General features: G+C 72.0%; 175 protein-coding genes and 3 tRNA genes (1 of these 178 only partly in view). 90 read left to right on the top strand and 88 right to left on the bottom strand.

Features of this window, described 5'->3' with window-relative positions:
- Both WMF39_RS44430 and WMF39_RS44425 read right to left on the bottom strand, forming a co-directional pair.
- Positions 1–432: the start of an HAD-IIIC family phosphatase gene (locus WMF39_RS44430; RefSeq protein ID WP_437742476.1), read on the bottom strand. It extends 1,287 nt beyond the left edge of the window; 432 of the gene's 1,719 nt are visible here — the first part of the coding sequence; its start codon is at positions 430–432; its stop codon lies beyond the left edge, outside the window.
- Entirely contained in the window at positions 429–2,084 is a 1,656-nt protein-coding gene (locus WMF39_RS44425) for a hypothetical protein (protein WP_437742475.1), read from the bottom strand. Before WMF39_RS44425 ends, WMF39_RS44430 begins: the two co-directional genes overlap by 4 nt.
- 175 nt (positions 2,085–2,259) lie before the next feature.
- Between WMF39_RS44425 and WMF39_RS44420 the strand changes: the two genes are divergently transcribed.
- Genes WMF39_RS44420 through WMF39_RS44410 form a run of 3 tightly spaced genes read left to right on the top strand, consistent with a single transcriptional unit; the run spans position 2,260 to position 5,107 of the window.
- A complete protein-coding gene (locus WMF39_RS44420) occupies positions 2,260–3,777 on the top strand; it encodes an amino acid adenylation domain-containing protein (protein WP_437742474.1) in 1,518 nt (505 codons plus the stop codon).
- A 5-nt stretch (positions 3,778–3,782) separates the two neighbouring features.
- The gene (locus WMF39_RS44415; protein ID WP_437742473.1) at positions 3,783–4,043 is read left to right on the top strand and encodes an acyl carrier protein; all 261 of its coding nucleotides are present in this window, start codon (positions 3,783–3,785) and stop codon (positions 4,041–4,043) included.
- Positions 4,040–5,107, top strand: coding sequence for a GNAT family N-acetyltransferase (locus tag WMF39_RS44410; RefSeq protein ID WP_437742472.1), 1,068 nt, complete (start codon positions 4,040–4,042; stop codon positions 5,105–5,107). The genes WMF39_RS44415 and WMF39_RS44410 overlap by 4 nt, the downstream gene beginning before the upstream one ends.
- A gap of 17 nt (positions 5,108–5,124) precedes the next feature.
- Here WMF39_RS44410 and WMF39_RS44405 read toward each other — a convergent pair whose 3' ends face one another.
- Genes WMF39_RS44405 through WMF39_RS44385 form a run of 5 tightly spaced genes read right to left on the bottom strand, consistent with a single transcriptional unit; the run spans position 5,125 to position 8,737 of the window.
- Positions 5,125–5,637: a hypothetical protein gene (locus WMF39_RS44405; RefSeq protein WP_437742471.1), complete on the bottom strand. Its 513-nt coding sequence runs from the start codon at positions 5,635–5,637 to the stop codon at positions 5,125–5,127.
- 14 nt (positions 5,638–5,651) lie between these two features.
- Positions 5,652–6,743, bottom strand: a complete 1,092-nt coding sequence (locus WMF39_RS44400) for an SIS domain-containing protein (protein WP_437742470.1) — start codon at positions 6,741–6,743, stop codon at positions 5,652–5,654.
- The gene (locus WMF39_RS44395; RefSeq protein ID WP_437742469.1) at positions 6,743–7,549 is read right to left on the bottom strand and encodes a BtpA/SgcQ family protein; all 807 of its coding nucleotides are present in this window, start codon (positions 7,547–7,549) and stop codon (positions 6,743–6,745) included. Before WMF39_RS44395 ends, WMF39_RS44400 begins: the two co-directional genes overlap by 1 nt.
- Before the next feature lie 9 nt (positions 7,550–7,558).
- Positions 7,559–8,548 (bottom strand): aldose epimerase family protein, encoded by a 990-nt coding sequence (locus WMF39_RS44390; protein ID WP_437742468.1) that lies wholly within the window; start codon positions 8,546–8,548, stop codon positions 7,559–7,561.
- Between the two features lie 18 nt (positions 8,549–8,566).
- Entirely contained in the window at positions 8,567–8,737 is a 171-nt protein-coding gene (locus WMF39_RS44385) for a hypothetical protein (RefSeq protein ID WP_437742467.1), read from the bottom strand.
- Between the two features lie 18 nt (positions 8,738–8,755).
- On the opposite strand from WMF39_RS44385, the gene WMF39_RS44380 reads away from it, so the two are divergent.
- Positions 8,756–9,760: an NAD-dependent epimerase/dehydratase family protein gene (locus tag WMF39_RS44380; RefSeq protein ID WP_437742466.1), complete on the top strand. Its 1,005-nt coding sequence runs from the start codon at positions 8,756–8,758 to the stop codon at positions 9,758–9,760.
- A 46-nt stretch (positions 9,761–9,806) separates the two neighbouring features.
- Here the strand turns inward: WMF39_RS44380 and WMF39_RS44375 are convergent, their stop codons facing one another.
- From WMF39_RS44375 to WMF39_RS44355, 5 genes are all read right to left on the bottom strand, one after another.
- The gene (locus WMF39_RS44375; RefSeq protein WP_437742465.1) at positions 9,807–10,298 is read right to left on the bottom strand and encodes an N-acetyltransferase family protein; all 492 of its coding nucleotides are present in this window, start codon (positions 10,296–10,298) and stop codon (positions 9,807–9,809) included.
- Positions 10,299–11,019: 721 nt separating this feature from the next.
- Positions 11,020–11,634 (bottom strand): hypothetical protein, encoded by a 615-nt coding sequence (locus WMF39_RS44370; protein WP_437742464.1) that lies wholly within the window; start codon positions 11,632–11,634, stop codon positions 11,020–11,022.
- Positions 11,635–11,643: 9 nt separating this feature from the next.
- A complete protein-coding gene (locus WMF39_RS44365; RefSeq protein WP_437742463.1) occupies positions 11,644–12,267 on the bottom strand; it encodes a hypothetical protein in 624 nt (207 codons plus the stop codon).
- 151 nt (positions 12,268–12,418) lie between these two features.
- Positions 12,419–13,804 (bottom strand): hypothetical protein, encoded by a 1,386-nt coding sequence (locus WMF39_RS44360; protein ID WP_437742462.1) that lies wholly within the window; start codon positions 13,802–13,804, stop codon positions 12,419–12,421.
- Between the two features lie 20 nt (positions 13,805–13,824).
- Positions 13,825–14,460: a PGRP and LysM peptidoglycan-binding domain-containing protein gene (locus tag WMF39_RS44355; protein ID WP_437742461.1), complete on the bottom strand. Its 636-nt coding sequence runs from the start codon at positions 14,458–14,460 to the stop codon at positions 13,825–13,827.
- A 163-nt stretch (positions 14,461–14,623) separates the two neighbouring features.
- Between WMF39_RS44355 and WMF39_RS44350 the strand changes: the two genes are divergently transcribed.
- Genes WMF39_RS44350 through WMF39_RS44320 form a run of 7 tightly spaced genes read left to right on the top strand, consistent with a single transcriptional unit; the run spans position 14,624 to position 22,677 of the window.
- The gene (locus WMF39_RS44350) at positions 14,624–15,643 is read left to right on the top strand and encodes a DUF2169 domain-containing protein (RefSeq protein WP_437742460.1); all 1,020 of its coding nucleotides are present in this window, start codon (positions 14,624–14,626) and stop codon (positions 15,641–15,643) included.
- 15 nt (positions 15,644–15,658) lie between these two features.
- Positions 15,659–16,549 carry a hypothetical protein gene (locus WMF39_RS44345; RefSeq protein WP_437742459.1) on the top strand — a complete coding sequence of 297 codons (891 nt, stop codon included), beginning with the start codon at positions 15,659–15,661 and terminating at the stop codon, positions 16,547–16,549.
- Between the two features lie 20 nt (positions 16,550–16,569).
- Complete coding sequence (locus WMF39_RS44340; RefSeq protein WP_437742458.1) at positions 16,570–17,766, top strand: DUF2169 family type VI secretion system accessory protein; 1,197 nt, start codon at positions 16,570–16,572, stop codon at positions 17,764–17,766.
- Positions 17,767–17,781: 15 nt separating this feature from the next.
- On the top strand, positions 17,782–18,390 hold the full coding sequence (locus tag WMF39_RS44335) for a hypothetical protein (RefSeq protein ID WP_437742457.1): 609 nt from the start codon (positions 17,782–17,784) through the stop codon (positions 18,388–18,390).
- Between the two features lie 14 nt (positions 18,391–18,404).
- On the top strand, positions 18,405–19,367 hold the full coding sequence (locus tag WMF39_RS44330; RefSeq protein WP_437742456.1) for a hypothetical protein: 963 nt from the start codon (positions 18,405–18,407) through the stop codon (positions 19,365–19,367).
- 41 nt (positions 19,368–19,408) lie between these two features.
- Positions 19,409–21,604 (top strand): type VI secretion system Vgr family protein, encoded by a 2,196-nt coding sequence (locus tag WMF39_RS44325; RefSeq protein ID WP_437742455.1) that lies wholly within the window; start codon positions 19,409–19,411, stop codon positions 21,602–21,604.
- Positions 21,605–21,621: 17 nt separating this feature from the next.
- Positions 21,622–22,677, top strand: a complete 1,056-nt coding sequence (locus WMF39_RS44320; RefSeq protein ID WP_437742454.1) for a hypothetical protein — start codon at positions 21,622–21,624, stop codon at positions 22,675–22,677.
- Positions 22,678–23,043: 366 nt separating this feature from the next.
- On the opposite strand, the gene WMF39_RS44315 is transcribed toward WMF39_RS44320, so the two are convergent.
- The 3 genes from WMF39_RS44315 to rpe form a co-directional block, all read right to left on the bottom strand.
- Positions 23,044–23,130 (bottom strand) — tRNA-Ser (locus WMF39_RS44315).
- Positions 23,131–23,310: 180 nt separating this feature from the next.
- Positions 23,311–24,789, bottom strand: a complete 1,479-nt coding sequence (locus WMF39_RS44310) for a hypothetical protein (protein WP_437742453.1) — start codon at positions 24,787–24,789, stop codon at positions 23,311–23,313.
- Positions 24,786–25,499, bottom strand: coding sequence for a ribulose-phosphate 3-epimerase (gene rpe, locus WMF39_RS44305; protein ID WP_437742452.1), 714 nt, complete (start codon positions 25,497–25,499; stop codon positions 24,786–24,788). Before rpe ends, WMF39_RS44310 begins: the two co-directional genes overlap by 4 nt.
- Before the next feature lie 175 nt (positions 25,500–25,674).
- Between rpe and WMF39_RS44300 the strand changes: the two genes are divergently transcribed.
- Positions 25,675–26,109: an N-acetyltransferase family protein gene (locus tag WMF39_RS44300; RefSeq protein ID WP_437546919.1), complete on the top strand. Its 435-nt coding sequence runs from the start codon at positions 25,675–25,677 to the stop codon at positions 26,107–26,109.
- A 172-nt stretch (positions 26,110–26,281) separates the two neighbouring features.
- Positions 26,282–26,785, top strand: a complete 504-nt coding sequence (locus WMF39_RS44295) for a cyclic nucleotide-binding domain-containing protein (RefSeq protein ID WP_437742451.1) — start codon at positions 26,282–26,284, stop codon at positions 26,783–26,785.
- Positions 26,786–26,850: 65 nt separating this feature from the next.
- On the opposite strand, the gene WMF39_RS44290 is transcribed toward WMF39_RS44295, so the two are convergent.
- Complete coding sequence (locus tag WMF39_RS44290; RefSeq protein ID WP_437742450.1) at positions 26,851–27,384, bottom strand: hypothetical protein; 534 nt, start codon at positions 27,382–27,384, stop codon at positions 26,851–26,853.
- A 155-nt stretch (positions 27,385–27,539) separates the two neighbouring features.
- On the bottom strand, positions 27,540–27,965 hold the full coding sequence (locus WMF39_RS44285; protein ID WP_437742449.1) for a hypothetical protein: 426 nt from the start codon (positions 27,963–27,965) through the stop codon (positions 27,540–27,542).
- Positions 27,966–28,179: 214 nt separating this feature from the next.
- Between WMF39_RS44285 and WMF39_RS44280 the strand changes: the two genes are divergently transcribed.
- Genes WMF39_RS44280 through WMF39_RS44270 form a run of 3 tightly spaced genes read left to right on the top strand, consistent with a single transcriptional unit; the run spans position 28,180 to position 30,844 of the window.
- Positions 28,180–28,878, top strand: a complete 699-nt coding sequence (locus tag WMF39_RS44280) for a YggS family pyridoxal phosphate-dependent enzyme (protein WP_437742448.1) — start codon at positions 28,180–28,182, stop codon at positions 28,876–28,878.
- Complete coding sequence (locus WMF39_RS44275; RefSeq protein ID WP_437742447.1) at positions 28,875–29,459, top strand: TlpA family protein disulfide reductase; 585 nt, start codon at positions 28,875–28,877, stop codon at positions 29,457–29,459. The genes WMF39_RS44280 and WMF39_RS44275 overlap by 4 nt, the downstream gene beginning before the upstream one ends.
- A complete protein-coding gene (locus WMF39_RS44270) occupies positions 29,456–30,844 on the top strand; it encodes a replication-associated recombination protein A (RefSeq protein ID WP_437742446.1) in 1,389 nt (462 codons plus the stop codon). The genes WMF39_RS44275 and WMF39_RS44270 overlap by 4 nt, the downstream gene beginning before the upstream one ends.
- Positions 30,845–30,873: 29 nt before the next feature.
- Here the strand turns inward: WMF39_RS44270 and WMF39_RS44265 are convergent, their stop codons facing one another.
- Together WMF39_RS44265 and hpt are read right to left on the bottom strand one after the other, a co-directional pair.
- Positions 30,874–31,206, bottom strand: a complete 333-nt coding sequence (locus WMF39_RS44265; protein WP_437742445.1) for a tetratricopeptide repeat protein — start codon at positions 31,204–31,206, stop codon at positions 30,874–30,876.
- Positions 31,203–31,724 (bottom strand): hypoxanthine phosphoribosyltransferase, encoded by a 522-nt coding sequence (gene hpt, locus WMF39_RS44260; RefSeq protein WP_437742444.1) that lies wholly within the window; start codon positions 31,722–31,724, stop codon positions 31,203–31,205. The genes WMF39_RS44265 and hpt overlap by 4 nt, the downstream gene beginning before the upstream one ends.
- A 151-nt stretch (positions 31,725–31,875) precedes the next feature.
- Between hpt and WMF39_RS44255 the strand changes: the two genes are divergently transcribed.
- Complete coding sequence (locus WMF39_RS44255; protein ID WP_437295991.1) at positions 31,876–32,322, top strand: acyl-CoA thioesterase; 447 nt, start codon at positions 31,876–31,878, stop codon at positions 32,320–32,322.
- A 47-nt stretch (positions 32,323–32,369) separates the two neighbouring features.
- Here WMF39_RS44255 and WMF39_RS44250 read toward each other — a convergent pair whose 3' ends face one another.
- The gene (locus WMF39_RS44250; protein ID WP_437742443.1) at positions 32,370–33,668 is read right to left on the bottom strand and encodes a hypothetical protein; all 1,299 of its coding nucleotides are present in this window, start codon (positions 33,666–33,668) and stop codon (positions 32,370–32,372) included.
- Positions 33,665–34,420: an HAD family hydrolase gene (locus WMF39_RS44245; RefSeq protein ID WP_437742442.1), complete on the bottom strand. Its 756-nt coding sequence runs from the start codon at positions 34,418–34,420 to the stop codon at positions 33,665–33,667. Before WMF39_RS44245 ends, WMF39_RS44250 begins: the two co-directional genes overlap by 4 nt.
- A gap of 219 nt (positions 34,421–34,639) precedes the next feature.
- Between WMF39_RS44245 and WMF39_RS44240 the strand changes: the two genes are divergently transcribed.
- Complete coding sequence (locus WMF39_RS44240; RefSeq protein ID WP_437742441.1) at positions 34,640–35,032, top strand: hypothetical protein; 393 nt, start codon at positions 34,640–34,642, stop codon at positions 35,030–35,032.
- Between the two features lie 100 nt (positions 35,033–35,132).
- Here WMF39_RS44240 and WMF39_RS44235 read toward each other — a convergent pair whose 3' ends face one another.
- Positions 35,133–38,132: a carboxypeptidase regulatory-like domain-containing protein gene (locus WMF39_RS44235; RefSeq protein ID WP_437742440.1), complete on the bottom strand. Its 3,000-nt coding sequence runs from the start codon at positions 38,130–38,132 to the stop codon at positions 35,133–35,135.
- Positions 38,133–38,232: 100 nt separating this feature from the next.
- The gene (locus WMF39_RS44230) at positions 38,233–39,495 is read right to left on the bottom strand and encodes a LeuA family protein (RefSeq protein WP_437742439.1); all 1,263 of its coding nucleotides are present in this window, start codon (positions 39,493–39,495) and stop codon (positions 38,233–38,235) included.
- 158 nt (positions 39,496–39,653) lie between these two features.
- Here WMF39_RS44230 and WMF39_RS44225 point away from each other — a divergent pair, with 158 nt between their 5' ends.
- The 6 genes from WMF39_RS44225 (at position 39,654) to WMF39_RS44200 (ending at position 47,013) form a co-directional block, all read left to right on the top strand.
- Positions 39,654–41,948: a heme lyase CcmF/NrfE family subunit gene (locus tag WMF39_RS44225; protein ID WP_437742438.1), complete on the top strand. Its 2,295-nt coding sequence runs from the start codon at positions 39,654–39,656 to the stop codon at positions 41,946–41,948.
- Positions 41,945–42,517 carry a cytochrome c-type biogenesis protein gene (locus WMF39_RS44220; protein WP_437742437.1) on the top strand — a complete coding sequence of 191 codons (573 nt, stop codon included), beginning with the start codon at positions 41,945–41,947 and terminating at the stop codon, positions 42,515–42,517. The genes WMF39_RS44225 and WMF39_RS44220 overlap by 4 nt, the downstream gene beginning before the upstream one ends.
- Complete coding sequence (locus WMF39_RS44215; RefSeq protein WP_437742436.1) at positions 42,514–43,257, top strand: hypothetical protein; 744 nt, start codon at positions 42,514–42,516, stop codon at positions 43,255–43,257. Before WMF39_RS44220 ends, WMF39_RS44215 begins: the two co-directional genes overlap by 4 nt.
- Entirely contained in the window at positions 43,254–44,708 is a 1,455-nt protein-coding gene (locus tag WMF39_RS44210; protein WP_437742435.1) for a carboxypeptidase-like regulatory domain-containing protein, read from the top strand. Before WMF39_RS44215 ends, WMF39_RS44210 begins: the two co-directional genes overlap by 4 nt.
- A 30-nt stretch (positions 44,709–44,738) precedes the next feature.
- Positions 44,739–45,611, top strand: coding sequence for a formylglycine-generating enzyme family protein (locus WMF39_RS44205; protein ID WP_437742434.1), 873 nt, complete (start codon positions 44,739–44,741; stop codon positions 45,609–45,611).
- 160 nt (positions 45,612–45,771) lie between these two features.
- Entirely contained in the window at positions 45,772–47,013 is a 1,242-nt protein-coding gene (locus WMF39_RS44200) for a CinA family nicotinamide mononucleotide deamidase-related protein (protein WP_437742433.1), read from the top strand.
- Positions 47,014–47,046: 33 nt separating this feature from the next.
- On the opposite strand, the gene clpB is transcribed toward WMF39_RS44200, so the two are convergent.
- From clpB to dnaN, 4 genes are all read right to left on the bottom strand, one after another.
- Positions 47,047–49,656, bottom strand: a complete 2,610-nt coding sequence (gene clpB / locus WMF39_RS44195) for an ATP-dependent chaperone ClpB (protein ID WP_437742432.1) — start codon at positions 49,654–49,656, stop codon at positions 47,047–47,049.
- Between the two features lie 282 nt (positions 49,657–49,938).
- Positions 49,939–52,437, bottom strand: coding sequence for a DNA topoisomerase (ATP-hydrolyzing) subunit B (gene gyrB / locus WMF39_RS44190; protein ID WP_437742431.1), 2,499 nt, complete (start codon positions 52,435–52,437; stop codon positions 49,939–49,941).
- A 452-nt stretch (positions 52,438–52,889) separates the two neighbouring features.
- Positions 52,890–54,041: a DNA replication/repair protein RecF gene (gene recF, locus WMF39_RS44185; RefSeq protein WP_437742430.1), complete on the bottom strand. Its 1,152-nt coding sequence runs from the start codon at positions 54,039–54,041 to the stop codon at positions 52,890–52,892.
- Positions 54,038–55,168: a DNA polymerase III subunit beta gene (gene dnaN, locus WMF39_RS44180; protein ID WP_012240773.1), complete on the bottom strand. Its 1,131-nt coding sequence runs from the start codon at positions 55,166–55,168 to the stop codon at positions 54,038–54,040. The genes recF and dnaN overlap by 4 nt, the downstream gene beginning before the upstream one ends.
- Before the next feature lie 371 nt (positions 55,169–55,539).
- Between dnaN and WMF39_RS44175 the strand changes: the two genes are divergently transcribed.
- Positions 55,540–57,276 carry a serine/threonine-protein kinase gene (locus tag WMF39_RS44175; protein ID WP_437742429.1) on the top strand — a complete coding sequence of 579 codons (1,737 nt, stop codon included), beginning with the start codon at positions 55,540–55,542 and terminating at the stop codon, positions 57,274–57,276.
- Positions 57,277–57,309: 33 nt separating this feature from the next.
- On the top strand, positions 57,310–57,957 hold the full coding sequence (locus WMF39_RS44170; protein ID WP_437742428.1) for an ATP-binding cassette domain-containing protein: 648 nt from the start codon (positions 57,310–57,312) through the stop codon (positions 57,955–57,957).
- Positions 57,958–58,105: 148 nt separating this feature from the next.
- Here WMF39_RS44170 and bioD read toward each other — a convergent pair whose 3' ends face one another.
- The 3 genes from bioD to zapA all read right to left on the bottom strand — a co-directional run bounded on the left by bioD (position 58,106) and on the right by zapA (position 60,359).
- Entirely contained in the window at positions 58,106–58,804 is a 699-nt protein-coding gene (bioD, locus tag WMF39_RS44165; protein WP_437742427.1) for a dethiobiotin synthase, read from the bottom strand.
- On the bottom strand, positions 58,801–59,955 hold the full coding sequence (locus WMF39_RS44160) for an aminotransferase class I/II-fold pyridoxal phosphate-dependent enzyme (protein ID WP_437742426.1): 1,155 nt from the start codon (positions 59,953–59,955) through the stop codon (positions 58,801–58,803). Before WMF39_RS44160 ends, bioD begins: the two co-directional genes overlap by 4 nt.
- A 74-nt stretch (positions 59,956–60,029) precedes the next feature.
- Positions 60,030–60,359, bottom strand: a complete 330-nt coding sequence (gene zapA / locus WMF39_RS44155) for a cell division protein ZapA (protein ID WP_012240768.1) — start codon at positions 60,357–60,359, stop codon at positions 60,030–60,032.
- A gap of 223 nt (positions 60,360–60,582) precedes the next feature.
- Here zapA and WMF39_RS44150 point away from each other — a divergent pair, with 223 nt between their 5' ends.
- The gene (locus WMF39_RS44150) at positions 60,583–61,197 is read left to right on the top strand and encodes a hypothetical protein (protein WP_437742425.1); all 615 of its coding nucleotides are present in this window, start codon (positions 60,583–60,585) and stop codon (positions 61,195–61,197) included.
- Between the two features lie 27 nt (positions 61,198–61,224).
- Here the strand turns inward: WMF39_RS44150 and WMF39_RS44145 are convergent, their stop codons facing one another.
- Positions 61,225–61,980 (bottom strand): hypothetical protein, encoded by a 756-nt coding sequence (locus WMF39_RS44145; protein ID WP_437742424.1) that lies wholly within the window; start codon positions 61,978–61,980, stop codon positions 61,225–61,227.
- Between the two features lie 260 nt (positions 61,981–62,240).
- Between WMF39_RS44145 and WMF39_RS44140 the strand changes: the two genes are divergently transcribed.
- From WMF39_RS44140 to WMF39_RS44100, 9 genes are all read left to right on the top strand, one after another.
- A complete protein-coding gene (locus WMF39_RS44140) occupies positions 62,241–62,579 on the top strand; it encodes a DUF167 domain-containing protein (RefSeq protein WP_437742423.1) in 339 nt (112 codons plus the stop codon).
- Complete coding sequence (gene dapF, locus WMF39_RS44135; RefSeq protein ID WP_437742422.1) at positions 62,576–63,373, top strand: diaminopimelate epimerase; 798 nt, start codon at positions 62,576–62,578, stop codon at positions 63,371–63,373. Before WMF39_RS44140 ends, dapF begins: the two co-directional genes overlap by 4 nt.
- On the top strand, positions 63,370–65,301 hold the full coding sequence (locus WMF39_RS44130; protein ID WP_437742421.1) for a diguanylate cyclase domain-containing protein: 1,932 nt from the start codon (positions 63,370–63,372) through the stop codon (positions 65,299–65,301). The genes dapF and WMF39_RS44130 overlap by 4 nt, the downstream gene beginning before the upstream one ends.
- On the top strand, positions 65,288–66,928 hold the full coding sequence (locus tag WMF39_RS44125; RefSeq protein ID WP_437742420.1) for a DUF4388 domain-containing protein: 1,641 nt from the start codon (positions 65,288–65,290) through the stop codon (positions 66,926–66,928). The genes WMF39_RS44130 and WMF39_RS44125 overlap by 14 nt, the downstream gene beginning before the upstream one ends.
- Before the next feature lie 156 nt (positions 66,929–67,084).
- Positions 67,085–68,197, top strand: coding sequence for an alanine dehydrogenase (gene ald, locus WMF39_RS44120; RefSeq protein WP_437742419.1), 1,113 nt, complete (start codon positions 67,085–67,087; stop codon positions 68,195–68,197).
- Positions 68,198–68,213: 16 nt separating this feature from the next.
- Positions 68,214–69,305, top strand: coding sequence for an isocitrate/isopropylmalate dehydrogenase family protein (locus tag WMF39_RS44115; RefSeq protein WP_437742418.1), 1,092 nt, complete (start codon positions 68,214–68,216; stop codon positions 69,303–69,305).
- Positions 69,306–69,406: 101 nt separating this feature from the next.
- Positions 69,407–73,066: a response regulator gene (locus WMF39_RS44110; RefSeq protein ID WP_437742417.1), complete on the top strand. Its 3,660-nt coding sequence runs from the start codon at positions 69,407–69,409 to the stop codon at positions 73,064–73,066.
- Between the two features lie 99 nt (positions 73,067–73,165).
- Entirely contained in the window at positions 73,166–75,475 is a 2,310-nt protein-coding gene (locus tag WMF39_RS44105; protein WP_437742416.1) for a sulfatase-like hydrolase/transferase, read from the top strand.
- A gap of 352 nt (positions 75,476–75,827) precedes the next feature.
- Entirely contained in the window at positions 75,828–76,583 is a 756-nt protein-coding gene (locus tag WMF39_RS44100) for a hemerythrin domain-containing protein (protein ID WP_437742415.1), read from the top strand.
- Between the two features lie 44 nt (positions 76,584–76,627).
- On the opposite strand, the gene WMF39_RS44095 is transcribed toward WMF39_RS44100, so the two are convergent.
- A complete protein-coding gene (locus WMF39_RS44095; protein ID WP_437742414.1) occupies positions 76,628–77,476 on the bottom strand; it encodes an SOS response-associated peptidase in 849 nt (282 codons plus the stop codon).
- 61 nt (positions 77,477–77,537) lie between these two features.
- Between WMF39_RS44095 and acnA the strand changes: the two genes are divergently transcribed.
- From acnA to WMF39_RS44070, 5 genes are all read left to right on the top strand, one after another.
- Positions 77,538–80,291 carry an aconitate hydratase AcnA gene (acnA, locus tag WMF39_RS44090; protein ID WP_437742413.1) on the top strand — a complete coding sequence of 918 codons (2,754 nt, stop codon included), beginning with the start codon at positions 77,538–77,540 and terminating at the stop codon, positions 80,289–80,291.
- Between the two features lie 112 nt (positions 80,292–80,403).
- Positions 80,404–81,705, top strand: coding sequence for a serine--tRNA ligase (gene serS / locus WMF39_RS44085; protein WP_437742412.1), 1,302 nt, complete (start codon positions 80,404–80,406; stop codon positions 81,703–81,705).
- A 5-nt stretch (positions 81,706–81,710) separates the two neighbouring features.
- A complete protein-coding gene (locus WMF39_RS44080; RefSeq protein ID WP_437742411.1) occupies positions 81,711–83,912 on the top strand; it encodes an ATP-binding protein in 2,202 nt (733 codons plus the stop codon).
- 21 nt (positions 83,913–83,933) lie between these two features.
- Entirely contained in the window at positions 83,934–84,962 is a 1,029-nt protein-coding gene (locus WMF39_RS44075; RefSeq protein WP_437742410.1) for a hypothetical protein, read from the top strand.
- Positions 84,963–85,112: 150 nt separating this feature from the next.
- Complete coding sequence (locus WMF39_RS44070; protein WP_437712908.1) at positions 85,113–85,562, top strand: universal stress protein; 450 nt, start codon at positions 85,113–85,115, stop codon at positions 85,560–85,562.
- 16 nt (positions 85,563–85,578) lie between these two features.
- Here WMF39_RS44070 and WMF39_RS44065 read toward each other — a convergent pair whose 3' ends face one another.
- On the bottom strand, positions 85,579–86,124 hold the full coding sequence (locus WMF39_RS44065; protein WP_437742409.1) for a chalcone isomerase family protein: 546 nt from the start codon (positions 86,122–86,124) through the stop codon (positions 85,579–85,581).
- A gap of 395 nt (positions 86,125–86,519) precedes the next feature.
- On the opposite strand from WMF39_RS44065, the gene WMF39_RS44060 reads away from it, so the two are divergent.
- The 3 genes from WMF39_RS44060 to WMF39_RS44050 all read left to right on the top strand — a co-directional run bounded on the left by WMF39_RS44060 (position 86,520) and on the right by WMF39_RS44050 (position 91,310).
- Positions 86,520–88,037 (top strand): vWA domain-containing protein, encoded by a 1,518-nt coding sequence (locus WMF39_RS44060; RefSeq protein WP_437742408.1) that lies wholly within the window; start codon positions 86,520–86,522, stop codon positions 88,035–88,037.
- Positions 88,038–88,528: 491 nt separating this feature from the next.
- On the top strand, positions 88,529–89,725 hold the full coding sequence (locus tag WMF39_RS44055) for an aminotransferase class V-fold PLP-dependent enzyme (protein WP_437742407.1): 1,197 nt from the start codon (positions 88,529–88,531) through the stop codon (positions 89,723–89,725).
- A gap of 235 nt (positions 89,726–89,960) precedes the next feature.
- Positions 89,961–91,310 (top strand): hypothetical protein, encoded by a 1,350-nt coding sequence (locus tag WMF39_RS44050; protein WP_437742406.1) that lies wholly within the window; start codon positions 89,961–89,963, stop codon positions 91,308–91,310.
- Positions 91,311–91,436: 126 nt separating this feature from the next.
- Here WMF39_RS44050 and WMF39_RS44045 read toward each other — a convergent pair whose 3' ends face one another.
- On the bottom strand, positions 91,437–91,757 hold the full coding sequence (locus tag WMF39_RS44045; RefSeq protein WP_437295945.1) for a hypothetical protein: 321 nt from the start codon (positions 91,755–91,757) through the stop codon (positions 91,437–91,439).
- 1,495 nt (positions 91,758–93,252) lie between these two features.
- On the opposite strand from WMF39_RS44045, the gene WMF39_RS44040 reads away from it, so the two are divergent.
- Both WMF39_RS44040 and WMF39_RS44035 read left to right on the top strand, forming a co-directional pair.
- Positions 93,253–94,875 (top strand): thiamine pyrophosphate-binding protein, encoded by a 1,623-nt coding sequence (locus tag WMF39_RS44040; RefSeq protein ID WP_437742405.1) that lies wholly within the window; start codon positions 93,253–93,255, stop codon positions 94,873–94,875.
- 5 nt (positions 94,876–94,880) lie between these two features.
- Positions 94,881–95,402, top strand: a complete 522-nt coding sequence (locus WMF39_RS44035) for a M17 family peptidase N-terminal domain-containing protein (RefSeq protein WP_437295943.1) — start codon at positions 94,881–94,883, stop codon at positions 95,400–95,402.
- 19 nt (positions 95,403–95,421) lie between these two features.
- On the opposite strand, the gene WMF39_RS44030 is transcribed toward WMF39_RS44035, so the two are convergent.
- The 6 genes from WMF39_RS44030 to WMF39_RS44005 all read right to left on the bottom strand — a co-directional run bounded on the left by WMF39_RS44030 (position 95,422) and on the right by WMF39_RS44005 (position 105,914).
- Positions 95,422–97,488 carry an ATP-binding protein gene (locus WMF39_RS44030; RefSeq protein ID WP_437742404.1) on the bottom strand — a complete coding sequence of 689 codons (2,067 nt, stop codon included), beginning with the start codon at positions 97,486–97,488 and terminating at the stop codon, positions 95,422–95,424.
- 551 nt (positions 97,489–98,039) lie between these two features.
- Complete coding sequence (locus WMF39_RS44025) at positions 98,040–98,855, bottom strand: hypothetical protein (RefSeq protein ID WP_437742403.1); 816 nt, start codon at positions 98,853–98,855, stop codon at positions 98,040–98,042.
- Positions 98,856–98,917: 62 nt separating this feature from the next.
- Entirely contained in the window at positions 98,918–101,281 is a 2,364-nt protein-coding gene (locus WMF39_RS44020) for an AAA family ATPase (RefSeq protein ID WP_437742402.1), read from the bottom strand.
- 115 nt (positions 101,282–101,396) lie between these two features.
- Positions 101,397–102,386, bottom strand: coding sequence for a universal stress protein (locus WMF39_RS44015; RefSeq protein ID WP_437742401.1), 990 nt, complete (start codon positions 102,384–102,386; stop codon positions 101,397–101,399).
- Positions 102,380–105,418: a glycoside hydrolase family 65 protein gene (locus WMF39_RS44010; protein ID WP_437742400.1), complete on the bottom strand. Its 3,039-nt coding sequence runs from the start codon at positions 105,416–105,418 to the stop codon at positions 102,380–102,382. The genes WMF39_RS44015 and WMF39_RS44010 overlap by 7 nt, the downstream gene beginning before the upstream one ends.
- 88 nt (positions 105,419–105,506) lie before the next feature.
- A complete protein-coding gene (locus tag WMF39_RS44005; RefSeq protein WP_437742399.1) occupies positions 105,507–105,914 on the bottom strand; it encodes a response regulator in 408 nt (135 codons plus the stop codon).
- A 345-nt stretch (positions 105,915–106,259) separates the two neighbouring features.
- Here WMF39_RS44005 and WMF39_RS44000 point away from each other — a divergent pair, with 345 nt between their 5' ends.
- A complete protein-coding gene (locus WMF39_RS44000; protein ID WP_044970202.1) occupies positions 106,260–106,922 on the top strand; it encodes a response regulator in 663 nt (220 codons plus the stop codon).
- Between the two features lie 49 nt (positions 106,923–106,971).
- On the opposite strand, the gene WMF39_RS43995 is transcribed toward WMF39_RS44000, so the two are convergent.
- Positions 106,972–107,598: a pentapeptide repeat-containing protein gene (locus WMF39_RS43995; RefSeq protein ID WP_437742398.1), complete on the bottom strand. Its 627-nt coding sequence runs from the start codon at positions 107,596–107,598 to the stop codon at positions 106,972–106,974.
- Positions 107,599–107,651: 53 nt separating this feature from the next.
- On the opposite strand from WMF39_RS43995, the gene WMF39_RS43990 reads away from it, so the two are divergent.
- Positions 107,652–108,554 carry an alpha/beta fold hydrolase gene (locus WMF39_RS43990; RefSeq protein WP_437742397.1) on the top strand — a complete coding sequence of 301 codons (903 nt, stop codon included), beginning with the start codon at positions 107,652–107,654 and terminating at the stop codon, positions 108,552–108,554.
- A gap of 79 nt (positions 108,555–108,633) precedes the next feature.
- Complete coding sequence (gene xth, locus WMF39_RS43985) at positions 108,634–109,443, top strand: exodeoxyribonuclease III (protein WP_437742396.1); 810 nt, start codon at positions 108,634–108,636, stop codon at positions 109,441–109,443.
- Positions 109,444–109,456: 13 nt separating this feature from the next.
- Here xth and WMF39_RS43980 read toward each other — a convergent pair whose 3' ends face one another.
- Positions 109,457–110,647 (bottom strand): penicillin-insensitive murein endopeptidase, encoded by a 1,191-nt coding sequence (locus tag WMF39_RS43980; protein ID WP_437742395.1) that lies wholly within the window; start codon positions 110,645–110,647, stop codon positions 109,457–109,459.
- A gap of 325 nt (positions 110,648–110,972) precedes the next feature.
- Here WMF39_RS43980 and WMF39_RS43975 point away from each other — a divergent pair.
- Positions 110,973–111,046, top strand: a tRNA-Arg gene (locus tag WMF39_RS43975).
- Between the two features lie 79 nt (positions 111,047–111,125).
- Positions 111,126–111,201, top strand: a tRNA-Lys gene (locus WMF39_RS43970).
- Between the two features lie 620 nt (positions 111,202–111,821).
- Here WMF39_RS43970 and WMF39_RS43965 read toward each other — a convergent pair.
- The 8 genes from WMF39_RS43965 to WMF39_RS43930 form a co-directional block, all read right to left on the bottom strand.
- Positions 111,822–112,295, bottom strand: a complete 474-nt coding sequence (locus WMF39_RS43965) for a YbaK/EbsC family protein (RefSeq protein WP_437742394.1) — start codon at positions 112,293–112,295, stop codon at positions 111,822–111,824.
- An 11-nt stretch (positions 112,296–112,306) separates the two neighbouring features.
- Positions 112,307–113,209 carry an EamA family transporter gene (locus tag WMF39_RS43960; RefSeq protein ID WP_437742393.1) on the bottom strand — a complete coding sequence of 301 codons (903 nt, stop codon included), beginning with the start codon at positions 113,207–113,209 and terminating at the stop codon, positions 112,307–112,309.
- 1 nt (position 113,210) lies between these two features.
- Positions 113,211–114,020, bottom strand: a complete 810-nt coding sequence (locus tag WMF39_RS43955; protein ID WP_437742392.1) for a 2OG-Fe(II)-dependent halogenase WelO5 family protein — start codon at positions 114,018–114,020, stop codon at positions 113,211–113,213.
- The gene (locus WMF39_RS43950) at positions 114,017–114,742 is read right to left on the bottom strand and encodes a class II glutamine amidotransferase (protein ID WP_437742391.1); all 726 of its coding nucleotides are present in this window, start codon (positions 114,740–114,742) and stop codon (positions 114,017–114,019) included. The genes WMF39_RS43955 and WMF39_RS43950 overlap by 4 nt, the downstream gene beginning before the upstream one ends.
- 1 nt (position 114,743) lies before the next feature.
- The gene (locus WMF39_RS43945; protein WP_437742390.1) at positions 114,744–116,033 is read right to left on the bottom strand and encodes an ATP-grasp domain-containing protein; all 1,290 of its coding nucleotides are present in this window, start codon (positions 116,031–116,033) and stop codon (positions 114,744–114,746) included.
- Positions 116,034–116,039: 6 nt separating this feature from the next.
- Positions 116,040–117,554 carry a PqqD family protein gene (locus WMF39_RS43940; RefSeq protein ID WP_437742389.1) on the bottom strand — a complete coding sequence of 505 codons (1,515 nt, stop codon included), beginning with the start codon at positions 117,552–117,554 and terminating at the stop codon, positions 116,040–116,042.
- Positions 117,555–117,735: 181 nt separating this feature from the next.
- Positions 117,736–119,328, bottom strand: coding sequence for an asparagine synthase B (gene asnB / locus WMF39_RS43935; RefSeq protein WP_437742388.1), 1,593 nt, complete (start codon positions 119,326–119,328; stop codon positions 117,736–117,738).
- Between the two features lie 1,023 nt (positions 119,329–120,351).
- Entirely contained in the window at positions 120,352–121,158 is an 807-nt protein-coding gene (locus WMF39_RS43930) for an SDR family oxidoreductase (protein WP_437742387.1), read from the bottom strand.
- A 356-nt stretch (positions 121,159–121,514) separates the two neighbouring features.
- On the opposite strand from WMF39_RS43930, the gene WMF39_RS43925 reads away from it, so the two are divergent.
- Positions 121,515–121,895 carry a hypothetical protein gene (locus WMF39_RS43925; protein ID WP_437742386.1) on the top strand — a complete coding sequence of 127 codons (381 nt, stop codon included), beginning with the start codon at positions 121,515–121,517 and terminating at the stop codon, positions 121,893–121,895.
- A 187-nt stretch (positions 121,896–122,082) separates the two neighbouring features.
- Here WMF39_RS43925 and WMF39_RS43920 read toward each other — a convergent pair whose 3' ends face one another.
- Positions 122,083–122,808, bottom strand: a complete 726-nt coding sequence (locus tag WMF39_RS43920; RefSeq protein WP_437742385.1) for a hypothetical protein — start codon at positions 122,806–122,808, stop codon at positions 122,083–122,085.
- A gap of 358 nt (positions 122,809–123,166) precedes the next feature.
- Between WMF39_RS43920 and WMF39_RS43915 the strand changes: the two genes are divergently transcribed.
- Together WMF39_RS43915 and WMF39_RS43910 are read left to right on the top strand one after the other, a co-directional pair.
- Positions 123,167–123,373 (top strand): hypothetical protein, encoded by a 207-nt coding sequence (locus tag WMF39_RS43915; protein WP_437742384.1) that lies wholly within the window; start codon positions 123,167–123,169, stop codon positions 123,371–123,373.
- A gap of 67 nt (positions 123,374–123,440) precedes the next feature.
- Positions 123,441–124,856: a sugar porter family MFS transporter gene (locus WMF39_RS43910; protein ID WP_437742383.1), complete on the top strand. Its 1,416-nt coding sequence runs from the start codon at positions 123,441–123,443 to the stop codon at positions 124,854–124,856.
- Between the two features lie 59 nt (positions 124,857–124,915).
- On the opposite strand, the gene WMF39_RS43905 is transcribed toward WMF39_RS43910, so the two are convergent.
- The 4 genes from WMF39_RS43905 to WMF39_RS43890 all read right to left on the bottom strand — a co-directional run bounded on the left by WMF39_RS43905 (position 124,916) and on the right by WMF39_RS43890 (position 131,088).
- A complete protein-coding gene (locus WMF39_RS43905; RefSeq protein WP_437742382.1) occupies positions 124,916–125,755 on the bottom strand; it encodes an SDR family NAD(P)-dependent oxidoreductase in 840 nt (279 codons plus the stop codon).
- A gap of 394 nt (positions 125,756–126,149) precedes the next feature.
- Complete coding sequence (locus tag WMF39_RS43900; protein WP_437742381.1) at positions 126,150–128,690, bottom strand: PAS domain S-box protein; 2,541 nt, start codon at positions 128,688–128,690, stop codon at positions 126,150–126,152.
- Between the two features lie 92 nt (positions 128,691–128,782).
- Positions 128,783–130,762, bottom strand: coding sequence for a ferrous iron transporter B (gene feoB, locus WMF39_RS43895; protein ID WP_437742380.1), 1,980 nt, complete (start codon positions 130,760–130,762; stop codon positions 128,783–128,785).
- Positions 130,759–131,088 carry a FeoA family protein gene (locus WMF39_RS43890; RefSeq protein WP_437742379.1) on the bottom strand — a complete coding sequence of 110 codons (330 nt, stop codon included), beginning with the start codon at positions 131,086–131,088 and terminating at the stop codon, positions 130,759–130,761. Before WMF39_RS43890 ends, feoB begins: the two co-directional genes overlap by 4 nt.
- Before the next feature lie 532 nt (positions 131,089–131,620).
- On the opposite strand from WMF39_RS43890, the gene WMF39_RS43885 reads away from it, so the two are divergent.
- On the top strand, positions 131,621–131,839 hold the full coding sequence (locus WMF39_RS43885; protein ID WP_437742378.1) for a heavy-metal-associated domain-containing protein: 219 nt from the start codon (positions 131,621–131,623) through the stop codon (positions 131,837–131,839).
- A 569-nt stretch (positions 131,840–132,408) separates the two neighbouring features.
- Entirely contained in the window at positions 132,409–133,641 is a 1,233-nt protein-coding gene (locus WMF39_RS43880) for a cellulase family glycosylhydrolase (protein ID WP_437742377.1), read from the top strand.
- Between the two features lie 32 nt (positions 133,642–133,673).
- On the opposite strand, the gene WMF39_RS43875 is transcribed toward WMF39_RS43880, so the two are convergent.
- Positions 133,674–135,596, bottom strand: a complete 1,923-nt coding sequence (locus WMF39_RS43875) for a methionine--tRNA ligase (RefSeq protein WP_437742376.1) — start codon at positions 135,594–135,596, stop codon at positions 133,674–133,676.
- A 689-nt stretch (positions 135,597–136,285) separates the two neighbouring features.
- Here WMF39_RS43875 and WMF39_RS43870 point away from each other — a divergent pair.
- On the top strand, positions 136,286–137,809 hold the full coding sequence (locus tag WMF39_RS43870) for a serine/threonine-protein kinase (RefSeq protein ID WP_437742375.1): 1,524 nt from the start codon (positions 136,286–136,288) through the stop codon (positions 137,807–137,809).
- Between the two features lie 137 nt (positions 137,810–137,946).
- Positions 137,947–139,236 (top strand): Hsp70 family protein, encoded by a 1,290-nt coding sequence (locus WMF39_RS43865; RefSeq protein WP_437742374.1) that lies wholly within the window; start codon positions 137,947–137,949, stop codon positions 139,234–139,236.
- A gap of 1,211 nt (positions 139,237–140,447) precedes the next feature.
- On the opposite strand, the gene WMF39_RS43860 is transcribed toward WMF39_RS43865, so the two are convergent.
- Entirely contained in the window at positions 140,448–141,743 is a 1,296-nt protein-coding gene (locus WMF39_RS43860; protein WP_437742373.1) for a metallophosphoesterase, read from the bottom strand.
- 753 nt (positions 141,744–142,496) lie between these two features.
- Between WMF39_RS43860 and WMF39_RS43855 the strand changes: the two genes are divergently transcribed.
- Positions 142,497–143,900, top strand: a complete 1,404-nt coding sequence (locus WMF39_RS43855; protein WP_437742372.1) for a glycoside hydrolase family 6 protein — start codon at positions 142,497–142,499, stop codon at positions 143,898–143,900.
- Between the two features lie 277 nt (positions 143,901–144,177).
- Positions 144,178–145,107, top strand: coding sequence for a LysR family transcriptional regulator (locus tag WMF39_RS43850; protein WP_437742371.1), 930 nt, complete (start codon positions 144,178–144,180; stop codon positions 145,105–145,107).
- Between the two features lie 93 nt (positions 145,108–145,200).
- On the opposite strand, the gene WMF39_RS43845 is transcribed toward WMF39_RS43850, so the two are convergent.
- Both WMF39_RS43845 and WMF39_RS43840 read right to left on the bottom strand, forming a co-directional pair.
- Positions 145,201–146,280, bottom strand: coding sequence for a hypothetical protein (locus WMF39_RS43845; protein ID WP_437742370.1), 1,080 nt, complete (start codon positions 146,278–146,280; stop codon positions 145,201–145,203).
- Positions 146,281–146,383: 103 nt separating this feature from the next.
- On the bottom strand, positions 146,384–147,130 hold the full coding sequence (locus tag WMF39_RS43840) for a DsbA family protein (RefSeq protein ID WP_437742369.1): 747 nt from the start codon (positions 147,128–147,130) through the stop codon (positions 146,384–146,386).
- A gap of 315 nt (positions 147,131–147,445) precedes the next feature.
- Here WMF39_RS43840 and WMF39_RS43835 point away from each other — a divergent pair, with 315 nt between their 5' ends.
- Entirely contained in the window at positions 147,446–150,289 is a 2,844-nt protein-coding gene (locus tag WMF39_RS43835; RefSeq protein ID WP_437742368.1) for an Eco57I restriction-modification methylase domain-containing protein, read from the top strand.
- Between the two features lie 55 nt (positions 150,290–150,344).
- Here the strand turns inward: WMF39_RS43835 and WMF39_RS43830 are convergent, their stop codons facing one another.
- Positions 150,345–150,815, bottom strand: coding sequence for a response regulator (locus WMF39_RS43830; protein WP_437295895.1), 471 nt, complete (start codon positions 150,813–150,815; stop codon positions 150,345–150,347).
- A gap of 437 nt (positions 150,816–151,252) precedes the next feature.
- Positions 151,253–153,574 carry an SdrD B-like domain-containing protein gene (locus WMF39_RS43825; RefSeq protein WP_437742367.1) on the bottom strand — a complete coding sequence of 774 codons (2,322 nt, stop codon included), beginning with the start codon at positions 153,572–153,574 and terminating at the stop codon, positions 151,253–151,255.
- Positions 153,575–154,510: 936 nt separating this feature from the next.
- Between WMF39_RS43825 and WMF39_RS43820 the strand changes: the two genes are divergently transcribed.
- From WMF39_RS43820 to WMF39_RS43805, 4 genes are all read left to right on the top strand, one after another.
- On the top strand, positions 154,511–155,944 hold the full coding sequence (locus WMF39_RS43820; RefSeq protein ID WP_437742366.1) for a hypothetical protein: 1,434 nt from the start codon (positions 154,511–154,513) through the stop codon (positions 155,942–155,944).
- Between the two features lie 212 nt (positions 155,945–156,156).
- The gene (locus tag WMF39_RS43815; protein ID WP_437742365.1) at positions 156,157–158,166 is read left to right on the top strand and encodes a zinc-ribbon domain-containing protein; all 2,010 of its coding nucleotides are present in this window, start codon (positions 156,157–156,159) and stop codon (positions 158,164–158,166) included.
- 1,170 nt (positions 158,167–159,336) lie between these two features.
- Positions 159,337–160,548 (top strand): hypothetical protein, encoded by a 1,212-nt coding sequence (locus WMF39_RS43810; RefSeq protein WP_437742364.1) that lies wholly within the window; start codon positions 159,337–159,339, stop codon positions 160,546–160,548.
- Positions 160,529–161,563, top strand: a complete 1,035-nt coding sequence (locus tag WMF39_RS43805; protein WP_437742363.1) for an Rpn family recombination-promoting nuclease/putative transposase — start codon at positions 160,529–160,531, stop codon at positions 161,561–161,563. The genes WMF39_RS43810 and WMF39_RS43805 overlap by 20 nt, the downstream gene beginning before the upstream one ends.
- Before the next feature lie 15 nt (positions 161,564–161,578).
- On the opposite strand, the gene WMF39_RS43800 is transcribed toward WMF39_RS43805, so the two are convergent.
- Together WMF39_RS43800 and WMF39_RS43795 are read right to left on the bottom strand one after the other, a co-directional pair.
- Positions 161,579–163,309, bottom strand: a complete 1,731-nt coding sequence (locus WMF39_RS43800) for a DUF3344 domain-containing protein (protein WP_437742362.1) — start codon at positions 163,307–163,309, stop codon at positions 161,579–161,581.
- Positions 163,309–165,135: an OmpA family protein gene (locus WMF39_RS43795; RefSeq protein ID WP_437742361.1), complete on the bottom strand. Its 1,827-nt coding sequence runs from the start codon at positions 165,133–165,135 to the stop codon at positions 163,309–163,311. The genes WMF39_RS43800 and WMF39_RS43795 overlap by 1 nt, the downstream gene beginning before the upstream one ends.
- Positions 165,136–165,911: 776 nt before the next feature.
- On the opposite strand from WMF39_RS43795, the gene WMF39_RS43790 reads away from it, so the two are divergent.
- Together WMF39_RS43790 and WMF39_RS43785 are read left to right on the top strand one after the other, a co-directional pair.
- Positions 165,912–166,460, top strand: a complete 549-nt coding sequence (locus WMF39_RS43790; RefSeq protein WP_437742360.1) for an HD domain-containing protein — start codon at positions 165,912–165,914, stop codon at positions 166,458–166,460.
- Positions 166,461–166,901: 441 nt separating this feature from the next.
- The gene (locus tag WMF39_RS43785; RefSeq protein ID WP_437742359.1) at positions 166,902–167,288 is read left to right on the top strand and encodes an SPW repeat protein; all 387 of its coding nucleotides are present in this window, start codon (positions 166,902–166,904) and stop codon (positions 167,286–167,288) included.
- 16 nt (positions 167,289–167,304) lie between these two features.
- Here the strand turns inward: WMF39_RS43785 and WMF39_RS43780 are convergent, their stop codons facing one another.
- The 6 genes from WMF39_RS43780 to WMF39_RS43755 form a co-directional block, all read right to left on the bottom strand.
- Entirely contained in the window at positions 167,305–168,507 is a 1,203-nt protein-coding gene (locus tag WMF39_RS43780) for an exo-beta-N-acetylmuramidase NamZ family protein (protein ID WP_437742358.1), read from the bottom strand.
- A 79-nt stretch (positions 168,508–168,586) separates the two neighbouring features.
- Positions 168,587–169,465, bottom strand: coding sequence for a tRNA pseudouridine(38-40) synthase TruA (truA, locus tag WMF39_RS43775; protein ID WP_437742357.1), 879 nt, complete (start codon positions 169,463–169,465; stop codon positions 168,587–168,589).
- A gap of 21 nt (positions 169,466–169,486) precedes the next feature.
- Positions 169,487–169,900, bottom strand: coding sequence for a hypothetical protein (locus tag WMF39_RS43770; RefSeq protein ID WP_437742356.1), 414 nt, complete (start codon positions 169,898–169,900; stop codon positions 169,487–169,489).
- Positions 169,901–169,910: 10 nt separating this feature from the next.
- Positions 169,911–170,453, bottom strand: coding sequence for an AgmX/PglI C-terminal domain-containing protein (locus tag WMF39_RS43765; protein ID WP_437742355.1), 543 nt, complete (start codon positions 170,451–170,453; stop codon positions 169,911–169,913).
- A 310-nt stretch (positions 170,454–170,763) separates the two neighbouring features.
- Entirely contained in the window at positions 170,764–171,309 is a 546-nt protein-coding gene (gene rsmD, locus WMF39_RS43760) for a 16S rRNA (guanine(966)-N(2))-methyltransferase RsmD (protein ID WP_437742354.1), read from the bottom strand.
- 37 nt (positions 171,310–171,346) lie between these two features.
- Positions 171,347–172,486, bottom strand: a complete 1,140-nt coding sequence (locus tag WMF39_RS43755) for a hypothetical protein (protein ID WP_437742353.1) — start codon at positions 172,484–172,486, stop codon at positions 171,347–171,349.
- A 284-nt stretch (positions 172,487–172,770) separates the two neighbouring features.
- Here WMF39_RS43755 and WMF39_RS43750 point away from each other — a divergent pair, with 284 nt between their 5' ends.
- The 4 genes from WMF39_RS43750 to WMF39_RS43735 all read left to right on the top strand — a co-directional run bounded on the left by WMF39_RS43750 (position 172,771) and on the right by WMF39_RS43735 (position 176,192).
- Positions 172,771–174,198 carry a phosphomannomutase/phosphoglucomutase gene (locus tag WMF39_RS43750; protein WP_437742352.1) on the top strand — a complete coding sequence of 476 codons (1,428 nt, stop codon included), beginning with the start codon at positions 172,771–172,773 and terminating at the stop codon, positions 174,196–174,198.
- A gap of 2 nt (positions 174,199–174,200) precedes the next feature.
- Positions 174,201–175,079 carry a peptide chain release factor N(5)-glutamine methyltransferase gene (gene prmC / locus WMF39_RS43745; protein ID WP_437742351.1) on the top strand — a complete coding sequence of 293 codons (879 nt, stop codon included), beginning with the start codon at positions 174,201–174,203 and terminating at the stop codon, positions 175,077–175,079.
- Between the two features lie 235 nt (positions 175,080–175,314).
- Positions 175,315–175,695, top strand: coding sequence for a phage holin family protein (locus WMF39_RS43740; RefSeq protein WP_437742350.1), 381 nt, complete (start codon positions 175,315–175,317; stop codon positions 175,693–175,695).
- Entirely contained in the window at positions 175,692–176,192 is a 501-nt protein-coding gene (locus tag WMF39_RS43735) for a hypothetical protein (RefSeq protein ID WP_437742349.1), read from the top strand. The genes WMF39_RS43740 and WMF39_RS43735 overlap by 4 nt, the downstream gene beginning before the upstream one ends.
- On the opposite strand, the gene WMF39_RS43730 is transcribed toward WMF39_RS43735, so the two are convergent.
- A complete protein-coding gene (locus tag WMF39_RS43730) occupies positions 176,177–176,863 on the bottom strand; it encodes a hypothetical protein (RefSeq protein ID WP_437742348.1) in 687 nt (228 codons plus the stop codon). The genes WMF39_RS43735 and WMF39_RS43730 overlap by 16 nt on opposite strands.
- Positions 176,864–177,033: 170 nt before the next feature.
- Between WMF39_RS43730 and WMF39_RS43725 the strand changes: the two genes are divergently transcribed.
- From WMF39_RS43725 to WMF39_RS43715, 3 genes are all read left to right on the top strand, one after another.
- Positions 177,034–178,335, top strand: a complete 1,302-nt coding sequence (locus tag WMF39_RS43725; protein ID WP_437742347.1) for a sensor histidine kinase — start codon at positions 177,034–177,036, stop codon at positions 178,333–178,335.
- Entirely contained in the window at positions 178,332–178,880 is a 549-nt protein-coding gene (locus tag WMF39_RS43720; protein ID WP_437546700.1) for a response regulator transcription factor, read from the top strand. Before WMF39_RS43725 ends, WMF39_RS43720 begins: the two co-directional genes overlap by 4 nt.
- Positions 178,881–178,945: 65 nt before the next feature.
- On the top strand, positions 178,946–180,775 hold the full coding sequence (locus WMF39_RS43715; protein WP_437742346.1) for a glycoside hydrolase family 15 protein: 1,830 nt from the start codon (positions 178,946–178,948) through the stop codon (positions 180,773–180,775).
- 216 nt (positions 180,776–180,991) lie between these two features.
- Here the strand turns inward: WMF39_RS43715 and WMF39_RS43710 are convergent, their stop codons facing one another.
- Positions 180,992–181,702 carry a hypothetical protein gene (locus tag WMF39_RS43710; protein ID WP_437742345.1) on the bottom strand — a complete coding sequence of 237 codons (711 nt, stop codon included), beginning with the start codon at positions 181,700–181,702 and terminating at the stop codon, positions 180,992–180,994.
- A 1,027-nt stretch (positions 181,703–182,729) separates the two neighbouring features.
- Between WMF39_RS43710 and WMF39_RS43705 the strand changes: the two genes are divergently transcribed.
- Positions 182,730–183,353, top strand: coding sequence for a hypothetical protein (locus tag WMF39_RS43705; protein WP_437742344.1), 624 nt, complete (start codon positions 182,730–182,732; stop codon positions 183,351–183,353).
- Here WMF39_RS43705 and WMF39_RS43700 read toward each other — a convergent pair.
- Positions 183,335–185,425, bottom strand: a complete 2,091-nt coding sequence (locus WMF39_RS43700; protein WP_437742343.1) for a carotenoid oxygenase family protein — start codon at positions 185,423–185,425, stop codon at positions 183,335–183,337. The genes WMF39_RS43705 and WMF39_RS43700 overlap by 19 nt on opposite strands.
- 259 nt (positions 185,426–185,684) lie before the next feature.
- Between WMF39_RS43700 and WMF39_RS43695 the strand changes: the two genes are divergently transcribed.
- From WMF39_RS43695 to WMF39_RS43685, 3 genes are all read left to right on the top strand, one after another.
- Entirely contained in the window at positions 185,685–186,806 is a 1,122-nt protein-coding gene (locus WMF39_RS43695; RefSeq protein WP_437742342.1) for a site-2 protease family protein, read from the top strand.
- Positions 186,807–186,948: 142 nt separating this feature from the next.
- Positions 186,949–187,308, top strand: a complete 360-nt coding sequence (locus WMF39_RS43690; protein WP_437742341.1) for a hypothetical protein — start codon at positions 186,949–186,951, stop codon at positions 187,306–187,308.
- A 33-nt stretch (positions 187,309–187,341) separates the two neighbouring features.
- Positions 187,342–187,782, top strand: coding sequence for a hypothetical protein (locus WMF39_RS43685; protein ID WP_437742340.1), 441 nt, complete (start codon positions 187,342–187,344; stop codon positions 187,780–187,782).
- 33 nt (positions 187,783–187,815) lie between these two features.
- Here the strand turns inward: WMF39_RS43685 and WMF39_RS43680 are convergent, their stop codons facing one another.
- Complete coding sequence (locus tag WMF39_RS43680) at positions 187,816–189,246, bottom strand: sensor histidine kinase (protein WP_437742339.1); 1,431 nt, start codon at positions 189,244–189,246, stop codon at positions 187,816–187,818.
- A gap of 137 nt (positions 189,247–189,383) precedes the next feature.
- Here WMF39_RS43680 and WMF39_RS43675 point away from each other — a divergent pair, with 137 nt between their 5' ends.
- From WMF39_RS43675 to WMF39_RS43660, 4 genes are all read left to right on the top strand, one after another.
- Complete coding sequence (locus WMF39_RS43675; protein WP_437742338.1) at positions 189,384–191,576, top strand: MopE-related protein; 2,193 nt, start codon at positions 189,384–189,386, stop codon at positions 191,574–191,576.
- A 47-nt stretch (positions 191,577–191,623) separates the two neighbouring features.
- Complete coding sequence (locus WMF39_RS43670; protein WP_437742337.1) at positions 191,624–192,556, top strand: ABC transporter permease; 933 nt, start codon at positions 191,624–191,626, stop codon at positions 192,554–192,556.
- Positions 192,553–193,206, top strand: a complete 654-nt coding sequence (locus WMF39_RS43665; protein ID WP_437742336.1) for a hypothetical protein — start codon at positions 192,553–192,555, stop codon at positions 193,204–193,206. Before WMF39_RS43670 ends, WMF39_RS43665 begins: the two co-directional genes overlap by 4 nt.
- A gap of 474 nt (positions 193,207–193,680) precedes the next feature.
- A complete protein-coding gene (locus tag WMF39_RS43660; RefSeq protein WP_437742335.1) occupies positions 193,681–194,565 on the top strand; it encodes a zinc metalloprotease HtpX in 885 nt (294 codons plus the stop codon).
- Positions 194,566–194,584: 19 nt separating this feature from the next.
- Here WMF39_RS43660 and WMF39_RS43655 read toward each other — a convergent pair whose 3' ends face one another.
- The 6 genes from WMF39_RS43655 to dapA form a co-directional block, all read right to left on the bottom strand.
- Entirely contained in the window at positions 194,585–197,683 is a 3,099-nt protein-coding gene (locus tag WMF39_RS43655) for a hypothetical protein (protein WP_437742334.1), read from the bottom strand.
- Between the two features lie 264 nt (positions 197,684–197,947).
- A complete protein-coding gene (locus WMF39_RS43650) occupies positions 197,948–198,241 on the bottom strand; it encodes an ester cyclase (protein ID WP_437742333.1) in 294 nt (97 codons plus the stop codon).
- Between the two features lie 121 nt (positions 198,242–198,362).
- Positions 198,363–200,462 (bottom strand): glycine--tRNA ligase subunit beta, encoded by a 2,100-nt coding sequence (glyS, locus tag WMF39_RS43645; protein WP_437742332.1) that lies wholly within the window; start codon positions 200,460–200,462, stop codon positions 198,363–198,365.
- 193 nt (positions 200,463–200,655) lie between these two features.
- On the bottom strand, positions 200,656–203,079 hold the full coding sequence (locus tag WMF39_RS43640) for a hypothetical protein (RefSeq protein WP_437742331.1): 2,424 nt from the start codon (positions 203,077–203,079) through the stop codon (positions 200,656–200,658).
- Positions 203,080–203,184: 105 nt separating this feature from the next.
- Positions 203,185–204,024 (bottom strand): 4-hydroxy-tetrahydrodipicolinate reductase, encoded by an 840-nt coding sequence (dapB, locus tag WMF39_RS43635; protein ID WP_437742330.1) that lies wholly within the window; start codon positions 204,022–204,024, stop codon positions 203,185–203,187.
- 29 nt (positions 204,025–204,053) lie between these two features.
- Entirely contained in the window at positions 204,054–204,959 is a 906-nt protein-coding gene (gene dapA / locus WMF39_RS43630; protein ID WP_437742329.1) for a 4-hydroxy-tetrahydrodipicolinate synthase, read from the bottom strand.
- Between the two features lie 286 nt (positions 204,960–205,245).
- On the opposite strand from dapA, the gene WMF39_RS43625 reads away from it, so the two are divergent.
- The 5 genes from WMF39_RS43625 (at position 205,246) to WMF39_RS43605 (ending at position 208,679) form a co-directional block, all read left to right on the top strand.
- On the top strand, positions 205,246–205,902 hold the full coding sequence (locus tag WMF39_RS43625) for a NuoI/complex I 23 kDa subunit family protein (protein WP_437742328.1): 657 nt from the start codon (positions 205,246–205,248) through the stop codon (positions 205,900–205,902).
- Positions 205,903–206,046: 144 nt separating this feature from the next.
- Entirely contained in the window at positions 206,047–206,562 is a 516-nt protein-coding gene (locus WMF39_RS43620) for an NADH-quinone oxidoreductase subunit J family protein (RefSeq protein WP_012240634.1), read from the top strand.
- Positions 206,563–206,565: 3 nt separating this feature from the next.
- On the top strand, positions 206,566–206,874 hold the full coding sequence (nuoK, locus tag WMF39_RS43615) for an NADH-quinone oxidoreductase subunit NuoK (RefSeq protein ID WP_012240633.1): 309 nt from the start codon (positions 206,566–206,568) through the stop codon (positions 206,872–206,874).
- Between the two features lie 258 nt (positions 206,875–207,132).
- The gene (locus WMF39_RS43610) at positions 207,133–207,378 is read left to right on the top strand and encodes a hypothetical protein (protein ID WP_044967022.1); all 246 of its coding nucleotides are present in this window, start codon (positions 207,133–207,135) and stop codon (positions 207,376–207,378) included.
- Between the two features lie 257 nt (positions 207,379–207,635).
- Positions 207,636–208,679 (top strand): glycosyltransferase family 2 protein, encoded by a 1,044-nt coding sequence (locus WMF39_RS43605; protein WP_437742327.1) that lies wholly within the window; start codon positions 207,636–207,638, stop codon positions 208,677–208,679.
- 62 nt (positions 208,680–208,741) lie between these two features.
- Here WMF39_RS43605 and WMF39_RS43600 read toward each other — a convergent pair whose 3' ends face one another.
- From WMF39_RS43600 to WMF39_RS43575, 6 genes are all read right to left on the bottom strand, one after another.
- Positions 208,742–211,309 carry a hypothetical protein gene (locus WMF39_RS43600; protein ID WP_437742326.1) on the bottom strand — a complete coding sequence of 856 codons (2,568 nt, stop codon included), beginning with the start codon at positions 211,307–211,309 and terminating at the stop codon, positions 208,742–208,744.
- A gap of 15 nt (positions 211,310–211,324) precedes the next feature.
- Positions 211,325–212,374, bottom strand: coding sequence for a lysylphosphatidylglycerol synthase domain-containing protein (locus WMF39_RS43595; protein ID WP_437742325.1), 1,050 nt, complete (start codon positions 212,372–212,374; stop codon positions 211,325–211,327).
- The gene (locus WMF39_RS43590; RefSeq protein WP_437742324.1) at positions 212,371–213,114 is read right to left on the bottom strand and encodes a class I SAM-dependent methyltransferase; all 744 of its coding nucleotides are present in this window, start codon (positions 213,112–213,114) and stop codon (positions 212,371–212,373) included. The genes WMF39_RS43595 and WMF39_RS43590 overlap by 4 nt, the downstream gene beginning before the upstream one ends.
- A gap of 3 nt (positions 213,115–213,117) precedes the next feature.
- Positions 213,118–215,868 carry a protein kinase domain-containing protein gene (locus tag WMF39_RS43585; RefSeq protein WP_437742323.1) on the bottom strand — a complete coding sequence of 917 codons (2,751 nt, stop codon included), beginning with the start codon at positions 215,866–215,868 and terminating at the stop codon, positions 213,118–213,120.
- A gap of 55 nt (positions 215,869–215,923) precedes the next feature.
- Positions 215,924–216,355 carry a hemerythrin domain-containing protein gene (locus tag WMF39_RS43580; protein ID WP_437742322.1) on the bottom strand — a complete coding sequence of 144 codons (432 nt, stop codon included), beginning with the start codon at positions 216,353–216,355 and terminating at the stop codon, positions 215,924–215,926.
- A 92-nt stretch (positions 216,356–216,447) separates the two neighbouring features.
- The gene (locus WMF39_RS43575; protein ID WP_437295835.1) at positions 216,448–216,891 is read right to left on the bottom strand and encodes a hypothetical protein; all 444 of its coding nucleotides are present in this window, start codon (positions 216,889–216,891) and stop codon (positions 216,448–216,450) included.
- Between the two features lie 150 nt (positions 216,892–217,041).
- On the opposite strand from WMF39_RS43575, the gene WMF39_RS43570 reads away from it, so the two are divergent.
- Positions 217,042–221,091, top strand: a complete 4,050-nt coding sequence (locus tag WMF39_RS43570; protein ID WP_437742321.1) for a transglutaminase-like domain-containing protein — start codon at positions 217,042–217,044, stop codon at positions 221,089–221,091.
- Positions 221,092–221,284: 193 nt separating this feature from the next.
- Positions 221,285–222,205, top strand: coding sequence for a DUF2267 domain-containing protein (locus WMF39_RS43565; RefSeq protein WP_437742320.1), 921 nt, complete (start codon positions 221,285–221,287; stop codon positions 222,203–222,205).
- Between the two features lie 44 nt (positions 222,206–222,249).
- Here the strand turns inward: WMF39_RS43565 and WMF39_RS43560 are convergent, their stop codons facing one another.
- Complete coding sequence (locus tag WMF39_RS43560; protein WP_437742319.1) at positions 222,250–223,251, bottom strand: NAD-dependent epimerase/dehydratase family protein; 1,002 nt, start codon at positions 223,249–223,251, stop codon at positions 222,250–222,252.
- On the bottom strand, positions 223,248–227,786 hold the full coding sequence (locus tag WMF39_RS43555; protein ID WP_437742318.1) for an AMP-binding protein: 4,539 nt from the start codon (positions 227,784–227,786) through the stop codon (positions 223,248–223,250). The genes WMF39_RS43560 and WMF39_RS43555 overlap by 4 nt, the downstream gene beginning before the upstream one ends.
- A 339-nt stretch (positions 227,787–228,125) precedes the next feature.
- On the opposite strand from WMF39_RS43555, the gene WMF39_RS43550 reads away from it, so the two are divergent.
- Positions 228,126–229,076 carry a deoxyribonuclease IV gene (locus tag WMF39_RS43550; protein WP_437742317.1) on the top strand — a complete coding sequence of 317 codons (951 nt, stop codon included), beginning with the start codon at positions 228,126–228,128 and terminating at the stop codon, positions 229,074–229,076.
- On the opposite strand, the gene hutU is transcribed toward WMF39_RS43550, so the two are convergent.
- Positions 228,991–230,664 (bottom strand): urocanate hydratase, encoded by a 1,674-nt coding sequence (hutU, locus tag WMF39_RS43545; RefSeq protein WP_437742316.1) that lies wholly within the window; start codon positions 230,662–230,664, stop codon positions 228,991–228,993. The genes WMF39_RS43550 and hutU overlap by 86 nt on opposite strands.
- Positions 230,665–230,686: the final 22 nt, after the last annotated feature.

The following is a 230,686-nucleotide window of genomic DNA, read 5'->3' as shown; positions in this document are numbered from 1 at the left end:
CTTGTTGGCGAAGCTGCCGAAGACCCCGTCGTCGATCTCCGGGACGTTGACGTGGATGATCCGGGCCGAGGTGCTCTCCGCGAGCGCGTCCGCGAGGCTCCGGACGTGCGCGACGTGCCGATCCGCGAAGGAGGCGCGCTCCGTCGAGGGCAGCGCTCGAAACGCCGAGAGCAGCCGCTCGGCGGATCGCCAGACGACAACGAACTCCGGTCGAGAGCGGCGTAGCTCGGAGGAGGGATCGAGGATCGCCTGATCGATCTGATCGAACTCGCCCTCGAGCACCGCGAGGGAGAGGCGGCGATCGGCGGCCTCGCCCCGGAGCGCCAGGGCGTAGAGCTGAACTGCGGAGTCGGCAAGGACGGCCAGGCGGACTCGGCGGAATTCCGGAGAGGGCCTCTTCGCCAGCCTCCGAAGCTCGTCGAACGTCTTCACGCGCAGGCGCCCACCGAGACCCAGCTCGCGCAGCCGGAGCGCGCCTCCCGGATGACGTCGAGGGCCGCGGCGTTGCTCCCGACATCGACGAACTCCGTCTCCATCCCCGGGGTCGTCTGGAGGGTCAGGTGCAGGAGCGTGCCGGCGACCCGGTACGGCAGGACCTGGCAGGAGCAAACCCAGTTCACGAGCCGCCCGTCCTTGACCAGACCTGCCGCCACGATCCCGTAATCGCTGGTCGAGGCGCGGCATCTCCCCACGTAGATGGCGTCCAGCGTGTCGAGCTCGGGCCGATCGCCGGTCAGGTTCATCTCGGTGCACAGGACGAGCAGCTCCTCCACGCGCGGATACTCCGCGGGCGTGGCCGCCCGGACGTCGACGACAATGTTCAATCCGCGCAGGAAGGCCTCGACGCGCTCGGCGGCGGCGCCCGATCCCGCCGGCGCGACCGCCGGAGGGGAGCCGGCGATCGACGCCGGCCTCGGGGCCGGGCTCTCCCAGCGGACCAGCCGAGGACCGTGGAGGAGGAACTCTCGATATCGATGCGCCGGCCCCTCCGGCACGGTGATCTCGGGCGCGTTCGCTCGGACCTCCTCGCGATCCGCCTCGGTGGCGCCGAGGAACGCCAGCGCGTGGAGCTCGATCCCCAGGCGCTCGGCGACGCGCCGGCACGCCTCGGACGCGGGGCGTCGAGGGTCGGCCTCGAGCGCCGCGAAGTCGGCGACGTCGAGCGCGAGGCCGTCCACCAAGGCAGGGTGCGCAGAGAAGATCGAGCTCCGTACCTGCTCCGGGATCCCCTCGTACATCCACGCGAACGGCCCCGGATCGCCGTCGGCGACCGGAGCGCGCTTCTGGAACCGGCGCTGGGTCGCGTCGCGATCATTGCGTGTCGTCAGCGCGAGCGCGACTCCCCGCCTCGCGACGATCCGGAGCGCCTCGTGGAGGCCCCGCTCCATGGACCACCACGCCTCGAGGACGGTGGCCGCGGGCGCTCGATCCGGCGGGAGCCAGGCGGGGTTGCGAGCGTGGAAGTCGTCCGCGAGGAGATCTCCCCGGATCAACAGGTCGAGATCCACGACGACGCACTCGATGGGCGGGAGCGCGCGGGCGGCCCACAGGCTCGCGACCCACTGCGCCTCGTGGAACACCGCCTCGGCGACGGCGTTCGGGCCGGCCTCCTTGCCCGCGCCCGCCCCCAGGGCCTCGCCGTGGCCGAGGCCGCCGAGGACGTCATCCATCGGGATCCCGTGGCGGGCCCAGAGGCCCTGCACGTCGAGGACGCGGTGCGCGCGTATCACCGACGCGAGCTCGTCGAAGGCAGCGTCGATCTCCGCGTCTCCGCCGAGCAGCCCAAACGCACCTGCGGAGGGGCGGCGCACTCCCCTGTAGACGACGGGTGTCTCGCTCAGCGCGGCGACGACCGCCCGGAGCGGGTCGAGATCGAAGCGGGGAATGGGGCGGCCGGCGATCGCGGCGACGCAGATCGGCGCGATCACGTCGAAGCCGAAGAGATCGACGTAAACGAGCGTCGGATCGAGGCGGAGAGCCGCGTCCACCTGCGTCCACCCGAGGACCTTGACCTCGGCGCCGGTGAGCTGGCGGAGCGCCGGCGCGACGCGGAAAGCACCGCAGTTTCCCATGAGAAGGATCATGGCCCCTCGCTCTTCGCGCGGTGAGTGGAGCACATCCCCTGGGGGTCGTCAACGCTCGCGCCCCGGGCCCCGCGCCGCTGATCCGGGGCTGTTGCCCGGCGTTGACGGCCACTTTTGGACCTGATTGAATCGCGCCGTGGTGGCCAATGGCGCGATCCGACGTCTCGAAGAGCTGGTGTCGAAAGAGGACCTGCACCACCCCGACGCCACTGCGCTCGTCGACGGCTCGGCGCGGCTCTCGTATGGAGAGCTCGATCGCCGGAGCGACGAGCTCGCGCGCGCGCTCGTGGCCCGCGGCGTGCGGCCGGGCGACCGCGTGGCGCTCCTCGCGCCCAAGTCGTCCGAGGCGATCGTCGCCTTCGTCGGCACCCTGAAGGCCGCGGCCGTCTGCGCGCCGCTCGACGTGACGAGCCCTGCCCCTCGTCTGGTCCGGATGCTCCGGGCGCTCGAGCCCTGTCGGCTCGTGATCCACCCCGAGAGCGGCGGCCTCGCCGCGCGGTGCCTCGACGAGCTCGGGGACGCCTCCGTCTCCGAGGTCCTCCGCCTCGGCGAGGACATCGCGGCTGCGCGCGCCGAGCGGCCGGCGCCGGGAGCTGCTCCGGACGATCTGGCGGTCATCCTCTTCACGTCGGGCTCGACCGGGGAGCCGAAGGGTGTCCCCCTCACCCACGAGGCGGTGCTCCACTTCGTCTCGTGGTCCACTACCCATTTCGGAGTCGGCGCCGACGATCGCGTCTCCTGCCATTCACCACTGCATTTCGACGCCGCGCTCTGGGACATCTTCCGCGCGTTCCACGCGGGCGCGGAGCTGCATCTCGTCCCTGCGCGCGCCAACCTCCTGCCGCGATCGCTGGCGGAGTTCATCCGCGGCGCGAGGCTGACGCAGTGGGACTCGGTGCCTTCGGTCCTTGTCGGCATGGCGAGCAGAGACGTGGTGGCCCACGGCGACTTCCCCGAGCTTCGAAGGCTGATCTGGTATGGTGAGGTGTTCCCCACCAAGGCCCTTCGCTACTGGATGGAGCGCCTGCCCCACGTGACGTTCACGAACACGTACGGTCCCACCGAGACAACGATCACCGCCAGCCATTACACGGTGCCGCGCGTCCCCGACGACGACGCGCCCATCCCCATCGGCGAGGCGGTCCCCGGCAAGCGGCTCTCGGTGCTCGACGCGGATCGCCGCCCCGTGGCGCCCGGGGTGATCGGCGATCTCTACATCGGCGGCGTCGGCCTGAGCCCGGGCTACTTCCGCGATCCGGACAAGACCGCATCCGCGTTCGTCGAGGCGCCCCCCGGCTCCGGCGAGCGCCTCTACCGGACAGGCGATCTCGCGAGGATCGACGAGGCGGGGATCGTCCACTTCCACGGCCGCGCCGATCGGCAGATCAAGTCGCGCGGGTGCCGCATCGAGCTCGACGAGATCGCCGTCGCGCTGGGGCGCATCGCCGGGCTCGCGGAGAGCGCGGTCGTCGCCGTCGCCGTCGACGGCTTCGAGGGCGCGCGGATCTGCGCCGCGTACGTCCCGATGCCCGGAGCCACGCGCAGCCCGGCGGAGCTCCGCGCGGAGCTCTCGAGCTGCCTGCCCCCGTGCATGCTGCCGGCGCGCTGGCTCGCGCTCGACGGGCTGCCCAAGAACCCGAACGGAAAGATCGATCATCGCGCGCTCGAGCGGCGGTTTCTCGAGGAGAGGTAGCGCGCATGTCGGAACGAACCCCGCCGATCGCCGCCGTCCAGCAGATCCTCGGCGAGTCGCTTCACCTCGGGCCCGTGGGCGCGGACGTCGATCTCGTCGAGAGCGGCCTGATCGACTCCGCCGCCTTCATGGATCTCTTCGTCCTCCTTGAAGATCGCTTCGGGATCAGGATCGAGGCCGGCGACATGGATCTCGAGCACTTCCGCACGGCCGCCCGGATGGCGGCGTTCGTTGCGGGCAAGCAGGCGGGTCCTCCGGGGCGATGAGCGGCGCTCGAAGCCCCTGCCGGATCACGGCCTATCGCCCGGGCGACCGGGATGCCGTCGTCCACTTCCAGCGGCTGCTCTGGAACGGGGGGCCGAGCCTCAACGCCGCCTACCTGGACTGGAAGTACGGCCGCAATCCCTATCTCGATCATCGCTATCTCATGCTCGCCTGGGACGGCGACGAGCTGGCCGGGATGGTCGGCGCCTTCGGGGCCTGCTGGGAGGCGAACGGCGGCGATCGCGTGGTGCTGCCCTGCCTCGCCGACGCCGTGGTGGCGCCCGACCAGCGAGGCGGGCCCCTGTTCGGGCGCATGCTCGACGAGCTGGTCGCGCGGCTCCGCGCCGACGGGATCCCGTGGCTCCTGGATTTCGGGAACGGCCTCGCGGTCCCTGCCCTGCTGATGCAGGGGTGGAAGGCCATCGGCCCGTGGCCGCTCGCGAGCGCCAGGCGAGGAGGGCGCGTCGTCGACGCTCGCTCCTGGCCGGACGCGGAGGGCGGCGGCCTCCAGGGTTCGCGGTCCGGCGTCTCGATCCGCGCCAGCCGCGCGCCTCACCCGCCGACGATCGCCGCGCTCGCGGCGGAGGTCCCATTACCGGACGGCGTGCGGCGTCATGTGCGCGATCTGGAGTACATCACGTGGTGGAACCAGAACCCCTTGGCTCGCTATTTCTATCTCACCGCGGAGGCGGAGGGGGCGCCGTGCGGGTATCTGGTCGGCCACCGCTCGCTGGACCCGGACGACCACCCGACCCCGACGACGATCCTCGACTGCGAGGCGAGGAGCGACGAGATCTGGCTGGATCTGCTGGAGATGGCGTTGACCCACCTGCCGGGATCCACGGTGCTCCTGTGGGCGCGCGACATCTCCCCCGGGCGCCGCCACGGACTGGGCTCGGTCGGCTTCGAGGTGAAAGAGCCCACGGGACAGGTCACTCGTGACTGGCAGTTGCCGAGTCTCATCCTGCGCTCGACCGGGGTCCTGGATCCTTCGTCGCCGCTCGCCGCGCTCGACTCGCCGGCGGCCTGGGATCTGCGGGCGGTGTGCGGGCGGAGCTGGCGTTGAGCGCCGGGCGCGCCCGCTCAGCGCAGGACCTTTTGCAGGTACACGCGGCGCCGCCCGTCCTCCGACTGCGCCCGGCCGTGCTCCTCGAAGCCGAACATCCCGAGCAACGCCCGCACCTGCGTCAGATCCGGGTTCGCCTCCGAGCGCAGCACGTCGGCCCCGCCCGCCGTCGCCAGCTCGACCGCCCTCCGGAGGCAGCGGGCGCCGGCGAGGGAGCCCCTCGCCAGCCCCGCGGGGTGGACGACGAGGCGCGAGAGATACGCAGGCTTCCCCGCGGGCGGGAAGATCGCGAGGTCGGCCTCGAACGGCGGATCCCACGTCAGCGTGAACATGGCGATCGCCTCCGCCCCCTGCCGCAGGAGGTGCACCGAGCCTGCCTGCACGCGCCGCCGCGTCGTCTCCACGCGCCGCGCGGGCGCCGGGTTCTCGGGCGTCGCGTGGTGGGCGTCGCTGGCGCAGAGGAGCGCGTGGACCTCCTCCGCGTTCGAGGCGACCTCCCACGATCCCTGCGGAGACGCGATCTCGGTCACTGCATGTCCCTCTTTCACCGCTTCTTCTGGAACGGCAATCGACCCAGCCGCTCCGCGACATGGGAGGCCACGTAACCGGCGAAGAGGTGATAGAGCAGCGGCGAGAACGCCTCGCGCACCTCGCCCGCCACGGGCAACGTGAGGATCGCGTGCCTCGACACCTCGGTGTCGGCCTCGTGCACGACCGCGAACACGCGCCTCCCGAGGCCTCGCGCCGCCTCCGCGATCTCGCTCGCCCGGCGGTGGGCGCGCCCCGGAGGGGCGATGACGAAGAGGGGCATGTCGACGGGATAGGCAAACCGCTCGACGTGCCACCACTCCTCCACGTCTTCCCCGACGGTGAGGAGGCCGGTCGCCTCCACCATCTTCGCGGCGCCGAAGCGCGCGGTGCCGTGGCTCGGCCCGCTTCCCAGCATCACCATGGCAGGGGCGCCGGCGACCCTCTCGGCGGCCTCGCGACACCGTCCTTCGACGGCGCGGCGCGTGGCGTCCACGGCGTCGGCAAGCGCGACGATCTCCTGGCGGAGGGCGCCCGCGTCGGCGGTGCCCCGCGCCTCGGACAGCCGGATCGCGACCAGCAGCATCCCGAGCAGGCTGGCCTGGTACGTGCGAATCCCCGGCGAGCGCTCCTTTTCCGGCAGCGTGGCCACGACGGCGCGATCGGCGGCCCGGGTCACGGCGCTGTCCGCCGTGCAGGTCAGCGCGATCGTCGCCGCCCCGCCCTCCTTGGCGCGCTCCACGGCCTGGATCACGCGCGGGGTGCCCCCCGAGGCGGAGGTCGCGATCACCAGCGCTCTCTGCGGCGAGCGTCGGCGCATCCGCGCGCCGCCGTACTCCAGGAAGCGCTGCGAGCTCATCGCCGCGCAGGCGACCCCGCCGATCTCCTCGAAGGCCATCTCGGCGGCGCACGCGGCGTGGTGGGAGTCCCCGCTCCCCACGAGGTAAACCTCGTCGATGGACGCCCACGCCGGGGGCGAGAGCAGGGCGCGCACCTGCTCTTCGAGCGGGCCCGCGAGGGCGCGCAGATCGCTCGCCAACGCCTGGATCTCGCGGGCCATCACGGCCGGCTCGAGCTCCCTCGTCGTCGCCTGCGCCGCCGTTCCCATCAACGCTCCAGCCCGCGGACGATCTCCACGTACGCCGCGACCCGGTCCCGATCGATCCGGCCGCCCCACCCGCCCTGCTCGAGGCAGGCCCCCACGAAGGCCCCGTCGGCCGCCGCCATCAACCGCGCCGCGTTCGCGTGGTTCGTGTGGCCCGCGAGGAGGATCGGCAGCTCGGGCGCGGCCGCCCGCACGGACGCGATCATCGCGAGCGTCTTCGCCTCGTCGGGGTCGCCCAGCGACACGGCGTCCGCGCCGACGTGCTTCGCGCGCCTCGCCACCTCTGCCACGGGCTTCGCCCCGCCGAGCCACGTGAACTGCGTCGACGCCACGTCGGCGATGATCTTCACGCCCCACGCGTCGATCTTGTCGCGATACTCCATGACATCGAGCGGGTTGGCCTCGACAAGGCCGTGCTCGGTGAGCGTGGCGCCCACCAGCGCTCCGGCGCGGACGAAGCTCCCCCGGGCCACCTTCGCCACCGCGAGCGACGCCCGGATCGCGTTCCGCATCAGCTGCACGCCGATCTGGAAATCGTCGCCCGTGGCGCGCCCGATCGCGTCGACGATCAGCCCCATCGCGGTCGTGCGCGCCGGATCAGACTCGTCCTTGACGCCGTAGACGCGCTCGACGGTCTGCACCAGGCACCCGTCCGCGCCGCCCTCGCTCAGGGCGATCGCCGACTGGACCGCGACATCGAGCGTCCGCTCGAAGCTGCCTTTCTCGTGGAAGGGCGTGCCGGGCAGCGGGGCCAGGTGGATCATGCCCAGCACGGCCTTCCGTCGTCCGAGGGTCGCGAAGGTCCGCATGATGGCCGCTCACCTCGAGAACGCGTGGGTCGTGACGTGGCGGTGGATCATCCCGGGATCGAGCCGCGCCGAGGGGAAATCAGCGCGGTTGGGCGCGTCGGGGAAGGCGCCTGTCTGCAGGCACAGCCCCGCGCGCGGCCGGGCGAGGCCGTCGCCCGAGTAGACCGCGAGCCCCGGCTGATCGGTGACGACCCGCATTCGCCGGCCGGTCGAGGGCTCGAAGAGCTCCGCGGCCCACGTCGGATCGTCGAGCACGAAGCAGTCGTCGATCCGCGCATCGCCGATCTGCCGCGGCGCCCGGTAGTCGAGCCGCGTACCGGCGACGCCGGCGGGCGGGCCCCGCGGGATGAGCTCTTCGTCGCACGCGAGGACGCGCGCCGCGTTGAGCGCGAGCCGGTGATCGTCGATGGTGCCCGAGCCGGCGAGGTTCCAGAAGGCGTGATTGGTGAACGCCACGATGGTGCTCGCCGTGGTGGTCGCCCGATAGTCGAGCGTGAGCCGACCGTCGCCGTCGACTCGATAGGTGACCTCGGCCGACAGGGCGCCGGGGTAACCCTGGTCGCCGTCGGGGCGCTCGAGCCGGAGCCGGAGCGCGAGCTCACCCTGGCGGCGCTCGGCGTCGGCGCTCCACACGAATCGATCGAATCCGATGCTTCCCCCGTGGAAGTGATGCCGGCCGTAGTTGCGATCGAGCTGGTGCTCGACCCCGTCGAGCTCGAACCGACCCCCCGCGACGGCGCGCGCGAAGCGGCCGAGCGTGGACCCGATGTAAGGGTTCTTCGATCGATCCTCGTAGCTCTCGAGATCCGGGAGGCGAACGACGACGTTGTCGACCCGGCCGTCGCGATCGGGGACGAGGAGCTCGACGAGCGTCGCCCCGTAGGTCCACACGGTCACGGCGAGCCCCTTCTCCGTGTCGAGCGAGTACGCATCGACGCGGGTGGGGCCTTGCCCGGCGTGCCCCGCGGTGGTGCCGATCGTCGTCCGCCGGATGTTCATCGCCGATCGGCCGCCAGCCTAGACGTCGCGAGGCCCGAAGTCCAGGGCCGGCCCCGCCTGCGGGCCCGACGACCGGCCGGCGGGGCCGAGCGCCGTGCTACGCTCCGGCGGCGTCTTCAGCGTCTTCCAGGGTACCTCGACGATCGATGTGGCGTAGCCGCTCGGGATCCGAACCCTGGGATCATCCAAGGTGGCAGGAGGTCCAGCGTGCGGGTCTTGATCCTCGGAGGCACCGGCTTCATTGGGGCTCGCGTCGTGAACGCCTTGCGCGGGCACGACGTCTGGACCTACGAGCGCGGGCAGACAGGACACGTCTCACCGACTACGTTGCGCGGCGACCGCGCCGAGATCGCCCGGCACCGCGATCGACTCGAGCGACTCGGGGTCGACGTGGCGCTCGACATGATGCCCCGCAACGGCGCGGACGCGCGCGGCGTGCTCGATGTCTTGAGGAGCGTCGCCCCGCGCCTCGTGGCGGTGAGCAGCGGCAGCGTGTACCGGGTCTTTGGCCGCCTGCTCGGTCGGGAGGCCGGGCCGCCGAAACATACGCTCTGCGACGAGCAAGCCCCTCTGCGAACATGCCTGTTCCCCTACCGCGGCGCCTCGCCTCGACCCGCCTCGGACCCTCGCTGTTGGCTCGACGACTACGACAAGATCCCGGCCGAGGAGGCCTACCTCGCCGCCGGGGCGAGCGTGGTGCGGCTGCCGATGGTCTACGGCCCGGGCGATCCGGACCGGCGGCTCGCCGGCTACTTGCGGCGGATGGTGGACGGGCGCCGAGCGATCTGGCTGCACGCGGCCGGCGCGGCCTGGATGAACTCGAGATCGTACGTGGAGAACGTCGCCGAGGCGATCGCGTGCGTCGTCCTGCGGGGCGCGCCCGGGCGCGTGTACAACGTGGCCGAGCCCGAGGACTGCTCGGAGCGCGTGTGGATCGAGCGGATCGCCCGCGTCGTCGGTTGGGGGGGCGAGGTCGCCGTGGCTCCGGCGAGCGAGCAGGCCTGGGCACGCCCCGCCATCGAGGAATTGCCCCCCGAGGCCCGCTTCGAGCACCACGTACGCCTCGACAGCGGCCGGATCCGGCGGGAGCTGGGCTTCATCGAGCTGGTCACGGCGCCGGAGGCCCTGGAGCGGACCGTTCACGCCGAGCTGCGCGCAGGGCTGCCCTCCGTCGACTACACCCGCGAGGACGACTTCGAGCGGCGGGCATAGGGAGCGTACCCTCCCATCGAGTCACCGGAGCCGGGTGGGGAGCCGTTCAGGCGAGCGCGCGGGACATCCGGAGCTCGTCGAGGCCGTCGCTGGTCTTCGCGCCGCCGTCGAGCGCGAAGCCCGCGCGCTCGTAGAACCGGATCGCGCGCGCGTTGCCGCGCAGGACCCAGAGCTCCGCCCGCGGGAAGCCTCCCGCCGAGAGCCAGGCGAGCGCGTCAACGATGAGCGTGCGCCCGGCGCCGGTCCCCCAGGCGTCGGGGTGCGCATAGAGCGCGTAGAGTTCGCCGTGGCGCGGGTCATCGCGGCTTGGCCCGGCGCTGGCGAAGGCCACGACGCGAGCGTCGCGCTCGAGCACGGTGGTGCGTGATCCGGGCAAGGGCTCGGCGAAGTTTCGTTGCCAGCGTTGCGTCCGAGCCTCGACGGTGAGCCCGTCGAGCACGGTGTCGGGCATCAGGCCGCGGTAGGCGGCCTTCCACGCGGCGACATGCACGACGGCGATCGCCGCGGCATCGACGTCGGCGGCGGGACGGATGGACATGCGTTGAGGCTGCCACCCCGAGGCGGCCGTGGCAACGGGCGGTCCGAGCGCGCGTTGCGCCATCTCCTCTCGAAAGGCTGCGGAATACAGCGGTTTCACGCGATAGCTCTCGCCTCACCCCTTGCAGGATCTTGTATATCCCCTGGGTTCGGGACCTACGCGGCGCGCCGAGCTTTCGTTCGAGAGCTTGCAAGTGGCATAGATCTCCGCAGTTGTAGAGCGTCAGTAAACGTTACCCTCCATCCAGACGGCGCCTGGGTCACCGGCGGCAGTGCAGCCGATGCCTCGCTCACGGCCCACCACGGCAAGCCGCGCTCAGTCGTCCTCCGCGACGTGTAAGCTCTTCCACTGCTTCGAATCCTTCACCGCCGTTCACGCGCCCTGCTGGGTCTTCTTCCACGCGTTGAGGCGGAGACGGTGTCTTCCAGGCACTCTCGTAGTTCTGAATGGACGAGAACGTTGCCGCTCACCTGGGGAAGTCTCTCCAGGTCTGGCCCCGGAGCCTCTCCGCTAGATCGGCCGCATCGCTGGGCGCAAGCCTCTCGATGTCGAAGTACTGCTTGCTGTTCTGCATCCCGCCCTTGGTCGGCTTTCGGAAGTCGGTCGGATGAAGCGGGCCAAGCAGAAACACTCGCGGCTCACGCCTGCATTCGATTCGGCATTCTTTCGAGAGATCGCCGCTGCGCGGCGTTTAGCCGGATCCCCGGTCAGGCTGGAGGAGCTACCGGCTGCCTCCCGTGCCCGTGAAGGGCCATGGTCCCCACTCGCGACCATCGAGGTCCGGGAACACGACGTCGCAGATCCCCGGATCCACGTCGTCGATCCGCGCGGTGCCGTTCGGATCGAGCCGGCCGCGGACGCGCTGCCCGTCCGGCAGCGCGACGATGAACGACACGCCGGGCATCGGCCGGTTGTCGGCGTCGACCAGCGCGATCTCCACCCACGTTTTCTGCGGGCGGCGGGGAGGGCTCGTCCTGGGGGGCTCCGCCGGGGGGAGCTCCGCTGGCGTCGTCGGGCTCGCGCCGGCCGCCCGAGGCTCGGCCAGCACGATCAGCTCCTCGCGCTCGAACGCACCGCGGAGCGCGGGGAGCACGACGTCGGCGAGGAACTCGTCGTCGAACGGGTGAATGCCGATCGGCCGAACGTGGGTGACATACACGTCGACAAGGACAGCGCGGTTCTCCGGCGCAAGCGCCCAGCGGTCGAGGAGGCTGAGGACGTGGAACGGCGCCAGCGGTTCGAGCCCCTCGTCAGGCGTCGCGTCGCGTGGCACGACGAAGAGCGACTCTGCGCCGAAACCGTGGAGGATCCAGAGAGGGTGGATGGTGTCCTCCATGAGGTTCGCTCAGGGACCCACGCGCCGTGCGGCCCACGCGCGGCGAAGCGGCTCGCCGAGCCAGCCCTGCTCGGGCGGGTAGCCGACGAGCCTTCCCATCATGATCTTGTGGTGCATGAAATAGAGCGCGTCGCGCGCGACCCCGCCGTCGAGCTTGGGCTCCCCGGGCGGCGGGGCGCTGAAGTAGTTGAAGGGATCGGTGGAGAAGCGGAGCGACTCGTCCCCCACACCCGGAAAGAAATGGAGCGGAGCCTGCCCCATCGTGAAGAGCGCCGCGGCGATGCGGCGGATCACCTCGGGGCGCCGCGGCTCAGGGCCGAGGTCGGTGTTCACCCAGGTCACGATGATCGCGCTGGTCTCGTGGACATCGAGATCGAGCCCCGAAGCCATGTAACGGTGATGGAGGATGTCACGGTGCTCGCCGAGGTGGAAGCGATGCCGGACCGCTGCGCCCGGCGCGTAGGGGCTCGCGGCAGGAAGGAAGATCGCGCTCGGCCAGAGCCCCGACGCCGCCTGGACGGCGCGCAGCTCCTCGTCGGTCTGGACGTCGAGGTACGCAGTCTCCTGCGCGGCCTCGATGAACCAGCGCCCCCAGAACACCATGTCTTCAGGTCGTACGTTCGGTTTTGCCATGAGGCGGCGCTCCTCGTCTCGCTTCGCGCGCAGGTGGTCGGCCCGGGCTGTGATCGCCGGCAGGCCCGGCGCTGTCTGTGGAGCGTCCGGCGACGCGCGCGGCCCGCCGCAGCCCGCGACGACGAGCGCGAGCGCGAGCGCGAGGCCGAGCCTATCGGTACGTGCAGACGATCTCATCGACCCGGTTCATGATCGCGCCCGTCTCCGGCGAGCGGATCTGCGATAGCCACACCAGCCCATAGAACACCTTGATCACGTCCGCGGGCTCCTTGAAGTTTCCCTCGGGTACCCCGCCGCCGAGGTATCGCGTCGTCCCGCCGTGGGTGAATTTGAGGCAAGCCTCGTAGGAGTTGAAGACGCTCCCCGGCGGGATGAGCTCGCCCACGGCGACCTCGCGATCTGCCAGGGCCAGAAGCTGCACCACCGGCGCGCCGTCGATGAGGTGGCTTCGCATCTGATTGCGGTTGAGCCCACCGGCGACCCGCATCCGCCCCGCCATGAAGCGGTATTTGCTCGCGTCCGGGTCCGGCGGGAGGAGGCTGTCCTCCAGCGCGGTCTTGCCCTGATCGACGTCGGCGTGCGCGTAGACGACGGCCATGCGCGCCTCGCCCGGGCAGCCGATCTGCAGCAGCATCCCGCGCACGTAGCGGACGATGGCTTGACACTCGGCCCGCTGCGCCCGGAAGTCGACGATCGGCCACGCCCCCGCCTGCGCCATGCCTGGTGTTTCGTTGTAATAGTGCGGGTGGCCGAGCTCCGCGGGGACCGACGCATCAGGCTCGATGGTGTAGCCTGGGACGGTGGCGATGAGGATCCGCGCGATCACGTGAGGATCGTGCGGATCCATCGGCTCGCCGGTGTCGGGGTCGTCGGCCCTGGGCGCCTGCAGCGCCATCTCGCGCGTGATCCGCACGGCCGCGGCCAACCGCTTGTGGGTGATGCCGTCCTCCAGCGGCGCGGGCTCGGGGCCGAAGGGCGTGTGCAGGGGGACGCCGGCGGGGACGGGGGTGTCGAAGGTGACGAAGAGATCGTGCGGGCCGGTCGCCCCGAGATCGAATGTCTGCCCTCCGATGGTCGCCGTCCAGCGGAGGGAGCGGGCGAGGCAGTCTGCGACCTCGTCGGGGAGCGCGCCCTTCGCCGTGAGCTCGACGCGCGTCGTCGGGACCGCGGCGCCGATCAAAAAATTGCCTTCGAACTCGAGGAAGGGCTCGTCGCCGGAGGGCTTACCGTGGAGCGTCCCCTCGAGAGGGCCGACGTCGGCGCCCTCGATCCTCAACTCGACCGCGACGGTGACGGTCGTGCGCTTGGTGAAGCTGGCCGGGAGGCTCTGCCCCGGCGTCCAGTGCGCGCCGCCCATCTGGGCTGTGTAGAGCGTCCCGCCCGGGCGCCAGTCGGTGAGGTTGTCCGCGATGAGCCCGTGATCGGAGAGGAAGGTGAGCCGCTCGATGGTGACGCGCTGGACCTTCTTCCTCAGCGCGTTCCTGTGCGTCAACCCGCGGGCCGTGCGCATCACTCGAAGCTTGCCCTGATCGGTCATCGCGCGGCGGCTCCTCGGGGCTATCCGTCATGAAACACGCGCAAGTCAGCGCGCGTCGCGTCGTCGAGCGCCCCGTCGGCGCGGGACAGGCCGCGGAAGCGTTGGTAGGCGGCGAGGGCCGCCTCCGTCTCCGCATCGAGCACGCCGCTGACCGGGCAGGCGAAACCCAGGTTGTCGAGGCGGGCCTGAACGCCGCCGATCGTCTCGATCGGCTCGAGCTCACCGAGGAGGAGCGACCATCGATCTTCGAGCTCGGGCGCGCCCCGGGGGCGGAGCACCAGCTCGGCCTCCGTCGCTTCGGGCGGGATGGGATGATCGATGAGGCCGCCCGGCGCCACGGTGCCTGTGAAGGAGCGCCCGCCGACGCGGAGCTCGTAGTCGTTGGGGAGCGAGCCCTCGTAGACAAGGCGGAGCCGCGTCGGCGCGGCGGTCGCTTGAAATACGGTGCGTGCGCCGGTAGCCGCCTCCTCGACGCGAGGCTCCTTGTCCGGAATATACACCTTGTCGCCGCGGACGAGCAGGTTGGGATTGGGCCGGAGCGCGCGGAGCGCGTCGTTGTGAGGGTCCTGGTAGAGCGTGCGCCAGTCGAGGAAGCCGTGCCGTTGAGCGATGCTCGACAGGCACTCTCCGCGGTCGACGACGTGGATGAACCCCATGCGCTGTGGTGAGCGCCGCGCGACCGGGCGCCCGATCTCCGTTACGCCAACTCGCGAGCCTGGTCAAGGCGCGGCGCGGGCCGTGCCGCGAAGGCCGTGTTGCGTCGAGCGGGGAGCGGGTGGTAACTTCGACGTTGGCCGCGCTCCCGGTCGCTTCGTCTTCATGGATCTCCACAACGACACGCCCCTCTGCGCGCGGCTCCACACGGGTTTCACCGGCCCGACCGCGGCGGTGGGCATGCTCGTCGCGCGGATGACCTGGCGGCTCGATGACGCGGGCTCGCTCGCGCCGAGCGACGATCGATGGCCCGTCTTCACCGAGGCGCTCACGACGGAGGTCGGCGTCTTCCCGCCCGACCTCGTGCCGGGCCACGCGGGCTGCGACGTGGTGCTCACCGGCGTCGCGCGCACGGCGGCGCCCGTCACCTCGCTCGCGCTCTCGTTGAGGGTAGACGCGTTCGAAGCGCGGCTCGACGCCATCGGCGATCGGATCTGGCATGAGCGCAGGGGCGAGCTCGTACCCAGCGATCCCGCGCCGTTCACCGAGATGCCACTGGCCTGGTCGCGCGCGTTCGGCGGCGCAGCCCGCCACGAGGGCGCCGATGCGCCGTATCCGCTGAACCCCGCGGGCCGAGGGTTCTATCTCCGGCGGGAAGACGCGCTGGGCATGCCATTGCCCAACCTGGAGCGGCCCGACGAGCGAATCGCGACATGGCACGACCGGCCTCTGCCGGCCTGCTGGGCGCCGGTGAAGGACTCCTTGGGGTGGCACCTCGTCCGCGTCGCGCGCGAGGCGGCGAGCGCGCCAGACGACGAGGCACGGGCCGAGCTCCTTGCGAGCGCGTCCGAGCGCGCGACGATGTCGGCGGCGCAGCCCGACATGATCGCGCCCGAGGTGCGCGAGGGGGCCGAGGTCGTGCTCGCTGGCGTCGCCCCCGACGAGCTCCGTTTCCGCATTCCGGCGCTCGACCCGCGCGTCCGCGTCGACACCGGACAGGTGATCTTCGAGGCGACGGTGCCGGTCGCGGGGCTCTGGGTGCTTCTGGGCCAGCGGCTGGTCGTCGTCACGTACCGTGTCGAGTTTCAGTACCCCTATCTCCGCCGGAGGCGGCGCGCCGCCGCGCTCGTCCTTGGCCCGGGGCGCGCCGCGCCGCAGGCCGAGGAGCAGCGCGGCGGCCATTGAAAGGATCGACCACCCATGGGCGTCCCCTGCATGCCGGTGCGGCCTTCGTGCTTCGTTCAGAGCATCGACCTTCACGGCGCGCTCGGCACGCTCATCGCCCCGCCGGCCCCGCCCGTGCCGTTCACGCCCTCCGACATCACGATGTGGTTCGCGTTTTCGAACACGCACTACGGCACCGGCGACCGGCCGGTGGCGAGCGTCCTCATCTGCGGCGAGCCGGCGATCAACAAGGGCGCAGACACCAAGGAGAACCGCCCCCATCTCGTGATCATCGGCGCCGTCCCGCCGAACGTCGTCGTCGGGCCCATCGTGGATCTCGGCTTCTTCGTCCTCGTGATCATGGTGGGCGCGACCAAACCCGTGTGGGGCCCGACCACCGTGAAGGCCGGCGGCAAGAGCGTGGCGGTGATCGCCGTCCCCTACTCGCCCTTCTGCCCCTTCAACCAGCTCGTCTGCACCGATCCGTTCGACATGCCGCTCGGCATCTCGATGCAGGCGCCGACCAGCGTCTTCGCCGGGATGTCGCTCGCCGATTATCTCCTCTGCATGGCCAGCATCGCGGTGGACATGCTGCTCTCGTTCCTCTTGAACCTCCTCTTCGGCGGGCTGAAGGGAACGGGGAAGTTCTTCGGAAAGAGGGTTTTCAAAGCGATCATGCGGCGCATCGCGCCGAAGCTGCGGGGCCTGCTCGGCAAGGGGCTGGCGCCCGTATTTGATTGGATCGTCGAGAAGGTCAGCGAGAAGGTGGGGAAGGTCCTTGGAGAGCAGGCGGGCGAGGCGATCGGGAAGTGGCTTGGTAAGACCGCTGAGGAGAAGGCCAAGAAGGCGACGAGCGACAAGCTCGGCGGCCTGAGCCCCGACGATCTGCTCGGCTTTGGAAACGACCCGCCTCTCTGGGCGCGTTGAGCGCCGCCATGGCACGACGCATGAGCACCGAAGCCCCGGTCACGTCGATTTCCCACTTCACCAAGGACACGCAGGGGAGGCGCTACGCGCACGTCCTGGCGAAGCGCACCTATCGCCTGCCGCGGACGCGCGCCCCGGAGGTCGCGCCCGAGCAGCTCGCCATCGTGAGCGAGCTCGTCCACCACGGCGACGACGAAGAGAGCCCGGTCAAAGACGAGCCGGACTTCTTCGCGTGCCCGCGGGGCGGGACCGACGTCCTCGTGCAAGGGAGCGCCTTCAGCCCGCGCGGACCTTGCCGCGACCTCACGGTGAGCGTCGCGGTCCAGCGCGCCGGCGCGACCCGCGAGCAGGCCGAGCGGTCGGCGCGCCGTATCCGGGTCTTCGGTGATCGGACTGCGCGCTTCTACGCGGGCTCGATCTCGTTCTCGGATCCCGAGCCTTTCGAGGTGATGCCGCTCTCGTATACGCGCGCCTACGGGGGTCGCGATCGGGCCGCCGACGCGACCCGACCGGACGACTTCGCGACCTGGATGGCGAGGCTCGCCGAGGAGGACGTCGAGGACCTGTCCCCCTACGAGTACCCGCGCAACCCGCTGGGCCGCGGATACCTCGTCTACCCCGACGCCGCGGCGGTGGAGGGCGCGGCGATGCCCAACCTGGAACTGCCTCATGACCTTTTGACGCCGGAGCGCCTCGTCCTCGGGAGCGCGGAGCGCTGGCCCACAGCGCCGCGCCCGGCGGGGTTCGACTGGACCGGGCAGGACTGGTTTCCGCGCGCCGCCCTCATGGGCGTCGCGCCCACCTTCGAGGGTCGCGCAGAGGACGTGCCCGAGGTGAAGGAGGGGTATCTGCCCGCCGCGCTGCTCGAGGGCGACGTCTTCGATCACCTCGGGAACGCGCACTCGCCGCGCTTCTTCCACGGCGCGCCCGCCTGGATGATCTTCCCCGACTTCACGGGCGATGAAGTGATCCGGATCGAGCACATGCACCCGGAGCGCCCGGCGATGGAGGTGCCCTTGCCCCACGAGCGGCCGCAGATGATCCTCGAGCTCTTCGGCGGCGCGCCCCGGGAGCTCGCGCCGGGGCTCCGCACCGTGATCCTGCGCCCGGACAGAGAGCTCCTTGTCTGCGTGTGGGTGGGAACGATGCCGGTCGACAGGGCGCCGACCGAGATGCAGCTCGAGAAGGCGCGCCACGCGGTACGGTGGAGCCGATGATCTGGGTGAGGGGGAATGAACACGCGCCGTGAGCCGCTCGCCGGGCAGGCGATGGAGATCGATGACGTACCCCTCGTCGAGGCGGTGGATACCGTCGCGACGGCGCGGCGGGACGAGCGAATCCCGATCCGCTGGGGCAAGACGATCCAGGTGACCTCGGCGCCCGATCACGAGCGCGTGGTCCTCGTGAGCGGGACGGGGCGCGTCGAGCTCACCCTCGAGATCACCGCCTCCGGCGCGAAGGTGGTGCTCGACGCGACCGACGTCGAGCTCCGCGCGAGCCGTGAGGTGGCGGTCGCCTGCGACAGCTTCAAGGTCGCGGCCCGCCGCTTCGAGGTCGACGCGGCCGAGGTTGCGGTGATCACCGCGCAGGACGCGGCGATCACCGCGACCGAGGGCGACGTGGCGATCACCGCGAACGACGACGTGAAGGTGAACGGCGAGCGCGTGCTGCTCAACAGCGACGGGGAGTTGCGGGTGCCGGGCTGGATGAAAGCGCAGCTCTCCGCCACCCTCAGCGCAGCACCCGCGGCGCCCGCCGAGCCGGCGACCGTGGCTGCATCGGACGTGTCGGGGGACGAGGACCTGCTCCGCGCGTTCGACGAGGGCGCGCGAGAGGGGTGAGAGACGGGCGCGCGATGGATGCCGAGGAGCTCACATGGAACCGGAAGGGGCAGCTCGGGCCCGGACAGCGCCGCGAAATCGAGGCGCAGCTCGGTGCGTGGCTCGCGCGTCCTGAGTACGACGACTGGCGGCGCGATCTCGCGGACGGGCGGGTCGTCGCGTTCGAGGGTGAGGTGGTCTTCGATTTTCAAGCGCTCCGCGACAAGCGTTCGGCAGATGCGCCCCAACCTGGCCGGCTTGAGCCGGTGCAGGCGGCCTATTTCGCTGTGGCGCCGCGGCAGGCGCCCGCGCTGCTCGCACCCTGGCTCGGACTCCCACCGGGCCCTTACCGGCTCTACCTCGCGCCCCACGCGCGGACCGTCGTCGGCGCCGAGCCGATGGCCTCGCCCGAGGTGTACCAAACGAACCTCCACGCGGTCCTCCGCGGCGCGCAGGACCTCACGGAAGCGGCGCTGGCAGCGAACCGGAGCGGCCGAATGAGCGCCGAGCAGAGCGCGGCGCTCGGGGCACGGCGGGGCACGGACGCGGCGTTCGCGTCGAGGCTCGGGTGCGCCGGCGTGTTCTTCCTGCTCCTGGCGACCGGGGGTGCGCTCCTGGATGGGCTCTCCGGCCCGAGCTCCGCTGGCCGCGCCGCGCGGTGGCCGGCGCTGCTCGCCGTCGCAGGGGGTGCGTTCGCGCTCGCCATCGTCGCGGCCGTCCACCGGCGCTTCGCGCGAGCCGCCGAAGCGGAGGACGCGCGCGAGGGGCGCGCCGTCGCCGTCGAGGGACCGTGCACGAAGCAGCTCGTGGTCCAGCGCCACGGCCGGATCCGGCGATCGCTGCGGATGGGCGATCGCTCGTTCGACGTGTCGCACCAGGGCGAGCTCTTCGCGGCCGTCGTCGAGGGGCCGATCTACCGTGCCTACGCTGCGCCGCGCTCGGGGCGGCTCCTCGCGATCGAGCCCACGCGGGTGCAGCTCTCGTTCGGATCGGGATAGAGTGAGCGTGCGGCACAGGTCACAGAGCGCTGGAGTGTCGAATGGATAAGGACTTCACGTTCGCCTGGGAGGGGGCCAGCTCCTCGGAAGGCCCCTGGCACCACCTCGAGGTGCTCGAGTTCCGAGGGACCGAGGCCATCAACGCTCTCTACGAGTTCGAGATCGATCTCGTGCGCCGCGGTCACGCGCCCGACGTCGATGTCTCCGACCTGGTGGGCGCGCGCGCCGCGCTGCGGATCCGCACCTGGACCGACCCGCCATTCCGGATCATCCATGGCCTCATCAGCACGGCGCGGGAGCTCGGCGATGTCTCGTTCGGGACGCGCTATCGTGTTACCCTGGTCCCGCCCTTCTTCCGCGCCACGATGATGAAGAAGAGCGTCATTTACCTGGAGAAGACGCTCAAGCACATCCTCGAGCAGGCCCTGACGCGGACCGCCTGGGGCGCCGGGCTCACGCTCTCGAAGAGCGACTCGCCGCCCGGCGACGACGGCGATGAGAGCGCGTTCAAGCCCGCTGCGGCGACCTACCTGTGGTCGATCCACGACCTCAGACGCCTCGTCGACGACGCGGCCAGGCCCTACTGCGTGCAATACCAGGAGACTGACTTCGCCTTCATCGCGCGGCTCCTCGAGGAAGAGGGGATCTCCTACCACTTCGAGCACACGCGCGACGAGTGCCGCCTGGTGATCACCGATGCCGACGACGGCCGCCCCCTCCTCCCGGACAAGAGCCCGCTCGGACCGAGCATCCTGGGGCGCGAGGTGCACGCGTTCCAGGTCGGCGCGCGCGTGCGCCCCAAGGCAGCCTCTCTCAGCGATTTCAACTGGTGCAAGCCCCAGCTCGATCTGATCGTGTCGTCCCCTGCGGGCGTGACCGACTTCCAGGTTTACCAGCACCCGGGCCGCTACGAGCACTCCAGGGAGACGGGCGAGGCGCTCGCCGAGAAGATCGAGCAGCGCTTCGACACCGAACGGCAGTTCGCCTCCGGCGAGGGGCATTGCCGGCTGCTCGGCGCAGGCACCCTGTTCACGCTCGATCACCCGAACGCGCGCTGGTCCGGGAGGTATCTGGTGACCGCGATCCGGCACCACGGCCATGAGCGCGGCAGCTTCGCGACGCGCGGCTCGGACACCGCGCCGTACACCAACGTCTTCGAGGCGATCCGCTGTGGCGCCGTCGCCAAGACAGGCGAGTCCAACTTCCGCCCGGCGCGCGCCACGCCGCGCCCGCGGATCGTCGGGAGCCAGACGGCGATCGTCACCGCGGAACCGAACGCGGCCGAGGCCGAGATCAACGTGGGCGGGCCCGAGAACGCCGGCTGCGTGCGGGTGCGCTTTCACTGGGATGTCGACGTGGGACGTCACGAGAAGGAGGCGACCTCCTGCTGGGTTCGCGTCAGCAACCTCTTCGCCGGCAGCCGGGGGCACGGCGCGATCTGGAACCCGCGCGTGGGCGACGAGGTGATCGTTGATTTCCTGGAGGGCGATCCGGACCGGCCGATCGTCACGGGGCGTGTGTACAACGGCGCTAACCCAGCGCCCGAGAACGCGGCCAGCCGGCCGACGTACAGCGCGCTCAAGAGCTATACGAGCCCGTTCGACGGTAACTACAACCTCCTGTCGTTCGAGGACCAGAAGGGCCAGGAGCGGATCGACATCCATGCAGCGCGCGACTACGTGACCAAGGTCAAGCACAACCAGAGCGTCGAGGTGGTCGGGTCACAGTCGACCAGCGCGGGTTCGATCTCGGTGAGCTCGGGCTCGACGATCACCATGACCGCGAAGACCGACATCAAGGAGCTTGCCGGCGCGAACATGCAGCTCGCCGCCGAAGGGGGCGACTTGGAGGCGACGGCCTCGAGGGACATGCACCTGGGCGCCGACAGCAACATCTCGTTGCGCGCCGGCACGGAGGTGAACGTCCAGGCCGGCAACAACGCGGTCGTGACGTCCCCCTGGATCGATCTGCGAGGCGGCGAGAAGCTCCGCGCCGGCGCGGCGGTCGTCGAGATCAACGCCGGCAGCAACCTGAACGCCAACGCCGCCTGGATCGACATCAACGGCTCCGCGAAGATCCGCGTCGGCACCGCGCTCTACGAGCTCAACGCCGCCACCGTGCTGGTGAACGGCGGCGCGGTGTCGATCCAAGGGGACGTGAAGATCACGGGAGGGACGGTTGACATCAGCGGAAGCACGGTGACGGTCACCGGAGGCACGGTGAAGCTCAACTGCTGACGAAGTCGAGGAGAGCGATGACCGACGCGAACGGCGCGACGCACGGCGGGCTCGGGAGCGGAGAAGACGACGGCGAGGAGACGACGCACGGCGGGCTCACGATCGCGCGGTACGGAGAGATCATGGCGCACGTGCGCTATTTCCCTCGCGCCAAGAAGCATGAAGTGCTCGCGCGTCTCGGGGTCGACGAGGAGGACTGGGAGGAGGCCGTCTCCTCGTGGACCGACGCGCTCGCCGACGCGAGCGAGCGGGAGGACGAGGGGCTCTCGCGGCAGTTCGGGCTCGCGGTGGCGCAGACGAAGGACCGGCTCGCCCGCGAGAAGCCGCCCATTGCGTCGCTTGGTCCGCTGCCCGGCGAGCGCGAGAAGAAGCCGGCGACGGCGCAGCAGCTGCCACTGCGGCCGGTTGTCGAGCCGAGCGCGCCGCCTCCGGCCCAGCCGATACGGAACCTCGCGCCGCCTCCGCTCGGGCTTGTGGCGCCGCCCGTGCCTCCCACGCCCGTCGCGCCGGCCTTCGTGATGCCGAAGGGCATGAGGCACTGGACCCACATTCATGGGACGCAGCCCGCGCTCGCAAATGCGCCCGTGAAGCCGGCGCTTCCGTTCTCGTCCGGCGAGCCGGGCGACAGGTCTGGCTCGCCATCCCACGCGGCTGCCCCCGCGGAGGCCTCGCGGGCGCTGGGCCCCGCCGCGCCGCGGGTGGGGGGCGAAACGCTCGATATCTCGTCGGTCGTAGCGGCCGTGCTGGCGCAGGGGAGCTCCGTGAGGCCGGCGTCGGCCGTCCCGCAAGGGACGCCCAACGTGCGGACCTCACTCGCGCCGCACGACGTGCTTCCCGCGGACGCGGCGCCGGGGCCACCCACGCTGACGCTGGAGCAATATGCATCGCTCTGCGTGGAGTTCGCGGCGGCGCCGGGTCAGGCGCAGGAGATCTCGTCGCGGTACGGGCTCACGCAGGAGCAATGGACGAATGTCAACGCTTACTGGACAGGGCGGATGTCGAGCGAGCCGGCGGTGCGGGCGGCGTGGGAACGGGCCTGTGTAACCTACAGGCAGTGGCTGATGCGCAGATAGAGGAAGCCCACGCTACAGCTTCAAGCGATTCCAAAGGCCTTCAGCAAGGCCGCGAGAGATCCATGACCGTCGCTTGGCACGCCCCTACTCGGACACGACCAGCTCCGGCCGGGGGAGAGGGTCCCCAAGCAAGCACGACGCATCCGGTCGATGCCTCATCAGGGCCACGGGCTATCGGAATAGCTCGGCGCAGGGCGATAGTGAATCCGGGCGCGCGCAACGGAGCCACTCACACAGCTAGACCCGGACCCAGGGAGCTGCCGTACCCAACGTTGGCCAAATCTCGAGTCCACCCAGTCGGCGGCTGACCCCTTCCCGTCCCTCTTCTCAACCGCGGCAATTATCGGAACCCACAGCAGATTTCAGCGGAGGAGAAGGGATTCGAACCCCTGGTTGAGTTGCCCCAACGGCGGTTTTCAAAACCGCTGCCTTCGACCGCTCGGCCACTCCTCCAAACATCCAGAACGACTCGCTTTTCTGCCTCTTCTACCGCCCCCTGTCAACGCCGCCCTGAGAACCCGCCCCCTGCCCTACCTGCTCAGGGCATCGCCTGTGCCCTCCAGCCCCGGCCCCGCCGCTTCCGTCCCCCACCGGCATCTCTTCCCGCCCCCACCGCCCTTCGCCCCCTGCCCCTTACTTCTCCCTCCCCGCCGCCTGCGCCCCCGCTGCCGCAGCCCCCGCCAGCGCCCCGGCGCCCTGTCCCCCCACCCCGCCCTTCATCACCTCCGCCAGCCACTTCCCCGCCCCCGCGCACGTCCCCGCCGCGCTGACCTCCCCTCCCCCGCGCCTCGCGTACGGCCCTGCCACGATCGCCACGTCGCTCCCTCGCGCGGCCCACGCGATCGGCCCGAGCGCCGGCCGCCGCCTGCACACCTTCCCGAAGCGCCGCTCGATCAGCTTCCCCGCCTCTGCCGCGTCACCCGCGCTGTCGAACCGCAGCCGCCACGCGAGCGCGACCTCTTTCCGCGACGGGTCTTCCGGGTCGTCCCGCCGCACCACCGCGAATCGATCCCCGCCCCACCCAGCCGCCGCGCCGATCGCCGCATCGCGGTGGGCATATGCCCCGAACGCGATACGCAGCGCCTGCTCGCCCATCACGTCGTCGAAGACCACACGAAACCCCGGGCCGAGCGCCGCGGCCGTCGGGACCGCCACCGCGACAGCGGGCTCGCGCGCGGCGAGCTTCTCGGGATGGAGCAGCTGCTCGGTGGTCTCCGGCAGCGCGCGCCAGACCGCATCCACCGAAGCCCATCCGCCCTCCCGGCGCAGCGCCTGCACGAACGCGAAGCCGTCCGTGTACGGCGCGCCCAGCGACTCCTGCAGCACGAGCGGCGTGTCGCCCACGGACGACAGCGCCGTCGACATCGCCACGAGCCTGCGGAGCATCGACTCGTCGACCTGGAACGCCGAGCCGACAAGCACGTCGAACATCGCGCTCATCGCCTCTCCCTCGACGAGCGCGTGTGTGGCCGCCAGGCGATCGCTGTCGCCGAGCTTGAAATCGAGCAACCTCCCCAGCGAGAAGCTCTGGTCCTGGAGCGCGTGGACGAGCTCGTGCGCCAGCGTCTCCTCGGCTTCGGCCTCGCTGAGATCGTCGACGAGGTACATCGTCGCGTCCTCCGGCTCGTAGAAGCCCGCGATGCGGCCCTCGAGCAGGCGGTACATCCCGGCGGTGAAGTCGTAGTCGGCCGGGATGAGCTCGAGCGCCGCGAGCACCTCGCGCTGGTGATCGAGCACGCCCTCGGGGATCTCTCGCTCCACGTGCGCGCGGACCCGCTCCAGGATCTGCCCGCGGGCGAGCACGCGGCTCCGCACCTCGCGGCGCACCGGCAGGCCCCGCGCCTTCGCCACGCGCGCGAGCACGCGCGCGATCTCGCCGTCGGTCAGGCGAGCCGCGTCCTCGTCGATCTCGCCCGCATCCACCGGGCCTGCGCCCCCAGCCGGCCGAGGCGCGGCTGACGCCGCAGGTAGCGTCGCAGTCGAGGCCTGCGCCCGCGGCGGCGCCGCAGGCGCGGCCGTCGGCGCGCACCCGGCGAGCACAGCCGCCCCGACCAGCCCGATCGCGCAGCGCCCCTGACCCACCGCGGCAGCGTCCTCGACGCGCCGGGTCACGACGGCTCCCTGGCGGGCGTGCGGAGCGCGCGGATCGCCTCGGCATACCGCGCGACGCGCTCGTCGAACGGCAGATCCTCGCCCCGCGCCACCGCACCGAACACCGCCGAGCCCGCGACGAGCGCCCGCGCCCCGGCGGCGATGACCTGCCCGGCGGTCGACGGGGCGACGCCGCCGTCGACCTCGAGCGCGATGTCCAGGCCTGCCTGGTCGATCGTCTGGCGCAGGCTCTGCAGCTTGGTGAGCGCCCCCGGGATGAACCGCTGGCCGCCGAACCCGGGGTTGACGCTCATCACCAGCACCAGACCGATATCCGCCATCACGTGCCGGATCGACTCCTCCGGCGTGTGGGGGTTCAGCACGACGCCAGGGCTCGCGCCTGCGTCCCTGATCTGCTGGAGCGTCCGGTGCAGGTGAGGCGACGCCTCGACGTGGACCGAGATGCGATCGGCGCCGGCGGCCGCGAACTCCGCGACGTAGCGCTCGGGCTCGACGATCATCAGGTGGACATCGAGGGGAAGACGCGTCGCGGCGCGAACCGCGCGAACGACGAGCGGCCCGATCGTGATGTTTGGCACGAACCGGCCATCCATCACGTCAACGTGGATCCAGTCGGCGCCAGCGGCCTCAGCGGCTCGTACTTCCTCCGCGAGACGACCGAAGTCAGCCGACAGGATCGACGGAGCGACGATGATTTTCTCGTGACGCACAGGGGTAGCGCTAGCAGGCGTGACGCGCGGCGGCTAGCCGAGCATCCACGAGCGCGCTTACGGGGAGGCCGGCGCGGCTGCTAGGCTGCGCAGGTCTTCGCGATGCGTTCGTGTCGTGCGCGCGGACGCTGCAGATCGAAGGCTGGGGATCCGAACCGTTCGAGTGAGGTGATGCATGGAGACACGGCCGCTGACGAAGCCCGACTACGACCGGATCGTGGGCGAGATCGATCGGTGGTGGGCAGGCCCGACCAGCGCGCTCGCGCACCCGATCTTCTTCTACGAGCTCGGCAGGCTCGCGCGCGTCGTCGAGGATCGCGGGCTGCTCGTCGGCTTCCTGCTCGGGTTCAGGTGCCCGGACGCGGCGATCGGGTACGTGCACCTCGTCGGCATTCACCCGGACTATCGCCGCCGCGGCGTCGGCAGGATGCTCTACGCGGCGTTCGAGGAGGACTGCCGCCGCGAGGGCTGCCGGCAGCTCAAGGCGATCACGACGCTGGGCAACGAGGGCTCGGTGCGCTTCCACGCCGCGGTCGGCTGGTCGGCGGCCGAGATCGAGGACTACGCCGGGCCTGGGCGTCCGCGGATCGTGTTCACCAAGGACCTCTAGTGCGGATCGCGCGGAGCACGGGCGTGTTGCGGCGTACGCTCTCGACGGGGTACATCTGCTCGGGACCGCGAGGTGGAGCGATGCGAGAAGGCGGGCATGTTCGCGACGTGGTGGTGGGCGTTGTCGGGTCAGCCGACAGGACGGTCGCCGCGGGCGCCCTCGGTGCATCCAGGTGAGCCATAACCCTTCGCTGATCACGCAGCTGCGCGAGATCGGGCTGTTCGGAGGCCTGGGCGATCACGTCCTCCAGGGCCTCGCCGACACCCTGGAGCTGCTCGATCTGGAGCCGGGCGCCGTCGCCTTTCGCGAGGGCGACAGCGGCCGCGAGATGTTCGTGCTGCTCTCGGGGGAGATGGAAGTGCTCAAGCGGTCGAAGCGCGACGTCGAGGCGCGCATCGCGGTCCTCGGGCCGAACGACTGGTTCGGCGAGATGTCGATCCTCGACGTGATGCCTCGCTCGGCGACCGTCCGGGCGATCGCCCCGTCGCGCTTGCTGCGCGTCACCGCGCACGATCTCGACGCCCTCTACCGGCGCGATCTCAAGTCGTACACGCTGCTGGTGCTGAACGTCGCGCGCGAGATGTCGCGCCGCCTTCGCGTGGCGGACAGCCTGCTCGCCGAGCTGGTAGCGAACATGCTCGACGAGTACGCGCGGCCGCGGCGACCCGGGATCTGAGCCGGCGCCGCCGCGTCAGTCGACGTCGAGCGCTCTGCCCGCGGGTGCCGGGCCCACCGGTCGCCTCATCCGCCGTCTGGACCGATCGCTCCACCGGCGCCGGCTTCGCCGCCCGCGCCGCCTGCACCACCGCCGCCGGCGTCGCCACTGTCGCCGGCTTCGCCGCCCACACCACCAGCGCCGGCTTCGCCGCCCGCACCACCAGCGCCGGCTTCGCCGCCCGCACCACCAGCGCCGGCTTCGCCGCCCGCACCACCGTCGCCCGCTTTGCCACCCGCGCCGCCCGCACCACCGGCGCCGACTGGGTTGGCCGGTTCGCCCCCCGTGCCGGTTCCGCCGGTGCTAGCGGCCCCAGTCGAACTGGACCCAGTCGAACTGGCGCCGTTCGAACCGGCCGCGTCTGGCGGCAGGAGGCCACCGCCGCCCGCGCCGTCGTCTTCGCCGGGATCGCCGGCGGCGACGCCCCCTCCTGCGCCGGTCGCGCCGAGGTCTTCGCAATCACCGCACCCGATGCCCCCCTCGGCGGGAGGCTCCGGTTGTGGATTGAACACACAGCCCGCAAGGACGACCCCGAACACAAGGACGACAAGCTGGCGCATAAGCTCCCTCCTCATAGCACCCTGCGCATGTCCCTGCCCGCTTGTGCGGCGCCCTCGTCCGCGGGAACGCTGCGTCGAGCGCGATCCGTCGGCTGCTTCTCGCTCGCTCTTACCGCCGGGCCGACGCCGCCGTCAGGCCCGGGCCGCGTGCTCCTTCAGCCGCATTCCACGGCTCCGGCGCCTCCAGCGCCGCCCACACCGCAGGGCTCGCCGCCGGCGCCGCCGGCGCCGCCGGCGCCGCCCGCGCCGCCCTGGCCGCCCGCGCCGCCCGCGCCGCCCTGGCCGCCCGCGCCGCCCTCGCCCCCTCCAGCGCCGCCCTGAGCGCCCGCGCCGCCGTGGCCGCCCGCCGCGCCCCCATCGCCAGCGCCGCCGCCCGCACCCGAGGCCTCCCCGCTGCCAGCGCTGGTCCCTGCCGCCGTGTTGCCGGCGCCCGTGCCACCCGAACCTGAGCCGCCGACCGCCGCACCGGTCGACGACGACCCGGAGGGATAGGGATCCCTGTCATCGAACGGCGGTTCAGGCTGCGGGTTGAACGAGCATCCAACCGCGAGGAGCAGGGGGAGGAACAGCAGGCTTCGCATGGCGGGTACGCCGAGTATGGCAATCAACATGCCACGTGAAAATAGCCAGAAAGCGCCTTGCTCGGTCCGCCGTCGACGCGGTGCTCAGGCACACTCTGGCACGCCGCTCGGGCGGTTGGATCCGGCACTTCCCTCCGCGCCACGACCCGCGCGGACCGTCCGCTGCGGGTGTCCCCCCTGGTGTCCACGGCGGCAGCTCGCGGTATCGTGCGGCGTGATTTCGGAAGACCTGGGGAACGTCGCATCGCGGCTCGACGAGGTGCGGCGCCGGATAACGAGCGCCGCCGCGCGGGCAGGGCGCGGGCCAGAGGAGGTCCGGCTCATCGCCGTGTCCAAGGGGAAGCCCGCGGAGGCCATCCGCGCCGCCTACGCCGCCGGGCAGCGCGATTTCGGCGAGAACTACGCGCAGGAGCTCGTCGAAAAGGCCGAGGCGCTCGGCGATCTCGACGGGCTCGTGTGGCACGCCATCGGCCAGCTCCAGAGGAACAAGGCGAAGCTCGTCGCGCGCGTCGCGCACGTCGTGCAGTCGGTCGACCGGGAGGAGCTCGCCGTGGAGCTCGATCGGCGCGCGGCCGCGCTCAACCGCACCCTCGACGTCCTGATCGAGGTGAACGTCGGCGGCGAAGCCTCGAAGGGCGGCTGCGCCCCCGACGATTTCGCGCCGCTCCTCGCCGCGATCACCCGGTGCGCACACCTCCGGCCGATCGGCCTCATGACCATCGCGCCGTTCCTCGAGGACCCAAGCGACGTCGTGCCGTTCTTCGCGCAGCTCCGCGCCCTGCGCGACGCGCACGGCGGCCGGGCCGTGCTGCCCGAGCTCTCGATGGGCATGTCGCACGATTTCGAGGCAGCCATCGCGGAAGGCGCGACGTGGGTCCGCGTCGGCACCGCCATCTTCGGAGCCCGCGGATGACGGCGACGTCCGCCGCGTCGCGCCTCGGCGCGGCCTTCCCTGGCGGTGGCGTCGCGCGCGGCGCCACGTTGGCTACGTGCGCGCTGCTCGCGCTCGCGTGCGGGCCGGGCGCGATGCCCGCGTCGGTGCGCCACCCGCTCGTCGGCAGCGCCGCGCCGGAGTTCCACGCAGAGTCCACGGCGGCGGTCACCGTCGGCGTGCCCGGCACGCGCAGGACGCGGGTCACCGTGATCGACTTCTGGGCGTCCTGGTGCGCGTCGTGCAGCCGGACCATGCCGGCGCTCGACCGGCTCTGGCGCGACCGCAAGGCGGACGGGGTCGCCGTGATCGGCGTGAACGTCGACGACTCGGAGGCCGCCGCGGAGGCCGCCGCCCACGAGCTCGGCGCGACGTTCCCCATCGTCGCGGACCTCGATCAGCGGCTCTCCGGGACCTACGGCGTCGCGCAGGTCCCCCTCACGTTCGTGGTCGACGGCGCGGGCACCGTGCGCTGGGTCGGGCACGATCCGGCGAGCGCGCGCCGCGCCGTCGAGGTCCTCCTCTCGGAGCGCCCCGCGGGCGCGCGGTCGGTCTTCGAATGAGCGCGCCCCGGGGCGGCGGCGGCGCGCGACGGCGGCCCGCGGGCGACGAGCCGACGCTCTTCGACGCCGCCCGGCAGCGGGAGCCGGAGCTCAGGGCCGCGGTGCCCCTCGCCGAGCGCATGCGCCCGCGCTCGCTCGAGGACATGCTCGGCCAGGCCCACCTCCTCGGCGAGGGCAAGCTGCTCGCTCGCGCGATCGCGGCCGACCGGATCCCCTCCATGATCCTGTGGGGCCCGCCGGGCGCCGGAAAAACCACGCTGGCGCGCGTCGTCGCGCACACGACGAACGCCCGCTTCGTCCCCTTCAACGCCGTGCTGGGCGGCGTGCCGGAGCTCCGCGAGATCCTCGCCCAGGCGCGCACCGCGCGCTCCTACGAGGGCAAGCGGACGATCCTGTTCGTCGACGAGATCCACCGCTTCAACAAGGCCCAGCAGGACGCCTTCCTCCCGCACGTCGAGGACGGGACGATCACGCTCATCGGGGCGACCACCGAGAACCCCTCGTTCGCGGTCAATGCGCCGCTGCTCTCCCGATGCAAGGTCTTCCGGCTCCAGGGCCTCGACGCCGCGGAGCTCGTCGAGCTCCTGCGCCGCGCCCTCGAGTCGCCCGCCGGGCTCGCCGGCGCGATCGCCGCCGACGACGACGCGCTCTCGGCGATCGCGGCGCTCGCGCAGGGCGACGCGCGCAGGGCGCTCACCACGCTGGAGATCGCCGCGGACGAGGCGGGGCGGGCGGGCGCCTCGACGATCACGCGCGAGCTCATCGCCGGCGCGAGCGAGCACAAGACGCTGCTCTACGACAAGGCCGGCGAGGAGCACTACAACGTCATCAGCGCCTTCATCAAGTCGATGCGCGGCTCCGATCCCGACGCCGCCGTCTACTGGCTGATGCGCATGATCGAGGCCGGAGACGACCCGCTCTTCCTGCTGCGCCGGATGATGATCTTCGCCTCCGAGGACATCGGCAACGCCGACCCCCGCGCGCTGGAGATCGCCGTCGCCGCGGACGCCGCGTTCCGGCGCATGGGGATGCCGGAGGGGCTCTACCCGCTCACGCAGGCGGCGCTCTACCTCGCCACGGCCCCGAAATCGAACGCCTGCAAGGCCGCCTGGCAGTCGGCGCAGGCCGCCGTGCGCGAGCACGGCGCGCTCCCGGTCCCGCTCACGCTGCGCAACGCGGTCACGCGGCTGATGCGCGACGAGGGCTACGGCGAAGGCTACCGCTACGCGCACGACGAGCCGGGCGGCGTCGCGCGGGGCGAGGCCTACCTCCCCGAGCCGCTCGCGGGCAGCCGGTTCTACGAGCCGACCGATCGCGGCTACGAGCGGACCATCGGCGAGCGCCTCCGCCGGATCCGCGGCGAGGGGGAGGGCGAGGGCGGCTGAGGCGCGGCGACGGCCGAGCCGTCACGGCGTCACGCGTCGTCGTCGTCGCCGCCGCCCGCGCCGGCGAGCGCCTGCTGGAGCTCGCTCAGCGCGTGCTGATCTCCCTTGCTGCGCGCGGCCCCGATGCCGTCGACCAGCCAGGCGCGCCCCTCGTCGAGGCGGCCTGCCTTCACCAGCATCGTCCCGCACATGAGGTACATCGGCACGTACGCCGGATCCATCGCCCGGAGCGCGCCGAACGTGGCGAGCGCGTCGTCGTGGCGCCCTTGCCCCGCGTACTCCAGCGCGAGCGCGTACCAGTGGAACGGATCCTTCGACCCATCCCGGGTCATCTTCTCGAGCATCAGCAGCCGCTTGCTCACGTCGCCTCCACAACCCCGATGAACGGCAGGTTCCGATAGCGCTCGGCCCAGTCGAGCCCGTAGCCGACCACGAATTTGTCCTCGATCGTGAAGCCCAGGTAGTCGATGGGCACCTCGACCCGCGCGCGCGCCGGCTTGTGCAGGAGCGCGCAGACCTTCACGCTGTTCGGCATCCTCGTGCGGAAGAGCTGGAGCAGGTGCGAGATCGTGAGGCCCGTATCCACGATGTCCTCGATGAGGAGGATGTCCTCGCCCTCGATCGGGCGGGTGAGGTCCTGCGTGATCTGGACGACGCCTGTCGAGGCCGTGCCCTCGCCGTAGCTGCGCACGCCGAGGAACTCGACGCGCACCGGCAGGTGGATGTGGCGCGCGATGTCGGCGGTGAACACGAAGCTCCCCTTGAGCACGGAGACGAGCACGAGCCGGCGCTCCGCGTAGTCCCGGGTGATCTGCGCGCCGAGGTCGCGCACGCGAGCGCCGATCTGTTCGGCGGACAGGAGCGTCCGGACATTCGCCATGCCGCCCGCTAACATCGCGGCGCCCGCGCCACCAGCGCCGAGGCGGGCCCGCCGTCGCAGCGCGTTGCGATCCCATGTCGTGCGGCTGGTGTCGCGCGGTCGCTCTGCTGCTGCCCGGGTCGAAACTGGGTTAGTCTCTGCGCCTCCCGCGATGCCGCTCCCTTCTCTGCCCGACGCGCCCCCGCACCTCACCTCGCGCACGCCCCTGGCCGTCCGCTTCTGCGAGACGGATCTCATGGGCATCGTCCACCACGCGAACTACGTCATCTACCTGGAGGCCGGCCGCATCGACTGGCTGAAGCGCCGCGGCCTCTCCTACGAGGAGATGGTGCGGCGCGACCTTCACCTCGCCGTCGCGGAGCTGCGGATCAAGTACCGCCAGGCCGCGCGGTTCGGCGACGACCTCGTGGTCGAGACGACCTGCCGCGAGGTCCAGCGCGTCACCGCGCGCTTCAGCTACCGGATCCTCCGGGGCGAGGACGTGATCTGCGACGGCGACATCCTCCTCGCGTGCCTGGGCTCGAACCTGACGCTGACGCGGATCCCGGACGACATCGTCCAGCTCCTGGCGAGCCCCGAGACGACGGCCGATCGCTAGGGCGAGGGGACGCCGTCCTCGCTTCCGCCGCCGTCCGCCGCCCCGCTTCAGCCGCCGTCCGCCGCCTCGGCCCCGCTGCGCACGATGCGCGCCGGCATCTCGACCGTCTGCGGCGGCTCGATGCGCTCGCCGAGGAACGTGCGCCACTGGACGACGTAGCGCCCGCGCAGGGGCCCGATCACGTAGCGCTCGCTCGCCTGCGGCACGGCGACCGCGGGGATGCCGTCGACGAGCAGGTAGAGCAGCGCGTCCGTCTGGTTGACCGCGACGAACCCCTCGCCAGGCGCGCCCGGGTCGACGCTCGCGGGCAGCTGGAGCGGCTCTGCTCGGATGGCCGCGAGCTCGTCGCGCGTCAGGAAGACGCCGCCCTGCGCCGACGGGAGCCCGGCGGCGGCGTACGCGGCGCTCGGGGGCGGCATGAGCATGTCGGTCGAGATCAGGTCCGTTCGCCGGGCGATCGACGTGACCTCGAACGCGACGCCGCCGCCGCCTTGCCAGGCGTAACTCGCGTAGAGCGGCACCTCGCCGGCAACGCACTCGGGCGACTTCGGATCCACGCCGAGGATCTCCAGCAGCGCCCGGCAGAGCAGCGGCCCCCCGTCGCCGGCCTCGGTGACCCTGCCGAGCTCGACGTACAGCGTGCCGAGGCTCCCGTGCACCTCGACCTTGCGGACGTCGATCTCGAGCCGCTTGCCGTCGCCGACAGGACGCGCCGAGCCCGTCGACAGCGGCGTCACGTCGACGCGCCGCTCGCCGAGGAGCGTGCGGAGCGCCCCCGGCGGCACGACCCGGTACTGGGTCAGGGACGGCCAGAGCAGCACCTCGCCGTACACGTCGTGGCGCGCGCGGAGCTCGGAGCCCGCGGGCAGCGGGAGCGCGCGCGACGTGAACTGGACCCGCATCCGGCCCGTCTCCGCGAGCTCGACCTTCCACGTCAGCTCGGTGAGCTTCTGCGCCGCGTGGATCCCGGAGGCCGCCACCTCGGGCGCCTTGGGGGGCTGCGGCACGTCGCGGAAGCGAAAGGCCGCCTCGAGCGTGACGCCGGGGAGCTCGCGGGGCGAGAGCGCGTCGTCCGGCAGGGGGGTGGCGGGCGAGAGCGGCAGCGGCGACTGCGGGCTCGCCTCGGACATGATGAGCCGGCCGTAGTCGTCGGCGATGATCTTCGAGGTCGCCTCGGCGGCGGAGGCGTCGTTCAGGTCCGGCGTCTCGTTCGCGAGCGGCGCGGGGAGGATCCTCGCGTTCGGGCTCGCGCCGGCCTCCACGGGATCGACGGGCGGGTGGCGCGACGGCTCGCACCCGGCGGCGGCGAGCAGCAGGAAGGCCGCGGCGGCGCGCGCGGCGATCACGGCTCCAGCTCGAACGTGTGGATGACGCGCACGCGCGCGTCGAGCGGCGGCGGGTCGGGCGCGCACTGCGTGTCCAGGAAGACCGCGGTGCAGCGGGGATGGCAGCCCAGGAGCAGGTTGCAGTTGGCCGCCTCGTTGTCGAACACCGCGATGACCCGCCCGAGCCGCGAGAGCTGCGGCGCGACGCTCCGCTTGAACTCGGTGTCGGGCATCTCGAACCTCGGCTTCACGACGAGCTCCGTGCCGATGACCCCGATGGGGAAGCCGAGGTCGCGCAGGCTCGCGAACGAGCCGAGCGCCATCTTCGGCAGGTCGCGGCCGGTGAGGTACACGAGGGTCGCCCCCGCCGCGTGGCAGTCGCGCGCGTACTGGCTCGCGCCCGGCACCTCGACGTCGTGCCGGATGTGCGGATCGTTGAAGAAGCGGGCCCTCCAGAAATCGAACGCGTGCAGGTGGAGCGCCTCGTCGTGGACGCCGAGCTGCCGCAGGTTGTCCTGGAACCCGTACACGATGCCGTCGGGCGACGCGCGCTCGAGGAGGGCGGCGGCGTACGGGTGCTTGCGGCGCCACTCCTCCGCCAGCTCATGGAGGATCGCGACCACCCGCGGCCGGTTATCCATGAGGGTGCCGTCCAGATCGAAGACGATCACGGGGGGCCCCTCCGACCGATCGGCCGCGCGCTCGACGATGGATCTCAGGAGCCGCGTCCGCTCGAGAGGGACGAGGCGCTTCTCGTGAAACAGCGTGCTCAAGGTCGTCGCGCCGTGGAAACGCGCACCGTCCGCGCGGCTCCTCGGGCCGGAACCCTAGCGCGAACTCGCCCTCCCCAGAAGCGACGGCGCCCCCACCCCTTCGCCGGGCCCTGCGGATCTGCGTAAGTGTGCAGAAATATCCTACATTGTTGGCCTAGTCATTCCGTTCTTCGTAGGATTTTCCAAATCGGGACCCGTCGAGGCTCCGAAGGAAGGCCCATGCAGAACCGCATCAAGACCGCTCTGGCCCTGGCGATAGCGCTGACCGCCGTGGTGGGCTGCTCGAAGACCCCTCGCGATCGTCTGCAGGGGCGCTGGTATGGCGATGCCATCGAGAACGCCCCTGTGGATCAGCTCACCAAGGCGACCGGATGGGTGAAGGGAACAGCGCTCGAGTTCAACGGCAGCAAGGTGACGGTGACCGTGCCCGCGGAGACGCCGCGCAGCGGCACCTTCAAGGTGACGAAGGCGGACGGCGATCAGATGACCGTCGCTTTCCTCCGCCCCGAGGGCGGGCTCGATGAGGCGGCGTTCCGCTTCGCCACGGATCAGACGCTGCGCTGGGAGATCGGCGACGGCCGCGCCATCGTGCTGACGAAGGCGAAGAACTGAGCTCGGCCGGCGCCGCGCCATCCGGCGCCGCCGCCGAGCACCGCTGCCGGGCGCTCGCTCCGGGCGCCTCCGCCGGCGCCCCGGGCGAGCGCCCGGCCGTCTATCGCCGCACCCGCTCCCTCCGCACCCGCGTGAGCCACCGCGCCTCGCCGCGATCGCCGTCCCGCGCGAGCAGCACCACGACATCCTCCGAGAGCGGCCCGGTGAGGCGCCGCCGCGCTTCCTCGATGGAGCGCACCTCGACGCCGTTCACGGACAGGAGCCGATCGCCGGGCTCGATGCCGGCCTCCTCGGCCTCGCTCGCCGGGGGCACCGACACCACGGTCACGGTCTTTCGCTCCTCGCCGAGCGTCACCGCCAGGCTCCCTGCGCCCTTCGGATCTTGCCGCGCGCCGTCTCCTGGCAGCGCGATCCTCACGCGTTCGGTCGTCCTGCCGGCCCGGACCTGCACCGGCTGCGACTCGGCGCGCCCGAGATCCGCGCTGTACGCCTCGATGACCGCCGTGCCTTCGGGCAGCCCGCCGAGCTGGAACCGCCCGTCGCGGTCGGTGGTCACGACGCCCGGCGGGAGCGGGCCGAGCGGCAGGTACGTCGGCACGCGGTCGCGCGCGACGCGGGCCCCCGCGACCGCGTCCCCGCGCTGATCGACGACCTGGCCGGCGACCTCTCCCGCCTCGGACAGGTCGATGCGTCCGAGGTCCGTCGGGCGATCGGGATCGCCGGCGATCGTCACCCGCAGCGTCGCCGGCGCGTACCCGTCGCGGCTCACCGTCACGCGGAACTGGCCCGGGGCGAGGTCGGCGAGCGTGAAGGCGCCCTCCGCGTCGCTCGTGGCGCGCCGCGGCCCGGTCGTCGAGAACAGCGTGATCCGCGCGCCCTCGAGCCGCTCCCGCCCGCCGCGCCCGGTCACGGTGCCGGTCGCCTTGAGGGCGGCGCCCATCTCGAGCCGCAGCTCCTTCGGCGCGGCGTCGACCTGCTCGACGCGCGGGGACTTGCCGGAGCGCACGAGGCTTACCCGGAGCGGCAAGCCGGCGGCGTCGGGCAGCAGCGCGTCGCCGTCGTCGTCCGTGAACAGCGTCTTGCGGAGCGGGACGGCCACGTCGAGCGAGAGCACGCGCACCTCCACGCGATCGAGCGGGTAGCCGCGATCGTCGGCGACGTGGATGGCCACCGCCTCGCGCACCTTCGGAAGGACGACCTCGATCTCCTTGCGATCGCGCTCCGGCACCTCGACGACGAGCCGCGCCACGACGTCGCCTGGCGACTCGGCTCGGGAGACCGAGACGAGCACCTCGTCGGGGACCGCGGCGAAGGCGAACGTGCCGTCGTCCGCGGAGTACGTCACCCGCTCGAGCGAGCCGGCGGTCGCGGCCAGCTCCACGCGCGCGCCGGCGACCGGCTTGCGGTCCTCCTCGAGGACGCGGCCCTCGATCAGGCCGCCCTGGCGCATCACCACGCGCACGTGGGCCTCGCCGCCCGGCTGCAGGGTCACGATCTCGCTGGGCGTCTCGACGTACTCCGGGTGCCGAACGATGGCGTGGACGCGCCCGGGGGTGACGGGCTCGGCCCGGAACGTGCCATCGGCGCGCGTGACCCACGGCTCGCCCGACCGCACCGAGGCGGCCGGCAGGACCGCGTCGCCATGCGGCAGGTCCGGGATGGGGCCCGGCATGACCCCGAGCTCGCCCGCGGGGATCAGCGGCGCCGGGCCGGGCAGGGCGCGCTCGAAGTGCTCGTCCCTGAACTCGGACATCGCGGTGGTCTCGTCGATGGGCATCCCCTCGGCGTCGGCGCCCACGACCTCGATCGTCGCGCCCGGGACCGGGTAGCCGCGGTCGTCGACGACCTCACCCACGAGCGCGCCGCCGCGGAGCAGGGGGATGCGCACCTCGGTCGCGCCCGCGTCGACCTGCACGGCGTTCCTCGGCACGAAGCCCGCCGCCAGGGCCGAGGCGCTCGCGTACCCCGGCGCGATGGGCCCGAGCGTCACGGACCCGTCGTCGCCCGTGCGGCCGTGCAGCGGGAACGCCGACAGGCCCTGCTCGACGAGCACGACGTTCGCGGCCTTCACGGGCGGCGCGTCCTCGCCGTCGCCGTCGGTCACGAGGAGCCGCACGTGGCGGCCGGGCCCGAGGACGAGCTTCACCTCCTTGCCCTCGCCGCGCCTCACGGGCACGGCCAGCGCGGTCGCGCTCACGGCGGCGCCGCGCCGGGCCTTGAGGTCGTACACCCCGTCGCGGAGCCCGGCGATCCGCGCGGCGCCCGTCGCGTCGGTGGTCGTGCTGCGCGCTGGCCACAGCCCGGTGCCGGCGGCGAGCACGGTCGCGCCGTCGGCCGGCTGCCCCTCCGCGTCCACCACGCGGACCGTGAGGGCGCCGAGCCGATCCATGCGGAGCCTGAGCGGCGCCGGCCCGGGCACGATGCCCGTCCGCACGGTGTCCTCGAAGCCGAGCGCCGACGCGCGGACGACGTAGGGCGCCGCCCCGAGCCGATCGAACCGCGCGCGGCCGCCTTCGGCGGTGGTCGCCGCGAAGGGGAGGGGATCGGCGGTCGCGACCGTCACCTCGGCGCCGTCGATCGGGCGCTCGGCCTCGTCGACGACCAGCACGTCCAGCACCTTCGCGGGCCGCAGCACGAGGTCGACGGCGCGGGGGCCTGGCTCGAGCGCGACGCGGGTCGAGGCGCGGGCCCGCTCCGCGCCGTACGCCATGATCCAGGCCTCCCCGGACGGCAGCCCGGCGAAGCGAGCCTCGCCCGAGGGATCGGTCTTCAGCTCGCCCGCGAAGTAGGCGCGGTCCTCGCGCATGGCGAAGACGCGCACGGTGGCGTCCTTCAGCGGGCGCCCCTGCTCGTCGCGCACGGTGGCGGTGAGCTCTGCCGCGCGCCCTTCCACCCACGCGGGCACCGGCGGCGCCGGGATCGGCGCCCGCGGCAGGAACCGCGGCCCCAGATCGCGCAGCGTGGTCGCGGCGAGGAAGCAGACCAGCGCGGCGATCGCCGCCAGGACGGTATCGAGCCGCGACCGGCGATCGGCCCGGTCGCCTTCCGCTGCGGGTTGCTTGTCCTGTTCCGCTGCGGGTTGCTTGTCCTGCTCGGCCACGGCCTGGATTTCTACTCCGGATCCGTGAAAACGCCGAACGTCCCGCCGCCGTTCCCGCCGCCAGCGCCTGATCGCGCGGCGCCGCGCCGGCGTCCCGAGATCAGGCCTGGCGGCCGCGGTGCAGCTCGATCACGGCCTGGATCTCCTCCTCGGACAGGATGTGATCCGTCGCCTTGGCCTTCGCCAGGATGGCGTCGACGAGCTCCTTCGAGGGCTCGATCTTCCGCTGCCGGAGCCAGTAGTTCACGTTGGAGGCCCCGGACATGTAGCCCACGCAGATCTCCTGCTTTCGCCCGAACATGCCGGCGGGGACGCCGGAGTAGATCCGGTCGGCCATCCAGGAGTCGCCCTTCGACTCGGCCTTGATGATGGCCGCCGCGTGCACGCCGGTCGCCGTGCGGAAGGCGTCCCGTCCGACCAGGGGATAATTGATGGGCACCTCCCAGCCGACCGCCTGCGCGGCCGTCGTGCAGTACTCGAGGAGGTGGGTGAGGTCCTGGTGCTCGAGGAGGCCGAGGAGCTTCATGTTGAGCAGGATGAGCTCCATCGCGGCGTTGCCGACCCGCTCGCCGATCCCGAGGGCGGTGCCGTGCACCCGGTCCGCGCCGAACTGGAGCGCCCAGATCGCGTTCTCGAGCGCGAGGCCGCGATCGTTGTGGCCGTGCCAGTCGATGCCGACCGACGCCCCGGCCCCCGCGACGATGGCCCGCGTGAAGTTGATGAGGTTGCGAACCCCGTCCGGCGTCGCGTGCCCGACGGTATCGCACAGGCACAGCCGGGACGCGCCGTGATCGATGGCGACCTTGAAGAGCGTCGCCAGCACCTCGGGGCGCGAGCGCGTCGTGTCCTCCGTGACGTAGGCGACGGGGAGCCCGGCCTTCACGCCCGCGTCGATCGCCGCGGCGCTCCGCTGCGCGATGAGGTCGACGTCCCACGCCTCCGCGAGCTGGCGGATCGGGCTCGATCCGATGAAGGCGTAGATCTCCACAGGGATCCCTGCGCGCTGGGAGATCTCGATCATGGGCGTGATGTCCGAGACGACCGTGCGGCCCGCGCAGGCGACGCGGAGCGGCAGGTTGTTGTCGGCCACCTCCCTGCACATCCGGAGCACGTCCTCGAACGCCCGCTGCGAGCTGCCGGGCAGGCCGACGTCGGCGATCTGGATACCGATCTTGGCCATCAGGTGGAGCAGCTTGAGCTTGCTCTCGATGTTCGGATCGGCGACCGAAGGGTTCTGCAGGCCGTCGCGCAGGGTCTCGTCGAAGAAGCCGATGTTCTCCGGGATGACCCGCCCGGCGCGACCCACCTCGTTCCAGTCGTAGGTCAGCTCGGTCGGGCGGTTACCGGAGGCAGCGATCGCCATGCACTATTATAGTGCGCCGCGCTCGACGCCGGGCCTGAAGCGAAGCTTTTCCGGGGCGCTCGACATGACGCACGGCGCAGGTGGAGACGGGCGATCGGTCGCGCGCTGCGGTGCGCTGGCCCTGCGCGCCCGGCAAGCCTAAGCTTGCGCCCACGACGATGTGGCAATCCCTACCTGAGTTCGGGACCGGCGTCCTTTACGCCATTCTGGTGACCGCGGCGTATACCTTCGCCGTCGGGCTCGCGTCGGCGCGCGGGCGGCCGCGGCTGCTCCAGGCGGCGCGGCTCGGCGCGTACGGCACGATCGCGCTGGTCGGCCTCGCGGTGCTCGTGCTGGCGTACGCCTTCGTCAGCCACGATTTCCGGATCGCCTACGTCGCGCAGTACAGCGACCGGTCCATGAGCACGCCGTACCTCATCGCGGCGCTCTGGGGCGGGCAGGACGGCTCGCTGCTCTGGTGGATGTTCCTGACCGCGCTCTTCTCGGGGGGCTGCGTCGTCTGGCTGCAGCGCCGGTATCTGGAGCTCCAGCCCTACGTCATCGCGACGCTGATGAGCGTCCTGATCTTCTTCGCGGCGCTGATGATCTTCGCGGTGAACCCGTTCCGGACGAGCGTGGCGGGCGCCCCGCTCGACGGCAACGGGCTGAACTACCAGCTGCGCAACTTCTACATGATCATCCACCCGCCGAGCCTCTACATCGGCTTCACGAGCGCGGCGGTCCCGTTCGCGTTCGCGATCGCCGCGCTCGCCACGGGCCGGCTCGACAGCGAGTGGATCGTGGCGACGCGCAAGTGGATGCTCTTCTCCTGGCTGTTCCTCTCCATCGGCAACGTGCTCGGGATGCTGTGGGCTTACGAGGAGCTCGGCTGGGGCGGCCCGTGGGCCTGGGATCCGGTCGAGAACGCCGCGTTCCTCCCGTGGCTCACCGCGAGCGCCTACGTCCACTCGACGATGATCCAGGAGCGCCGCGGCATGCTGAAGGTGTGGAACATCTCGCTCATCTGCGGGACGTTCTTCCTCACCATCTTCGGCACCTGGCTCACGCGGTCCGGCCTCATCGCGAGCGTCCACTCGTTCGCCCAGTCCGGCATCGGCATCTGGTTCGTCGGCTTCATGGCCGTGATCCTGGCCACGTGCACCGCGCTGATCGTCTACCGCCTGCCGCGGCTGCGCAGCGACGGGCAGTTCGAGTCGATGCTGTCGCGCGAGGCCGCGTTCCTCTTCAACAACTGGGGCTTCTTCAGCATCATGATCTTCATCGCGGTCGCGACGGTGTGGCCGCGCATCAGCGAGTGGCTGCTCGACCAGAAGTCGACGCTCGGGCCGACGTTCTACAACATGTGGCTGCCCCCGATCGCGCTCGTGGTCTTCCTGCTCATGGGCGTCGCGCCGCTGCTCGGGTGGCGGAAGACGTCGCCGGAGCTCTTCCGGAAGAGCTTCCGCTGGCCGGTGCTGGCCACGGTCGTCACGGTGGCGCTCCACCTGACGCTCGGGAAGAGGGTGGGCTTCGCCCCGTTCGTCGCCGTGGACCCGATCTACCCCGGCCAGCTCGGCGACGCGCTCGCGAAGCTCGCGTCGACCTACCCGTTCTTCACGGTGGCCATCGCCGCGTTCAACATCGCCGTGGTCGCGCAGGAGTTCGCCCGCGGCATCGCGGCGCGGCAGAAGCGCGGGAAAGAGCCGCTCTTCACCTCCTTCTACAACCTGATCGCCAGGTCACGGCGCCGCTACGGCGGCTACATCGTGCACGTCGGCATCGCGGTGATGTTCCTCGGGTTCGCCGGTCGCGCGTGGGGCGTCGACAAGGAGATCAGCCTCCACCCGGGCGAGTCCGTGCAGATCGAGGAGTACCGCCTCACCTACGCCGGCCCGCGCATGGAGGTCGACAGCGAGAAGCGGATGGTCTTCGCCGACCTCGACGTCGAGCGCCACGGCGCGCCGATCGGCCGGATCAGCCCCGCGAAGTTCATCTACAAGGCGTCCCCGGAGGCGCCGTCGACCGAGGTCGCGCGGCACATCACCGTCAAGAACGACCTCTACGTGATCATCGGGATGGCGAACCCCCAGACGAAGGTCGCTTCGTTCCAGATCCACGTGAACAACCTGATCTCGTTCATGTGGTTCGGCGCGGGCATCCTCATCCTGGGGGCGCTCGTCGCGATGTGGCCTGACATCGCGCTCGAGGAGGCCGGCGCGTTCGGTTATGTGCGGGCGGCGGGGTCCGTCACCGCGTCCGTCGTGTTCGCCTTCCTGCTCGCTGGCGGCGCGTCGCAGGCCTACGGGCGCCCCGCCCAGGAGGGGCTCGGGCGGCCCGTCTTGGTCGCGCCCGGCGCGGCGGACGGCGACGTCCGCGCCCCGGGCTCGGGCGCGTCGGTTGATTCCGGGCGGTCGCCCGCGATCGGTGCCATGCTCCCGACCGCTGCCGAACCGAGGCAGCCGGCGTTCGAATGAGCCGCACGCGAAGACTCATCCAAGGCATCACCCTCCTCGTCGCGGGCGCCCTCGCCCTCGTCGTCCTGCTGCGCTCGCCGGAGTTCGCCCACAGCCAGCAGCTCGGCGAGGGGATGCAGCGCTCGGGCGTCGTCGGAATCGCGAACGACATCGAGCGCAAGCTCTTCTGGAGCCTGATCTGCACGTGCGGCTGCCCGCGCGAGACCCTCGGGACGTGCACGTGCGGCACCGCGCACGAGCGCCGCGACCAGCTCCGCGCGGCGCTCGCGTCGGGGCTGTCGATCGAGGCGATCCAGGCCGCCTACGCCGAGCGCTACGGGGCGGAGGCGCTGGCCGTGCCGCCGAACAAGGGGAGCCAGCGGCTGCTCTACCTCCTCCCGCTCGGCGCCATCGTGGTCGGCGCGGGCATCGTCGTCGCGACGCTCCGCCGATGGAAGCGGCGCAGCGACGAGGCGGGCGCCGCCGGCCAGCAGCGATCCGCGAAGGGCGTTGTCCCCGGCGCCCGTGACGATTACGACGACAAGCTCGACGAGGAGCTCAAGAGCCTGGACCGCGAAGACCGCGAATGAGCGCCGAACAGCCCGCCAAAAGCGCCACCTCGGCCACGGCCGACGAGACCGTGACCCGGGGTACTGACTCGCCGCTGGAGCGGCAGATCGTGCACTACGCCCGCTTCGGGGCGCCGCTCGCGGCGCTCGTCGGCGCTGGCATCGCGGGGCTCGTCGCCGGGCCGCCCGCGGCGATCCTCGTGCTCGCGGGCGGCGCGCTCGTCGCCGTCATCGCCATCTTCTGGGCGAGCCTCCGCGTGCTGATCGGGGAGACGCCGCTGAGCGGCGCCGACGCGTACGCGATCGGCGCGCCGCGCGCGGAGGAGGAGCAGAAGCAGGCTGTCCTGCGCGCGCTCAAGGACCTCGAGTTCGAGCGGAGCGTCGGGAAGATCAGCGATGAGGACTACGCCGAGCTCGTCGCGAAGTACCGCGCCGAGGCGAAGCGGCTCCTCCGCCTGCTGGACGCCGACGCGCAGCCGCGGCGCGAGCAGGTCGCGGCGCTCGTGGCGAGGCACCTCCAGCGCGCCGGGCTCCAGGACGACGGCGCGCCCAGGGAGCCGGACGAGGCCGCGGCGACGGCGGAGCCCGCGGCGACGCAGGGCGTGGCGTGCGGGGAGTGCGGCACGCTGAACGACGAAGACGCGGTGTTTTGCAAGAAGTGCGGGACGAAGCGCGCGCTCGGCGCGCCTCAGGACGACCCGGCTGCGACGGACGACGCCGCGGCCAGCGTCGATGAGAACGACCGCAGGAGGGCCTCGTGATGCGCTGGACCGGGTGTACCGCGCTCGCCGCGATCGCCTCGCTGAGCATCACCGCCGCGCAGGCGGTGCAGGCGCAGCCGGCTGCGTCGGCGCAGCCCGCGGCGGTGGACGCAGGCGCGCCCGACGCTGCGAGCGAGCTCCCGCCGGGGCATCCCGAGGTGGGGCAGGGGCTGCCTTCGGGCCATCCGCCGGTGGGAAAGCCTCCCGCGGCAGATGCGGCCTCCCGGCGCACCTCGGAGCAGCTGACGGGCCTGTTCGATGCGCCCGAGGACACCGTCCAGGAAGACACAGGGCTCCCGCCCGGCGTCCTCGTGCTCACCGTGCAGGACGCGGATGGGAACCCCGTCCCTCGCATCTCCGTCGACGTCGACATCTTGCAGAGCTCGGTGGCGAAGGGCGACTCGCGCGAGCGCATCAGCCGAGAGACGGACGACGCGGGCACCGTCCGGCTCGAGAACCTCGCGATCGCCGGCGGCACGAGCTACGGCATCTCGGTCACGCGCGACGGCGGAACGTTCTCGATCCCGCATTTCGGGCTCAGCGCCGAGGCCGGAAAGCGGGCTGTGCTCCACGTCTACGATGCCACGCCGAACGTGAGCGGCCTGATGGTCGGGACGCAGGGCATCGTCTACCTCCAGCTCCGGCAAGACTCGATCTCGGTGGAGCAGCTGTTCCAGGTCTTCAACCTCGGCCGCGTCGCCTGGCTGCCCAACGAGACGTTCGCGCTCCCGCGCGACTACAAGGCCTTCAACAAGACCGAAGGCATGGGCGAGGAGATGCGCTTCGACGAGGTCAAGGGCACCGGCGTGGCGCTGCGCGGCACCGTGAGCCCTGGCCGGCACGAAGGGCAGTTCCGCTGGCAGGTCCCGCTCCATGACGAAGAGCGCCAGACGATCCGCATCGAGCTGCCGCCGCGCATGGCCCAGATGCGGGTGATGGCCGAGGCGTCGAAGTCGATGACGCTGAACGTCGCCGGCTTCCCCGCGGCCCAGCGCACCCAGAACCGGGACGGGAAGAAGATCCTGATCACCGAGATGCAGGGCGTCCGCACGGAGGGCGGGATGAAGGTCATCGAGATCACGCTCGGTGGTCTGCCGACGCCGGGCGTGGGCCGGTGGATCGCGCTGGTGCTGGCCGGCGCGACCGTGATCGGCGGGGCCGCGCTGAACCTGGTCCGGCGGCGCGACCAGGACCGCGGGCCCGACGACGAGGAGCGGCGGGAGCTGCTCGAGGCGCGGAACGCGCTCCTCGACGAGTTCGTCGAGCTCGAGCGCGCGCGGAAGCGGGGCGACGTCGGCCCGAAGACGTACGATCGCGTGCGTGCGGCGCTCCTCGACGCGCTCGCGCGCATCGTGGCCATGATCGAGGCCAGGCCGGCGCGCGGGAAGGCCGCTGGCGCGCGCGAGGCGGCCGGCGCGCTCAAGGTCGACGCCGGATCGCCGCGCTCCTGAGGGGTGGGGGCAGCACCGGACGTCGGGCGGATGCCGCGGTGGAAGGCCGGTCTCGCCGCGGGCGCGGCCCTCCTGATCGGCGCCATCGTCGCGCTGGCGCTCCATCGCGCGGAGCCGCCGGCGCGCTGCGCGCCGGGGATGGTCGCGCTCGGCCCGCGGTGTTGCGGCGAAGGCCAGCGCCTCGATGACGCCGGCCGCTGCGCAGGCGCGCCGGGGCGATGCAGCGCCGGCCTCACGGTCACGGCCGCTGGCTGCGTCGCGCCGGGCGCGGCCGTCCGCATCGCCTCCGGGACGCTGCGCCTCGGGCCAAGCGACTGGGAGGCGCAGGGCATCGTCGACCCGCGCGCGGTGTTCGTCCCGGCGTTCTCGCTCGACGCGTTCGAGATCACCGAGCAGCGCTACGCCGCTTGCGTCGAGGCCGGCGCGTGCGCCCCGCTCCCGCTGCGCGGCGAGCCCGGGGTCCCCGTCACGGGCGTCACCCTGGCCGAGTCGGCTCGGTATTGCGCCTTCGCGGGCGGGGCGCTCCCCTCACGTGATCAGCTCGCCTTCGCCGCGGCGGGCGACGCGGGCCGGCGGTACCCGTGGGGAGACACCGGCGCGGTCTGCCGGCGCGCCGCCTTTGGCCTGCGAGCGGGCCCGTGCGGCTGGGGCGCGACGGGCCCCGAGCTCGCCGGCTCGCGCCCCGACGGCGCCGCCGTGCACGCCGGCGGTCGGGTGTTCGATCTGGCCGGCAATGTTGCCGAGTGGGCGGCCCCTGATCCGCTCGAGGGCGAGTTTTCGGGAACTCACGGCGGATCATGGACGGATGGGGCCGCGGCGGCGCTCCGCACCTGGAATCGTCGCCTTGTCCCGGTATCCATCCGAGCGCCGGATCTCGGCTTCCGGTGTGTCTATCCACCGTAGCGCTCGCAAGCGCGCCCCGCTCCGCGGCGGGCGGGTGGGGGAGGGGACGGGGTGGGGGGACAAACGGGGTAGGGGGACAAAACCACCCCGCTTTCCGACCTCAAAACAATCCGGAAACGCGCTCCGGCGGCGCCGGATGGAGTTAGAGTCCCGAGTCCCAATGGCTGTCGCGCTTCTCTCGATCGGGACCGAGCTCACCCGGGGCGAGATCATCAACACCAACGAGGCCTGGCTCGCTGCCGAGCTCACCGCAGCGGGCTTCACGGTCAGCGAATCCAGCACCGTCGACGATGACGTCGATCGCATCGTCGCCGCGGTCCGCCAGCTCGCGAGCGCGCACCGGTTGGTGATCGCCACCGGCGGCCTCGGCCCCACGACCGACGACCTCACCGCGCGGGCCGCGGCGCGCGCGATGGGCACCGACCTCGTGCGCGACGAGAGCACGCTGCTCGCCATTCGCCGGCGCGTCGAGAGCCGGGGCAAGACGATGAACGCGGGCCACGAGAAGCAGGCCGAGGTCCCCGCCGGGTCGGAGATCCTTCCGAACTCCTCCGGCAGCGCGCCCGGCTTCGGCATCCACCTGGGCGAGTCCACCGTGTTCTTCCTCCCGGGTGTGCCGCGGGAGATGAAGAGCATGTTCGCCGAGCAGGTGCTGCCGCGCGTGCGGCCGGCTGCGCCGAACAACACCTTCCAGGTCCGCCTCCGCACCTATGGTCTTCCCGAGTCCACGCTGGGCGAGCTCCTGAAGGGTGTGGAGGAGGCCCATCCCGGCATCACGCTCGGCTACCGCGTGCACTACCCGGAGGTCGACGTGAAGGTCCACGCCCGCGCCGCCACGCAGTCGATGGCGCACGAGCTGGCCCTGAAGGCGACGGCCGATGTCCGTGAGCGGCTCGGCACCGCCGTGTACGGGGAGGGGGGCGACGCCTTCCCGGAGATGGTCGGGCGTTCCGTGCGCGCCCGTGGCTGGAGGCTCGCCGTGTCGGAGTCGTGCACCGGCGGTCTGATCTCCCACCTGCTCACCAGCTATCCGGCGAGTGACTACCTGGTCGGCGCCGCGGTCACCTACGCGAACAGCGCCAAGACGCGGCTGCTCGGCGTCGCGGAGGACACCCTGCGCGGCCACGGCGCGGTGTCGGCCGAGGTCGCCGCCGAGATGGCGCAGGGCGTCCGCCGCCTCTGCGAGGTCGACGTCGCCATCTCTGTGACGGGCATCGCCGGCCCGACGGGCGGCACGGCGACCAAGCCGGTGGGCCTCTGCTACTGGGCCGTGTCGCACCCCGGCGGCCTCGTCGTGCGCGACCGGGTGTTCTCGGGGGATCGCGAGGAGGTCCAGCTCGGCGCCGCCTACGCCGTCCTGGACCTCCTCCGCCGCATCGCCGGCAATCTCCCTGAGCGCTGACGCAGGCCGAGCGCGGGCGCGGGCTGGCGAGCGTCAGTTCGGCGCTGCGCGCGTGAAGGTGAGCCCTCCGGCCCCGCGGTCGATCCGCACCGTGTCTCCCTGCTTGAACTCGCCGGCGAGGATCCGCTTCGCGAGCTCGTCCTCGATGCTCCGCTGGATGGCGCGCTTCAGCGGCCTCGCGCCGTACTGCGGATCCCACCCCTGCTCGATGAGGTAGCCCTTCGCCTCCGACGAGATGGTGAAGAGCAGCCCGCGTCGATCCAGGCGCTTTCGCAGCAGATCGAGCTGGATATCGACGATCTGCTCCATCTGCTCGCGCGCCAGCCGCCGGAACACGATGAGATCGTCGAGGCGATTCAAGAACTCCGGGCGGAAGTGCTTCCGCACCTCCTCGATCACGGCCCTCCTCACGAGCTCGGCCTTCTCGTCCGCCGGCAGGTTCGCTCGCTCCTCGATCGCCGCGGCCGCCGGCGTCCCGAGGTTCGATGTCAGGATGATGATCGTGTTCTTGAAATCGACCGTGTGCCCCTGGCCGTCGGTCAGGCGTCCGTCATCCAGCACCTGGAGGAGCGTGTTCCAGATGTCCGGGTGGGCCTTCTCGATCTCGTCGAACAGCACCACGCTGTAGGGCCGCCGGCGCACCGGCTCCGTGAGCTGGCCTCCCTCCTCGTAGCCGACGTACCCGGGCGGCGCGCCGATCAGCCGGGCCACCGCGTGGCGCTCCCCGTACTCGCTCATATCGAGCCGCACCATGGCCCGCTCGTCGTCGAAGAGGATCTCGGCGAGCGCGCGCGCGAGCTCGGTCTTGCCGACGCCGGTCGGCCCGAGGAACAGGAACGATCCGATCGGCCTGCGCTCGTCGCCGAGCCCGGCCCTCGAGCGCCGGATGGCGTTCGACACCGCGCGGAGCGCGTCCTCCTGCCCGACGACGCGCCGGCGCAGCTCGTCCTCGAGGCGCAGCAGCTTCTGCATCTCGCTCTCGAGCATCTTGGAGACGGGGATCCCGGTCCATTTCGAGACGACCGCGGCGATGTCCTCGTCGGTGACCTCCTCCTTCAGGTAGCTCTGCTTCGACTGCACCTGGGAGAGGGTCGCGCGGATCGACTCGAGCTTCTTCTCGATCTCCGGGATCTTGCCGTAATGGATCTCCGCGGCGCGCCCGAGGTCGCCGGCGCGCTTCAGCCGCTCCTCCTCGAGCCGGAGCTCCTCGATCTGCGGCTTGAGCCGGCGCAGCTCGGAGATGAGCTCCTTCTCGCGCATCCACTGCGCCCGCATCGCGTCGCGCTGCCCCTGGAGATCGGCGATCTCGCGCCGCACCTCGTCGAGGCGGACCTTGCTCGCCTTGTCGCTCTCGCGCTTGAGCGCCTGTTCTTCCATCTGCAGCTTGAGCAGATCGCGCTCGACCTGATCGATCGGCGTCGGCAGGCTGTCGATCTCCATACGGATCTTCGACGCCGCCTCGTCGACCAGATCGATCGCCTTGTCGGGCAAGAAGCGCTCGGTGATGTACCGGTTCGACAGGACGGCGGCCCCGACGAGCGCCGCGTCCTGGATGCGGATCCCGTGGTGGACCTCGTACTTCTCCTTGAGGCCTCGCAGGATGGCGATCGTGTCCTCGACGCTGGGCTGCGTGACGAGCACCTGCTGGAACCGCCGCTCCAGCGCCGCGTCCTTCTCGATCCGCTTGCGGTACTCGTCGAGGGTGGTCGCGCCGATGCACCGGAGCTCGCCGCGCGCGAGCGCCGGCTTCAGCATGTTGGCCGCGTCCATGGCGCCCTCGGCCGCGCCGGCGCCCACCAGCGTGTGGAGCTCGTCGATGAACAGGATGATGCGGCCGTTCGAGCCCTCGATCTCCTTGAGCACGGCCTTCAGCCGGTCCTCGAACTCCCCTCGGAACTTCGAGCCTGCGACCATGGCGGCGAGATCGAGCGCCGCGATGGTCTTGTCCTTGAGCGACTCCGGCACGTCGCCCGCGACGATGCGCTGCGCGATGCCCTCGACGATCGCCGTCTTGCCGACGCCGGGCTCGCCGATGAGCACCGGATTGTTCTTGGTGCGCCGCGAGAGCACCTGGATGACGCGCCGGATCTCCTCGTCTCGGCCGATCACCGGATCGATCTTGCCCTGTCGAGCGAGCTTCGTGAGATCCCGTGTGTACTTCTCGAGCGCCTGGAACTTCCCCTCGGGGTCCCGGTCCGTCACGCGCTGATTGCCGCGCACGGCCGCGAGCGACGAGAGGAGCTTGTCGTACGAGAGCCCCGTTCGTTCGAAGATCGATTGGATCTCCTTGTCGGCCTTGATGCCGGCGAGCAGGACGTGCTCTGTCGAGATGTACTCGTCCTTGAGCGCCTTCGCCTCGTCTTCGGCCTTCTGCAGGACCGTGAGCGCGCGCCTCGACAGGTTCGGCTCGGCGCCGCCGCTGACGCGAGGGTAGGTGTCGATCTTCGCGTCGAGGAGGCGCAGCACGCCTGCCGGATCGGCGCCTGCCTTCTGCACCAGAGGCGCGCCGACGCCGCCGTCCTGGCTGACGATCGCCCGCACAAGGTGCTCGGGATAGAGCTCGGGGTTTCCCCGACGGCTGCCGAAATCGACAGCGTCTCGTATGGCCTCTTGGGCCTTCGTCGTCATTCGCTCGATTTTCATGGCCCCTCGAAGCTAAGGCGGGTGCCCCGCCTAGCAAGGGGACGCCCAGGCAAGCGGCTTGCCAAAACGTTGAAGGGCGTTGAAGGGCGTTGAAGGGATGCCGAGCGAACGGGGCAGGTGAGCGGTGCAGCGGCAGCCCCGTGTCAACCCCCGACCGTGCGCCTCGAGCGGGGGCTCGGCGCGCCGCACGCCCAGGCGCGGAGCCGGGGCGCCGCGCCCCGGGGCGCAAGCGCCGCGCGGGGCGCGCAGGAGCCGCGCGCCGGCGACGCGGGAGACGTGGGCTCAGATATCGAGGTTCTTCACGTTGAGCGCGTTCTGCTCGATGAAGTTGCGCCGCGGCTCGACCTGATCCCCCATCAGGATCGTGAAGAGCTCGTCCGTCTTCACCGCATCGTCGATGCGGACCTGGAGGAGAGTCCGAGCGTCCGGGTTCATCGTCGTCTCCCAGAGCTCGTCCGCGTTCATCTCGCCGAGGCCCTTGTAACGGCTGATCGAGATGCCCTTCTTGCCGCGCTCCTCGATGTAGTCGACGAGCGACTCCCCGTTCTCGATGGTCTCCTCGCCGCTCGAGGTGCGCGCCCGGTACGGGGGCGCGCCGATGGACCGGAGGTCCTGCTCGATCGACCAGGCTTCCTGGTACTCCGGCGAGTTCACCAGATCCCAGTCGATGACGCTCTTTCGCGCGCTCGCGCCCGGGCGCGGCACGATCTCGATCCGGCTCGTCCCGTGCTCCGTGTCCCGGGGCGTCGACAGCGTGAGCGGGAACAGGTCCGGATAGCGCTGCTTCAGGTAGGCGCGGAGCTCGTCGGCGGCCGCGGCGACCTTCTTGGTCTCGCGCAGATCGTCGCGCCCGAGCCCGCTGGACCGCAGCAGCGCCGCCACGATCCGCGCGTCACAGCGCTTGTCGATGTTGGAGAGCACGGCGCGGAACCGCTTCAGCCGCTGCGCCAGCCGGTAGAGCGGCTGGCCTGCGACGCCCGTCTGGGCGCCGCTGGCGACGATCTCGAGCCCGTCCACGGCGTTGCCCACGAGGAACTCGTCGAGGGCGCCCTGGTCCTTCAGGTACAGGTCCCGCTTGCCCTTGCGCACGCGGTAGAGCGGCGGCTGCGCGATGAACAGGTACCCCTTCTCCATGATCTCCGGCATCTGCCGGAAGAAGAAGGTCAGCAGCAGCGTGCGTATGTGGGAACCGTCGACGTCGGCGTCCGTCATCAGGATGATCTTCTGGTAGCGGAGCTTGTCGATCTCGAAGCCGCCGGCGTCGTTGATCCCGCAGCCGAGGGCGGTGATCAGCGTGCCGACCTCGGCGGAGCTCAGCATGCGGTCGAGCCGCGCGCGCTCGACGTTCAGGATCTTCCCCTTCAGCGGGAGGATCGCCTGGAAGTGCCGGTCGCGCCCCATCTTGGCGCTGCCGCCGGCGCTCTCACCCTCGACGATGTAGATCTCGCTCTTCTCCGGGTCCTTGGACTGGCAATCGGCGAGCTTGCCCGAGAGCGAGGTCACGTCGAGCGAGCCCTTGCGGATCACCTCGCGCGCCTTGCGGGCCGCCTCGCGCGCCTTCGCCGCGACGACCGCCTTCTCGATGATCTTCTTCGCGCTCTGGGGGTTCTCTTCGAAGTACTGCCCGAGCTTGTCGCTGACGGCGGCCTCGACGATGCCCTTGACCTCGCTCGACACGAGCTTGGATTTCGTCTGCGAGTCGAACGACGGGTCCGGGTGCTTGATGCTGAGCACGCACGTCAGGCCCTCACGCGCGTCCTCGCCCTGCAGGCCCTGCTTCAGCTCCTTGAAGAGGTTGTGCGCGCTCCCGTAGTTGTTGATCGTCTTCGTGAGCGCGGCGCGGAGCCCGGTGAGGTGGGTGCCGCCATCCTTGTTGTGGACGTTGTTCGTGTAACAGAAGATGGCTTCCGTATAGGAGCCATTCCACTGTAGCGCGACCTCCACGCCGACCGGCGGAGTCGCGGAGCTGCCGCGGCCGTTCGCGCCGTCGCCTGTGGCGCCGGCCTCATGCTGCGACACGAAGCTGATCACGTCGTCGTGAATCGGCTCCTTGGTCTTGTTGAGGAGCGACACGAACTCGGAGATGCCCCCCTTGTACTCGTAGATCTCCGCTCTCCCGTCGGGGCGCTGGTCGTGGAGGTGAATGACGAGCCCGGCGTTCAGGAACGCGAGCTCGCGCAGGCGGCTCGCGAGGATGTCGAAGCTGAACTCGACCGTGCTGAAGACGAGCGGATCGGGCTTGAAGGTGAGCTTCGTCCCCGTCTTGTCCGTCACGCCTATCCCCTTGAGCGGCGCCTTCGGCACGCCCCGGGCGTACTCCTGAAACCAGAGCTTTCCTTCGCGCTTGATCTCGAGCTTCAGCCACTCGGAGACGGCGTTCACGGCGCTCACGCCGACGCCGTGCAAGCCCGCAGAGACCTTGTAGCTGGAGTTGTCGAACTTGCCGCCGGCGTGGAGGACGGTCATGACGACCTCTGCCGCGCTCACGCCCTTGGCGTGCATCCCGACCGGGATCCCGCGGCCGTTGTCCTCGATCGACACCGAGCCGTCGAAGTGGACGGTGACCCTGATCTCCGTGCAGGCGCCGGCGAGGTGCTCGTCGACCGCATTGTCGATGGCTTCCCAGACGAGGTGGTGGAGCCCCGATCCGTCGTGCACATCGCCGATGTACATGCCGGGTCGCTTTCGCACCGCTTCAAGGCCTTCGAGCGCCGTGATGCTGTGGGCGTCATACGACGCCTTGGTGAGGTCGGTCGGCTGGCTCAGGGTGGGTTCCGTCATCTCGGTCCTGGTGGCGCGCCCGCCGCCTCTCACCGGGGGCGCAGAGCGGCGGAGACCGCTCGGATTGCCGGAGTTCTTGCAGTGGAGGGGCCGGCTCGATGGCAGCTCGTCTGGTGAGACCCGGGCGCCGCGGCCGCGACGCCGGATCGATTCCGGGGCCACGAGCGTTCATGTGCGGACCGCCCGTCGATGCCCCGTAAAGACTGCGGAAATGTAGCCGAAATCAGGGGCTCGGGCAAGCGTTTCGCCGGGTCCGGAAGGCTCGTAACACCGTATTTTCGGTGCCCGTCGCGGGCGCGTCCGGAGCATCCCAACTCGCGCGCTCCGGGGCCAGGATCAACGCGGTTGACGGCGGTCGCGGCGCGGTCGGCGGACGTTCGTCCATCGCGCGCGCCGCGCGCCGCGCACGTCCGGCAGCGGCGCGCCCGGCAGCGGCGCGCGCGCGACGAACGTCAGCCGACCGCGCCGCCTTCGACGTGGAAATCGCGCCGCTCCGAGGAAGGTACGCCCGGCGTGACGATGAGATCGCGCCGCGTGGTCGTCAGGAATACCTGTCCGCGCGCCATTCCGAGGAACATGAACAGCGCCGTGGTCCGGTCGGGATCGAGCTCGCTCGACACGTCGTCGAGCAAAAGGATAGGTTCTACGCCCCGGACGGAAGCGATGGCAGCGGTCTCTGCTGCCTTGAGCGCGAGCGTGAGGGCCCTGTGCTGGCCCTGGGAGGCGACAACGCGGGCGGGGTGGCCGTCGAGCTCGAGCAGCAGGTCGTCTCGGTGGGGGCCGTAGCCTGCGCTCGGCCGGTGCGCGTCGCGGCGGCGCTGCTCGCGCAGCGCCTCGCGCGCCTGCTCGGCGTCGCTGCTGCCGCCCGGCGCGTACCGTGCGACCAGGGTCAGGTCGGGCGCGGCGATGCGGGCGAAGGCGTGCGTGAGCTCCGGCGCCAGCGCCTGGACGGCGGCCTCGCGGGCGCGGGTCAGCGCCGCGCCATGGAGGGCGCAGAGCGCCTCGAACGCGTCGAGCTCGGCGCTCGCCTGGGCCTGCGCGCCCCCGCCGCGGTGGAGCAGCTCGTGGCGCGCGCGGAGCGCCTGCGCATAGCGGGCCCGGTGGTCGGCGCTCTGCGGGTCCATGAAGAGCGCCAGGCGATCGAGCAGCGTGCGCCGCGCGCTCGCGGGCCCGGTGGACAGCGCGAGCTCCTCCGCGTGGAAGGCGACGACCGGCGATCGCGTCGCGAAGCTCGCCAGGCTCGGGGGCCGGTTGCCGTCGATGCGCACGACGCACCGCTTGTTCTCCACGGCGGCGGTCTGCTCGCGCGCGAGCGGCTGCAGCGCGTCCCGGCGCTCGACGAAGCGCGCGCGCGCGCTCGCGATGGGGGCGCCGTGGCGGACCAGCTCGGCCAGCCGGTGGGTGCGGAAGCTCCTCGAGGTCGCGGCGAAGTAGATCGCCTCGAGCAGGCTCGTCTTGCCCTGCCCGTTGTTGCCTGCGATCACGTTGATGCGCGGCGCGGGCTCGACGTCGACGCGGCCGAGGTTCCGGAACTCGCGGATGTGGAGCCGCTCGAGGAGGAGGCTCGGGGAGGGCCCCTGGAGCTCGTCGGAGGGCGCGCTCAAATCCGCATCGGCATGATGACGGCGACGTAGCTCTGCTGGTTCGACTCGCTGCCGGGCCGGATCACGGCGGGGTCGAGCTCGCCGGAGATGCCGAGGATGACCTCCTCGTCGTCGATCGAGGCGAGCACGTCGAGGAAGTACTTGGCGTTGAAGCCGATGGTGACCTCGGGTCCGCTGTAGTCGACGGCCACCTCGTCGAAGCCGGCGCCGGTGTCGGGGCTCTCGCTGGTGATCCGGAGCGTCCCCGGCGCGATCGACAGCTTGACGCCGCCGGTGCGGTCGTTGGCGGCGAGCGCGATGGCGCGCAGGGCCTCGGCGAACGCGACGCGGGGGGCGCGGACCGAGCGCTCGGTGACGGACGGGATGACCTGCTGGTAGGGCGGGAACTGCGCGTCGACGAGCTTCACCGAGAACTGCATCCCGGCGATGTTGAAGAAGGCGTTCGGCCCGCTCTGGGTGATGGCGACCATCGGGGTCTCCTTCTCGGCGCGCGCCTCCTCGGCGAGGCGGCGGAGCTCCGTGATCGCCTTGAGCGGGATGAGCATGGTGGCCGTCGCGGAGCTTCCCGACACGGTCGCCTCCATCTTGGAGAGGCGATGGCCGTCGGTGGTCACCATCCTGACGCGATCGCCGGCCCACTCGAACAGGGCGCTGTTCACGTGGGCGCGGGTCTCGTCGGTGGAGATCGAGAAGTGGGTCCGGGTGATCAGGAGCGCGAGCTGCTCGACGGGGAGCTCCAGCGAGGGCGCGTCCACCGCCGGGGCGGGCAGCTGCGGGAACTCCGAGCCGGGGAGCCCGGGGAGCGTGTAGCGCCGGGGCGATCCCACGGCCTTGAGCGACGTGTGCGCGCCCTCGGTGGTGGTGATCTGGATCGGACCATCGGGCATGGCCTTCACGCGCTCCAGCAGGTCCCTGGCCGGGACGGCGACGGTGCCGCCGGTCTTGATGTCCGCGTGGGTCTGGCCGGTCACGCCGAGGTACAGGTCGGTCGCGGCGACGCGGACCGCGTTGCCCTCGGCGGCGAGCAGGACGTTGGCGAGCGCGGGCATCGCGCTCTTCTTGTCCGCCACGCCTTGGCAGCGCGCGACGAGGCGAAGCAGATCTTTCTTGGGGATCACAAGGTCCATAGCCGACTCCGGAGTCGCTCCCTTTAGCAGGGTTATCGCCCGGGGGTGCGCTGGAAATGAGCGCTCGCGTGACCTTGCGCAACGCCTCTTCTTTCCATGAAATAGATAGATAAAGACATCGTCTTCGTCGTAGGCGTTGTGGAGGGCGGGGATAACTCAGAATGCGCAACGAATCCAACGAGTTAGAAGCGGACGCCCTGGGGTAAATGGACCGTCCTCAGGGGTAGGTGGACAGGGGAGAGCTGGCGGATGGCCGATCTCCCCCGTTTTGCCCCCAGGGTTGCCGGCGGGGTTATCCCCAAGGATCCCCCAGGGGGCGTGCGGGGTGATGTGGAACCGAGCGTTACCTGCGTGCTCTGCCCCGATGCGCTGTGCAGTTCCGAGCAGCACCTGGATGGAGTATTTCAAATTGTACGGACTTGAGTTCGGTGCGGTGCATCCACTGCGGTAGCCACCACGATCTCGCGGTGGTCGTGTGTCCGGCGACCGGGCTGGTCGTCGCTCCGAGCGATCCGCCGCCGTCGCGCGCGGGCGCTCGCGCTGGCGCGGCTCCGTTGCTGCCGAGCCATCGGCCCTCAGCGCATCCTTCGTCGAGGGTGGCGCCGCCGTTGCTGAGGTGGCCGGCCGGTGTGGCGCCGAGCTCATCGGTGCGCGGCGCGCTGGCGCCAGGTGCGGAGCAGCGGGCTCTTGCGTCGCGCGCTCCGCCGTCTGCCGTGGCGGGCTCGCGGACGCCGGCGTGGCCCGGGAGCCGCGGCGTGAGCCCGACCTCTTCCGGGCGCTCGCTGCTCGGCCACGTGATCGGCGACAAGTACGCGGTCACCGCCATCATCGGGGAGGGCGGCATGGGCGCGGTGTACGAGGCGGAGCACCTCCAGATCGGGCGGCTGGTCGCTGTCAAGGTGATGCATCCGCGGGAGACCCAGAAGCGCGAGGCCATCTCGAGGCTGGAGCACGAGGCGCGGGTCGCCGGGCGGATCGGTCATCCCAACATCTGTGAAGTGTACGATATGGGGTGGCTCCCTGACGGCAGTCCCTACCTCGTGATGGAACGTCTCCACGGGGAGACGCTGGCGCAGCGGATCGAGCGCTGTGGTGTCGTTCCGCCGAGCGAGCTCGTCGACATCATGCTTCAGGTGCTCTCGGCGCTGGTGACGGCGCATGATCGCGGGGTCGTCCACCGTGATCTGAAGCCAGAGAACATCTTCCTCTCGGAGCGCGCCGGCATGTTGCCGGTGGCCAAGCTGCTCGATTTCGGCATCTCCCAGGCCTCGGGCATGGATGGGGCGCTGACGGATCTGACCCGCACCGGCATGGTGATGGGCACGCCGTACTACATGGCGCCCGAGCAGGCACGGGGGGACGCGGAGCTTGACCGCCGGCTCGATCTGTGGGCTGCGGGCGTGATCCTGTACGAGGCGCTGACAGGCCAGCGCCCATTCGTGGCCCGCAACTACAATGCGTTGCTCGTCCAGATTCTCACGCTGTGGCACCGGCCGATGACGGAGCTCGATCCGACGATTCCGCCCGGCCTCTCGCGCCTCGTGGATCGCGCCCTGGCGAAGGCGCGGGATGAACGATTCCAGAGCGCGCGGGAGTTCCTGGAAGGGCTGCGGCGGTTCAAGAACAAGGTGCCGGTGTCACAGAAGCGCCGGCTGGAGCGCGTTGCCGTTCAGAATGTCGTCGACGAACAGTCCGACGACGGCACGATGAGGTTCGCTCGGCTCGGAGAGGGCGAGCACGAGAGTGACCCTGGCAGAGTCGTCCTGGCGGACGCTCTCGGCACAGAGGCGGCGGCGAGGAAGGGACCGCAGACGGCGGACCGCAACAGCAGAGGGCTGCAGGTCCCTCATGGCGTGCGGTCGCTGCGGTCGTCCGACGGTGGCGCTGTGCGCAGACCGAGCGAGCCGGTCGCGGAGACGGATGACGGGCAGTCTCGAGACGATGAGTCGGAAGATCGACCGACGATTCCGTCGTTGAGTCCGCTCGAGGCGGGAGCGGAGCTCTCCGACGATTCCGAGGCGACTGTCGTTGATCCGCCAGCGTTCCCGGAGGACATCACCACGGTCGTTCAGGGCGAAGGTCGCGCTCGAGGCGGCGACAAGGGCTGACGGGAACGCGAGCGCAGGAACGAGGTGAGCGCTGTGAGGACGATCGAGCGCGTGGTGGCTCGTGGCGTCGTGAAGACCTACGGAGCAACGGCGGCGTTGCGTGGGGTGAACGCGACGATCGAGGCAGGGCGATTGACGCTCATCGAGGGGGCGAACGGGTCGGGCAAGTCGACGCTACTCGGGATCCTCGGGACCGTGATCCGTCCCACGTCGGGCGCGGTGAACTACGAGCCGCTGGGCGACGATGTCGGGACGGCGCGCGGCACCATCGGCTGGCTGTCCCACGAGTCGCTGGCGTACCCGGACCTCTCCGGTCGGCAGAACGTCGAGCTGGCGGCCGGCTTCCACGGGCTCGACGCGCACGAGGCGTGGCGTCATGCGGAGGAGCGCTTCGAGCTCGGGAGCTTTGCGCTGAGGCCGCTCCGCACGTGTTCGCGCGGCCAGCGACAACGAATCGCGCTCGCGAGAGCCCTGGTGCACCAGCCTTCGCTGGTGCTGCTGGATGAGCCGACCACGGGCCTCGACCGCGCAGGGGTGGCGCGGCTGCTCGCGGTCGTGGACGCGGAGGTGGCGCGGGGCGCCGCGGTGGTCGTGGTGTCCCACGAGCCGGAGGTCTTCCGGGAGCGAGCGGCCGCCCGTCTCGTGCTGGAGCGGGGTCGCGTCGTCACCGGCGCTTCCTGACGACGCGCACCGATCCGTCGCAAGTCCTGCGAACCCGCCGGGTGGGGGCCTCGGGCCGGAGCTCAGGACCGGGTACTCGGGTCCGGTAGCTCGGCTTGATTTCTCACAACCTCGGGGCTGGTCACCCCTTGAACGTGACGACGTCTCGCTACGAAAGGGCGAGGCGCGCCAGGGCGATCTGCGCCGCGGCGAGCGATGCCGGCGCTGTTGGAGCGGCGCGCGGCATCACGACAGCGCCGGAAGCAATGCCGAGCGCAGCGAGCTCCCCCGCGTTCGTGCCGGTGGATGCATCGGGCACTGTCGGCGGGTTCAGCACGATCACGGCTGGCGGAAGACCAGGGGCGAGCGCGCGAAGGGCGAGCGTGCAGCAAGCGACCTCGTGAAGGATGCCTAGCCGGTCGAGGCCGACCAAGACGACGGCATCGGGCGAGAGTGCGCGCACGAGGTCTGCGTTCGTCAGTCCTGGTCCGAGCGGGGAGAGGAGCGCGCCGGCGCTCTCCACGACCGCGAGGGGAGCGGACTGCCTGTCGACCCACGCGGTGGCGACGTCCAGCGATATGGCGTGTCCGCAACGGCGCGCTGCCAGGTGAGGGGAGAGCGGTTCAGCGAAGCGGTAGGGGGCTGGTTCGGGCTGGACCGAGCTGACGAGCGCCAGCTGTTCGGCGTCGGTCGTCGAGGTGCCGTCGATGCCCGATTCGATGGGCTTCAAGCCGCAGACCTTATCGCCGCGAGCTGCCAGCGCTGCGACCAGCGCGACCGACACGTGCGTCTTGCCCACCCCGGTGCCGGTTCCGACCACGGCGACCCGGATCCGTCCTGTTTCACGTGAAACAGGATGTTCCCTCATCGCATCGCCTCCCGGAATCCTGCGAGGGCACGCTCGACGTCCGACTCGGAGAGTGACGCGTTCGCCACGATACGGAGCCGCGACGTACCCGCCGGCACCGTCGGTGGCCGGATCGCCTGGACGAGGACGCCCTCGCTCGCGAGGCGCCGAGACATCTCCACCGCGGCCCCCGGCGACTTCAGAAGCCAGGGGAGGATCGGGCCCAAGGAGCCAGGAAGCAGCTCGGCTCCCAGCGTCAGCAGACCAGAGCGAAGCCGGTGGGTGATCATCGCCAGACGCGCCCGAGCCGGGTCGTCCGCGGCGGCGCGGCGGACCCGCTCCACCGCAGCGAGCGCCACCACAGGGCTGATGCCGGTCGAGTAAACGAAGCTCCTGGCGCGGTTCCACAGGTAGGTTCGCAAGGTCGACGAGCCCGCGACGAAGGCGCCGTGGAGCCCGAGCGACTTGCCGAGCGTGCCAATGAGCACGTCGGGGCGAACCCCGGCCTCGGCGCAGAGGCCAGCCCCGCGCGGTCCGAAGACACCGAGGGCGTGCGCCTCGTCCACGATCAACGCGGCATCGTGACGATCGCAGAGCTCACGGAGGCGGCCGAGGTCGGGGGTGTCGCCATCCATGCTGAAGAGCGATTCGGTCACCACCCACCGGCGGCGCGCGCCCCTGGCCCGCACGAGGGCGCTCTCCACCGCCTCCACGTCGACATGGCCCACCACCTCGACGGTCGCGCCGGAGAGACGACATCCGTCGATGAGCGACGCGTGGTTCAGCGCGTCCGACACGACGACATCTCCCGGCCTGGCCAGCGCAGCGACGGTGCCGACGTTCGCCGCATACCCCGAGGAGAACAGCAACGTCGCTTCCACGCCCAGCCAGGCGGCGATCTCTCTCTCGGCCATCAGGTGGGCCTCGTGGGTCCCGCTCACCAGGCGGGACGCCCCCGCACCGCTCGCGGTCCCGACCTCGGAAGGCAAGGCGAGCCCGGCGTAGCCGAGGTAGTCGTTGGAGCACAGGACCAGCAGCCGGTCGGAAGCCGGGGCAGCAGGCGGCGTGCGAAGCAAGCCGGCGCGCTCCATCTCGGAGAGCTCGTCCTGGAGATGGCGAAGAGCGTTCATGCCTCCAGGCGTGGGGTCGAGGGCCTGGAAAGCTTCATCCATGGGTGCAGGCATGCCATCTCCAGACAGCGGCAGGGCCGCTCAGAGGGGACCCCGCCAGGTACGGGCACTCCAGCTCAGCGCGTGCTGTCGTTCGCTCCGCTGGACGAGGGCGACTCGGGACCGGCGCCGAGGACCGCGTCGACCCGCTGCAGGATACGGCCAAATGCGTCCCGCGCGCGCCCCGCGATGACCGACGCCCGGGTCCGCTCCTGCTCGAGATCGTGCGCGAGCGCGATGGCGGCGAGCAACATGGCCTGGGGAGTCACGGCGCGGCCGGCGGGCACAACGGTAGCGAGCTTCTGATCGACGACCGCGGCGAGCCGCTGGAGCTCTTCGTCGCTCGCGGACGTCACCACGCGGTAGGTCTGACCTCCTACCCGCAGCTGCACTGTGCGTCGCGCCATTGCCCCCGGACGCTACCATGAACGCCAGCGGGCGCGCAGGGCGGGCTGCGTGGTGCGAACGGAGGGACTCACCCGCGACGGACGCGACGCACGCGACGCACGCGACGCACGCGACGCACGCGACGCACCGAAAATGAACTCCGGAGAGCCTCATGCAGGGCGGGGCTCCGTGCAGCCGAATTCAGGCGCGCTCCCCGCCAGCGCCCTGTAGCATCGCTCCATCATGGCCACCGCGGGCCGCCCAGCTGCCTTGGTTGCCGCGCTCCTCGGAGCCGTTCTCCTCCACGGCACAGCCCGCGCCGAGCCCCAGGCGAGCGCCGGCGTCACCGTTGGCCTTGCCGGCGTCGGCCTCGATCGCCAGCTGTGGGACTCCACGGTCTTCCACCTCGGGCTGCGCGGGGATGTCCTGTTCGGCCGCGCTGCCAACGACGACTTCGGCGTCGGTCCCTACGCCGAGGTGCTCACCCACGCGTTCGATGAGATCCAGACCGGCGCGGGCGTCTCCGTGCTCGTGCCCATCCACGACTCGTTCCCTCTGGTCCTCTTCACCGGCGCCTACGGCCGGTGGAGCGACGACGCCCGCGGCGTGGAGCCAGGGATCGCCGCCGCCATCTTCTGGGGTGGACGCAGCTACAACTTCCACTCGCGTTACGGGATGAGCACAGGGCTGCTCGCCCAGGGGCGGTTCGGGCTCGGCGGCTCGAAGGAGACCGCGGTCGTCCTCGCGGCGCAGCTCGATCTCGCGCTGCTCGCCCTTCCGTTCGTCTACCTCTTCGAGGCTGCGAAAGGGCCGTCGCCCGAAGCAGCCCCCGTGCACCGCGCCAGACCGGCGCGGTGACGGCGGCTCGGGCCTGCGGTGAGCGCTCTACAGGCCGAAGCTTGCGATGTGATCGGCGCAGGGCTGACCGAGGTCACGACAGTCCTGAGGGCCCCGGGCGCCAGGGCAGGCGCCCTCGAGCTCCTTGGCGTCCTCGCACTCCTCGTTCGCGGAGCTGTAGCAGCAGTCCGGCGGAGACGTGTCGACGCACCGGCTGCAGGCGAAGCAGACCCTGACGGGGTAGGTCCACTCCGTGGTCTCGACCTCCTGGCCGCCCAGCGTCCTGCCGCGCAACACCACCGTCGCCCACACCTGGATATCGCGCCGGAGCTGCGCGGCCTGCCCGCGCAAGGTGTCCATCGTGGCGCCGTCGATCAGGAGGACCTCGGTGCAGTTGTAGCCCGGGTCGCCGGACGAACCCGGGTCGACCGTGCCGGTGATCGGAACGACGTAGCCCGGCGTCACGTCGTTGCCCTCGATGTCAGCGACACGGACCTCGGCCTCGTAGAGCTGGACGCGGGATGTCTCCGTCCGGAGGACGTCGGGGTCGCCGCGCTCCACGATCTGGTTGCCCACCAGGAGCAGCGCGCTGTGGCTGCCCGCATAGGCCGAGTCCACCGCATCCTCGGTCCAGAACGGTTCGCTGGGGCCGCAGCTCACGCTGCAGTCCCCCGTCTCTGCCATCCGCATGCGGATGAACACGCTGCTCTCGTTGTCGGCGCATGCAGACCCGAGCAGGCCACCCGACGTCGCGAGCAGCGCCAGCGCGCACAACCTCCTCGCGAGGCCGGGCGTTGCGTTCACGGACCCTTCTCCTTCATCAGTCATGTCCAACGCCTCCACCGCGGAAATGAACATCAGCAGCGAACAACGAGCGCCGCTGATGCAAGTCGACCTGCCGGATCGTACTGCGCGAGCCGACCCACGGCCGGGGCGAAAAGAGTAGCGGGTCAGGCCGCCGACCGGCAAATTCGCGATGGCCGGCGCCGTCCGAAGAGCGACATCACCGCGCCTCGCGGGAACCCACGCGTGAGCTCCAGATACGCTACGATGCCGCCGGCCAGATGAGCAAACCCGAGGAGAGCGGCGCCGTCGGCGAGTGGAGTCGCCTCGCGATCACCGAGCGCGCCGAAGGCGTCCGCATCTCGGTCCAGGTGCGCCCGAAGTCGTCGCGCTCGGCCATCGTCGGGGTGCGCGAGGGCGCGCTCGACGTGTCGTTGACCGCGCCGCCCGTGGAGGGCGCCGCCAACGCGGAGCTCGTCAAGCTGCTCTCGCGCGCGCTCGACGTGCGCCAGAGCGATGTCCAGATCGCCCTCGGCGCGAGCGGCAGGAGCAAGGTCGTCGCCGTCCGCGGGCTCAAGGAAGCCGAGGCGCGAAAGCGGCTCGCCGAGGCGAAGCGATGAAGGAAAACGTCGTCCGGTTCGAGAAGTGGGAAGGTCTTGGCAACGACTTCATCCTGGTCGAGGCGGTCCCGATGACCGCCGAGGCGGCGCGGCGCCTCTGCGACAGGCGGTTCGGCATCGGCGCCGACGGCGTGCTCGTGATCGATCGCGAGCAGCCGCGCATGCAGGTCTGGAACGCCGACGGGAGCCGCCCCGAGATGTGCGGCAACGGGATCCGCTGCGTCGCGGCCTACCTCGTCTCCCGGGGGACCCCCCAGAAGGCGCTCACCATCGCGACCGACGCCGGTGACAAGCGGTGCGAGGTCACACGGGCGGGCGATCGCTTCGACGTGCTCGTCGGCATGGGCCGGGCCCGCATGGGCGAGACGCTCGTCGTCACAGCGCTCGGCGCGGAGCACCGGTTCGCCTGCGTCGACGTCGGCAACCCGCACGCGGTGACGTTCGATCCCTACACGGAGGACGCGATCGACGAGCTCGGGCCCATCGTCGCGACCACGCCGGCCGAGGGCATCAACGTCGAGTTCTGCCGCGTTCGGCCGGCCGACCACGGCGAGGCCGCGCGCATCGACGTGACCGTCTGGGAGCGCGGGGTGGGCCGCACGCTGGCGTGCGGCACGGGCGCCTGCGCCGTGGCGGCCGCGGCGTGCGCCCAGGGCCGCGCGCCGTACGGAGCACCTCTCCGCCTGGCGCTGCCGGGCGGCTCGCTGCGCATCACCGTCGCCCCCGGATCCCTGGAGCTGCTCATGCAAGGCCCAGCGCGCCGGGCGTTCTCGGGCGAGGTGGTGATCGCGTGACCGCCTCGCTCGAGGGGGTCTGGAGTCCTGGCCGGGCGCCGGCCCGCGAGTTCTCGCTCAAGGTGCTCGCCGTCATCGCCGACGAGGCGACTCGCACGCTGTTCTCGCGGGTCATCACGTCCGATGAGCTGATGCTCGCCGGCGATCTCGCCGAGGGGATCGTCCTCGCCGAGACCGCCGCGCCCGACGTCGCCTTCATCGATGTCGGGCTCGGGGACGGGGCCGGCCTCGCCATGGTCCACCACCTGAAAGCCCTCGCGTCCGAGGCCACCGTCTTCGCGCTGGCGACGAGGGCGGAGCTCGAGGCGGGCGCCCATGCGGTCGCGCTCGGCGGCGCCGGGCTCTTCCTGCTGCCGCTCGGTGGGGACGAGGTGCTGAACGCCGTCGGCTCGGTGCGCCTGCGCTTCGCCGAGCGGGCTCTCCGGATGCAGCTCGAGCAGGAAGCCGCGCGCAGCGCGCGCGCTGCCGGGTGGATCGCCCGCGTGGCCGAGCTCGCCGATGCGCGCGACCGCAACGCGGCGGCTCAGCAGCTCGCCGAGGTGTTCGTCGAGGCGACGGGCGCGGCGGCGGCCGCCGTCTACCTGGCCGCCGGAGAACGCTCCAGCGAGCTGGTCCGCTCCGCGGCGATGGGGCCGCTCGACCGCGCGCCCGCCTACGGGACCGAGACGGACATCCTCGATTTCGCCCGGCGCGAGCAGCTCATCGTCGTCCCGCTGGCGCTCCGCAAGCTCGCCGCGGGGCATCTCCTCCTCCAGAAGGAGCCCGGCCGCAGCTCCGCGTTCCCTTCGGTCAGGCGCCCGGACAGCGCGGCCTCGACCCCGCGGCGCGCCCCGCTCCTCGACGGCCTCGTCAAGCTGCTCGCCACGCAGGCGACGACGGCGCTTGCCCTCCTCGGCGAGCGCGAACGCTCGACGGGCGGCGCCGCGATGAAGGATCCGGCGTCGAGCGCCTACTCGTTTGCCTACTACGTCGACGTCGCCGGCCGGGAGATCGACAAGGCCAGGCGGTACGGCCGCCGGTTCACGATCGCGACCATCGTGATCGAGCCGGATGCAGCAGTCGCACCGGAGCGCCCAGGCGACCTCGCTTTCTGGAGGACCACGCCGGCGCCCCCTGCGAACACGCACAACCCGGGTCAGGTCGTCGAGCACCTGCTCCGCGCCGTGCGCGACACCGACATCCTGGCCCGCGTCGACGAGAACGAGTTCCACCTGCTCATGCCCGAGACGGCCGCGCTCGAGGCCCACGCCTGCCATCGACGGATGCTCTCCCACGTCGCCGAGAGCGAGAAGCGGGCCGGGTACCTGCCGAAGGGCCTGCTCGTCGGGGTCGCCACCTTCCCCCAGGACGGCCAGAGCCTCGCTCAGCTGCTCCGCATCGCCCGGCGGCGCGCCGACGCCACCAAGTCCTCGATCGTCCACCGCGTCCCTCAGGACCGGCGGAGCATCGGCGAGATCGTCAGCCTCCTCGTCCGGGAGTCCCCCGCGGCCGGCGGAGCTTCCGCGATCTCGGCGCCCCGCGCGCTCGATCTGTCGGTATCCGATACGATCCTGCTCGCGACGTCGGTCGTCAGGAACGCGCTCCGCGGGGGCGCCGTGTTCCTGCTGGTCGCTCACCACGACGGGCTGAGCCTGGGAGCGCAGGTCAAGGCGCAGCTGGCCTCGCCGCGCGACGACGTGGTGGTGCACACCGTCGACCTCCGATCCTCGCCAGGGTGCGACGACATCGAGGCGCTCTGTGTCCTCGCGGAGCACGGCGCGTATGCCCTGGTAGGGCGTAATCAGGGGGGGTTCGTGAAGGGTATCCATGCCGCCGATCCGCTGCTCGCGGACTTCCTCGCCGAGCGGCTCGGCCGCGCGGCCGGGCTGCGGGTCTTCGGCTGGCTCGGAGGGCGCCGATCCAGTGTCTCGCAGGGTGCTGTTGGTTGATTCGGACGTGGACGCGCTCGGCGCGCTCGCGTCGGCGCTCAGGGCGCGTGGTCTCACCGTGACCAACGCGAACGGCGCGTTCGAAGCCGTGGAGCAGGCGTTCAAGCGCCGGCCCGACGTCGTGCTCGCCGCCAGGGCGCTCGACGAGGACAACGCGCTCGCGGACGCGTTTGCCGCCGTCCCCGACCTCGCCGATACCCCGATCCTCTTCCTCGTCGACGGCGCCGAGGGCGATCTGGGCTTCGACGAGGTCCTGCGGGGCGACGTCGATCACATCGTCTCGCGGATCACCGAGGCGTCGCCGCGCGGCTCCAAGCCGACGGTGCCGCAGGAGATCCGCGGCGACCTCCAGCAGGTCCCGCTCGTCGACCTGCTCCAGCTGCTCGCGATGAACCGCCGGAGCGGCATCCTCGGCATCACCACGCCGACCGGGGCAGGGGAGCTGCGGCTCTCGGCGGGGGAGGTGATCGATGCCGTCTACCGCCGCCTCGAGGGGGAGAAGGCGCTTTACCGGCTGCTCGGCGAGCGGGACGGACACTTCGCGTTCTCACCCGGCGAACCGGCGAGCGCGCGCCGCATCATGGCGCCGACCTCGCGCCTCCTGATGGAAGCGCTCCGCCAGGTCGATGAGGTCCAGCGCCGGCGATCCGAGCTCGCGCCGGCCGGTGAGGCCTTCCTGGTGACCGAGCCCGCTAGCGACGATCTCGACCTGTCCCCGCTCCCGGACCACGAGACGTTCAGCGTCGACGCGACCTTCGGCGACAGCGCCGCGGCGGACCGAGGGAGCGCCGCGCCCCTGGCGAGCGCCATGACCTCGCTGCCCGACTTCACCGCCCCGCCGATGCCGGCCAGCGACGTGAAGGGCAACCGCGGCGGGTCGATGCCGCCGCCGCCCACGCTCCGCGCCGCGGAGCCGGCCGCGTTCAGGCTCGAGGCGCTGCGCACCCCGACGACCTCACCGCCGGCGCCCCTCGGGGAGCCGGCGGAGCGCGCGGCCGTGGCCGAGAAGCTGGCGGCGCTGCTCCAGATGCCGCACAACCTCGACGAGCTGCTCGACGAGATCAGCGGGCCGGATCTCCTGATCCTCGAGGTCCTGATGGAGCTCACGGCCTCCGGGAAGATCCGCCGCATCTCGCTCGCCGACCTCACGACGCCGTTCGCGCCGTCGGAGCACCTTCCGGTCCTCCGGTCCCTGGTGACCCGTCTGGCCCGGCCCGGCTTCGCCTCGCCGCCCCACCTCGTCATCGCCGCAAGCACGCGCCGCATGGCGACGCTCTCTCATGCGGTCCGCCGCATCGGAGACGCCATCGTCCCCGCCGAGCCTCCGCCGCAGGCGGCGATCCCGAGGCCGCTCGGCGTGATCCGGCTCGGCGACGGCGTCGAGCTCGCGCTGGTCGGCCTCCCCATCGAGGAGAGCTTCGCGCCAGCCTGGCCGCTCGCTCTGCACGGCGCGGCCGCGGTCGTCCGGCTCGGCGACGGCGGTGAGGACGCGCTGGCAGCGCACTGCGAGGCTCTGGAGCTCCTGCTGCTCGACGCAGAGGCCATGATGGGGCCGCTCGATCTCGCCTCGCCGGGACAGATCACGCTGCTCGTCCGCGCCGCGCTCGAGGCCGCCGCGGGCGTGTGACCAGCCGACGAAAACGTAGCTTCAGAACGGATCTTCCGGGTTTCTCGCCTCGGAAACCGGCGTTTGACTCGGTGGCTCACGGCGTTGCGAGGGCAGGTTTCTGCTATCGTCGCACACGCCTCGCTTCAGCAGTTCGGCGAGGAGAGGAGCGCGATCGTGCTTATCGGAGTCCCCAAGGAGATCAAGACACGTGAGTACCGCGTCGGCATGACGCCCGCGGGAGTCCGGGCCCTGGTCGGGCACGGGCACAAGGTCCTCGTGGAGTCCGGCGCCGGCGAAGGCAGCGGGATCTCCGACGAAGCCTACGGACGCGCGGGCGCCCTCATCGCGAGGTCGGCAGCGGAAGCGTGGAGCGCCGACATGGTCGTGAAGGTGAAGGAGCCGCTCCCCGCCGAGTACGGCCACTTTCGCCAGGGTCTCCTCCTCTATACCTACCTGCACCTGGCCGCCGAGCCGGATCTCACGCGGGAGCTCGCCAAGCGAGGCGTGACAGGCATCGCGTACGAGACCATCCAGCACGAGGACGGCTCGCTGCCGCTGCTGCGGCCCATGAGCGAGGTGGCCGGCAGGATGGCCGTTCAGGTCGGCGCCTCGTGCCTGGAGAAAGAGCGGGGCGGCAAGGGCGTGCTCCTCGGCGGCGTGCCGGGGACGCGGCGCGGCCGCGTGGCGATCCTCGGCGGCGGCGTGGTCGGCCGGAACGCAGCGACCATCGCGGTCGGGATGGGGGCGCAGGTCACCGTGCTCGATGTCCGCGCCGAGACGATGAGCTACCTCGAAGACGTGTTCGGGGGCGCGATCGAGACGCTCTACTCCAACGCGGAGAACATCGAGATGATGTGCGAGCGCGCCGATCTCGTGGTCGGCGCGGTGCTCGTGCCCGGCGCCAAGGCGCCCCAGCTCGTGACCGAGGAGCACATCCGCCGCATGGAGAGAGGGACGGTCGTCGTCGACGTCGCCGTGGATCAGGGCGGGTGCATCGCGACCTGCCGCCCGACGACCCACGACAACCCTACCTACGAGGTGCACGGGGTCGTTCACTACTGCGTCGCCAACATGCCGGGCGCGGTCTCGCACACGAGCACCTGGGCGCTCACGAACACGACGATCGGCTACGCGGTGGCGATCGCCAACCAGGGCATCGTCGCCGCGGCCAAGGCCGACAGGTCGGTCGCCCTCGGCATCAATACCCACGGCGGCCACGTGACCTACGGCCCCGTCGCAGCGGCCCACCGGCTGGAGTACGTGCCGGTCGAACGCGCGCTCGGCTGACCGGGAGCGCGACCTCGTGGCAGCCAAAAAGAAGAAGAAAATCGCGATCATCGGCGGTGACGGCATCGGCCCGTCCGTCATCGCCGAGGCGAAGCTCCTGCTCGAGCTCTATCAGGAACGGGCAGGGCTGCCGATCGACCTCTGGGAGCTCGATCTCGGCGCCGACCGGTACCTGCGCGACGGGACGACCTTCCCGAACCAGATCCAGATCGCCATCCAGCGCGAGTGCTCGGCGGTGCTGCTCGGCGCCCTGGGTGATCCCCGTGTGCCCAACCTGGAGCACGCGCGCGACATCCTCTTCGGCATGCGCTTCGGCTACGACCTCTACGCCAATGTGAGGCCCGTCCGCGCGCTGTCGGACCGGCTGGTGCCGCTCAAAGGCCGCACGGCGAAGGACATCGACTTCGTGGTGTTCCGCGAGAACACCGAGGGGATCTACGTCGGGATGGGCGGGCAGTTCAAACGCGGCACCCCCGACGAGGTCGCGATCAATGAGGACGTAAATACGAGGAAGGGCGTCGAGCGGATCATCCGCGCGGCGTTCGACTACGCGCGCGCGAACGGCCGGACGCGGGTCACGATGGCGGACAAGTCGAACGCGATGCGGCACGCGCACGAGCTCTGGCTGCGCGTCTTCCACGAGGTGCGCGCCCAGTATCCGGAGATCCAGTCGAACCACGTCTACGTGGACGCCCTCTGCCTGTACGTCATCCAGGATCCCGCGCAATTCCAGGTGATCGTGACGAACAACCTGTTCGGCGACATCGTGACCGATCTCGGCGCGGCGCTGCAGGGGGGGCTCGGCATGGCGGCGAGCGCGAACGTGCACGCGTCCGATCCGGCGCGGGTCGCGCTGTTCGAGCCAGTGCACGGGTCGGCGCCGCCGCTCGCCGGCAAGGACATCGCGAACCCGTTCGCGGCGATGCTCACCGCGGGGCTGCTGCTCGCTCACCTCGGGTGGCCCGAGGAAGAGCGCCGCATCGAGCGCTGGGTCTCCCTGGCGCTCGACCAGGGGATGTGCACGGTCGATGTGGGCGGCACGCTCGGCACGCGCGCCGCCGGCGCATGGGTCCGGGAGCAGATCGCCGCCGAGCTGGGGCCGCCGTGAGGTGACCTTGGGGCGCCGGCGCGCGGCCGGGAGCCACGGGCGCGGGGGCGCGATCGCCGAGAAGTTCGGGTGTCCGATCCTCCTGTGATACGGGACCGCCAATGGGCGTAGGATCGACGGCAGTGGAGCACGCGGGGCCGCGCAGCAATCCAGCGAGCGAGGCTCGGCACGAGCGGCTGGGCGGAGCGCGCGCCGAGTTCGTGGCGAACCTGGGTCGCCGCGTGGCGGAGCTCCGCGAGATGGTCCGGCGGATCGAGGCAGACGGCGATGCGCCGCGGCTCGTCGAGGAGCTGAAGCGGCGCATGCACTCGCTCGGCGCGGGGGCGCGCCTCCTGCGCTTCGTGCGGGTCGCCGAGCGGCTCGCCGAAGGGGAGTCGCAGCTCGTCGCCGCGAACGGCGCGCGGCTCAGCGGCGAGGCCGCGGCGGCCCTCCGGAAGCTGCTCGAGGAGCTGCCCGCCCTGGCCTGGGGGCAGTCGGCCATGGGTGAGCAGGCGCCGGCGCCGCCCCGCGCGCGCGCTGCCGCGGATCAGCCGAACGCACGCAGCGCCAGCGCGCGGCCGGATGGCGCGGGTGTGGCCAAGGGCCAGGCCACGACGTGGATCGCGGGCGTGAGCAACGGCCGCGCGCTCGCCGCCGAGCCGCTCTCGCTCGAGGAGGAAGAGGAAGCGCGCGCGTCCTCGACGCGCGGCGCGGAGCAGGCGCCCCCCGCCGAGGCGCCCGAGGCCGCGCCGGTCGCGTCGATCGACGCGCCGATCACGGTCCTCGTCGTGGGCGCCGCGCCGCTCGCCGAGGCGTTCGACTCGGCGAGCGCCGACGTCGGGCCGTCGTTCGAGGTCGAGCGGACCGACGACGTGGAGACGGCGATCGATCTCGCGCGGGCCTTCGCTCCGGATCTGGTCCTGCTCGACGCGGACATGCCGGGCGCGCGCGGGCTGGCGGAGGCGCTGGCCGCCGATCCGCTGACCGACCTGGTCCCCGTCGTCGCCGTCGGCCGCTTCGCGCGGCCCGAGGACGCGGCTCCCTACGTGGCGCTCGGCGCCGCGCGCGCGCTGCCGAAGCCCGTGTCGCCGGACGCGCTCCGGCGCGCCGCCGCGGAGGCAGCGGTGGCCTGCGTGCGCGCTGAGACCGCGCGCGCCGCGCGCGGGCCGCTCGGGGCCGTCAACCTCGACGAGCTCGGGGCGCGCCTCGCCGAGGAGCTTCGCCGCGGCCTCTGCGACGCCGCCGAGCCGAGGAGCCGCGGGGAGCACGTCGATCTCGGCGACGGCGCCGAGGTCCTCGCGGCGCTCTGGGGCGCGGTGGCGCGCATCCGCGATCTCGTGACGATCCGCTCGCAGGGCGGCGTGCGGTTCTCGCCGAACGGGCCGGAGGGCGCGCTGCCGCTCGCCCCGTGGATGATCGCGCCGAGCGCGCCCGAGGGCGAGCGCTCGCGGCTGCACAGCGAGATCCGCGCGAAGTCGCCGGCGCGCACGATCAGCGCGTCGATCGCATCGAGCGCGGCGCCGGGCGACGCGGGGCTCGACGCGCTCGACATCGTGGTGGCGGACGACGATCCGGCGGTGACGTGGTTCCTCGCCGGCGTGCTCCGGGCCGCAGGCGCGAACGTGCACGAGGCGCACGACGGCGCGCGGGCGCTCGACCTCGCGTACCAGACGACGCCGGACCTTGTCGTGAGCGACGTGCTGATGCCGCGGCTCGACGGCTTCGCCCTCTGCCGCGCGCTCAAGCGCGACGTCGCGCTGCGCGACGTGCCGGTCATCCTGCTCTCCTGGAAGGAGGACCTGCTCCAGCGGCTCCGCGAGCTCGGCGCCCAGGCCGACGGCTACCTCCGCAAGGAGGAGAGCGCCGCGGCCTTCGTGCAGCGGGTGCACGAGGTCCTGCGGGGCAGGCGGCGCGTCGCCGAGCGCATCGCGACGGGCGGCGAGGTCCGCGGGCGGCTCGACGGCATGACGGCGCGGACGCTGCTGTCGCTCTCGTGCGCGCGCCGGCCCGACGCGCTCGTGTCGGTCCGGGACGCCGCGTTCCTGTACGAGGTGCTGCTCAAGGACGGCCGCCCCGCCGGCGCGACCCGGACGGCGCAGGACGGGACGTTCCACCGCGGCCCCTCCGTGCTCGCGGCGCTCCTCGGCGTCGGCTCCGGCCGCTTCGTGGTGGAGCCTCTGCCGGAGAGCGAGCTCGCGGCGCCGCCGCGCCCCGGGTTCGAGGGGACGCTCGCGGAGCAGCTCCTGCCCGCGATCGCGGCGGCCCGGGCCGCCCAGCGGCTGTTCCACGGGCCGTCGTTGATGCAGGTCGAGCGCGTCGTCCTCGACCTGGAGGGGATGGGCGCGACCGCCGACGCGACGCCCGAGCCGGCGCGCTCGCTCCTGAGAGCGCTCGCCCGCGGGACGTCGCCGCGATCGGTCATCACCTCGGGGGAGTTCGCCGCGGGCCTCGTCGAGGACGTGCTGAACGACGTCGCGGCGCGCGGCGGCGTGCGCAGGGTGATCAGCCGCGAGGGAGAGGACCTGCTCGCCCCCGCCGTGGCCTACGAGGAGGAGACGCTCCGCGGCGTGCGGCGCGTCCCGGAGCGGGCCGCCCCGGTCGCGGCGCTCCCGCCGGAGCTCGCCGGCGACGCCGCCGCCGCGTCGTCGCGCGCCTCGGTCGAGCTCACCGACGACCAGCTCACGGTGGTGCCCGGCTCGGTGGCGCCGCGATCGGCCATGCCGGCGCGCGGCTCGGCTGCGCCGAGCTCGGTGGTGTCGGGGCCGGGCTCGGCCATGTCTGTCCACGTGCTGTCCGTGGACGGCGAGGACGAGGACACGGCGTTCGCGAGCGCGCGCGAGGAGGAGGCGACGGCGCTCTCCCGCGCGCTGGTCAACGCACGGGTTCCGAGCGATCTCGCCGAGCTTCAAGGCGATGTGGTCAGCGTGCGCGCGGCGCGGAGCCCCCAGGTGGACGCTGCTCTGCTGGCGGGCGTGACGCCGGCCGTGCCCGGCGTGGCGCCCGCGCCCCGCAGGCCGGAGGCCACGCTGCCCGCGCTGGAGTACCCGAAGCCCGAGCGGCTGCTGACGCTGGGCTCGCTCCCGCCGCCGCCGGTCGTCGAGGCGCCTGCGCCCGCGGCGCTCAGGGTCCCCGCGGCGCCGCCCGCCGCGCGGCTCGCGGCCCCCGCCCCGGCGCCCGCCATCGACGAGTCGCCCACGCCGCGCCGCGTGCGCCGGCCGTCGGCCTACGTGCCGACGCCGCAGCCGCCCGCCCGCGACAACCGCATGACGATGTGGGTCCTCTTCGCGGTGGCGGCGTTCGTCTTCGCGGTGGCCGCGCGGTTGTCGCGCGATCACGAGCTGCAGGCTGCCTCGCCGCCCTCCGACCAGCCGAGCCCGCCGGCCGCGGAGCCCGCGACCGCTGCCCCGCCCGGCGCTGTGCCTGCCGCCGCCGGCTCGTCGAGCGTGGTCGCGGCGGCGGTCGTCGCCACGCCGGCGCCGGCTGCCGCCGGGCCGATCGGCGAGACGACATCGAACCCCGTGCTCCCCGAGGATCTGCCGCTGGCCGCCGAGCACAAGGTGCCCGAGGGGCAGGGCATGCTGGAGGTGATCGCCGGCGCGGGCGACACGCTCTTCGTGGACGGGCGGAAGGTCGGCACCGGCAGCGTCAAGCTGCCGCTCGCGCCCAGGGACGGCGCCTACGAGATCCGGGCGAAGCTCCGGGACGAGGAGCGCGTGCGCTTCGCGGTCGTCAAGGCCGGCCGCCTCACCCGGCTCCGCGTCGCGCCGCCGTGGCGCCGCTGAGCGCGCCACGAGCGCTCCCCCAGGCAATCGAGAAGCCGGCGCTCGCCCCGGGGTGCCCAGCCACAGGCAGGGCACCCCGCTCGTGGTAGAGGACGCCCCGTGCGCGCCCGCGTGATCCGAACCCGCCATCCCTCCTTCGCGCTCACGCTCGCCTCCGCCGCGGCCGCGCTCCTCTCCGGTTGCACCGGGTGCGAGACGTCGACCCGCGATCTGCCTTCCGGCGCCCCGGCCGCAGCGTCCGCGAGCCCGCGGGCGACGCCTCCGCCGCCGGCGCGCGACGTCGTGCACCTCATCGACGAGCTGCCGAGCTGCGATCTCGAGCACCGAGGGCTCCTGTTCGATACCGGCGCGGGCGCGCTCCTCGGCCGCTTCGCGTGGCAAGGGACCGTGCCCACCGGCATCCAGGCGGTCGAGCACGATGGATCCACCTGGGCGCGGATCTCGGAGCGACAGATCAAGCTCACGTTCGTTCTGCCGTCCGCGAGCCCCATCTTCGTGTCCGCCCGGGCCGTCGGGCTCACCTCCAAGTACGCCACCGTCTCCCTGGACGACCAGCTGCTCGGAACGCTCCGCCTCCAGCGCGACCAGATCCGCATCGCCTCGACCCCGACCACCACGCTCCCCGCCGACCCCGGCCTGCACACCCTCACGCTCCAGTTCTCCGGCCGGCTCCGCGAGGGGGAGTCGTTCGCCGACGTCGACTGGGTGCGCGTGGGCATCCCGGACGAGGACCCGGCCACGTACGGCCCCCCGACCCTGCGCGACGTCGTCGCGCCCGCCGCCGCGCTGTCGGGCGTCCCCCACCGGTCCATCGCGCTGCGCGCGCCGGGCGCGGTCCGCTGCGCCTTTCGCCCTTCCAGGGTGACCCGCCTCCACACCTCCATCGGCGCGCTGGGCTCGGGAGAAGGCGACGCCGAGATCCGCGTCCTCCGCGACGGCCAGGAGCCCCTCGTGATCCATCGCGTCCACGTCGAGGGCGGCGACAAGGCGACCTGGACCGACGTCGAGCTGCCGCTCGCGCCCTTCGCCGGGTCCCTCATCTCCCTCGAGCTCCGCGCCGCCGCCGCGGCCCGCGGCGGACGCATCCTCTTCGGCGACCCCGTCCTCGCCGGATCGCCGGAGCCGCCTCCGTCCGTGCCCGCAGCGCGCGCCGTCGTGATCGTCGCCCTGAACGGGGTCGAGCGGCCCGATCTGCCCCCCTGGAGCGGTCGTCCGGAGCCGCACCTCGCCACGCTCTCGGAGCTCGCGACGTCAGCGACGACGTTCGATCACCACCGCGGGCCGAGCACGGTCGTGTCCGCCGTGGCCGCGTCGCTGCTCACCGGTCTTCCGCCGCCGGCCCACACCGTCGCCGACACCGGGGCCCGCCTCCCCGCCCACGTCACCACCATCGGCGCCATCGCGAGCGACAGCAGCATCCGCACCGGGTTCTTCACCGGCGTCCCCACCACGTTCCGGGCGTTCGGCTTCGGACCCGGCTGGTCCCGGGTCCTCGAGCACCCCCCGACGAGCGGCGAGCCGGCCACCACCCCGATCGACGCCGCCGCCACCTGGATCAGCGAGACCGTCCGCCAGGACGCTTCCAACCGCCTCCTCGCGTTCGTCCACGCGCGCGGCGGCCATCCGCCCTGGGAGGTCACCCCGAAGGAGCTGAACGCCCTCAAGCCCGCCGAGTACGCCGGCCCCGTCGAGCCGCGCCGCGCCGCCCAGGTGCTGGCCAGGCTGAGGAACCGGCGCCGCGATGTGCTCAGCCCCGAGGATCGCGACCGGATCCGCGACCTCTTCTCCATCGCCCTCGCCGGCCAGGACCGCGCCCTCGGCAACCTCATCGGGACCCTCAAGGCCGCCGGCCTGTGGGACGAGACCCTCTTCATCGTGACCGGCGATCTGGCCAGCGGGCGCTCCGACGCCGTGCTCTACGGCGAGGGCATGGAGCTCCAGGAGCCCGTCCTGACGCTCCCGCTTTATGTCCACTTTCCCGGTGATCTGTACGCCGGCCAGCGCGTCGCTGCCCCGACCGAGATCATCGACGTCGCGCGCACGGCGATCGCCGCCCTCGGCCTCTCGTTCGCCCGCAAACCGCTCGGGAAGGATCTGGCGGCGGTCGCCTCCGGCCTCGAGGGCGTCGAGCGCGGCCCCCAGATCGCCGCCCTCGGCGATCGTTACTCCACCCGGTGGGGCAACCTCGTGCTTTCGGGTCGACTCGGCGTTCCCCCCTATCTCTGCGACCTCGACGTGGACCCGACCTGCGCCTTCAACCGTCGCGAGGTGATGCCCCTCGCCACCGTGTCGCTCTTCCGGCGTACCGTGACGTTCGACCTGTCCGTGCGCGCGCCCGCGGCGCAACGGGAGCCGGCCACGATCGACGCGGAAACGGCGGCCGTGCTCAACGTATGGGGCGCGAACTGAGGCCCGCGCGATCGACCTGCGCCCGCGCCTGCGAGCCGACGAAAGCCCGCTGACGGCGCCCGGCGGCGCGCCGGCGCCCTGCGCGGGCGAAGGCGTCCGCGACATCGCGCAGGCCGCGCGCGATCACGCTCCAGCGGCGCCATGATGCCTCGCTGCGGGGCAGCACGCCCCGCGTCGCGCGCCGCGACGCCCCCGCGCGGGTTGGCCAAACGACGTACGCCCGCGCCCGCGCGTGCGCGTCGTGCGCTCGCTTCGCGCGCCCATTTCGCCTGGCATGCTTCGCGCAAACCCGCAGGCCGCACAGGCCAAGCGCCTCGACGGCGCTTCATCTTTCCGTGAGAGGAGTCCCCGCATGAAGGCGACCGACCTATTGAAGGAGCATCACCAGGAAGTCGAAGAGCTCTTCGAGCGCATGTCGCAGGCTGACAGCGACGAGATCAGCGCGCTCCGCGACGAGCTCGTGGCGACCCTCGTGAGCCACTCGGCCATCGAGGAGGAGCTCTTCTACCCCGAGAGCCGGGAGGCGCTCGGCGCCTCCCCCCTGATCCCGACCTCGTACGAGGAGCACGCGCTCGTCGACGTCATGTTGCAGAAATTGCTCAGCACCGAGCCGGGTGACGAAACCTTTCACGCCAGGCTCGGCGTGCTGAAGGAGCTCGTGCAGCACCACGTCGAGGAGGAGGAGAAGGAGCTCTTCCCCCAGGTCGAGAGCGCCATGGGCGCCGCGCGCCTCGAGGAGCTCGGCAGCCGCCTGGAGGCGCGCTTCGGCCAGGTGCGCGAGAGCGACGTGGAGGCGCTCCTCGCTCGGAACGTCGCGAAGAGCATGCCCGCCGCCACCGCCGGCCGCCGCGCGCGCACGGCGAAGCCGTCGGCGCGCAAGGCGGCGGCCAAGCGTCCACCCGCGAAGCGCGCGTCGACGCAGCGCGCCGAACCGGCGCGGGCCGCGCAGAAGGGGCGCCGCACCACCGCGACCGGACGGAAGAAGACAGCGGCCACGGCGCCCGCGAAGACCGGGCGAGCCGCGCCCGCGCGCAAGCCGAGCCGACCGGCGAAGACCAGCCGCACAGGCCGCAAGGGCGGTCGCGCGAGCAGCGCCTCCGCCCGCTGACCATCGCAAGCTAGCCAGCGCACATCAACGCACGTTGCCGTAGATCAGCGGCGCGAGGTCCGGCCGGAGGGGACGGCGGGCCTCGCGCCGCCATCGAGATCGAACAGCGGAAGCGTGCCGCCGGCCTTCGGGGCAGCGGCCTTCGGAGCAGCGGCCTCCGCCGCGAGCTCCTGGAGCAGGGCGGGGTCGTCGTGCGCGACCGAGTTGACCCGCGGCGAGACGGCGCGCGCCGCGAGGGCGCCGCGAGGCGCCGGCCGGAGCAGCGCCTCGGCCCGATCCGCGTCCGCTCCGTCGCCGACGCCGAGCCAGAGGTCCACGTCCCCGGGGCCCAGCAGGACCGGCATGCGGTCGTGGATCGGCGCGACGTCGGCGTTCGCCTCGGTGGTCAGGATCGTGAACCGGAGGCCGGGCTCCCCCGTGTCGAGGTCCTTCGCCGGCTGGTACAGCCCCGCCAGGCGGAGCAGCCCGCCGTCCGCAGGGTGGAACCAGGTGGGCCGCCGCGCGCCCTTGGGTCCGGTCCACTCGTAGAAGCCGTCCGCCGGCACCACACAGCGGCGCGCCGCGAACGCCTCGCGGAACGTCGGCTTCGCCCGCGCGCTCTCGGCGCGCGCGTTGGCCAGGAGCGCAGGCCCGGCGCCGCCCCTGGCGAAACGCCCCGCGAAGCCCCAGGTCGCCGCCACCAGCGCGCGCCGGCCGTCCCGCGCGCGCAGCACCGGGTGGACGGTCGCAGGTGCGATGTTGAAACGAGGCCGAAACCTTGCCGCTATCTCCGGATCAGCGGCAATCGACCGAGCCGGGCCGCCGCCTGCTCGGCCCGCGCCAGAGGAGGACGACTCGAGCAGTGCGATGAGGGTCGCAAAGTCCGGAACGGAGAGGGTGAAGCGCGCGCACATAACACTAGATTAGCGGCTTCGGGGCGCCTACAAGGGCGCTCCGGACGTTGGAGGAGGCCGCATGGTCGACAGCTTTGGCACCAAGAGCACGCTGACGGTTCAAGCCGAAACATACACCTATTACAAGCTCACCTCGCTGGCGCAAGGCGGCGCGTCGATCGACAAGCTCCCCTTCTCGCTCCGCATCCTCCTGGAGAACCTCCTCCGCCACGAGGACGGGCGCGTCGTGCGCAAGGACCACGTGGAGGCCGTCCTCAACTGGGACCCGAAGGCCCGCCCCTCGCATGAGATCGCCTTCCACCCCGCGCGCGTGCTGCTCCAGGACTTCACCGGCGTGCCCGCCGTGGTCGATCTCGCCGCCATGCGCGAGGCGCTCGCGAAGCTCGGCGGCGACTCGCTCAAGATCAACCCGCTCCAGCCCGTCGATCTCGTGATCGACCACTCGGTCCAGGTCGACCGGTTTGCGTCCTCGACGGCCGTGAAGGTGAACGCGGCGCTCGAGTTCGAGCGCAACGAGGAGCGCTATGCGTTCCTCCGCTGGGGAGCGCAGGCGTTCACGAACTTCCGCGTGGTTCCGCCCGACCAGGGCATCTGCCACCAGATCAACCTGGAGTACCTCGCGGGCGCCGTCATGCGGCAGGGCACGCTGGTCTACCCGGATACGCTCGTCGGCACCGACTCGCACACCACGATGATCAACGGGCTCGGGGTCGTCGGCTGGGGCGTCGGCGGCATCGAGGCCGAGGCGGCGATGCTCGGCCAGCCGCTCTCGATGCTCATCCCCGAGGTCGTGGGCTTCAAGCTCCACGGCAGCCTGCCCGAGGGCGCGACCGCGACCGATCTCGTCCTCACGGTGACGCAGATGCTGCGGCAGAAGAAGGTGGTCGGGAAATTCGTGGAGTTCTACGGCCCCGGCCTGAGCGCGCTCTCGCTCCCGGACCGCGCCACGATCGCCAACATGGCGCCCGAGTACGGCGCCACGATCGGCTTCTTCCCCGTCGACGACGAGACGATCGCGTTCCTGCGCTTCTCCGGCCGGCCCGCGCAGCTCGTCGCGCTCGTCGAGGCCTACTACAAGGAGCAGGGGCTGTTCCGCACGGACAGCACCCCGGACCCCGTCTTCAGCGACACCCTCTCGCTCGACCTCGGCGACGTGGTGCCGTCGATCGCCGGCCCGAAGCGGCCGCAGGACCGCGTCCCGCTGCGCGACGCGAAGCGCACCTTCCGCGCCTCGCTCCAGGGCATGCTCGAGAAGGAGTTCGCCGCGGCCGACGCGCCCGCGGTCAAGGCGTTCCTCGAGGAGGGGGCCGGCCATGCTGCCGCGCGCGCGCCCGCGCTCGAGAAGGTCATGCGCCCGGCGGAGATCACCGAGGGCGACACGCGCTACACGCTGCGCCACGGCTCGGTCGTGATCGCCGCGATCACGTCCTGCACCAACACGTCGAACCCGGCGGTCATGCTGGGCGCGGGCCTGCTCGCGAAGAAGGCCGTCGAGCGCGGGCTCACGGTGAAGCCGTGGGTGAAGACGTCGCTCGCCCCCGGGTCGAAGGTCGTCACCGACTACCTGCGCCAGGCGGGGCTCCTGCCGTACCTCGAGGCGCTCGGCTTCCACCTGGTCGGCTACGGTTGCACGACATGCATCGGCAACTCCGGGCCGCTGCCGGACGTGATCGGCGACACGATCCGCAACAACGATCTCGTCGTGGCGAGCGTCCTCTCGGGCAACCGCAACTTCGAGGGCCGCATCAACCAGCACGTCCGGATGAACTTCCTCGCCTCTCCGCCGCTCGTCGTCGCGTACGCGCTGCGCGGCGACGTCGACGCCGACCTCTTCAAGGAGCCGGTCGGCACGGATCGCAACGGCGAGCCGGTGTACCTCAAGGACATCTGGCCGAGCTCGGCCGAGGTCAACGAGGCCATCCGGACGGCCGTGCGGCCCGAGCAGTTCCAGGTGCAGTACGAGAACGTCTTCGCCGGCGACGAGGAGTGGCAGAAGCTCGCGGTCCCGGGCGGCCAGACGTTCGTGTGGGACGAGGGCTCGACCTACGTGCGCAGGCCGCCGTTCTTCGAGGGGCTGTCGAAGGAGCCGGCGCCGCTCACCGACATCCGGGCCGCGCGCGTGCTCGCGCTGCTCGGCGACTCGGTGACGACCGACCACATCTCCCCGGCCGGCAATATCGCCAAGAACAGCCCCGCCGCGAAGTACCTGGTCGAGCACGGCGTCGCGCCCGCGGACTTCAACTCGTACGGCGCCCGCCGCGGCAACCACGAGGTGATGATGCGCGGCACGTTCGCGAACATCCGCCTCAAGAACGCCCTTCGCCCCGGCGAGGAAGGCGGGATCACGGTGCACCTGCCCGACGGCGAGAAGACCACGATCTACGACGCGGCCATGCAGTACAAGGCCGAGGGCGTGCCGCTGCTCGTGATCGCCGGCGCCGAGTACGGCACCGGGTCGTCGCGCGACTGGGCGGCCAAGGGGACCAAGCTGCTCGGCGTGCGCGCGGTCATCGCGAAGAGCTTCGAGCGCATCCACCGGTCGAACCTGGTCGGCATGGGCGTGCTCCCGCTCGAGTTCGCGCCGGGCGAGGACGCGTCCACCCTCGGCCTCACCGGGCGCGAGGTGTTCGAGATCGACGGCATCTCGGACAACCTCACGCCGGGCAAGAAGCTCAACGTCGTCGCGGCCGGGGAAGGCGGGGCGAAGAAGACCTTCACCGTCACCGCGCGCATCGATACGCCGAACGAGGTCGACTACTACCAGCACGGCGGCATCCTCCAGTTCGTGCTGCGCAGCCTGGGCGCCAGCGCCTAGCGCCTCCCTGCGCGCCGCTCCCCGCCGAGCGTCTGGCGGGGAGCGGGCCCATCCTCGGAGCGGCGCGTCGCGGCTGCTGACGCGCGTGCAGGCTTCGGCTAAACCCTGGGGTATGCTCGATCCTCGCTACGTCGCGGAGCACCTCGATGAGGTGCGCGCGGCGCTCGCTCTCCGCTCGCCCGCCGCCGCCGCCAGCCTCGGAGACGACTTCGCCTCCACGGTCAGCGCGAGGCGGTCCAACATCCAGGAGCTCGAGCGGTGGCAGGCGGAGCGCAACGCGGCGAACGACGCGATGGCGCGCCTCGACAAGAAATCTCCTGAGTTCGCGCAGAAGCGCGACGAGCTGAAGGCCCTGTCGACCCGGATCAAGGAGGCCGAGCAGGTCGTCTCCGAGCTCGAGAAGCGGATGACCGAGCTGCTCTCCATGGTGCCCAACCTGCCGGACCCGTCGGTGCCCGTGGGCGCGGGGGAGGAGGGCAACGTGGTCGTCCGGGCGTGGGGCGAGAAGCCGAGCTTCTCGTTCGCGCCGAAGTCGCACTGGGACATCGGGACGGCCCTCGGCCTCCTCGACTTCGAGCGCGCGGCGAAGCTCTCGGGGGCGCGCTTCACCGTGCTGATGGGCGCCGCCGCCCGCCTCGAGCGGGCGCTCATCTCGTTCATGCTCGACCTGCACACGCGCGAGCAGGGCTACCTCGAGGTGCTGCCGCCCTTCCTCGTCAAGGACACGGCGCTGTTCGGCACGGGCAACCTGCCCAAGTTCGCCGAGGACCTGTTCAAGACGCAGAAGAGCGACCCGGAGAGGGCGTACGACCTGTACCTCATCCCGACGGCCGAGGTCCCGGTCACGAACCTCCACGCCGACGAGATCCTGGACGGCGCGTCGCTCCCGATCGCCTACGCGGCCTACACGCCGTGCTTCCGCAGCGAGGCGGGCAGCCACGGGCGCGACGTCCGCGGGCTCATCCGGCAGCACCAGTTCGACAAGGTCGAGCTCGTGCGGTTCTCGGCGCCGGAGGACTCCGCCCGCCAGCACGAGCTGCTCACCACGCACGCGGAGGAGGTCCTGAAGCGGCTCGGCCTGCACTACCGGGTGTCGGCGCTCTGCACCGGCGATCTCGGCTTCGGCTCGCAGAAGACGTACGATCTCGAGGTGTGGCTGCCCGGCCAGGGGGTGTACCGCGAGATCTCGAGCTGCTCGAACTTCGGCGACTTCCAGGCGCGCCGCGCCCAGATCCGCTACCGGCCGGAGCCGAAGGCGAAGCCGCGGCTGGTCCACACGATGAACGGGTCGGCGCTCGCGGTGGGGCGGACGGTCATCGCGATCCTCGAGCAGTACCAGCAGGCGGACGGCACGGTGGTCGTGCCGGAGCCGCTCCGTGCGTTCATGGGCTGCGAGGTCCTCCGCGGCAGGTAACAGCGATGGCAGCGGACGAGGAAGCCAAGCGTGAGCTTCCGGAAGCGAAGAGCGCGCACAACGGAGGGGACGGCGAGCGGCGCTCGCAGATCCCGGAGTCGAGGGGCGCGCGCGGCGGAGGGGACGGCGAGCGGCGCTCGCAGGTCCCGGAGTCGCGGGGCGGACGCGGCGGGGGGGACGGCGAGCGGCGCTCGCAGATCCATGGACCGCCGACCAACGCGGAGACGTCGATGGCGCTCGCGCGCCGGCGGCTGCTCGACCTCTGCAAGCGGCACAAGGACGAGCTCATCGACGACTGGATCGAGAACGTGCTGGCGCTGCCGCCGGAGCGGGGCCGGTACACCGATCGGCCCGTGGGCGAGGTCACGGAGAACGTGCGCTCCTGGCTCGCCGCGTTCACCAGGATCCTCGAGGACGGCAGCGAGACGCTGCTCGACGAGTTCATCACGCACCTGGTCGAGCAGCGCTACGCGACCGGGTACTCCATCAGCGCTCCGCTGATCGCCGCGTCCGAGTTCCGCACCGCGGTCGCGGGCGTCCTCGACACGACGCACGACGACGCCGAGGCCGACGGCTCGTCCTCGATCGACGTGCTCCGCGCGGTCGACGCGCTGCTGCTCCAGTTCGAGCACCGCTTCGCCGAGGCGTACGCCCAGCGCTCGCTGTTCGCCTCCGAGGAGCGCTACCGCGAGATCGTCGAGCTCTCGTCCGACGTCCTCGCGACGATCGACCAGGAGGGCATGCTGACGCGGCTGAACGTGCGGTTCGAGGCGCTCTTCGGGCACTCGCGGCAGGCGTGGATCGGCCGGCCGATCACCGCGCTCGCGGTCGCGGCGGACGTGCCGGCCCTGCGCACGCTCGTGCTGTCCGCGTCGCGGGCCGAGGCGCCGAGGGAGGCCACCATCCGCTGCGGGACGCGCGCCGGCCTGACCAAGGTGATGACGGTCCGGATCACGCGGCTCTACGGCGAGGACGCCTCGCTCGCGCTCATGCGCGACGTCACCGAGGAGGTCGCGCGCCGCGCGCAGATCCTCCACAGCGAGAAGCTCTCCTCGATCGGCCAGGTCGCGGCGAGCGTCGCGCACGAGCTCAACAACCCCATGGCGTGGGTGATGGCGAACCTGGAGCAGATCCGGAGCGGGGCGCACAAGCTCGTCTCGGCGGCGCGCCCGGTCGCCTCGGGCTCGTTCGAGGACCTGCTGCGCGCCATCGACCTCATCGATCGCTCGTGCCACGAGGCGCTCGCCGGCGTCGAGCGGATGCGGGACATCGTGACGGACCTCAACCTCTTCTCGAGCAGCAGCGAGCGCAAGCCCGAGCGGGTCGATCTCGTCGACGTGATCGAGCTCGCGCTGCGCATGACGGGCCCGCAGCTCAGCCAGCTCTGCCGCATCGAGCGCAGCTACGGCGAGATGCCGCCGCTCGTCGGCTATCCGGGCAAGCTCTCGCAGGTGTTCGTGAACCTGTTCATCAACGCGGCGCAGGCGATGCCGAACCGCCCCCGCGACGAGAACATGGTGCGCGTGACGACGCGCTTCGACGCCGGCGTCCACCACGTCGAGGTGGAGGACAACGCGCGCGGGATGACCCCGGAGGTCGTCGAGCGGATCTTCGACCCGTTCTTCACGACGAAGGAAGAGAGCGCGCGCCCGGGCATCGGGCTCTGGGTGTCGCGCAACATCGTCGAGGAGCAGCACGGCACGATGACGGTGTCGAGCACGCCCGGCGTCGGGACCGTCTTCACGATCCGCCTGACCGGCCTCAACCCCACGGATCTGCCCGCGCCGCGGCCGCCGCCGGAGCCGCCGCGCGCGTCGTCGCGCGGGACGATCCTGTTCGTGGACGACGAGCCGATGCTGCTCAACGCCTTCGCGCGCGCGTTCGAGGAGCGGCACGAGGTGCTCGTGGCCAAGAGCGGCCACGAGGCGCTCGACCTCCTGCGGGATCGCGGCGGCAGGATCGACGCGATCGTCTGCGATCTCCTGATGCCGCAGATGAGCGGGATGGCCCTGTACGACGAGATCGCCGAGCGGTTCCCGCAGCTCTTGCCGAAGATGGCCTTCATGTCGGGCGGCGCCTTCACGCCGAGCGCGCGCGAGTTCGTGGAGCGGGTGGACAACCCGAAGATCGCGAAGCCGATCTCGCTCGACGATCTGGAGCGGGTGATCGCCGATCTTCTCAGCGGCGGGTCGAAGCGGGGGCACTAGGCTGGAAGAGCGGGGGGCTCGATGGCGGTCGCGAAGGCGAGGACGATCCGGGAGCAGGCGAACCACGCGCGTTACCGGCCGGGGCAGCGGGGCGGCTTCTACGAGAGCTTCTTCCAGCGCGCGAACCACCCGACGCGGCCGCTCGCCTTCTGGATCCGGTACACGCTGTTCAGCCCGGCCGGGCGGCCCGAGGCCGCGGAGGGGGAGCTCTGGGCGGTCTACTTCGACGGCGAGTCGGGGCGCCACGCGGTCGCCAAGCGCGAGGTCCCGTTCGCCGGGCGCTGCTCGTTCGCCCGCGACAGCCTGGCGGTCGCCATCGACGGCGCCCGGCTGAGCCTCGGCAGGCTCACCGGCGCGGCGGGCGAGGGGGAGCACGCCATCACCTGGGACCTCGCCTACGAGGGCGGCGGGGAGCCCCTGCTGCTGCTCCCGGCGGCCCTCTACGGCGCCCCGCTGCCGAAGGCGAAGGCGCTGGTCGGCGCGCCGATGGCCGTCTACAGCGGCCTCCTCCGCGTCGCTGGGCGCGAAGTGGACGTCTCGGGCTGGGTGGGCAGCCAGAACCACAACTGGGGGACGAAGCACACGGACCTCTACGCCTGGGGGCAGGTCGCCGGGTTCGACAGCCACCCGGACAGCTTCCTCGAGGTCGCCACGGCTCGACTGAAGGTCGGACCGTTCTGGACGCCGAACATGACGCCGCTGGTCCTCCGGCACCGCGGCGAGGAGATCGCGCTCAGCTCGCTCGTCCAGTCGGTCCGCGCCGACGCCTCGTTCGACTACTTCACCTGGCGCTTCCGGACGGAGACCGATCGGCTGAGCGTCGAGGGGGAGATCTCCGCGTCCGCCGGCGATTTCGTGGGCCTGGCCTACAGGAACCCTCCTGGCGGCGTGAAGCATTGCCTGAACACCAAGATCGGGGCCTGCACCGTCACCCTGCGGCGGAAGAGCCTGGGCCGCGAGGTCGGGATCGAGACCCTGACGACGGCGCGGCGCGCGGCGTTCGAGATCCTCACGGACGACCGAGGCCATGGCGTGATGATCCGCGCCTGATCCACGCTGGACGCACCGTCCGCGGTGCTCGGCGCGGGCGGCCGGGCCGACGCGGAGGCGCGGGGCGCCGCCGCCGAGCGATGCGCTGCGCGTCCGGCGCCAGGTCGGCTAAAGAAGGTGCGGTACGTCACCGCACGAAAGGCGGACGCCATGAGTCTCAAGCACCCCCGGACCATCCTCGTTGCACTGGACAGCTCCCCCAAGGCGTCGCTCGTCCTCGCGGAGGGCGTCGATCTCGCGCAGAAGCTCGGCGGCAAGCTCGTGCTCGTGCGCGGGATCGGGCTGCACCACAGCCTGCCCGCGGAAGCGTTGAACGAGTCGCCGACCCGCGTCCCCGAGATCCTGGAGCGGAGCGACCGCGAGGAGCTCTTGCAGCTCGCGCGCGACGTGCCGCCCGAGCTCCTCGCGAAGGTCGTGATCCACGTCGGCGTCGCCTGGGAGGTCATCTGCCGGACGGCCGACGAGGAGAACGCGGATCTCATCGTCATCGGGTCGCACGGCTACTCGGGCATCGACAAGGTGCTCGGCACGACGGCGGCGAAGGTCGTGAACCACACGAACCGGTCGGTGCTCGTGGTGCGCGACAAGCCGTCGGACTGACAGCGGCTCGCCTGCCTCAGCGCAGCCTGGCGATGAGCTCGTCGCTCAACGTGGGCTGATCGATCTTGCCCAGCCAGATCCGCCAGGTGGCCTTCATGAAGTCGACGCCTGCCACGGTCGCCGTCCCGCCGCCAGCGACCGTGACGGTGGTCGCCTTCGCGCGCGGGTCGTACGCGATGGTGACCTCCGCTCCCGCCTTGAGGTCTCCCTCGAACGCCGCCACGAACCTCTCGATCTTCGGCGTGTCCGTGTATCGATTCAACGCATACGCCTCCCGCAGCGCCTTGACGATGCTCGCGCGGTCGACGTCGCGAAGCATCGTCCAGACGAACTTCTTCCCCGTGTCCATGTCGATGACGGCGTCCTTGGACCTGGTGGCAGGGAGCTGCTCCATATAATGGCTGATCCGATAGACATCGACGTGGAGCACGCCGATGGTCCTCACGCGGACGCCCGTGCCGGTGAGCGTGTAGCCCGGCAAAGCAAGGAGGCTCCCGACAGCGAGGAAGACCGCCGCGAACGCGGCGAGAAGAGCTGGAGATTTGCTTCGCGCGAGTTGCATCGGATCGACCTCCTCCGGCATCGCCGCTCCGTGCGGCGCATCGTGTCTGGGCGCCGCGGTCCGGCGATCGCCCATCGACGGTCGTGAATGAGCAAGACCTGAACCACCGACAGAGGGACGTCGGGAGTCGCAGATCTCGCGAGATCTCGAGGTGGGCCCTGGAGTCAGGCAGGGACGACCCATGGATGTGTGCTCGGAGGGGGCTCCGGGCGCGGAGCGGCGGCCTTTCGCCGGTGCGAGGGCCGGCGGCGGTGATGCCGACGCCGGCTCTCCCGGAGATCTTTTTTCGGCCCGGTCCGTAGAAGCCGCGCGCTGCGGAGCCCGGGAGATCGCGGCGGAGGGACGCGGGTCCCCCCGTGGGCCGCGCCATGGCTTGCGGCGGAAGGAGCTTCTCGATGCGGACGATGCTCGCTGGATTGCTGATGGGATGGGCGGCTCTGGGCTGCACGGCCAGCGCGGCGGCGCCTCCGGGCGCGACCGCCGCGGCGGTCGCGCCGGGCGCAGCGGCGCGGGAGGAGGCGGCGAAGCCGGTCGCCATGGCCGCGGCCCCGGCGGAGCCGGCCGAGCCCTCGGCGGCGGTGGCCGAGGCGCCGTCGTCCCGGCCGGAGCCGGCGCCCGCGGGGAACCAGGGCGTCTGGATCGGCGCCGCGGGCGCGAGCGCGTTCGCGCTGCCGGGGACGCGCGAGACGCAGCTCGGCGTGTGGATCGATGTCCCGGCGGCGCGCGCGGCCCGCGGACAGCCGCGCGCGCCGGCGGCGGTCGTGCTGCTCGTGGACGCCTCCGGCTCGATGCAAGGCCCCAAGATGGAGAACGCCCGCGCGGCGGCGCAGGCGTTCGTCGACAGGCTCCCCGACGGCGACCTCGTCTCGGTCGCGTCGTTCGCCGACACCGCGCAGGCGCGCGTCTCGCCCACGGTGCTCGGCCGGTCGACGCGCCCCGCGGTGGCGCGCGCCATCGCCGCGCTCGGCCCTGACGGCAGCACCAACCTCTTCGCTGGCCTCCAGCTCGCGGAGCAGCACGCGCTCACGGCGCCGTCGACGCACGCCGTCCGGCGCGTGGTGCTCATCTCGGACGGCCAGGCGAACATCGGGCCTTCCTCTCCCGACATCCTCGGAGCGCTCGCCCAGCGCGGCGCCGCGCACGGGGTGCAGATCACGTCGATCGGGGTGGGGGCCGACTACGACGAGCGCACGCTCAACGCGCTCGCCATCGGCTCCAGCGGTCGGCTGTACCACCTCACCGAGGCGCGGGAGATGCCCTCCGTCCTCGAGCGCGAGCTCGCCCTGCTCCAGACGACGGCGGCGACGGGCGCGTTCGTCGAGATCGTCCCGGCGCCGGGCGTGGAGCTGCTCGACGTCCCCAACGAGCGCACCGAGCGCTCCGGGGACGCGCTCCGGGTGCTGCTCGGCACGATGTTCGGCGGGCAGCACCGCGAGATGCTCGTGCGGGCGCGGGTCACCGCGCCGGCGGCCGGCTCCCACCCGCTGGCGAGCGTGCGGCTCCACTTCCGCGACGCCGAGAGCGGCAATCTCCCGCGCGTGCAGGAGGTGGTCGCCCGCTACGATGTGACGAGCGATCCGGCCCTCGTCGCCGCGCACCAGAACGAGAAGACCCAGACCATCGCCGCGGTGATGGACGCGGGCATGATGCAGCTCGACGCGGCCCAGGAGGTGAACGCAGGCAACTTCGGCGCGGCCGAGGCGAAGCTCGCGGCAGCGGAGGACCGGCTCCGGCAGCAGGCGGCGCGCGCCCGGTCGGACAAGGAGAAGGAGCGCGCCGTCCAGGCGGCCTCGGCGGTGGCGAGCGCGCGGAAGACCGCGCGCGCGGCCGCGGCGGCTCCGCCCTCACCCGCGGCGCGGCGCATGGATGCGCTCGAGATGAACAGCGCCTCCCCTGTCTGGTCGGGCCGCTGATCCGGCGCCGCGGCCGAGGCGCGCCGCCGGCGCCTGCCCGTTGCGGATCCCTGCCTGTCGCCGCTGACGCCTGGCCGTTGCGGATGCCTGCTCGTCGCCGCTGACGCCTGCCCGCGGCTGATGCCTGCCCGTCGATGACGGGCCGTCATGGTGGGCGGGCGCGGCGTCCCTCATGAGAGGGCAGGTGCGGTGTCCATCATGGGACCGAAGATGTGATGTCCATCGTGGGATGGCAGGTGCGGTGTCCCTCATGAGAGGGCAGATGGGATGGCCGTCATGGACGACCGGACGAGATGTCCATCATGGACGGGTTGACCGGCTCTGCACGACCGGCGGCACCCGGTCATGGTTGATCCATGAATCAACGTTGACGATACAATCCATGATGGATTGGGAGATGCTCCTCGCGTGGCCCTCGACACGGGTCGGAGCCCGCGCGACATTGTTCCGGGCCCTCCGGCACGTCGCCTCCTCGGGGTCCGCTCCTCGCCATGAACCCGAACGCCTTCCCGGAGTCGCGCGCCGCCGCCGTGCGCGAGCTCTGGTCGCTCGACCCGGCCGTCACCTTCCTGAACCACGGCTCGTACGGCGCCTGCCCGCGCGCGGTGCTCGAGGCGCAGCAGCGCTACCGCGAGCAGCTCGAGCGCGAGCCCGTCCGGTTCTTCCTTCGCGAGCTCGGGCCGCTGCTCGACGCGGCCCGAGGCGCGCTCGCCTCCTTCGTCGGCGCTGACCTCGACGACCTCGTGTTCGTCCCCAACGCGACCGTCGGGGTCAACACGGTGTTGCGGTCGCTCTCGCTGCGACCCGATGACGAGCTCTGCATCACCGATCACGGGTACAACGCCTGCAACAACGCGGCCGAGGCGGTCGCGGCCCGCGCTGGTGCGCGCGTCGTGGTCGCGCCGGTGCCGTTCCCCATCGAGGCGCCCGAGCAGGTGGTCGACGCGGTGCTCGCGCGCGTCGGGCCGCGGACCCGGCTCGTCCTCGTCGACCACGTGACGAGCCCGACGGGGCTCGTGTTCCCGGTCGCCTCGTTGATCGCCGCGCTCGCGGAGCGCGGCGTCGACGTCCTGGTCGACGGCGCGCACGCGCCCGGCATGGTGCCGCTCGATCTCCGCGCCCTCGGGGCGGCCTATTACACCGGCAACTGCCACAAATGGCTCTGTTCGCCGAAGGGCGCGGCGTTCCTCCACGTGCGGCGGGACAAGCAGGGCGCGGTCCGCCCTCTCTCCATCAGCCACGGCGCCAACTCGCCGCGCACCGACAGGTCGCGCTTCCTGCTCGAGTTCGACTGGACCGGCACGGCCGACCCCAGCGCGGCGCTCTGCGTCGCGGACGCGCTCCGCGCCATGGCCGCGCTCATGCCCGGCAGCTGGCCCGCGCTCCAGGCGCACAACCGGGCGACGGCGCTCGCCGCGCGCGACCTCCTGTGCGAGGCGCTCGGCTGCATGCCGCCGAGCCCCGACGCGATGATCGGCGCGCTCGCGACGGTGCCGCTCCCCGACGCGCCGTCGTCCCGGCTGCGCCTCGATCCGCTCCAGGACGCGCTGCTCGAGCGATGGGGGATCGAGGTGCCGGTGTTCGCCTGGCCCGCGTCGCCCCGGCGGCACCTCCGGATCTCGGCCCAGATCTACAACGACAGGCCGCACTACGAGCGGCTCGCGGCCGCCCTCGCCGCGCTGCTGTAGCGGCGCGCGGCAGGGCCCGGCCCCGCGCCGCTGCTCCGCGGCGAAGCGCCGCGCGGCGCTCGCCGCTGCCTCCGGGTCGCCCCGTGCCCGTGTCGCTGCGGGATGGCGCTGGCGCTGCGGGATGGCGCTGGCGCTGCGGGGCGGCGGTCGCGCCACCCGAGGCGCGTCCAGCGCTCGCCGGAGCAGACCGCGCGCGCCCGTTGAGACGATAGGATGCGCGCTCCAAGGAGACACGATGCCACGTCGAATCCTGGTCTTGTCCTCGCTTTCCTGGCTGGCGGCGACCCTCGCGGTCGCGTCCTCCGCTGCGCAGCCCGCGACGCCTCGCCCGGCAGCGAGCCCTGCGCCCGCCGCGTCGGCGGGAACGCCTCCGGCACCTGGTGCACGGCAGCCGCCCGCAACGCCGGCGCCGGGCACACCGCAGCCGCCGGCGTCGGGCATACCGCAGCCGCCCGCGACGCCGGCGCCGGGCGCACCGCAGCCGCCCGCGACGCCGGCGCCGGGCGCACCGCAGCCGCCCGCGACGCCGGCGCCGGGCGCACCGCAGCCGCCCGCGGCGCCGTTGCCCAGCGGGCCGCCGCAGCCCCCGGCGCTCGGCGCGCCCGAAGCGGGCGCACCTGAGCCGGACGCCTCGCCGCTCGCGCCGGAAGGGGCGCACACCGCGCCGAGCGCTGCCGGGCCGCCCTCGGACCCGGCGCCGCCTGACCGGAAGCCGGGCGGGGTGGAGGCGGGCCGCAAGGGCAGCACGCCGGCGCCCTGGGCCCTGTCCCTCTCGGACACCGAGCTGGGGCCGCCGCCCGCGCGCGCGTCGGGCGGCAGAACCATCGACGAGGGGACCGTCCCGCTGAGCCAGCGTGGCGCGATCGGCCTGGAGACCTCCTCGTTCACCGGCGGCGACGGCGAGGTCTCCGGGCTCGCGGTCGCCCTCTTCGCCCGCATGCCGTTCGCCCAGCACACGTTTCTCGATGTCCGACTCCCGTTCGGGCTCGCGATGGCCGAGCGCACCGACGCCGTGCTCGGCAACGTGACGCTCGGCGCCCATCACGTCGCCCGCGTCGGCCGGACGTTCTGGCTCACGGTAGGCGGCGACGTCGGGCTCGCGACGCTCTCGGGCAAGACCCACCACCACGCCAGCTACGAGCCCGTCAGCGCCAGCCGGGCGTACTGGGATCTCCACGAGTTCTTCCCGAGCATCCTCCCCATCCACGCGCGCCTCGGCGCCGAGGCCCACGTCGGCTCACTGGTGATCGGGCGCTTCCAGCTCGAGCCGGTGCTCTACATCCCGCTCGGCCGCAACAAGGAGTACGAGGTCGCGATCCAGCACGCCGCCGAGCTCCAGATCGGCCACGGGATCGGCGGCGGCGTGCGCGTGCAAGGGATGGCGCTGCCCACGTTCGACAACGTGAGCATCCGGCACGCCGTCGCACGCAATCTCTACGTCCTGGCCATCGAGCCTTTCCTCGCGATCGAGCGCAACCTCGCGTTCCTCCGGACGGGCCTGCTGCTGCCCTTCGACGAGGAGCTCGGCCCGCCGCTCGACCACACATGGGGCTTCCACTTCACCGCGGGCGTCCGCGTCGACTGAGGCCCGCGGCCGGGGCGCCCGGCCGCGGGCCACGCCTGCCCGGCGGCCGAGCCCGCAGCGCACTCCGGTGCGCTGAGCACCGAAAACGTCGAGGTGGGCCCGTATCCGAAGCGGGTGACCGTCGCTCTAGGCGCCGCGCGCGCGGCTCGCTTCGCCGATCGCGTGCGTGATGTGGCCCTCCAGCTCGCCCGCGGGCAGCTGCTCGGACTCCACGACGACGAGGCGTGCTCCCGCGTCCTCCGCGAGCAACTCGAAGGTCTTCGGCGCACGATCGTGCAAGTGGCTCGGCAAGACGATGGCCAGCGGGCGGAGGCGGACGGCCACCCCCCACGCCGAGCCCGCATCGCAGGAGCGGACGAGGAAACGAGCCCGCGCTGCAACCCTCCGGCAACGAGCCAGAAAATGGGGGCTGCAGTCGAGCGCCAGCACCATGGGTATCCGGATCAACTGACTGCTACTAGGGGGCTCCGACATAGGAAGATGCTACTCCAGCGAAGCGCGATTGCGCGTCCTCTTATCCCGCATAACCGATACAGAGCCTTCCCGAAATAGAAAACAACAAGCTCGCCAGCTCATGTAAGCAGTCACGCGTGATTTTGGTGTATTGGGTAACGTTCTGTGAGCGCAGGATATTTGAAATGAACGCTGCGAGAGGGGGAGGCGCCAGCGCACGAGAACCGCCGCGGGACCGCGCGCAAAATCGCCGAGAATTCGGCCCTCCTTGCGCTGCAACAGGAGCGCATGATGCCCTGAGCGATCGCGCGTTGATGAAATGATGCACCATGGACGGAGAAGGTCTCGGCGCACACCAGTGAAAGCAACATGGCGATCGGGTGTCAGGAACGCCCGGACGGGTGAAGTCAGCGCACACGTGGTAGACGCCGCTCGGGACGTAGGTTGTGAAGGCAGCGTCCACGAGAGCGTCGCACAAGATGGCTCGTGTTCACCCCTGACGCTGCCCAGATCGCCGCAGCGGCGCCACGCCTCCAGCCCGTCGAGGCCGGTACGCCGCAAAGGAGTTGGCGAGCACACGTAATGGAGATCGTGTGTCATCGCCACGCGGCAGGTGAGCCGCGCCAGCGCCGCCGTCGGCCGGACCCCCAACCACCCAGCGCCCGCCGCTCGCCGCGGCGACGCTGAACCGGTTACGTTCCTCACAGAAGCTCGGGGGCGCCACCCACCCAGCCCCCTCCGAAATGTTTCCGCCAGGTTACGGGGAGCGCCGACGACGGAGGCGGCCGCCGGCGGCGCGATGGCCCCGCCGGCAGAGAACCGGACCCTCTCCGAGGCCGGCGGCTGCAGGGAAGGAGCACCGGGGAGAGGTCGAGAGAGGTGGCGGTGTCGAGCTGGCACCTGCAATAAGGTTCCAACTATATCATCTCGTGGCCCGGATAGAAGAGAACAGCGTCGGGGTTGTGATCGCAAAGGCGTCGGCCGTCGCGGTGAGGCGACGACCTCGCGTCCAAGGTCGGAGTCGGCGCTGTAGCGGAGCTGTATTTTTACAGCAACGCCCTGCGAAGGGGGTTATCCTTCTCGGCGGTCGGATAGCCGACCTGATCGGGCGATAGCGTGAATCACCGGTCAGGGAGGCGGCGCGCGCGCCAGCAAGCGGGTGGTGCTCTGATCCCGAGAGAGCTCAGACGAGGTCGGGAGGTTAGGAAGAACACTTGCCTACCATCCGGACAATGGGGGTTTCAGGCGGACACGACCCCCCAGCTCCGGTGATGTTTCGAGGAGTGGACACCTCGACGCGGCGCCGCACCGCGACGGTCATGCGGCCGTCGACGCGTGGCCCGGGGCTCGTCCCCGGAGCGCCGGCTCGGGGCGCCGAGCGGCCCGGGCCGGCGACGTGGCCGGGGCGGCGCGCTCGCGGCACGGGCGGCGACGCGAGCCGACCGCTCGCCGGCAGGACGCTGGGTCGCACATGGTATATGCCGGCCCCATGGCGCAGGTGCACGGCGGCAGGCTTGTCTCGAAGGCCCTCGCGAGACACGGGGTGACGCACCTCTTCACCCTGTGCGGCGGGCACATCCAGGCGATCTACGACGGGTGCCTGGATGACGGCATCCGGGTGGTCGACGTGCGACACGAGCAGACAGCCGGACACGCCGCGGACGGGTACGCGCGGGTGACCGGGAGGCCGGGGGTGTGCGCCGTCACCGCGGGGCCGGGCGTGACGGACGTGGTGACGGCCGTCGCCAACGCCCAGCGCGCGGGCGTCCCGATGGTCGTCCTCGGGGGCGCCGGTCCGCGCGCCCTCGCCGACATGGGCTCGCTGCAGGACATGAACCACGTCGAGCTGATGCGCCCCATCTCGAAGTGGAGCGTCTCCGTCCCCTCGACCGATCGCATCCAGGAGTACGTGGACTCGGCCTTCCGCATCGCCCAGGCGAACGTGCCAGGCCCGGTCTTCCTCGAGATGCCGCTCGACCTGCTGATGAACTACGCCGGCGACGACGCGCCCGCCACCGCGCCCGCGGCCCCGCCTCGCCCCGGGGGAGACCCGGCCGCCGTCGCGCGGGCCGCGGCCCTGCTGAGGGACGCCGAGCGGCCCATGTTCATCGTCGGGAGCCAGCTCCGGTGGTCGCCGCGGCGCGACGCGCTGCGCCGCTTCGCCGACGCGGTGAAGGCGCCCTTCTACCTGAACGGCATGGCCCGCGGCGCCCTGCCCCACGCGCACCCGGGGCTCATGAGCCGCTCGCGCCGCTTCGCGCTCTCGCAGACCGACCTCTGCGTGGTGCTCGGGACCCCCTTCGACTTCCGCCTCGAGTACGGCCGCGCCATCAGCCCGGCGGCCAAGGTCGTCCAGATCGATCTCGACGGGAGCGAGCTCGGCAGGAACCGCCGCGTCGACGTCGGGATCGACGGGGACAGCGGCGTCGTCCTGGAGCAGCTGCTCGCGGAGGTGCCCGACAAGACGGCCGCGGCGTGGCTCTCGGCCGTGCGCGAGGCCGAGGAGCGATCGCGCGCGAAGATGCTGGCGGAGATCGCGAGCGACGGCGACCCGCCGAACCCGCTGCGCGTCTGCGCGGAGATCGGCAGGCGCCTCGGCAAGGACGACATCGTCATCGGCGACGGAGGGGACTTCGTGGCCACGGCGGCGAACGTGCTGAAGCTCGAGTGGCCGCAGCTCTGGATGGACCCCGGCCCGCTCGGGACCCTCGGGGTCGGGCCGGGCTACGCGATGGCGGCCAAGCTCGCGCGGCCAGAGGCGAACGTGGTCCTCGTGTACGGCGACGGGTCGTTCGGCTTCCACGCGCTCGAGTTCGAGGCGATGGTGCGCCAGGGCATCCCCGTCGTGAGCGTGATCGGGAACGACGCGGCCTGGACGCAGATCCGCCGGGGGCAGGTGGAGCTCTACGGCGAGGGCCGCGCGCCGGCGACGTCGCTCGACTTCACCCGGTACGACCGCGTGGTCGAGGCGCTGGGCGGCTTCGGGGCCTGCGTGGAGCGCGTCGAGGAGCTCGGGCCCGCGCTGGACGAGGCGTTCCGGTGCGGCAGGCCCGCTTGCGTCAACGTGAAGATCGCGAAGAGCGACTTCCGCAAGGGCGCCATCAGCGTCTGATCCACGTGGAGCTACGGTTCATCTCCCCCGACCTGCAGAGCCTCGACGAGCTCGACTCGGAGGTGCTCGCGTGCGCCCCGTTCAGCGACGCGCGGCCGGCCCACGGCGTGGCCGGCCTCTGCGACTGGCGGCTCGGCGGCCGGATCTCCGAGCTGAGGCGGCAGGGCCTGATCACCGGCGAGCTCGGCGAGGTCGTCATGATCCCGTGCAAGCCGCGCATGGCGTTCGACAAGCTCGTCCTGTTCGGAGCCGGCGAGCGCGACGCGTTCGACGAGGCGGTCTTCCGCGAGATCGTGCGCCGGATGCTGGCCACGATGGGCGGGCTCTGCACGCGCGCCGCCGTGGTGGAGCTCCCGGGACGACACGACGGGCTCATCCCCGCCGAGCAGGCGGCCGACGCGCTCCTCGACTGCGCGGGCAGGGAGCGCGGCGACAACGTGTGGACGCTGGTGGAGCGCGCCGAGGGCAGGCAGCAGATCACCCAGCACATGATCGAGCAGCGCCGCCGGGTGCGGCGGGCGCTCTAGCCGCGCGGCGCGGAGGGCGTCAGGCAGGCTCTTTCGGCAGGTCGACGGTGAAGGTCGCCCCCTCGCCCGGCCGGCTGTCGACCTGGATCGTCGCCCCGAGCGCGTCGGCGATCTGCCGCACGATCCACAGCCCCATGCCGAAGCCGCTGTAGTTCTCGCTGGAGACGGCGCGCTCGAAGCGCTCGAAGATGCGGGCCTGCTGCTCCGGGGCGATGCCGATGCCGCGATCCCGCACCGTCAGGCGGGCGCGGTCCGCGAGGTCCTCCAGCGTGACGTCGATGGGCTTGCCGGCGCCGTATTTGACGGCGTTCGAGAGGAGGTTCGTGACGATCTGATCGAGCCGGAGGCGATCCCACCGGCCGACGATCGAGGCGGGGGCCGACAGGTTGACGGGGCAGCCGGCGGCGCAGAGCTCCTCGCGGAACCGCTCCAGCGCCTCGTTCACCGTGGCCGCGAGATCGACGTCCTCGAGCTCGATCTGCAGGCGGCCCGCGGAGATGCGCGAGATGTCGAGCAGGTTCGTGATGAGCCGGGCGAGCCGCTCGACCTGGCGCTTGATCATCTCGAGCCGCGGCGTGGCGCGCTCGGCGGTCAGGCCGCCGCGCTTGCCGGCGCGCAGGAGGCCGTCGACCTGCAGCTGCATGGGCGTGAGCGGCGTGCGGAGCTCGTGCGAGGCGATCGTGAGGAAATCGTCGCGCGCGCGCACCGCGAGCTGCGCCTCCCGGTAGAGCCGGGCGTTGTCGACGGCGAGCGCCGCGCGCCGCGCGAGATCCTGCGCGAGGTCGAGATCGACCGCGTCGTAGCGCCGGTGCGTCGAGGCGAACGAGAGCGTGCCCAGCGTGCGGCCGCGCGCCGTCAGCGGGACCGTGAGGTGCGAGGCGAGCGAGAGCGAGCGCAGCGCCTCGTAGTGCGCCTGATCGAACGAGATCGCGCGGACGAAGGAGTCGGTCACCTTGGGGATGAGCTCCGGCTGCGCCGTGCGCAGGACCCTGCCGATGCCCCGCCCGGCAGAGTCGGCCGTGATCCTGCCGAGCAGCTCGGTCGCCATCGCCATCGACGGATCCGCGTGGGCGGTCACCTGCCGATCGATCGCGCCGGACTCGTCCTGCAGCAGGAGCACGCAGATCGACGCGAAGTCGGGGAGCGCGACGCGGACCACGCGCCGCAGCGTCTCCTCGAAATCGAGCGACTCGCCGAGGATCTGCCCGGCGGAGACGAGGATGCGCTGCGCCTCGTGGACGCGGCGGCGCTCCGTCACGTCACGGGTGACCTTCGCGAAGCCGCGCAGCTGCCCGGCTTCGTCGAAGAGCACGCTGATCACCTCGTTCGCCCAGTAGCGGGTGCCGTCCTTGCGGACGCGGTAACCCTCCTGGATCGAGCGGCCGGTCTCCACGGTGGACTCGAGCTCCGCGGCGGGCCTGCCGAGCTCGACGTCCTCCGGCGGGAAGAGGACCGAGCAGTGGCAGCCGATGATCTCGTCGGCGCGGTAGCCGTTGATGCGCTCGGCGCCCGGGTTCCAGCTGGCGATGCGGCCGGCGGGGTCGAGCATGAAGATGGCGTAGTCCTGGACGCCCTCCACGATGAGTCGGAACCGCTCCTCGCTCTGCTTGAGGCGCCGGTCGGCGCGCGCCTCCGCCGCCTCCATCTCCCGGCGCAGGAGGAGCTCGCGCATCCTGCGGTTCTCGTCCTCGTAATGCTTCCTGCGCAGCTGGGCGCGCAGGCGCGCCTTCAGCACCGTGAGCTCGCCCGTCTTCGTCACGAAATCGTCGGCGCCGGCCGAGAGGGCGTCGAGGATCGCCTTGTGGTCGTCGCGGCCGGTGAGCATCAGCAGCGGGATCGGCCGCCACGAGGCGTTCGCCTTGATGCGGAGGCACGTGGCCGGGCCCGACAGACCCGGCATCACCATGTCGAGCAGAATGCCGTCGACGCGCGCCACCGTGAGCCGCGCGAGCGCCTCCTCCCCCGAGTGGGCGAGCACCGGCAAGTAGCCTTCGTCGCGCATCGCCGCCGCGACCTGGTTCAGGTACGTGGGGCTGTCGTCCACGATGAGGATGCGATGGGACGGCGTATCCGCTGTGCGGTTCACGGGAGCCTCCGGGGCGGGCTCCTGTGAGCGAGGCGAGTCGCCAGGACGGGACGCGTAGGGCTGGTTGAACCGGTGCAACACCCGCCGATCACCCCCCGTGGCGCCTCCACCCTCATTGGCCACCCATACAGGTTGGCATGCGTTCTCCCCCGGTCGACGCGAAAAGGCTACCTGGCCCGATGCACTTTGCGTACAGCATCCTTTTTCTACCAGCCGCCAGGCGCTCGCAACGTTGCTTCCCCCACCGAGAACCGGAATCACCGGGGAAGCGCACACGATGCGCTCTGTGGGCTTCGAGCGCCCGGCGCCGGCAGAGGGGGGCTTCCCGCGCGACAAACCAGGGAAATGACGCTTGACAAGCGGCGTGACGATCCGAGTTGCGCGTGACTCGAGCGACCCGAGATCCGCGCTTGGCGAGTCGCGGCCTCGCGGCGGCGCGCCGGCGTCGAGGAGGGCGTGAGCGCGCGGCGAGGAGCGGAGCTCATCACCACGCTGGCTCCTCGGCGGAGCCAGGCCTGGGCGGCGCGGAAGATAGGAGACGCGCGAATCCGTCAGCCCTCGTCGATGAGCTCGATCATCGTGGCCCGGGCGGGCCCGCCCGCGGGAATCCAGCGGCAGAGCTCGTCGACGCCGACGTCATCGACCACCCGGCGGAGCTCCGCGCGCGCCGCGGCGGGCTCGCCGAGCGCGGTGAACGCGTGCGCGCGGGTGATGCGGTAGCGCTGGCGCACCTCGGTCGGCTCTTCTCGCTCGCCATCGCGGAGGCCGATCAAGGAGAGCGCGCCCTCGACGTCGCCGGTGCGCACGAGCACCGCGGCGCGCGCTCCCCGCACGAGCGGCCGCACCGACGCCGGCGCGCGCTCCTCGTCCAGATCCGGGAGGAGCCGCCGGGCGGACTCGATGTCGCCGGCGCAGAGCTGCCATTGGGCGAGGTTGCTCATGACGAGCACCCGAACCTGCGGAGGTATCCAGTCGCGAGGCACGTCGCGCAGCGAGGCGGCCGCCGCCTTGTAGCTCCCCTCCCAGGCGAGCGACTGACCGACGGCCTGGGCTGCGAACGCGTAGATGCTCCGCGGATCGTCGAGCTCGGTCGGCGGCGTCGAGGCGCGCTCCGCGGGGCGCGCGGCCGGCTGCCCCGTCCGCGGGAGCCGAGGCGCCGCGGGCGCCTGGCGCCAGGATCGACCGGGCCTCGCGGCGAAGCGCCGCCGGACGACGCCGCCGAGGAGGACCAGCAGCGCGATCGCGGCGGCGGCCGCGCAGGCGGCGCCGAGCGAGAGCGACCCATCACGCCACCGCGCGAGCGCGCCCCACGCCAGCAGCGGCGCCGCGGCGCCGGCCGCCGCGAGCAGGATGGGCCGCCGCGTCACCGGCGGGCTCCGGCGCCGATCGGCGCGGGTTCGGCCGTGCGCTTCGCTGCCATCGGTCCTCTTCAGCGCTCCCTGAGCATTCTTCGAGGATCCGCGCTCGTCCCGCCCTTCAGCGTGTCGGCGATCGCCTGGTGGAAGCGCTCGAGCCGCTGGTCCGCCGCGTGGAACACGGTCCCCTCCGGGTACCTTCCGTCCGCGTCGGCGACGCCCGCGGGGACGCCGGTGATGATCTCGATGCCCTCCTCGACGGAGCTCACCTCGAACACGTGGAAGCGGCCGGCCTCGATCGACGTCACGACGTCGCCCCGCAGCATGAGCGCGTCGCGGTTCGCGCTCGGGATCAGCACGCCCTGCTCGCCCGTCAGGCCCTTGGCGGCGCACAGATCGAAGAAGGCCTCGATCTTCTCGTTGATGCCGCCCACGGGCTGGATGCTCCCCTGCTGATCGATGCTGCCCGTCACGGCGAGCTCCTGCCGGATCGGGACGCCGGAGAGCGCGGACAGGAGCGCGTACAGCTCGCTCGACGAGGCGCTGTCGCCCTCGATGGGCTCGTAGGTCTGCTCGAAGACGAGCGAGGCGCCGAACGAGAGCGGGCGGTGCTGGGCGAACCGGGCCGCGAGGAAGCCCGTGAGGACCATCACACCCTTGCTGTGGAGCGGGCCGGACATCTCGACCTCGCGCGCGATGTTCACCGGGCCCTCGCGGCCCGGGTAGACGACCGCCGTCACCCGGCAGGGGCGCCCGAACGTCTGCGGGCCGTCGGACAGGACCGAGATGGCGTTGACCTGCCCGACGTGCCGGCCGGTCACGTCGATGCGGATCGTCCCGTCCGAGAGCAGCTCGTGCACATGGTCGCGGAAATGGCTCCCGCGGCGCCGCGCCGCCTCGAGCGCCTCGTTGACCTCGGGGCCGTCGACCACCTTGCGGCCGCGGCGCTGGGCCCGGTAGCCGGCCTCGGTCGCGACCTCGGCGATGAGCCCGATCTGGGCGCTCACCTTGGTCTGGCTCTCCGCGAGGCGGCCGCCGTGGAAGAGGAGCGCGGTCACGCCGTCGGCCGTGATCGGCGGGAGGCCGCGATCGTGCGCGAAGCCGGCGAGGAACGCGGGGTACGTGAGGAGCGCCTGATCGAGCGAGATCGTCGTCTCGAAGCGCGCCTGCACCTTGAAGAGCTGCGAGAACTCCGGATCGGCGTCGTGCAGGTCCTGGTAGAGCTGCGGGTTCGTGACGAGGACGACCTTCACGTCGATCGGGATCGGCGGGAAGAGCAGCTCCTCCGCGGTGCCGCGGAAGTACGACGGGTTGTGCTCGGGCACGATGAACTTGCCCGCGAGGAGGCAGGCCTTGAGCTGCTCGTAGAGCGCCTCGTTCTTGAGGAGCGCGCCCGCGGGCAGGATGAGGAAGCCGCCGGCCGCCTCGTGGAGGGCGCCCGCGACGGCGAAGCCGGGCTCCGGCGGGAAGCCGGAGTCGGGCGGCGCGTGGGTGCGGCCGAACAGGGCGGTCAGCGTGGGGTAGGGGACATCGACGACCGGGGCGCCGGAGTCGGGCGTGTGCTCCGTGAGGAGCGTCGGGACGACCACGCCGCGCGGGAGGGTGGCGCCGCCCTCCTCGCCGCGCGCCTCGTCGACGAGCAGGCGGAACTCCTTCGACACGACCGTCTCGACGTCCGCGAGGAAGGCGCTGATGTCATTGCGCCCCTCGAAGCGCGCGCGCACGGGCTGGAAGCAGCCCTTCACCCCGTCGCTGAGCAGCTGCTTCACGACGCCGCGCAGCTCGACGTCGGCCTCGTCCTGCACGGTGGCGAGCCGCATCTCGAACTCCTCGATGGAGCCGGCGATGGCGAGCAGGGCCTCGCCGTCCGGCGCGTTGGCGGCGTCCTCGATCGAGGTGATCTGCACCTCGTCCTCGCCGCGCACGAGGTCGAGGCCGAGCTCGCGCGCCGCGGACTTGAGCTGCTCCTCGAGCCGCCGCTCCTCCGCGTTCACCCGGCGCTGGATCTTGCCGCGCGCCTGCTTGAAGCGCTCGCCCTCGGTCGCGCCGCGCAGGGCGTCGACCAGCTTCTCGTGGAGCTCCTCCATCGCCTCGACGAAGGGGCGCCCCTCGCCCGGCGGCAGCGACAGGACCGTCGGCTCGCTCGGGCGGTGTGGGTTCGGCAGGAGGAGGATGTCGTCGGGCGTGGGGCGGCTCGCCGCGATCCGCTTCGCGACGGCGCGCGCGCAGAACGTGCGGCCCGTGCCGGGCGCGCCGACGACGACGACGTGGAAGCGGGGCTGGCGGATGTCGAGGCCGAAGGCGAGCGCGGCGAGGGCGCGCTCCTGCGAGCCGATGCCCGCCGACAGCGGCGCGACCTCCTCCGTCGTGGAGAAGCGGAAGCTCTGCGGCTCTACGATCTTGCGACACTCGCTGGGGGGCAGCTTCCGGGAGACCATGGCGGCGCACCATAGCGCCTTTCGCCGGCCGTTGGCGTGGAGCCCGCCCGGCGAGGCGCCCGCGCGCCGATCGAAGGCCGAGCGGGCGCCGCCCGGACGCGCCGCGCCGGGCGCGCTAGCGCCGCAGGACCAGCACGGGGCACGGCGCCCGAGCGAGCACGTCGCGGATGACGCCGCCATGGTGATTCGCGAGCTGCCCGTGCCAGACCAGCACTACGAGGTCGCTCGCCAGCTGCCAGGCGAGGCGCGCGATCTCCGCCGCCGGTTCGCCCTTGCCGAGGAAGAACCGCGTGGAGACGCCGTGCGGGCAGTGCCCGATCGCGCTCAGGAACCGGGCCAGGAACTCCTCGGTGAACGCGGGCCACTCGTGCTGAGGCTGGTCGACGTAGAGGGGCGCCACCATCGCGCCCGGCTCGAATGGCACAGGCGTCGAGACGGGCGGCCCCTCGTCCGCGGCCTCCCGCGGCGACGCGCAGCCGACCATCACGATGTCGAGCTCGGCGCCGAGCTTGCGGGCGACCTCCCCGACGGGCGTGATCGCGCTGGCCGTGCTGGGGTTCCCGTCGAGCGGCAGCAGGATGCGCTGGAGCCGCGGCGGGGAGGGGTCCTCGCGGATGACGACGACGCCGAGCGCGGCGGACTCGAGCGCGCGCGCCGCGAGCCGGCCGACGCCGAAGCGCTCGTCCATGGGCTCGTCCGCGTGCGAGGCCACGATCACGAGCGCGGTCCCGCAGCTCGCCACGGCTGAAGCGAGCGCGCCGGCCGGATCGTCGCTCGCCTCGACGTCCAGCACCATGCCCTGCAGCGCCTCCGGGGCGATCCCGAAGTGGGCCGGCACCTCGCTCGCGTCGATCGGCTCCGTGGAGAGGCACAGCCCGCGCAGCGGGGCCTCGAGCCCGTGGGCGATGAGCCGCCCGAGCGCGATGGCGCCGAGGTGGGCGCGGCGGCCGTGGAGCGCGACGACCACGCTCCTGCGCTGCAGGCCGCTCTGCGGCGGGCGCTCGTCGGCCCCCTCGAGCGCCTCGTGGGGCAGCTCGGCCGGGGGCGCCGGTCCGGGGGGCGCCCCGAGCCCGACCGGGGACCCGTCGCGTACGGCGCTCAGCATGGCGTGACCTCCTCCCATGGCGTGACGCGGCCGCCCAGCCGCCGCGTCGCATAGCGGCGGCCCGGCTCCGCCAGCACGGCGCAGGCGGGCGCGCCCGCGTCGAGCAGGCAGATCGGCAGCGGCGCGCTCCCCTCCAGCGCGACCTCGACCGCGCCGTCCTCCACGTGGATCTCGAGGCCGCGGCCTCGCCAGGCGATCGGGATCTTGAGGTGCCGCCAGCCCGGCAGGAGGTGCGGCTCGATCCCGATCGCCTCGTCCTCGTCGGGGCACGGCTGCGCGTGGGGGAGCGCCTCCGAGAGCGCGCTCCGCGGCACGCGCGTGACGCCGGCCACGCCGAACGCGACGGCTTGCCAGAGGCCGCCCATGGCGGCGATGTGCACGCCCCCCGCGGCGTTGCCCATCGTGTTGCCGAGGTCGATGTCGGCGGTCTGCTCGAAGTAGCGCTCGGCGTGGGCGTGGAGATCGAGCCGGGCGGCGACGAGCGCGTGGGCGCTGGGGCTCAGCGAGCTGCCGTGGGCGGTGCGCGGCTCGTAATAGAGGAAGTTGTCGCGCCGGGCGCTCGCGGGCACCGCGCTCCAGAGCAGCGCGATGAGCTGCACGACGTCCGCTTGCTTCACCACCTGGCAGGCCTGCGTCCGCTCGCGCCCGAGCAGGACGTCGACCGGCGCGCTGCGCACGGCGTAGTCGGCGATGGAGAACGGCGCGAGGCCGAAGTAGCCCGCGAACTGCTCGATCAGGCCGGTCCGCGGGTCGATCCCGAGGAGCAGGCGGTCGGCGACGTCGCACCAGTGGTGGGGCTCGTCGGGCCGGAGGTCGAGCCGCGCGAGCACGTCCGCGCGCGCGATGTTGCGCCGGACGAGCGCGGCGGCGACGCGGAGGTTGTGCCGCGCCATCCAGTTCGTGAACGCGTTGTCGTCCACGGTCTCGTGGTACTCGTCCGGCCCGATCACCCGCCGGATGTGGGCGTGGCCATCCGGCCCGAGCTCGGCGCGGCTCGCCCAGAAGCGCGCCGTCTCGATCAGGATCTCGGCCCCCTCGCCGCGCTGGAAGTCGAGATCGCCGGTCGCGCGGACGTAGGCGTGCACCGCGTACGCGATGTCGGCGCTGATGTGGTGCTCCTGCTCGCCGGAGAGCACCCGGACCACCTCGCCGAACGGCGTGACGACGAGCGCCGGCGTCGTCTCGTCGCCCGTGTCCGCCGACTCCCACGCGTAGAGCGCGCCCTCGTAGCCGAGCGCCTTCGCCTTGCGGCGCGCGCCGGCGAGGGTGCGGTGCCTGTAGAGGAGCAGCGCGCGGGCGGCCTCGGGGTAGCAGTGCGTGTAGAACGGGACGAGGAAGGTCTCGGTATCCCAGAAGACGTGGCCGCGGTACGCCTCCCCGCTGAGCCCGCGCGCGCCGATCGAGCAGCGCGGGTCGTCCGGGTTCGCGGCGCCGATGAGGTGGTACAGGGCGAACCGGAGCGCCCGCTCGATCCTGGGGGCACCGTCGATCTCGACGTCGGCGTGGCGCCAGCGCTCCGCCCACGCCCGCGTGTGCTCGCCGAGCACGTCGGCCATGGCGCGGCGCGAAAGCTCGTCCTGGAGCGCCTGGCCCGCCTCGCGCGGCGTGGGCGTGTCGCGCGACGTGTGCAGCGTCGTGGTCCGGAAGAGGCGGCGCTGCTGGGCGACGCGGACGCCGACGTCGCACCGCTCGGCGATGGATCGCGCGCCGGTGGTGCGCTCGCAGCGCGCGCCCTCGAGGGCCTCGAGCGGGGGCGAGCTCTCCGCGGCCTGCTCCGGGAGCTCGCGCAGGTGCGAGGTCATCGCGGTCACGAGCCCGCCGTGCGTGTGCCCGACGAGCAGCAGGCTCTTCGTGCCCGCGTCCGCCGCGAAGCCGGCCCAGTGCGCCGCGCCGCTCGCGCTCTTCACGTCGCCGCTCAGGATCGCGTCGACGCGGATCGTCCCGGTGAAGTTGAGGGGCGCGATGCTGAGCGCTTCCATGAGGACGTGGCGGTTCGCGAGCGACGCCGCGTGGAGCGTGTGCAGGTGCGTGAGGTGGCCTCCCTCGCCGCGCCGCAGGACCTCGCGCAGCAGCACGCCCCGCCGCATGTCGAGGGCGCGGTGGTGGTGCAGCACGCCGCTCGTCTCCGCGGAGAACGACTCGCCCTCGATGGCGACGCTCAGCCGGCCCCAGTCGGGGGCGATGACGAGCTCCGGCACGCGGCTCACGTCGGCCGAGGGCTCGAAGGCGCCCGCGATGAACGTCGCCGGCCGCGACACGCTCGACCCCTCCGGCAGCGACGCGCGCGAGCCGAGATAGCCGTTGGCGATCGCGAGCAGCGACTCGATCTCGTGCTCGCGCGCGACGTCGAACCCTGGCTCCTCGATGAGCCACGCGGCGTCTCGGGGCGCCGCGAGCGAGCCGAGCTCGCCCTCGAGATCCCGCTGGAGCGCGAGGATCTCGTGGAGCCGCTGCGCGCCGGCCGTCGCATGGACGGCGCCCGCGAGCTCCGGCGCGCCGCGGAGGCCGCGCGCCGCGGATGCCGCCGCGCCGTCGCGTGACTCGCCTGATTCGCGTGGTTCCGGCGAGATCGCGAGCCGATCGTGCGGCTCGATGCGGAGCGGCGCGATCACCTGATCGAGCAGCGCGGCGATGGCGGAGCGCCCGTCCGGCTCCGCGCGGGCGACGAGCGCGACCGCGGCGCCGCGGCGATCGAAGCCGTGGAGCTCCGCGCCGTCGAGCGCGCCGAGGAAGAGCCGCCTGCGGTTCTCGGCGCGCACGCCGCGCTCGAGCCGCCGCGCGAGGTGGGGCACGGCCTCGCCGGCGAAGAGGGCCACGCGCACCCCCATCGCGAGCAGCACGTCGAGCAGCGCCGCGGCGCCGTCGGCCGCCTCGGCGAGGAGGCCCGCGTCGATAGCGATGAAGCGGAAGCGGTGGTGCAGCTCGGCCGGCAGCTTGATCGCGGCCGCCGGCACGTTCGCGCTGGCGGGGCTGCCCGATCCGCCTCGCGCGAGGACGCCTGGCCCGGTGGCGCTGTCTACGAGCGACGACATCCTCGGCTTCTCCTGGGGGCCAGGGAACGCGAGGAGCGTGCCGCCGCGCGTGTGCGAGCCGGGATCGGGGGGCGGCGGCGTCGGTGCGCTAGCGTTGCACGGCGCCGGTCAGGCGATCGAGCACGACGAGGAGCCGGTCGACGTCGAAGGGCTTCGCCAGCACGCCGGCCACGACGCCGCGGATGTTGGGCTCGTTCACGCCGGAGAGCAGGAGGACGGGCACCTCGATGCCCGCGGCGGCGAGCGCGGCGAGGAACTCCTCGCCGGTCATCTCGGGCATCACGTAGTCGAGCAGGACCGCCCGCGGCCGCGCGCCGCGGGCGAGGCGATCGAGCGCTTCCAGCGGCCGCGTGAAGCCCTGAACCCGGTAGCCCTCGTCGGAGAGCAGGTCGAGCAGCGACTCGACAAGCGCGGGGTCGTCATCGACGACGAAGATCTCCGCGGGCGAGCGCGGCGAGGTGGCAGCCGGGCCGGGAGCGGGGACCGGCGAGCTCATCGTATTTCCCTGGATCGCTGGCCATTCCGGCGCATGAGGCGCGCGAAGAATACCAGACGGTTGCCGCGACCGCATGCGCAGGCCGCTCTGGGCGCATCGTTGCACCCTCCGTCACGTCCACCGTTGCGCATTCCACGTCGCGCGGATCTCCGTCGAGCTCCGAAACTCGCTCTGGACGGAGTTTTCCTCACCAATTGGGCTTGCCGCCGCGCCGCTCCTTGCAGATCGTTGAGCACCTGATACCCCTGTAAGGTTCCTCCCAGGACGACCCGAGCAGCTTGACTTGAACTGCTCATGGGTATCGAATTGTGGTCTGAAGGACACTCCAATCCCCCTGCGGTCACCATGGCGGAAACCCCTGCTAGCAAGCTGCACATCTATCTGATCGACGATCACCCCGTCGTTCGCGAAGGCTTCGCTCGAGCGCTCTCGGACGAGCCCGACATGGTCGTCGTGGGCCAGGCCGGGACGGCGGCCGATGCCCTGCGCGAGACGGCGAGCTGCAAGCCGGACGTCGTGCTCGTCGATCTCAACATCCCCGACCGAGACGGCATCGAGCTCCTCGGGGCGCTGAGAGCGCAGTTGCCGCAGGCGAAGCTCCTCGTGTTGAGCGGCTATGACGACGAGTTCCGTGTCGCCGAGGCGCTCCGCGCGGGCGCGCAGGGATATCTCGTGAAGACCTCGAAGCTCGAGGAGGTCATCGAGGGCATCCGCCGGATCGCGACCGGGGGAGCGCCGCTCTCCTCGAGCATCGCGGGGGCCGTGGTGCGCGCGATGCGCAAGCCGGCGAGCGAGGGCTCCGGTGGTCTCGACGCGCTGACACCGCGCGAGCGCCAGGTCCTGCGGCTGCTCGCGGCCGGCGTGTCGACGCGCGAGACGGCAGCGCGGCTGACGATCAGCCCGAAGACGGTGGAGACCCACCGCGTGCGCATCTACGCGAAGCTCGGGTGCAAGAGCGCGGTCGAGCTGACCCGCATCGCGGTCCGCACCGGGCTCATCGAGGCGTAACCGCCCGCGGTCGCGCGGGGCGCTGCCCGCTCGCTCCGCGGGTGGGGCGCTACGGTTTCCGCTCCTTCCTCGGCTTCTTCAGCGGCATTTCCTTCTCGGTGGCCTTCGGGGCCTGGCTCGCGCGTGATCGATCCTTCGCCTCCTCGAGCAGGCGATCGATCCGCACGCCGTCGATGGTGAGCCCGTCGATCGCGCAGCCGACGATCTCGACCTCGCGGAGGTCCGACCCCTCGAAGCGAGCGCGGCGCAGGCTCACGTCGGACCAGCGGGTCGCGGCGGCGTCGGCGTCGTTGAAACGCGCGCCGGCGAGCGAGATGTCGTCGAGCGAGGCGCCGGCGAGGGTCGCGTTGTGCAGGCGCGCGCCGCGCAGGTCGACGTCGTCGAGCTCGGCCTCCGCGAGCGAGACGTTGTGCAGGCGCGCGTTGCGAAGGTCGACGTCGTCGAGCTCGGCCGCCGCGAGCGAGACGTTGTGCAGTCGCGCGTCGCGAAGGTCGACGTCGTCGAGCTCGGCCCCCGCGAGCGAGGCGTTGTGCAGGCGCGCGTTGCGAAGGTCGACGTCGTCGAAGCTGGCCCCGGCGAGCGCCGCGCCGTGAAACCGCGCGGGCCTCGCCGGATGGGTGCCCTCGTCTTCTGCGGCGTCCGCGCTCGGCGGCGCGATGGGGGGCTTCTTGGCCATGGGGCCATGCTAGCGCTAGGCGCAGGCCGCGCGCTCGCGCGGTCCGGAGAGCCATGAACGCACACGCCGGCTTCGTGCCCCACCACGCCCTCGTCTCCGCCCCCTCCGCGGCGCCTGCCCGCTGGATGCTCGTGCTGCACGGCATCTTCGGCTCGGGCGCCAACTGGCGCACCTTCATCCGACGCCTCGCCGAGGCGCAATCCGCCGAGGGCGCGCCAGGCGCAGCCGCCCGGCCGTGGGGCTTCATCCTTGTCGACCTGCGGGCCCACGGCATGTCGCAGAGCCCGCCTGCGCCCCACACCATCGCGGCGGCCGCGGAGGATCTGCTCCGGCTGGGCGACCGCCTCGGCCTCGATATCCGCGGCGTGATGGGCCATTCGTTCGGCGGCAAGGTGGCGCTCGCCTACCTCGAGCGCCGGCCGACGGGGATCGAGCGCGGCTTCATCCTCGACGCCGATCCGAGCGCGAGGCCCGCCGGCGAGAGCGGATCGGAGAGCCCCGGCGTGCTCGCGATGCTCCGCGCGATCCCGCAGCCGATCCCGTCGCGCGAGGCGTTCCTCGAGGCGGTGCACGCCGCCGGGTTCAGCCGCGGCATCGCGGACTGGCTGGCGATGAACGTCCGCCGCGAGGGCGACGGCTTTCGCATCCGGCTCGACCTCGACATCCTGGACGCGCTGCTCGCCGACTATTTCGCCCGCGATCTGTGGCACGTCCTGGAGGACCCGCCGGCGCCGGCCGGCCCGGGCGTGCCGGGCGTGCCGGGCGTGGAGCAGCGGCGCATCCATGTCGTGCTCGGCGGCAAGTCCAAGTCGATCTCGCCGGCCTCGCGCGACCGCTTCGAGGCGCTCGCGGCGCGCGCGCCCTGGCTCTCGGTCCACGTCCTGCCGCGCGCCGGCCACTGGCTCCATGTCGACGATCCGGAGGGCCTCTTCGACGTGATCCGGGCGGCCTTGTGACCGGGCGCCGTGGACCCCGCGCGTGCCCCTGGACCAGGCTTCCCGCCCGGCTCTTCATCCGCTATCGCCCGGAGGACCTATGCGCATCGCGTCCTGGAACGTGAACTCCATCCGCACGCGGCTCGAGCAGCTCACGAGCTGGCTGGTCCGCGCCGCGCCCGACGTCGTTTGCATGCAGGAGACGAAGGTCGAGGACGGCAGCTTCCCCGAGGCCGCGCTCTCCGAGGTGGGCTATCGCTCGGTCATCTTCGGCCAGAAGTCCTACAACGGGGTCGCGATCGCCACGCGCTTCGGCCTCTCGGTCGACGACGTGAAGAAGGGCCTCGACGGCGATGAGCAGGACGTCGCCCGGCGGATGCTGGCGGCGACGATCGAGGGGATCCGGGTCATCAACGTCTACGTGCCCAACGGCCAGGCCGTGGGCACGCCTGCCTTCGCCTACAAGCTCGCGTGGCTGGAGCGGCTGCGGAGCGAGCTCGAGGCCCGCTACCGCCCGGATCAGCAGATCGTTATCTGCGGCGATTTCAACGTCGCGCCCGAGGCGATCGACGTCGCCGAGCCGAAGAAGTGGGAGGGGCAGGTGCTCTTCCATCCGGACGAGCGGGCCGCGCTGGGCCGCTTGCTGGAATGGGGGCTCGTGGACGCGTTCCGCGCCTGCCACCCCGCCAAGGAGGCGTACAGCTGGTGGGATTACCGGATGGGCGCGTTCAGGCGCAACAAGGGCCTCCGCATCGATCTCGCGCTGGTGACGCGCCCGCTCGCGGCGCGCTGCACCGATGTGTCGATCGACACGCGCCCGCGGGAGCTGCAGCGCCCGTCGGATCACGCGCCGGTCGTGGTGGAGATCGCGGACGACGCCGCGCCGCCTGGGGCTGCGCCGGCGGCCTGAGCGCGGGCGGGCGTCAGCGGGGCGCGGCGGTCTGGCGACCGCCCGCGGTCGATGCGGGCGACGCGTTCGCGGCCGCCGGCGCGGCTGTGGCGGGCGCGTTCGCGGCCGCCGGTGCGGCTGCAGCGCGCGCTCCGTCGGTCACCGTCGGCGCCGCCGTGGAAGGCACGCCGTAGATGTCCGTGTCCGTCGCCGCGGGCGCCGCGGAGGCGAGCGGCTGCTTCGCTTCATCGGCGGCGCACGCGGGGCGGGCCAGCGACTCCTCGATGCAGGCGCCGCGCATCGACGGGGGGCACATCACGCGGATATGGAAGTGGTCGTTGTGCAGGTCGGCGTCCCTCGGGCTCATCATCGCGGCCGCGGCCCGGGCCCGGAGGTCCGCCGGGACGCGCTTCTTCGCGGCGTGGGCGAGCAGCCGCGCCCGCAGCGCGTCGGTCACGAAGAGGTATTTGACGCCCGCCTGCCGGTCCTCGAGCAGCGCCTGGACGAGCGCCCAGTTGCGCGCGTCGTCGAACCGCGCGCCGGGGAGGCCGATGGCGTTGCCCTCGTCGTCGAACGCCACGAACCGGTCCGTGCGGAGGTTCTTGCCCTTCGAGTTGACGACGTAGAAACCGACGTCGGCGTCGCGCCCCGTCTGGTGGGAGTTGTGCCCGTCGAGCGCGCCGCCCGTCCTGGCCGAGAGGTCGCCGACGAGCAGCGCGGAGTCGCCGTGCTTCTTGGCCACCTGGAAGGCGGCGCGCCGCAGGGTCTTCACGAGCACGGGCAGCCCCCATGTCCTGGCGCCCTCGCGCGTCTTGAGGTGCCTCGACGATCGAAGCCGCACGGCGCCGGTCAGCCGTCCACGGTTGGGAGCGCCCTTCGACAGCAGCTTCCGCTCGTCGGCGTCCTCGGCGGTGCCGCCGCGCTCCGCGCGGGACGCGTCGTCTCGCTTCACCGCGCGCTTCTTGCCGGCGCGCTCCTGGGCCTTCTCCTTGGATCGGGCGCTGCGCGCCGCCCGCGACTCGCCGTCGCCGTCGACCGAGCTCCGCCGCGCGGCGCGGCGCTTGTTCTGCGGGCTCTTGCCCGGCTGCTGTTCGGCCGCGGCCGGCTGCGCGCCCGCGGCGGGAGCGCCCTGGGCCGGCGCGGCGAGCGAGAGGGCGAGCAGGAGCGCGGCAATGGGGCCTCGGGACGCAAGGCAGCGCCGAGAGAGCGGGCGGAGCAGCGGCATGGCGGAGCGGACCCTACCTTGCGGCGCCGCGGACAGAGAACTTCTTTCGCAGCCGCGCGGGGGCCCGGTGCGGCCGTGCCGGGCCAAACGGCGCCGTGTCGGGCCAGGCGCGCGCCCCGAGGGCGCTGCGCTGTCCGCGGCCGGTGCCGGTGGACGGTGCGCTGCCGACGGAGGGAGTGACGGGATGCGCCCGTCGAGCGCGTCCGTCCGGGCTCGGCGAAGGTGGCGGCCTAAAAATTGCGCATCATGTCGCTACAACGCCTTGACATATCGCCGCCGGTGCGGTTAGAAGCGTTTCGCGAGCCCCGCCGAGGGGCGCGCAGGAGCGCCCGTAGCTCAGCTGGATAGAGCGTCGGACTTCGAATCCGAAAGTCGCCTGTTCGAATCAGGCCGGGCGTGCCGGGCTCAACGGGCGACTCAAGCGTTCCGGCGAGATCCCGGGAGCCGTTCCAGGTTCAGTCGGTTTGACAATTCACTCGGGCCATTAGCTCAATTGGTAGAGCAGTGGACTCTTAATCCATTGGCTGAAGGTTCAAGTCCTTCATGGCCCACCAAGGATACGATGAGGATTTCGCGATCCTCATCAAGACCGAGCTGCTCCGCTGGGCGATTCGTGGACGATTCGCCGAGCGGACGGACCAGCTCGGTCGGTGATTCAGGAAACGCCTCGCCGAAGCCGACGCGTACCTGCTCGGCCTCGCGGAGGTAGCCCTCCGTCGTCGGGAACGACGTGTGGCCGGCCCGGCTCTTGAGCTCGAGCGGGTAGTCCCCGCGCACGGCCATCCAGGGGATGCTCGCCGGGCGCAGGTCGTAGAACGTGATCGGCTTCCGCGTTTTGTCGTTCGCGAAGAGGTCGGGCCGCGTAACGCCAGCACGCTCGAGGTGCTCGCGGAGGCGCCGGGAGAGGTTCGTGACCTCCGGCATGTCCTCGACGACGCGCCCCTTCCCGTCAGCTTCGGCGTGCATCACCCGCAGGAGCGGGAGCCGCTTCGGCTCGACTGGCTGTTCGTGGGAACCCGGGCCGGATGGCTGGGCGGCCCTCTGACGAAGAACAAAACAAGAACACGATGAATTCAACCGCAGCTTCTCATGCTCACGAAGATGCTTCTCGGCACTGGAAACAGCGCCTCTCGTGAACGATTGAACTGTGCGGTTGAGTTGACCGGGCGAGCGGCTATCGGGTGCCGACAGCGGCGAGCCTGGGGCTCGTCGCCTTCACGTAGGAGTCCCGCTGGATGAAGATGGAGCGATCCAGCCGGCCGGCGTTGAAGACGATCTCGTCGTGCTCCAGGAGCTTCGGATCCACGACGAGCTCGAGCTCGGGGTTGAACGAGACCGGGGGGACGGCGCCCATGACGCACCCCGAGAGCTGCTCGGCGACGTCCTGCGGCGCGAACGTGGCGTGAGTCCCGCTCCCCAGCGTCTTGACCGCCTCCATGTCGACCCGGCAGTCCCCGGGGACGACGCAGAGGTAGTAGCGGCGGCTCTTCTTGCCCTGCTTCACCATCAGCACCATGGCCTTCGCAGCCTGCGGCAGGCTGTTGCCGCGGATCTGCGAGATGAGCTCCGTGCGGCCCTCGGCCGGGTGCTCCACCACGCGGAACACGGCGTTGCTCTCCTGGAAGAGCGTCACCAGACGATCGTGCACGTCCGAGCTCATCATGAGACCTTCGCTGCTCCCATCGGTCGGTTCTCCGGAGCGACCATGTTGATGACCCGAGGCCCGAGAACGACGGTGGCGAGCCCGAGGAGGACCAGGGCCGCCGCCGCCACCCCGGCGCCGCTTTGCTCCTCATGCAGCAGGAGCGCCGAGAAAGCCATCCCGAACACGGGCACGAGGAGCGCGAACGGCGCCACCAGGTTGGCCGAGTAGCTCCTGAGCAGATGGCCCCAGATGCCGAAGGCCACGACCGTCGCGATGATGCCCGTGTAAAGGACCGCCCCGAGGCCCCCGAGCCCCATCCGTGACACCGCGGCGACCTGCCCCTCCTCGAGCAGGAGCGAGAGGCCGAGGAGCGGCAGCGGCGGGATCAGGCTCATCCAGACCATCAGGCGAAAGGCGTCGAAGCCCCCGGCCCGCTTGATGAGGATGTTGGCGAACGCCCAGGCGACAGCGGCGCCGAGCACCAGCGCGAACCCGGTGAGGCTGACGCTCCCGGCTCGCGTGTAGCCGATGAGCGCTATCCCAGACAGCGCGATCACGATCCCCGCCTTCTGCACGCGCGAGGGCGCGTCCTTGAGGAAGACGGCCGAGAGGATGAGCGTGAAGAGCACCTGTGCCTGGACCGCCAGGGACGAGAGCCCCGCCGGCATCCCGGCCTTGATCCCCGCGAAGAGGAGCGAATATTTGACCACGCCCAGCACGAGACCCACTTGGAGGATCACGCGCCAGGGGATCTGCTTCCGATCGATGAAGAACACAGCCGGGATCGCGGCGCAGGTGAAGCGAAGCGCAGAGAACAGCAGCGGCGGAAACGAGTCCAGACCGACCTTGATGACGACGAAGTTCAAGCCCCAGACGAAGGCAGTCAGCACCGCCATGAGAACGTGACGAAAGCGCATTTTAGCTCCACACGACTGCATTCCTGAGCTCATCATCGTAGAACCCGATGAAGAAGCCCAGTGTAATCCGATCCTTCCCGCCGACACGCTCGATCTCGTGGTAGTTTGTGGGATTGATTACATAGACATCGCCCGTCTGTGGCCGGAAGACCGTGCGCGGCACGTCGCGGACGACGCTCCTATCATAACCGAGACCCCCCTTGATCTTGAAGGCCTCGTCCTCCTCGTTCCACGTCTTGCGGTAGCTGATCAGCTCTCCTCCCTGATCGCACTCCTGGATGCAGACGATGCAGCTCAGCTGGTGCTTCAGCTTGGCGAGCGAGAGGCCGGTCGACGCCGCGTCGCGCATGATGTTGTCGTTGTGCAGCGGGTTGCACACGCCGTCCGCGTGGACGCGCACGATCGAGTCCGCGTAACGCTGGCCGCCGGGCTCCTCCTGGACCTTCATGCTCTGCAGCCCGAAGAGCGACTTCAGCCTGTCCCGCACGATGTGGCGGAGATCGAAATCGGGCTCGGGGAAGACCTCATCGATGATGCTTGCGTTCGCGAAATACTCCTCCGGCCGCGAGAGGTGCTTCGCCAGGTAGGGGCCGATCGTCGTCAGCGTGCCGTTCACGTACTGCGTCGCGAACTTCTTCCCGTAGTGGTCGCGGATCTGCCTGAGGCCGCTCTGGAGGAGCTTGTCCCCGAGGAGGTCCTTGCACACGACGACCGCGACCTCGCTGTCGACCAGCCCGCGGAGCAGCTTGCGGCCGGAGGCGCGATCGTCCGCGGGGAGGGAGACCTGATTCCAGTGATGATCGTTGTTCATGATAGACCTCTTCCGTGGGCGTTGAGCTTGATGGGTACGATGTGGCGCTGCGGCAACGGCGCCCAGCGCTCGCGCGGCGCCAGCGCCGGGATGATCTCCGAGGCGTAAATGGTGCAGTCTTCCAGCGCGAGCTGGTGCATCGAGAAGTAACGGCGGTACGGGACCTCCTGAGGCGTCCAGTGGATCACGTACGCCCACTCCGCGTTCATGAGGATGGCATTGGCCGAGGTGCCCCCGGGCGGGATGGCGCGCAGCTTGGACAGCGCAGCGTCGATGTCCAGCGTGTGGGCGTTCTCCGGGACGAGGTACTCGAGGTACTCGGCCGAGTCGAACTCGGAGCGCTCCTTGCCGAGCCTCTGGTGGACGGTCGGCAAGAAGCCGTTGTGGAGGAGGTACCACGGCCCCTTCGCCCCCGGGCGCGCCAGCGGGTGCGTGCACTGGAGCCCCTGGTTGCGCGCGAGCGTCGCGTGCCGCACGTGCACCGCCAGGAGGTCCGTCTCCACGCCCCGGATCGGGGACTCGTCGGCCGTGTCGTTGATCCTCCGCGGGTCGCGGTGGATGCTCAGGCCTCCCCCCGGATCCCGCCACACCGCGCCCCAGCCGTTGGGGTGCTGCTGCGTGGGCCCTTCGTGGTCGGCCGTCTGGCCCGAGCTCATCATGATGGCCGCGTCGAGGATCGCTGAGCTCGAGAATCTACCTTTGGCGAGGATGAGCCGGCACATGTCAGTCCTCCAGGCGGGCGGCGATGCAGTGCCGCAGGTTCGCGCGTGCCTCGTCGCGGTGTCGCGCGTACAGGACGACCCTCCCCACGAAGCCCGTGTGGCGCAGCCGGTCCGAGGCGAGGCTCGCGTCATCGCCCGCGTCGTCAGGGTCGCTCGCCGGGGCCGCGAAGCGCAGGATCTCCGCGCGGACGCCGCGCGAAAGGAGCTGCTCCGCCGCGCGGAGCTCGTCCTCGGAGGCGAGCGTCGCCTGACCGATGACGGCGCCCTCGCCCTGCGGCGGCCTGGTCAGCGCGGGCTCACGCCCGTCCAGGTGGCTCGCGACCGACAGCTCTGCCCAGTCCATGTCCGTCACGCGCCGGACCAGCGCCACGATGCCGCCCCCCGAGAGCCGGAATCCCATCTCCACGAAGTGGACGCCTCGCGCGTTCTCGATGAGGTCGATGTGGAACGGACCGCTCCTGTACCCGGTCGCGTCGATGCACCGCTGCGCGAGCTCCTGGAACGCCTGGGGCGCCTGCGCGCCGTGACTCGCGATGTGGGCGACTTCGCGAAACCCGACGAGCCGGCCGGCGTCCCGCGAGCGCTCGCGGAGGATGATCTTCTCGCACGTCGTGAGCACGACGGCGCGGCCGCCGTGCGCGACCGCCTGGATCGAGTGCTCCGTCCCCTGGACGTACTCTTCCAGGACGATCTGCGAGAAGGCCCCTCCATCATAGTTCGTCATGGCCCGGATCTGGGCGATGGCATCGTCGCGCTGCGCCGGCTCGTCGACGACGAAGACGCCAAGGCCACCCCCCCCGTCGGCGGGCTTGATCACGAGCGGTAAGCCGAGGTGATCAAGCGCCTGTCCTCCGGCGCTGGGCCGCACGGGGAGCGTCCTGTAGCGCGGCTGGAGGACGCCCGGCGCCCTCGCGTCGAGCGCCGCCCGCTGCCCCGACTTGTCCAGCGGGGTGAAGCGGCGCTCGGCCCGCGCGTCCTGCGGGGGCACGCCGAGCAGCTCGGCGGCGGCGTAGGTGCTCGCCGTGTAGCGCTCGAAGCCCGGCAGCATCAGCGCGATCCGGGGGCGCAGCGCCTCCAGCGCCGCCCGAACCGCCTCGGGGTCGGCGGGGCGCTCGACGGCGATCTCGACGTCGAACGCGCTGCGCCCGAGCTGCCGGCGCCAGCGCAGGTAGGCGGGCGTCTCCACGAGGACGGCCGACAGGGACCGCTTGCGCGCGACGCCGAGGTACGGGTCCAGCCCGTCCCGCGTGGCGCCGACCTGAACGAAGATGTTTCCAGTCTGAGAGTTCATGTTTCCTTACCTGCCGGAGATGGTCTCTTGAACCAGGGCGCCGCCGGGGGCGCGCCGCGTCTGGATGACGTCCTTGTGCGGATCGCGCGCGAGGATGTGCTCGATGAGGTGTCCCCCACCGCCCTCCGCAGACGGGTGCAGCGGCGACGCGTGGATGACGCGGAGCTGCGAGAGCGTGAGCCCGCTCAGCCGCTCGAGCGCCTGCTGCACCTCGCGCTGCCGTGCCCCGCGGGCCGGATCCTTGCCGTGGCGGAGCAGCTCGCGGATGGCCCCGGCGAGCGGCGCGAGCTCGGGCTGCTCGCGCGCGAGGTAGACGTCGAGGTTCTCGCACCTGTCTGCGAAGGGCGAATAGATCATGCAGACGAGCTGCTGCTCGTCGAGGCCATAGACCTCGCTGGCCATGTCGTCCATGACCACCCGCATGCGCGCGAGCTTCTCGGGGCCATCGTAGCGGGCGAGCATCATGTCCACGAGGACCTGCGGAAACTCCTTCTTGCGCATCAGCCCCACGGCGAAGTCGACGTACTCGGCGATCCCTTCAGCGTAGCTCCGCCCGTACATTCGCTCGCACTTCAGGCCTCGCAGGTGCGCCATGAGCGCCGGGTTGGCGCAGTCCGACTCGCTGAAGCTGAAGGCAATCTCGTCGAACTCGAAGCCGAGGTGTTTGGTGAGCAGATCCCAGTGGTCCCCTGAGGCGTACTGGGTGTCGTCGTAGATCGAGAAGAACTGAAGATCTTTCCGGAGGTCCGCCGTGACGAGCCGCCGCGCGATGGCGTCCGCCGCGTCGCTCCCGTGGAGATCGCGAAAATAGAGCTGCGACAGGCTGCGCATCCTGGTGAGGAAGCCGCCGAAGCCCCCCTCGGCGCTGTTGCTGTCGAACCCGAACCGCTGCGCGAGCCGCGCGACCCAGACATAGTAGGCCCGCTGTTCCCTGCGCGAGTCTCCCGTGATGATGACGTCGACGCCGCTCCCGTGGGACGCCGCGAGGCCGAACGAGTTCACCATGCTGAGGTTGCACGCGTTGCAGAACGTCGGTCGGGCGTCCGCGAACGTCCGGTGCCCCGTCATCAGGATGTCTTCCCGGTTCTGCCGCACGAGGGCGAGCGGCAGCCGCCGATCGACCCTGAAGGGGTTGATCTCGTTGCCGTCGATGAGCAGCGCCTCGCAGTCCGGATCCTCGAGCAGCTTGAGGGCCCTGTAGGCGCGGGCGATGTTCTCCATCACGGCCCGTGGCATCCCCGCGTGCCGGTTGGTCACCACGAGCAGCTTGAACGTCTGGCCGTGCATGCGGGCGAGGAGCAGCTGCATGCACCGCACGAAGGCGATCGTGTAAGAGCTGTCCTTCCCGCCGCCGTAGGCGACCAGGACCTGGTTCCTGCGCAGCTCCTCCTTGTGCGGCAGGCCCTCGTGGAGCTTCTGGGCGCACCTCGTCGCAGCGTCGATGTGCTGCTGCGGCAGGTGAGCGGCGAGGGCGCGGAGCGCCTCTTCTCGAAGTTGTCGTACAGGCGAATGGTTCGTCATCTCAAGTTATCCCAATGAGGGGCCTCCCCCGTCCGCCGCGGAGCGGCGGGCGGGTTCGTCCGGCTTTGAGGGGGCGTCACTCGCCCCGCGGCCACGTTCGGCGGCCAGGCCACCTCGCGCAGCTCCGGCGGAGCGAACGTGACGTGCGACGAGCGCGTCACTGTCGCCTCGAGCTAGCTCCTCAGACTCCGCTAGCGCCGTAGTTCGGCAGCGCGCGCGCGCTCGGATCGGAGACGTCGCAGTTCTTCCATTCCTTGTTCGGCATCCAGTAGTCGGGGATGAGCTCCGCGCGGCCGGGGAAGAGGCTCTCGAACATCTCCCGATACAGGAGCGACTCCTTTGAGATCGGCGCGCGGTGCTCGTACTTGCGCTGCGCCGCCGCGACGTCCGCGTCCGAGTACCGCGCCTCGGCGTGGGCCTTGATCGAGTCGACAAGGCTGTGGCCCATCGCGTCCGAGAAGGCCGCCTTCTCGCGGTAGAGGATCGCGTCGGGGAGGTACCGCTTGTCGGCGAACGCCCGGCGCAGGAGGAGCTTGCCCATGCCGGTCTTGTTCATCTTCCGCTCCGGGTTGATCGCCATCACGTAGCTCGCGAAGGCGAGGTCCCCGAACGGCACGCGGGCCTCGAGCGAGTGGGCGCTTATGCAGCGGTCCGCGCGCAGGACGTCGTAGGCGTGGAGCTCCCGCAGCCGCTTGCGCGCCTCCTTCTGGAACTCCGCGGCCGACGGGGCATAATCGGTGTACTTGTACCCGAAGAGCTCGTCGCTGATCTCGCCGGTGAGCAGGACCTTGATGTCGGTGTTCTGCCGGATGTGCTTGCAAATAAGGTACATGCCGATCGAGGCGCGGATCGTGGTGATGTCCCACGTCTCGAGGTGATAGATCACGTCCCTCAGCGCCTCGAACGCCTGCTCCTTGGTGACGTAGACGTCGTGGTGGCGCGACTTGATGTGATCGGCGACCGTCTGCGCGTACTTGATGTCGATGGCGTCCTCGGCCATGCCGATCGCGAAGGTGTCGATCGGCTTGCCGAGCACGCGCGTGGCGATGGCGCAGACCAGGCTGGAGTCGAGGCCGCCGCTCAGCAGGAAGCCGACCGGGACGTCGGACACGAGCCGCTTGCGCACCCCCTCGACGAGCAGGCGCTCGAGGTTCGCGGAGATGGTGGCCTCGTCGTCGTTCGCGACGTTCTTCACCGCCGTGATGTCGCGGTACTGCACGAAGCTGTCGCCGTCGAAGTAGTGGCCAGGCGGGAAGGGCGCGACCTTCGCGCAGAGATCGCTGAGGAACTTCACCTCGGAGGCGAACACGATCCCGCGCCCGTTCTTCAGGTAACCGAAGAAGAGCGGCCGGATGCCGATCGGGTCCCGTGCCGCGAAGACGCGGCCGGAAGCACCGTCGTAGTAGGCGAAGGCGAACTCCGCGTCCAGCCGCTCGCAGGCGCCCCGAAGCCCGTATTTGCGCACCAGCGGCAGGATCACATCGCAGTCCGACCCCGAGCCGCCCCCGTCGTCTCCGACGTCCGCGCGGATCGCCTCTTCGTTGTACACCTCGCCGTTGCAGATGACGGCGTCCCTGCCGTCCCTCGACCAGAGCGGCTGGTTGCCGTCGGGGCCGAGCCCTCTGATGGCGAGGCGCTGGAAGCCGAAGACGGCCCTCGGGCCGACCTGCTCCCAGGCCGAGTGGTCAGGGCCCCGGTGATTCAATCGTTCGAAGCTGCCCCGGAAACACGTCGCTGAATCGATATCTCCGAAGAAGGCAAAGATTCCGCACATTGTTGACTCCAAGGTACGTTGGTGGACGCTGGCGAGCGTCTCTCAGTTCAAGTCCTCCAGAGCTCTGAGCTGACCCCGGAGCCCTCCATCGTCGAGCAGAGCCCTCCGACCGCTCCTCGAGGGAACGTCGGATTCGCCGCCAGCGCGCTCGGATGCCCCCGATGCCCCCCAGCTCCGCTCCTGTTGAGTCCTCCGCCTCCGGGCGATCGGCACGACGTCAAGCAAGGGTCGCGGCGCCCAGCGATGGACGACCGATGACCACGGACGACGGCCCAGGGGAACGGACGGCGCTCGCTCTTAACGAAGCAACATCACGCGATATTCCTCGAGTGGTCTCCGCAAATCTGCTGCTCCGGCGAGCAACCCATGGCGATGTTCATCCTCCGATCCAGGGATCGAGGGATCGCGGTGATTGCTGACGACCGGCGCCGCGAGGGCAGCGGGACACGTAAGCTAGTGCGGCCCCTCACCATGCGCAAGCGTCTAACACGGATCAAAATCCTGCTCTCCCGTCGACCGGATGACGGGTCGATGCTGTCGATGTCTTACGTCCCATCCCCTGCATTGCAGAAATCGGATGAGGCTATGACGGGGCGAGCGCCGCACCGTGGAAGCCTGCTGCTGAGCGGCCGCGTGCCATCAACACGCGTGCCATCAATGCGCGTGCCATCAATGCGCGTGCCATCAACACGCATGCGCCCCGCGCCCGACGCCGCGAGCTGGTCATCGACGCGGGATCGAGCCGACCGCCGACGGTGCCTGTGCAACGACAGACATCGTTGAGCGGTGGTGACCCGCCTGTGGAGAATGCGGACCAGCTCGGCGTCGCACGCTACGCGGCGCGGGGGCTCCGCGCAGCAGGGACGCTCGCTTGAAGTGAGAGTGAACTGAACTGCAGAGCTCGCTCGAGCGTCGGCTCGGCGAGCGCCGGGACGCCGCGTGAAGCGGGGGCCCGGCGTGTGTAAGGGGGGTCGGAGGCGCGTGCGGGGATCGAGCCGGCGTGCGGCGTGTGCGCCGCGCGCCTCAGCTTCTCTTGACGGAGAAGCCGGCGAACGCCTGCATCACGGGCATCAGCTCCAGCCGGTTCACGTTGACGTGCTCCGGGAGCATCGCGCACCATACGACGGACTCGGCGATGTCCTCGGCCGAGAGCGGCTTCACGCCTCGGTACACGGCGGCGGCCTTCTCCTGGTCTCCCTTGAAGCGCACCACCGAGAACTCCGTCTCCGCCATGCCGGGCTCGATGTCGGTGACGCGCACCCGACTGCCGAGGATGTCAGAGCGCAGGTTCAGCGAGAACTGCGCGACGAACGCCTTGCACGCGCCGTAGACGTTGCTCCCGGGGTACGGCGTCTCCGCGGCGACCGAGCCGATGTTGATGATGTGCCCGCGGTCGCGCGCCACCATGCCGGGCAGCAGCGCCCGGGTGCAGTAAAGTAAGCCTTTGACGTTGGTGTCGATCATCTCCTCCCAGTCGTCCAGATCGGCCTGGTGCGCCGGCGACAGCCCGAGCGCGCCGCCTGCGTTGTTGACCAGCACGGTCACCTCGGAGAACTCGGGCGGGAGCTCGGCGATGGCCTTGTCGACCGCGCCGCGGTCGCGGACGTCCAGCCGGATCAGGTGGATCGCCGGCGCGCGCGCGCCAGCCGGGCCGGGGATGCGGCTGTCCGAGAGCTCCGCCGCGAGCGCTTCCAGGCGCTCGTAGCGGCGGGCGGCGAGGACCAGGCGCGCGCCCAGGCCGGCGAAGCGTCGGGCGATGGCGGCGCCGAAGCCGGAGGAGGCACCGGTGATGAAGACGATGGGAGGCTGAGCAGTCGTGGTGGCACTCATTGCGATGTCCTGGGCGGAGCTATATCAGCTGTGCACGCGCCGAGCGACCTCCGGCGCCCTCGGGCCGCGCGTTCGGGCCGACGGGCATCCTCCTGGAACATCGCGGTGGCGCGGTCGTGGATGTGCTCGTTTCTCCGCCACCCGCCGATGCACATCCCACCTCGGCACGACGCTTGCTCAAATTACCACGATGCGGCCGAGAGGCTGTGGCACCGGCCAGCCCGGACGCGACGCCCGACGGGGACAGCGGGTCCGCCGTGAAGCAGAGAGGCGATCGAGGTGGCGATATGAAGCACGTTGACATGGGACGACGAATCGGCGGCCGGCTAGGGCTTACGCTCGGTCTTCTCGCGAGCATGGCGCTCGCGGGCTGCGGCGGCCCGAGCGAGCAAACCATTCAGGGCACGCGGCTCGCGCCCGGCGCCGATGCGCACATCACCGCCGACATCGACTCCGACGCCGCGACCACGCGGCTGCTGGTGAACGTCGTACACCTCTCGCCGCCCGAGCGGATCGAGGCCGGCAGCACGCACTTCGTCGTCTGGCAGCGCCCGAGCTCCGAGTCCCCGTGGCGACGGGTCGGAGTGCTCGACTACAATGCTGAAAGCCGGAGAGGCAAGCTGGCTGGGATGACCGTGCCGCACGCCGACTTCGAGCTGCTCATCACCGTCGAGAAGCAGAGCAGCCCCCGATCCCCATCGTCTGCCGCCGTCATCGGGCCGACATCGGTCGGGTAGCCAGCAGCCCCCAGCCCCCAGTCTCGACGGCCTTCTACATCAACCCTGCGCGCGCCTCCAGCGACAGCCAGCGACCCGATGTGAAGCACATCCATGTCGCGGCCAGGTCGATCCAGAAGCGCGCGGGGCCATGACACGCGCGTGGAGAGGGAGAGGCCGCTCGCGGCCTCCTCTGCGAGGCCCGGGCTCAGCGCCGAAGCGCCGCCGCCGCGCGCCCCGAGACGGCCGAGCCGCTCGTGACGATCGCCGACCCCAGCGCGAGCAGGGCGACGAGCGTGAGCACCGTGGGATGGATGCCGACCAGCGCCAGGATGCCGAGCACGACCGCCCCGGCGCCGACGAGCGACTGCAAGCCGGCGGCGGCCATCGCCGCCTGACGAGCGACGTGGGCGAGGTGCTGGTGCGCGCCGCGCACGTCGAGCGCGCCGAGGTCCGCGGTCGTACCGCCGCTGAGCAGCAGCGCGCCGCCAAAGACGATCACCGCGACCGACGTCAGCGCCCCGGGGGCGAGCCCGAGGAGCGCGAGGATGCCGAGCACGATGCCCGCCGCGCCGCCGACGAGCTCCGCGCCCATGCCGCCGCCGAGCTCGGCGCGCGTGTCCCACTCGACGGGCGCCGTGGTGCGCGTCAAGGCGCCGAAGCGCGAGGCGATCGCGCCGCCGTGCGCGATCAGCGCGGCGCCGAAGACGAGCGTGGCGATCGAGGTGAGCTCTCCCGGCATGAACCCCGTCAGTCCGAGGATGGCGAGGACGATCGTCCCCGCGCCGCACACCACCTCGGCGAGCGAGCCGCCGAGCACGATCCGCGGCGCCTCCCTCTCCTCCTCCGGCCTGCGCCGCGCGCCCGATATCGGCGCGATCGGGCTCTCCTGCTGTGTAAACCGTTCACGTTCCTCGGGTCCTGGCGTCTGCATGATTCCCCCATCGTGAGGCGTGGCCTCGCCGCGGCTACACGCCTCTGGCTTGCATGTTCTGCGCCCCGCTGCAGGTCGTCGAGGCAATCCGGGTCCACGGGCTCATCGGTCTCTCGCCGCGTGTCGAACGGGCCGGAGCGCTGCTCGATCGCCGCGGCCGATGACAGCGAGGCGTCGCGTCACCATGTTCCCTCGCGGCCCTCTGGCAGCGCAAACCTCATGCGCTGTCGAAAGGAGCAGCGGCGAACGCCAGGCGAGCGAGCAGACGAGAGGCGCCGGCCGGCGGCCCGAACAGCCGCGCGGGAGCGCCCGTGAACGAACGCTCGTCCGAGGTACATGCCCCGCGTCAGGAGGAGATATGAGCATGCTGCATCTCGAGCTCAGCGAGCGCGAAGCGGATGACACGAGGACGGCCCTCTCGACCCGGCTCGTGGGGATGCGAGACGAGCTGGTCCACACCGACGATCGAGCGTACAGGGCGGACCTGAAGGCGATGATCGAGCGGCTCGAGGTGGTGCTCGGCCGCCTCGAAGCGATCGTGGCGGCGCCGACGGCGGCGCCGTAGCTGGTCATGCCGGCGCTCGTCGACGCGCCGGGGCGGCCGGCGGCACGGTTCGTGGTTCACCGGGGGCATGGCAGAGCCCGCGGCGCAGCAGGGGGATGAACGCGGCGAGGAGCCCCTCTCGACGGTACGGATCGCCCTGATCGCGTCCGTCGCCGCGCTGGGCGGCTTCCTGTTCGGGTTCGACACCGCCGTGATCAACGGCGCCGTCGGCGCGCTGGAGAGGGTATTCACAGCGCACCCGGGGACCGTGGGCCTGTCCGTGTCCTCGGCGCTGCTCGGCGCGGCTGCCGGCGCGGTGCTCGCGGGCAAGCTGGCCGACCGTTACGGCCGGACGCGGACGATGATCGCGACTTCCCTGCTGTTCGTCGTCAGCGCGGCGGGCTCGGGGGCGGCGATCTCGCCCTGGGACTTCAGCGCGTGGAGGGTGCTCGGCGGCATGGCCATCGGCGCGGCCAGCGTCGTCGCTCCCGCCTACATCGCGGAGATCGCGCCGGCCCACCTGCGCGGCCGCCTCGGATCGCTCCAGCAGCTCGCGATCGTGCTCGGCATCTTCGTCGCCCTGCTCGGCGACTACGCCATCGCGACGTCCGCGGGCTCGGCGACGAGCCCGTTCTGGCTCGGGGCACAGGCCTGGCGATGGATGTTCTGGAGCGCCATCCCACCGGCGCTCCTCTACGGGCTCGGCGCGCTGCTGATCCCCGAGTCCCCGCGCCACCTCGTGGCGAGGGGGCGTGTGGACGAGGCGCTCGCCGTGCTCCGTGGCCTCCTCGGCGCGTCCGCCCGGACGAAGCTCGTCGAGATCCAGAGGACGCTCTCGTCCGAGCGCCGGCCCAGGCTCGCGGACCTGCGCGGGCGCGCTGGGCTGCTCCGCATCGTCTGGATCGGCATCGGCCTCTCGGCGTTCCAGCAGCTCGTGGGCATCAACGTCATCTTCTATTACTCGAGCGTCCTCTGGCAGGCGGTCGGGTTCTCCGAGCGAAGCTCGCTCGCCATCACGGTCATCACCGGCGTCACGAACATCGTGACCACCCTCGTCGCCATCGCGACCGTCGACCGCGTCGGGCGCAGGCCGCTGCTCATCGCGGGGTCCATCGGCATGACGCTGACGCTCGGCGCCATGGCGGCCGTGTTCGGCGCCGCGGGCGAGGACGCCGCGGGCAACCCCGCCCTGACGGGCGCCGCCGGCCCCGCCGCGCTGCTCGCCGCCAACCTGTATGTCTTCTGCTTCGGGGCGTCCTGGGGGCCGGTGACCTGGGTGCTGCTCGGCGAGATGTTCGAGAACCGCATCCGCGCCCTCGCCCTCTCGATCGCGGCCGCCGCGCAGTGGCTGGCGAACTTCCTCGTGAGCGCGACCTTCCCCCCGCTCAAGGCGGCCGGCCTGGGCATCGCCTACGGGCTCTACACCGCCGCCGCGGCGGCCTCGCTGGTGTTCGTCGTCGCCTTCATCCCCGAGACGAAGGGCAAGGAGCTCGAGGAGATGTGATGCGCGCCCGCGTGGCGAGAGGAGACGTGTGTCAGCGAGGCGCGGCTGTCTCGAGAACCTCAGCGGGCGGCGAACTCCCGCTCGTGGATGGATCGCACCTTCTCCAGCACCCTCGGGCCATGCTCTCGGAACGGGAGATCCATCGCGCGGTCCTTCTTCAAATAGACGCCTGAGAGGTCCCGGTTCGCGCCGAACGCCGCCTCGTAAAGCCGCGAAGCCCCCTCGCTCGGGGGCGGGAACAGGAACCTCATCAGCGGCTCCACGTAAAACGGCAGCCCCGACCGCTTTCCCTTCCTCAGCGTGTTGTTGGGCCCAGGATCCACGCTCCGGATCTTGATCCCATCCCCCGCGAGCAGCGGCGCCACCTCACGCGTCCAGAGGGAGAGCGCGAGCTTGGAGGTCGCGTAGGGACCGAAGAGCTGCTTGAACGACGCCGGGCGCTCCAGGGCGTCCGGGTCGAAGCGCCTCGTCATCTTGAACGCATTGGAGGAGGTGTTCACGACCGTCTTCAAGGCCCCTCTCCGCAGAAGCCCTCTGAGCTCCATCGCGATGACATACGGCACCACCGCCTGGAGCTCGAAGTGCAGCTCTCGGCCTTGCCTGGAGAAGGTCAGCTCCGGGACGCTGCCGCCAGCGTTGTTGAACAGCACGTCGATCTTCTCTTCGCTCGCCTTGATCGCGCCGAGCACCCGCCTGAGGCACTCGAAATCGGACAGATCCGCGCTGTGGACACGGAGCCTCCGGCGCTCGATGCCCTCCCGGATCAGCGGATCGTCCTCGGGGAAACCCGAGCGATTCAGCGCGATGACCTGAAAGCCCTCCGACAGCAGACGACGCGTGAGCTCGAGCCCAATACCGTGGTTTGCGCCCGTGATGAGCGCGACCTTGTCGTGTTCCATGGTGTTTCTCGTGGATCCTGTGAGGGCCGCCTCCCCCGCATCCTCCGACGGACAACGGCCGTGGGCGCGCCGATCGCTCGATCCGACCGCGGGCGCGCCGAGATATCGGTGTCGCTGCAAAGCGGCCTCCCGCGACGCGCCCGCGCGCGAGGGCCCCTGTGCGCGACGGCCGCGCCGAGGCCTCGGTCGTCGCTCGATGCGACGGCGATGGATGGACTCTGTACCTGGGAAGGCGCGCTCCTCCGCCCGAGATCGCTCCCATCGGCGGGGAGCCGCGACAGGGAAAGAATGTGCGACTCAGTGGCATTTGTCAAGGAGAGGCACCAGGCCGTCGCGATCTCTCCGGATGGCTGTCTCGAGCGGCACGGCGGAGCGTCAGGTCCGCGCTTCGTCGCTACGGCAGCGGCAGCGTGAACTGGAAGGTCGTCTTCCCGGGCGCGCTCTCCGCCCAGATCCGCCCCCCGTGGGCCTCGACGAGCCCCCGCACGATGTAGAGCCCGAGGCCCAGCCCGGCGGCGCCTCCTGCCTTCGCCTCGCGCGTCCGGTAATAGCGGGTGAAGAGCCTCGGCACATCGTCCGGCGCGATGCCATTCCCCTCGTTCTCGACGGCCACGAGCACCGCGCCGCTCCGCCGCTCCACCGCGATCCTGATCGGCGTCTCGGGCGCGCCGTACTTGGCCGCGTTGGACAGCAGGTTGGTGAGCACCTGCTCCAGGCGCCCGGGATCGGCCAGGAGCGGCGGGACCCCGTCCAGCACCTCGACGTCGACCCGATGTCCCCTCATCGCGTCCGCCGTCCGCTCCACCGTCGCCCGGATGAGCGCCGGGAGATCGACCTCGGCGTGCTTGAGATCCAGCCGGTGCGACTCGAGGCGGGAGACGTCGAGCAGATCGTCGATCATCCGGTTGAGCTGCGTCGCGCTGGCCAGGATGTGCTGTGCCTTGTCGCTGGACTGCGATTGCTTCGAGAGCATGGTGGCCTTGAGGACGATCGTGGTGATCGGCTGACGCAGGTCATGGGCGATGATGCCGGTCCACTCCTCGCGCATCCGCGCGAGCTCCTTCAACGGGCTGATGTCCTCGGCGGCGACGATGGCCCCGGTGATCTTCCCCGCGCTGTCGCGGAGCGGCGCGGCGGCGACGAAAAATGTCCGGCACGAGCCGTCCGTCCTGGCGACGATGAGCTCCTCCCCGGTGATCGTCTCGCCGCGCAGCGCCCGGCTCGACGGCAGCTCGTCCAGCGTCAAGGCGGTGCCGTCCGGGTGCCGCACGCGACCGACGCACTGACTCCGCTCCTCCGCGCCCCCCGTGAGATCTCGCCCGTGCGGGTTGGCGATCAGGCGCTCTGGGTCGTTTCGATCGATGAGCAGGAGCGGGATGGGCGCGCTGTCGAAGACCGTTTGCAGCGTCCTCCGCTCGGCGTCCAGCTGCGCGAGCAGGCGCTCCCGCTCCTCCTCGGCCTGCTTGCGCGCCGTCACGTCCTCCACCTGGGCGATGTAGTGAATGGGCTCGCCGTCCGCCCCGTGCACGACGGACACGTGCAGGATGACGGGGATGACCCTTCCATCCTCGTGGATGTAACGTTTGGCGAGCTGATAGCGCGAGATCTCGCCGCGCCTCAGCTGCTCGACCAGGCCAACGTCGGTGTCCACGTCGTCGGGGTGGGTGATGTCCTGGAAGCGGAGCTTCGAGAGCGCTTCCGCCGAGTAGCCCACGATCTCGCAGTAGGCGCGGTTGACGCGGATGAACCCTCCACCGAGCCCGACGATGGCCATGCCGATGGGCGCGTTCTCGAAGGTGAGCCGGAAGCGCTCCTCGCTCTCGCGGAGCGCCTGCTCCATCTGCTTGCGCTCGGTCATGTCGCGCCCCTCGGGGATGAGCATCACGACCCTGCCACGGTCGTCGGTGATGGGCTTGATGGAGAAATCGATCCAGCGCCGCCCGGTAGCGCCGATCACGTCGATCTCGTCCCGCACGAGCCGGCCCGCCGCGGCCTCGGCGACGGCGGCGCGGATGCGCTCCCTGTACTCGGGGCGCCACCCCGTCAGCTCCCAGAACGGACGGCCGATCGTCTCTGCCTCCGTGGCCCTGCAGAACTCGAGAGCGGTGCGGTTGTTCTCCAGGACGATGCCCTCCGGCGAGAGCAGGCCGACGAACTGGAGGGCCCCGTCGAAGATCGCCCGAAAGCGCTCCTCTCTCTCCCGGAGCGCCCTCTCCAGGTGACTCGCGCGTCGGAGCTCCTGCGCCACGCGGTCTGAGGTCCGCGCGCTCCCCTCGCGCGCGAGGGCGCTGTCCAGGCCGATCGCGAAGAGCGCGGCGAGCGCGCCGAGATCGACGTCGGCGCAAGGGTAAGGGCGGGACAGGCAAAACGAGAGGACGCCAAGGCAGCGATCGCGGACGCGGAGGGGCATCGAGACCGCGCTCTGTGCGTCGGTCCGCGCGCAGAGCTCTCGCGTCATGGACGGACCCGGATCGAGCGAGCGCGCATCGCTCATCACCTGAACCCGACCCGAGCTCGCCGCCCATTCATCGAGCAGCGGCGCGCCCCGCGCCACCCGCGCGAGGCAGAGGCGGATGTCGGCGGGCACGTGGCGGTGGGAATGGAGCCCGAGCTCGCCGGTGTCCTCGGAGGTCAGAAGCAAGTAGGCAGCGCGAGCGCCGAGCTCCATCGCCTGGTCGAGCAGGAGCGCAGCGAGCTCGTCGAGATCGGCCACGCGCGCGATGCGGGGCGCCGCGCGCGCCATGAGCTCGCCCGGCGCTGGGTACTGCTCGCGGCGAGCACATGGGCTGAGAGAGGCCGTGCAGGCGACCTCCTCGTCGCGGCCGATCGACGCCTCGATCTCTTCTGCCGATAACGTGATCCCCACCGGAATCGACCCATTGTTGCACGAGAGGCGCGCCGCCTGAAGGGTCGACGCGGTCAGGTCCCTCGGCATGACTTCCTCGGATGCCGATCTGTTCCTGCTCGCCAGGGCCGGGGAGCGCCGACGCCGCGTCCGGCGCGCGCCCTCCCTCCGCGGCGCCGGCCTCACGGCATCCCGAGCAGCCCGCTCCCCTGGTAGACGACGAGCGCCGCGACGTACGCCGCCGCGTAGGTGTAGGCGAGGACGAACGCGGGCCAGCGCCACGACTTCGTCTCGCGCCGGATCGCCGCCACGGTGCTCATGCACTGGCAGGCCAGGACGAAGAACGCGAGCAGCGCGAGCCCGGTGCGCGACGAGTACGCGAGCGCCCCGTCCGGGCGCCTCGCCTCGCGGATCTGCTCGGCGAGCGGCGCGGGCTCGTCGTCTGCGTCCTCGACGCCGAAGATGACCCCCATCGTCCCGACCATGACCTCGCGCGCGCCGAACGAGCCGATGAGGCCGACGTTGATGCGCCAGTCGAACCCGAGCGGCGCGGTCACCGGCTCGAGCGCGCGCCCCACGCTGCCGGCGATGCTCGCCTCGAGCGACGTCGCCTCGAGCGACGTCGCCGCGCTCTCGGCCGCGGCGGCCGGAGGCTCGTGCGGCGCGGCGCCCGGCATGGGGACCTTCAAGAGCACCCACAGCACGGCCGAGACGGCCAGGATCACGGTCCCGACGTCGCGCGTGAACCGCCACGCCGCCTGGCCCGCCTTGCGGACCACGAGCCGCGGCTCGGGGCTGCGGTACGCCGGCATCTCGAGCACCATCGGGAGCGAGCGCCCGCGGGTCGCCGTGCGCCGTAGCAAGAGCGAGGCGACGAGCCCGGAGAAGATGCCGGAGACGTAGAGCGCGACGAAGAGCAGCGCCTGCACCCAGGCGCCGTGGGCCGCGAAGAAGGTCGTCAGGAGGAGCGCGTAGGTCGGGATCCGCGCCGAGCAGGCCATGAGCGGCAGGACGAGGATCGCCGTGAGCCGCTCGCGCGGGTCGCGCAGGATGCGCGTGGCGTGCACGGCGGGCACCGCGCACGCGTGCCCCATCAGCAGCGGGAGGAATGCCCGGCCGCTCAGCCCCATCAGCTGGAGCAGGCGGTCGACGAGGAAGGCGCCGCGCGCGAGGTACCCGCTCGCCTCGAGCAGCTCCATGGCGATCGTGAGGATCACGATCTGCGGCATGAAGGCGAGCACCGTCCCCGCCCCGCCGAGCAGGCCGTCGACGACGAACGAGGCGGCGAGCCCCCCGCCGAGGGCGCGGGACACGAGGCTGCCGAGCTCACCGATCGCCGCGTCGAGCGCCTCGGTGACCGGGGTGGCCACGAGGAACACGGCGGCGAAGAGGAGCGCCATGAGCCCGAGGAACAGCACCGGGCCGGCCGCCGGGTGGAGCAGCACGGCGTCCGCGCGCGCGGTGAACGTCCTCCGTCGCTCCGCGGCGGCGTCGCGGCGCGGCGGCTCGACGTACGCGGCGCGCGCGACCTCATCCGGATCCCACGCCGCGGCGCCGGGGGGCTCCACGGCGCCCGACGCGATCGCGTCGAACCGCGCGGCCGCCGCGTCGAGCACCACGCCCCGCGCGGCCGGGTCCCTCGCGCTCACGAGCAGCACGGGCAGGCCGATGGCGCGCTCGAGGGCGCCGACGTCGAGCCCGCGCCCCTCGCCCTCGAGCACGTCGCGCTGCGTGGCGACGACGAGCGGGGCGAGCCCGCGCCGCACGAGCTCGCGCGTGAGCCGCAGGCCGAGCGCGAGCTGCGTGGCGTCCACCACCTGGACGACGAGGCGCGGCCGCTCGCCCTCGCCGGTGCGGTCGAGGAAGCGGCGCGCGACGCCCTCGTCCGTCGCCGGATCGACGACGGCCTCGATCGAGTAGAGCCCGGGGAGATCCGCGATCGTCGCGACGGCCCCGCCCGCGAGGCGGACGTCGGCCGTGAGGATGTCGACCGTGATCCCCGGGAAGTTGCCGACGTGCGCGCTGCCGCCGGTCAGCCGGTTGAACAGCGACGATTTGCCGGAGTTCGGCCGCCCGAGCAGCGCGATGAGCGGCCGCTCTGCCGACGCCGGGAGGCGCTCCGTGCCCGTGCCTGTGCCTGTGAAGTCGAGCGAGGCGGTCATCCGACCCGACTCTGCGAGGGCAGGGGCGCCACCAGGATCGAGCGCGCGAGCGTCGCGTTGATCGCGAGCTCCCCGCCCGACCCGGTGCGCACGTGGAGCGGGCCGCCGAACGCCGCGCGCCGGATCGACGTGAGCGTCTGGCCGGGGCCGAGCCCCATCGCGCCGAGCCACCCGGCGAGCTCGGCGTCGAGGCCGACCTCGACCACGATCACGCGCTCACCGGCGCGCACCTCCGAGAGCGGACCCGCGGAAGCTGCGGCGCCGGCGTGCGCCGGGGTATCCGTGCCGGCCACGCGGCCGGCCGAGTCCACCTCGGGGAAGGTCACGTCAAGTTGGGGAGGAACGCTGGAAACCATGGGTCCTGCCAGATTTTGAAAATCAATTTCAAATCTGAACCCATTGTGAACGGGTTCGGCCGGGATGTCGAGCGTCTCTCGACCCGCTGCCGTGGCGACTGGCCGCTCTGGCGTGGCGGCGACGCCTGTTCTCCTGTTCCCGCCCGGGTGGCCAACCCTTCCAGGTCCTGGAGATAGCCGCGCCGCTCCTCGCTCCGGGGCCCGGCGCACCCTCGATCCGCTCTCCGGCGAGCGGTCGCCGCGCGTCGGCCGAGACCGCGGAGCGGAGCGCGCGAAGCATTCGGGTCGAGCGAGCCATCCGATTCACCGGGCAGCGGCGGAGCCTCGGCCAGAGCGATGGCGGTCCGCGGATTGTCCTCCAGGGGCCCCTTCTACCATGGGTGCGCGACGCGAGCGCCTCGCGGTCCTCCATAGCAGACCCGCCGCTGCTCGGGGTGTAATGAACCCCGATGGCTACGTCTCCGAAGGTGAGCGGCCCGCGGGTCGCCGAAAGGAAGACGCCATGAAAGAGACCATGCTCCAGGTGGACGGGATGAGCTGCCCGTCCTGCGTCCGCCACATCGACAGCGCGCTTCGCGAGCTCGGCGGCGTGGCCAAGGTCGACGTGCGCCTGCGCGAGGGCACCGTCGTGGTGCAGCACGATCCGGCGAGCGCGCCCGTTCCCGCCCTCGTCGAGGCCGTGCGCGCGGCCGGCTACGGCGTGCGCCCGCGCGCCGCCTGAACGCGCGCAGCGCCCCCGGCGCGTTGTCTCGTGACAGCGCATCGCGCCATGAGATCTCCCACGCCGCGCTCGACGCTGCAGTGAAACATTTACCGGTTAATCCAAGCGGCGGCCAGCGCACGCATGTGACCGTCCCCACAAGCTTCGAAGCGCGCTCGCCCGTCGGACATCTCGGCCCCGTGGCGCCCATCGAGGCGCTGGACAATGAACCGATTAAGTGGTTTCCTGTCCGCGCTTCCCGCGTGCCTCGGGCCATGTCGTAGGCGTCGTTTGTGAGCCCCGGTCCGCGGTTTCTTGGTTTCTTCATTCTCGTGGGCCCGCGGACGGAATAGGTCCTCTCCTCGCCGCGGGTTCCTCCCAGGCCTGGCCATGCAGGGCGTCATTGGCGCGCTGCCCGCGCCGCTGCGCGGCGTGCAGGACCTGTTCGACCTGCAGAACGAGAAGGGTTCACCGTGCGGTCACGCAGGGTCGAAGCCGGACGTCGCCAGGTGCAATCAGGGGAGAGGCAGAAGGAGATCACGATGCGCGTTCTTCACGGGTCTTTGGCTGGTTGGACCGGAGCAGCCCTCATGGCGCTGGGCCTCTCCGCGGGATGCGGAGACGACTCGGACGACCCTCAGGGCTCGGGGCAGGAGACGACCGGAGCGGGCGGCGGCGCATCGGGCGCGGGCGGGGGGGCCACCGGAGCCACGTCCGGCGCCGATGGCAGCACGTCGAGCAGCGGCGCCACGTCCGGCGTCGGCGGCGCCGCCTCGAGCAGCGGCGCCGGCGCGGGCAGCGGCGCCACGTCCGGCGCCGGCGGCGCCGCCTCGAGCAGCGGCGCCACGTCCGGCGCTGGCGGCGCCACCTCGGGCGCGGGCGCCGGCGGGGGTGACCAGGAGTCGACGGGGTTCTCGGTGCGCGGCCGCTTCCTCTACGACCGCTGCGGAGAGAAGGTGCTGCTCCGGGGCATCAACGAGATGGTCGTGTGGCTGTCGTCGGGGCCCGACGGCCTGCCGGAGTTCGCGGAGATCGCGAAGACCGGCGCCAACGCGGTGCGGATCGTCTGGCTCGCCACGGAGTCCGCGGCGGGCCTCGATCAGGCCATCACGAACGCGCTCGCGCAGAAGCTCATTCCGATCGTCGAGCTCCACGACGCCACGGGGAAATGGGATCTCCTGCCGAGCCTCGTCGACTACTGGACGAGAGCGGATGTCGTCGCCGTGATCAAGAAGCACGAGCAGAATTTGCTCGTCAACATCGGCAACGAGGTCGGGGACCAGGTGGACAACGCGGCGTGGGAGGCGGGCTACAAGCAGGCCATCACCCGGATGCGCGGCGCCGGCATCACGGTCCCGCTCGTGATCGACGCCTCCAAGTGGGGGCAGAACATCGACCAGCTGCAGGCCGTCGGCCCCGCGCTCGTGAAGCACGACCCGAACATCCTGCTCAGCGTCCACATGTGGTGGACGGACGGCAGCGGGGCCACGATCACGAAAGAGCTGCAGGAGTCCGTGGCGCTGAACCTGCCTTTGATGGTCGGTGAGTTCGCGCAGCACGCCGTGTACGAGTGCGGCAAGCATCCGTTCGATTACAAGGCGCTCCTGGCCAGGAGCGTCGAGCTCGAGGTGGGGTGGCTCGCCTGGTCGTGGGGCGCCGTCAAGAACAGCGACTGTCAGAGCGACGGGCCGTTCGACATGACGACCAACGGGACCTTCGCGGGGCTCACCGGCTGGGGTCGCGAGGTCGCGGTGACCGACCCGAACAGCATCCAGAACACCTCGGTGCGCCCGCGCTCGATCGAGACCGGATCGTGCAGGTAGGCGTGGCGATGGCTCCCTGACCTCTCGCGCCGCTACTCCTGCGGTACCGGCGCGAAGTAGACCTGCTTGGGACCGATGGCGTGCCCGGCGGGGATGGGGGTGCCGAGCTCCTCGAGGCGGAAGACCTCCGGTGGGAGCCGGAGCGACTCCCGCAGCCGATCCATCGTGGTCGGGACGAACGGGTAGAGCATGATCATCAGGTTCTTGAGCACGTAGAACGAGGAGAAGAGGGCGTCGCGGCGGCCCTCCTCCGGGTGCCGATCGTCGTGCGGCTTGAACTGCGCGAAGAGGCTGTTGATGACGCGCGCGTAGTTCTCGATCTCGAAGAGCAGCGTCGGGTAGTCGGCGCGATCCATCGCGCGCACGTAGCGCTGGACGATGCGCAGGGTGTCCGAGGCGACCTTGTCGAGCAGCGCGCCGTGGGGCACGCGCCCATCGAACTTCGAGTGCGCCGCGGAGATCGGCCGCTCGAACGCCGCGTTGAGCGGCCCGGCGAGGAACCGGTTGCGCTCGTCGAGCTTGGCGAAATCGAAGTTCGACGGCTTCTCCGCGAGGCCGAGCAGCGCCAGATAATAGCGGATCTGGTCCGCTGAATACCCCTTCTCGTCGAGGAGCTGATCGGCGGTGAAGAAGTTTCCGCGCGACTTGCTCATCTTCTCGCCCCCGACGAGCAGGTGGAAGCACCCGAGGACGTCGGTGAGCTGGAGCTCGCCGGCCGCCGGCAGCCGGCGCGGATCGGGCTGCGTACCGAGCCACATCGCGCCCTGCATGAGCACGTAGAAGAAGACGTTATCCTGGCCGAGGAACTGGTAGATCCTGGCCTCCGGATCGCACCAGAAGTCCACGTACCGGGCCGGATCGACGCCCCTCCGGGCGAGCGCGACCTGCGAGAAGGCGATGGGCGCGATCAGCGAGTCGGGCCAGACATAGAGCGTCTTGCCGCAGAGCTCCGGATCGAGATCCACCGGCAAGGAGAGCCCCCAGGCGACGTCGCGGGTGATGGCGCGGTGAGCCCAGTCCTCGACGGGCTCGCTGGGGACGCCATGGCGCGAAAGGGCGGCGCGCGCCTCCTCCATCTCCGGCTTGCTGCCGAGCTGCAGCAGGACCTTGCGATCCTGCGTGAACTTCGCCTTGTGCTTCGGCAGCGACGCCTTGATCTCCTTGTACGTCGGGGCGAGGTCGGCCTCGAAGCGGAGCGAAGGCATCACGGTGTTCAGCACGTCCGCGAGCACCGCCGGGCGCCACGCGCCCTGCTTGCCCTGGATCCAGCCCCGGAGCGCCTCGGACACGGCCCACATGTCGAGCCACCAGTGCGCGGTGTCGCGCATCACCGGCGTGGCGTCGCTGAGCGCGCTGCGCGGACTGCCGAGCTGTGAGGGCGAGTGCTGGTGACCGCAGCGATCGCACTCATCGCTGTACGCGTCCCCGTTGTCGCACTTCGGGTTGGGGCAGCGCCCGCGCACGAAGCGGTCGGGGAGGAAGCACTGGAGCTCCGGATCGAACCACTGGCTGCTCGTGCGCTTCTCCAGCAGGCCGTTCTCGTGCAGGCGCCTCAGGAAGCGGTGCGCGAGCTCCTGCTGAATCGGGAGGCACTCCGGCCGCGAGGTCCCCGAGTAGACGTCGAGATCGATGTCATACCGCCGGAGGCTCGCGCGCTGCTTCTCGTGGATGCCGTCGATGAACTCGCGTATCGACACACCGGCCTGCCGCGCCGCGATCTGGCTGGCGGAGCCGTGATCATCGGTGCCGCAGACGAAGAGGACGTTCTCGCGGCCGATGACCAGGCCCAGCCACCGCGCGTGGATGTCCGCAGGGACGTGCGCCCCCGCGAGGTGCCCAAGGTGCAACATCCCGTTGGCGTAGGGCATGCCTGCGGTGACGACCGCCCGCCTGGGCCTGCGAACCTGGCGAAGGACCGAGGCGACGTCGGTCGGGGCGCCGTGATAAGATGCCATCGAAGCTCGCTATACCCCAGCGGGCCCATCCGCACAACGCTCGCTCCTCAAGCTTCCTTCGTCGCGTCCGTCGCGTCCGTCGCGTCCGTCACATTATGCGCGCGGTGAAGCCGCGCCCGCAGAGGGCTCGGGCCCTGCTTGAGCTCCGAGGCGGCCTGCTCGATACCCGTCCTCCGTGTCGCGATTCCCCTTCTTGCCGGCTCGAACGGACGTCGTGAGGTTGCGTGTCCACCGGTGTCCGCGAGCCAGGATGCCCCCAGGAGGAGAACAGGGAGGTTGTTGAAGACTTCCACTTTCACGGAGATCAGGTCCCCTCGGAACACGCGCAGATCGCGGCGCGTGTCGTGTGGGCACGGAGCTCCGCTGTCGCTCGCTGGTCCGGGACCACCCGCCCATCGGCGCAGCCAGCGAAGGCGACAGCTCCCCACGGGTGGGCATCGACGTGACGAGGCCCGGCCAGGTGGGCCTCCAGCCCATGCCCGCGTGACACCGGGACGCGCCGCGGACGCCGCCAGGCCGCCGCGCGGCAGCCGGCGGGCGTCGCCCTGCGTCGGCCCGAGGCCGATCCGTCGCGCCCGGAACCCGCTTCTCGATTAGACTCGCCGTCGATGGCCGACCTAGCCAGGCAAGCCGCCCCGGACCAGGCACGGCAGCAGGTACCCCCGGAGAGGCCCACCCGACGCTGTCCCGTGTGCGGCGTCCGGTACCCGCTCGACTTCCTCGTCTGCCCCATCGACGCGACGGCCCTGGAGCTCCAGGGCGTGACCGCGACCGACCCGATGGTCGGCGAGCTGCTCGCGGGGAGCTTCTGCATCACCGGCGTGATCGGCGCCGGCGGCATGGGCCGCGTCTACGTCGCCGAGCACATCCGCCTGCCGAAGCGCTTCGCCGTCAAGGTGCCGCACGAGCACTTCGCCAGCCACCGGGAGGCGATGGCGCGCTTCGAGCGCGAGGCGCAGACGATCGCGCGCGTGGGCAACGAGCACGTGATCGACGTCGTCGACATCGTCCGCCTCAAGGACGGGCGCCCGTGCATGGTGACCGAGCTGCTCAAGGGCGAGGACCTCGGCGGCCTCCTCGACCAGGTCGGCAAGCTGCCGCTCCCCACCGCCATCACGATCTCGCGCCAGGTCTGCCGCGGCCTGGCCGCGGCCCACGCGACCGGCGTCGTCCACCGCGACCTCAAGCCGTCGAACCTGTTCCTCGTCCGGCGCGAAGGGGGCAGCGTCCACGTGAAGATCCTCGATTTCGGGGTCGCCAAGGTGCTCGACGGCGCCGACCTCACGCGCACCGGCTCGGTGGTCGGCACGCCCCAGTACATGGCGCCGGAGCAGGCGCGCGGCTCGGCCGACGTCGACTCGCGCGCGGACATCTACGCGGTCGGCGCCGTGCTGTACCGCATGCTGACCGGCGAGCGGCCCTTCCCCGAGGAGGAGCCGACGCGGACCATGCTCCGCCTGCTCACCGAAGATCCTCGGCGCCCGCGCGACATCGACAAGACCATCCCCGAGGGGCTCGAGGCGCTGATCCAGCGCGCCATGGCCCGGGCGCGCGAGGACCGGCCGCCGTCCGCCCAGGAGCTCGATCGCCTGCTCGCGGACTTCGATCTGCAGGATCCGCTCGCGCCTTCCCGCGCGCTCGGCGTGGGCGTCGCGGTGACCGACGGCGCCCCGAACGACGAGCGGGCCACGGTCGTCATCCCGAACGCCCAGGGCCAGAGCGCGGACGACGTGACGCGCAAGGCGCGGCGCGCTCGCCCCGTCGCGTCGCTGCTGTCCATCGCCGTGAGCCTCGCCGCGGGCGCGGCCGTCTTCACCAGCGCCGCGATGGTCCTCCGCAGGGTCTACGGCATCACCGAGCGGCGGGCGCTCAGCCAGAGCGAGGTCCTCCTCGCCGCGGGCGCCGCGGGAGCGCTGGCCTTCATCGCCTTCGTCGCCACCCTCCGGGTCCTCGTCGGCCGCTGGCGGAGCGCGCCGGCCATGGAGCGCCTCGGCCACGGCCTCCTGGGCGCGCTCGTGTGGCTGTTCGTCTCGTGCGGCGTCCTCGCGCTCGGCGCCGCCGCGTACAACGCGTTCGCGCTGCCGATCCCCACCCTGGGCCTCGACCCGGCCGAGTGGCTCGGCTGGGTCGACGTCGGCGTGATCGCCGTGCCGACCCTGATCGCGCTCGTCGCGCTCACCGTGGCGCTGCGGCGCGTGACCCGCGTGTCGTAGCGGCGCGGGCGGGCCAGCAAATTCTGCTCATCCGGCGAGCCCGTCACCATTCTCTCATGCATTCGATAGCTTGTAAATAGGTGGCTCTCTCGGCCAGATCCGCGTGCCCGCGAAGCACCCCACGAGGAGGCGAGATCATGTCCGCACGATTCAGGCCCGAGGTGTATGCCGTCGATTTCGGTACCTCCAACTCGCTGCTCTCGGCGGCCAGCGCGGAGGCGACCTGCCCGCCCATCCCGCTCGACGCCGCGGCGGCCGATCCGACCGTCCTCCGGAGCCTCTTGTTCTTCGGGCAGGAGCGGTTCTCCTGCGGCGCGGCGGCGATCAGCGACTTCGTCGCGAACGGCATGCAGGGCCGCTTCATCCGCTCGATCAAGAAATACCTCCCCGATCGCAGCTTCTCCGGCACGCAGATCGGGCACCGGGTCGTGACCATCGAGGACCTGATCGGCCGCTTCCTCCGCGAGATGCGCGAGCAGGCGAACCGCCACTTCGACGCCGACGTCGCGCGCGTCGTGCTGGGCAGGCCGGCGAAGTTCTCGGCCGAACCGGCCGACGATCGCCTCGCCGAGGAGCGCCTCGAGCGGGCGGCGCGCATCGCCGGCTTCCGCGAGGTCTCGTTCTGCCCCGAGCCGGTCGCCGCCGCGCACGACTTCCACCTGGAGCTCGACCGCGGGGCCGTCGTCCTCGTCGCCGATTTCGGCGGCGGGACGTCCGATTACACGATCGTCCGGATGCGGCCGGAGGGGTTCTCACCGTCCGACGTGCTGTCGCTCGGCGGCGTCTCGGTCGCGGGGGACGCGCTCGACGGCAGCCTCATGCGCCACAAGATCGCCCGCCACTTCGGCGCGGAGGTCACCTACCGCGTCCCGCTCGGCTCGAACCAGCTGACCATGCCGCGATCCATCGCCGAGAAGCTCTGCTCACCGGCCGACATGACGGTGCTCCAGCACCGCGACGTCCTCACCTTCCTCCGCGACGTGAAGGCGTGGTCCCTCGGGCCGGAGGATCGGCAGCGCATGGACCACCTGCTCTGCCTCGTGGAGGACTCGCTGGCATTCCGGCTCTTCGAGGAGATCGAGCGCAGCAAGTGCGCGCTGTCCGGCGAGGCGGCCACGGAGTTCCGCTTCGATTACCCGTCGATGCACATCCGCGAGCGCATCGCCCGGGAGGAGTTCGAGGCCGGGAGCGAGCGGCAGATCGACGCCATCCTCGGCGCGCTCGACCGGACGGTGGCGGACGCGGGCCTGTCGTTCGACGGCATCGACGTCGTGTGCTGCACGGGCGGGACCGCCAGGGTGCCGGCGCTCCGGCGCGGCATCGAGCGGCGCTTCGGCGAGGGCAAGGTGAGGCAGCTGCGGAGCTTCCACTCCGTCGTCCAGGGGCTGGCCGAGCGCGCGCGCAGCATCGCCGCCGCGTCCTGCTGAGCGGGCGCCGGCCTTGCCGGTCGGCGCGGAAACGTCCGCGGGCGGCGCGGCCTCGCCGGTCGGCGCGGGCCCGCCGTCGAGCCAGCGGGGATCGCCCTCGACGACCCACGGGTACGCCTCGTGGAGCGCGCGTTCCATCAGACCGCCATAGCTGTGGCCGGCGCCCACGGCGTGGACGACGCGCGTCGTGACGCCGCCGCGCTCGAGCACCTCCCGCGTCCTGCGCGCCTGCGCCGCGCAGTCGGCCCGCCCGCACGCGAGCAGCACCCGCGCCCCGCCGCCGCCGCGAAAGCGCCGGGCGGCGCCGGGCGTCCACTCGTCGAAGCTGCCGTATCCACCCTCGATCAGCGCCGCCCGCGCGAAGCGGGCGGGATGCCCGGGCAGGAGCAGCGCGCCCATGATCGCCCCCTGCGAGTACCCCGCATAGATCGGGTCGCGGAGATCCACCCGATCCCCGAAGCGCGCCGACAGCGCCGAGACCGCCGCGGCGACCTCGCGGCTCAGCGCGTGATGGTCCGGGTAGTAGAAGATCCGCCCGGCGTCCGGCGCCCGGACGTCGATCGGCTTGCCGCGCGGGCAGAGCACGAACCCGGCCCCCCTCACGATCCCGCGCCAGATGTCGCAGTGCCATTCGGGCCGATCGCCCGCGCCATGCGCGACCACGAGCAGAGGCCGCGGCCCCTTGCCTCGCGGCGTCACGACCACCGCGGGGCCGAAGTCCGGGACCTCGAGCGCGATGAGCTCGGGCTCGTCCGCGGACGGCGGAGGCGCTGGCGCAGGCCGAGGTGCGCTCTCCAACCCGCGCCCGCGCTCCTGCCGGGCGGCGGGCGGATCGCTGCGGCCGACACGGCCGAGCGGCGCGGCGAGCGGCGCTCGCGCGCACCCCTCGGCGCCGACCGCGAGCGCGATCCCGAGGAGGAGCGCCCGCCGGGGGCCCGGGGCGGTCAGCGCGTGTCGACGTGCCGCACCTGCCGCGCGCATCGCGCGTGGCTCACGGTTCGCGCGTGTCCTACGGGCCGCACGTGTTGCGCTCATCGCACACCGGAGGGTGAACACCCTCAGCACGGGAATCAAGAACCGGAGAACACGCCACTCCCGGAGACCCTCGAGCGCCCGGGAGATCGCGGCGGCTCTCCGCAGATCGACGCCGGGCTCGGCCGTCCGCTCGCCGGCGCCATGCGAGCTCGACGGGGACCGCGTCGGGCGTGACGTCAGGCGGCGACGAGGACGATACGGCTCACCTCGGGCGGCGCTCCGACGCGGGCGGGCGGCCCGGCGGTGCCGAAGCCGCGGTTGATGTAGAGATGCGAACCGCCACGCTGGTAGAGCCCGGCGACGTAGCCGTGGGGGAGCACCAGATCGGCGGGCCGCACGAGGAGGTTGATCTGGCCTCCGTGGGTGTGGCCGCTGAGCTGCAGGGCGACCTCTCCGGCTGCGTCCGGGAAGAACACGGGGTTGTGGCAGAGCAGCACGCGCGGCAGATCGCGGGGCACGTCCGCGATCGCGCGGCCGAGGTCCGGACCGCCGCCGGGGACTCGCCCTCGCGCCCACACATCGTCGACGCCGAGCAGCGCGAAGGCGCCGCCGGGCCCGCCCACGACGCACCCGCGGTTGCTCAGCACCCGGGCGCCGCCGCGCTCCAGCGCGCCCAGCGCCGCGTCGATGCCGGCGAAGTGGTCGTGGTTGCCCGGGATCGCCGCGACGCCATGCCGGGCGAGCGGGCCGAGCCTCCGCGTGAGGCGCCCGAGGTGCTCGGCGTACCTCGGATCGAAATCGACGAGATCACCCGTCATCACGACGAGATCGCCGCGGGCCTCGCGCACGAGATCCTCGGCGGCGCGCATCTCCGGCTCGCCGACGAACAGCCCGAGGTGGATGTCGGACAGCTGCACGATGGCGAACCCGTCCAGGCTCCGCGGCAGGCCCGGTATCGGGATGGCGACCTCTTCAATTGTGTAGTCGTGTCGCCCGAGCAGCGCGCCATACACAGCGCTGCCGCCGCCGATGAGGAAGGCGGAGCCAGCGGCTCCGGTCGCGAGGAAGTCGCGGCGGGCGAGCGTCGGCGGCTCGACCGGCGGCGGGAGCGGCAGGGCCGCGGGGCCGCCGTCCTCCTGCGCCCCTCGCTCCGCGGGGTGGGGCGCCGCGTCGGCAGGGCGGCTGGTCCCGCCTTCCGCGCGTGCGGCCCCCGTCGCGCGCCGGAGCGCGGCGCCCCCGAGCCGCGCGATCAGCCGACCGAGGTCCACGACGGCGAGCAGGACCGCGGAGATCAGGACGCCGAGCGAGAGCGTGCTGCCGGCGAGCCCCATCCCGCGGAGCACCCCGTCGGGCAGCGCGCCGCGCCCGAGCCGCGCGGCCGTCATGCCGACGATCCCGGCCGCCAGCAGGCACGCGAGCGCGCGCCGGGCACGCACACCCAGGTCGAGCAGCCTGGACGCGCGCCCATGCACGTACAGGCCGAGGACGCTGAGGACAACGACGATGATCAGCCAGAACGCGGCGAAACGCATGGGAAGCTCTGCGGGAAAGGGGGACGGAAGCCTAACCGATCGGCGGCGGTCGGCCAGAAAGCGCCCCGTGACGGCCCGATGACGGCAACGCGCCGCGACGGATGCCGCGACACGCGGACGTGGCGCGCGATCTCCCTCGCTGTCACGTCATGAGCGCCCGGCTGGAAGGCTGGCAAGAAGGCTCGCACGCGCGGGCGAGCGGCGCACTCCGCCCCTCGACATCGGACGCTCCATGGCGCCGTGCGTCGCCTCCTCGCATGACGCCAGGCGCAGCGCTCCGAGCAGCCCTGGTGTGTGTTATCGCTCTGAGAGGCGGAGTTTGTCGCTGCTGACAACGTAGGAAATAGAACTGAAACCCTTCTATGCGTCTGCCGTGTCACATCCAGGCCCAGCCATGCTCGCAACTGCGGAGTCGCCGTGATTGCGCGTTGCGTTGGAGGGACGGCGTTCTCTCTCGTCGCCGGCGCGTTCTCCCCTTGCAGAACCGCCGCAACTTCTCGTGGCTGGACGCGCGGTTGACGCAAGCGTGACGCGCGTCGAAAGGTGTCGCCTGTTCCAACATGCGCGTAAAAATACCTACATGGCGTACTACGACGCATGCCCGTTGGGGTGGGACAGCCGTCGTTTGTCCTTGCCCGAGAGAGGCCTTTGGTCTAAATTCGGCCCGCTATTTGACGCGTTGAATTGGCCTGGTTTCTTCATTGAAGTGATGAGAGGCTTAATATGCTGAGAAGGACTACGCATCAGCTGGGGTTGGCAACGTCGGTTGCGGTCATCCTCGCGCTCGCGGCGTGCGGGGACGGCGGGGGTGGTGACACGACGGCGGGGGGCACGGGCGGCAACACCAGCAGCGGCGGCACGGGCGCGGGCACCCCGACGAGCAGCGGCGTGGGCGCGGGCACCCCGACGAGCAGCGGCGTGGGCGCGGGCACCCCGACGAGCACCGGCGCCGTCGACCCGACGACCACCAGCGGCGCGGGCACCCCGACGAGCACCGGCGCCGTCGACCCGACGGCCACCTCGGCCGTGTCGGGCGGCAACTGCTCCCCTGCGGTCGACATCACGGCGCCGAACGGCAACCCGTTCGCGAACACGACGCTGTTCGTGGACCCCGGTTACATCGCCAAGGTCGACTCGTCGATCGCGAAGGAGACGGATACGGCCCTGAAGGCGAAGATGGAGAAGGTCAAGCAGATCTCCACCGCGTTCTGGCTCGACAGGATCGCGGCGGTCGACGGTCTCGCGGCCCACCTCGACGCGGCGCTCAAGCTCCAGAACGAGACCTGCAAGCCGGTCACGTCGGTCATCGTCGTGTACGACCTGCCGAACCGCGACTGCTTCGCCGAGGCGTCGAACGGCGAGCTCCGGGTCGAGAACGGCGGCGTCGAGCGGTACAGGAACGAGTTCATCGCCCCGATCAAGCAGATCTTCGCCGCTCACCCGGACCAGCGCATCGTCGCGATCATCGAGCCCGATTCGCTCCCCAACCTCGCGACGAACCTGGGCTCGAAGGACTGCACCCCGGAGACGGAGACGGCGTACCGGGAGAACGTCGCGCACGCGCTCAAGGAGCTCGATATGCCGCACGTGTACCAGTACATCGACGCGGCGCACTCGGGCTGGCTCGGCTGGCCGGACAACCAGAAGAAGGGCGCCAAGATCTTCGCTGACGTCATCAAGGCCGCCGGCAGCCCGAAGAGCATCCGCGGCTTTGCGACCAACGTCGCGAACTACACGCAGCTCAGCTACAGCTCGGAGAGCTACGATCAGCAGAGCAACCCCTGCTACGGCGAGTTCGACTACGTCGATGCCATGGCCTCGGCGCTCTCGGCCGAGGGCCTCGGCGACAAGCACTTCATCATCGACACCAGCCGCAACGGCGTCGGCAACATCCGGGCGGACTGGGGTTACTGGTGCAACAACATCGGCGCAGGCATGGGCCAGCGGCCCCAGGCCAACCCGGGCGGCGCGACGAACCTCGACGCCTTCTACTGGGTCAAGCCGCCGGGTGACTCCGACGGCACCGCCGACAAGAGCGCGGCGCGCTTCGACGCCTTCTGCGGTTACGAGGACGCAGATCAGCGGGCGCCGGAGGCGGGCGCCTGGTTCCACGAGTACTTCGTGGAGTGCGTGAAGAACGCCAACCCGCCGCTTTGACGGGCGGGTCGGCCTGCTTCAGGCTGTGACGAGCGCGCTCGGCTGAGCGCGCGGCCGGCGGCCGGGGCAGGCGAGGAGCGTGAGAAAAAGGGGTCTACCTTCCCGCGGACGACGCGGCCCGCTGGAGGGTAGACCCCTTGGAAAGACGCTCCTCGCCTGTCCTGGCCGCCGCGCCGCTTTCAGGGATCTCACCAGCGCAAAGGGCCCGCGGCCTCTGGCGGGCGCGCGCGCTCACCCTATGACCGCGCCGCGGCGCGCCGTGGCATGGTGATGCGCGGTGCACGACTCCATCACGCTCGAGCAGCTGCGCACGTTCATCGCGGTCGCCGACGAGGGCAGCTTCTCGGCCGCGGCAAGGAAGCTCCGGCGCGTCCAGTCGGCCGTGAGCCACGCGATGGCCAACCTGGAGAGCCAGCTCGGGATCGCCCTCTGGGACCGGTCGACGAGGATCCCGGCGCTCACGGAGCACGGCCGCGTCCTGCTCGGCGCCGCGCGGCGGGTGTGCGCCGACGCGGACGCCCTCAGCAGCGCGGCGCAGCGGCTCGCCGGTGGCCTCGACCCGCTCGTCTCGCTGTGCGTCGACGCCATTTTTCCGCTGTCCGCGCTCGTCGATCTCTGCGTCGAGTTCGCGCGCGTCTACCCCACCGTGGAGCTCGTCGTCCACACCGAGACCATGGCCGCCGTCGCCGATCGCGTCCTCGACGGGACATGCCAGCTCGGCGTCGTGGGGCCGACGGCGACGGCCCAGGGGCTCGAGCGCCAGCACCTCACCTCGGTGCGCATGGTGCCTGTCGTCGGCAGGACACACCCGCTCGCCGCCGCCGATCCGCGAGGCGCGCGCGTCGCGACCGAGCAGCTGCGAGAGCACGTGCAGATCGTGCTGAGCGAGCGCGGCGGAGCGCGCTCGCCGGAGCAGGCCGTCCTGTCCCCCCGCACCTGGCGCGTCGTGGATCTCCAGACCAAGCGAGAGCTCCTGTGCGCGGGGCTCGGCTGGGGGAACCTGCCAGAGCACATGATCCGCGACGACCTCAACGCCGGGCGCCTGGTCCGGATCTGGCCGGCGGCGTGGGGGGACGACGAGCACGTCCTGCCGCTCGCCGTGGTCCACAGGCCAGGCCTCGTGCAGGGGCCCGCGGGGCAGTGGGTGCTGAAGCGCCTCGTCGAGCTCTGCCGTCAGCACGTGGGGGGCCCGGAAGCGCCGCGGTGACCTGACGTCGAGCGGGGTCGAGCAGGGAGGAGCGGCGAGCGCGCGCCCATCCACGCTCGCGCTCGCACCGGGCTCCCGGAGCCGGCGCCGCTGTCAGAGCGAGAGCCGCGACAGCAGATCGTTCACGCGGAGCGCGGCCGCGACGCTCCCGGCGTCGTGCGCGAAGTCCATGGCCGCGAACAGGTGGGTCTGCTCGAGGTCGAGCCGCTCCGGAGAGCGCTCGAGGAGCGCCATGTAGTGCTCGAAGAAGCGACGCTGATCCATCTGCGTGCGCTTCAGCACGGCGTGGCGCACCGTCGCGTGCAGCGCGAAGCGGCCCGCGAACGGCTCCTGCACCAGCCGGAAGCGGCGCAGCGAGGCCAGCGCGTCGCCGGCGCGCCGCCCGGCCCGCGCGAGCTCGGCGAGGGAGCCCTCGTCGATGTGGTCGCCGTTCGAGTGCGCCAGCACCGCGAGCATCCGCCGCGCCGGCGGCGAGAGCCCGCGGAAAGCCCACGCGACGAGCAGGCCGACCTCGGGGAGGTCGTCCTCGTGATCGATGACCCGCACGCGGTCGACGCCGCCCGCCACGAGCCACCGGTGGAGCTCGGCGACGTCGGCCGCGCCGCTGCCGACGATCGCGTCGGCGAGCTCCAGGGAGACCGGGTTCCAGCGGAGCAGGCGGGTCAGCGGGGCGACCGCAGGGAAGGGGCTCCGCCCCGACGTCACGAGCGGCGCGATGACCGGAAAGATGGAGACGCCGGCGACGAGGCAGCGCCGCGCCGTGATGACCCAGGTCACCGCCTCGCCGCGGAGGTCGTCGAGCAGCTCGGCGACGGCGCGGTCGTGCTCGTGGTTGTCGAGCACGATCAGCATCTCCCCGAGCGCCCGCAGGCGGCTCCGCAGCGCAGGCAGCGACGGCGACGGCCCTGCCCCGAAGCGGAGCGACAGCATGCCGCGCAGCGTGCGCGCGTCCCATGTGCCGACCCGGAACCAGTGGATCCCGCCGGGGAGCTCGCGCGCGAGCTTGTGCCCGAGCGCGCACGCGAGCGTCGACTTGCCGCTGCCGCCGGTGCCGACGAGCGCGACGCGGGTCGGGCGTGACGCGCGAACCGTCGCCAGGAGCGTCGCGAGCTCGCGGCGACGGCCGCGCAGCGAGGGGGGGCGGGGAGGGAACACGAGCGGCGATGCGGTCATCCCCGCGTGAGCGTACCAAAAAGCGCGCGAGGCGCCGGCGCTCGGCGCGGCGGTCGCGGCGGTCGCGGCGGTTCACCCGGGCGGTCGCGGCGGTCGCGGCGGTTCACCCGGGCGGCTGCGGTTCGAGCATGATCTGCTCTATCGCGCGGGAGATCGGCTCCGGCGACATCGAGGTGAGGCGGAGCCGGAGGGGCTCCTGCCCCTCCCGGATCAGGAACAGCGCCGGCACGCCCCGGACCTGGAGAGCCGCCGCCTCGGCCCGCGCGGCCTCGAGCTGCTGCACGACCTCCGGGCTGTCGCGCTGCGCCATCGCCTGCTCTGCGTCCACGCCCGGCACCTCGGAGGCGACGCGCAACAGGAGCTCGTCCGTGATCGCCGGGCGCTCGCGCGCCTGGAGCCGGAAGAAGCGGTCGACGAAATCAAAGAGCCGATCCTGCATCCCGACCGCGGCAGCCATGCGCGCGGCCTGCACGGAACTCGGACCGAGGAACGCGAGATTCCGGAATACGAGCTTCACCTGCTTCGTCCTCACATGGCGTTCGAGGATCACCGGCAAGATCTCGATCCCGTAATCCCGGCAATGCGAGCAACGCAGATCCGAGAACTCGACAAGCGTGATCGGCGCGCTCGGCTCCCCGAGGATGATGCCGTCCTGGGGAATGCCGGAATAGAGGTCAATCCCGCCCGTGACCGCGCCGGTGGGCTCCTGCACCGGCGTCTCGCCGGCGTCGTGGCACGCCGAGATCCCGAGCAGGAGCGCGGCGAGCAGGGCGCCGCGCCGCGCCACCGAGCCAGAGCGTGAATTGCGTGAATGAGCGAGTGCGTATGGTTCGAACAGCTCAGGACTCATTCTCGAGCATGCGGCACGAATCGTACCTCGATGGGGCCGCGTGTGAGAGATGCTTTCACGAGGATCTCGGTAAACCGTGCTGGGTGAGGACCTCCAGGCGAGGAAGGACTCCTCTCCAGGGCGCCGCGCGGCGCGAGGAGCGACACCGGCAAGCGCCGAGACCGCCGGAAGGGGTCAGGACATGGAGGTCTTCTCTCGGCGTTCCTCCCGCCGCGGCGGTTCGCGCGGCGGCGCGCCCGGCGCGGGCCGGCGCGACGCCGCGCCGGGGCGCTTGCCTGCACCCCGTCCCATCCGCAATGCTGTTGCGGAACCTTCGTGTCCTCGGAATGCCCTCAGCTCAGCGCCGCCCTGGGCCGCGACCGTGAACGGGGCGGCGCCTTCGCCCCGCGCGGCGCCGCGAAGCGAGCGGGCGCGTCCCTCGATGGATCCGCGCCGTCCGCCGACGGCGTGGCGCGGCAGCTCCGCGAGCAGGCGCAGGGCGCGCTCGGCGAGGTCCTCCGCGGCTTTCAGGCGGCGGATCCGCAGGGCGGCGACGTCGCGTGCGCCGGCTCCGCCGAAGGGCGGCGGCGCCTCCGCGCCGGCCTCGTGTCCGCGTTGATGCGGCTCATCTTCCTCCTCTACGCCGAGGCGCGCGGCCTGCTCGCCGGCGTGGAAGGCGGCGGCGCGCCGCTCGCCCGGCTCTTCGAGGATCTCCAGGAAGAACGGCGACGGCAGGGAGACGACCTCGAGCGCCGCCACGGCGCGTGGGCGAGGATCGCGGCGCTCTTCCGCGCGCTCCGCGATCGCGGCCCCGGGGGCGCGCGCGGCGGCCTCTGCGATCCGGACGCCCATCCCTTCCTGGAGGGGAGACCGTGGCTCAGCGACGGCGCGCTCCACAGGGTGCTCTCGGCGCTCCTCGTGCATGACGGCGTGCCGTTGCGCTACGGCGAGCTCGAGGTCGAGCACCTCGGCACGCTTTACGAGGGCCTCCTCGCCTTCGACCTCGAGATCGCCGAGGGCGAGTCGATGGCGCTCTTGCCGTCGCACGTCGTCGTGGATCTGGAGGCGCTCCTCGCCCTCCCCGGCCGTGACCGGCTCGCGCGGCTCGAGGAGGTGGCGGACCTGAAGCTCGGCGCGCGGCCTGCCGCGCGCGTCGCCGCGGCCGGCAGCGTGGCCGAGCTGTCGCAGGCGCTCGCGCGCCGCGCGTCCCCGCGGCAGCCAGACCGGATCGCGCGGGGCGCGCTCTACCTCCAGCCGGGGCAGCTCCGGCGGCGCGCGGGCTCGTACTACACGCCGCGGGAGATCACGTCGCATGTCGTCGAGCGCACGCTGTCGCCGCTGCTCGACAGGGACGGCCGGCCGGCGGCGCCCGCGGATGCCCTCGCGCTCGCCGTGTGTGATCCCGCGATGGGGTCCGGCGCGTTCCTGGTGGAGGCATGCCGCCAGCTCGCCGCGCGCCTCGTCGATGTATGGCAGCGCGCCGGCGCGGCGCCGCCCCTCGCCCCCGGCGAGCCGCCGCTCCCTCGCGCCATGGCGCTCGTGGCGGAGCGCTGTCTTCACGGCGTCGACCTCGACCCGCTCGCGGTCGACCTCGCCAGGCTATCGCTGTGGCTCGTCGTGCAGGACGCGCGCCTCCCGCTGAGCTTCCTCGACGGCAAGCTCCGCTGCGGCGATAGCCTCATCGGCGCCGAGCGCGCGGAGGTCGGACGCTTCCCGTCCGCCGCGCGGCTGCCGGGCGGCCCCGGGGAGCGGCAAACGCGGCGGGCCCTGCTGCGGCAGGCTCCTGCGCCCGCGCGGCCGGAGGGCGCGCCGCCGGAGGGCGCCGACGGAGCGCCCCGCGACGGGCCCGAGGGCGCCGAGGGAGCGGATCAGGCGGCGCTCGACGCCTGGATGGCCCTGTGGTTCTGGCCGCCGGCGGGCGAGCTCGCGGCCCTGGCGCCGGCGCCAGCCACGTTCGCGCGCTACATGGCCGCCGCGCGCGAGCCGGCCGATCCGCGGGCGGCGCTGTCGCGGCGTATCGCCGAGGAGCGCCGGTTCCTGCACTGGGAGCTCGCGTTCCCCGGCGTCTTCGATCGCCCCGAGCCGGGCTTCGACGCCGTGATCGGCAATCCGCCCTGGGTCGCCTACGTCGGCCGCGCGGCGCAGCCGATCGCGCCCGAGGTCTTCCACCTCCACCTCCGGAGGAACCCGGCGTTCCACGGCTACCGCTCGCTGCACGGCCTGTTCGTGCACCGGGCCGCGTCGCTGCTGCGGCCGGGCGGGCGGCTCGGCCTCGTCATCCCGACGTCGGTGTCGGATCTCGATGGATACGGCCCGACGCGCCGCGCGCACGACGCGCTCTGCGCCGTGGACTCCGATCTTCCGAGCTTCGGCAGCGACGCCTTCGACGGCGTGTTCCAGCCGTGCATGGGCCTCCTCTCGACCCGCCTCGCCCCCGCCGCCCCGCGGGCGGCGGAGGCCGCCTCGTGGCCGCTCGCGCGTTCGGATCTCGACGTCGTGTCCCGCCGGCTCCTCGAGCGGCTCGGCGCGCTGCCCCCGCTGCCGGCGGCCCTGTTCGGCGAGCGCGGGTTTCAGACGACGGCCGAGGACGCCGAGCGCATCCGGCGCGCGAACGCCCCGGAGCCGCCGTACACCTGCCCCATCCGGGAGGGCGCCGACGTGGGCGAGCTGATCGCGCGCGCGCCGCGCCACCACGTCGATCGCGCCGGCGTGAAGGGCCGCTTCCGGAAGGACGAGGACTGGAAGGCGGTGCGGCTCCTCATCCGCCAGACCGCCCGCTATCCGATCGCCGCGCTGAGCGACGGCCTCCCGTTCCGCAACTCGATCCTGGCCGGCTTCTCCGACGCCACCTGGAGCGAGTTCGCGCTGCTCTGTTACCTCAACTCCTCTCCCGTCCGCTGGTGGCATTACACGCGTCACCGGGACGCGCGTGAGGGCATGCCGCAGGTGAAGATTGCGCACCTGCGTGCGATCCCTGCGCCCCCGCCGGCGGGAGCCGCCCTGATCACGGCGCTCGACGCGCTCGGACGGGAGCTCGGCCCGGCGAACGCGGGCCTGCCGGCCGACGCCCGGCGCCACCTGGACGGGATGGTGGCGGACATGCTGGAGATGACCGAGGAGGAGCGGGGCTGTGTCGCGCGCTGGGCGGCGGCGACCCCCCTCCCGCGGCCGGACGGCTGAGCGGCGGCCGAGGCGCGCGGAGGAGCGCTCCCTCGTCGGTCCTCGTCGGTTCTCCTCAGTAACCGCCGTCGAAGCCGGGCGCGTCCTTCAGGTTGAACAGCACGCTGCGGAGATCGTCCAGATCGAACGGCTTCTCGAAGACGGCCGAGGCGCCCAGGCTGCGCGCGGTCGCGTGGAGGTGCGGGTGGCCGAACGCCGTGATCAGGATGACCGGCGGCCGCCGCCTCACCTCGGCGAGGCCCTCCAGGATCTCCATCCCTGAGAAGCAGGGCATCTGGATATCGCTGACGATCGCGTCGATCGGCTTCGGGGGCTCGTTCCCACCGAGGCAGGGCGCCACTTTGTCGAGCAGCTCGAGGCCGTTTCGCGCCTCGGACACCTCGAACCCGTCGCTGCGGAGCGCCATGGCGATCGTGGACCGGAAATCCTCGTCGTCTTCGGCCAGGACGATATGCTGACCTTTGCCGAACAAGCCGCAAGGCGGGACCAAGGGCTTATCGCCAATCCAGCTTTCCGTCAGGTTCATGGCAACTTCTCCTTCTTTGGGCCCGCCAACGCTGCGTCGTTGGACCGTCTACCGCGGTCCTCGGAGCTCAGCCCCGCAGGATTTGCAGCGCCCGTGCCATGCTGTCCTGTCTTGCGGTGGAGCGGTCTCGACGGGCTCGACCCCGCTCGTTGGCGGGGCGCTGTTCGAGGCGTAGGCGGCGCCGGCAGGGGCCCCCTTCGGGGCGGGTAGGGGCATTTTGCCGCGCGAGGGGCAGATCACGCCCATGCGGGGGTGTGGGGGTGCCCACGGGCGTCGAGGGACGTTCCGTCCCGAGAACGAGGCGGCCCCCTTGCTAGAGGTGAGGACAGCGACGGCGGGGGGGAGGGGGAGGCGGGGAGGGGCTGGGCCAGCTACGGCGGCTCTCCAGGCTGGTCGCTTGGAGCGGGCGCTGGCCCGGGGACGCTCGCGTCTACGTCTCAGCGGCCGCAGCCGCGGTGATGGTCGCGATCGTTGCGGTTGTCCTCGCAGTCGAGGTCGTCGCGGTGGGGGGCGCAGAGATAGCCGTTGTTGTACTTGTCGAGCATCTCGGACAGGGGCTTGCCGGTCACCCACGGCGCGTTCCTGCTGCAATTGTCCTTCACGTTGCTGCCGAGCGGGTACTTCTTGAGCCAGGCGTCGGCCTGGGCGATGGTGTCCTCGATGCAGCTCGACCGGTTGCCGATACCGACGTTGAGCTTGGCGACGATGAGGTGCTTCGCGATGATGTACGTGACGTCGCCCCGCGTCGGACGGCTGATGATGTCGAGGAGCTGGGACTTCGTATAGGTCTTGCCGCCGATGGTCAGCTTCGTGATCTTCCAGGCGCTCGGGTGGCTCTTCCAGTAGCCGGGGGAGCCGGTGCCGGGGGATGAGCACTTGCAGACGCCGCAGTCGGCCGCGCAGCTCGAGCAGTTCTCGACGCCCGCCTTGCAGACCCCATCGCCGCAGACCGGCGGGCAGGCGCCGCAGTCGGCCGCGCAGCTCGAGCAGGTCTCACCGGCCTCGCAGACGCCGCTGCCGCAGACCGGCGGGCAGACGCCGACGTCGCTCGGGCACTCGAGGCAGTTCTCGCCGGGCTCGATGACGTTGTTGCCGCAGACCGCGGGGCAAGCGCCGCAGTCGCCGGTGCAGTTCGAGCAGTCCTCGCCGTTCTCGCAGACGTTGTTGCCGCAGACCGCGGGGCAGGCGCCGCAATCGTCCGAGCAGGTGCCGCAGTCCTCGCCGGCCTCGCAGGTGCCGTTGCCGCAGACCGGCGGGCAGGTGCCGCAGTCGGCCGCGCAGGTGCTGCAGCTCTCGCTGGCGTCGCAGGTGCCGTCGCCGCAGGCGGGCGGGCAGACGTCGCAGTCGGCGCTGCAGCTCCCGCAGTCCTCGCCGCTCTCGCAGGTGCCGTTGCCGCAGACCGGCGGGCAGGTGCCGCAGTCGACGGCGCAGCTGGAACAGCTCTCGTCACCGCCGCAGACGCCGTTGCCGCAGGAGAGCTGGTAACCGAAGTCCGCGTCGAGCAGGTCCTGTGCCCAGCCGAGCGAGACCGCACCCACGTTGTCGAGCCCGCCGTCGGGGTCGGCCGTCGGCTCCTGTCCAGCGAGCGGACCACTCGTCATGAAGTTGTCGGACGTGACGACCACCGAGTAGGCGCCCGCCGGGAGCGTGTCGAAGAGGTAGAAGCCGGGCTGGCCGGTGTAGGGGCTCGTGCCGGTGATCGTGAAGTCGATCAGCTGGGCCCCCTGGAACAGCTCGACACGGACGCCATTGACGCCGAGCTCGCCGGTCTCCGGCTCGTAGAGCCCGTCGGCGTCGCTGTCGAGCCACACCGTGTCGCCGATCGACGAGTACGTCACGTAGCCGAAGTCGGCGTTGGCCACGTTCTCCCCCGCGTCGAGGGACACGCCGAGCGGCTCGTCGTCGCTGGTCAGGATATGGCCGAGCGGGAGCGTCGCGTCGTCGACGTCGACGACGTAACAGCCCGCCTCGAGCTCGGTGAAGCGGTAGACGCCGTTCGCGCCGGTCACCGCCGTCTGGAGCAGGGCGCCGTCGGCGACGCCGTCGCAGTTCGCGTCGCCGAAGAGGTCGACGACGACGCCGGAGATGCCGAGCTCCGAGGCGTCCTCGATGCCGTCCGCGTTGGCGTCGAACCACACCTTGTCGCCGATCGAGCCCTTCGGCGCCGTGTAACAGACCTCGAGGAGAGGCCGGTAAGACACATCGGTGTGGGCGCTGCCCTTGTACGACGTCTTCCCGCTGGCGCCCTCCTCGAGGAGGATCCCGTGGCTCGGCGCCGTCCCGTCCACCCAGTCCTGCACGATCCCGGTGAGATCGACCGAGCTCCACCCGGTGACGTTGGGCACGAACGAGGTGAACGCGGCGGGGTCCATGCCGCCGAAGTTGTTCCACGTGACGAGCTCCTCGCTCCAGGGGGCGAGCACCTGGTGGACGTACACGGTCTGCGCGGTGCTCGTGTACGTCTGGGCGTAGAACGTGGCCGACGTGACGAGAGAGCCGGCGGGGATGGGGCTGAGATCGAAGCGGAATAATGCGCGCTTCTCTCCGACCGAGCTGGAGTACCCGGTGTTGACCTCGAACGGGGTCGGGACGTGGTAGCTCGGGGCGAGGCTCCAGATCTCGGCGTTGTAGATGTCGCCGAGGACACCCCGCTTGATCACGGTGCAGGTGGGCGACGGAGCGGTGGTGTTGGCGAGGCTGGTGGCGGTGATGAACAGCGTGGCGAGCGCGACAGAAGATGCGATTGCGAACTGCTTCATTGGTAGCTCCTCGAGGTCCTCACGGGTGAACCATTGCTGGAGCGTCATCCGAATAGAAGGCACCATGACACACGGGTCAGGCGAGGTCGGTTTCGCGGGCTCCGGTCGGAATGAGCCCCCGCGGGCTGATCAGGATCGGATCAAGTACGCGGGTGCTTGTGCTTCGATCGGAGAGCGGATGCGCAAGGTAACAGTGTGTAAGTTAGCAACTCAGAGCTGGAGGTGTCCAGATCTTTTTGGCGATAGGTGCGAGAAAAGTGTCGAGTTGCACGGTGACAATTTTGGGTCGTGCGGTGACGCTTTTGGGCTGCTCACGGTCTGCTCGCGGTCCGCGAAGACGAGCGCAGTCTGGCGCATCGAGTTCGATGGCCAGAGCACTCGCCGGCTCGACGGTCGGCGCGCAGCTCGCGGTTCGCTTGGGGCGCGCTGGACGTTCGGCGGCGAGCGGCGACGCTCAGCGGCCCTCTCCGACCCTTCGCAGGGGTCGAGGGACGAGCAGGATCGGATCAGGTACGCGGGAGTGCCTGACGAGATTTGATGCAGAATGCGCACGGGACCATTTTTCAATGTAACGAATCTTTATTTTGCCTGTCCAGATCCTTTTTCGCGGCGTGAGCATTTTGTACGGCTCTTGCTCTCGGGCGCTTGTGACGGTGGCCCCCGGGCGGTTGCGTGTCACGCGTTGCTCGTCTGCTCGTCTGCTCGTCGCTCACGCACGCCGGGGACCTGCGCCTCGGACCCGCGGGCGCCCCGCCGCCCTGGACGCGGTGGTTGGTCGATGGTCGGGCGCGGGACGCGGTGGCTGAACGAGCGGGCCGCGCCGCCGCTCGCTGTGCGGTCTGGCACCTCGCGCAGCTCGCGCCGCACGGCACCGCGCGGGCGGCGCTTCGAGCCTGCCGGCTGCCGCCCGCGCGCGGGCGCTGCTACGGTTCGCCTGTGCGACGCCCGCTGCTCGCCTCGTCGGCCCTGCTCCACGCGCTTCGCCGTGCGTCGCTCGCGTCGCTCGCGTCGCTCGCGTCCATTGCTCTCGCCGTCGCCATCCCTCGCGCCGGCGCCGCGCAGGACCTGCCGACGCTGAGCGGGTCCTGGACCGCGAGCGCCCTCACTGAACAGTGGTCGGTCTCCGCCTGGGGGCAGGCGTGCGGGCCCAGGCCTCGCCCGCAGGGTGCCCCGGGCGGCGCCGTGCAGATCCAGCAGCACGGCTCGGAGCTCTCGATCTCGGGCGCCGGACGGTCGTGGAGCACCGCCGAGTGCTGGGAGCAGATGCCCGGGCTCGCGCGGAGCAAGCACTCGGCGTCTGGCAACGCGCGCTCCTGGCAGACCCGCTGCACCACGCCGGCCAGCGATCCCCGCCGCGCCGTGGTCACCACCACGACCCAGGCGACCGACGCCAGCATCAACATGGTGGAGACGGGGCAGTACCAGTTCATCATCCAGGACACGACCTGCAGCGCGTCGGTCACGAGGACGCGGACCTACACGCTCGTCCGGCGCGAGGGCGAAGCGCCCCCCGCGGCGAGCGCCCCGCCGCCGGTGGCGAGCGCTCCGCCGCCGGTCGTGAGCGCTCCGCCCGCGGCGCCCGCCGCAGCCGAGAAGAAACCCGCGGCGTCGCGCACCTGCGACGCCCCCGGCGAGCCGGCGCGCCTCGAGGTCACGCCGTCGCGCAAGCTCATGCGGCCGGGCGAACGCTTTCAGTTCCGCGCGCTGGTCATGGATGCGGCGGGGTGCGCGCTCCCGACGAGGCCCACGTGGTCGATCGCGCCGGGGCCGCTCGCTTCCGCTGCGACGGTCGACGCGACAGGCGCCCTCTCGCTCGGCGCCGGCGCGGGCGAGGGGGCGCTCGGCCTCGTCGCGTCCGTCGCCGGCAAGGGGGTGACCGTCGCGATCGAGGTGACGAGCCCCGATCGTTACGACGCGCTCCTCGCGGCGAGCGGGCTCAACGATGCCGGCGAGAGCGAGCAGGCCGCCGTCGTGGTGATCGCGGCCGGCACCATCGGCGGGCGCACGACCTCGGGCGAGGACCTGGGACGCCAGCGCAAGAACCTGTTCGTGGCCATCGTGGGCGGGGTCGCGGCCTGCCTCGGATTTGCCGGGTTGATCCTGCTCCGCCGAGGCCGCCGGCGGACAGGAAGCGACGTGGAAGGCCCGGCCTCCACGGCCGGCGCCGCCGGCGAGCGCGACAGCGCAGGCGCCGAGGGCGCGCCGGCGCCCTCGGGGGCCTCGCTCGCGGGCGCCGCAGGGCCAGCCGCGGCGCCGGTCCGGCCGACGCTGCGGGCTCGTGGAAAGATCTGCCCAACCTGCGGCGACCGCTATCCGAGCGAGGCGATGTTCTGCGGGAAGGACGGCACGCAGCTGCTGCTGCTCAATTGATCGCGCCACACTGCGCGCGCTGCGCGAGGACGTGGACGCGCGCTGCGTCATCGCGCGGCGCTGCGCCGGCGGCGATCATAAAAGAAGTCGCCGCCTTGATCGGCCTCGCGCCGTCCCGCTATTCTGCGTCGACCGACCGGGCCGCGTGATCGTGCGCGTGTGTGGTCGTTGAACCCATGCCCGCATGCCGGAACGGGAAGGGCGACAGTCGCATGAAGATTACGTGTGAGTCGTGCCAGGCCAAGTACACGATTGCCGACGAGAAAGTCGCCGGCAAGACGGTCAAGATCAAATGCAAGAAGTGCAACCACTCGATGGTGGTCCACGGCGCGAATGAGGCTGCCCCGGCCGCACCGCAGGACGCGACCGTGGAGCAGCAGGGCGACCTGTCGGATGACGCCGAGGCGAAGCTCGTGGCCGACGTGGGCGGCGCGCCCGCGGCGGCGGCGCCCGACACGTGGACCGTCAACGTCGCCGAGGGCGACGAGCGGACCATGACGACCGCCGAGCTCGTGGCCGAGTACGCGCGCGGAGGCCTGAGCAACGACACGTACGTGTGGAAGGACGGGATGGGCGACTGGCTGCCGATCGCCAGCGTCCCGGAGCTCAAGGAGCGATTCTCCTCGCAGGAAGACGCGGCGCCCGCGCCCGCAGCAGCCGTCGCCGCGGCGGCGCCCGCTGCCGCTGCGCCCGCGATCGCGACGCCCATGCCCGCTGCGCCCGCTGCCGCGGCCGTCCCTGCTGCAGCTGCACCGGCGGCCGCAGCGGCGCCTCCGCCCGCAGCGGTCTCTGCGCCGGCCGCCGCTCCGGCGCCTGCCGCTGCAGCTGCGCCGGTCCCCACGGCTCCGGCGCCTGCTGGTCTCAGGTTCGGGCCCGAGGGGACCGTGGTCATGAAGGACTCGCGGCGCGCCCTGAACCAAGCGGGGGCCGCGACCCCGGCGCCTGCAGCCGTCGCATCGGCGAAGGTCCCGGAAGCTGCGGCGCCGGCGAGCCCAGCGGCCGCGGCGACGGCGAGCCCAGCGGCCGCGGCGCCGGCGAGCCCAGCGGCCGCGGCGCCGGCGAGCCCAGTGGCCGCGGCGCCGGCCCCAGGCGGCGCACCGGCGCCAGCGGCTGCGCGTCGCGCGGCCCGGGGGGCCGCGGTCGACGTCTTCAGCGCCGCGGAGCGCGCCGAGGACCCCGCCGGGTCCGCCCCGCCGCCGGGCCTCGATCGCCAGGTGGGCGAGCGCAACGAGAACTCGGTCCTCTTCTCGCTCTCGGCGCTCACCGCGACCGAGAACGCGGCGGCGGCCAAGCAGAAGGAAGAAGACGAGCTCCCGTCGGGCCGGCGTCCCTCGAACCGCCCCTCGAAGAACAACGGTCGAGCCGGCTATGACGACCTGCTGAACCTCGGCGGCGGCGCCATCGCCTCCGCGCCGATGCTCGCGCCGCCGCCGTTGCTGGCGCCGGTGACGGACTCGCGGCCGCCTCCCTCGATGTCGCTTCCGTCCAAGGCGTCGGTGCCGCCCGCGTCGCTCTCGTCGCTCTCTCCGCTCACGGCGCCGGAGGCCTCGACCAAGAAGGGCCGCACGGGTCTGATCGCGGCCGCGATCGCCGCGATCGTGCTGATTGGCGGCGTCGCCTTCTTCTTCATGCAGTCGCCGACGCAAGAGGCGTCGACGGTCACGCCGGAGCAGGCGAACACCGCCCCCGCCGAGGTGCCGAGCCCTGCGCAGACGGCGGCGCCGGCGCCGCCGTCTGCCGAGACCGCTGCGGCCGCAACGCCGTCCACGGCGGAGACGGCGGCGCCGTCCGCGGAGCCCACCGCCAGCGCCGAGGCCCCGAGCGCCGCGACGCCCGCTGCCGCGACGCCCGCCGCGGCGACGCCCGCCGCGGCGGAGAAGCCGGCGTCCGCGCCCGCCGCCGCGGCGGAGAAGCCGGCGGCATCGAAGCCGGAGCCGGCGGCGTCCGGAGGCGCCGAGTTCAACCGTGGCGCCGCGAGCTCGGCGCTCGGCGCGGCCGCTGGCTCCGCCAAGAGCTGCAAGAAGGCCGGCGGACCGACCGGGACCGGCAGGGTCAAGGTCACCTTCGCGCCGAGCGGCAGCGTCACGTCGGCCGAAGTCCAGGGGGCGCCTTTCGCCGGGACCAGCGTCGGCGGCTGCGTCGCCAGGCTGTTCCGCGGCGCGCGGGTGCCTGCCTTCGGCGGGGGCTCGGTCTCCGTCAGCAAGTCCTTCACCATCAACTGATCGCGGCCCGAGCACGGGCGCTCCCGCGAGTGGCCCTCGCGGCGTGCTGGAGGGCTTTCTTCAAGCGCGAGGGCCCGCGGCAGCGGGGCCGAGGGCTCCTGTCGCGCGCAGAGCCTGCGTTGCGCGCCGGGAGGCTTCTGACGCGCCCACCAAGGTCGCTGCCAGCGGCGCGGGAAGGCCTCCGATGCGCGCCCGGAGCTTCCGTCTCACCGAAGAGGAGGAGACGACATGGGCGGTGCTCGTGACCAGGGCAGAGCGGCTCGGGCGGTAGCCACGGTGCGGTCCAGGGGGACGGTTCCCGGGCATGGCGAGCAAAGCGCCTGTTCAGCGCAATCCCAAATCACTCGGCAGATATCCCCGTAATTCATGGGTGGAGCCACGTCACCGGTGCGCGGCGCCTTCGGGGCACTCGATGACACCCACTCCTTCTGTTGGCCTGCTGGACGGCAACGTTGGCCTGAGGCAACCGAGCCAGGTTGGGCCAGCGGCACGGGCGCGTGTGAGGGACGATTGAGAGATGAGATGGTTTGCCTTGTCGTAATTGCACGACACCGCTCGATGCCATCTCATGAATTGCGTCCAAAAATAGATTTCTTTTCCATGGTCAACCTGCCTGCGACTTGCTAGCGAATCGGCCTCAGAGATGGCGCGCCGCCGATCCCGTATCGGGCGGTGCAAGACCGACGCTTGTCCTTCCGCGCCGCGGAGGCGCTTGCCCCATCACGCCGGCCATTTGCACACGCCGGCCAGAAGGATCGACCCATGGGCGTGCACGTGATTCTCGACATCGATCCGCGAGGCATCGACGAGGCCGAGTGGGCAGCCACCTACGACGAGACGCTCGCGCTCCTTTCGGCGTGGCAGCCGCGCCTCCTGGGTTGGGGCTGGCGCTCGATCGAGGGGGTGCGCGTGCCGATGTACATGCGCTCGCTCCGTCGTGATGTCGATGACCCCAGGAGGGCGTGTTGGTCCGTGGTCGGCGACCGCGACAGCCTGCAAACGGCCGAGTGCCAGTCGCTCTACCGCGACCTTGGCCGGTACACGGCGCGCCGGGATCAAGGCCCCGACGGCGATATCGTGGTCACCGCCGCCATGCCGGACAAAGGCGACACCGGCGGCCCCGCGCGCGTCTTCGGCGACAAGACGCAGGGCTGTCCGTACCATTTCGCCGTGCTCGCGGCGGCGATGCTCGTCGAAGAGCGCTTTCCGCGGAATGCGATGGTGTGGGGCGACATCGACCGCGGGCAGGCCGAGGAAGCCAGGCGGCTGGCTGCGCCCCTGCTCGGCCGCGAGCTGCCGCTGCCTGTGCGCGTCGATGCCTCGCGGCTCATCGAGCGCTTGCGTGCTCGCTACGCTGCGGGCGCGTTGCCCGGCGCGTTCAAGCGTGTGTTCCTCGGGGAGGCGAGCGAGCAGCATGAGGCCATGCTGCGCGCGTTCCCGGGCGAGGACGGCGCACGTGAATGGCAGCGTGCGCTCGCCGAGTGCAAATCGCCAGCTTCGCTCGGCGCAGGCCGCCTGGTGATCGCCTGGCTCAACGCAGGGCGCGGTCTGCGTGATGCGTGCCGGCTCGCTTGCCTCGCGCCGGAAGGTCCGCGCTTCTCGCCGGAGGATTTCGTCGCGATCCTCGCTTCGACATGGGTCGCGGTGCCGCCTCCTGCGCGCGAGCCGCTGGTCGCGTTTTGTAAGCCGCCGGGGGCGCCGCACACGGTCGCGTCGCTGCTTGGCTCTTTCTTCCTCGATATGGCGGCTGCAGGACGGCATCTTCGGATCAGCATCGAGCCAGCGGCGATCGCCGCCGATCTTTCGGAGGTGTTCGGCGATCGCGGGCCTGCGCTCGCCGCGCAGCTGTGCGAGAAGAGCGCGACGATCGAGGCGCATCTCCGCGAGCACGCGGACGGCCTGAACGCCTTCGTCGCGAGCGCGGGCGACGTTGCCGGCGACGATACGGAGGCGCTCGCGGTGCTCCGCTCCGCAGATGCGATGGGCCCGAACCAGCGAACCTGGGTGCGGGCGATGGCATGGAGCGTGATGACGGTGCTCGCGGGCCTCCGTGGCGGGGACCCGAAGATCGCGGAGGCCCTCGACGATGCGGAGCAGGGGAAGCGTCTGCTCGTACGGATGCTGGCCGAGGGAGCCCCGTTGCTCACCGAGGACGCGTGGGATGGTGTCCTCGCAGAGAGGAAGGCGGACGTCATCGCGTGGTGGGTCGCGCTCGTCAGCATGCGGGCTAGCGAGCTGCACGCGTCGCAGGTCTGCCGTGCCTTTCTCGAGAACGCCGAGCTTCGGGCCTACGCAATCGCAGTTGGTCGTGATGAGGCGGCGATGCGTGAGCTCGGCGAGCTGGCTGCCAAGGTGCGCGCCGGTGGCGGTGGTGATCGATGACGCCCTGTTCAAGTCCACGTTCGGCCAGCCGGAGCACGCGGCTGCGGCGCTGCGCCAGGCGTTACCTGCCGCCCTGGCGGCCCGCATCGACTTCGCCTCGCTGGCGTTGCAACCCGGCAGCTTCATCGATGATGCGCTTGCCGCGAGCCACAGCGATCTCCTCTTCACCGCCAGGCTCGAGAGAGCGTCGCTGTTCGTCTACGTGCTCTTCGAGCACCAGAGCACGACGCACCCGCTGATGGCGTTTCGGCTGCTCACGTACATGGTGCGGATCTGGCAGGGTTACCTGGAGCGCCACCCGAGGGCGACGCTCCTCCCGGCGATCCTGCCCGTGGTGCTGCACCACAGCGAGGGTGGCTGGAGCGCGGCGGTTTCGTTCCAGGATCTGCTGGAGGTGCCGCCGGAAACGCGGACGCTGATGGCCGAGTATGTGCCGCAGTTCCGCTTCGTGCTGGACGACATCAGCCAGGAGACTGACGAGGCGCTGCGCGCGCGGGCGATGACGGCGCTGGGGCGGCTGGTGCTGTGGTGCTTCCGGCATGCGCGCGATCCCGAGGATCTGGTGGAGCGCCTGTCGGCGTGGCGCGACGTGGTCCAGGAGGTGCGTCGGGCGCCTGACGGAGGGGCTGCGCTCGTGCGCGTGTGGCGGTATATTTTGAGCATCGCCGACCCGCGCGAGCCCGACAAGCTGCTGCCGAGGCTGCTCGTGGCGGCGGGACCGGATGCCGAGGAGGAGATCGTGACCATCGCAGATTACCTTCGCGAGGAGGGCCGGCTGGCGGGCGAGCGAGAGGGCCGGCTGGCAGGCGAGCGAGAGGGCCGGCTGGCAGGCGAGCGAGAGGGCCGGCTCGAGGGGCAGCGGAGCACGTTGCTGAAGCAGCTCCGGCTGCGCTTCGGCGAGCTGCCGCAGCCGATCGAGGCGCGCATCCGCGCCGCCGATGCCGTGCAGATCGAAGGCTGGACCGAGCGTGTGCTCACCGCGCCCACGCTCGACGACGCGCTGGCCGAGCGCTGACGCGGCGGTGAACGTCTACCCCCTGCGCCGCCGGCAGAGCAGACCGGCCAGCGCGAGCCCCGCGAGCCAGCCGGCGCTCCCATCCCGGCCTCGCGGGCTGGCCGCGCAGGGGCCGAGCATGCCGCTGCCGGCCGCGTAGAAAGACTCCGGCACCACGGCGACCTCGGTCGGCGGCGCGCCCGGGGCGTCGCCGTTGCCGTCCGTCGGATCGTCGCTGACCGGCGCGCCGAACGCGCCCGCCGCGGCGATCTTCGCCTGGTTCTTGATGAAGTCCGGCGCGTCCGCGTCGACCGTCACCTCGAAGCGCACCGTGACGCTGCCGTCGACAGGGATGCTCCCGCCCTGCGCGCCGTCCGCCCCATCCCCGAGCCAGAACGTGACGGTCCGCGTCGCGGGATCGTACTCCCCGAGGTCGTCGCCAGGCGCGTCCGTCTGGGGACCGGCGTTCGGCCCATCGACGATCGACAGCGAGCCGGGGACGAACGTCACCCCAGCAGGCAGCGCGTCCGTCAGCACCGCGCCCACGGCCTCGTCATTGCCCGTGTTCGTCGCCGTGATGCGGTATTCGACGGCGTCCCCGCGGTAGGTCGGCAGCCCGCCGAGGTCCGTGGCCACCTTGCTCGATTTGCTGAAATCAGGCCCATAGTTGGAGATCGACGTCACCCACCCCGCGAGGAAATAGAGCTCGTCCCTGCTCGTGGCGACGAGCGTGGCCCGATCGTCCCCCGGCGTGAGCTTCGCGCTGACGTCCACGATGTCGATGTCGACCCCCGACATGCTCTGAGGCGTTCCCGGGATCCTCGGGAGATCGCCCTCCACCGACACCGCCTTTCCGAGCGCCGAACGGGTGCTGTTGAAGAAGTTGTCGGCGGGGTTCAGCTCGTCGCTCAGCGCCTCGGCCAGATCGGGCTTCCCCGGGTTCTTGGGGTTGAAGAACACGCTGTCACCGGTGTTCGAGTTGTCGCCCTCGAACGCGACGATGCCCAGCTTCGCCACGAAGCCGGCGTCGGGCACCTTGAAGCCCGAGAGCTCGACCTGCTGCCAGCCCACGTCGGAGACCCGGTCGAGCCCGTCGAACAGCGCGAGGTTGCGCATCGGCGATCTCGGCGCCTCGTAGAACACCACCATCCACCACGCCACGAAGACCACGTCGTCGTCGCTGTCCCTCACGTCGACGACGTCCACGCCGCCCACCCGGTAGGCCCCGGCGCCGCTCTCCTTCACGATCGAGGTGATGTCGGCGACGGACTGGTAGTTGTGCGACTCGTTGGGTTTCCCCTGGTTGATCACCGTCTCGACCGAGTCGATGGCGGTCACCGTGCCGTCGTAGCCGCCCGCGTGGTGGAGCTCCACCTCCGGATCGGCGCCGGCGGTGTTGCGCGCGGCCCAGTACAGGAACGCGTGGGTCACCGCCGCCCCCTCGGGCAGCGTCAGCACCGCGGTCGTGCGCGCCATCTCCGGGGTGATATCGAGGCTCGCCTCCGCCCTGCCGTCAGCAGGCGAGTCGGACCGCCAGAAGAGATCGGGCCCCGACTCGACGGTCGACTGGCCGCAGGCGCCCATCGTGCCCTCCGTGGGCCTCGGCGTCGCGGAGCGGCACTCCTGCCCGATCGAGCTCCCGATGAGGGCGAAGTCGCCCTGCTGATCGATCTGTACACGCAGCTTGGGCTCGGCCGTCGCGCTGGCGGTCGTGAGCCCGATCAGCGTGAGGGACGCGAGCCCCGTGATGCTCAACTGCTTTCTCATCAATCCTCTCCGGTCTCTGCCTGCGGCTTGTACGCGGCCTTCTTGATGATGTTGAACTGGACTCGCCGGTTCCGCTGCCTCCCGGCTTCCGTCGCGTTGTCGTCGATGGGCTGCTCCCGGCCGTAGCCCTGGGCCGTCAGCCGCGTCGAATCGATGCCGCGGCGGACCAGCGCCGCCATGACGGAGTTGGCGCGGTTCTGCGACAGGATCCTGTTGTGCTCCACCGTGCCCCGGTTGTCGGTGTGACCCTGGATCTCGATGAGCACGATCTCCGGGTGCTCCTTCAGCACCTCGGCGACCTCGTCGAGCAGCGGATCGCTCACCGGCTTGATGGTGGCCTTGTCCGTGTCGAACTGCACCTGCTGGAGGATCACCACGTGCTTCTCGGTCACGCGCACCGCCTTCGGGCAGCCGTGCTTCTCCGGGTCCGGATCCGCGAAGCCCTTCTCCCTCGGGCAGGCGTCCGTGTCGTCGCGGAACGTGTCGCCGTCGGTGTCGCGCGGGCAGCCGTTTTTCGCCGGATCCTTCGAGCGGACCCCCTTGACGTCGGGGCAGGCGTCCTCGGCGTCGGCCACGCCGTCGTCGTCCCGGTCCGGCGGGCAGCCGTTCTTCTTCGGGTCGTCGCTGCGCACGCCGGCGATGGCGGGGCAGGCGTCCTCGGCGTCGACGATGCCGTCGGCGTCGCGGTCCGGCGGCGGCGGGCAGCCGTTCTTCTTCGGGTCGTCGCTGCGCACGCCGGCGACGGCGGGGCAGGCGTCCTCGGCGTCGACGATGCCGTCGGCGTCGCGGTCCGGCGGCGGCGGGCAGCCGTTCTTCTTCGGGTCGCCGCTGCGCACGCCCGGCACGCTCGGGCACGCGTCTTCGGGGTCGCCGATGCCGTCCCTGTCCTTGTCGGTCGGCTGCTCCGGCGTGAAGGCGGCCATCGCGACGGCGCGCACGTCCGGCGTCCCGATGCCCGAGGTGATCCCCGGCCCGACGCCGATGCCCGCCTCCATGAAGGGCAGGAATCGATACCTCGCGTCGAGGAGGAGCTCCGCGTTGGTCGAGCGACTGCTGATGTCCTCGAGCACCATCGCGGCGCTGAGCTCCGGCCCCACCTGGAGCCGGCCGTCCAGCGCGAGGAACCCGACGCCGCCGCCCAGCGTGAGCATCGTCCCCTGCGCCACGCCGCCGAACGACTGGGAGCGCCGGACCTCGGTGCCCAGCGCGGTCGACCAGACGAGCCGATCCATGCGGCCGCCGGCCGCGACGTACGGCATCGCCCGGACGCTCCCGTCGCTCACGAACGAGTCGTCCGCGCCGGTCGGCAACCAGAGGTAGGCGCCGACGGCGAGCTGGAACGGGTCATGGTACGCACCATGGAGCTGCAAGCGCGCGCCGAGCCGCACGTCGCCGAGCGCCGCGCCGCTCGGCGACGGGAACTGCTGGCCGCCGCCGCTCGGGCTGTCCCCGGACTGCAGCGCGGTGAGCGGCGCATCGAGGTCGACGCTCAGCTTGTTCCAGAGCGGGAGCGACGCGCCCAGGCGGAACGTGAGCTGATCGCTGACGACCGCGCCGATCTCGGCGCCGTCGCGCTCGCGCCGCAGGACCAGCGGGTTGCTCGCGTAATCGGCGAGCAGCATCACGTGCGGTGTGAGGTGCCCTGCCACGAACGGCGACGGCACGCTGAACATGCGGTCCCCGGCCGGCGCCGGCACGAAGCGGCTCAGGGCCATGCCTCCGGGGTTGACCGGCGCGTCCTGCCCGTGCGCAGGCGCGGGAAGGAGAGGGACGACGACGAGGGCGGCCAGCGCGGTGGCAAGCGAACGGAGAGGCCAAAGTCTCATGAGGTGGCACCCTGCATCGGCGGGTTTCGCATGACGATATAAGACGCTGTCGCGGATGAGTATACAGGTCGGCAAGTGCGGAGTCTTGAACAACGAGCGACGTCGTCCGCATGTTCGTAGGACTTGCGCGCACCTCCCCGGACCATTCCCCGACCATTCCGCGCCACCCCCAGCGCATTTCCCGATCCGCTGAACGAACGAGAGGCGATCGCGCGCAGGCGGCGCGCGCTTCATCGCAGCGACGCCGCCGCGAGCGGGCCGTGCCGCGCGGGCGAAGTCGACCTCGTCGAAGAGCGCATATCCCGCGCTGCCCGCCGGACGACTGTAAAGAGAGGGACCGTCGAGCCGCAGAGAGGGCCGGGAGAGCCCATGTCGTCGCGGCGGCCCCGGCGCGATGCGGTCCGACTCCAGGGTCGGTCGCTCCAGCCACCCTCGCGAATGGCCAGCGCGACGGCGCGACCGCTCCGGCGCCCCGTCGCGCTGGCGCGAGGCGGGCGCCCGGGCCGGCAGCGCGGGATCGCCGGCGATGCGGCGGCGCGCCGCACACCTCGCCCGGCGCGCCCTTCGTGGCGCCTGCCCGCCGCGCAGCGAGCGCGCTCGGCGCACGCCGCTCACCGAGCTCGTGGCACGCCGGGCGCTCGAACCGCCGCGGCCTTCGAGGGCGAGCTCGAACGGCGCGGGGTCCGATCCGGACGGAGGACCTGCTGGACGGCACAGGGGGCGCTCGGGCGCCTGCGCTCTGGACGCCGAGCGGCTATGGTTCGCGGCACATCGCGATGGGCACCCTCCTCAAGCGTGCGCTCGACCAGGCGGCGGTCTGGCATCGAGCCCAGAAGCGCAAGTATCCGAACGCCGACGTCCCCTACATCAGCCACCTCGCCGGCGTGGCGGTCCTGCTCGCGCGCCACGGCTTCGACGACGAGGTCGTCGCGGCCGGCGCGCTGCACGACGCCATGGAGGACCAGGGCGTCACGTTCGACGAGCTGAGCCAGCGCTTCGGCGATCGCGTCGCCACGCTCGTCCGCCACGTGACCGAGCACGACAGGGCGCTGCCCTGGGAAGACCGCAAGCGGCTCTATCTCGAGGCGTTCCCGAAGAAGCCCTGGGAAGCGCAGGCGATCACGCTGGCTGACAAGATAGACAACTTCCAGTCGATCATCGTCTGCGCGCGCGAGCACGGCGATCCGTGGTCGATGTTCAAGCGCGGCAGGGACATGCAGATCGCGAGGTTCGAAGAGCTGCGCGCGATGTGCCGCGGCCTGCCGCCGCACCCGCTGCTCGACGAATACGGGGCCGTGCTCGACGAGCTCCTGTCGACGGGCTGAGCGCCGGATCCGCGGGGGCTCGGCGACGCGCTCCGGGGCCTCGGGCTCGGCGGCGAGCGGAGCTCCGCCCGCGGCCAGGAGATCCTGAAAATCGAGGCCTCGGAGACACGGTGTGTCTCGAACGTGCGCGAGGTGACGGCGACGCGCGCTGGACTCCGGAGAGGCCCTCTCGGGGCTGCGCGCTCGGTGAGAGCAAGCGTGAAGGGTCCAGAGCTCCCGTGAGCCACCCTGCCCCGCTCCGTGCCGGATCGGGTTCACTCGCGCCCTCCGCTCCCTTCATGTGAGCACGACGAGCACCCCTCCTGCCCGTCCCGGGCGAGCGACAACCACCCTGATCCTGGCCGGCGCTGCGTTCCGGAGCGGCCGGGGCGCGCGCGCCGACAGCCGCTCACCGGCACATGCGATGCACCGGGTGAGGGGAGCTCCTCCAAGGAGGCACCGATGAAGCTTCTATCTCCCCGCCATCATGGATACGTCGATTACGCGGTCGTCGTCCTGCTCGCGCTCGCGCCGCTCGCGCTCCGCCTCGATCCGGTGCCCACGGCGGTCTGCTACGTCGCCGCCGTGGCGCACCTCGTCGTGACGCTGCTGTCCGATCAGCCGCTCGGCGCCGCCAGGATGATCCCGTTTTCGGTGCACGGCGCGCTGGAGACCTCCCTCGCCGCCGCGCTGCTCGCGTCGCCCTGGCTGTTCGGGTTCTCCGCCGAGCTCTCGGCGCGGACCTTCTTCGTGGTCACCGGGCTCGCGCTCGTGCTCGTCGCCCTCACCACGAGGTACTCGACCGGCGCCGCCTCCCGGCAGGAGCCGTACGACCGCTACGATCGCTGAGCCGCGCGGGCGGCGCTCAGCAGGCGGAGACGGCCGCCTGCGCCTCCCGCATCACCTCGGGCCAGGCCGGATCCGCGCGCGACACCTCCATGGCGATCGCCAGCGGATCCTCGCCGGCCGCGATGGCGAGGCGCGCGGCAGCGGAGCCGGTGAGCAGATCGAAGGCCGGGATCGTGTCGACGTACTCGTACCGCTCGGTGCGGAAGCGGAACTGCTCGGGTTGCTGCCTGCAGGCGAACGCGATGAGCGCGACGTACGTCGCGACCGGGCGGAAGGCGCGCGGATCGGTGACGTGGATCTGGACGCCGCCGCAGATCTTGCCCGCGTGCTTCTGGAAGGTGGGCCGGAAGGTGAGCGGCCGCGCGACGAAGCCCGGCAGCGCCGTGGACGCGAGGCGCGCGGCGAGATCGCGGCCGTCGAGCCAGGGGGCGCCGACGATCTCGAACGGGCGCGTCGTGCCGCGGCCCTCCGACAGGTTCGTCCCCTCCAGCAGGCAGCCGCCCGGGTAGACGAGCGCGGTGTCCGTCGTCGGCATGTTGGGCGACGGCAAGACGAACGGGCGATCCCACCCGGACGCGAGCGCCTCCCGGCGATGCCCCTCGACCGCCACGACCTGCAGCCCGCAGGCGACGTCGCCGAGCGGGATGCCCTCGCGCCGCGCGAAGAGCGCGACCAGCTCGCCCACCGTGAGCGAGTGGCGGATGGGCACCGGCTCCAGGCCCACGAACGACAGGAACCCCGGCGCCTGCGTCGCGCCCTCGACGCTCTCCGCCGCGCCCCCGAGGGGGTTCGGCCGGTCGAGCAGCACGACGTGCACGCCCGCCGCGTGGGCCGCCCGCAGCGCGAGGAGCGCCGTCCAGACGAACGTGTAGTACCGCGCGCCGACGTCGGCGAGATCGATGAGGAGCACGTCGATCTGCGCGAGATCCGCCGCGGAAGGCGAGAGATCCTCGAAGCTTTCGCCGTACAGGCTGACGATGCCCGCGCCGGAGCGCGCGTCGACGCTGCTCATCACCGTCGCCATGTCCTGCGCCTCGCCGCCATAGCCGTGCTCCGGGCCGAAGAAGAGGCGCGGGCGCAGGCGGAGGCGCTCGAGGACGAAGGCGATGTGGATCAGCTCGCGATCGACGCTCGCCGGGTGCGCAAGGACCCCCAGGCGAGTCGAACGGAGGCGCTGGAGCTGCGGAAGATCCGGGAGGCGGTCCAGTCCGACGTGCACGTCGCTGTGCTACCAAGGCGAGCGCGTGCCGTCCATGCGTCCGCGGTGGATTCTGTGTGACGCGCGGCGACGGGCGGCGTCACTCCTCGGGGGCGCTCTCCGCCAGCGCGTCGAGGTCCATCGGCGCGGCGTCGTCCGCCGAGCCTCCGTCGGAAGGCCCCGCCGGCCACGCCTCCTGCCCGTCGTCGCGCAGGTGGATGCGCTCGAGATAGAGCCCGTCCGGCGGCGCCGTGATCCCTGCGTCGCGCCGGTCCAGCGACGAGAGCGCGCGCGCGATCGCGCCGGGCGCGAGGTGGCCGCGCGCCACGTCCATCAAGGTGCCGACCAGGATGCGCACCATGTTGTGCAGGAACGCGTTGCCCTCGACGTCGATCCGCACGACGCGCGGGTCCGCGGGATCGAGCGACAGCTCGACGCCGTACAGCGTCCGCACCGTGGTCGTCCGCTCGTCCGCGCTCGTCCGGAACGCGGCGAAGTTGTGGGTGCCCTTCGCGGCGAGCGCCTCGGCGCGCGCCCGCTCGATCGCCTCGTCGGTGATGCCCTCGACCCGCCAGGCGCGACGGCTGAGGAACGGGTCGCGGACCAGATCCCGGAGGACCAGGTAGCGGTAGCGCTTGCGGAGGCTCTCGAAGCGCGGCGAGAACCCGAGGCGCACCACGGCCGCGCGCCGGATCACGATCTCTTCCGGGAGGTGGCGCGCGGTCGCGAGGACCCAGCCGCGCGGCGGCAGCGGCGCCGTCGTGTCGAAGGCGACCCGCTGGTCGCGCGCGTGGACGCCCGCGTCGGTGCGGCTCGCGCCGCGGATCTCGCGGATGCCGGGGTCGATGACGCGCAGCGCGCCGAGCAGCTCTCCCGAGACCGTGCGCTGGTCGCGCTGGCGGGCGAAGCCCGCGAACGGACGCCCATCGTAGGCGACCGAGAGCAGGATCCCCCGGCTCGAAGCGGCGCTCCTCGCCACGGCGCGATCGACGCGCGCGGCCTAGCCGCCGCTCCCCCCGGCGCCGCCCGCGCCGCCCGAGCCGCCCGCGCCGCCGGCACCACCCGCACCGCCGGCACCACCCGAGCCGCCGCCTCCCCCGTCGCCGTCCGAGCCGCCGTCGCCGCCCGTGCTGGCCGAGGAGGTCCGCGACGCATACCCCTTGACGCACTCCGGGTTGACGAGGCCCTCCGCGTTCTTGCAGCACTCCTCAGGGGCCGCCAGCTGGCCATTCACCACGCAGGCCGGGAGCTGATAGCAACCGTCCGGATCGTTCTCGATTCCCTGGTCGGCGTCGAGGTTGTTGTCGCAGAGCGCCGTGGTTCCTTCATCGACGTGGCACGCGGCGCTCTGCAGGACGAGCGGCGCGAGCGCGAGGAGGAGCAAGCTGGCCATCCGGGGGGGGAGCGTTCGCATCGGCTGCTTCCTATTGCTTGATGGTGAAGTTGATCGGAACGTTCACCACGACGCATCCGCTCTGCGGCGGAGGCAGTGATTTGCCGCGGAAACGTCCCAGGACGCAAGACGCAATCTCGCCCGAGCCCACCGTGTCGTTGAGGATCGAGGCGCTGCACACCGCGCCGTTGGAGGCGACCTGCACGCTCACCGTCAGCTTGCCGGAGACCTCCGAGGTGCGCAGCGCGCGGTTATAACAACCCTGCGCCGAGCGAGCGAGCCCCAGGACGGCGGAGTCGAGCGCGGGCGAGGTCGCGCCGTCGCCGCACTTGCCGGAGCAAGGCGACTTGCCGGTGGTGGCCGGGCCCTGCCCCGACGCGACCTTGCCGGCGTCCACGCCGGCGTCCTCGACCTCCTCGACGGGCGGCGGCGGCGGGGGCGCGAACAGCGGCGGAGGCTCCGCGGGCTTCGTCTCGGCGGGGACAGCGACGGTCGGCGCGGCAGGCGGCGCGGCAGGCTCCGGGCGCAGCTTCCAGTAGAGCAGGCCCGCCATGAGCGCAGCAAGGACGACCATTCCTGCGATGTAAGGCCCAGGGCCGCCGGATTTTCCCGGGATCTGCTGGGATGACGGAGGCATCGATGCGGACACGTTGAGAAGTCCTCCCGGAGAGACGCGCGAGGTCCGGCCGCTTCGGCGGGACCGTCGTGCGCCGGAGCCGAGACGCGGGCGCGTCCGGCGGGGGCGAGTCTACAAGGGCGGGCAGGGAAGCGCGCCAGGAAACTGGATGCGCCCCGGATGAACACGACAGCGCCGCGCGGAGGGCTGCTCGCGCGTGGCTGGCGCGCAGGCGGCTCAGCGCGCGTGGCTGGCGCGCGCAGGTGGCTCAGCGCGCGTAGAACGACACCGCTGTGTCACCGTAGGCGCGGCTCGCGGTGCAGGTGAGCCCAGCGATCTCCGGGGAGGGATCGCGGCGCGCGTGCTCGAGGACGAGGCGCCCTTCCGGGGCGAGCAAGCCGAGCGGGCCGGCGAGGCGCGCGGCCGCCGCGGCGGCCTTGGCCAGGACGGCGTAGGGCGGATCGAGCAGGGCGAGGTCGAAGGGGCCCTCGTCGCGGAGCAGATCGAGCGCGCGCTCGACGGGGAGCGGGACGACCCGCGCCGCCTCGTCGAGGCCGAGCGCGGCGAGGTTCTCGCGGAGCACGGCGAGCGCGGGGCGGCCGCTCTCGACGAAGACCGCGCGCCGCGCGCCGCGCGAGAGCGCCTCGATGCCGAGCGCGCCGGTGCCGGCGTACAGGTCGCAGACGAGCGCGCCGGTGACGTCGCCGAGCGAGGAGAAGAGCGCCTCGCGCACGCGGTCCGCCGTCGGCCGCGTGCCCTCGCCGCGCGGCGCGGCGAGCCTCCGCCCGCCGAGCCGGCCGGCGATCACCCGCACGGTCGTCCCCCCGTCATCGCGGGCAGCGAGGCAGAGCTCACCAGCGGTACGTCACGTCGACGCCGCCGCCGCCGAGGCCGACGCTGGGCTGCACGCTCCAGCCGGCGCGCTCCGTGGTCTGGCCGTCGCTCGTCACGAGCAGGTACGCGCCGACACCCGCGGACGCCACCGCCAGCGGGTAGAAGACGTACTGGAGCGCCATGAACGTGTCGGCCCTCTCGCAGAGCTCGATGCCCTTGCGGGCCGTCTTCGCGTCGGCGGTGAAGTCGTCCTGGATGGCCCTGCGGTTCTCGAGCGCGCAGACGTCCTCGACCTTCTCCGTGAACAGCCCTCGATAGGCCACGTACCGCGCGTCGCTCTGGATGCTCGCGACCTGGACGGAGCTGATGACGGCGACGGAGCCGAACACCGCCCCCGCGCCGAGGCCGATGAACCCGCCCATGCGCTTCCAGTTGGTCCGCGTCGACTCGGCTGGCATCTGGCTGAGCGCGACGTCCGTCGTGGCGACGGGCAGGACCACGACCGACGCCTGGGAGTCGAGGAAGCCGGCCGACTTGACGCGCACGTCGTGCGGCCCGGCGGTGACCGTGAAGGTCGCCTCGCCGTTGTGCACGTTGCCGGCGGGCTTTCCGTCGATGAAGACGCTCGCCTGCGCGGCGCCCGTCCTCACGCGGAGAGCCCCGCTCGGCGGCCCGCCGGTCAGCGTCGCGATCGCCTGCGTGGCGATCTTGCGGAGCGGCTCGTCGTTGGCCTCGGTGAGGTTCGCGCTGTACTTCACCGGCACGCTCGATTCCGGCTTGCCGCGGGTCCAGAGGTGCAGCTCGCCCTCGACCTCGGTGTCGCTCCTGCGGAGCATGCCCCAGATGTAGCGGTCGCTCTTGATCTGGTCGGCGATGCGGGCCTGGCAGCCCGCGTCGGGACGATCGTCGCACTGGAGGGAGAGCGTCAGGACCTCGAGCGAGAAATCCTCCTCGCGGACCGACCACCCCGGGGCCTCCTTGATGGCGGAGCGGAGCGCCTGGGTCAGCGCGCCGGCCTGGTCGTAGGCGTCGTCTGTCCGGAGGACGACGACGGTGATCGGTAGGGCGGTGGGCGACGGCTCCGCCGCACGGGCGGCGTTGCTGCAGGCGAGGAGGGCCACCACGGCAGCGAGACCGGTCCTCTGTGCGCGCGTCATCATGTGGTCCTGGGCTCCACGCGCCCAAGTTACCCGCCCGGCGGCCAGGAAGGCAATCCGTGAGCCGGCGAGGCGGCGCGGCGGCGCGATCGCGATGTCGGCGAGGCGAGGGGGCGTGATCGCGGTGACGGCGCGGCGAGGCGGCGGCGATCGCGACGACGAGCCGGCGAGCCCACGCTGCGCGGGCGGCGTTTTTCGTTTCGCCCACGATTGCGCCGTGTCAGAGCGTCGTAGGCGCCGGCCCGCCTTGCAGCGCGGGCGCCGCGCGCTCCTCTGCCTGGTCCATGAAGGTCCCCCGACACATCTTCCGCGAGTACGACATCCGCGGCGCCGCCGAGCGCGACCTCACGAGCGAGCTCGCGCGCGAGCTCGGCGCCGCGTTCGCCCTGCTCCTCGGCCGCGAGCTCGCCGCGGGGGCGCCTCCTCGCCGGGCTCGGCCGGAGGTGGCGGTCTGCCGGGACGGCCGCCTCTCCAGCGACCGGCTGTTCTCCGCCCTCACGGAGGGCCTGCTCGCGGGCGGCGCCGACGTGATCTCGGCGGGGGTCGGGCCGACGCCGCTGCTCTACTTCGCGGCGCACCACCTCCACGCCGACGGCGCGATCATGATCACGGCGAGCCACAACCCGGCGCCGGACAACGGGTTCAAGCTCATGCGCGGCAAGGCCTCGTTCTTCGGCGAGGACATCCAGGCGCTCGCCGACCTCCTCGAGCAGGGTGGCGCCGATGGCCGGAGCGCCGCGGCGGCGCGGGGCGCGCTCACCGAGGTCGAGCTCACGGAGGACTACATCGCGGCGGTGCGCGCCGCGGCCCGCCTGTCCGGCACCGACGTCCGCTTCGTGATCGACGCCGGCAACGGCGCGGCCGGCCCGCTCGGCGTCCGGACGCTCGAGGCGCTCGGCTTCGCGCCGGACGCGCTCTTCTGCGACATCGACGGCCTCTTCCCGAACCACCACCCGGACCCGACCGTGCCCGAGAACCTCGAGGCGCTCCGCGCCCGCGTGCTCGCGACCGGCGCCGCGCTCGGCGTCGCGTGGGACGGCGACGGCGATCGGATCGGCGTGGTCGACGAGCGCGGCGAGGTGCTCTGGGGGGACAAGCTGCTGCTCCTGTTCGCGCGCTCGCTCCTCGCGGAGCGCCCCGGCTCGGCCGTGCTCGGGGAGGTGAAGTGCTCCGAGACGCTGTACGCCGACATCGCCGCGCGCGGCGGGCGCCCCATCCTCTGGAAGACGGGCCACTCGCTCATCAAGACCAAGATGAAAGAGGAGGGCGCCCTGCTCGCCGGCGAGATGAGCGGGCACATGTTCTTCGCCGATCGGTGGTTCGGGTTCGACGACGCGATCTACGCGACGGTCCGCCTGCTCGAGATCGTCGCCCGGGCGCGGCGGCCCCTCGGCGAGCTGCTCGCCGACGTGCCGGAGACCTTCGCCACCCCCGAGATCCGCGTCGACTGCCCCGACGCCGTGAAGTTCGAGGTCGTCCGCCGCGTGACCGAGCACTTCCGCCGCGCCCGTCCGGTCGTGGACATCGACGGCGCGCGCATCGACTTCGGCGGCGGGGCCTGGGGCCTCTGCCGCGCCTCCAACACCGGCCCGATCCTGGTGCTGCGGTTCGAGGGGCGGTCCGTCGCGGACCGCGACGCGGCCCGCGCCGAGGTCGAGGCCGTCGTCACCGCCGCCGTCCGCGACGCCGTCGCCGCCGCCCCGCTCCCGTGACCATGTCCGAAGGCGAGCAGCAGAGCGAGGCCTGGACGATCCGGCGCGTGATCACCTGGGCCACGGGCGACCTGAAGAAGCGCGGCGCGTCCTCGGCGCGCCTCGACGCCGAGCTCCTGCTCGGCAAGGTGCTGGGCATCGATCGCGTCGGGCTGCTCATCGACGCCGAGCGGCCGCTCGACCGGGCCGAGCTCGCCGCCTACCGCGAGCTGCACCAGCGCCGCCGCGCCGGCGAGCCGGTCGCCTATCTCCTCGGTGTGCGGGAGTTCTACGGCCGCCCGTTCCGCGTCGATCCGCGCGTGCTCATCCCCCGCCCCGACACCGAGATCCTGGTCGAGGTCGGCCTCGCCCGGACGAGGCACCTCGCCCTCTCCGCGCGCGTGCTCGACCTGTGCACCGGGTCCGGCTGCGTCGCTATCAGCCTCGCGTGCGAGCGGCCGACCAGCCGTGTCCTCGGCGTCGACATCTCGGACGGCGCGCTCGCCGTCGCCCGCGAGAACGCGCTCCGCCTCGGCGCGGTCAACGCGGGGTTCCTGCGCTCGGATCTCTTCGACGGCGTGCCGTCCGGCCTTCGCTACGACCTGATCACCGCGAACCCACCGTACATTCCGGACGAGGACGTCGCCGCGCTGCAGATCGACATCCGCGGCTACGAGCCCCACCTCGCGCTCGCGGGGGGCCCGGACGGCCTCGTCTTCGCGCGCCGGATCGTCGCGGGCGCGCCGGCCTTGCTCGCCGCCGGCGGGGTGCTGGCCATGGAGGTCGAGGCCGGCAAGGCGGGCGCGGTGGCAGAGCTCTTCGCCGCGGCGGGGTTCGGCGGCGTCTCGAGGCACCTCGACTACGGCGGGCACGAGCGCGTGGTCTCCGGCGTCCTGCCCTGATCGCCCGCCGCCCGGGGGGACGGGCGGCCGCCGCGGCCGCGCAGCGCGCGCCTCCGCGAGGGCCGCGCAGCGCCCGTGCCTCCGCGAGGATGGGGCTGGCGCGCTGTATGCACAGCGACGCACGGCGAGGGGGGCGTGGCGCAGTCGGTGGCGGGGGCTCGGTGGTGACCCGCGCGCCGCTGGCTGCCTGCGCCGCCCCCGAGCGCGTTCACGCCGCGAGGCGAAGAGGTGTCCCATGAGGCAGGTGGATCCCAGGCCGGAGAGCTCGACGGCAGATCTCGTGAAGGAGGCGATCGCCGAGGCCAGGGAGCTGATGCAGGTCGAGGTCGCGCTGGCGCGCGACGAGATGAACGAGGAGATCGCGCGGGCGAAGGCGTCGTGCGTCGCTCTCGGCGCCGCGGCGGCCGCGGCGCTCCTCGGGGTCGCGCTGGTGCTCGTCGCGATCGCGCTGGCGATCGCGCCGGAGCCGCTGCCGGCGCTGCTGATCGGGCTCGCGTTCATCGCGCTGGCGATCGTGGTGGGCGTGGTCGGCTACAAGCGCGCGCCGAGGAGGCCGCTCGAGAGGACCCGGGGCCGCCTCGGGGCGGACGTCCGGCTGGTCCGGGAGCTCGTATGAAGGGGCTGAACGGTCAACGCGCGGACTTCGAGCGCAGGGCGGACGAGCTGCGCGATCGGCTGATGCACACGATCGAGGCGCTCGATCGGCGGCGCCACGCGCTCGTCGACGTGCGGTCGCGGGTGCGCCGGCACGGCCCCGAGGTGCTCGCCGGCGGGCTCCTGCTCGCGATCGCGGGCGGCGCGGCGGCGATCGCGCTGATCAAGGAGGCGCGCGCGCGCAACGAGCGGCTGGGCGGCGAGCGCCTCCGCGCGCTCGTGCGCTTCTGGCGGCACCCGGAGTGGGTGGCGCCGCGCGGCAAGCCGAGCGTGTCGCGGGAGATCGGCCGGAGGATCCTGGTGGGCATGGCGTCGTACGTGGCGATGCAGCTCATCCGGCGCGGCGTCCGGCTCACGCTGGCGCTCCCGGAGGGGGACGCGCAGGCGCGGCGGAGCCCGCTCGAGCTCAGCGCCGCGGCGTCGAGGACCAGGCCGCCGTCCGGTCAGGGCCCGGTGTAGAGGGCGGTGCGCCACCCCAGGTAGAACCCTGGCTGGCGGACGGACGTGCTCCAGGTGTAGTCGGCGTAGAGCCACGGGCCCATCGCCACCTTCCAGAGCCGGATCCCCTCGTAGAACACGCCGCCTCCGATGCGGGCCGGCAGGGCGCCGTCGATGACCTCGGCGCCGTCGGCGTCGGAGGTCGTGTACGCGACGCCCGTGCCGGCGTCGAAGATGACGCCGACGTCCCTCCACCGATCCGCGAGCGAGAAGAGCGGGAAGACCTCGGTGTGGAGCATGAACCCGCCGGCGAGGGAGGCGTGGTCCGCCGCGCTCAGGCCGTGTCCGCCGAAGGCCGCGCCGAACGTGAGCCAGTCCGCGAGCGCGCCGCCGATCCAGACATAGCCTCCGGCGCCGATCCCGACGCCGGTCTCGGTGTAATGACGCTGGAATCCGATCTTCTGGACGTCGTTCTGGAAGCCGGCGGCGCTCCCGAGCGCCAGGCCTCCGGCGATGCCCGCGGCGAGCCCGCTGCGCCGCACGGCTGATCTGGGCGCGAACAGCGGGTCGGCGGCGGGCGTCTCTCCGGACGCCGCCGGCTGCGCCGCGGCGGCCGCGGGGACCAAGCTGAGGCCAAGGAGCGCCGGCAGCGCGGCCGCGCGCGCGCGTCGGAGGTGGGGACACGTCGCCATGGGCTCCCTTTCCTATACGATGACGCGGGGCTCGGCATCGCAATCCGCCGCTCGGCGCGGACCGGCGCGGGCCGGTGGGCGCGCCGTCGCACGGGAGGATCGCCCGTGTTCGTGCCGTGTCCTCGCCGCGGTGAGCGCGGCCCCCTCGGTGTTCGCGCTATGATCCCGCCGTGACGCACGAAGCTTCCCTGGAGCGGGCGCCGGCGGGCGGGATCGTCCTCCGGTGGCTCGTCGGGCTGCGCTGGGCGGTGTTCGCGCTGCTCGCGGCGACCCTGGCCGTCGACGAGGCGCTGTTCGGCTATCACGTCCGGTACGCCATCGCCGTGCCCATCCTGGCGCTGGCCGCCGGGCTCAACCTCGCCCTCGACCGGCGGGTGCGGTCGCAGCGGGGCGCGCAGACGGCCCTCGTCGCCGGCGTCGTGGCGCTCGATCTCGTCGCGATCGCCGGGGTCCTCGCCGCGTCGGGCGGCGCGGGCAACCCGTTCAGCGCCCTCTTCTTCGTGCACGTCGCCCTCGCCGCGGCGCTCCTGCCGCCGCGGACGACCTTCGCGCTCGCGGCGCTCGCGGCCTGCCTCTTCGCCGCGCTCTTCGCGCTCCCCGCCGGCGCGTGTTGCCCGAGCCACCCGGAGCACGGCGCGTTCTCCACCCACCTCTACGGGATGCTCCTCGCCTTCGTGCTGAGCGCGGCGCTCGTCGCCCACGTCCTCCTGAAGATCCGCCGCGCGCTCGACGAGAGCGCGGCCGAGAACGCGGCGCTGCGCCGGCGCGCGGAGGAGGCGTCCCGCTTCCAGGCGCTCGGCGCGCTCGCGGCCGGCACCGCCCACGAGCTCGGCACCCCGCTCGGCACGATCGCGGTGCTCGCCGGGGAGAGCCTCCGCGACCCCGGATCGAGCGACGCCGCGCAGCGCCGCGCCCGGACGATCGCGGAGCAAGTCGAGCGCTGCCGCGTGGTGATCGCGCGCATGCGGGCGGACGTCCGGGCGAACGACCTGCGCGCCGGCGTCGAGGTCGGCGAGGCGGCCCGGCGCGGCGTGCAGGCCTGGCAGGCGGCGCACCCCGGCGTCGCGGTCGAGGTGCGCGGCGATCTCGCGCCGCGCCGCACGGTGCCGCTCGACGCGGCCGACGTCGAGGCGGCCCTGTTCGCGCTGCTCGACAACGCGCTCGAGGCGCTCGGGCCGAGCCCCGCGGCCGCGGAGCCGATCGTGGTCACCGTCGGGGACGAGGGCGGCGCGCCGGTGATCAGCGTCGAGGACAGCGGCGCGGGCGTCGCGCCGGGCCTGGAAGGGCGGCTCGGCGAGCCGTTCGTGACCACCAAGGCGCCCGGCGAGGGCATGGGCCTCGGGCTCTACCTCGTGCGGACGCTCATCGAGCAGGTCGGCGGCTGCCTCACCGTGTCGCCGAGGCAGGGGCCTGACGAGCGCGGCGCGCGCGGCACGCGCGTCGCCCTGCGCCTCGCGCCGGTGGACTCATGAGCTCCGAGGCCGCCGGCGAGCCGACGCTGCTCATCGTCGACGACGACGCGACCTTCCGGACCGCGCTCGGGCAGGCCCTCGGCAAGAGCGGGTTCGCGGTGTCCCTCGCCGCCAGCGCCGAGGAGGCCGCGGCGATGGCGCGAGGGCACGTGTTCGAGTACGCGCTCGTGGACGTCCGGATGCCAGGGCAGAGCGGGATCGACCTCGTGGGGACGCTGCGGAGCATGGATGACGGCATCCGTATCGTGGTGTTCACCGGATACGGCACCATCGCGAACGCGGTGGCGGCGATCCGGGCCGGGGCGGTCGATTACCTGACCAAGCCGGTGGACGCCGCCCAGTGCGCGCGGTCGCTGCTCGGCGTCGCCCCGGCCGCGCGCGGCGATGACGACGAGGACCTGCCGTCGCTCGATCGGGTGGAGTGGGAGTACCTCCAGCGCGTGCTCGCGGACTGCGAGGGAAACATCTCGGAGGCGGCGCGCAAGCTCAGGATGCACCGCCGCTCGCTCCAGCGGAAGCTCTCGCGCCTGCCGCCGAGATCGTGAGGGCGTGGCGGGGAGGATCCACGAGAGGCGGTTCCGCTCGGTCGAGCGGGCCCTATGGAGAGGCCATGCCCTACCAACCCATCGAGTCCTACGGCGTCATCGGCGACATGCACTCCGTCGCGCTGGTCGGGATGGATGGATCCATCGACTGGTGCTGCCTCCCTCATTTCGACTCCCCGAGCGTGTTCGCGGCCATCCTGGACGACGAGCGCGGCGGCCGCTTCGCGCTCTCCGCGGCGAACGGCGCGTCGCGCAACAAGCAGATGTACATGCCCGACACCAACGTCCTGCTCACGCGCTTCCTCGACGTGGACGGCGTCGGCGAGGTCTGCGATTTCATGCCGATCCACCGGGACACGTACGGCGCCTACCGCCGCGGGATGCACCAGATCGTCCGCGTCGCGCGGGCCGTCCGCGGCGCGGTGCGCTTCCGGCTCGGCTGCCGCCCCGCGATCGACTTCGCCCGCCGCCCCCACCGCCTGATCCTCGACGACCCGCGCGGCGCCGTCTTCGACTCCGACGGCCTCGACCTGGCGCTCATCAGCCCCGTCCCCCTGTCGAGCGACGGCGCCGGCGGCGTCACCGCCGACTTCGTGCTCCAGCCCGGCGAGTCGGCCACGTTCTCGCTGCGCCAGGTCGAGGACTGGACGGAGAGCGCCGATCTGCTCGCCAGGCCGATCGACGGCGAGGACGCCCTCCGGCGCACGGTCGCCTTCTGGCGGTCGTGGCTCGCCCGCTCGCGCTACAAGGGGCGCTGGCGCGAGATGGTCGACCGCTCGGCGCTCGTCCTCAAGCTGCTCACGTTCGAGCCGACCGGCGCGATCGTCGCCGCGGCGACGACCAGCCTGCCCGAGGAGATCGGCGGGGTCCGCAACTGGGACTATCGCTACGTCTGGGTGCGCGACGCCGCGTTCACGCTCTACGGCTTCCTCCGGCTCGGTTACACCGAGGAGGCTGCGCGCTTCATGGAATGGCTGAGCGCCCGCGTCTCCGAGGAGGACGGCCCCACCGGGCCGCTGCAGCTCATGTACGGTATCGACGGACGCCACGAGCTGCCCGAGGTCGCGCTCACCCACCTCGACGGCTACCGCGGGTCGCGGCCGGTCCGCGTCGGCAACGGGGCGACGACGCAGCTCCAGCTCGACATCTACGGCGAGCTCATCGACTCGGTATATCTCTTCGACAAATACGGATCTCCCATCTCTTATGATTTCTGGCGCGAGCTCCGGCGCATGGCAACCTGGGTGTGTCAGAGCTGGGAGCAGGCGGACGAGAGCATCTGGGAGGTGCGCGGCGGCAAGCAGCAGTTCGTCTACTCGAAGCTCCAGTGCTGGGTCGCGCTCGACCGGACGCTGCGGCTCAGCCGCAAGCGCTCTCTGCCGCTCGACCGGCAGCGCGTCGCGCGCGCGCGCGACGACATCTACGAGGCGATCATGGCGCGCGGCTGGGACGCGCAGCGGAGGACGTTCGTGCAGGCCTTCGGCGGGGCCGCGATCGACGCGAGCAACCTGCTCATGTCGCTCATGCGCTTCATCTCCCCCACCGATCCGCGGATCCTCGGCACGCTCGACCGCACGCTCGAGGAGCTCGCGAGCGACACGCTCGTCCACCGCTACGAGCTCGGCAAGGGCGCAGGCGACGGCCTGACCGGCAAGGAGGGCACGTTCAGCATCTGCACCTTCTGGCTGGTCGAGGCCCTCGCGCGCGCTGGCCGCCTCGACGACGCGCGCTTCATCTTCGAGAAGATGCTGACGTACGCCAACCACCTCGGGCTCTACTCCGAGCAGATCGGGCCGAGCGGAGAGCTGCTCGGCAACTTCCCCCAGGCGTTCACCCACCTCGGCCTGGTCAGCGCGGCGTTCTACCTGGATCGCGCGCTCGGTCAGGGCGGCTGAAGGTCGGATCTGGGTCCTCGCGCGCTCCCCGCCGGCGAGCGGCGGGGCGTCGCTCGTGCGCGAGCGGTTGGAGGGAGAGAGCGGCTACCGGCAGCCCGGGATATCCAACCCCGGGCGGCCGGCGCCCGCGAGCCTCGTCAAAGGAGGGGACTGGCGCGGCGCCGAGGGATCCTGCGACGTGGAGTCCCTGGCGCCGGCCAGCAGGGTGGGGTCAGATCACCAGCCGCCGATGCCGCCGAAGCCGCCGCAGGGGCTGAAGCAGGGGTTGAAGGCCGGCACGAAGCTGGTGATCGACGTCGTGATCGCCGTCAGACCGCAGCCGCCGAAGCCGCCGAAGCCACCGAAGCCGCCCCAGCCGAAGCCGCCCCAGCCGCCGCCGAAGCCGCCGATGCAGCGCTCGCCCTCACGCTGCCCGGTCTCCTGCCCGACCACGCCCGTCTGCCCCAGGCCGGCCTGGCCGAGCTGCGCCGGGCCCGCCTGGCCGAGCTGCGCCGGGCCCGCCTGGCCGATCTGCGCCGGGCCCGCCTGGCCGATCTGAGCCTGCGAGAGGTCGGACGCCTGGCCGAGCTGCGCCGGGCCTTGCTGCGCGTATCCGCCCTTGGTCGGGTAGCCGCCCTTGCTCGGGAGGCCCTTGGTCGGAAACTCGCCCTTGCTGGGCAGCTCGCCCTTGCTGGGGAGCATCGGAACGCCCTTCGAGGGCAGACCCTTGCTGGGGGGCAGACCGAGCTTGCTGGGCCCCATCTGGCCGACCTGAGCCTGAGCCTGCGACTGGGACGCGTACCCGCCGCGCTCGTCCGCCTCCAGCGCGCTGTTCGCGGAGTCGACGCTCTCGTCATCCATATCGAAGTCGTCGTCCGCGCCGACCGCGCACCCGGCACCGAGCGCCAGCATCATCGCGAAACCCATCGTCTTGTGCATCGAGATCATTGGTCCTCCCCGGTGTCCCTGATGAGCCTTGCGGCCCCCGAACACCTTGGTGCACCCCAGAGCAGGCTGTGTGCCTCGCTCTTCTGTGCAGAGGCTGCCGCTTCGCACAGCATGGATTCGCGGGATGGCGCCCGCGAATCAGGCGCTCCTCGCATCTGCGCTCCCCTGGGATTTCTCCGCGATTCAATCGCGGTGGATCCGGGCGAGCGCGGCGATCGCTGGAGCGGCGTCGCGATGACGATGGATAGGATAGAAGGCGCCCCGCCCCGCGCCGCGGGGCCGCGCGGGAGGAAGGAAGACGCGAGCGCGGCGCCCCGCGGCGCGGATCGCGCGCTCCCGCGCGGTGGCCGTGGCGAGCGGAGGTGTCCTCAAAACAGGGTGAACCTCCCTCCGGATCCAGAAAAGAGCGGGCTCACGACGCGTCGACATCACGGGACGCAAACGGACGTGATCGAACCCAAACGGACGTGATCGGACGTGATCGGACGCAGGCGGATGTCATCGGACACAAACGGACGTGATCGGGCGAATTCGATGGCGCCGTCCAGGCGAGACATGCGGCCTGCGCCCCGCCTGCTCAGCGCCTCGCGTTCCGACACGTTTGTGCATCCCTCTGCCCGTGAGAGCGGAATTGTCGCTTCCGGTCGGAATCGGCCGCTGGAGCGCGACGCGACGCGGCGAGCGGGCGACGAGACCGCCCGCGTCGCAACAAGCCACTCCCGCTGCGCCGCTTTCCTGCTCCGGCGGCGGACGGAGTCGAATCGGCTGTTATTCCCACTTGCGCAGGACGTTCTGTAAATGGTCCAGTGGAGGATGTCGGTGACGGGGAGGGAGCATCTGATTGTGTAGTTTGCCCCACGGCTCTCGACGACTCGGTGGCGGGTTGTCTCATGTCGTCCGGGACGCTGGCTCTCCAGCGTGCTCGGCGTTGGCCGAACGGCGGTGGTGGAGCGCCGGATCGAGCTGCCCTGGCCAAGGTTTGCAGCATCGGCGCGCACCGGTCGCGGCGCCGTAACAGAGCAGAAACATGGTCCAGCGTCGCATCGCGGCCGTCGCCGCCTATCTGCCGGAGCGCGTCGTCACGAACCAGGAGCTCATCACCAGCTACGGTCTCCCTCACGCTGCGGACTGGCTGCACGAGGCGACGGGGGTCGCGGAGCGGCGCTTCGCCGGCGCGACGGAGACCACGCTTTCCATGGCCGCGGCGGTGCTGCGGGAGCTCATCGAGGTGGGGCGGCTCCGCGATCCCTTCGTCGATGTCCTCATCATGACGGGCGACGACGGCGGGGGAGGGGACGCCGGCGGGGCGGCCTTCGCCGCGTGCATGGCCGGCCTCGTGCCCGCGCTGACGATCGATCTCACGCCCGCTCAGGGCGGTTTTGCCGCGGCCGTCGAGCTGGCGAATCGGCACCTCGACAGGGGGTGTCGGCGCGTGCTCATCGTGGCGAGCGACGTGCGGTCGCGGCGCCTGCGCGAGGGGCAGCCGTGGGGCAACCACCAGATCACGGAGATCCTGGGAGACGGCGCCACGGGCGTGCTGCTCGAGCGGGTCGACGGCCTCGGGGCCGAGGTCCCCCCGCGCTGCGCCGAGCCGCCCTCGTCCCGCGGCTCCCAGCCTTTCCTCTCCGCGGCTCACGCGAACCGCGGATAGACCTCCTCCTCGAAGAGCGCCTTCACCTGGTCCCCGGGGGCCTCTGCCACGAACTCCTCGTAATCCTCCCGCACCGGCACCCTGTATCCACCCCTCCACGGCGCGACCGAGTTGAGCCACGCCGTGTGGAGGGTCAGCCCCGGCCGGAACGTCGGGTGTCCCAGCTTGCAGAGCGGCCCTCGCGCCAGGTTCGTCGCGTCGAAGATCCAGACCTCCGCGCGGCACGGCGTCGCGACGATCGCCACGACGTAGCCGTCCGTGTCGGCCCCGCTGCCGCCGCGCCGCGGGACGAACTGCAGCGAGCTGAGCCAGGACCCCACGGCGCGCCGCGGGAACTCGTAGCGATCCTCGATCCGCATCGCGCGGTGGTTGAACCGGAACAGGCTGTCGGGGTGGCCGCCCTCCGCGCGCATCCGGCGGAGCGCCGGGAGGGGGAGCGACCTGTGCGGGTGCGCCGCATAGAGCCGGTCGATGAACTCGGTCGACAGCTCATCCCATATCCCGCCGCCGCGCCAGTAGACGTTCTCGAGGCGATCGGGCGGCATCCACGACGCGCCCGTCTCCCGGTACGCATAGAGGCCGACGCCGAGCGCCCGCGCGGCATCGGCGAACACCGCCTGGTCCACGACGCGCTCGGCCGCCGCGTCGAGGGTATACCGGCCGATCCGGTTCACGTCCGCCTGCCCGAGCGGGAACAGGCCGCGCAGGCGCGGCGGCGCCGGCGTCTTGTCGGCGGCGTGCCGATCGCAGGGCCGGAGCCACTCCCCATGATCGGTCGCGCAGTTGTGCGCCGCGTGCACGGTGATGCGGTCCCCCGCGTCCTCGTAGTCGACGAGGAAATGGAGAGTCTCCAGCGGGACGACGACCCGCTTCACCACGACCGGCCCGCCGCCCGGCCGCAGCGCGTCCCTCCGGACCAGGTAGAACGTCGTGCTCGGCTCGTGGGGCATCGTGAGGAGCGACCGGACGAGGCGCTCGACCCCGGGGCTCTCCCTGGAGCCCCGGAACGCCACGCTCTCCAGGCCGATTCTGAACGCCGTGTCCGCGAGCACGACCCAGCGCCGCGTCAGGCCGATCTGGTGCACGCTCTGCTCGATGCGCACCGGCGCGCCGCTCGGCAGGACCAGCGCGTGCCGCTCGGGCTCGTTGTGGCCGTCCCATCGCAGGAGATGCACGAAGTCGCCCGCCGGCTCGTCGAGCGCCACGCCGCCGAAGCGCGCCGCCTGCCGCGCGAGGAGGTCGCCCGGCCCAGGCGGCGCGCTCGGGCGGAGGCGCGCGGGCAGGAGCTCGAGCGCCCGCTTGGCGAACGCCTCGATCCGGTCCGCCCTCGGGCGGACGAGCTGCTGCTCGATCATCGACGCGGCCGCCGCGGCGAGCCGATCCCAGGAGCGCGGGAGCGCGCCGAGCTCGTCGAGCCGCGGCAGCGACGCGACGAACAGGTGGAGGAGCGAGCGGCCGTAGTTGACGGTGAGGAGCTCGCCCCGCTCCGCGTCGAAGCACGGGTGCGCGCTCGAGAGCGTCATCGGAAAGGGGTGATCGACGGGCGCGGCCGGGTACCACGTGCTGTTGCGCCCGACCGGCGTGACGAGCTCCAGCGTGGCCGGGTCGATCTCGTAGGGCCTGCCCGTGTCGCTCGTGACGAGCAGGCGCGCCGGCGCGCGCGGCGCGTGCATGGGCACGAACGCGGTGTTGAGGTGGTTCCGCAGGCCGAGGTGCGGCGAGAAGCGGAGCAGCCCTGCGTCACGGAAGCCCAGCGCCTCGAAGCGCGTGCCGGGGCGCGAGGCGGCGTCCGCGTGATAACAGGGCGTACGCGCGATCCTCGAGGTCAGCCGGACCGCCCCGCCGCGGCCGAAGTCGAGGCGGTAGATCATCCCATTGCCATTGAGGATCGGCGCGCCGTCCGCTCTGGGCAGGTCGCCGTCCACCGAGCCGACGGGCCCGATCGCGAACACGTGGCCCGTGAGGTCCCTCGGCACGCCGCCCGCGTGGGATGACTCCAGGACCGCGAGCTCGACCTTCGTCAGCTCTTCCGTGCTCGCAGCCATCAATGCATCGGGGACGCGCTGGCGCATGATGACCTCGGTCACACCACGCTACGCCAATCCGCGCGCCGCGTGGGCGCCGCGCTGCGCCGCGCGCCTCCGAACACGCTCCCCTCCCCGTGATTCCCGCCTGGGACGGACGCGCGCTGGGGCCCTCGCAGCGCCGCGCGCCTCTCTGCATTGCGCGGCGGCGCCGCGCGGCTGCCCTGGTCTTCCGCGCATTGGCGCTGTCTCGGCGGCTTGCGAAGGTGCTTGTCGGCCCCATCTGTACCTGTGGATCAGGAGGCACATGTTCGACCAGGGGCTGACAGTCCTGCGGATCCGTGGAATCCCGGTACGGCTGCACATCACGTTGCTGATTTTCCTGCCGTACGTGGCGTGGGCGGCGTCGTCGCAGTTCTCGGTGATCGCGTCGTCGCTCGGGATTCCGCGCGAGGAGATGCGCCTGCCGCCGCTCGCCTGGGGGGCGATCCTGGCTGTCGGGCTGTTCGTGGCGGTGCTCGTGCACGAGCTGGCCCACTCGTTCGTCGCGCTCAAGAACGGGATCCGGGTGCGCGCGATCACGCTGATGATGCTGGGCGGCGTCTCGCAGATGGAGCGCGACGATCCCGAGCACGAGGCGTGGATGGCGTTCGCCGGGCCGCTCGTGAGCTTCGTTATCGCGCTCGCCAGCTACGTCGCGTATCGGCTGCTCCCGGCGCCGGCGGAGATCGGCGCCGCGCTCGTGGCCTTCGCGATCACGAACGCTCTCCTCGGCGCGTTCAACCTGCTGCCGGCCTTCCCGATGGATGGCGGCCGGGTGCTGCGCGGGCTGCTCCTGCGCCGTCTCGGGCGGACCCGCGCGACGCGCATCGCCACGGCGACAGGCAAGGTGATGGCGGTGGCCTTCGGGCTCTTCGGCTTGCTCTCGTGGAACCTGATCCTGGTGCTCATCGCGGTGTTCGTCTACATGGGGGCGTCGGCCGAGCAGACGCGCTCCAGCACGAACGAGCTCCTCCGCGGCATCCCGGTCGCGCGGTTCATGACCGATCGGCTCGGCGAGGCGTATGCGGACGAGAGCCCTCGCGCGGTGGCCGAGCGGCTCTTGCGCCACAACCTGGTCGGCGCGCGGGTCATCGACGATCCCCGGGACGGCGCGGGGCGCCGCGAGATCGGCGTCGTCACGGTCTGGGATCTCGCGCGCCAGCTGCAGGGCGGCGCCGCGCCGGCGACGGTCGGCGCGGTGATGCCCGTGGATGTGCCGAGGGCGCACGCGGACGACGACGCGTCCCGCTCGTTCGACGCGCTGGCGAGCGGCGAGGCGAGCGTGATCGCGGTGCTCGACGAGGGCGAGCGCGTGATCGGCCTGGTGACGTCCGCGGAGATCCAGCGCGCGCTCGCGCTCGCCGGCGCGCTCCGCGCGGCCCGGTGAGCGCCGCGCCGGCGGAGATCCGGAGATCTCGAGTCGCGCCGCGCTGGCACTCGCGTTGCTGAGTTGCGCTCCGAGGAGCAATGACGTGAAGCAGAGCAACAACGTGACTCCGCCCGTGCGAGGGCGGTCCAGATCTCTCGGTGTGACGAGGGCCTCGCTCGCCGCGGCTGCGCTCGCGGTCGGCGCCTCGCTGCTCATGGGGTGTATGGGCACGGTCGGGACCGAAGGGGGGTTCGTCGTGTCCGGCGTTCCGGCGGTGCGCGCCGAGGTCGTCCCGGTGGAGATCGCCGCGTATCCGCGCGTCTATTTCCGCGGGACGTATGCGTACCTGGTCGACGGCCGCTGGTATTACCCGACGAACCGGGGCTGGGTCATCTTCGAGGAGGAGCCCACGGAGCTCGAGCACTACAGGCAGACGTACCGGACGTCGCCGCGGTACGTGCCGGAGCGCGAGCTGAGCTATCCGCGCGAGCGGGGGCGCCGTTACTACACACCGCGTTGACAGCGGGGCAGCAGCGAAAGGACGGGTACGAGGATGAATCAGGAGAAGAGCGTCTTTCCCCTCTGCGGCCTCGCGTTATCGAGCTTCCTGGCCCTGGGGTGCATCGTCGACGTGGAGCCCAGCCCCCAGCGCCGGCCGCGGCCCGTGCAGGCCGTCGGGAGCCTGACGCTGGAGTGGACCGTGGCCAACCGGATGGATTCGCGGGCGTGCTCCCAGCACAGCCGCGGAGGAGCGGATTTCGAGCTGATCGTTTACCGGGGCAGCCGCGAGGTGGCGAGAGACTACGCGCGCTGCGACGACTTCAGCATCACTGTGGATCTCCCGCCCGATGAATACACGGCCACGGCGACGCTCGTGGAGCGTGGCAACGACCGCCCCGTCACCACGACGCTGCAGGTGGAGGACATCAATATCGTGCGCGGCGCCACGCTCAACCTCGACGTCGATTTCCCGCCGAGCTCGTTCCTGCGCTAGCAGGTCGCTCCATTGGATGTGGACGGCGAGGCGTCAGCCCGAGCGCGGGATCGTGAGCCGCACCCGCGTCTCCCCCCGCGGCCCGTCCTCGATGGCGATACCGTAGTTCGTGTGGGCGGCGATCGCGTGCGCCGCGATGAGCGGCAGCGCCGGCGGGCGGCCCTGCGCGACCGCCTCGAAGTCGCGGCTCAGCACGACGCCCCGCGCCGCGGCCGGGAGCGGCGGCCCGGCGTCGTCGAAGGTGATCTCGACCCCGCTCGGGCCCTCGGAGAGGGAGACGAGCACCTCGCTGCCCGGCGGCGACGCGCTGATGGCGTGATCGAGCAGCGCGTGCAGCAGCACCGTCAGCGCGCCCTGCGGCACCACCTCCTGCGCGGTCTCCGGCGCCTCGACCACCACGCGCACGTCGTGGCGGGCCGCGCGCGCGAGATCGTCCTTCACGACGTCGCGCAGCACGTCGGCGACGTCGCAGTGGCGCGGGAACTCGTGGAGCGGACACGCCCCCAACCTGGCGAGATCACTCACGATTTCTGACGCCGCCGTCACGTGGCGCCCCACCGACGAGGCCGTCTCGCCCGCGTCGCCGCCGTGGGTCCGGAGCGGCGCGATGTCGCGGCCGATCGCCGACAGGATGCCGCGCAGCTGCGTGCCGAGCACGCGCACCGCGGCGACGAGCACCGCGAGGCTGTCGCCGCTCGGCGGCAGGTGCGACACCGGCTCGCTGCCGCCGAGCCGCGAGATGACGCCGGACAGCGACCCGCGCTCGCGCTCGCCCTCGGCCCGCGAGAAGACCGCGGCGAGCTCGCGCGCGTAAGCCTCGCCCTGGGCCTGCGCGGCGGCGAGCTCCTTCTTGAGGCTCTCGACCTCGAGGCGCTGGAGATCGACCTCGGCGGGCAGCGTCAGCGTCTGCATCTGGCCGTCGAGCTCGAGCCGGCCGCCGTAGCGCAGCGCCATGCGCGACAGCCACACCCGCTCGGTCTCGAAGTTCACGGGCGTCTCCGGGCCGAGGTTGACCCGGACGCTGACCTCGTCGCCGACGCGGTGGATGCTCACTTCGGGCGCCCCGGTCAGGCTCGAGGGGTCGCCGCCCTGCGCGATGAGCACCTGGAGCATCCGCCGGAGCTCGGTCTCGTCGCCGAACACGGTGGTCCCTTCGCCCATCTCGATCTGCACGCGCGCCTCGGGCGCGACCTCCCAGAGGAGCGCCGTCAGGTCGACGCGGCCGCGCCGCCCGCGCGGCAGGGGGCGGCCGTGGAGCGAGGCGAGCATGCTCACCGCCTCGTCGAGCCGGTTGAGCGTGCTCTCGACGCCGCCGCCCGAGGCGTCGTCCGGCGATGGCGTCGGCGGCGGCGCGCTCTCGGTCGCGATCATCCCCACGCCCTGGCGGAGCTTCTGAGCGGCGCTCCGCGCCTCCTGCGCCAGCAGCCACGTCAGCTCGGGTCGGGTCAATCTGTCGCTGGTCACCCTGTTTTTCCCTCTATCCGCGACGCTCTGCGGAATCGCGCGCCATGATGCCAGACGTGGCGGTGCCCTGCTACGCTCATTGCCGCTCACCTCGTTCGATGCGGACTCACACTTCCTCCCTCTCGACGCCTTCCTCCTTGACGCGTCTCGCTCTCCTCTGCGGAGCGGTCGCCGCGGCGGCGCTCTCCGGCGCTTCCTGCGCCTCGAGCGCCCCGAGCCCCTTCCCGTCGGCCGGCGGGGCGGGCGGTGAGGGCGGCGCCGGCGGCGCCGGCGGCGAGCAGGCTCCAGCGGACCCGACGCTGGGCGGCCCGTGCGTCGACGACGATCAGTGCGAGGACGGATTTCCCTGCACCTTCGATGCGTGCGACACCGCCCTCGGGCGGTGCCGTTTCACGCCGGACGACAGCGCCTGCCAGAACGACGTCCACTGCGACGGCGTCGAGCGCTGCAACCCGCGGCTCGGCTGCGTGCCCGGCGCGCCGGTCGCGTGTGACGATCAGAGCACATGCACGATCGACGCCTGCGACGAGGCGACCAAGACGTGCTCGAGCGCGCCGCGCGACGCCGATCTCGACGGCGATCCTGACGAGCACTGCGGCGGGGGCGACTGCGACGACGCCGATCCCACGGTGTCGTCGGCGCAGCCCGAGGTCTGCGGCAACGATCGGGACGACGACTGCAACGGGCGCGCCGACGAGGGCGGCTGTGTGTCTCCGGAGCACGACACGTGCCTGGACGCGCTGGAGATCTCCGCGCCGGGCTCGTACGCGATGACGACGGCGGGCGCGGGCTTCCACTACGCGAGCTCGTGCGGCCTGCCCCGCCCTGCGAGCACGCACGACGTCGTGGCCGCGGTGATCTTGCCGCCGGGGCCGCCGGTCGACGTCGAGGTGACCGCGCGGACGGAGGCCCCCGACGACGAGACGGAGGCCACCGACGTCGCCGTGACGCTCGCCGGCCAGTGCGGCGACGCCGCGACCGAGCTCGCGTGCGGGGGGCCCCACGAGACGGCGGACGGCGGCAAGCTCGCGAAGCTCCGGGCCCGCGGCCTCGGCGATCCTGAGCGGGCGACGGCGCTGCCGCTCTACGTGACGACGAAGGTGGGCGCGCCGGTCATCGTCGACGTGGCGTTCCTGCCGCCGGCGCCGGCGCCGGAGAACGAGACGTGCGGCACGGCGGCGCCCCTCTCGCCGGGCGCGCCGGCGCTGGCGACGATCCTCGACGCCGCCCTGGATCTCGGGACCGCGTGCGAGACCGGGCTCGGGGAGCTCGTGTACACGTTCGAGCTCGCCGAGCCCCAGGACGTCGACCTCTACGCGATCTCGACCGACGGCGACGGCGATCCCTCGCTCTCGCTGCGGAGCGCCGCGTGCGCGCTGCCGGAGGACGAGCTCGCCTGCCAGACGGCGGCGGCGCCGCACCTCTTCCGGCGCGCGCTGCCTGCGGGGGTGTACGCCGTCGCGGTCTCCGCGACGGCGCCGACCTCGGTGCTCGTCACGCTGGAGCTCTCGCCGCCGACCGAGCCGCCGCCGGACGAGGGGTGCGAAGGGGCGGCCGAGCTCGCGCCGAACCGGACGGTCTCCGTGTCGCTGCTCGGCCACCAGGACGACGTGGATCTCGGCTGCGGCCCGGCGGCCGTCGACGCCGTGTACACGCTCGAGCTGCCGGTCGCGTCCGACGTGCTGCTCGTCGAGAAGCTGTCGGCCGGCGACACCGGCGCGATCGCCCTGTCCGCGCCGGCGTGCGGCGGCGAGGGCGATCGGCTCGCGTGCAGCGAGGGGGAGGTCACGCCGCTCCGGAGCGCGCGGCGCAACGTCGCGCCCGGGTCGTACCGGGTCGTGGCCGAGGCGCAGCTCGGCCAGCCCGTGAGCGTGACGGCGTTCGTCCGGCCGGCGGTGCCGCCCACGCTGGTGCCCTTCTCCGACGCGTGCGAGGGGGCGCTGGAGATCCCGGAGAGCGGCGGCTTCTTCCAGGGCAACACGGCCAACGCCGCCGCGGACTTCGACGCCGGCTGCGACCGCGCCGGCACGGAGGAGGGCGGCGCCCGGGACCAGCTCCTCCGGCTCACGCTCACCGCGCGCAGGCGGGTCGTGCTCGACATGGCCGGATCGAGCTACGACACGCTGCTCTCGGTCCGCCGCGGCCCGGGCTGTCCCGGCGTCGAAATGCCGCTTTCCTGCACGATCGGTGCGGATCCCCAGCGGAGCTTCCTCGATCTCGTGCTCGATCCTGGCGTGTATCACCTCCAGATCGACGGCCACGCGCTCGCGCACGGCCTCTGGTTCCTGGACGTGCGGGTCGTCGACCCGGGGGACGGCGCCGGCCCCTGACCCGCGGCCCTTTCAAGCTCCCCCCGTCCCTTGCTAACGTCGCCCCGATGTTCGGCCGCATCTCTGCGATCGCCCTCAACACCTACCGGGAATCGCTTCGGGCGCGCATCCTCATCGGCCTCGCGGGCGTCGCCTTCGCCGTCGCGTTCTACTCGATCATCGTCGGCGCCTACACGCTCCGCAACGGGGCGCGGGTCGTGAGCGACCTCGGCGTCGCGTCGATCTCGCTCTTCAGCATCGCGGTCGCGGTCATCATCGGCGCGACGTCGCTGTACCGCGAGCTCGAGCAGAAGACGATCTTCCCGATCCTGGCCCGCCCGGTGCGCCGCGGCGAGTACCTCGTCGGCAAGTACCTCGGCACGTTGCTCACGCTCGGGGTGTTCATCCTGGCCGACGCCGGGCTCGTGCTGCAGATCAGCGCCGTGCTGGCCGGCCGCTCGCTGGCCCTCGTGGCGGGCGCCGGGGCCGCCTCGCTCGCGGCGCTCGGGCTCGTGGCGTGGCGCTCGCCGCTGGCGCGCACGTACGGGTTCATCCCCTGGGCGGCGGTCTTCCTCGTGCTCGGCGTGCTCTTCTCGGACGGCGCGCCGACCGAGCGCCGCGTCGTGCTCGCGGGCAGCGCGCTCGCGTTCCTCGAGGTCGGCATCGTCGCCGCGGTGGCGACGCTGTTCTCGTCGTTCTCGACGCCGTTCCTGTCCTCGCTGCTCACGCTGGGCGTCTTCCTCATCGGGCGCAACGCGGACTCGCTCGCCCGGCTGCCTGTGAAGTACTTCGGCCCTCAGATCAGCGCCGCGGCGCACGCCTTCTCCAAGGTGGTCCCGAACCTTCAGATCTACGTGCCGCCGCGCCCGTTGCTCGCGGGCGAGGTCGCTGACGCGAACCTCCTCGTGTACCTCGGCTGGGCGGCGATCACGTGCGCGGGGTGGGCGCTCATTCTCCTGCTGGTGGCGGCGTTCGTCTTCAAGAGACGCGACTTTCTGTGAGGCGCTCGGTCGTGCTCGGCGTGCTGCGCGGCCTCGCGGTCGCCGGCTTCCTCGTCGGCGCGGCGTCGCTGCGGGTGGTGGCCGCGGGCGAGCGGGAGATCGCGGAGAGCACGGACGCCCTGCGCGCCGGCGACGCGCACGCGGCGGCGCTCCACGCGCGGCGGGCGGCGGGCTGGTACGCCCCCGGGGCGCCGCACGTCCGCGTGGCGTACGAGCGGCTGATCGCGCTCGCGACGGCCGCGGAGGGCCTCGGTCGGGCCGACACGGCGCTCTTCGCGTGGCGCGCGGTGCGCACGGCCGCCCTGGAGACGCGGTGGCTCACGACGCCGCACGCGGAGGACCTCGAGCTGGCCAACGCGGCCATCGCCCGCCTCTCGGCGGCCGCGCCGCGCCCGCCGGGCACCCGGACCGAGCCTGCCGCGGCGGTCGAGCGGCAGCACCTCGCGGCGCTCGCGCGCGACGACGCGCCGCGGGTCGGCTGGGTCGTCGCCCTCGTCGGGGCGTTCGCGGCGTGGGTCGCGGGCGCCGTCTGGGTGGTGCGGCGCGGGGTCACGGTGACGGGGCAGTGGGTGTGGCCGCGGGCGGCGCCGGGGCTCGCGGTGTGCGCGGCGGGCGTCGCGGTGTGGCTTCTGGCGATCTGGCAGGCGTGAGGCGCGCTGGCGGGCGCATTCCGCGCTGAGCTCGCGCGTTGCGGTGCCGGGAGGTCTTGCCGAGCTGACCGGCCCTCGGAGCGTGGTCGTCGCGCGGCGCAGGGAGGGCTGAACTCGCCTGAGACGTGACTCCTCCGGCAGCGTCAGAGGAATGACGTCAAATGGGCTCAGACATCAGCCCTCCCTGCGCCGCGCGACGACCACGGGCGCGGAGGGCCCACGGCATTGGCCGACGAAGGATGAGCCTGACGATGCGGTGTCAGAGGTGGAATGGGCCGCGAGGCGAAATGGGGCGGTGGGGCGAAATGGGGCGAGCCAGCAGGAGCGGCGGTCAGGAGAGCCACAGGCGGGAATCCGCCGGACACGACGTCTGCTGATCGGGTGCGCGGGGTATTGCAATGCGACGACGCGCGACACATCGATCTCCGGGGAGCGGCTCTTGCAGCGCTCCGCTTCGAGGAGGATACGAAGTTCATGAAGAATCAGATCAAGACGATCCTGTTGCTCGGCGTCATGTCGGCAATCCTGGTGTCCATCGGCGGGGCGCTGGGGCCCGGGTACCTCGTCTTGTTCGGCGTGCTCGCGCTCGCGATGAACCTGGGTGCGTATTTCATGTCCGACCGCATCGTGCTCGCGGTGCACCGGGCTGCCGAGGTCTCGCCCTTCGAGGCCCCGGGGCTCCACCGGATGGTGGAGGAGCTCTCGAGTCGGGCGGGGATCCCGAAGCCCCGCGTCTATGTCATCCCGGACGCGCAGCCGAACGCCTTTGCCACCGGGCGCAACCCGGAGCATGGCGTCGTGGCGGTGACCGAGGGCATCATGCAGCTCCTGAGCGAGCGTGAGCTGCGCGGCGTGCTGGCGCACGAGATCGCGCACATCAAGAACCGCGATATCCTGGTATCGACGATCGCGGCGGCGTTCGCCTCGGGCATCACGTGGGTGGCCCATGCCGTGAGCTTCGCCGGGATATTCGGCGGATCGTCGGACGATGAGGACGGCGCGAGCCCGCTCGGCGGGCTGGCCCTCGCGATCGTGGCGCCGATCGCGGCGACCCTCGTGCAGCTCGGCATCTCGCGGTCGCGCGAGTACATGGCGGACGAGCTCGGCGCCAAGCTGTCCGGGGACCCGGAGGCGCTCGCCAGCGCCCTGTCCAAGCTGGAGCACGGCGTGGCGCTCGTGCCCCCCGAGGCGGCGCGCCCGGCGACGGCCAGCCTCTTCATCGTCAACCCGCTCGCCGGGGCTGGCTCGGTGCTGAAGTGGTTCTCGACGCACCCGACGACCGAGGAGCGCGTGAGCCGGCTGCTCTCGATGGCGTCGAGCGGCCGGACGGCGCGGGGTTTTTCGAGGGTGATGGCCTGACGGCGGGCAGCGGCCGCCTTCACTCCACGGACTGCGGCTCCTCGTCGTCGCTGTCCTCGCCGTCGTCCTCGTCGTCCTCGTCCTGCTCAGGGGGCTTCGGCGCGAGCGCCACGCGCGGGTAGTGCTCGCCAGAGGTGTCACGGCGCCCGGCCTCCCAGGCGTCCTCGAGGTTGACGAGCTCATACCAGCCAAGGCGATTCACGGCCTCGAAGAAGAACTTGCCGTCAGCGCTCGGCTCGAAGCTGAGGGGCTCCGGCTCGAGCTCGGCGAGCGTGCGGACGCCATCGTCGTAGACGCCCCAGACCCGGATAGGCTTGCCTTCGGAGACCTCCAGCACGGCCACGCGGCCCCCCGCGGCGCTCTCCACGACGCGCAGATCCAGGTCGCCGCGCGCCTCCAGCCTGGAGGCGCCGCCGCTGACCGAGAAGATCCAGGTCTCCGACGAGGTGCCGACGATCACCCGCCCGGAGGCGAGCGCCTCGAGCGTGTAGATCTCGTCCTCGCTCTCCTCCTTGCTGAAGTCGTGCACGAGGATCGGCTTGCCGTGCGGGAGGTCTACCCACCAGAGCTTGGCGTCGCCGTCGGTCGCAACGAGGGCGGCGCTCCGATCCGCGTTCACCAGGCCCGTCGACGAGGGGGAGCTCGCCTTCACCGCGGTCTCGATGAGCTCCCCGTCCTTCAGCACGGCGAAGACGAAGGAGCGTCGGGCTTCCTTCTTCCACCCGATGTACACGTCGGCAGGGCGGTAGCGCTCGAGCTCCCGCGCGCCCGCTCCGAAACGCGCGCGCACGTCCTTCGGGACGTCGTCCTCGTCCTCCGGCAGCGGGCGCTGCTTGCCCAGGTAGCGCACGCCGACGCGGCCCGGGGCGGGCTCGATGGCGTACTCCTCGGGCGCCTTCCTCGGGCCTGACTCCGGCGCATCGTCGTCGTCATCGTTCTCCTCGGACGGCGTGTACACGGCGACCTCTGGGCTCGTGGCGAGCCGCTCGACCAGCGCGTCGAGGCCGAGCAGCTCGTAGGTGTCGCCGATGTGATCCATGAAGGCCCGGCCCTCGGCGATCCGGACCTCGCCCACGGAGGCCTTCACGCGGGCCACGCGGCGCAGCTTGCTCCCGTCGAAGCCGACGATGGTCAGCCCGTCCTCGGAATCCTCGCCCTCGTAGCTCTTGACGAGGAGCAGCCGGCCGCCGAGGGCGGGGGTCAGGCCGTAACAGCCCACGTCCCAGCGCTGCTCGAGGACGGCGCCCTCTCCCTCGCGGCGGTAGACGTCGAGGGACTCGCCCGTGGCGAGGATGACGCGGTCCTCCGGGCCGTAGGCGATGTCGGAGATCGACGCCTCGTGCTCGAAGAGGCGGCGCAGCTTGCCGTCCGCGAAGGAGAGCTCGGCGACGAGGTCGTAGTCGAACCCGTACAGCACCGCGCCGCCGTCCTCCCGCGCCGCGATGTAGCCGTGAGGGCTGGGCAGCGCCTCGCCCTCGGCGCGCTTGAGCTCCCCGCCCTCGATCCAGGCGGCCGTCGCCGGCTTGCGCCGGAGCTTCGCGATGCCGTAGACGCGATCGCCGGGCGCCGCCGCGACGCAGGAGGTCGACCCGAACAGCTCGCGCTCCGCGCGCTCGATCTCGGGCTCCGGGGGCACCTCGCGCGACCTCCGCCGCTCCACGCGGAGCGCGCCCTCCAGCACCTCTGGCCGGGAGTCCTCGTCGTCGCCGTCGCCGGACGTGCTCTCGCCCTCGTCGGACGCGCTCTCGTCTTCGTCTTCGTCCTCGTTGCCGGGTTCGTGCTTCTTCAGCTCGGGGAAGGAGTCCGGCTGCGCGGCGAAGCGCGCGGCGAGCACATCAAGGCCGAGCAGCTCGTAGTACTCGCTGCCGTCCTCCACGATGACGCGGGCGCCGTCGAGCACGATGTCGCCGATCGAGATGCGCACGCGGGCCAGCCGGCGCATCGTGGATCCGTCGTAGCCGAGGATCGTTACGCCGTCCGCGCTCTCGTCCTCGTCGTCGAAGCACTTCAAGAGGAGCACGCGTCCGCCGAAGACCGAGTGCATCCCGTAGCCGTCGAGGTCCCAGCGCCCCTCGAGCGCGACGCCCGAACCCTCCCGCCGATAGACGTCGATCGAGCCCGCGAGCACGAGCACCCGGCCCTCCGGGCCGTAGGCGACGTCGGAGAAGGGCTCGTCGTGCTGGATGAGGCGCCGCACGGAGCCTTCCGCGAACACGATCTCCCATACGGCCTCCGAATCCTCCCCGATCAGCGCCGCGCCGCCGTCGTCGCGCGCGGCGAGGTGAGCGCCGGTCGTGGTGGCAAGCGGATCGCCCTGAGCGGTGCGGAGCTCGCCGTTCTCGATCCACGCGGGGACAGGCGGCTTTCGCTTCGGCTTGGCGACGCCGAAGACGAGGCCGTTCGGCGCGATCAGCACCTCGCCGCTCCGCCCGAAGAGCCTCTGTTGCTCGTCGGAGGGCCCGGGCGCCTTGTAGCCCGGCACGAGCTCCAGCCGGAGCCCGCCAGAGATGACCCTGGGCTTGTCGTCGTCGTCGTCGCTGGCGTCCGCCTCGTCCGCGTCGTGGTCGTCGCCCGCCGCGCGCTCCGACGAGCGCTCCTCCTCGGGAGGCGCGGCGCGCGCCGCCTCGCGCGCGGCTTCGACCGCCGGATCCACCGCGCACGCGGCCTCGAAGCGCTCGCCTCCGCCGAAGCGGGGCAGCTCGACGGGCCACCTCGGGCCCGTCGGGGGCTCGGGTCGTTGCTCGGCGGACCAGGCGTCCCAGTCGCTGTCGCTCTCGATCGCCTCGGCCAGGGAGGCCACCTCGATCGGATGAGCGCCGTGCACCGCGGTGAGGGCCTGCTGGACCGCGCGCGCCATGTCGGCGACGCACGCCTTGCTCCACCCCGCCGGCCGCACCCGCACGAGCGCCCAGCGATCGGCCCACTGGAAGGGCTCGCAGTGCTCCACCGCGCGCGCGTCGAGCGCCCGCTCCCACGCCTCGCCGGCGGCGCGCCGCGCGGCCGCGTCCGGGGGCGCCACGAAGCAGAGCTCATAGGAGAACAGGTCCCCTTCGAGGTCGAACCAGTCGCTCGGCGCTGCCCCGAAGAACGCGAACGGATAGGGCTGAGATCCAGGCATGGGGGCGAACGGTACAGCAGCTCCTGGCGAGCGTGCAGGTCCAGACGCCCGGCGGCTCGGCGAGGCGCCGGAGGCGCTGCTCATCGTCCCCAGTGGGCTTATTGGTTGCTTATTGGTTCCGCGAAGTGAGGTGCATGGACGTGGTTTCACGGCGCTTTCGGAGTCGCCGTTGCATGATCCATCGAGGTGGCCCGGATGGAGTGCTGTTCAACTCGACAGCAGCGCTGACCAGGCGAAGATCGACGCCAGACGCGGTCAGCCTGCTCACGTCGGAGCCTTGGGTACCCCCGGCTCGAGCCGCGCGCCGAGCTGCGGGAGCCGGCCGAGATCGTCGGCGTTCCGCCATGTCTCGACGATCTTGCCGTCAACGATGTGGTGAATGAACATCGCGGTGAACGTCTGCTGCCGTCCGTGGCTCGGGATGCCCAGGAAGCTCGCTTGTGCGCACGTGTTCTTCGCGCGCACGACCACCTTGTCCCCTTCGGCGATCACGTCCTCGATCGACCATGTTTGCTCGACGGCGCCGAACACCCTCCTCTTGTCATGCTGAGAGCGCATCGCCGCGCCCGCAAAGCCAGTTCCAGGAGAGCCGCCGGCCGAGGCGCCCGCGGGAGCGCCCATCTGAGCTGAAAAGGTAGCGTAGCGTCGGGCGCGCCGCCGAGGCGCCGCGCCCGTCGCGTCACGACGCCGCGCGCGGCGCCTCGCCGAGGAGCTCCAGCCTGGCCAGGCTCCCGCAGGTCTCCGACAGGGCGCGCATCAGCCGCAGCCGGTTGTCCCGCACGGCCGCGTCGTCGGTCATCACGAACACGTCGATGAAGTACTGGTGCAAGAGCGGGGCGAAGTCCGCCACCGCCCTGAACGCGGTGTCGTACGAGCCGCTCCGGACGTCCGACGCGATCTGCTCGCGCAGCTTGAGGTACCCCGCGAACAGCGCCGTCTCGCTCGGGTGCACGTCCTGTCCGAACGGCGCCACCGGCTCGCCGGCAGGCGCCTTGTCGGCGATGTTCGTGGCCCGCTTGAAGACCTCGCCCACCCGCGCCCGCACCTCCGGGCTCAGCGCGTCGATCGCGCGCACGCGGGCCCTGAGATCGAGCGGGCGATCCGCGGCGACGCGCAGGCACGCGAGGACCGCGTCCTGCGGGAGCCGGTCGGAGAGCAGGCCTCGCAGCCGCTCGGAGAAGAACTCGCCGAGGCGGGTCGCGAGCTCCTCGCGCGAGACGTTGAGCTCCACCCCGGCGTAGCCGTCGTAGGCGGCCCCGAACGCGGCGCCGAGGCGCAGATCGAGATCGCGATCCAGGAGCGTGCGCAGCACGCCGAGGCACGCGCGGCGCAGACCGTACGGGTCGGCGGTGCTCGTGGGGACGAGCCCGATCGCGAAGCAGCCGACCAGCGTGTCGAGCCGATCGGCCATCGCGACCAGCGCGCCGGCGTTCGTCGGCGCCGTCGCGTCCGCGGCGCCCTTGGGCAGGTAGTGATCGCGCACGACGTCGGCCACCTCCGGGCTGACCCCCTGGGCGAGCGCGTACGCCCGCCCCATCTCGCCCTGGAGCTCGGGGAACTCGCCCACCATCAGCGCGACGAGATCGCACTTCGCGAGGTGCGCCCCCGAGGCCGCCGCCACCAGCGTCTGCTCGGGCAGCATCAGGAGCAGGCCGAGCTCGCGGGCGAGCCGCTCGACGCGCTCGGCCTTCGCCAGCACGCTGCCGAGCCGCTTCTGGAACACGATCCCGCCGAGCTTCTCGCGGCGGTTCGCGAGCGGGATCTTGACGTCCTCCCGGTAGAAGAACTGCGCGTCCGACAGGCGCGAGCGCATCGTGTTGTCGTTGCCGCGCTTGATCTTCTCGGGCGCCTCCGCGGTGTTCACGACCGCCAGGTACCTCGGGAGCAGCGCCCCCGTCCTCGCGTCGCGGACGCCGAAGTAGCGCTGGTGGCCGCGCGCGACCTCGAGGATCACCCGCTCCGGCAGCTCGAGGAACCGCTCCTCGAAGCTGCCGACGATGACGTGCGGCTCCTCCACGAGGGAGAGGTTCTCGCCGATCAGGAAGTCGTCCTCGATCAGCACGCCGCCCGCGTCCCGCGCCGCGGCGAGCAGGCGCTCGCGCATGAGCTTCGCGCGCGCCTCGGGGTCGACGAGCACGTGCGCCGCGCGCATCGCCTCGACGTAGTCCTTCGCGGCGCCGATCGCGATCTCGGCCCGCCCGAGGAAGCGGTGGCCGCGGCTCGTGCGCCCGCTGCGGATGCCGGCGATCTCGACGGGGATGACCTCGCCGCCGGAGAGCGCGACCAGCCACTGGATGGGGCGGCCGAACGCGAAATCTCCCTGCCCCCAGCGCATCGACTTGCGGAAGGGGATGGCCGCGACGAGCGACGCCAGGACCTCCGGGAGGAGCTCGGCCGCGGGCTTGCCGGCCTCGCGGCGGGTGCCCGCGAGGTACTCGCCCTTCGGCCCCTCGACGCGGCGCAGATCCGCGACGGTACAGCCGAGCTTCTGCGCGAACGCCTCGGCCGCCTTCGTGGGCGCGCCGTCCTTGAAGGCCGCCTTGACCGGCGGGCCGGTGACCTCCTCCTCGAGGTCCGGCTGGCGCGCCGCGACCCCGGAGACGAGCAGCGCGAGCCGACGCGGGGTGCCGAGCGCGCGCACCGCGCCGTGGCGGAGCCTGAGCTCCGCGAGGCGCTTCGTCGCGAGATCCGGGAGCGCGCGGAGCGCGGCCTCGACAAACGACGAGGGGAGCTCCTCGACGCCGATTTCGAGCAGGAGATCGCTCGCTTCGTTGGACATGGGACCGCGGACGCTACCCCAGAACCGCTCGTTCGGCGAGGTGGTCGAGCGATCGATCCGCGCTGTTTACGCCTGTTCACGCCTGTTCACGTTCGTTCACGCCATTTGCGCCGTCCGCGTCGCTCGCGACGTCACGCCGTGGCACGGCGCGCACCACGGGCGCGCGCCACGGGCGACGTGACGTTCGCGCGGCTCAGCGCGCCTGTGCCGCGCTCCGGAGCGCGCGCGAGAGCACCTTCTTGAACGCGGTCGCCTCGCCTCCGTTCGGCTTGCTCTTGCGCCCGTAACGGGTCGCCGCGCCGACCCGGGCGACGCACTGGGCTGCGCGCATGTACCGCCGCGCCGCCTTCGCGACCGCCCGATCGCCCGGAGCAGACGCCGACGCGACGGCCGCGCCGAGCTCGTTCAGGGCCTCATCGAGCGGCGCGCAGCCCTCGGGCGTGGGGGGCAGCTCGAGGGGGGGCGGGGCGTGGCAGCAGCGGGCGCGCAGGGTCGCGACGGTCGCCATGTCGTGCCAGCCGAGCACGGCCCATTCCTTCGTGGCGTCCGAGACGCCCTTGGGCCCAGCTGCCTGGGCGAGGTGGCTCTTGAGCGCCGCGACGCCCTTCATCGGGTCGGTCTCGGCGCAGACGAACGACAGCTGGCCCGCGATGGCGGCGTCGACGCTCTTGCCGGGAAAGAGCGGCATCGCGCATGCGGCGAAGTCCGCCGTGGCCGCAGGATCCGGCGCTGTGCTTGCGGTGCCTGCGTCCGCCGGCGCCGCCGTGCGTGCCTGTTCCGCGCCGGCGTCACCGGGCGCCGGGGCGCTCGGCTCTGCGGGGGCGGCGCATGCGGCGGGCGCAGCGTCCGCAGACGGCGGCGCCGGGAGGGACGGCGGCGCGGCGTCGCGGTGGCGAAGCCAGAACCAGGCTCCCCCCGCGGCGCCCGCGATGGCCACGACCCCCAGGGCCAGCGTGACCCACCGGCGCGCCGGGGACGGCGTCTCGTGGCTCGCTCCGGACGCTGGCGTCGGCGCCCGCGCCCGGAGCGGCGGCGCGACGAGCCCGGACGCGCCGCCGCGCGCGGCGACGCCGCCGGGGGCCATCGGGAAGGGGTGCGACGGCTCGTGCGTGTCGTCTTCGCCCAGCCAGGGGAGATCGACGGCCGGGACGTGGGGCGTCGGCGCGCCGGGCCCGGGCGCGCCGAAGCGCACGGCGACGCTGCCGGGCGCCATCGGGAAGGGGTGCGACGGCTCGTGCGTGTCGTGCTCGCCCAGCCAGGGGAGATCGACGGCCGGGACGTGGGGCGTCGGCGCGCCGGGCCCGGGCGCGCCGAGGCGCGCGGCGACGCTGCCGGGCGCCATCGGGAAGGGGTGCGACGGCTCGTGCGTGTCGTCTTCGCCCAGCCAGGGGAGGTCGTCGACCATTCGCGGGCTCGCCGGGGCATCCGCGTCGAAGAGAGGCACCGCGCTGGGGGAGAAGGGCGGCTGCACCGTCGCTGCGGGCGCGACGGGCGGCTGCGCGGTCGCTGCGGGCGCGACGGGCGGCTGCGCGGTCGCTGCGGGCACGACGGGCGGCTGCGCGGTCGCTGCGGGCGCGACGGGCGGCTGCGCGGTCGCTGCGGGCACGACGGGCGGCTGCGGCGGTGGCTGCACGTGCGCGGTCGGGGCAGCCACGGCGCCCGCGCGCGAGCGGTCCTCCGTCGCTGCGCCGGCGAGCCGCGGCGATGCGGCAGGCAACGCGGTCTGCGCCTTTGAGGCACGGTCTGGCGCCTCCGGAGGCGGGGTGGTCGGCACGCCGATGGTCGACCGGAGCCCCAGGCTCGCGAGCCCGTGGAGCGGCAACGGCGTCCGGCGGGCCGAGGCGCTCGCGATGGGCGGCGGCTGCGAGCTCGAGTGGCCATGCGGCGGCGCGCTCTTGCGGGGCGGCTGCGAGCCGGTGCCCTCGCGCGGCGGCGCGCTCTTGCGAGGCGGCTGCGAGCCGGTGCCCTCGCGCGGCGGCGCGCTCTTGCGGGGCGGCTGCGAGCTCGACGTCCCCCGCACCCCGCTGCTCGACGGGCGCGGCGCTGGAATGGTCCTCGCCGGCGCCGCGAGCGCGTGCTCATCGAGCGGCGGCAGCTCCTCCAGGCCTTCGCCCGGCCGCGCGGCCTCCAGCGCGCGACGGAGCGCCGCGACCTCGGTGATCCGCTGCTCAGCGCGGCGCGCGAGCGCCTGGTCCAGCACGCGCCACAGCGCGTCGCCCGCCTCGCCGGGCGGCGTTACCCGCGGCGCGGCGCCGGCGCCTTGCTTGCGGCGGAGCTCCTGGTCGCTCTCGGCGGGGAACGGGAGCGCTCCCGAGAGCGCCGTGTACAGGGTGACCGCGAGCGCCCACGTGTCGTCCCGGCGCGACGGCCCCTCACCCGCGGCCCGCTCCGGCGACCGGTAACCCACGAAAGCGGGCGTGGCGAGCGGATCCGAGAGCCACCCCGTCGACGTGCACGGCTCGCCCTCCATGACCACGCACGCGGCCGACAGGCGGCCGTGCACCGTCCCGCGCGCGTGCAGGCTCTCGACGCGCTTCGCCAGGCGGACGACCCAGCCGACCGCGTCCCTGTCCGGCAACGGACCGGCGCGTGCGATCCTCGCAGCGAGCGTCTCCATACGAGCGCCGCAGCGTAGTGCGGCGAACCGCCGCTGACCACATTGTGGCTCTCTCGCGGCACGCCGGATCGCGGATCGCCCGCGTCTGGCCCTGGAGCGCCGCGGTCAGCCGCCGATCACGTCGGCCATCGTGTATCGGCCGGGCGGCTTCCCGTGCAGGTGCCACGCCGCGCGCAGCGCCCCCCGCGCGAAGAGATCGCGGCTGGTCGCGCGGTGCGTGAGCTCGAGGCGCTCGCCGGGGCCGAGCAGGTGGACCGTGTGGTCGCCGATGACGTCGCCGCCGCGCACGGCGAAGATCCCGAGCTCGTTCGGCTTGCGCGGGCCGACGTTGCCTTCGCGGCCGTGCACGTCGGCGAGCGTCCCGGCCGGCTCGCGGGCCCCGCGTATGGCGTCGGCGAGCCGCACGGCCGTGCCGCTCGGCGCGTCCACCTTGGCGCGGTGGTGCACCTCCACGATCTCGACGTCGTAGCCGGGCCCGAGCCGCCGCGCCGCGCTCGCCGCGATCTCCGCGAGCACGTGGATGCCGATGCTCGTGTTCGGCGACCAGAGGACCGGGACGTGCTGCGCCGTCTCGTCGAGCAGCCGCTCGCACGTGCCGTCGAGGCGCGTCGTGCCGCTGACCACGGCGACCTTGGCGCGCATCGCGAGGTGCAGGAGGCGGGGGAGCGCCTCGGGCCTCGAGAAGTCGATGACCACGTCAGCGCCGAGCAGCCCGGCGCTGGTGTCGTCGCTCATCGCGACGCCGACGGTGCCTGTCCCCGCGAGCTCGCCGACGTCACGGCCGATGCGGGAGGAGCCGCGCGACACGATCGCGCCCACGACCTGGGCTCGCTCGTTCGCCGCGAGCCGGACGATGGCCTGCCCCATCTTGCCGCTCGCGCCGTGGATCGCGACTTTCAGAAGCCGGGCGTCGTCTCCCTGGGGGGCCCCCACGAGCGCGCTCATCGGCACGCCTCGATGATCTCCGTTCGATTTCACGACGCCTCGCGCCTCGCCTCGAGCCGCCTCATCGCCTCGGCGATCTGCTGCCGGGTCGCCTCTCCGGCCGGTACGAGGGGCAGCCGGACCGCGGCGCTCATGCGGCCCAGGGCGGCGAGCGCGGCCTTCGCGGGGGCGGGGTTCGGCTCGACGAACAGGAGCCCGTGCAGCTCGAGGAGCGCGAGGTGGGCTGCGCGCGCGCCCGCGAGGTCGCCGGCCAGGAACCGCCGGGTCACCGCGCTGGTCTCGCGCGGCAGCACGTTCGACGTGACGCTGATGACGCCCTGCGCGCCGAGCGCCATCATCGCGAGCGTCAGCGCGTCGTCGCCGCTCAGGATCGCGAGCCGGTCGCCGAGGCGCCGCACGAGCTCCTGGCAGCGGAACACGTTGCCCGAGGCGTCCTTGATGGCGACGACGTTCGGCGCGGCGGCGCAGATGCGCTCGGTCGTCTCGGCGGAGAGGTCGACCACCGTCCGACCCGGGATGTTGTAGAGCACGATCGGCGCCGGGACGGCCCTGGCCACGGCCAGCGTGTGCTCGCGGAGCCCGTCCTGCGAGGGCTTGCTGTAGTACGGCATCACGATCATCACGCCCGCCGCGCCAGCGGCGAGCGCGGCGCGCGAGGCCTCGATCGTCTTCTTCGTGGAGAACGAGCCCGTCCCTGCGATCACCGGCACGCGGCCGCGCGCCGCCTCGACGACGCGCCGGATGACCGCGGTCGTCTCGGCTTCGCTGAGGGTCGGCGACTCGCCCGTGGTCCCGCACGGCACGAGCCCGCCGACGCCGCCCGCGATCTGCGCCTCGACGAGCGCGTCGAGCGCGTCGAAGTCGACGGCTTCGCCATCGGGCGTGAATGGCGTGACGAGGGCGGTGAACGTTCCCGACAAGGGGAGCTGCGACATCAGACGACCATGATCGCCACCCCGGGTGCGCGTCAACAGGAGAGGACAGGTTCGCCGCGCACTCCCCGCTCTCCGCTGGTTCCCGCGCGGGGCGACGCCGCACGGACGCGGCCTTGGGGCGGGCTGGCGGGAGCCCGCGGGGCTTGTACGGCGCGGGCTGGCGGGACCCGCGGGAAGCGGGCTGGACGCTCCAGGGCAGGTCCGCGTCTGCTATCGTCCGCGGTGTAGCGCCTCGCTCCTTCGGGGGATTTGCCCGAGCGCGTCAGGTCCCTGAGAGGCACCGGCCATGGATCTCGCCCAGTACATCAAGAGCATCTCCAGCGCGGCCAATACCATCCTGGAGGGGATGGCGGTCACGTTCTCCCATCTGTTCCGGGAGCCCATCACCGTCCAGTACCCCGACAAGACGGACCGCCCCGTCAGCGAGATGCTCCCCCCGCGGTACCGCGGCTTCCTGGAGGTGCAGATGGACATCTGCACCGGCTGCAAGCGCTGCGAGCGCGCGTGCCCCATCGAGTGCATCGCCATCGATCTGGAGAAGGACCCGGCGACGAAGAAGCAGGCGATGAGCCGCTTCGACATCGACATGGGCAAGTGCATGTACTGCGGCCTGTGCGTCGAGGCGTGCAAGACGGAGTCGACAGGCGCGATCCGCCACACCCGCGAGTTCGAGGGGGCGGCGCCGACGCTCGATCACCTCACGTTCCGCTTCATCCCGGAGGGCCTCGTGCCGCTGTACAAGGCGCCGAAGGACCTCGGCGAGGTGCCCGTCGGCGAGTACGGGCCGCACGCCCGGGAGGCCCGGGAGCGCGCCATGCGCGACAACCCGGCCGCGCTGGAGGAGCTGCGCGCCATCTGGCGCAAGGAGCGCGAGAAGCAGCAAGGCGCCGAGGGCGCGGAGCCCGCGGGCGGGGGGGCCGGAGGGGGAGCTGGAGCGGGGTAGGGGCGAGGGCGGGAGCGGGCGCCTGAGCGAGGGCGCGCGGCGAGCAGAAGGGCGCAGAACGGCGCAGGAGCGCGCCGCGAGCGACGCGCGGGGGTCGCCCTTGCTGGGCGGTGGGCAGCGGTCTAACGTCGCGGCCCTCACCCCATGCCCTCCCTGAGCGCACTCGTCTTCCTCGGGCTTGCCGCGCTGACGCTCGGCTCGGCCGGGCTCGTGGCGTTCTCCAGGAACATCATCCACTCCGCGCTGGCCTTGCTCGGCACGTTCCTCGGCATCGCCGGGCTGTACGTCTCGCTCTCGGCCGATTTCATCGCGGCGACGCAGGTGCTCGTCTATGTCGGCGGCACGCTCGTGCTCATCCTCTTCGCCGTGATGCTCACGAGCCGTATCGCGGAGATGAAGATCTCGAACCCGCGCGGCGGGCCGGCCGTGGCGTTCGGTCTGGTCACGGCGGTGCTGCTCCTGCTCGGCAGGGTGGCGACCCAGACCCCTTGGCCCGCCGAGGCCAAGCCGGCGATGCCGTCCACCGCCAAGCTCGGGCACGCGTTCCTCGGAGAGTACCTGCTCCCGTTCGAGCTCGGCTCGGTCGTGCTGCTCGCCGCGATGATCGGCGCGGTCGTGCTCGCGCGTCGAGCCGTCAGGCGCGCCTGGGAGAGGGAGTAGGCGATGGAGGTCGGTCTCATCCATTACCTCACCGTCGCCGCCGTGCTCTTCGGGCTCGGGCTGTTCACCGTCATGACGCGGAAGAACGCGGTGGGCATCCTCCTCGGCGTCGAGCTCATCCTCAACGCCGCCGCGCTCAACTTCATCGCGTTCGACCACTTCGTCGCCGGAGGCGTGGCTGGCCAGGTGTTCACGGTCTTCATCATCGTCCTCGCGGCGAGCGAAGCGGCGATCGCGCTGGCCATCGTGCTTCAGGTCTACCGCAATCACCGAAGCATCATGGCCGACCAGCTGACCTCTCTGAAGAACTGACGCGAGAGCGGTCATCCGTGCGGAAGCGCGCGGTCAGCGTGACGCGCGTGACGCGCGCGACGTTCGGACCGGCGGCCGCCGCGTCGCGCGCCCGCGCCCCACGCCGATGCCGATCGTCGACCGCCGACCGCCGACCGCCGACCAGACGATGCGCTCGACGCTCCCGCGCTCTGCCGCTTCACGTGGAGCTCAATCCCAGCGACAAGCAGGAAAAACCTGACCTTGCTAAGCCCCAGCGGGCGACCCACGTTCGAAGGCATGCAGAACCTATCCAAGACGGAGCTGGTGGGGTTCGTGGAGCTCGAGGTCGGTTCGCTTGCTGTGCAGGTGCCGATCCGCGCCGCAGCAGCGGCGACAGAGCTACCGCTCGCATCCTTCGAGGCTGAAGGGGACAATTGCGCCATCCTCGTGCGAGGCGACACGTCCTCGAAGGCGGTCGAGGTCGCGCTGCGAAACGCGGCGCAGGAGGCGGTCAAGCACCTCTCGAAGAAGTTGCTCAACTAGAGCGGAGCGATGGTCCCGCTGGCCCGGCGCAGGGCTGCGGGCCATCGTCCCGCGATGTTCCGTGAAGTTCCGCGATGTACGGTGCCCCGGGGCACCGGCGGAGCGGCGTGGTCAGGTTTCTGCTGGCCGCCCGGCGCTCAGCGCGAGCGGGGCGGCTTTCCAGCCCGCGCTGGAGCCTCGCGTCGCGGGGGAGCCCGCTGCGCTCCGAGGTGAATTTCTCGACGCACGTCGTGCTACGCTGCGCCGCGAAATCGCCCGTGAAGCTCATCATCCAAATCCCTTGCTTGAACGAGCGCGACACACTCGCGCAGACATTCGCGGACCTGCCGCGGTCGATCGACGGCGTGGACGAGATCGAGGTCCTCATCATTGACGACGGCAGCACGGACGGGACGAGCTCGCTCGCCGAGCAGCTCGGGATCCACCACATCGTCCGCTTCGCCAAGAATCGAGGCCTCGCCGCCGGGTTCATGGCCGGCATCGACGCGTGCCTGCGGCTCGGCGCCGATATCATCGTGAACACCGACGCGGACAACCAGTATCGCGGCGCGGAGATCCCGAAGCTCGTCGCTCCCATCCTCGACGGCCGGGCCGACCTGGTGATCGGCGATCGGCAGACAGACAGGATCGAGCACTTCTCGCCGCTCAAGAAGGTCTTGCAGCGGTGGGGCTCGCGGCTCATCCGGCGCCTGTCCGCCACGGAGGTGGCCGACTCGCCGAGCGGCTTCCGCGCGGTGAGCCGGAAGGCGGCGCTGCAGCTCTTCGTGCACAACCGCTTTACCTACACGCTGGAGACCGTGATCCAGGCAGGCCGCCGCGGCCTCGCGCTGGAGAACGTGAAGATCACGACCAACCCGAAGACGCGCGAGTCGCGGCTCTTCCGTTCGATCCCCGACTACCTGCGCCGCGCCGGTCCCGTCATGTTCCGGGCTTATGCGATGTACCGCCCTGTGCAGCTCGTGGGCTGGGTCGCGACGGTGCTGCTCGTGTTCGGCTTCGCGCTCGGCGTCCGGTTCCTCTACTTCTACCTGCGGAATCCGGACTACAGCGGTTATATCCAGTCGCTCATCGTCGGTACGGGCGCCGTCGTGATGGCGTGCATCCTGGTGGCCGTGGCGCTGCTCGCGGAGCTCATCGCGACGAACCGCCGCCTCGTCGAGGAGGTGCTGATGCGCGTGCGCCGGATCGAGACCGAGCTCGCGGAGCGGGAGCCGGCCCTCAGGCTGGAGGGGATCCAGTCCACGGGCGCGAAGCCGTGGCACAACCAGCAGGTGCAACCGGCGCGAGCGAGCGCGAGGTGAAGAGCCCGGTCCCCTGGACCGGGCCGCTGGTCGAACAGTGCTCGTAACCCCGGGCCGGGAGCTCAGCCGTCCGGGTCCTCCGGATCGACGTCCTCCGCGGGAGCCACAGGGTCGGTCGGCTCCGGTCCGGGCGGCGCGCCCGCGGCCGGAGGCTCGGGCGGCGGCTCCGCCCGGGAGGTGTCGCGCTGCTGCCGCAGGTAGACCGTGTAGTTCTTGAAGCGCTCCGCCGCGAAGAACACGCCGTCCAGCTTCACGTTCCGGCTGCCCCGCGCGGCGTTCTTGCCGAGCACCACCGCCTCCGCGGCGTCGAGGAGCGCGGCCTGCGCGTTCGTATCCCTGGGCCACGCCCGTGCGGGCTTGGGCTCCTGGCCCTTGGGCGGCTGGAGCTTGGGGAGGATGTGGAGCGCCTCGACCGGATAGAGCCCGTCCGTGTAGCCCGGCGCGCCGAGCGCGAGCACCTGATAAGGCAGCTCGTCGGCCGGCGGCGGCTCCTTCGGCATGGTCACGAGCTGAAGGCTGCCGAAGCGGCGTTTCTCCGTCGCGTATCGGTGCACGAGCTCGTTGAACAGCACGGCGGCCTGGAGCGTGTCCGGCGGGCGCTGGTTCGGCGGGTACAGGATGTGGGTGATGCCGACGCTCCGGTAATGCGCGTAGAGCTCGGCCGGCCCTCGCACGGGCTCGTAGAAAATGAGCGATTGCCAGGCCTGGATATCGAAGATGATCTCGCGCTCGATACCGAGCGTCGTGCGGTAGTTGCGCGCGAGGATGCGCGCGTCGGGCGGGGTAGCCTGGTTGATCGCGCGGTGATCCGCGCGAAATTTGAACCGCTGCGCGTCGCTCCATCGCTTCTCGTAGGTGGAGCGGATCAGCGAGAGCGCGCTCTCCAGCCGGCGGGGGCCGGAGTAGAAGGGCACATCGCCGCTCCACACGATCTGGAACACCACGAGCGGCACGAGGCCGAGCCGCGCGATGGTCCCGAGCTGCCATGTGCGGACGAGCAGCGCCGCGGCGGCGGCGATCGGCACCGCGAGCATGCCCTGCAGGTACCGGTCCGCGGTGTACGTGTTGCTCCACATCCAGACGCCGGCGAACGTCGCCCAGGCCGCGAGCGCCGGCCTGCGACGGCCGCGGATGACCAGCAGCATCGGCAGGAGCAGCGTGAAGAGCGAGCCCATCGAGGGGACGTAGCGAGTGAACGAGTAGTGCGGGGAGAACGAGAACGTGAAGAAGTTGCCGGCCGCGATGAGCTGCCGCTCTAGCCCCTTCCCCTTCGGCAGGTAAGGCGCGTTGGGATACGCCTTCTCCATGAACTCCGCGGAGCGCGCGTGCTGCGGGTACGACCGCGTGAACACGCGCTGGGCCAACGGATAAACGGGGTTGTTATGGTAGATGGTGTTCTTGATCAGGTGCGGCGCGGCCGTGCCGAGCGCCACGCCCGAAGCGATGAGCCCCGCCACGAGGACGCGGCGCGCCGAGAGCAGCGGCCGCCTGCGCTTCTTCAGGGCGCGGGAGGCCGCGCGCGCGAGCAGGTACGCGGCGCGCGGCACGACGACCGCCGCCGCCATGGCCAGGTGATAGACCGCCTGGTACTTCACCAGCATCGCGCCCCCGAGCGACGCGCCGAGCAGGACGGCATACCGCCTGTCGAAGCGCTCCGCGAAGCGCATGGACGCGAGCAGGACCGGCGCCGCGAAGAAGCCCAGGAAATGGTCCGCCGAACCGCCGGGGTTCTGGTCCTGGACGAACAGCGACGGGAACAGGAAGAAAGCCGCCCAGAGGCCAGGGACGCGTTCGCCCTGGAGCAGGTACCGCGCCAGCGCCGCGACGCCGACCACCTTCCCCAGGACGAACACGAACTCCAGGTGGAGCGCCATCATCCACCGTTGCTCCACGAGCATCCCGGGGACGCTGAAACCCCACGCGTAGAGCATGCTCGCGAAGTGGGGGAACGAGCGGTTCACGTCGCCGTAGAACGGCACGATGCGGCCGGCGCGCGCATAGTCCTGCCCGATCGGCAGGTGATACCAGGTCGCGTCGAAGCTGATGGAATCCGGGGTCAGCGACAACAGGTAGAGGAGCACGAGGCACAGGGCGCCGACGCCCGTGGCCGTGAGCCACAGCCAGCGCATCGTCCCTTTCGGCGTCGTCGAGGCGTCGAGATCGTGCTTCAGCCGCGATAGCCAGCGTGGCAGCTCCAGGAGGCCGCCCGCGAAGAGGGCCGCCGGCATCACGAGCCCGTACCAGGGGCGGATCCAGCCGACCACGCCCGCGAGGTACATGCCGAACACGAAGGCGATGCTGCCGAGCGTCATGCCGAACAGGCCCTCTTCGACCGGCGGCAAGTGCGCGAGGCGGAGCACCCGGCGCAACAGCACGAGGCCGATGCCGAGGCTGGAGAGCAGGAACAGCAGCGAATAGCCCCAGAGCGGCGCGAGCCGCCACAGGAGCCAGTGCTGGACTGGAATGTGCGCGTGGACCACGAGCGCGTAGCCGGCGAGGCCCGTGAGGCATGCGACGGCCGCGAAGACGTTGCGCAGCAGCCTTTCCCGGGGCGAGCCGGAGGTCAGGGCGGCACAGAAGCGGGCCAGGGGGGAGTCGGAGTTCAGGGCAACACGCAGGCGGGCCAGCATGAGAGGGGGCGCATCCTAGCGAGGCGTGGCGCGTCGGCAAAGCAGCCGCGCGATGAGCAAGCCGCCGACGTCCACGGCGAGCGAGGTGGCGCGCGAGATGAGCGCGGCGCCCAGCGCCGCGGCGGGTCCGACGGCGGGGGCGAGGCCCACGGAGATCAGCGCCTCGCGCACGCCGATGCCGCCCGGCGTGGCCATCGCGAGGAAACCGGCGATGGGCGCCAGCACGAACAGGCCCGAGCCGCCGAGCGCCGCGCCCGGCGTCGCGCCGACGGCGAGCGCGGCGCACGCGCCGTGCGCGGCCCAGGTCAGCGAGTACACCGCGTGCACGAGCGGCAATCGCACCGGCATGAGCGGCCCGCGCCCCTCGGGCGCGAGGAGCTTGCGCACGCGCTCGGGCGCGCGGGTACGATCCACGGTCATCAGCGCGACGAGGACCGCGCCCAGGGCGAGGAGCACGGGCAGCCTCCATCGACCGATGAGCGCGTTCGCGCCCGCAAACTGCTCGCCGCCCGCCGCGAGCAGGCCGAACCCCACCATGGCGCCGACCGCGATGAAGCTGGTGAACTCGATCGCGAAGGACGACCCCACCTCCGCGCTGGTCGTCCCGATGCGCGGGGCGCCCAGCATGCGGAACAGCGGCACGCCGACCTTGCCGGGGATGTACCGCGCCGCCTGCGACTCGATGTGCAGCGCGATCGCCGGCCAGCGAGGGATGGGCCGGCCGGTCAGCTCTTCCAGGATGAAGGCCCAGGCGAGCCCCAGCACGACGAGGCCGAGCGCGAGGGGCAGCACCGAGAGCGCCACGAACGCGGGACGGATGTCGATCGGCGCGCCGCTCTCCCACCTGCGAGCGAGGTCCCGCGCGGCGAGCCCGATGAACAGGGCAGCGGCGACGACCATGATCGGGCGCAGCGCCGTGCGCACCCTGGCGAGCGGGCCTCCGATCCGCTGAGGCGGGCCAGGCGCGGGCTCGGGCGGATCGGCCGAGATCCTCGGGGGGGCAGGCGGGGCGCCGGTGGGCGGGGTGCTGGGGATATCGGCGAGCGACGCGGATCTGTCCTTCATGCGGCCCAGCGCTTCGCCACGCAGAAGACCGACAGGCCGAAGCTCGGCCGGTAGCCGCGCGCGATGAGGTCGACCTCGGCACCGAGGACGGCTTCGAGCGCGGAGGAAGCGAGGCCCGACTTCGGTGAGGGCTGCTTCATGCTGGTCTTGCGAGGGCGCAGCGTGCGCGCGGCGCTCCAGACGGCGCGCGAGCCGACCGCGGCAGGGAAGAGGAGCTGGTTGAAGTAGGCGCAAGCTTCCACGTGGAGCTCGGCCGGCAGCGCGGCGCGGAAGCTGCCAGCCGTGTACCGGCGGAAATGCTGCAATGCGCGGTCGTGGTCGCTGAACAGCCACGGATACGCCGGCACCGTGGCGACGAAGATCCCGCCAGGGCTCAGGTGGTCATGGATCCACCGGAGAGCGGCGCGGTCGTCCTCGATGTGCTCGATGACATCGAGCGCGCAGATCACGTCATAGCGTCGGTCGAGCTGGAACGGGATGGATGTGCCGTAGAGCGTCCTCGCCGCGCCGGCCTTCGCGATGGCCTCCTGTCCGAGAGGGCTCACCTCGTTTGCGTCGACGGCCCCGAACTCCGCGAGGACACTCAGGTTCTGGCCGACCCCGGCGCCGACCTCCAGCAGCTCGAGCGGCCGCCGTTCCGGGCCGAACTCGCGCACCAGATGGGCCAGCAGCCGGGCCCTCCCCTTCCTCAACCAGTCGCCGGATTCTTCGGAGTATTGCTGATATGCAGTCGTTTCCACGCTTCACTCTGCATGCGGGGCCGGATCGCCCTGGGGCGATCCGGCCGGGGGCGGCGACTCTGCTGGTGAGGTCGGTTCCGCCTCGGGCTCCGGAGGAGTCGGGATCTCGATCGTCAGGTCGTCCACCTTGGCCGGCTCTTTCCGCGACTTCTTCGGCGGTGGCGGCGGCGGGCGCCGCTTCCGCGGCGGCGGTGTCGCGGCGGCCCTGGCCGACGGCTGCGCGGACGTGGCCGTGGCCGTTTCCACGGCCTTCGCCGTGACGGTCGGCTGGGGCGCGGGCTCTTGCGGCGGTGCGGGCTCTGCCGTGACGACGGGCGGCGGCGGGGCCTCGCTCTCGGCCGCCGGCGTGCTCTGCGGCAGGCGCTGCGAGCGGACCACCTGCCACGCGGCGACGCCGGCCAGGGCCACCAGCGCGAGGGCTGCCAAGCGGGCGCGTCGGCGCCGACGTGAGCCGGGGTCGAACTCCGGAAGCACGCTCTCGCGCGCCTCGTGCGCCACCCCGCTCACGCTGGACCCCTTCATCCATTGGTCCGGCGACTGGCCGGAGGGCAACGGGCGAGCCCGAGGGGCGAGCGGCGGATCGAGCGGGGGCGGCTCGCGCAGCGAGGCGGGGGGCGCGGTAGCCGTGACCGCCCCGGCGACCGCCCGCCTGACGTTGTCGCGGAGCTTCTCCGACGACGGGTCCTGGCTCGGCGGCGCCTCGCGCTCGGGGGCGATCGCGTGCGGATCGGCCTCTTGTGGCGAGAGCGCGCGTGGCGTCGGCGAGGAGAGCGGCGGCTCGGCCGTGGCGCCTGGCGCGACGGGTACGCCGCTCTGGGGCGCAGCCATCGCGGGCTCGGCCGGCACGTTGGCCGCGGGCTCGGCCGGCGCCTGGGCCGCGGTCTCGGCCGACGCCTGGGCCGCGGGCTCGGCCGGCGCCTGGGCCGCGGGCTCGGCCGGCGCCTGGGCCGCGGGCTCGGCCGGCGCCTGGGCCGCGGGCTCGGCCGGCGCCTGGGCTGCGGCCGGCGTTGCGTCTGCGCGCGGAGCGAGCGCCGCGGATGCGGCCGGCGCCGTCCAGGGCTCGTCCACGTCGGTATCGATCACGTCCTCTTCGAACTCGTCGATGTCGACGTCGACGAGCGAGGACGCGCTGTCGGCGGCCTTCCGGAACGTGTCGCTGGGCGCCAGCGCCGGTCCAGGCGCGCCTGGTGGGGCGTCGACGCCGTCTGTCGTCGCGGACGATACGCTGCTCGGCTGCGCGGAGACCGGCGTCCCGGTGACGACCGGTGTTCCGGCAGCGACCGGTGTCCCGGCAGCGACCGGCGTCCCGGTGGCGACCAGCGTTTCGGCAGCGACCGGCGGCTTCTGCGATGCGCTTTCGCTGTGCTGCGGCGGCGCCGGAGGTCGATCGCCGGGCCGAGCCGGGAGCGGCGGCCGCTGGCTCAGCGGCGGCCTTTCGCCGAGCTCGGACGAGCCCGGTGATGGCTCGCCGATCTGCGCCAGCGACGGCGTCTGAGGCCGCGCCGTGGGCCGAGGCGGCGCCGGAGGTCGCTCGGTGGCCCGCGGCGGTGCGAGAGGCCGCTCGCCGAGCCGAGACGACAGCGGCGGGCGCTCGCTGAGCGGAGGCCGCTCGGTGAGCCGCGGCGGCGTCTGCGGCCGCTCGCTTGGCACCGCGGGGATCCTCGCGCTCGCCCTGGCCGACGCCGGAGCGGCCGCCATGTCCGCCGGCAGCTCGCCCGATCCTCGCTCGGGCGATCGCGTCGAGGCGGCGCCCGTGGGGTCGGCCACCCGGGGGAGCGGCGGCGCCTTCGGGATCACCGAGCCTGTCGCCGGCCGCGGCGGGGCCGCCGGCGGGCGCGTGGGCGAGGCCCGGGGCGGCAGCGGCGGCGGCTGCGGCGATCGGATGCTGCTCGGGGCATCGGTCGACAGGTCGGCGACGCGGGCGAGCGACTCCGCGAGATCGCGCGCGCTGCTGAAGCGCCGCGACGGGTCGCGGTCGCAGGCGCGCGCGAACCACCCGTCGAAGCTCGGCGGCAGCTCCGGGTTCGCCCTCGACGGGACCGGGATCTCGCCGAGCGAGATCTTGATCAGCAGGTCGCCGACCCCCTCGCTGTCGAACGGGAGCTCGCCCGTCACGCACTGGTAAGCGATCACGCCGAGCGCCCAGAGATCCGCGCGGTAGTCGACCTCCCGGAGCCCCTTCACCTGCTCCGGGCTCATGTAGTGCGGCGTGCCCATGAGCGTGCCGACGCTGGTGCGCTGGGCGACCCGCTTCCCCTGCCCCTTCACCTTGGCGATGCCGAAGTCGAGGATCTTGACGATCTCGTCGTCCTCGTTCGCGCAGAGGAAAAAATTCTCCGGCTTGAGGTCGCGGTGCACGATGCCGGCCCCGTGCGCGCGGGTGAGCGCGCGCGCGACCTGCGTCACGATCTTCGACGTCTCCTGGAGCGAGAGGCGGCGCCGGCGCGCGAGCCGATCGAAGAGGTCCTCGCCCTCGAGCAGCTCCATCACGATGAACGGCTGCTCCCCGTCGATGCCGTGATCGATGATCTGCACGACGTGCGCGCTGCGCAGCTGCGCGGCGGCCGTCGCCTCGCGGCGGAACCGCTCGCGCGCGTCCTCCTGCTTCGCGAGCTCCAGATCGATGAGCTTGACCGCGACATGGGTGCCGAGCGCCAGGTGCTCTGCGACCCACACCGCGGCTTGCGCGCCCTGCCCCACGGGTCGGATGAGGCGGTAGCGCTCGCTCAGCACCTGACCAGCTGCAATAGACACGGCGGCAAAAGCCTACGTCGAGGACAACATCCGTGTCGAGTTCATGCGTACCACCTCAGATGCCCTGCGGAACGGTTTCCTTCATCAGCTCGCGCCATTCGTCGTGGGTGAGCTCTGGATAAATGTAGTCGCCCTCGAAATTTGTATGGTGCAGGAGCAGCCGGGCGACATCGACGATGGCCCGCGCGACGTCGTCGCCCTGCGCAACGCCGGCCAGGGCGTCGGTCGCTTCACGCACGGCGGCGTGCTGCTTCAGCGCCACCTGGACCTCCTCGGCGAGCCCGCGCACCTGGAAATGCGGGAACAGGGCGGTCTCTTCGTAGCGCATGTGCCGCTCCATCGGTCCACGCAGGAACGCGAGCAGGCTCGCGCGCTCGGCGCTCGCCTCGTCCGTGGAGCGCTGCGCCAGCTCGATCAGCTTCTTCGCCGTGTCGCGAGCGAGCTCTTCCTCCTGGAAGAGCTCGCTCACCATCCGGTCCAGTTCCATGAGGTGCGGGCCGTCGTAGTCCAGATCCCGTGGAGGGTCGAGCGGGGCGCGGCGCGATCCCGCGGCGGAGCAGGTCGGCTCCGTCGTGCGCGTCAGTCATGCGCGCGGGCGCGGACGATCGCGGCGAGCCGGCCGACGACGCCGTTCGCGACCATGGCGAGCACCTGCTTCTCCAGCGCCTGTCGCTCGCTCGGCCTGCCGCCGAACGAGATGCGCGAGCGGGCGGTGGGGCCGCCGACGACGCGGCCGACGACGGTGCAGCTCACGCGGTGGACGTCGCCCCGCGTGGCCGAGGTGAACTCGACGACACGCGCGCTCAGCACGACCGATTTCGCCTTGCCGAAGTCCGCCTTCTTCGCGGCGCTGGAGAGCATGCCGCGCAGCGCTCGAGCCCGCTGGGCCTGGCCCTCGCCCGCGGGTACGTCGACGCTCTTCCATTCGACCTTGGTGTCGCGGGCGAAGGTCGATGCTGGCGAGGCCGTGAGCGTGGTCAGGGCCATCACCGCCGAGAGCAGCCATCGTGAAGCGCGGCGCATGCGCGCACGGTAGGGGGCCGCGGGCTCGCCGGCCAAGTTCGCGCACGGCGCGCGGGTGCGGCGCGCGCGGCGCGGCCGCACCCGCGCGTGATCGCCGCGCTCGCGCCGCGATCGGGCCCGCGCTATGCCGTGGCCGGGAAGCGAGGTTCGATGGAGCGCAGCTCGCCGGGGGGAGATCGACGGGATCGACGAGGACGAGATCGACGCGCGCGCGCCCGCGCGCTCCGCGGGGGCGGGTGGCTCGCCGCGCTGCTCGCGATCGCCGCGCCCGCGGCGAGCAACGCACAGTCGCCGCGTCCGGGAGGCGCGACGGCGGGCAGCGCGCCGGCGCCGCGAGCCGGGGGCGCGAAGGCGGGCGCGAGCGCGCCCGCGGCGGGCAGCGCGCCTGCGTCCGAGAAGCGCGCGCCCATCGTGCTGGCGCTGCGGTGGACCGCCGCGACGCCCGACGAGATGCTCGGCGCGGCGCTGGTCCGGGCGCGGCGGGGCGGCGACGATGCGTTCGCCGGGCTCGTGATCGCGGCGGCGCTCGCGGACCGCGCCGCGCAGGGCCGCGCCCGGGAAGGCCTCGCGCAGATCGGGGCGTCCTCCTCGCCGCTCGCCGATGAGGCGCGCTGGCTCGCCGCCTCGCTCGCCCCGGAGCCGCCGGCGGCGACGTGGCCGGGCGCGCGCGCCGTCTCGTACGACGCGCCCCCGGACCCGTCCGGGCTCGTCAAGGCGTTCGCCGTCCTCGGCCCGTTCCAGGACAACTCGGGCGGCGGGCTCGCGCTCCGCGAGGGGCCCGAGGGCGAAGGCCAGCGCTTCTCGGACATGAGCGCCCGCTACGCCTGGGGGGTGTACGACGTCGCGTGGCGCAGGGTGCTGCCCGCCGCGTCGACGGCGCGCGGCGTGCCGCTCGATCTTTACATCCATCCTCGCACCGAGACCTGCACGTACCTCGCCTCGCGCGTGACCGTCCCGGCCGCGCTCGATCGCAAGCCGATGCTCGCCCACGTCGCCGCGACCGGCGCCGTGCGGCTCCTGTGGGACGGCGCCGACGTCGCCGCGAGCGACGCGGCGCACGAGCGCCTCGTGCTCGACCGCATCGCCGCGCGCATCGAGGCGCCCGCCGGCGATCACCTGCTCGCCCTCAAGGTGTGCACCGGGGCCATCGCCGACGAGGGGCGCGTCCGCGTGCGCTTCACCGACGAGGACCGCCGGCCCGTGGCGCTCGCGACCTCGTCGGACCTCACGCCGCTCAAGCTGCCGCCGGCCCCGCCCCCGGGCGCGCGCGCCGCGACCGCCGTCGCGACGGCGCTCGACAGGGCGCTCGACGCGGGCGCGTCGCAGTCGCTCGATCAGACCCTCACGGCCGTCGTGGCGCGCACGCTCGGGGGCGCCGACGACCAGCGGTCGCCCCGCGCGCCCGGGCTGCTCGACCGCGTGACGCGGTCGCCCGGGATCTCCGCTGACGCGCTCGCGCTGGCGGGGTGGGTGTCGCCGTTCGGCGCGAACCGCAGCGGCTGGCTCGAGGCCGCGCGCGCCCGGGGCCTCGCCGAGAAGGACCGGGCCACCGCGGCGTTCGCGCAGCGCCGGCTGGTCGCCGCCCACCTCGCCTCGGAGCGTGTCGACTGGGCCGCGGCCGCGCTGCGCGAGGAGCCGCTGCGCTCGGCGCGCGATCCAGAGGCGCGCGTCCTCAGGGCGCTCGTCAAGAAGAAGCTCGCGACGGCGGGGCTCACGCGGGCCGGGCTCGAGGAGCTGCTCGCGGTCGAGCGCGAGCAGAAGGACCGGACGCCGGTCGTCGTCTGGCAGGAGATCGCGGCCGCGGCCCGGCTGGACCCGGCGCTCGAGCTGCGGGCCGCGCGCCGGCTCGCCGAGATCGCGCCCGAGTCGCGGGGCGCGCCCTACGTGCTCGCGTTCGAGCCCGACGGCGGCGCCGCGCTGGAGGTGGCGGCCGCCGGGGCGCTCGCGCAGCAGACGTCGGCCGAGGACGTCATCCGGATCGGCCGCGCGCTCCACGACGCGGGCCGCGTCGCGTGGGCGCGCGAGGTGCTGTCGTACGCGACGCAGGTCGCGCCGAACCAGCCCGCCGCGTTCCAGGCGCTCGCCGCGGTCCGGGAGGGCGGCGGGGGCGCGCGGCCGACGGCCGCCGCGTCGCGCGTGGCCACGGCCGCGCTCGCGCGGGCGCGCGACCTCACGCCCGGCGATCCCTACCTCAAGGCCGAGCTCGCGCTCCGCCTCGGCGAGGGCTCGGCCGGCGCGCCGGGCCGGCAGCGCATGCGCGACGAGCAGCACCTCGTCGCGCCCGGCGTCTTCATCTCGCGCGCACGTCAGACCCCGGCGAAGAAGGGGGAGGTGGCCGACCGGCAGCTCCACTGGGTGCGCGTCGTGACGTACCACCCGGACAAGCGCGTCTCGCAGCTCATGCACTACGCGCGCGAGATCGTCATCGAGCCGCGCACCGATCAGGATCTCTACGAGCGTGACATCCCCGCCGAGGGGGAGGACACGGAGCTCCTGCTCGCGCGGGTCCACCGCAAGGACGGCACGGTGGCGCAGCCGGACGAGCAGGGCGCGGGCGGGCAGAAGCCGTTCGTGCGCTGGCCCGAGCTCAAGGCGGGGGACGTGGTGGAGGTCGCGGTGCGCTCGTGGACCCGGGGCCCTGTCGGCCGCCGGGGCGACGCGCCGTTCTATTTCATCGACTACGTCGGCTCGACCGACACGCGGCCGATCCTCTACAACGAGGTCGTCGTCGACTCGCCGGCGAGCGACCCCCTGGCGATCGACGTACTGAACGGCAAGGCCGAGCGGGTGCTCAGGTCCGAGAAGGACGGCCGCCAGGTGACGCGGTACATCTGGGACGACCCGCCCGAGGTGCCCGAGGAGCCGCTCGCCCCGCACCTCGCGGAGGTGCTGCCGGTCGTCGTGGGCTCGACGTTCCACGGCTGGCACGACTTCCGGGAGTGGTACCGGGGCGCGGTCGCCGGCTTCATGGAGCCCGACGATCAGGTCCGCCGGCTCGCCGCGGAGCTCACCAAGGGCAAGGCCACGCGCGAGGCAAAGCTGCGGGCGCTCTTCGACTTCGTGGCGGACGACATCCGGTACGTGAACTTCGTGTCGGGCGAGTGGTGGCTGCCGAACCGCCCCCAGGAGCTCCTGGCGCGGCGCCAGGGCGACTGCGACGACAAGGCGATGCTGCTCATCACGCTGCTCAAGTCGATCGGCATCGAGGCGACGGAGGTGCTGGTGCAGACGCGCTACACGGGCCAGCCCTCGCTGCTCCGGAGCGAGGTGGCGGCGATCCCGGTGTTCGATCACGGCATCGCGTACCTCCCGGGCGCGGGCGGCGCGCCGGGCCTGTGGCTCGACGCGACGAGCCCGCAGAGCCGCCTGGGGCCGCTGCCGGCGATGGACGCGCGCACGCTTTCGCTGTTCGTCGACGAGGGGCCGCCGAAGATCGTGGAGACGCCGGCGAGCTCGCCCGCCGATCACGGCGTCGACGCCGCGTGGACGATCGCGCTGCTCCCCTCCGGCGCGGGCGAGCTCGCGGCGAAGGAGCGGCACATCGGCGACGCGGCGTTCGAGCTCCGGTCGAACCTGGCGGAGGCCGACGCGCGCGCGCAGTGGGTCGAGCGGTACCTCGCGTACGGCTGGTTCCCGACGGTCGACGTGAAGCCCAAGGTGGCGTTCCAGGCCGATCTCCCGCACGGGGCGGCGACGCTCGAGTACGAGGCGCGCTCCGAGGGGCTCGCCCGCCGCGAGGGCGCGGAGCTCTCCGTGCCGCTCTCGGGCGCGTCCACGATGACGTCGCAGCTCGCGCCGCTCGTGAAGCGCACGCTGCCGGTGGTCTTGCCGCCGAGCTTCGCGCCGCGGCACCACAACCGGACGATCACGATCACCGCCCCGCCCGGGTACGCGTTCGCCGAGCTCCCCCCGGGCGGCGACGAGAACGGCGGCGCGTTCGGGCGGGCGACGATCTCCTTCGCGAAGGTGCCCGGCAAGAACGCCGTGGTGGTGAAGGAGCGCGTGATCCTCGATCAGTCGACCATCCCGGTGGCGCAGTACGCCGCCTGGCGCGGCTGGCTGCAGCGGGTCGACGGGCTCCTGCACCGGATGGTGCGGCTCGCGCCGGTCGCGCCTGCGAGCAAGCAGGCGCGCAGCGCGCTGGGCACCGGGGCGGGCGGCGCCGGTGCGTCGCCGCAGGCGCGCGGCGCGATCCGCTGACGAGCGGCTTCGCCCCTCGCGCTGGCGGCGCGCCAGGCTCTTGCTCGTCCGCTCGCGGCGGCGATCGGCGATCCCGCGCGCCGCGTCCACCCGCCGGCCACGCGCGCCGCCTCGGTTGGTACCATTCTGGCTAGCCGCGCTCTGGCGTACGCACGCACAACCCCGAACGCGCTGCCCAGGGGAGGGACTCGCCATGTCGCTCGAAGAGTACCGACGCCCGCGAATGATCGTTCTTAGCCCGCGCTCGACCGCTTATGACGCCGTGAGGGCGATGATGGACAACCACGTCGGCGCGGTCCTGGTCCACGACGGCCAGCGCCTCGCCGGCATCGTGACCGACCGCGATATCGCGCTGGAGGTCGTGGCAGGCGACCTCGACGCGCGCAGCACGATGCTGCGCGACATCATGTCCGACGAGATCGCGACGCTCGAGCTCGACGCGTCGATCGACGACGCCGTGCGCACCATGCGCGATCATGCGTGTCGGCGCGTGCCGGTGACCGAGCAAGGGCGGCCCGTCGGCCTCGTGACCCTCGACGATCTGCTCGCCGATGGGGTCATCGACGCAGAGGCCGCCGGCTCCGTCGTGAAGGCGCAGCTCGAGGTGGCCGCCCGGTTCAAGCCGGAAGGCGCGCTGCACCCCGAGGGGACCGCGCGCCCGGAGCGCTCGCACGGCCGCGTGCGCGCCCTCACCCGGCGCAAGGCGCGCGCTGACAGCGCTTATGGCCGGCTGATCCACGCCGTCGAGCGCCACAGCGGCCTCCAGCAGCGCGACCGCGCGGAGCTCGCGCTGCAGATCGTCCTCGGCTGCCTCTGCCGCAGGGTGACGCCCCAGGAGGCGCGGCACCTCGTCGCGCAGCTGCCCTCGAAGCTCCACCCGTCGCTCGAGCCGTTCCTCGACGGGCCGGACAAGCGCATCACGACGGCGACCATCGAGGCCGACGTCGCGCGCGAGCTGCGCATGGACCGCGAGGCCGCCGGCTTCGTGCTGCAGGCGATCTGCGAGGCCGTCGCGGACAGCGTGTCCGCGGGGGAGATCGAGGGGTTCCGCGGTCAGCTCCCGCTCGACATGAAGGACCTGTTCCCGCCGACCCCGCTCCGCCGGGCCATCTGAGCCGGGATTGGCCCGGCGCGACGAGGCCGCGCGCCGCGCGCCGCCTACGCTTGCGGCCAGACCACGCCGCGGGCGCGCAGATCGGCGACGGTGTCCGCGAGGGTCTCGAGCGGGTCGCGCGGCGTCCAGCCGAGCTCGCGCCGGGCCTTCGTCGCGTCGAGGTACCAGAAGTGCTGGCCCATCTCGGCCGACACCGGATCGACCGGCAGATCGAACGGCAGCCGCTTCCGCGCCTGCTCGATGAGGTGCGCGCCCGCCTTCGCGAGCGCGATGCTCCGCGGCAGCCGCAGGGCGGGGGCCGGGACGCCCGAGATGCGCGCGAGGCGGCGGAAGAAGACCTCCAGGCTCATGTTGGCGGCGCCGAGCAGGTAGCGCTCGCCCGGGCGGCCCTTGTCCATCGCCAGCGCCATGCCTTGGGCCGCGTCGCGGGCGTCGACGAAGGAGAGGCCGCCCGCGGGGGTGAAGGGGAGCCGGCGCTCGAGGAAGCTCACGATGTCGCCGGTCGAGGCGCCGTGGACGTCGCCCGGGCCGAGCAGGATGCTCGGGTTGACGGCGAGGACCTCGAAGCCGGGCCCGCTGCGATCGAACGCCGCGCGCTCGGCGTACAGCTTCGAGCGGTAGTAGGGCCAGCCGGCGATGAGGTCGATCGGCGTCGCCGCCGTCTCGTCGCGGACATCGCTCGGGTCCTTGCTGACCGCGACGACGCCGCTCGTGCTCGCGATCACCGCGCGCTTCACCCCGGCGTCGCGGCAGGCGTCGAGGGTGATCTTGGTCCCCTCGACGTGCGTCCGGTAGAGCGCCTCGGCGTCCTCGCGGCGCCGCGAGACGCGCCCGGCGCAGTGGAAGACCCCGTCGCAGCCCTCGGCGGCGCCGCGCACCGACGCCGCGTCGAGGATGTCTCCGCGGCGAAGCTCCACGCCCTGCGCGGCGAGCGCGGGCGCCTCTGCCCGGCAGAGCGCCACCACGTCATGGCCACCCCCACGGAGCGCCGTGACGAGGTGCGATCCCAGGAAACCGGTCGCGCCGGTGACGAGATAGCGGCTCATGCGAGGTCGAAAACCTTCTGGAAGGTCTGCAGGAGGGAGATGTCGTTCGATTTCACGAGGCCCGTCATGAACTCCATCGGGCTCGGTGTGTAGGCCTCGCGGACGATCTTGGTGAATATCTCGGGCGTGGTCTTGAGGACACAGTCCGCTTGCTGGCTTGGCTTACCGATCCGCGCCTCGCAGCTGGCCGCGTCGATCCGCAGCGTCCACTTCGCCTCGTCCTCCGTGCCGAGCGTCACGTAGTAGGTGATCGGCTGGGTGACCCGCCCCGCCACGTATTTCGACTCGAGCTCGCGGAACAGGACCGTGAGCGGGTGCTCCTTGGCGGTGGTGGCGGCCTGATCGATGCTCTCGACCCGGCTCAGATCCAGGGCGCCGCCCTCCTTGAGCTTGATGACGGCGAGCTGCGTGAGCTCCGCGACCTTGCGGCAGGCCACCGCGTACTTCATCCCGGCGGTGAGCCGCCGGAGGTCGCCGATCGCGAGCGGCGGCCCGATGCGCGCGACGAGGTCGCGGCGGATCGGGACGGTGCGCCCCTTGGGGAGCGCCTCGAAGGTGCCGCCCAGGTAGAGGGGCAGGATGTCGACGTTGTGCGTGAGCGCGAGGTGCCCGATCGCCGGCTTGAACTCGAGGATGCCGCCGTCGGGGCTGCGCGTGCCCTCCGGGAAGAGGAGCACGGTCCGCCCGCGATCCAGGATGTCGCCGGTCTGGCGCAGCGCCGTGCGGAGGCCGCCCTTGCGGTCGAAGGGCGCGAGGTTCGTGAGGTTCTCGAAGTAGGCGCGCCGCCAGCGGTTGCCCTCGAAGAAGTAGTCCTGGGCGGCCAGCGAGACGAGGCCGTCTCCGTAGCTGCCCAGCGCGAACTTCACGAGGCCCATGTCGAGGTGGCTCGCGTGGTTCGAGACGACGATCGTGTTGCGGTTGTGCGGGATGAACGCGCGCCCGTAGACCTTCGGGCTCATGACGTTCCCGTAGAAGCCGGACTGGACCTTGTTCATCCAGTGCTTGGCGAAGTCGGCCACCGGGCGGGGGATGTGGATCGGCTCGTCGCCCACGCCGTGCGCCTTCGGCTCTGCGGTCGCCGCGCCGGCGTCTTGCGCGACGGCCGCCGCGCCCGCGCCGGCCTCGGCGGCGAGGCGCGTGACGATCGCCTTCACCTCGGAGCGCTTCACCTGACCGGACGCGGTGCGGGGCAGGTCGGCGTCGTCGAGGTGGACGGCCATGGGGTGGCACGGCTTGGGCAGCGCCTGGATCGCCGTCCGGAGCGCGTCGAGCGCGCGCTCGTGCTGCGTGGCCCGCGCGAGCGCCGCGTCGCCCTCGCCGCCCTTCGCGCCCGGCGCCGTGGGGACGGCGAGGCAGGCGACCTGCTCGCCGCCGCGGCCGTTGTCGATCCCGACGATGGCGAGCTCCTTGACGTGCTCGACCTTGCCGAGCATTCGCTCGATGTCGGCCGGGTACAGGTTCTCGCCCTTCGCCGCGCTGATGACCTCGCTCTGCCGGCCGACGAGGACGAGCCGCCCTTGCTTGTCGAGCTTGCCGAGATCGCCCGTGCGGAGCCACCCGTCCGCGTCGAGGGCCGCCTGGGTCGCCTCCGGGTCGTCGGCGTAGCCCTTCATGACGTTGGGGCCGCGCGCGAGCACCTCGCCGACGCCGTTCGCGTCCGGGTTCGCGATCTTGATCTTCACCCCGGGGATCGGCTTGCCGACGTTCCCCGGGCTCGCCGCCGGCGAGGGCTTGGTGACGGTCAGGAGCGGCGCCGCCTCGGTCAGGCCGTAGCCCTCGGCGAGCGGCAGGCCGAGCCCCTTGAACACGGCGGCCGTGTCCCTGGGGAGCGCCGCGCCGCCCGAGATGAGGAAGCGGACGTTGCCGCCGAGCGCGTCGTGGACGCTGCCGAAGAAGAGGCGCCCCGCGTTCAGGCCCAGGCGCTTGCCGAGCATGCGGTTCAGCTCCATGGCCCAGCTGAACGCGGTGGCCGCGGCGGGCCCCTGCTCCTTCACCCTGGTGACGATCTGGCGCTCCAGCATCTGCCAGAGCGCGGGCACGCCGACCATCGCCGTGACGCGCGCCTTCTTCAGCCCGTCGCTCACCCGATCGGCCGAGACCTCGTCGAGGTAGATGATCCGCGCGCCCTGCGACAGCGGCAGGAGCAGGCCGCAGGTGACCTCGAAGGTCTGGTGGAGCGGCAGCACGCTGAGCACGCGGTCGCTCGCCTTGAGCGGGAACAGCGGCGCCAGCGAGGCCAGCAGCGCCGTGAAGTTGCCGTGCGTGAGCAGCACGCCCTTCGGCTCCCCGGTCGTGCCGCTCGTGTAGACGACGCTCGCGACGTCCTGGCTGCCCACGCGCACGTCCGGGGGCGCGAGCCCGTCGCCGGACGCCGGGCCCAGGTCGGGCACCTGGCCCTCGGCGAACCCGACCATGTCGAAGGCGACCAGGTTCGGCAGCGCCGCGCGCATGTCGGCGCCGAGCTTCTGCTCCACGCCGCTGTCCCAGAGGACGACCTTCGCTGTCGACGAGCGGAGGACGTCCGCGAACGCCTTCGCGTCGAGCCCGGGATCGATCGGGACGGCGACAGCGCCTGCGCGGAGGATGCCGAAGTAGGCGACGGGCCACGCCGGCTGGTTCGCGCCGGAGAGCGCCACGCGATCGCCGCGGCGGACGCCGAGCGCGGCGAGGCGCGCGGCGGTCATGCAGGCCGCGTCGCGGAGCTCGCGGTAGCTCGTGCGCGAGAGCCCGTCCTGCTCGAACCGCTGCACCGAGAGCGCGTGATCGAAGCGCTCGGCGACCTCGTCGAGCAGGTCGACCAGGCTGTCGTAGGGCCGGAGCGGCTTGATCTCCCGGCGGAGCATCTCCTCCATGAGCGGGAAGGCCCACTTCTCCAGGCCGGGGAGGTGGACGTTCCAGATGTAGTCGCGCCAGTCGATCTTCTCGGGCGCCCAGACGAAGCGCGCCCGCTCCTCGGGGGGCATGCGGGCCATCGCCGCGCGCGTGTTGGCGCAGGAGTAGATCCAGTCGCCCTCCGCGACGAACGGCATGAAGACCTCGAGGAGCGTGGCCGTCTTCTGCTCGGTCCTGGCGGCGTTCTCGAGCGCGGCCGCCGCCGGCTTGAGGAGGGCCGCGGCGGGGCCGACGCTCGCCGTCTTGAGCAGGCCGCCCAGGCCGCGGAGCGCGCCCTCGATGGCCCGCGCGCCGTGCGCGCCGTACTGCTGCCGGGTCAGCCCGCGCGGCTCGAAGCGGGACGACACGACGTCGAAGAGCGAGGTCTTCTTTCCCTCGAACACCTGCCGCCGCTTGTAGAGCCCGGCGAGCTCCAGGTAGCGCGTTACCCGGCAGCCGTTCGTGTCGGTCGATCCGTACTGGTACACCGCGGGCGCGCGGCCCTCGATGAGCTCGCAGAGCGAGGCGATCATGCCGCTCGCGGTCATGTCGACCGGGATGAGGTCGAGCCGCACGTCGTGGTCGCCCGGGAACTGCACCTGCCCCTTCGAGGCGAGGTAGAGGTACGGCGCCGAGGTGTTGATCCCCTCGTTCCAGCCGGTGAACGGGAACTCGACGGCGGTCTCGACGACGGCGGGGCGGACGATGGTGAAGGGCAGCCCGGAGCTCGCGAGGACCTGCTCGCCGATGCTCTTCGTGTAGGTGTAGATGTTGGTCCACCCCCAGAAGAGCGCGCGCTCCTTGCCGGCCTCGATGAGCCGGTCCTTGATGAACTTGCGCTTCACCCTGGCGAGCTCGTTCTCGAGCGCGCTGCCCCGGCACGGCTCGCTGCGCGCGGCCAGGTTGGCCTTGGCCTCGTCGAGGAAGGCGCTCTGCCGGAAGGCGTCCTCGCACCGCTGGCGCGCCTGCTGCACGAGGTCGAGGCACTCGCTGATCTCGCGCTGCGGATCCCAGTGCGACCGATCGAGGGTCCGCTTCGGGCAGGCGGCGCCGAACCACGTCTCGCCCGCGGCGCGGGGGAAGGGGATCTCGGCCGGGTGGTTCTCCTCGATGAGCCCGGAGCGGTAGCCTGCGACGAAGCAGGTGCTCGTGTGCATCACCTTGGCCCCGAGGGTCCGCGCGAGCTCGACGAGGTTGCTGATGCCGAACGCGTTGACCTCGAGCGCCTCGTCGAGCGGCGGGTTGAAGTCGACGACGCCGGCCACGTTCACGACCGCGGCGATCGTGCCCGTGAGCTCCCCCACGCGGTCGCCCAGCCCGAGCAGCGGCAGGCCGACGTTGCCGTTCATGGGCGTGATCTTCTGCCGCAGGTACTCCTCGAAGGCGGGCCCGGGGTACTGCTCGCGGATCGGGTCGAAGACCGGCGAGGTCACGATCTGCGACCAGAAGCGCTCCTCCGGCGACTGGTTCTCCTTGGCCCGGACGAGCAGGTAGATGTGGGCGATCTCCGGGAACCTCGCGAGCAGCATGGCCAGCCAGACCTTGCCGAGGAAGCCGGTCCCTCCGACCACCACGAGCCGCTTGCCCGAGAGCACGTGCGACGGCACCAGCGGCGGGGCCGCCGCGGTTTCCTCGCCCTTGGCCCCACCCGGCGACCCCGGCACTGCCTCTCCGGCTCCGGCCCCGTTCGTAACACCCATATGGCTCATCGAGACTCCAGGAAGGCCGCTCAATTCGCGCCTGGGCAGGAACGCGTCAAGGGTGAGGTGCCGCGAACCGGGGTTCGCGCCCTCCCGGCATACGGTTTGCTCGATTTGTTCGCGGAATCGGCGTCGTCCCAAGGGGACGGACGAGGCGGCCCGGGCGTTGCCTTCATGCGTGAGAGCGCGTGGGAGCGCGCGGTGGCGCGCGGTGGCGCGCGGATGACGGGGGCCGTGGCAGATCGGGTGGGCTCGGGGCAATGCCTTGCCGGCGGCGGGGAAGCGCCCCAAGCAGTGCGGCCCATGATCTTCGGCGCGCACGAGTCCGTGGCTGGCGGCCTTCACCGCGCGATCGCGCTGGCGGGGGAGGACCGCTGCGAGGCGGTGCAGATCTTCACCAAGGTCTCGGGCCAGTGGCGGGAGCCGGCGCTGAGCGCGGAGCAGATCGCCGCGTTTCGCGCCGCGCGCGCGGCCTGGGCCGGCGCGGGCCGGACGCTCGCCCATGCGAGCTACCTCATCAACCTGTGCGCCGACGACGCCGCGATCCTCGAGCGCTCGCGGGAAGCGCTGTTCCAGGAGCTCGCGCGGTGCGACGCGCTCGGGATCGACTTCGTGGTGTTCCATCCGGGCGCGCCCCGCAGCCTCGGCGAGGAGGTCGGCCTCGACCGCATCGGCGAGAGCTTGTCGATCGTGCTCTCTCGCGGGAAGGGGCTCCGCGCGCAGCTGTGCATCGAGAACACGGCCGGGCAGGGGTCGACCCTCGGCCACCGCGTCGATCAGGTCGCCGCGATGATCGAGCGCGCCGGGCCGGAGGGGTCGCGGCTCGGGGTCTGCATCGACACGCAGCACGCCTTCGCGGCGGGGCACGACCTCCGGAGCGAGGCCGGCTACGAGCGGTTCTGGAGCGACTTCGGCCGGCTGCTCGGGCTGGATCGGCTGCGGTGCATGCACGTGAACGACTCGAAGGCGGCGCTCGGTCAGCGGGTCGATCGGCACGAGCGCGTCGGCGACGGGGAGATGGGGCTCGCGCCGTTCTGGCGCCTCACGAACGACGCGCGGCTCGCGCGCGTGCCGGCGGTGATCGAGCTGCCGCCGCTCGCGAAGGAGCGGCGCGGCTACATGGAGGAGATCGCGCGGCTGCGCGCCCTCGAGGGCGCGGCGGAGCCGGTCACCCTGCCCGGTGCGGCACCCGGACGCCCTTCTCCTCCGCCACGCGGCACGCCGTCTCGTAGCCCGCGTCGGCGTGCCGGATGATCCCCATCCCCGGATCGATGGTGAGCACCCGCTCGAGCCTCTGCCGAGCGGCCTCGGTGCCGTCGGCGACGATCACCATCCCGGCGTGCAGCGAGTTGCCGATCCCGACGCCGCCGCCGTGGTGGAAGCTCACCCACGACGCGCCGCCCGCCGTGTTCGCGAGCGCGTTGAGGATCGCCCAGTCGGCGATCGCGTCGGAGCCGTCCTTCATCGCCTCCGTCTCCCGGAACGGCGACGCGACCGACCCGCAGTCGAGGTGGTCGCGCCCGATCACGATCGGCGCCTTCACCCGGCCGGTCCGGACGAGCTCGTTGAAGGCGAGCCCGACCTTCGCGCGATCGCCATAGCCGAGCCAGCAGATCCGCGACGGGAGCCCCTGGAACGCGATCTTCTGCTCCGCGAGCTCGATCCAGCGGCGGAGATCGGCGTCGCCCGGGACCGCCTCGAGCACCGCGCGGTCGGTGGCGAGGATGTCCTCGGGATCGCCCGAGAGCGCGACCCACCGGAACGGGCCCTTGCCCTGGCAGAACAGCTCCCGCACGTACGCCGGCACGAAGCCGGGGATCGCGAACGCGTCCTCGGCGCCCGCCTCCATCGCGCAGGTGCGGATGTTGTTGCCGTAGTCGAAGACCTCGGCCCCGCGCCGCTGCATCGCGAGCATCGCCTCGACCTCCCTCCGCATCCCCGCCTTCGCGCGCGCGACGTACACCCCGGGATCGCGGGCGCGGAGCTCCGCCGCCTGCTCGAGCGTGAGCCCCGGCGGGACGTAGCCGACGAGCGGATCGTGCGCCGCGGTCTGCTCGGTGACGAGGTCGGGCGTGACGCCGCGGCGCACGAGCTCCGGGTAGACGTCGGCGGCGTTGCCGCAGAGGGCGATCGAGCGCGGCGCCCCGCGCTGGACGCTCTCGAGGACGGCGTCGAGGGCGCGGTCGAGATCGTCGATGCGCTCGTCGACGTAGCGGGTGCGGAGCCGCTTCTCGATGCGCGCCGGGTCGATCTCGACGCCGAGGCAGGCCATGCCCGCCATGGTCGCGGCGAGCGGCTGCGCGCCGCCCATGCCGCCGAGCCCCGCGGTGAGCACCCAGCGCCCACCGCCCGGGGCGCGCGCCGCGTGCGCCTTCCGCGCGGCGACGAACGTCTCGAAGGTGCCCTGAACGATCCCCTGTGAGCCGATGTAGATCCAGGAGCCCGCGGTCATCTGCCCGTACATCGTCAGGCCGAGCGCCTCGAGCCGGCGGAACTCGTCCCACGTCGCCCACCGGCCCACGAGGTTCGAGTTCGCGAGGAGCACGCGGGGAGCGTCCGGGTGCGTGCGGAAGCGGCCCACCGCCTTGCCCGACTGCACGAGGAGCGTCTCGTCGTCCGCGAGCTCCCGGAGCTCGCGGACGATCACGTCGAACGCCTCCCACGATCGCGCCGCCTTCCCGGTGCCGCCGTAGACCACGAGATCGTCGGGGCGCTCCGCGACCTCCGGATCGAGGTTGTTGTGGAGCATCCGGAGCGCGGCCTCCTGGATCCACCCCTTGCAGCTCCGCTCGCTTCCCCGCGGCGCGCGCACCACCCGGGCCCCCTGCTCTCCGGTCGTCATGCTGTCGTGTACTCCACCCGGT

The organism is Sorangium sp. So ce1504, from assembly GCF_051521635.1.
GTDB lineage: Bacteria > Myxococcota_A > Polyangia > Polyangiales > Polyangiaceae > Sorangium > Sorangium cellulosum_B.
Note: the sequence above shows the minus strand (reverse complement) of the source record. Positions and strands in the feature narration are given on the sequence as shown.

What these genes read in the sequence shown, in the direction of transcription:
- WMF39_RS44425 (WP_437742475.1), bottom strand. Translation starts at nt 2,084, where the DNA reads ATGATCCTTCTCATGGGAAACTGCGGTGCTTTCCGCGTCGCGCCGGCG.
- WMF39_RS44415 (WP_437742473.1), top strand. Translation starts at nt 3,783, where the DNA reads ATGTCGGAACGAACCCCGCCGATCGCCGCCGTCCAGCAGATCCTCGGC.
- WMF39_RS44410 (WP_437742472.1), top strand. Translation starts at nt 4,040, where the DNA reads ATGAGCGGCGCTCGAAGCCCCTGCCGGATCACGGCCTATCGCCCGGGC.
- WMF39_RS44400 (WP_437742470.1), bottom strand. Translation starts at nt 6,743, where the DNA reads ATGGGAACGGCGGCGCAGGCGACGACGAGGGAGCTCGAGCCGGCCGTG.
- WMF39_RS44395 (WP_437742469.1), bottom strand. Translation starts at nt 7,549, where the DNA reads ATGCGGACCTTCGCGACCCTCGGACGACGGAAGGCCGTGCTGGGCATG.
- WMF39_RS44390 (WP_437742468.1), bottom strand. Translation starts at nt 8,548, where the DNA reads ATGAACATCCGGCGGACGACGATCGGCACCACCGCGGGGCACGCCGGG.
- WMF39_RS44375 (WP_437742465.1), bottom strand. Translation starts at nt 10,298, where the DNA reads ATGTCCATCCGTCCCGCCGCCGACGTCGATGCCGCGGCGATCGCCGTC.
- WMF39_RS44370 (WP_437742464.1), bottom strand. Translation starts at nt 11,634, where the DNA reads ATGGAGGACACCATCCACCCTCTCTGGATCCTCCACGGTTTCGGCGCA.
- WMF39_RS44365 (WP_437742463.1), bottom strand. Translation starts at nt 12,267, where the DNA reads ATGGCAAAACCGAACGTACGACCTGAAGACATGGTGTTCTGGGGGCGC.
- WMF39_RS44360 (WP_437742462.1), bottom strand. Translation starts at nt 13,804, where the DNA reads ATGACCGATCAGGGCAAGCTTCGAGTGATGCGCACGGCCCGCGGGTTG.
- WMF39_RS44355 (WP_437742461.1), bottom strand. Translation starts at nt 14,460, where the DNA reads ATGGGGTTCATCCACGTCGTCGACCGCGGAGAGTGCCTGTCGAGCATC.
- WMF39_RS44350 (WP_437742460.1), top strand. Translation starts at nt 14,624, where the DNA reads ATGGATCTCCACAACGACACGCCCCTCTGCGCGCGGCTCCACACGGGT.
- WMF39_RS44345 (WP_437742459.1), top strand. Translation starts at nt 15,659, where the DNA reads ATGGGCGTCCCCTGCATGCCGGTGCGGCCTTCGTGCTTCGTTCAGAGC.
- WMF39_RS44340 (WP_437742458.1), top strand. Translation starts at nt 16,570, where the DNA reads ATGAGCACCGAAGCCCCGGTCACGTCGATTTCCCACTTCACCAAGGAC.
- WMF39_RS44335 (WP_437742457.1), top strand. Translation starts at nt 17,782, where the DNA reads ATGAACACGCGCCGTGAGCCGCTCGCCGGGCAGGCGATGGAGATCGAT.
- WMF39_RS44330 (WP_437742456.1), top strand. Translation starts at nt 18,405, where the DNA reads ATGGATGCCGAGGAGCTCACATGGAACCGGAAGGGGCAGCTCGGGCCC.
- WMF39_RS44325 (WP_437742455.1), top strand. Translation starts at nt 19,409, where the DNA reads ATGGATAAGGACTTCACGTTCGCCTGGGAGGGGGCCAGCTCCTCGGAA.
- WMF39_RS44320 (WP_437742454.1), top strand. Translation starts at nt 21,622, where the DNA reads ATGACCGACGCGAACGGCGCGACGCACGGCGGGCTCGGGAGCGGAGAA.
- WMF39_RS44300 (WP_437546919.1), top strand. Translation starts at nt 25,675, where the DNA reads ATGGAGACACGGCCGCTGACGAAGCCCGACTACGACCGGATCGTGGGC.
- WMF39_RS44290 (WP_437742450.1), bottom strand. Translation starts at nt 27,384, where the DNA reads ATGCGCCAGCTTGTCGTCCTTGTGTTCGGGGTCGTCCTTGCGGGCTGT.
- WMF39_RS44285 (WP_437742449.1), bottom strand. Translation starts at nt 27,965, where the DNA reads ATGCGAAGCCTGCTGTTCCTCCCCCTGCTCCTCGCGGTTGGATGCTCG.
- WMF39_RS44275 (WP_437742447.1), top strand. Translation starts at nt 28,875, where the DNA reads ATGACGGCGACGTCCGCCGCGTCGCGCCTCGGCGCGGCCTTCCCTGGC.
- WMF39_RS44270 (WP_437742446.1), top strand. Translation starts at nt 29,456, where the DNA reads ATGAGCGCGCCCCGGGGCGGCGGCGGCGCGCGACGGCGGCCCGCGGGC.
- hpt (WP_437742444.1), bottom strand. Translation starts at nt 31,724, where the DNA reads ATGGCGAATGTCCGGACGCTCCTGTCCGCCGAACAGATCGGCGCTCGC.
- WMF39_RS44255 (WP_437295991.1), top strand. Translation starts at nt 31,876, where the DNA reads ATGCCGCTCCCTTCTCTGCCCGACGCGCCCCCGCACCTCACCTCGCGC.
- WMF39_RS44240 (WP_437742441.1), top strand. Translation starts at nt 34,640, where the DNA reads ATGCAGAACCGCATCAAGACCGCTCTGGCCCTGGCGATAGCGCTGACC.
- WMF39_RS44230 (WP_437742439.1), bottom strand. Translation starts at nt 39,495, where the DNA reads ATGGCGATCGCTGCCTCCGGTAACCGCCCGACCGAGCTGACCTACGAC.
- WMF39_RS44225 (WP_437742438.1), top strand. Translation starts at nt 39,654, where the DNA reads ATGTGGCAATCCCTACCTGAGTTCGGGACCGGCGTCCTTTACGCCATT.
- WMF39_RS44220 (WP_437742437.1), top strand. Translation starts at nt 41,945, where the DNA reads ATGAGCCGCACGCGAAGACTCATCCAAGGCATCACCCTCCTCGTCGCG.
- WMF39_RS44215 (WP_437742436.1), top strand. Translation starts at nt 42,514, where the DNA reads ATGAGCGCCGAACAGCCCGCCAAAAGCGCCACCTCGGCCACGGCCGAC.
- WMF39_RS44205 (WP_437742434.1), top strand. Translation starts at nt 44,739, where the DNA reads ATGCCGCGGTGGAAGGCCGGTCTCGCCGCGGGCGCGGCCCTCCTGATC.
- WMF39_RS44200 (WP_437742433.1), top strand. Translation starts at nt 45,772, where the DNA reads ATGGCTGTCGCGCTTCTCTCGATCGGGACCGAGCTCACCCGGGGCGAG.
- clpB (WP_437742432.1), bottom strand. Translation starts at nt 49,656, where the DNA reads ATGAAAATCGAGCGAATGACGACGAAGGCCCAAGAGGCCATACGAGAC.
- gyrB (WP_437742431.1), bottom strand. Translation starts at nt 52,437, where the DNA reads ATGACGGAACCCACCCTGAGCCAGCCGACCGACCTCACCAAGGCGTCG.
- dnaN (WP_012240773.1), bottom strand. Translation starts at nt 55,168, where the DNA reads ATGGACCTTGTGATCCCCAAGAAAGATCTGCTTCGCCTCGTCGCGCGC.
- bioD (WP_437742427.1), bottom strand. Translation starts at nt 58,804, where the DNA reads ATGAGGGAACATCCTGTTTCACGTGAAACAGGACGGATCCGGGTCGCC.
- WMF39_RS44160 (WP_437742426.1), bottom strand. Translation starts at nt 59,955, where the DNA reads ATGGATGAAGCTTTCCAGGCCCTCGACCCCACGCCTGGAGGCATGAAC.
- zapA (WP_012240768.1), bottom strand. Translation starts at nt 60,359, where the DNA reads ATGGCGCGACGCACAGTGCAGCTGCGGGTAGGAGGTCAGACCTACCGC.
- WMF39_RS44150 (WP_437742425.1), top strand. Translation starts at nt 60,583, where the DNA reads ATGGCCACCGCGGGCCGCCCAGCTGCCTTGGTTGCCGCGCTCCTCGGA.
- WMF39_RS44140 (WP_437742423.1), top strand. Translation starts at nt 62,241, where the DNA reads ATGAGCAAACCCGAGGAGAGCGGCGCCGTCGGCGAGTGGAGTCGCCTC.
- dapF (WP_437742422.1), top strand. Translation starts at nt 62,576, where the DNA reads ATGAAGGAAAACGTCGTCCGGTTCGAGAAGTGGGAAGGTCTTGGCAAC.
- WMF39_RS44110 (WP_437742417.1), top strand. Translation starts at nt 69,407, where the DNA reads ATGGGCGTAGGATCGACGGCAGTGGAGCACGCGGGGCCGCGCAGCAAT.
- WMF39_RS44100 (WP_437742415.1), top strand. Translation starts at nt 75,828, where the DNA reads ATGAAGGCGACCGACCTATTGAAGGAGCATCACCAGGAAGTCGAAGAG.
- WMF39_RS44095 (WP_437742414.1), bottom strand. Translation starts at nt 77,476, where the DNA reads ATGTGCGCGCGCTTCACCCTCTCCGTTCCGGACTTTGCGACCCTCATC.
- acnA (WP_437742413.1), top strand. Translation starts at nt 77,538, where the DNA reads ATGGTCGACAGCTTTGGCACCAAGAGCACGCTGACGGTTCAAGCCGAA.
- serS (WP_437742412.1), top strand. Translation starts at nt 80,404, where the DNA reads ATGCTCGATCCTCGCTACGTCGCGGAGCACCTCGATGAGGTGCGCGCG.
- WMF39_RS44080 (WP_437742411.1), top strand. Translation starts at nt 81,711, where the DNA reads ATGGCAGCGGACGAGGAAGCCAAGCGTGAGCTTCCGGAAGCGAAGAGC.
- WMF39_RS44075 (WP_437742410.1), top strand. Translation starts at nt 83,934, where the DNA reads ATGGCGGTCGCGAAGGCGAGGACGATCCGGGAGCAGGCGAACCACGCG.
- WMF39_RS44070 (WP_437712908.1), top strand. Translation starts at nt 85,113, where the DNA reads ATGAGTCTCAAGCACCCCCGGACCATCCTCGTTGCACTGGACAGCTCC.
- WMF39_RS44065 (WP_437742409.1), bottom strand. Translation starts at nt 86,124, where the DNA reads ATGCAACTCGCGCGAAGCAAATCTCCAGCTCTTCTCGCCGCGTTCGCG.
- WMF39_RS44060 (WP_437742408.1), top strand. Translation starts at nt 86,520, where the DNA reads ATGCGGACGATGCTCGCTGGATTGCTGATGGGATGGGCGGCTCTGGGC.
- WMF39_RS44055 (WP_437742407.1), top strand. Translation starts at nt 88,529, where the DNA reads ATGAACCCGAACGCCTTCCCGGAGTCGCGCGCCGCCGCCGTGCGCGAG.
- WMF39_RS44050 (WP_437742406.1), top strand. Translation starts at nt 89,961, where the DNA reads ATGCCACGTCGAATCCTGGTCTTGTCCTCGCTTTCCTGGCTGGCGGCG.
- WMF39_RS44040 (WP_437742405.1), top strand. Translation starts at nt 93,253, where the DNA reads ATGGCGCAGGTGCACGGCGGCAGGCTTGTCTCGAAGGCCCTCGCGAGA.
- WMF39_RS44020 (WP_437742402.1), bottom strand. Translation starts at nt 101,281, where the DNA reads ATGGTCTCCCGGAAGCTGCCCCCCAGCGAGTGTCGCAAGATCGTAGAG.
- WMF39_RS44015 (WP_437742401.1), bottom strand. Translation starts at nt 102,386, where the DNA reads ATGCTGAGCGCCGTACGCGACGGGTCCCCGGTCGGGCTCGGGGCGCCC.
- WMF39_RS44010 (WP_437742400.1), bottom strand. Translation starts at nt 105,418, where the DNA reads ATGTCGTCGCTCGTAGACAGCGCCACCGGGCCAGGCGTCCTCGCGCGA.
- WMF39_RS44005 (WP_437742399.1), bottom strand. Translation starts at nt 105,914, where the DNA reads ATGAGCTCGCCGGTCCCCGCTCCCGGCCCGGCTGCCACCTCGCCGCGC.
- WMF39_RS44000 (WP_044970202.1), top strand. Translation starts at nt 106,260, where the DNA reads ATGGCGGAAACCCCTGCTAGCAAGCTGCACATCTATCTGATCGACGAT.
- WMF39_RS43995 (WP_437742398.1), bottom strand. Translation starts at nt 107,598, where the DNA reads ATGGCCAAGAAGCCCCCCATCGCGCCGCCGAGCGCGGACGCCGCAGAA.
- WMF39_RS43990 (WP_437742397.1), top strand. Translation starts at nt 107,652, where the DNA reads ATGAACGCACACGCCGGCTTCGTGCCCCACCACGCCCTCGTCTCCGCC.
- xth (WP_437742396.1), top strand. Translation starts at nt 108,634, where the DNA reads ATGCGCATCGCGTCCTGGAACGTGAACTCCATCCGCACGCGGCTCGAG.
- WMF39_RS43980 (WP_437742395.1), bottom strand. Translation starts at nt 110,647, where the DNA reads ATGCCGCTGCTCCGCCCGCTCTCTCGGCGCTGCCTTGCGTCCCGAGGC.
- WMF39_RS43960 (WP_437742393.1), bottom strand. Translation starts at nt 113,209, where the DNA reads ATGCGCTTTCGTCACGTTCTCATGGCGGTGCTGACTGCCTTCGTCTGG.
- WMF39_RS43955 (WP_437742392.1), bottom strand. Translation starts at nt 114,020, where the DNA reads ATGAACAACGATCATCACTGGAATCAGGTCTCCCTCCCCGCGGACGAT.
- WMF39_RS43950 (WP_437742391.1), bottom strand. Translation starts at nt 114,742, where the DNA reads ATGTGCCGGCTCATCCTCGCCAAAGGTAGATTCTCGAGCTCAGCGATC.
- WMF39_RS43945 (WP_437742390.1), bottom strand. Translation starts at nt 116,033, where the DNA reads ATGAACTCTCAGACTGGAAACATCTTCGTTCAGGTCGGCGCCACGCGG.
- WMF39_RS43940 (WP_437742389.1), bottom strand. Translation starts at nt 117,554, where the DNA reads ATGACGAACCATTCGCCTGTACGACAACTTCGAGAAGAGGCGCTCCGC.
- asnB (WP_437742388.1), bottom strand. Translation starts at nt 119,328, where the DNA reads ATGTGCGGAATCTTTGCCTTCTTCGGAGATATCGATTCAGCGACGTGT.
- WMF39_RS43930 (WP_437742387.1), bottom strand. Translation starts at nt 121,158, where the DNA reads ATGAGTGCCACCACGACTGCTCAGCCTCCCATCGTCTTCATCACCGGT.
- WMF39_RS43925 (WP_437742386.1), top strand. Translation starts at nt 121,515, where the DNA reads ATGGCGCTCGCGGGCTGCGGCGGCCCGAGCGAGCAAACCATTCAGGGC.
- WMF39_RS43920 (WP_437742385.1), bottom strand. Translation starts at nt 122,808, where the DNA reads ATGCAGACGCCAGGACCCGAGGAACGTGAACGGTTTACACAGCAGGAG.
- WMF39_RS43915 (WP_437742384.1), top strand. Translation starts at nt 123,167, where the DNA reads ATGAGCATGCTGCATCTCGAGCTCAGCGAGCGCGAAGCGGATGACACG.
- WMF39_RS43910 (WP_437742383.1), top strand. Translation starts at nt 123,441, where the DNA reads ATGGCAGAGCCCGCGGCGCAGCAGGGGGATGAACGCGGCGAGGAGCCC.
- WMF39_RS43905 (WP_437742382.1), bottom strand. Translation starts at nt 125,755, where the DNA reads ATGGAACACGACAAGGTCGCGCTCATCACGGGCGCAAACCACGGTATT.
- WMF39_RS43900 (WP_437742381.1), bottom strand. Translation starts at nt 128,690, where the DNA reads ATGCCGAGGGACCTGACCGCGTCGACCCTTCAGGCGGCGCGCCTCTCG.
- feoB (WP_437742380.1), bottom strand. Translation starts at nt 130,762, where the DNA reads ATGACCGCCTCGCTCGACTTCACAGGCACAGGCACGGGCACGGAGCGC.
- WMF39_RS43885 (WP_437742378.1), top strand. Translation starts at nt 131,621, where the DNA reads ATGAAAGAGACCATGCTCCAGGTGGACGGGATGAGCTGCCCGTCCTGC.
- WMF39_RS43880 (WP_437742377.1), top strand. Translation starts at nt 132,409, where the DNA reads ATGGCGCTGGGCCTCTCCGCGGGATGCGGAGACGACTCGGACGACCCT.
- WMF39_RS43875 (WP_437742376.1), bottom strand. Translation starts at nt 135,596, where the DNA reads ATGGCATCTTATCACGGCGCCCCGACCGACGTCGCCTCGGTCCTTCGC.
- WMF39_RS43865 (WP_437742374.1), top strand. Translation starts at nt 137,947, where the DNA reads ATGTCCGCACGATTCAGGCCCGAGGTGTATGCCGTCGATTTCGGTACC.
- WMF39_RS43860 (WP_437742373.1), bottom strand. Translation starts at nt 141,743, where the DNA reads ATGCGTTTCGCCGCGTTCTGGCTGATCATCGTCGTTGTCCTCAGCGTC.
- WMF39_RS43845 (WP_437742370.1), bottom strand. Translation starts at nt 146,280, where the DNA reads ATGACCGCATCGCCGCTCGTGTTCCCTCCCCGCCCCCCCTCGCTGCGC.
- WMF39_RS43840 (WP_437742369.1), bottom strand. Translation starts at nt 147,130, where the DNA reads ATGAGTCCTGAGCTGTTCGAACCATACGCACTCGCTCATTCACGCAAT.
- WMF39_RS43830 (WP_437295895.1), bottom strand. Translation starts at nt 150,815, where the DNA reads ATGAACCTGACGGAAAGCTGGATTGGCGATAAGCCCTTGGTCCCGCCT.
- WMF39_RS43825 (WP_437742367.1), bottom strand. Translation starts at nt 153,574, where the DNA reads ATGAAGCAGTTCGCAATCGCATCTTCTGTCGCGCTCGCCACGCTGTTC.
- WMF39_RS43815 (WP_437742365.1), top strand. Translation starts at nt 156,157, where the DNA reads ATGAAGATTACGTGTGAGTCGTGCCAGGCCAAGTACACGATTGCCGAC.
- WMF39_RS43800 (WP_437742362.1), bottom strand. Translation starts at nt 163,309, where the DNA reads ATGAGAAAGCAGTTGAGCATCACGGGGCTCGCGTCCCTCACGCTGATC.
- WMF39_RS43795 (WP_437742361.1), bottom strand. Translation starts at nt 165,135, where the DNA reads ATGAGACTTTGGCCTCTCCGTTCGCTTGCCACCGCGCTGGCCGCCCTC.
- WMF39_RS43790 (WP_437742360.1), top strand. Translation starts at nt 165,912, where the DNA reads ATGGGCACCCTCCTCAAGCGTGCGCTCGACCAGGCGGCGGTCTGGCAT.
- WMF39_RS43785 (WP_437742359.1), top strand. Translation starts at nt 166,902, where the DNA reads ATGAAGCTTCTATCTCCCCGCCATCATGGATACGTCGATTACGCGGTC.
- WMF39_RS43770 (WP_437742356.1), bottom strand. Translation starts at nt 169,900, where the DNA reads ATGCGAACGCTCCCCCCCCGGATGGCCAGCTTGCTCCTCCTCGCGCTC.
- WMF39_RS43765 (WP_437742355.1), bottom strand. Translation starts at nt 170,453, where the DNA reads ATGGTCGTCCTTGCTGCGCTCATGGCGGGCCTGCTCTACTGGAAGCTG.
- WMF39_RS43755 (WP_437742353.1), bottom strand. Translation starts at nt 172,486, where the DNA reads ATGACGCGCGCACAGAGGACCGGTCTCGCTGCCGTGGTGGCCCTCCTC.
- WMF39_RS43750 (WP_437742352.1), top strand. Translation starts at nt 172,771, where the DNA reads ATGAAGGTCCCCCGACACATCTTCCGCGAGTACGACATCCGCGGCGCC.
- prmC (WP_437742351.1), top strand. Translation starts at nt 174,201, where the DNA reads ATGTCCGAAGGCGAGCAGCAGAGCGAGGCCTGGACGATCCGGCGCGTG.
- WMF39_RS43740 (WP_437742350.1), top strand. Translation starts at nt 175,315, where the DNA reads ATGAGGCAGGTGGATCCCAGGCCGGAGAGCTCGACGGCAGATCTCGTG.
- WMF39_RS43735 (WP_437742349.1), top strand. Translation starts at nt 175,692, where the DNA reads ATGAAGGGGCTGAACGGTCAACGCGCGGACTTCGAGCGCAGGGCGGAC.
- WMF39_RS43730 (WP_437742348.1), bottom strand. Translation starts at nt 176,863, where the DNA reads ATGGCGACGTGTCCCCACCTCCGACGCGCGCGCGCGGCCGCGCTGCCG.
- WMF39_RS43720 (WP_437546700.1), top strand. Translation starts at nt 178,332, where the DNA reads ATGAGCTCCGAGGCCGCCGGCGAGCCGACGCTGCTCATCGTCGACGAC.
- WMF39_RS43715 (WP_437742346.1), top strand. Translation starts at nt 178,946, where the DNA reads ATGCCCTACCAACCCATCGAGTCCTACGGCGTCATCGGCGACATGCAC.
- WMF39_RS43710 (WP_437742345.1), bottom strand. Translation starts at nt 181,702, where the DNA reads ATGATCTCGATGCACAAGACGATGGGTTTCGCGATGATGCTGGCGCTC.
- WMF39_RS43705 (WP_437742344.1), top strand. Translation starts at nt 182,730, where the DNA reads ATGGTCCAGCGTCGCATCGCGGCCGTCGCCGCCTATCTGCCGGAGCGC.
- WMF39_RS43700 (WP_437742343.1), bottom strand. Translation starts at nt 185,425, where the DNA reads ATGCGCCAGCGCGTCCCCGATGCATTGATGGCTGCGAGCACGGAAGAG.
- WMF39_RS43695 (WP_437742342.1), top strand. Translation starts at nt 185,685, where the DNA reads ATGTTCGACCAGGGGCTGACAGTCCTGCGGATCCGTGGAATCCCGGTA.
- WMF39_RS43685 (WP_437742340.1), top strand. Translation starts at nt 187,342, where the DNA reads ATGAATCAGGAGAAGAGCGTCTTTCCCCTCTGCGGCCTCGCGTTATCG.
- WMF39_RS43670 (WP_437742337.1), top strand. Translation starts at nt 191,624, where the DNA reads ATGTTCGGCCGCATCTCTGCGATCGCCCTCAACACCTACCGGGAATCG.
- WMF39_RS43660 (WP_437742335.1), top strand. Translation starts at nt 193,681, where the DNA reads ATGAAGAATCAGATCAAGACGATCCTGTTGCTCGGCGTCATGTCGGCA.
- WMF39_RS43655 (WP_437742334.1), bottom strand. Translation starts at nt 197,683, where the DNA reads ATGCCTGGATCTCAGCCCTATCCGTTCGCGTTCTTCGGGGCAGCGCCG.
- WMF39_RS43650 (WP_437742333.1), bottom strand. Translation starts at nt 198,241, where the DNA reads ATGCGCTCTCAGCATGACAAGAGGAGGGTGTTCGGCGCCGTCGAGCAA.
- glyS (WP_437742332.1), bottom strand. Translation starts at nt 200,462, where the DNA reads ATGTCCAACGAAGCGAGCGATCTCCTGCTCGAAATCGGCGTCGAGGAG.
- WMF39_RS43640 (WP_437742331.1), bottom strand. Translation starts at nt 203,079, where the DNA reads ATGGAGACGCTCGCTGCGAGGATCGCACGCGCCGGTCCGTTGCCGGAC.
- dapB (WP_437742330.1), bottom strand. Translation starts at nt 204,024, where the DNA reads ATGAGCGCGCTCGTGGGGGCCCCCCAGGGAGACGACGCCCGGCTTCTG.
- dapA (WP_437742329.1), bottom strand. Translation starts at nt 204,959, where the DNA reads ATGTCGCAGCTCCCCTTGTCGGGAACGTTCACCGCCCTCGTCACGCCA.
- WMF39_RS43625 (WP_437742328.1), top strand. Translation starts at nt 205,246, where the DNA reads ATGGATCTCGCCCAGTACATCAAGAGCATCTCCAGCGCGGCCAATACC.
- WMF39_RS43620 (WP_012240634.1), top strand. Translation starts at nt 206,047, where the DNA reads ATGCCCTCCCTGAGCGCACTCGTCTTCCTCGGGCTTGCCGCGCTGACG.
- nuoK (WP_012240633.1), top strand. Translation starts at nt 206,566, where the DNA reads ATGGAGGTCGGTCTCATCCATTACCTCACCGTCGCCGCCGTGCTCTTC.
- WMF39_RS43610 (WP_044967022.1), top strand. Translation starts at nt 207,133, where the DNA reads ATGCAGAACCTATCCAAGACGGAGCTGGTGGGGTTCGTGGAGCTCGAG.
- WMF39_RS43600 (WP_437742326.1), bottom strand. Translation starts at nt 211,309, where the DNA reads ATGCTGGCCCGCCTGCGTGTTGCCCTGAACTCCGACTCCCCCCTGGCC.
- WMF39_RS43595 (WP_437742325.1), bottom strand. Translation starts at nt 212,374, where the DNA reads ATGAAGGACAGATCCGCGTCGCTCGCCGATATCCCCAGCACCCCGCCC.
- WMF39_RS43580 (WP_437742322.1), bottom strand. Translation starts at nt 216,355, where the DNA reads ATGGAACTGGACCGGATGGTGAGCGAGCTCTTCCAGGAGGAAGAGCTC.
- WMF39_RS43575 (WP_437295835.1), bottom strand. Translation starts at nt 216,891, where the DNA reads ATGCGCCGCGCTTCACGATGGCTGCTCTCGGCGGTGATGGCCCTGACC.
- WMF39_RS43570 (WP_437742321.1), top strand. Translation starts at nt 217,042, where the DNA reads ATGGAGCGCAGCTCGCCGGGGGGAGATCGACGGGATCGACGAGGACGA.
- WMF39_RS43565 (WP_437742320.1), top strand. Translation starts at nt 221,285, where the DNA reads ATGTCGCTCGAAGAGTACCGACGCCCGCGAATGATCGTTCTTAGCCCG.
- WMF39_RS43560 (WP_437742319.1), bottom strand. Translation starts at nt 223,251, where the DNA reads ATGAGCCGCTATCTCGTCACCGGCGCGACCGGTTTCCTGGGATCGCAC.
- WMF39_RS43550 (WP_437742317.1), top strand. Translation starts at nt 228,126, where the DNA reads ATGATCTTCGGCGCGCACGAGTCCGTGGCTGGCGGCCTTCACCGCGCG.
- hutU (WP_437742316.1), bottom strand. Translation starts at nt 230,664, where the DNA reads ATGACGACCGGAGAGCAGGGGGCCCGGGTGGTGCGCGCGCCGCGGGGA.